202 protein-coding genes, 1 tRNA gene and 1 pseudogene (2 of these 204 only partly in view) are annotated in these 227757 nt (G+C 65.6%); 114 read left to right on the top strand and 90 right to left on the bottom strand.

The window, feature by feature from the left end; all coding sequences use genetic code 11:
• The 4 genes in view from sufC to PKE80_RS11315 are tightly spaced (at most 38 nt apart) and all read right to left on the bottom strand, a layout consistent with a single transcriptional unit that may run on beyond the window.
• Positions 1-144, bottom strand: the start of a protein-coding gene (gene sufC / locus PKE80_RS11330) for a Fe-S cluster assembly ATPase SufC (protein ID WP_036525708.1). It extends 609 nt beyond the left edge of the window; 144 of the gene's 753 nt are visible here — the first part of the coding sequence; its start codon is at positions 142-144; its stop codon lies off the left edge, out of view.
• Between the two features lie 3 nt (positions 145-147).
• On the bottom strand, positions 148-642 hold the full coding sequence (locus PKE80_RS11325) for an endonuclease domain-containing protein (protein WP_069709257.1): 495 nt from the start codon (positions 640-642) through the stop codon (positions 148-150).
• 38 nt (positions 643-680) lie between these two features.
• Positions 681-2174, bottom strand: coding sequence for a Fe-S cluster assembly protein SufB (gene sufB, locus PKE80_RS11320; RefSeq protein WP_211150716.1), 1494 nt, complete (start codon positions 2172-2174; stop codon positions 681-683).
• Position 2175: 1 nt separating this feature from the next.
• Positions 2176-2616, bottom strand: coding sequence for an SUF system Fe-S cluster assembly regulator (locus tag PKE80_RS11315; RefSeq protein ID WP_008829384.1), 441 nt, complete (start codon positions 2614-2616; stop codon positions 2176-2178).
• Between the two features lie 458 nt (positions 2617-3074).
• Here PKE80_RS11315 and PKE80_RS11310 point away from each other — a divergent pair, with 458 nt between their 5' ends.
• From PKE80_RS11310 to PKE80_RS11295, 4 genes are all read left to right on the top strand, one after another.
• A complete protein-coding gene (locus PKE80_RS11310; protein WP_271182554.1) occupies positions 3075-4121 on the top strand; it encodes a quinone-dependent dihydroorotate dehydrogenase in 1047 nt (348 codons plus the stop codon).
• A gap of 11 nt (positions 4122-4132) precedes the next feature.
• On the top strand, positions 4133-5866 hold the full coding sequence (gene ggt / locus PKE80_RS11305) for a gamma-glutamyltransferase (protein WP_271182553.1): 1734 nt from the start codon (positions 4133-4135) through the stop codon (positions 5864-5866).
• A 73-nt stretch (positions 5867-5939) separates the two neighbouring features.
• Positions 5940-7757 (top strand): AMP-dependent synthetase/ligase, encoded by a 1818-nt coding sequence (locus PKE80_RS11300; RefSeq protein WP_271182552.1) that lies wholly within the window; start codon positions 5940-5942, stop codon positions 7755-7757.
• A 59-nt stretch (positions 7758-7816) separates the two neighbouring features.
• A complete protein-coding gene (locus tag PKE80_RS11295; protein WP_271182551.1) occupies positions 7817-8923 on the top strand; it encodes a zinc-binding metallopeptidase family protein in 1107 nt (368 codons plus the stop codon).
• Here PKE80_RS11295 and PKE80_RS11290 read toward each other — a convergent pair.
• From PKE80_RS11290 to PKE80_RS11280, 4 genes are all read right to left on the bottom strand, one after another.
• A complete protein-coding gene (locus PKE80_RS11290; protein ID WP_008829389.1) occupies positions 8920-9447 on the bottom strand; it encodes a hypothetical protein in 528 nt (175 codons plus the stop codon). The genes PKE80_RS11295 and PKE80_RS11290 overlap by 4 nt on opposite strands.
• A gap of 158 nt (positions 9448-9605) precedes the next feature.
• Positions 9606-10388, bottom strand: a complete 783-nt coding sequence (locus PKE80_RS11285) for a bifunctional sulfur carrier protein/thiazole synthase protein (RefSeq protein ID WP_309298985.1) — start codon at positions 10386-10388, stop codon at positions 9606-9608.
• Between the two features lie 57 nt (positions 10389-10445).
• The gene (thiS, locus tag PKE80_RS25255) at positions 10446-10658 is read right to left on the bottom strand and encodes a sulfur carrier protein ThiS (protein ID WP_008831265.1); all 213 of its coding nucleotides are present in this window, start codon (positions 10656-10658) and stop codon (positions 10446-10448) included.
• Positions 10659-10675: 17 nt separating this feature from the next.
• Complete coding sequence (locus PKE80_RS11280) at positions 10676-11047, bottom strand: MerC domain-containing protein (RefSeq protein ID WP_008831264.1); 372 nt, start codon at positions 11045-11047, stop codon at positions 10676-10678.
• A 153-nt stretch (positions 11048-11200) separates the two neighbouring features.
• Between PKE80_RS11280 and PKE80_RS11275 the strand changes: the two genes are divergently transcribed.
• From PKE80_RS11275 to PKE80_RS11250, 6 genes are all read left to right on the top strand, one after another.
• Positions 11201-12271, top strand: coding sequence for a COX15/CtaA family protein (locus PKE80_RS11275; protein ID WP_271182550.1), 1071 nt, complete (start codon positions 11201-11203; stop codon positions 12269-12271).
• Entirely contained in the window at positions 12268-12591 is a 324-nt protein-coding gene (gene cutA, locus PKE80_RS11270; protein ID WP_271182549.1) for a divalent-cation tolerance protein CutA, read from the top strand. The genes PKE80_RS11275 and cutA overlap by 4 nt, the downstream gene beginning before the upstream one ends.
• Before the next feature lie 134 nt (positions 12592-12725).
• Positions 12726-13205: a 50S ribosomal protein L13 gene (rplM, locus tag PKE80_RS11265; protein ID WP_008831262.1), complete on the top strand. Its 480-nt coding sequence runs from the start codon at positions 12726-12728 to the stop codon at positions 13203-13205.
• Positions 13205-13723: a 30S ribosomal protein S9 gene (gene rpsI, locus PKE80_RS11260; RefSeq protein ID WP_008831261.1), complete on the top strand. Its 519-nt coding sequence runs from the start codon at positions 13205-13207 to the stop codon at positions 13721-13723. Before rplM ends, rpsI begins: the two co-directional genes overlap by 1 nt.
• A gap of 183 nt (positions 13724-13906) precedes the next feature.
• Complete coding sequence (locus PKE80_RS11255) at positions 13907-14269, top strand: PAS domain-containing protein (protein ID WP_271182548.1); 363 nt, start codon at positions 13907-13909, stop codon at positions 14267-14269.
• A 5-nt stretch (positions 14270-14274) separates the two neighbouring features.
• Entirely contained in the window at positions 14275-14457 is a 183-nt protein-coding gene (locus tag PKE80_RS11250) for a hypothetical protein (RefSeq protein ID WP_271182547.1), read from the top strand.
• 5 nt (positions 14458-14462) lie between these two features.
• Here PKE80_RS11250 and PKE80_RS11245 read toward each other — a convergent pair whose 3' ends face one another.
• A complete protein-coding gene (locus tag PKE80_RS11245) occupies positions 14463-14828 on the bottom strand; it encodes a winged helix-turn-helix transcriptional regulator (protein ID WP_271182546.1) in 366 nt (121 codons plus the stop codon).
• 104 nt (positions 14829-14932) lie between these two features.
• Between PKE80_RS11245 and PKE80_RS11240 the strand changes: the two genes are divergently transcribed.
• Positions 14933-16054, top strand: coding sequence for an NADH:flavin oxidoreductase (locus PKE80_RS11240; protein WP_271182545.1), 1122 nt, complete (start codon positions 14933-14935; stop codon positions 16052-16054).
• Between the two features lie 405 nt (positions 16055-16459).
• Here PKE80_RS11240 and phbB read toward each other — a convergent pair whose 3' ends face one another.
• Both phbB and PKE80_RS11230 read right to left on the bottom strand, forming a co-directional pair.
• Positions 16460-17182 (bottom strand): acetoacetyl-CoA reductase, encoded by a 723-nt coding sequence (phbB, locus tag PKE80_RS11235; protein ID WP_008831527.1) that lies wholly within the window; start codon positions 17180-17182, stop codon positions 16460-16462.
• 129 nt (positions 17183-17311) lie between these two features.
• The gene (locus PKE80_RS11230) at positions 17312-18070 is read right to left on the bottom strand and encodes a hypothetical protein (protein ID WP_271182544.1); all 759 of its coding nucleotides are present in this window, start codon (positions 18068-18070) and stop codon (positions 17312-17314) included.
• 269 nt (positions 18071-18339) lie between these two features.
• Between PKE80_RS11230 and PKE80_RS11225 the strand changes: the two genes are divergently transcribed.
• The 5 genes from PKE80_RS11225 to PKE80_RS11205 all read left to right on the top strand — a co-directional run bounded on the left by PKE80_RS11225 (position 18340) and on the right by PKE80_RS11205 (position 24549).
• Complete coding sequence (locus tag PKE80_RS11225; RefSeq protein WP_008831529.1) at positions 18340-18807, top strand: DUF3576 domain-containing protein; 468 nt, start codon at positions 18340-18342, stop codon at positions 18805-18807.
• Between the two features lie 70 nt (positions 18808-18877).
• A complete protein-coding gene (leuS, locus tag PKE80_RS11220) occupies positions 18878-21448 on the top strand; it encodes a leucine--tRNA ligase (protein WP_271182543.1) in 2571 nt (856 codons plus the stop codon).
• Positions 21445-21945, top strand: coding sequence for an LPS assembly lipoprotein LptE (lptE, locus tag PKE80_RS11215; protein ID WP_271182542.1), 501 nt, complete (start codon positions 21445-21447; stop codon positions 21943-21945). The genes leuS and lptE overlap by 4 nt, the downstream gene beginning before the upstream one ends.
• A 6-nt stretch (positions 21946-21951) precedes the next feature.
• Entirely contained in the window at positions 21952-23007 is a 1056-nt protein-coding gene (holA, locus tag PKE80_RS11210; protein WP_271182541.1) for a DNA polymerase III subunit delta, read from the top strand.
• A 141-nt stretch (positions 23008-23148) separates the two neighbouring features.
• The gene (locus PKE80_RS11205) at positions 23149-24549 is read left to right on the top strand and encodes a sugar transferase (protein WP_271182540.1); all 1401 of its coding nucleotides are present in this window, start codon (positions 23149-23151) and stop codon (positions 24547-24549) included.
• Positions 24550-24566: 17 nt separating this feature from the next.
• Here the strand turns inward: PKE80_RS11205 and PKE80_RS11200 are convergent, their stop codons facing one another.
• The 6 genes from PKE80_RS11200 to PKE80_RS11175 all read right to left on the bottom strand — a co-directional run bounded on the left by PKE80_RS11200 (position 24567) and on the right by PKE80_RS11175 (position 28746).
• Positions 24567-25505 (bottom strand): hypothetical protein, encoded by a 939-nt coding sequence (locus PKE80_RS11200; RefSeq protein ID WP_271182539.1) that lies wholly within the window; start codon positions 25503-25505, stop codon positions 24567-24569.
• A gap of 51 nt (positions 25506-25556) precedes the next feature.
• Positions 25557-26339 carry a hypothetical protein gene (locus tag PKE80_RS11195; protein WP_271182538.1) on the bottom strand — a complete coding sequence of 261 codons (783 nt, stop codon included), beginning with the start codon at positions 26337-26339 and terminating at the stop codon, positions 25557-25559.
• 48 nt (positions 26340-26387) lie between these two features.
• The gene (locus PKE80_RS11190; protein WP_271182537.1) at positions 26388-26819 is read right to left on the bottom strand and encodes a hypothetical protein; all 432 of its coding nucleotides are present in this window, start codon (positions 26817-26819) and stop codon (positions 26388-26390) included.
• A gap of 103 nt (positions 26820-26922) precedes the next feature.
• Positions 26923-27450: an LptA/OstA family protein gene (locus PKE80_RS11185; protein WP_271182536.1), complete on the bottom strand. Its 528-nt coding sequence runs from the start codon at positions 27448-27450 to the stop codon at positions 26923-26925.
• Positions 27447-28094 carry an LPS export ABC transporter periplasmic protein LptC gene (gene lptC, locus PKE80_RS11180; RefSeq protein ID WP_271182535.1) on the bottom strand — a complete coding sequence of 216 codons (648 nt, stop codon included), beginning with the start codon at positions 28092-28094 and terminating at the stop codon, positions 27447-27449. Before lptC ends, PKE80_RS11185 begins: the two co-directional genes overlap by 4 nt.
• Before the next feature lie 28 nt (positions 28095-28122).
• The gene (locus tag PKE80_RS11175) at positions 28123-28746 is read right to left on the bottom strand and encodes a ribonuclease D (RefSeq protein WP_271182534.1); all 624 of its coding nucleotides are present in this window, start codon (positions 28744-28746) and stop codon (positions 28123-28125) included.
• A gap of 83 nt (positions 28747-28829) precedes the next feature.
• Here PKE80_RS11175 and ung point away from each other — a divergent pair, with 83 nt between their 5' ends.
• Positions 28830-29519: a uracil-DNA glycosylase gene (gene ung / locus PKE80_RS11170; RefSeq protein ID WP_037521256.1), complete on the top strand. Its 690-nt coding sequence runs from the start codon at positions 28830-28832 to the stop codon at positions 29517-29519.
• Positions 29520-29547: 28 nt separating this feature from the next.
• On the opposite strand, the gene PKE80_RS11165 is transcribed toward ung, so the two are convergent.
• The 5 genes from PKE80_RS11165 to PKE80_RS11145 form a co-directional block, all read right to left on the bottom strand.
• On the bottom strand, positions 29548-29856 hold the full coding sequence (locus PKE80_RS11165) for a putative quinol monooxygenase (RefSeq protein WP_271182533.1): 309 nt from the start codon (positions 29854-29856) through the stop codon (positions 29548-29550).
• A 243-nt stretch (positions 29857-30099) separates the two neighbouring features.
• Positions 30100-31533: a glutamate synthase subunit beta gene (locus tag PKE80_RS11160; RefSeq protein WP_069708567.1), complete on the bottom strand. Its 1434-nt coding sequence runs from the start codon at positions 31531-31533 to the stop codon at positions 30100-30102.
• Between the two features lie 19 nt (positions 31534-31552).
• Entirely contained in the window at positions 31553-36190 is a 4638-nt protein-coding gene (gene gltB / locus PKE80_RS11155) for a glutamate synthase large subunit (RefSeq protein ID WP_271182532.1), read from the bottom strand.
• A gap of 268 nt (positions 36191-36458) precedes the next feature.
• The gene (locus tag PKE80_RS11150) at positions 36459-38405 is read right to left on the bottom strand and encodes a hypothetical protein (protein WP_271182531.1); all 1947 of its coding nucleotides are present in this window, start codon (positions 38403-38405) and stop codon (positions 36459-36461) included.
• A 35-nt stretch (positions 38406-38440) separates the two neighbouring features.
• Positions 38441-39667 carry a TIGR04063 family PEP-CTERM/XrtA system glycosyltransferase gene (locus PKE80_RS11145; protein ID WP_271182530.1) on the bottom strand — a complete coding sequence of 409 codons (1227 nt, stop codon included), beginning with the start codon at positions 39665-39667 and terminating at the stop codon, positions 38441-38443.
• Positions 39668-39733: 66 nt separating this feature from the next.
• Between PKE80_RS11145 and PKE80_RS11140 the strand changes: the two genes are divergently transcribed.
• From PKE80_RS11140 to ctrA, 3 genes are all read left to right on the top strand, one after another.
• A complete protein-coding gene (locus PKE80_RS11140) occupies positions 39734-39919 on the top strand; it encodes a hypothetical protein (RefSeq protein WP_271182529.1) in 186 nt (61 codons plus the stop codon).
• The gene (locus tag PKE80_RS11135; RefSeq protein WP_271182528.1) at positions 39912-41279 is read left to right on the top strand and encodes a putative O-glycosylation ligase, exosortase A system-associated; all 1368 of its coding nucleotides are present in this window, start codon (positions 39912-39914) and stop codon (positions 41277-41279) included. The genes PKE80_RS11140 and PKE80_RS11135 overlap by 8 nt, the downstream gene beginning before the upstream one ends.
• Before the next feature lie 254 nt (positions 41280-41533).
• Positions 41534-42229 (top strand): response regulator transcription factor CtrA, encoded by a 696-nt coding sequence (gene ctrA / locus PKE80_RS11130; RefSeq protein ID WP_008832472.1) that lies wholly within the window; start codon positions 41534-41536, stop codon positions 42227-42229.
• A 109-nt stretch (positions 42230-42338) separates the two neighbouring features.
• Here ctrA and PKE80_RS11125 read toward each other — a convergent pair whose 3' ends face one another.
• Both PKE80_RS11125 and PKE80_RS11120 read right to left on the bottom strand, forming a co-directional pair.
• Entirely contained in the window at positions 42339-43037 is a 699-nt protein-coding gene (locus PKE80_RS11125) for an LrgB family protein (protein ID WP_271182527.1), read from the bottom strand.
• A complete protein-coding gene (locus tag PKE80_RS11120; protein ID WP_271182526.1) occupies positions 43034-43390 on the bottom strand; it encodes a CidA/LrgA family protein in 357 nt (118 codons plus the stop codon). The genes PKE80_RS11125 and PKE80_RS11120 overlap by 4 nt, the downstream gene beginning before the upstream one ends.
• A gap of 116 nt (positions 43391-43506) precedes the next feature.
• Between PKE80_RS11120 and trmB the strand changes: the two genes are divergently transcribed.
• Positions 43507-44223 carry a tRNA (guanine(46)-N(7))-methyltransferase TrmB gene (gene trmB / locus PKE80_RS11115; protein ID WP_271182525.1) on the top strand — a complete coding sequence of 239 codons (717 nt, stop codon included), beginning with the start codon at positions 43507-43509 and terminating at the stop codon, positions 44221-44223.
• Between the two features lie 306 nt (positions 44224-44529).
• Here the strand turns inward: trmB and PKE80_RS11110 are convergent, their stop codons facing one another.
• The gene (locus PKE80_RS11110) at positions 44530-46794 is read right to left on the bottom strand and encodes an NADP-dependent malic enzyme (protein WP_271182524.1); all 2265 of its coding nucleotides are present in this window, start codon (positions 46792-46794) and stop codon (positions 44530-44532) included.
• Positions 46795-46910: 116 nt separating this feature from the next.
• On the opposite strand from PKE80_RS11110, the gene mutS reads away from it, so the two are divergent.
• Positions 46911-49529 (top strand): DNA mismatch repair protein MutS, encoded by a 2619-nt coding sequence (mutS, locus tag PKE80_RS11105; protein WP_271182523.1) that lies wholly within the window; start codon positions 46911-46913, stop codon positions 49527-49529.
• Between the two features lie 127 nt (positions 49530-49656).
• Entirely contained in the window at positions 49657-49872 is a 216-nt protein-coding gene (locus PKE80_RS11100; protein WP_271182522.1) for a hypothetical protein, read from the top strand.
• A gap of 6 nt (positions 49873-49878) precedes the next feature.
• Here PKE80_RS11100 and PKE80_RS11095 read toward each other — a convergent pair whose 3' ends face one another.
• From PKE80_RS11095 to gluQRS, 5 genes are all read right to left on the bottom strand, one after another.
• Entirely contained in the window at positions 49879-50193 is a 315-nt protein-coding gene (locus PKE80_RS11095; protein WP_008832465.1) for a hypothetical protein, read from the bottom strand.
• Positions 50194-50392: 199 nt separating this feature from the next.
• A complete protein-coding gene (locus tag PKE80_RS11090) occupies positions 50393-51262 on the bottom strand; it encodes a 3-hydroxyacyl-CoA dehydrogenase family protein (protein WP_271182521.1) in 870 nt (289 codons plus the stop codon).
• A 58-nt stretch (positions 51263-51320) separates the two neighbouring features.
• Complete coding sequence (locus tag PKE80_RS11085) at positions 51321-51890, bottom strand: cob(I)yrinic acid a,c-diamide adenosyltransferase (protein ID WP_271182520.1); 570 nt, start codon at positions 51888-51890, stop codon at positions 51321-51323.
• Between the two features lie 3 nt (positions 51891-51893).
• Positions 51894-52127, bottom strand: a complete 234-nt coding sequence (locus PKE80_RS11080) for an HIG1 domain-containing protein (protein ID WP_271182519.1) — start codon at positions 52125-52127, stop codon at positions 51894-51896.
• Positions 52124-52966 carry a tRNA glutamyl-Q(34) synthetase GluQRS gene (gene gluQRS / locus PKE80_RS11075; protein ID WP_271182518.1) on the bottom strand — a complete coding sequence of 281 codons (843 nt, stop codon included), beginning with the start codon at positions 52964-52966 and terminating at the stop codon, positions 52124-52126. The genes PKE80_RS11080 and gluQRS overlap by 4 nt, the downstream gene beginning before the upstream one ends.
• 156 nt (positions 52967-53122) lie before the next feature.
• On the opposite strand from gluQRS, the gene PKE80_RS11070 reads away from it, so the two are divergent.
• Entirely contained in the window at positions 53123-53731 is a 609-nt protein-coding gene (locus tag PKE80_RS11070) for an HNH endonuclease (protein WP_008832460.1), read from the top strand.
• 4 nt (positions 53732-53735) lie between these two features.
• Here PKE80_RS11070 and PKE80_RS11065 read toward each other — a convergent pair whose 3' ends face one another.
• Positions 53736-54233, bottom strand: coding sequence for a flavin reductase family protein (locus PKE80_RS11065; protein ID WP_271182517.1), 498 nt, complete (start codon positions 54231-54233; stop codon positions 53736-53738).
• Positions 54234-54398: 165 nt separating this feature from the next.
• Positions 54399-55679 carry a dicarboxylate/amino acid:cation symporter gene (locus PKE80_RS11060; RefSeq protein WP_271182516.1) on the bottom strand — a complete coding sequence of 427 codons (1281 nt, stop codon included), beginning with the start codon at positions 55677-55679 and terminating at the stop codon, positions 54399-54401.
• A 187-nt stretch (positions 55680-55866) separates the two neighbouring features.
• Between PKE80_RS11060 and glmM the strand changes: the two genes are divergently transcribed.
• From glmM to thiD, 3 genes are read left to right on the top strand one after another with little or no spacing between them, the layout of a single operon-like run.
• Positions 55867-57210 carry a phosphoglucosamine mutase gene (gene glmM / locus PKE80_RS11055; RefSeq protein WP_271182515.1) on the top strand — a complete coding sequence of 448 codons (1344 nt, stop codon included), beginning with the start codon at positions 55867-55869 and terminating at the stop codon, positions 57208-57210.
• Positions 57210-57437, top strand: a complete 228-nt coding sequence (locus PKE80_RS11050; RefSeq protein ID WP_271182514.1) for a DUF1272 domain-containing protein — start codon at positions 57210-57212, stop codon at positions 57435-57437. The genes glmM and PKE80_RS11050 overlap by 1 nt, the downstream gene beginning before the upstream one ends.
• 41 nt (positions 57438-57478) lie before the next feature.
• A complete protein-coding gene (gene thiD / locus PKE80_RS11045; protein ID WP_271182513.1) occupies positions 57479-58228 on the top strand; it encodes a bifunctional hydroxymethylpyrimidine kinase/phosphomethylpyrimidine kinase in 750 nt (249 codons plus the stop codon).
• Positions 58229-58373: 145 nt separating this feature from the next.
• Here the strand turns inward: thiD and PKE80_RS11040 are convergent, their stop codons facing one another.
• Together PKE80_RS11040 and PKE80_RS11035 are read right to left on the bottom strand one after the other, a co-directional pair.
• A complete protein-coding gene (locus tag PKE80_RS11040) occupies positions 58374-58538 on the bottom strand; it encodes a hypothetical protein (RefSeq protein ID WP_155986253.1) in 165 nt (54 codons plus the stop codon).
• 108 nt (positions 58539-58646) lie between these two features.
• Complete coding sequence (locus PKE80_RS11035; RefSeq protein ID WP_271182512.1) at positions 58647-59522, bottom strand: LOG family protein; 876 nt, start codon at positions 59520-59522, stop codon at positions 58647-58649.
• 92 nt (positions 59523-59614) lie between these two features.
• On the opposite strand from PKE80_RS11035, the gene PKE80_RS11030 reads away from it, so the two are divergent.
• Positions 59615-60673 (top strand): S66 peptidase family protein, encoded by a 1059-nt coding sequence (locus PKE80_RS11030; RefSeq protein ID WP_271182511.1) that lies wholly within the window; start codon positions 59615-59617, stop codon positions 60671-60673.
• Here the strand turns inward: PKE80_RS11030 and PKE80_RS11025 are convergent, their stop codons facing one another.
• Positions 60674-61063 carry a hypothetical protein gene (locus PKE80_RS11025; protein WP_271182510.1) on the bottom strand — a complete coding sequence of 130 codons (390 nt, stop codon included), beginning with the start codon at positions 61061-61063 and terminating at the stop codon, positions 60674-60676.
• Positions 61064-61399: 336 nt separating this feature from the next.
• Between PKE80_RS11025 and PKE80_RS11020 the strand changes: the two genes are divergently transcribed.
• From PKE80_RS11020 to PKE80_RS10995, 6 genes are read left to right on the top strand one after another with little or no spacing between them, the layout of a single operon-like run.
• Positions 61400-61756, top strand: a complete 357-nt coding sequence (locus PKE80_RS11020; protein ID WP_008831194.1) for a hypothetical protein — start codon at positions 61400-61402, stop codon at positions 61754-61756.
• Positions 61756-62526, top strand: coding sequence for a cellulose synthase operon protein YhjQ/BcsQ (locus PKE80_RS11015; protein ID WP_271182509.1), 771 nt, complete (start codon positions 61756-61758; stop codon positions 62524-62526). Before PKE80_RS11020 ends, PKE80_RS11015 begins: the two co-directional genes overlap by 1 nt.
• The gene (gene bcsA, locus PKE80_RS11010) at positions 62523-66992 is read left to right on the top strand and encodes a UDP-forming cellulose synthase catalytic subunit (RefSeq protein ID WP_271182508.1); all 4470 of its coding nucleotides are present in this window, start codon (positions 62523-62525) and stop codon (positions 66990-66992) included. The genes PKE80_RS11015 and bcsA overlap by 4 nt, the downstream gene beginning before the upstream one ends.
• Positions 66989-70513 (top strand): cellulose biosynthesis protein BcsC, encoded by a 3525-nt coding sequence (locus PKE80_RS11005; RefSeq protein ID WP_271182507.1) that lies wholly within the window; start codon positions 66989-66991, stop codon positions 70511-70513. Before bcsA ends, PKE80_RS11005 begins: the two co-directional genes overlap by 4 nt.
• A complete protein-coding gene (bcsD, locus tag PKE80_RS11000) occupies positions 70510-70971 on the top strand; it encodes a cellulose biosynthesis protein BcsD (protein ID WP_271182506.1) in 462 nt (153 codons plus the stop codon). The genes PKE80_RS11005 and bcsD overlap by 4 nt, the downstream gene beginning before the upstream one ends.
• The gene (locus tag PKE80_RS10995; RefSeq protein ID WP_271182505.1) at positions 70961-71992 is read left to right on the top strand and encodes a family 8 glycosyl hydrolase; all 1032 of its coding nucleotides are present in this window, start codon (positions 70961-70963) and stop codon (positions 71990-71992) included. Before bcsD ends, PKE80_RS10995 begins: the two co-directional genes overlap by 11 nt.
• A 94-nt stretch (positions 71993-72086) precedes the next feature.
• Here the strand turns inward: PKE80_RS10995 and PKE80_RS10990 are convergent, their stop codons facing one another.
• From PKE80_RS10990 to PKE80_RS10975, 4 genes are all read right to left on the bottom strand, one after another.
• Positions 72087-73340 carry an MFS transporter gene (locus PKE80_RS10990; protein ID WP_271182504.1) on the bottom strand — a complete coding sequence of 418 codons (1254 nt, stop codon included), beginning with the start codon at positions 73338-73340 and terminating at the stop codon, positions 72087-72089.
• A gap of 119 nt (positions 73341-73459) precedes the next feature.
• Entirely contained in the window at positions 73460-75442 is a 1983-nt protein-coding gene (locus PKE80_RS10985) for a TonB-dependent receptor domain-containing protein (protein ID WP_271182503.1), read from the bottom strand.
• Between the two features lie 93 nt (positions 75443-75535).
• Positions 75536-76441, bottom strand: coding sequence for a LysR family transcriptional regulator (locus PKE80_RS10980; protein WP_271182502.1), 906 nt, complete (start codon positions 76439-76441; stop codon positions 75536-75538).
• Positions 76442-76511: 70 nt separating this feature from the next.
• A complete protein-coding gene (locus tag PKE80_RS10975; RefSeq protein WP_271182501.1) occupies positions 76512-77624 on the bottom strand; it encodes an ROK family transcriptional regulator in 1113 nt (370 codons plus the stop codon).
• 119 nt (positions 77625-77743) lie between these two features.
• On the opposite strand from PKE80_RS10975, the gene PKE80_RS10970 reads away from it, so the two are divergent.
• From PKE80_RS10970 to PKE80_RS10960, 3 genes are read left to right on the top strand one after another with little or no spacing between them, the layout of a single operon-like run.
• A complete protein-coding gene (locus PKE80_RS10970; RefSeq protein WP_271182500.1) occupies positions 77744-80224 on the top strand; it encodes a TonB-dependent receptor in 2481 nt (826 codons plus the stop codon).
• Between the two features lie 32 nt (positions 80225-80256).
• Positions 80257-81414, top strand: a complete 1158-nt coding sequence (locus tag PKE80_RS10965; protein ID WP_271182499.1) for a YdcF family protein — start codon at positions 80257-80259, stop codon at positions 81412-81414.
• A 15-nt stretch (positions 81415-81429) separates the two neighbouring features.
• Positions 81430-82413, top strand: coding sequence for a phospholipase C/P1 nuclease family protein (locus tag PKE80_RS10960; protein ID WP_271182498.1), 984 nt, complete (start codon positions 81430-81432; stop codon positions 82411-82413).
• A 56-nt stretch (positions 82414-82469) separates the two neighbouring features.
• Here the strand turns inward: PKE80_RS10960 and PKE80_RS10955 are convergent.
• The 4 genes and pseudogenes from PKE80_RS10955 to PKE80_RS10940 form a co-directional block, all read right to left on the bottom strand.
• Positions 82470-83753, bottom strand: a pseudogene (locus PKE80_RS10955) (MFS transporter); the annotation flags it as partial.
• 346 nt (positions 83754-84099) lie between these two features.
• Entirely contained in the window at positions 84100-84516 is a 417-nt protein-coding gene (locus PKE80_RS10950; RefSeq protein WP_271182497.1) for a hypothetical protein, read from the bottom strand.
• A gap of 78 nt (positions 84517-84594) precedes the next feature.
• Entirely contained in the window at positions 84595-86712 is a 2118-nt protein-coding gene (locus PKE80_RS10945; RefSeq protein ID WP_271182496.1) for a xanthine dehydrogenase family protein molybdopterin-binding subunit, read from the bottom strand.
• Complete coding sequence (locus PKE80_RS10940) at positions 86709-87239, bottom strand: (2Fe-2S)-binding protein (protein ID WP_309298984.1); 531 nt, start codon at positions 87237-87239, stop codon at positions 86709-86711. Before PKE80_RS10940 ends, PKE80_RS10945 begins: the two co-directional genes overlap by 4 nt.
• Positions 87240-87297: 58 nt before the next feature.
• Here PKE80_RS10940 and PKE80_RS10935 point away from each other — a divergent pair, with 58 nt between their 5' ends.
• Entirely contained in the window at positions 87298-88467 is a 1170-nt protein-coding gene (locus tag PKE80_RS10935) for an FAD-dependent oxidoreductase (protein ID WP_271182495.1), read from the top strand.
• A gap of 250 nt (positions 88468-88717) precedes the next feature.
• Here PKE80_RS10935 and PKE80_RS10930 read toward each other — a convergent pair whose 3' ends face one another.
• The 5 genes from PKE80_RS10930 to PKE80_RS10910 form a co-directional block, all read right to left on the bottom strand.
• A complete protein-coding gene (locus tag PKE80_RS10930; RefSeq protein WP_271182494.1) occupies positions 88718-89575 on the bottom strand; it encodes an alpha/beta fold hydrolase in 858 nt (285 codons plus the stop codon).
• A complete protein-coding gene (locus tag PKE80_RS10925; RefSeq protein WP_271182493.1) occupies positions 89572-90984 on the bottom strand; it encodes an FAD-dependent oxidoreductase in 1413 nt (470 codons plus the stop codon). The genes PKE80_RS10930 and PKE80_RS10925 overlap by 4 nt, the downstream gene beginning before the upstream one ends.
• Before the next feature lie 70 nt (positions 90985-91054).
• Positions 91055-91402, bottom strand: a complete 348-nt coding sequence (locus PKE80_RS10920; protein ID WP_271182492.1) for a hypothetical protein — start codon at positions 91400-91402, stop codon at positions 91055-91057.
• 18 nt (positions 91403-91420) lie between these two features.
• Positions 91421-93787, bottom strand: coding sequence for a TonB-dependent receptor (locus tag PKE80_RS10915; RefSeq protein WP_271182491.1), 2367 nt, complete (start codon positions 93785-93787; stop codon positions 91421-91423).
• Between the two features lie 324 nt (positions 93788-94111).
• On the bottom strand, positions 94112-95182 hold the full coding sequence (locus tag PKE80_RS10910; RefSeq protein WP_271182490.1) for a class I SAM-dependent methyltransferase: 1071 nt from the start codon (positions 95180-95182) through the stop codon (positions 94112-94114).
• A gap of 233 nt (positions 95183-95415) precedes the next feature.
• On the opposite strand from PKE80_RS10910, the gene PKE80_RS10905 reads away from it, so the two are divergent.
• Both PKE80_RS10905 and PKE80_RS10900 read left to right on the top strand, forming a co-directional pair.
• Positions 95416-96804 carry an MFS transporter gene (locus PKE80_RS10905; protein WP_271182489.1) on the top strand — a complete coding sequence of 463 codons (1389 nt, stop codon included), beginning with the start codon at positions 95416-95418 and terminating at the stop codon, positions 96802-96804.
• On the top strand, positions 96801-98354 hold the full coding sequence (locus PKE80_RS10900) for an MDR family MFS transporter (RefSeq protein WP_271182488.1): 1554 nt from the start codon (positions 96801-96803) through the stop codon (positions 98352-98354). The genes PKE80_RS10905 and PKE80_RS10900 overlap by 4 nt, the downstream gene beginning before the upstream one ends.
• Here the strand turns inward: PKE80_RS10900 and PKE80_RS10895 are convergent.
• Both PKE80_RS10895 and PKE80_RS10890 read right to left on the bottom strand, forming a co-directional pair.
• Positions 98351-98527, bottom strand: a complete 177-nt coding sequence (locus PKE80_RS10895; protein ID WP_271182487.1) for a hypothetical protein — start codon at positions 98525-98527, stop codon at positions 98351-98353. The two genes, PKE80_RS10900 and PKE80_RS10895, sit on opposite strands and share 4 nt — an antisense overlap.
• Positions 98528-98746: 219 nt before the next feature.
• The gene (locus PKE80_RS10890) at positions 98747-99664 is read right to left on the bottom strand and encodes a LysR family transcriptional regulator (RefSeq protein ID WP_271182486.1); all 918 of its coding nucleotides are present in this window, start codon (positions 99662-99664) and stop codon (positions 98747-98749) included.
• 301 nt (positions 99665-99965) lie between these two features.
• On the opposite strand from PKE80_RS10890, the gene PKE80_RS10885 reads away from it, so the two are divergent.
• Positions 99966-101429 (top strand): MFS transporter, encoded by a 1464-nt coding sequence (locus PKE80_RS10885; protein ID WP_271182485.1) that lies wholly within the window; start codon positions 99966-99968, stop codon positions 101427-101429.
• 185 nt (positions 101430-101614) lie between these two features.
• Here PKE80_RS10885 and PKE80_RS10880 read toward each other — a convergent pair whose 3' ends face one another.
• From PKE80_RS10880 to PKE80_RS10870, 3 genes are all read right to left on the bottom strand, one after another.
• Positions 101615-101839, bottom strand: coding sequence for a hypothetical protein (locus tag PKE80_RS10880; RefSeq protein WP_271182484.1), 225 nt, complete (start codon positions 101837-101839; stop codon positions 101615-101617).
• A gap of 123 nt (positions 101840-101962) precedes the next feature.
• On the bottom strand, positions 101963-102301 hold the full coding sequence (locus PKE80_RS10875) for a hypothetical protein (RefSeq protein WP_271182483.1): 339 nt from the start codon (positions 102299-102301) through the stop codon (positions 101963-101965).
• A gap of 171 nt (positions 102302-102472) precedes the next feature.
• Positions 102473-102546: transfer RNA gene (locus PKE80_RS10870), tRNA-Gln, on the bottom strand.
• Positions 102547-102701: 155 nt separating this feature from the next.
• On the opposite strand from PKE80_RS10870, the gene PKE80_RS10865 reads away from it, so the two are divergent.
• Positions 102702-104072: a Ppx/GppA phosphatase family protein gene (locus PKE80_RS10865; protein ID WP_271182482.1), complete on the top strand. Its 1371-nt coding sequence runs from the start codon at positions 102702-102704 to the stop codon at positions 104070-104072.
• Positions 104069-104749 (top strand): RlmE family RNA methyltransferase, encoded by a 681-nt coding sequence (locus tag PKE80_RS10860; RefSeq protein ID WP_271182481.1) that lies wholly within the window; start codon positions 104069-104071, stop codon positions 104747-104749. Before PKE80_RS10865 ends, PKE80_RS10860 begins: the two co-directional genes overlap by 4 nt.
• A gap of 748 nt (positions 104750-105497) precedes the next feature.
• On the opposite strand, the gene PKE80_RS10855 is transcribed toward PKE80_RS10860, so the two are convergent.
• Positions 105498-106109, bottom strand: a complete 612-nt coding sequence (locus PKE80_RS10855) for a c-type cytochrome (RefSeq protein ID WP_271182480.1) — start codon at positions 106107-106109, stop codon at positions 105498-105500.
• Between the two features lie 135 nt (positions 106110-106244).
• Between PKE80_RS10855 and PKE80_RS10850 the strand changes: the two genes are divergently transcribed.
• From PKE80_RS10850 to PKE80_RS10810, 9 genes are all read left to right on the top strand, one after another.
• Positions 106245-107144 (top strand): prephenate dehydratase, encoded by a 900-nt coding sequence (locus PKE80_RS10850; RefSeq protein WP_271182479.1) that lies wholly within the window; start codon positions 106245-106247, stop codon positions 107142-107144.
• Positions 107145-107235: 91 nt separating this feature from the next.
• Positions 107236-107901, top strand: a complete 666-nt coding sequence (locus PKE80_RS10845) for a hypothetical protein (protein WP_271182478.1) — start codon at positions 107236-107238, stop codon at positions 107899-107901.
• Positions 107898-109217 carry a DUF4350 domain-containing protein gene (locus PKE80_RS10840; protein WP_271182477.1) on the top strand — a complete coding sequence of 440 codons (1320 nt, stop codon included), beginning with the start codon at positions 107898-107900 and terminating at the stop codon, positions 109215-109217. Before PKE80_RS10845 ends, PKE80_RS10840 begins: the two co-directional genes overlap by 4 nt.
• On the top strand, positions 109214-110185 hold the full coding sequence (locus tag PKE80_RS10835) for an AAA family ATPase (protein ID WP_271182476.1): 972 nt from the start codon (positions 109214-109216) through the stop codon (positions 110183-110185). Before PKE80_RS10840 ends, PKE80_RS10835 begins: the two co-directional genes overlap by 4 nt.
• Positions 110186-110189: 4 nt before the next feature.
• Positions 110190-111518: a DUF58 domain-containing protein gene (locus PKE80_RS10830; RefSeq protein ID WP_271182475.1), complete on the top strand. Its 1329-nt coding sequence runs from the start codon at positions 110190-110192 to the stop codon at positions 111516-111518.
• The gene (locus tag PKE80_RS10825; protein ID WP_271182474.1) at positions 111515-112534 is read left to right on the top strand and encodes a stage II sporulation protein M; all 1020 of its coding nucleotides are present in this window, start codon (positions 111515-111517) and stop codon (positions 112532-112534) included. The genes PKE80_RS10830 and PKE80_RS10825 overlap by 4 nt, the downstream gene beginning before the upstream one ends.
• Positions 112531-113436: an RDD family protein gene (locus PKE80_RS10820; RefSeq protein ID WP_271182473.1), complete on the top strand. Its 906-nt coding sequence runs from the start codon at positions 112531-112533 to the stop codon at positions 113434-113436. The genes PKE80_RS10825 and PKE80_RS10820 overlap by 4 nt, the downstream gene beginning before the upstream one ends.
• 163 nt (positions 113437-113599) lie before the next feature.
• The gene (locus PKE80_RS10815; protein ID WP_271182472.1) at positions 113600-114061 is read left to right on the top strand and encodes a GNAT family N-acetyltransferase; all 462 of its coding nucleotides are present in this window, start codon (positions 113600-113602) and stop codon (positions 114059-114061) included.
• Positions 114061-114573 (top strand): GNAT family N-acetyltransferase, encoded by a 513-nt coding sequence (locus PKE80_RS10810; RefSeq protein WP_271182471.1) that lies wholly within the window; start codon positions 114061-114063, stop codon positions 114571-114573. The genes PKE80_RS10815 and PKE80_RS10810 overlap by 1 nt, the downstream gene beginning before the upstream one ends.
• Before the next feature lie 122 nt (positions 114574-114695).
• On the opposite strand, the gene PKE80_RS10805 is transcribed toward PKE80_RS10810, so the two are convergent.
• Positions 114696-115718, bottom strand: a complete 1023-nt coding sequence (locus PKE80_RS10805; protein ID WP_069708763.1) for a zinc transporter ZntB — start codon at positions 115716-115718, stop codon at positions 114696-114698.
• An 88-nt stretch (positions 115719-115806) separates the two neighbouring features.
• Between PKE80_RS10805 and ispG the strand changes: the two genes are divergently transcribed.
• Positions 115807-116937 carry a flavodoxin-dependent (E)-4-hydroxy-3-methylbut-2-enyl-diphosphate synthase gene (gene ispG / locus PKE80_RS10800; protein WP_036528480.1) on the top strand — a complete coding sequence of 377 codons (1131 nt, stop codon included), beginning with the start codon at positions 115807-115809 and terminating at the stop codon, positions 116935-116937.
• An 87-nt stretch (positions 116938-117024) separates the two neighbouring features.
• Here the strand turns inward: ispG and PKE80_RS10795 are convergent, their stop codons facing one another.
• From PKE80_RS10795 to rpoB, 5 genes are all read right to left on the bottom strand, one after another.
• Positions 117025-117237 carry a LysR substrate-binding domain-containing protein gene (locus tag PKE80_RS10795; protein WP_271182470.1) on the bottom strand — a complete coding sequence of 71 codons (213 nt, stop codon included), beginning with the start codon at positions 117235-117237 and terminating at the stop codon, positions 117025-117027.
• The gene (locus PKE80_RS10790) at positions 117234-117542 is read right to left on the bottom strand and encodes a type 2 periplasmic-binding domain-containing protein (RefSeq protein ID WP_271182469.1); all 309 of its coding nucleotides are present in this window, start codon (positions 117540-117542) and stop codon (positions 117234-117236) included. The genes PKE80_RS10795 and PKE80_RS10790 overlap by 4 nt, the downstream gene beginning before the upstream one ends.
• Positions 117543-117624: 82 nt before the next feature.
• Positions 117625-118203, bottom strand: coding sequence for an opacity protein (locus PKE80_RS10785; protein ID WP_271182468.1), 579 nt, complete (start codon positions 118201-118203; stop codon positions 117625-117627).
• Between the two features lie 535 nt (positions 118204-118738).
• Positions 118739-123037, bottom strand: coding sequence for a DNA-directed RNA polymerase subunit beta' (gene rpoC, locus PKE80_RS10780; RefSeq protein ID WP_271182467.1), 4299 nt, complete (start codon positions 123035-123037; stop codon positions 118739-118741).
• Between the two features lie 79 nt (positions 123038-123116).
• A complete protein-coding gene (gene rpoB, locus PKE80_RS10775; RefSeq protein ID WP_271182466.1) occupies positions 123117-127283 on the bottom strand; it encodes a DNA-directed RNA polymerase subunit beta in 4167 nt (1388 codons plus the stop codon).
• Positions 127284-127728: 445 nt separating this feature from the next.
• On the opposite strand from rpoB, the gene PKE80_RS10770 reads away from it, so the two are divergent.
• The 8 genes from PKE80_RS10770 to PKE80_RS10735 all read left to right on the top strand — a co-directional run bounded on the left by PKE80_RS10770 (position 127729) and on the right by PKE80_RS10735 (position 133273).
• Positions 127729-128835 (top strand): hypothetical protein, encoded by a 1107-nt coding sequence (locus PKE80_RS10770; RefSeq protein ID WP_271182465.1) that lies wholly within the window; start codon positions 127729-127731, stop codon positions 128833-128835.
• 184 nt (positions 128836-129019) lie between these two features.
• Positions 129020-129187 carry a hypothetical protein gene (locus PKE80_RS10765; protein WP_156799875.1) on the top strand — a complete coding sequence of 56 codons (168 nt, stop codon included), beginning with the start codon at positions 129020-129022 and terminating at the stop codon, positions 129185-129187.
• A 24-nt stretch (positions 129188-129211) separates the two neighbouring features.
• A complete protein-coding gene (locus tag PKE80_RS10760; protein WP_271182464.1) occupies positions 129212-129757 on the top strand; it encodes a DUF2975 domain-containing protein in 546 nt (181 codons plus the stop codon).
• Positions 129757-129984, top strand: a complete 228-nt coding sequence (locus PKE80_RS10755; protein ID WP_036528466.1) for a helix-turn-helix domain-containing protein — start codon at positions 129757-129759, stop codon at positions 129982-129984. Before PKE80_RS10760 ends, PKE80_RS10755 begins: the two co-directional genes overlap by 1 nt.
• 83 nt (positions 129985-130067) lie before the next feature.
• Positions 130068-131234 carry a low temperature requirement protein A gene (locus tag PKE80_RS10750; protein ID WP_271182463.1) on the top strand — a complete coding sequence of 389 codons (1167 nt, stop codon included), beginning with the start codon at positions 130068-130070 and terminating at the stop codon, positions 131232-131234.
• Positions 131235-131544: 310 nt separating this feature from the next.
• Entirely contained in the window at positions 131545-132057 is a 513-nt protein-coding gene (gene rplJ, locus PKE80_RS10745) for a 50S ribosomal protein L10 (protein ID WP_008829398.1), read from the top strand.
• Positions 132058-132144: 87 nt separating this feature from the next.
• Positions 132145-132519 (top strand): 50S ribosomal protein L7/L12, encoded by a 375-nt coding sequence (rplL, locus tag PKE80_RS10740; RefSeq protein WP_008829397.1) that lies wholly within the window; start codon positions 132145-132147, stop codon positions 132517-132519.
• A 151-nt stretch (positions 132520-132670) separates the two neighbouring features.
• Complete coding sequence (locus tag PKE80_RS10735; protein ID WP_271182462.1) at positions 132671-133273, top strand: hypothetical protein; 603 nt, start codon at positions 132671-132673, stop codon at positions 133271-133273.
• Positions 133274-133373: 100 nt separating this feature from the next.
• Here the strand turns inward: PKE80_RS10735 and PKE80_RS10730 are convergent, their stop codons facing one another.
• The gene (locus PKE80_RS10730) at positions 133374-133808 is read right to left on the bottom strand and encodes a nuclear transport factor 2 family protein (RefSeq protein WP_271182461.1); all 435 of its coding nucleotides are present in this window, start codon (positions 133806-133808) and stop codon (positions 133374-133376) included.
• Positions 133805-134236 carry a c-type cytochrome gene (locus tag PKE80_RS10725; protein WP_271182460.1) on the bottom strand — a complete coding sequence of 144 codons (432 nt, stop codon included), beginning with the start codon at positions 134234-134236 and terminating at the stop codon, positions 133805-133807. The genes PKE80_RS10730 and PKE80_RS10725 overlap by 4 nt, the downstream gene beginning before the upstream one ends.
• Positions 134237-134324: 88 nt before the next feature.
• Between PKE80_RS10725 and PKE80_RS10720 the strand changes: the two genes are divergently transcribed.
• The 4 genes from PKE80_RS10720 to PKE80_RS10705 all read left to right on the top strand — a co-directional run bounded on the left by PKE80_RS10720 (position 134325) and on the right by PKE80_RS10705 (position 139278).
• Positions 134325-135743 (top strand): MATE family efflux transporter, encoded by a 1419-nt coding sequence (locus PKE80_RS10720; RefSeq protein ID WP_271182459.1) that lies wholly within the window; start codon positions 134325-134327, stop codon positions 135741-135743.
• Between the two features lie 176 nt (positions 135744-135919).
• The gene (groES, locus tag PKE80_RS10715; protein WP_271182458.1) at positions 135920-136207 is read left to right on the top strand and encodes a co-chaperone GroES; all 288 of its coding nucleotides are present in this window, start codon (positions 135920-135922) and stop codon (positions 136205-136207) included.
• A gap of 39 nt (positions 136208-136246) precedes the next feature.
• A complete protein-coding gene (groL, locus tag PKE80_RS10710) occupies positions 136247-137890 on the top strand; it encodes a chaperonin GroEL (RefSeq protein ID WP_271182457.1) in 1644 nt (547 codons plus the stop codon).
• A gap of 326 nt (positions 137891-138216) precedes the next feature.
• On the top strand, positions 138217-139278 hold the full coding sequence (locus tag PKE80_RS10705) for a serine hydrolase (RefSeq protein ID WP_271182456.1): 1062 nt from the start codon (positions 138217-138219) through the stop codon (positions 139276-139278).
• A gap of 73 nt (positions 139279-139351) precedes the next feature.
• Here PKE80_RS10705 and PKE80_RS10700 read toward each other — a convergent pair whose 3' ends face one another.
• Entirely contained in the window at positions 139352-139678 is a 327-nt protein-coding gene (locus PKE80_RS10700; protein WP_271182455.1) for a hypothetical protein, read from the bottom strand.
• A 279-nt stretch (positions 139679-139957) separates the two neighbouring features.
• Between PKE80_RS10700 and polA the strand changes: the two genes are divergently transcribed.
• The 3 genes from polA to PKE80_RS10685 all read left to right on the top strand — a co-directional run bounded on the left by polA (position 139958) and on the right by PKE80_RS10685 (position 147057).
• Entirely contained in the window at positions 139958-142801 is a 2844-nt protein-coding gene (gene polA / locus PKE80_RS10695) for a DNA polymerase I (RefSeq protein WP_271182454.1), read from the top strand.
• A 194-nt stretch (positions 142802-142995) separates the two neighbouring features.
• A complete protein-coding gene (locus tag PKE80_RS10690; protein ID WP_271182453.1) occupies positions 142996-144150 on the top strand; it encodes a mechanosensitive ion channel family protein in 1155 nt (384 codons plus the stop codon).
• 324 nt (positions 144151-144474) lie between these two features.
• Positions 144475-147057, top strand: a complete 2583-nt coding sequence (locus PKE80_RS10685; protein ID WP_271182452.1) for a TonB-dependent receptor — start codon at positions 144475-144477, stop codon at positions 147055-147057.
• Positions 147058-147123: 66 nt separating this feature from the next.
• On the opposite strand, the gene PKE80_RS10680 is transcribed toward PKE80_RS10685, so the two are convergent.
• Positions 147124-148083 carry a homocysteine S-methyltransferase family protein gene (locus tag PKE80_RS10680; protein WP_271182451.1) on the bottom strand — a complete coding sequence of 320 codons (960 nt, stop codon included), beginning with the start codon at positions 148081-148083 and terminating at the stop codon, positions 147124-147126.
• A gap of 142 nt (positions 148084-148225) precedes the next feature.
• On the opposite strand from PKE80_RS10680, the gene PKE80_RS10675 reads away from it, so the two are divergent.
• Complete coding sequence (locus tag PKE80_RS10675) at positions 148226-148657, top strand: hypothetical protein (protein ID WP_271182450.1); 432 nt, start codon at positions 148226-148228, stop codon at positions 148655-148657.
• A gap of 518 nt (positions 148658-149175) precedes the next feature.
• On the opposite strand, the gene PKE80_RS10670 is transcribed toward PKE80_RS10675, so the two are convergent.
• Positions 149176-149514, bottom strand: coding sequence for a DUF6481 family protein (locus tag PKE80_RS10670; protein WP_271182449.1), 339 nt, complete (start codon positions 149512-149514; stop codon positions 149176-149178).
• A 194-nt stretch (positions 149515-149708) separates the two neighbouring features.
• Between PKE80_RS10670 and PKE80_RS10665 the strand changes: the two genes are divergently transcribed.
• Positions 149709-149855 carry a hypothetical protein gene (locus PKE80_RS10665; RefSeq protein WP_271182448.1) on the top strand — a complete coding sequence of 49 codons (147 nt, stop codon included), beginning with the start codon at positions 149709-149711 and terminating at the stop codon, positions 149853-149855.
• Between the two features lie 170 nt (positions 149856-150025).
• On the opposite strand, the gene PKE80_RS10660 is transcribed toward PKE80_RS10665, so the two are convergent.
• The 4 genes from PKE80_RS10660 to PKE80_RS10645 form a co-directional block, all read right to left on the bottom strand.
• Positions 150026-151108 (bottom strand): sensor histidine kinase, encoded by a 1083-nt coding sequence (locus tag PKE80_RS10660; RefSeq protein ID WP_271182447.1) that lies wholly within the window; start codon positions 151106-151108, stop codon positions 150026-150028.
• Between the two features lie 496 nt (positions 151109-151604).
• Positions 151605-153914, bottom strand: coding sequence for a CDC48 family AAA ATPase (locus PKE80_RS10655; protein WP_271182446.1), 2310 nt, complete (start codon positions 153912-153914; stop codon positions 151605-151607).
• 553 nt (positions 153915-154467) lie between these two features.
• Positions 154468-155241, bottom strand: a complete 774-nt coding sequence (locus tag PKE80_RS10650) for a universal stress protein (RefSeq protein WP_271182445.1) — start codon at positions 155239-155241, stop codon at positions 154468-154470.
• A 148-nt stretch (positions 155242-155389) separates the two neighbouring features.
• Positions 155390-156268, bottom strand: coding sequence for a LysR family transcriptional regulator (locus tag PKE80_RS10645; RefSeq protein ID WP_271182444.1), 879 nt, complete (start codon positions 156266-156268; stop codon positions 155390-155392).
• 97 nt (positions 156269-156365) lie between these two features.
• On the opposite strand from PKE80_RS10645, the gene PKE80_RS10640 reads away from it, so the two are divergent.
• From PKE80_RS10640 to PKE80_RS10620, 5 genes are all read left to right on the top strand, one after another.
• Complete coding sequence (locus tag PKE80_RS10640; RefSeq protein WP_271182443.1) at positions 156366-157073, top strand: CoA transferase subunit A; 708 nt, start codon at positions 156366-156368, stop codon at positions 157071-157073.
• Complete coding sequence (locus tag PKE80_RS10635) at positions 157073-157708, top strand: CoA transferase subunit B (protein WP_271182442.1); 636 nt, start codon at positions 157073-157075, stop codon at positions 157706-157708. Before PKE80_RS10640 ends, PKE80_RS10635 begins: the two co-directional genes overlap by 1 nt.
• A gap of 105 nt (positions 157709-157813) precedes the next feature.
• On the top strand, positions 157814-158500 hold the full coding sequence (locus tag PKE80_RS10630; protein ID WP_271182441.1) for a glutathione S-transferase family protein: 687 nt from the start codon (positions 157814-157816) through the stop codon (positions 158498-158500).
• A gap of 4 nt (positions 158501-158504) precedes the next feature.
• On the top strand, positions 158505-159464 hold the full coding sequence (locus tag PKE80_RS10625) for an NAD-dependent epimerase/dehydratase family protein (RefSeq protein WP_271182440.1): 960 nt from the start codon (positions 158505-158507) through the stop codon (positions 159462-159464).
• Positions 159465-159525: 61 nt separating this feature from the next.
• Positions 159526-160071: a glutathione peroxidase gene (locus PKE80_RS10620; protein ID WP_271182439.1), complete on the top strand. Its 546-nt coding sequence runs from the start codon at positions 159526-159528 to the stop codon at positions 160069-160071.
• A 225-nt stretch (positions 160072-160296) separates the two neighbouring features.
• Here PKE80_RS10620 and PKE80_RS10615 read toward each other — a convergent pair whose 3' ends face one another.
• The gene (locus PKE80_RS10615; RefSeq protein WP_271182438.1) at positions 160297-161148 is read right to left on the bottom strand and encodes a sulfurtransferase; all 852 of its coding nucleotides are present in this window, start codon (positions 161146-161148) and stop codon (positions 160297-160299) included.
• An 85-nt stretch (positions 161149-161233) separates the two neighbouring features.
• On the bottom strand, positions 161234-162298 hold the full coding sequence (locus PKE80_RS10610) for a hypothetical protein (protein ID WP_271182437.1): 1065 nt from the start codon (positions 162296-162298) through the stop codon (positions 161234-161236).
• A gap of 74 nt (positions 162299-162372) precedes the next feature.
• Here PKE80_RS10610 and PKE80_RS10605 point away from each other — a divergent pair, with 74 nt between their 5' ends.
• Complete coding sequence (locus PKE80_RS10605; RefSeq protein WP_271182436.1) at positions 162373-163464, top strand: helix-turn-helix transcriptional regulator; 1092 nt, start codon at positions 162373-162375, stop codon at positions 163462-163464.
• A gap of 142 nt (positions 163465-163606) precedes the next feature.
• Entirely contained in the window at positions 163607-164356 is a 750-nt protein-coding gene (locus PKE80_RS10600) for an SDR family NAD(P)-dependent oxidoreductase (RefSeq protein ID WP_271182435.1), read from the top strand.
• Between the two features lie 245 nt (positions 164357-164601).
• Here PKE80_RS10600 and ppa read toward each other — a convergent pair whose 3' ends face one another.
• Together ppa and PKE80_RS10590 are read right to left on the bottom strand one after the other, a co-directional pair.
• On the bottom strand, positions 164602-165144 hold the full coding sequence (ppa, locus tag PKE80_RS10595; protein WP_008832446.1) for an inorganic diphosphatase: 543 nt from the start codon (positions 165142-165144) through the stop codon (positions 164602-164604).
• Positions 165145-165324: 180 nt separating this feature from the next.
• Complete coding sequence (locus PKE80_RS10590; RefSeq protein WP_271182434.1) at positions 165325-167277, bottom strand: M61 family metallopeptidase; 1953 nt, start codon at positions 167275-167277, stop codon at positions 165325-165327.
• A gap of 104 nt (positions 167278-167381) precedes the next feature.
• Between PKE80_RS10590 and hisS the strand changes: the two genes are divergently transcribed.
• From hisS to PKE80_RS10530, 12 genes are all read left to right on the top strand, one after another.
• Positions 167382-168626 (top strand): histidine--tRNA ligase, encoded by a 1245-nt coding sequence (gene hisS / locus PKE80_RS10585; RefSeq protein WP_271182433.1) that lies wholly within the window; start codon positions 167382-167384, stop codon positions 168624-168626.
• Positions 168627-168768: 142 nt separating this feature from the next.
• Positions 168769-169839, top strand: coding sequence for a peptide chain release factor 1 (gene prfA, locus PKE80_RS10580; RefSeq protein ID WP_271182432.1), 1071 nt, complete (start codon positions 168769-168771; stop codon positions 169837-169839).
• The gene (prmC, locus tag PKE80_RS10575; RefSeq protein WP_271182431.1) at positions 169832-170686 is read left to right on the top strand and encodes a peptide chain release factor N(5)-glutamine methyltransferase; all 855 of its coding nucleotides are present in this window, start codon (positions 169832-169834) and stop codon (positions 170684-170686) included. The genes prfA and prmC overlap by 8 nt, the downstream gene beginning before the upstream one ends.
• Before the next feature lie 193 nt (positions 170687-170879).
• Positions 170880-171845: a DUF4167 domain-containing protein gene (locus tag PKE80_RS10570; protein WP_309298983.1), complete on the top strand. Its 966-nt coding sequence runs from the start codon at positions 170880-170882 to the stop codon at positions 171843-171845.
• A 74-nt stretch (positions 171846-171919) separates the two neighbouring features.
• Positions 171920-173569, top strand: a complete 1650-nt coding sequence (gene lnt, locus PKE80_RS10565) for an apolipoprotein N-acyltransferase (RefSeq protein ID WP_271182429.1) — start codon at positions 171920-171922, stop codon at positions 173567-173569.
• A gap of 44 nt (positions 173570-173613) precedes the next feature.
• Positions 173614-174828: a methionine adenosyltransferase gene (gene metK / locus PKE80_RS10560; protein WP_271182428.1), complete on the top strand. Its 1215-nt coding sequence runs from the start codon at positions 173614-173616 to the stop codon at positions 174826-174828.
• A gap of 282 nt (positions 174829-175110) precedes the next feature.
• Complete coding sequence (gene pepF, locus PKE80_RS10555) at positions 175111-176982, top strand: oligoendopeptidase F (protein WP_271182427.1); 1872 nt, start codon at positions 175111-175113, stop codon at positions 176980-176982.
• A gap of 184 nt (positions 176983-177166) precedes the next feature.
• Positions 177167-178456, top strand: a complete 1290-nt coding sequence (locus PKE80_RS10550) for a polysaccharide biosynthesis/export family protein (protein ID WP_271182426.1) — start codon at positions 177167-177169, stop codon at positions 178454-178456.
• A 78-nt stretch (positions 178457-178534) separates the two neighbouring features.
• Positions 178535-179653 (top strand): KpsE/RkpR family capsule polysaccharide export protein, encoded by a 1119-nt coding sequence (locus PKE80_RS10545; RefSeq protein WP_271182425.1) that lies wholly within the window; start codon positions 178535-178537, stop codon positions 179651-179653.
• Entirely contained in the window at positions 179650-180435 is a 786-nt protein-coding gene (locus tag PKE80_RS10540; RefSeq protein WP_271182424.1) for an ABC transporter permease, read from the top strand. The genes PKE80_RS10545 and PKE80_RS10540 overlap by 4 nt, the downstream gene beginning before the upstream one ends.
• Positions 180432-181097: an ABC transporter ATP-binding protein gene (locus PKE80_RS10535; RefSeq protein ID WP_271182423.1), complete on the top strand. Its 666-nt coding sequence runs from the start codon at positions 180432-180434 to the stop codon at positions 181095-181097. Before PKE80_RS10540 ends, PKE80_RS10535 begins: the two co-directional genes overlap by 4 nt.
• 58 nt (positions 181098-181155) lie before the next feature.
• A complete protein-coding gene (locus tag PKE80_RS10530; protein WP_271182422.1) occupies positions 181156-182457 on the top strand; it encodes a hypothetical protein in 1302 nt (433 codons plus the stop codon).
• An 86-nt stretch (positions 182458-182543) separates the two neighbouring features.
• Here PKE80_RS10530 and PKE80_RS10525 read toward each other — a convergent pair whose 3' ends face one another.
• The 5 genes from PKE80_RS10525 to kdsA all read right to left on the bottom strand — a co-directional run bounded on the left by PKE80_RS10525 (position 182544) and on the right by kdsA (position 189677).
• Positions 182544-184436: a glycosyltransferase family 2 protein gene (locus PKE80_RS10525; protein ID WP_271182421.1), complete on the bottom strand. Its 1893-nt coding sequence runs from the start codon at positions 184434-184436 to the stop codon at positions 182544-182546.
• 56 nt (positions 184437-184492) lie between these two features.
• A complete protein-coding gene (gene glf, locus PKE80_RS10520) occupies positions 184493-185614 on the bottom strand; it encodes a UDP-galactopyranose mutase (protein ID WP_271182420.1) in 1122 nt (373 codons plus the stop codon).
• A 159-nt stretch (positions 185615-185773) separates the two neighbouring features.
• Entirely contained in the window at positions 185774-187432 is a 1659-nt protein-coding gene (locus PKE80_RS10515; protein WP_271182419.1) for a glycosyltransferase family 2 protein, read from the bottom strand.
• A gap of 291 nt (positions 187433-187723) precedes the next feature.
• Entirely contained in the window at positions 187724-188770 is a 1047-nt protein-coding gene (locus PKE80_RS10510) for a phytanoyl-CoA dioxygenase family protein (protein ID WP_271182418.1), read from the bottom strand.
• 79 nt (positions 188771-188849) lie between these two features.
• A complete protein-coding gene (gene kdsA, locus PKE80_RS10505; protein WP_271182417.1) occupies positions 188850-189677 on the bottom strand; it encodes a 3-deoxy-8-phosphooctulonate synthase in 828 nt (275 codons plus the stop codon).
• Between the two features lie 261 nt (positions 189678-189938).
• On the opposite strand from kdsA, the gene PKE80_RS10500 reads away from it, so the two are divergent.
• The 5 genes from PKE80_RS10500 to PKE80_RS10480 are packed head-to-tail and all read left to right on the top strand — an operon-like array spanning position 189939 to position 195188.
• Positions 189939-190925 (top strand): KpsF/GutQ family sugar-phosphate isomerase, encoded by a 987-nt coding sequence (locus tag PKE80_RS10500; protein ID WP_271182416.1) that lies wholly within the window; start codon positions 189939-189941, stop codon positions 190923-190925.
• Between the two features lie 2 nt (positions 190926-190927).
• Complete coding sequence (locus PKE80_RS10495) at positions 190928-191737, top strand: 3-deoxy-manno-octulosonate cytidylyltransferase (RefSeq protein ID WP_271182415.1); 810 nt, start codon at positions 190928-190930, stop codon at positions 191735-191737.
• Between the two features lie 12 nt (positions 191738-191749).
• Positions 191750-192355, top strand: a complete 606-nt coding sequence (locus PKE80_RS10490) for a histidine phosphatase family protein (protein ID WP_271182414.1) — start codon at positions 191750-191752, stop codon at positions 192353-192355.
• Positions 192352-194001, top strand: coding sequence for a capsular polysaccharide export protein, LipB/KpsS family (locus PKE80_RS10485; protein WP_271182413.1), 1650 nt, complete (start codon positions 192352-192354; stop codon positions 193999-194001). The genes PKE80_RS10490 and PKE80_RS10485 overlap by 4 nt, the downstream gene beginning before the upstream one ends.
• A complete protein-coding gene (locus PKE80_RS10480) occupies positions 193998-195188 on the top strand; it encodes a glycosyltransferase family 4 protein (RefSeq protein ID WP_271182412.1) in 1191 nt (396 codons plus the stop codon). Before PKE80_RS10485 ends, PKE80_RS10480 begins: the two co-directional genes overlap by 4 nt.
• Before the next feature lie 67 nt (positions 195189-195255).
• Here PKE80_RS10480 and PKE80_RS10475 read toward each other — a convergent pair whose 3' ends face one another.
• The gene (locus PKE80_RS10475) at positions 195256-196023 is read right to left on the bottom strand and encodes an aspartyl/asparaginyl beta-hydroxylase domain-containing protein (RefSeq protein WP_271182411.1); all 768 of its coding nucleotides are present in this window, start codon (positions 196021-196023) and stop codon (positions 195256-195258) included.
• On the bottom strand, positions 196020-196694 hold the full coding sequence (locus PKE80_RS10470; protein WP_271182410.1) for a sterol desaturase family protein: 675 nt from the start codon (positions 196692-196694) through the stop codon (positions 196020-196022). The genes PKE80_RS10475 and PKE80_RS10470 overlap by 4 nt, the downstream gene beginning before the upstream one ends.
• A gap of 70 nt (positions 196695-196764) precedes the next feature.
• Here PKE80_RS10470 and PKE80_RS10465 point away from each other — a divergent pair, with 70 nt between their 5' ends.
• Positions 196765-197568 (top strand): SDR family NAD(P)-dependent oxidoreductase, encoded by an 804-nt coding sequence (locus tag PKE80_RS10465; protein ID WP_271182409.1) that lies wholly within the window; start codon positions 196765-196767, stop codon positions 197566-197568.
• Between the two features lie 15 nt (positions 197569-197583).
• Here PKE80_RS10465 and PKE80_RS10460 read toward each other — a convergent pair whose 3' ends face one another.
• On the bottom strand, positions 197584-199041 hold the full coding sequence (locus PKE80_RS10460; RefSeq protein ID WP_271182408.1) for an LTA synthase family protein: 1458 nt from the start codon (positions 199039-199041) through the stop codon (positions 197584-197586).
• Between the two features lie 301 nt (positions 199042-199342).
• Between PKE80_RS10460 and PKE80_RS10455 the strand changes: the two genes are divergently transcribed.
• Positions 199343-200569 carry a capsule polysaccharide biogenesis protein gene (locus PKE80_RS10455; protein WP_271182407.1) on the top strand — a complete coding sequence of 409 codons (1227 nt, stop codon included), beginning with the start codon at positions 199343-199345 and terminating at the stop codon, positions 200567-200569.
• Positions 200570-200586: 17 nt separating this feature from the next.
• Here PKE80_RS10455 and PKE80_RS10450 read toward each other — a convergent pair whose 3' ends face one another.
• Positions 200587-201459, bottom strand: a complete 873-nt coding sequence (locus tag PKE80_RS10450; protein ID WP_271182406.1) for a fumarylacetoacetate hydrolase family protein — start codon at positions 201457-201459, stop codon at positions 200587-200589.
• Positions 201460-201656: 197 nt separating this feature from the next.
• Here PKE80_RS10450 and PKE80_RS10445 point away from each other — a divergent pair, with 197 nt between their 5' ends.
• Positions 201657-202103, top strand: a complete 447-nt coding sequence (locus tag PKE80_RS10445) for a hypothetical protein (RefSeq protein WP_271182405.1) — start codon at positions 201657-201659, stop codon at positions 202101-202103.
• Positions 202104-202207: 104 nt separating this feature from the next.
• Here the strand turns inward: PKE80_RS10445 and PKE80_RS10440 are convergent, their stop codons facing one another.
• Positions 202208-203659: an NAD-dependent succinate-semialdehyde dehydrogenase gene (locus PKE80_RS10440; RefSeq protein ID WP_271182404.1), complete on the bottom strand. Its 1452-nt coding sequence runs from the start codon at positions 203657-203659 to the stop codon at positions 202208-202210.
• A 207-nt stretch (positions 203660-203866) separates the two neighbouring features.
• On the opposite strand from PKE80_RS10440, the gene PKE80_RS10435 reads away from it, so the two are divergent.
• Genes PKE80_RS10435 through PKE80_RS10420 form a run of 4 tightly spaced genes read left to right on the top strand, consistent with a single transcriptional unit; the run spans position 203867 to position 208281 of the window.
• Positions 203867-205330 (top strand): aldehyde dehydrogenase family protein, encoded by a 1464-nt coding sequence (locus PKE80_RS10435; RefSeq protein ID WP_370424634.1) that lies wholly within the window; start codon positions 203867-203869, stop codon positions 205328-205330.
• Positions 205331-205349: 19 nt separating this feature from the next.
• Entirely contained in the window at positions 205350-206165 is an 816-nt protein-coding gene (locus tag PKE80_RS10430; protein WP_271182402.1) for an SDR family NAD(P)-dependent oxidoreductase, read from the top strand.
• A 1-nt stretch (position 206166) separates the two neighbouring features.
• Entirely contained in the window at positions 206167-207216 is a 1050-nt protein-coding gene (locus tag PKE80_RS10425) for an NADP-dependent oxidoreductase (protein ID WP_271182401.1), read from the top strand.
• Positions 207217-207249: 33 nt separating this feature from the next.
• Positions 207250-208281 carry a DUF2889 domain-containing protein gene (locus PKE80_RS10420; protein ID WP_271182400.1) on the top strand — a complete coding sequence of 344 codons (1032 nt, stop codon included), beginning with the start codon at positions 207250-207252 and terminating at the stop codon, positions 208279-208281.
• Positions 208282-208291: 10 nt separating this feature from the next.
• On the opposite strand, the gene PKE80_RS10415 is transcribed toward PKE80_RS10420, so the two are convergent.
• Positions 208292-208774 carry a GbsR/MarR family transcriptional regulator gene (locus PKE80_RS10415; protein ID WP_271182399.1) on the bottom strand — a complete coding sequence of 161 codons (483 nt, stop codon included), beginning with the start codon at positions 208772-208774 and terminating at the stop codon, positions 208292-208294.
• Positions 208775-208846: 72 nt separating this feature from the next.
• On the opposite strand from PKE80_RS10415, the gene PKE80_RS10410 reads away from it, so the two are divergent.
• Genes PKE80_RS10410 through PKE80_RS10395 form a run of 4 tightly spaced genes read left to right on the top strand, consistent with a single transcriptional unit; the run spans position 208847 to position 212209 of the window.
• The gene (locus PKE80_RS10410; protein WP_271182398.1) at positions 208847-209650 is read left to right on the top strand and encodes an SDR family NAD(P)-dependent oxidoreductase; all 804 of its coding nucleotides are present in this window, start codon (positions 208847-208849) and stop codon (positions 209648-209650) included.
• The gene (locus PKE80_RS10405; RefSeq protein WP_271182397.1) at positions 209647-210159 is read left to right on the top strand and encodes a nuclear transport factor 2 family protein; all 513 of its coding nucleotides are present in this window, start codon (positions 209647-209649) and stop codon (positions 210157-210159) included. The genes PKE80_RS10410 and PKE80_RS10405 overlap by 4 nt, the downstream gene beginning before the upstream one ends.
• Positions 210159-211172 (top strand): LLM class flavin-dependent oxidoreductase, encoded by a 1014-nt coding sequence (locus tag PKE80_RS10400; RefSeq protein WP_271182396.1) that lies wholly within the window; start codon positions 210159-210161, stop codon positions 211170-211172. Before PKE80_RS10405 ends, PKE80_RS10400 begins: the two co-directional genes overlap by 1 nt.
• The gene (locus PKE80_RS10395) at positions 211169-212209 is read left to right on the top strand and encodes a zinc-binding dehydrogenase (RefSeq protein ID WP_271182395.1); all 1041 of its coding nucleotides are present in this window, start codon (positions 211169-211171) and stop codon (positions 212207-212209) included. Before PKE80_RS10400 ends, PKE80_RS10395 begins: the two co-directional genes overlap by 4 nt.
• 98 nt (positions 212210-212307) lie before the next feature.
• Here the strand turns inward: PKE80_RS10395 and PKE80_RS10390 are convergent, their stop codons facing one another.
• Positions 212308-213198 carry a LysR family transcriptional regulator gene (locus PKE80_RS10390; RefSeq protein ID WP_211150627.1) on the bottom strand — a complete coding sequence of 297 codons (891 nt, stop codon included), beginning with the start codon at positions 213196-213198 and terminating at the stop codon, positions 212308-212310.
• A gap of 129 nt (positions 213199-213327) precedes the next feature.
• Between PKE80_RS10390 and PKE80_RS10385 the strand changes: the two genes are divergently transcribed.
• From PKE80_RS10385 to PKE80_RS10360, 6 genes are all read left to right on the top strand, one after another.
• Positions 213328-214929: a carboxyl transferase domain-containing protein gene (locus tag PKE80_RS10385; protein WP_211150626.1), complete on the top strand. Its 1602-nt coding sequence runs from the start codon at positions 213328-213330 to the stop codon at positions 214927-214929.
• Positions 214926-215234, top strand: coding sequence for a DUF3088 family protein (locus tag PKE80_RS10380; protein ID WP_271182394.1), 309 nt, complete (start codon positions 214926-214928; stop codon positions 215232-215234). Before PKE80_RS10385 ends, PKE80_RS10380 begins: the two co-directional genes overlap by 4 nt.
• Positions 215231-217081: an acetyl/propionyl/methylcrotonyl-CoA carboxylase subunit alpha gene (locus tag PKE80_RS10375; RefSeq protein WP_271182393.1), complete on the top strand. Its 1851-nt coding sequence runs from the start codon at positions 215231-215233 to the stop codon at positions 217079-217081. The genes PKE80_RS10380 and PKE80_RS10375 overlap by 4 nt, the downstream gene beginning before the upstream one ends.
• Position 217082: 1 nt before the next feature.
• Positions 217083-217532 carry a MaoC family dehydratase gene (locus PKE80_RS10370; RefSeq protein WP_271182392.1) on the top strand — a complete coding sequence of 150 codons (450 nt, stop codon included), beginning with the start codon at positions 217083-217085 and terminating at the stop codon, positions 217530-217532.
• A 701-nt stretch (positions 217533-218233) separates the two neighbouring features.
• Positions 218234-220420: a TonB-dependent receptor gene (locus PKE80_RS10365; protein WP_271182391.1), complete on the top strand. Its 2187-nt coding sequence runs from the start codon at positions 218234-218236 to the stop codon at positions 220418-220420.
• A gap of 221 nt (positions 220421-220641) precedes the next feature.
• A complete protein-coding gene (locus PKE80_RS10360; protein WP_271182390.1) occupies positions 220642-221763 on the top strand; it encodes a nucleoside hydrolase in 1122 nt (373 codons plus the stop codon).
• A gap of 131 nt (positions 221764-221894) precedes the next feature.
• On the opposite strand, the gene PKE80_RS10355 is transcribed toward PKE80_RS10360, so the two are convergent.
• The 5 genes from PKE80_RS10355 to PKE80_RS10335 all read right to left on the bottom strand — a co-directional run bounded on the left by PKE80_RS10355 (position 221895) and on the right by PKE80_RS10335 (position 225922).
• Complete coding sequence (locus tag PKE80_RS10355) at positions 221895-222818, bottom strand: flagellin (protein WP_036527345.1); 924 nt, start codon at positions 222816-222818, stop codon at positions 221895-221897.
• Positions 222819-223156: 338 nt separating this feature from the next.
• Positions 223157-223933 (bottom strand): flagellar basal body L-ring protein FlgH, encoded by a 777-nt coding sequence (gene flgH / locus PKE80_RS10350; RefSeq protein WP_036527348.1) that lies wholly within the window; start codon positions 223931-223933, stop codon positions 223157-223159.
• 8 nt (positions 223934-223941) lie between these two features.
• Positions 223942-224364, bottom strand: a complete 423-nt coding sequence (flgA, locus tag PKE80_RS10345; RefSeq protein WP_271182389.1) for a flagellar basal body P-ring formation chaperone FlgA — start codon at positions 224362-224364, stop codon at positions 223942-223944.
• The gene (flgG, locus tag PKE80_RS10340; RefSeq protein WP_036527353.1) at positions 224364-225149 is read right to left on the bottom strand and encodes a flagellar basal-body rod protein FlgG; all 786 of its coding nucleotides are present in this window, start codon (positions 225147-225149) and stop codon (positions 224364-224366) included. Before flgG ends, flgA begins: the two co-directional genes overlap by 1 nt.
• A 29-nt stretch (positions 225150-225178) precedes the next feature.
• Positions 225179-225922 carry a flagellar hook-basal body protein gene (locus tag PKE80_RS10335; RefSeq protein ID WP_271182388.1) on the bottom strand — a complete coding sequence of 248 codons (744 nt, stop codon included), beginning with the start codon at positions 225920-225922 and terminating at the stop codon, positions 225179-225181.
• 130 nt (positions 225923-226052) lie between these two features.
• On the opposite strand from PKE80_RS10335, the gene PKE80_RS10330 reads away from it, so the two are divergent.
• The 3 genes in view from PKE80_RS10330 to PKE80_RS10320 are tightly spaced (each overlapping or abutting the next) and all read left to right on the top strand, a layout consistent with a single transcriptional unit that may run on beyond the window.
• On the top strand, positions 226053-226595 hold the full coding sequence (locus tag PKE80_RS10330; protein ID WP_271182387.1) for a flagellar basal body-associated FliL family protein: 543 nt from the start codon (positions 226053-226055) through the stop codon (positions 226593-226595).
• Positions 226592-227533 carry a flagellar motor switch protein FliM gene (gene fliM, locus PKE80_RS10325; protein WP_069708462.1) on the top strand — a complete coding sequence of 314 codons (942 nt, stop codon included), beginning with the start codon at positions 226592-226594 and terminating at the stop codon, positions 227531-227533. Before PKE80_RS10330 ends, fliM begins: the two co-directional genes overlap by 4 nt.
• On the top strand, positions 227530-227757 hold the 5' portion of the coding sequence (locus PKE80_RS10320; protein WP_271182386.1) for a DUF6468 domain-containing protein. It continues 264 nt past the right edge of the window; the window shows 228 of its 492 coding nt (coding positions 1-228); the start codon lies at positions 227530-227532; its stop codon lies beyond the right edge, outside the window. The genes fliM and PKE80_RS10320 overlap by 4 nt, the downstream gene beginning before the upstream one ends.

The raw sequence follows: 227757 nt of genomic DNA, 5'->3' as shown, positions 1-227757 counted from the left end.
GCCCAGCGTGTAGCCCAGCGTCGACTTGCCCGCGCCGTTGGGGCCCATGATCGCGTGGATCTCGCCCGGATTGATGGTGAGCGACAGACCCTTGAGGATCGGCTTGTCGGCGACGTTTGCTGTCAGGTTATCGATCTTGAGCATGGCTTATCCTTCGTCGCTCACGAACGTCCCTGCCGGACGCGAGCCAGCCTTCTTGCGCGCGGAGCGCTTGTCGAAGGGCACGTTGAGTTCGGTGTTGATTTCGCGGACCACGGTATCGACCTGGCCGAGCACTTCCTCTTCCGAGAAGCGCAGCACGCGGATGCCGACTTCGGTGAGCTTGCGGTCCTGCAGTTCGTTGACGTCGGGGTTGGAATCCTCGGCGCTCAGCTGGATCACGATCCAGCGCGAAGGGCAGGCGAAATCGACGATCGCCGAGCCGACGATCGACTGCCGCGTGAACTTCACCCCGCCCAGCTGCGAGCCGGACAGCTTCGCCCACAGCGCCTTCTGCGCCTCGCTGGGGTTGCGGCGCTGGTCCTTGGCGCGCTCCTTCAGCGTTTCGAGGCGCGTGCCGGTGACGGCAAAGCTGGCCTTGGCGTCTGCCTTCGGCCCGTTGGAGGCGAGGCTGATGCCCAAAGTCTTGCGGGCGGCGGTCATGGTTTCTGGTCCTTCGTTATTCATGTCGGGGGAGGGGGTCAGCCCACGCTCCCCTCAAGGCTGATGCCCAGCAGCTTCTGCGCTTCCACCGCGAATTCCATCGGTAGCTGCTGCAGCACTTCCTTGGCGAAGCCGTTGACGATCAGCGCCACCGCCTGCTCGGTGTCGAGGCCGCGCTGCATGGCGTAGAACAGCTGGTCGTCGCTGATCTTGCTGGTGGTCGCCTCGTGCTCGATCTGGGCGCTGGGGTTGCGCACTTCGATGTAGGGCACCGTATGCGCGCCGCACTCCTTGCCGAGCAGCAGCGAATCGCACTGGGTGAAGTTGCGCACGCCATCGGCATTGGCGCCCACGCGCACGAGGCCGCGATAAGTGTTGTTGCTCTTGCCTGCCGAGATGCCCTTGGAGATGATCGTCGAGCGGCTGCCCTTGCCGTTGTGGATCATCTTGGTGCCGGTATCGGCCTGCTGGTAGTTGTTTGTGACGGCGACCGAGTAGAACTCGCCCACCGAATCCTCGCCGTTGAGGACACAGCTGGGATACTTCCACGTCACCGCAGAGCCGGTTTCCACCTGGGTCCAGCTGATCTTCGAACGCGCGCCCTGGCAAAGCCCGCGCTTGGTGACGAAGTTGTAGATGCCGCCCTTGCCGTTGGCATCGCCCGGATACCAGTTCTGGACGGTGGAGTACTTGATCTCCGCATCTTCCATCGCGACCAGTTCAACGACGGCGGCGTGAAGCTGGTTCTCGTCGCGCATCGGGGCGGTGCAGCCTTCGAGGTACGAGACGTAGCTGCCCTTTTCGGCGACGATCAGGGTGCGCTCGAACTGGCCGGTGTTCTCCGCGTTGATGCGGAAATAGGTGCTCAGCTCCATCGGGCAGCGCACGCCCTCGGGGATGTAGACGAAGGTGCCGTCCGAGAAGACCGCGCAGTTCAGCGTAGCGAAGTAGTTGTCATGGACGGGCACCACGCGGCCCAGCCACTTCTTCACCAGTTCGGGGAATTCGCGGATCGCCTCGGAGATCGAGCGGAAGATTACGCCCGCCTGTTCCAGCTCCTTGCGGAAAGTGGTGGCGACCGAGACCGAATCGAACACCGCGTCCACCGCGACCTTGCGCGCACCCTCGACGCCGGCGAGCACTTTCTGCTCCTCCAGCGGAATGCCCAGCTTCTCGTAGACGCGCAGGATCTCGGGATCGACTTCGTCGAGGCTGGCGAGCGCATCCTTCTTCTTGGGCGCAGCCCAATAGTAGGATTCCTGATAGTCGATCGGCGGAATATCGAGCTTCGCCCAGTCCGGCGGGGTCATCTCCAGCCACTTTGCGTAAGCCTTCAGGCGCCAGTCGAGCATCCACTCCGGCTCGTCCTTCTTGGCCGAGATGAAGCGGATGGTGTCTTCGGACAGGCCCTTGGGGCCGTATTCCTGCTCGATGTCCGAGGACCAGCCGTGCTCGTACTCGGCGACGCGGGCAGCAGCCTCGCGCGCGGCCTGATCGCGTTCTGGCGCGATGGGGAGGGTTTCTTCGGTCATCTCAAACTTCCTCGACGAGCTGGGTCAGCGCCACCTGGGCGAGCGCCCCGCGCACGGCCGCATTAACCTGCGGCCAGTGGCCTTTTACGTTGCAACAGGATTCCAGCGTGCAATCGCTTTTCGCGCGATCGATGCAGGCGGTGAGGGCGATCGGCCCTTCCACCGCCTCGACGATGTCCGCCAGCGAGATCGTGGCGGGAGGCCGTGCGAGTCGCAGACCCCCACCGACACCGCGCGACGAACGCATCAGTCCGGCTGCGGAGAGCTTACTCACCAGCTTCTGGACGGTAGGAGCAGGCAGGCCGGTTTCTTCCGCCAGCTGGGCGGCCGAAATGCGCGCACGCTTGCCGCCCGCCTGCTCGATGAGCGAGCAGGTGCCGCAATGCCGCGCCGCAGCGGACATTATGACGACGGCATAGTCTGTCATACTCGACAGGCGCATGAACGGGCTTTCCGGTTCCTGTGTTTAAATCGGATCAATTCTTTCCGATTTGCACCTAGTGCAGCGCGCGGCGGGTTTCAATGGCCGTTTCGCACCTGCGAGCGGTTCGCACGGTTGATCGCTGCCGCGCCATAGCTCGTCGCAAAAGATACGCAAGCCATGGAAAAAGGCTTGCTTAACGGTCGATCTGTGGGAGCTTGCCGTCAAGAAGCGCGAAAAAAGGCGGTTCCCGATCGAAATCGGAAACCGCCTTAAGTTATAAAGAACTCGAGCGCATCCCGCTACGAGCCCTTCGGGTCGCAGGACTCGTGTATGCTCCGGATGGGGCGATTTATTGTATAAACGCGACACGTTCGCAGGTCCGGATGGCTCGGGATGGCCTCTAACGGGCTTTTTCATCTCGCACCGCAGCAGAAGAAGCGTTTGAGCAACACTGCCGGGGGCGTTATGCGGCGCTCGTGCTCTATTCTCTCATCCGACCCGCCCTTTTCCGAATCGAGGCCGAGAAGGCCCATGGTCTTGCGCTCAAGGCCCTGAAGCTATCCGGCCCCGGCAGCGCGCCGCGCACCGATTCGGCTTTGGCCAGCACCGTGGCGGGGATCGCCTTCCCCGGTCCGGTCGGCATGGCTGCCGGGTTCGACAAGGATGGTGAAGTGCCGGACGCGCTGCTCGGCCTGGGCTTCGGGTTTGCGGAAGTCGGTTCGATCACCCCGCTACCGCAGGCCGGCAACCCGCAGCCGCGCCTGTTCCGGCTGGTCGAGGACCGCGCGGTCATCAACCGGATGGGCTTCAACAATGGCGGCGCGCAGGACGCGGTCTACCGGCTGGAGGCGCGTGTGCAGCGTCCGGGCGTCGTCGGCATCAACATCGGCGCGAACAAGGATTCGACCGACCGCGTCAACGATTATGCGATCATGGCGCGGCTGATGGCGCCGCTGGCGGGCTATCTTGCGGTCAATATCTCCAGTCCGAACACGCCGGGTCTGCGCGCTCTGCAGGACGAATCGGCGTTGACCGGGCTGCTCGAGGCGGTGATCGACTCGCGCGACGAGGCTTGCGGCGCAGGCCACCGGCCTCCGGTCTTCCTCAAGGTTGCACCCGATCTCTTGCCTGCCGACGTCGACGCCATCGCGCGAATCGCCATCGACAAGCAGTTGGGCGCGCTGATCGTGTCCAACACCACGATCTCGCGGCCACCGCTGGCCTCGCAGCACAAGGGAGAAACCGGCGGCCTCTCCGGCGCGCCGCTGCGTGATCTGGCGCAGCAGCGCCTGCGCGATTTCCGCAAGGCGACCGGCGGCGCGGTGCCGCTGGTCGGCGTGGGCGGAATCGCCAATGCGGCGGACGCCTGGGCGCGCATCCGGGCGGGGGCGAGCCTCGTCCAGCTTTACAGCGCCATGGTCTACGAAGGGCCGGGCATCGCCAAGGCCATCAACAAGGGCTTGCTCGAACTGATGCGCCGCGATGGCTTCGCATCGATTGCAGAGGCGGTTGGAACCGAATAAGCCTTTCTGCAATGTCCGGAAAGCTGATCCTGGGGCTGACTGCCTCGCTCGCCCTCTCTGGTTGTGCCGCGACGACGGCGACCATCCCTTCGCAACCCACTGCGAGCAGCCCTGCCGTAACCGGACCTGCCGTTTTCGACGCCGGTATGGTCAGCGCTGCCGATCCTCGTGCGGCGGAGGCGGGGGCCTCGATTCTCCGCCGCGGCGGCAGCGCCACCGACGCGGCGATCGCGACGATGCTGGCGCTAACCGTGGTCGAGCCGCAAAGCTCGGGCATCGGCGGCGGCGGCTTCCTGATGCTCGGCAACGAGAAAGGCGAGGTCGAATCGTGGGACGGGCGCGAGACTGCGCCGAAGACTGCGACGCCCGCGCGCTTCCTCGATGCCTCGGGCCAGCCGCTGCCGTTCCGCACCGCTGTCATTGGCGGACGCAGCGTCGGCGTGCCGGGTAACCTCGCGCTTGCCGCCAAGATTCACGCCGAGCACGGGCGCTTGCCGTGGGCGGAGCTGTTCCAGCCCGCGATCGACCTTGCGCGCGAGGGCTTCATGCTCTCGCCGCGTGGGTTCCAGTCGCTCTCGCGGCAGCCCGACACCGGCGCCCATGATGCGCAGGCGCGAGGCATCTACTACGGCGCGGATGGCAAGCCGCTTCCCGTCGGCACGACGATCCGCAACCCGGCGCTGGCGAGCACGCTGGAAATGCTCGCAGCCAAGGGGCCGGAAGGGTTCTACAAAGGGGACCTCGCGCGGGAGATCGCCGCCAAGGTCGCGGCCGAAACCCCTGCGGACGGCAGGATGACCGAGGCGGACATCGCCGCTTTCGCGGCGAAGGAGCGGCCGAGCACCTGCGCGAAGTACCGGGTCTACAAGATCTGCAGCATGGGGCCGCCGTCTTCGGGCGCGACCACGGTGCTGGCGACACTGATCCAGTTGGAGGGCTTCGACCTCGGCAAGCTCGGGCCGGACTCGCCGGTCGCCTGGCACCTCATCGCCGAATCCGAGCGGCTGGCTTATGCCGATCGCGACCTGTTCCTTGCCGATCCCGATTTCGTGAAGGTGCCGGTCGCGGCGCTGATCGATCCGGCTTACCTCAAGCGGCGCGGGGCGCTGATCTCCGCCGATCGGACGATGCCGACCGTGAGCGCCGGGTTGCCGGCGCCGAAGCTGGCTCTCGGCAAGCATTATGCCGAACACGGCACCTCGCACTTCGTCGTCGTCGACAGGCAGGGCGACGTCGTCTCGTGGACTTCGACGATCGAAAGCGCTTTCGGTTCGGGCATCATGGTTGGCGGGTTCTACCTGAACAACGAACTGACCGATTTCAGCTTCGCGCCCGAAAAGGACGGCGCGGTCGTCGCCAACCGGGTCGAGGGCGGCAAGCGTCCGCGCAGTTCGATGGCGCCCACCATCGTCTATGGCCCAGACGGCAAGCTGCTTTTCGTCGTCGGCGCCGCAGGCGGGGCGACGATCCCGGTACAGGTCATCCGCGCGCTGGTCGGCGTGCTCGACTGGAAGCTGCCGGTGGACAAGGCACTGGCGTTGCCCGTGCTTTTCGCGCCGACCGATACGATCAACGTCGAGAAGGGCTCGCCGCTGGAGGCGATGATACCGGCGCTGCAGGCGCTCGGCCATACATCGGTCCGGGCGATGGAGATGCCGCTCAAGACCAACGGGGTGCTGGTGGTGGACGGCAAGCTGATGGGATCGGGCGATCCGCGCACCGAAGGTGTCGCCGTTTCGCAGTAAGCTTGTGGCAACCCGCCAGCCCACCTAGACGTTCGCCTACGATAGAAGATTTGAGGATACACCGGGGGCCGCCATGGACATTGCCGATTTCGATAGCAGCGCCAACGTCGTGTCGCTTTTCCTCGCCCGCGCCGACGCGCTGGGCGAGGCGCCGATGCTTTGGGCCAAGCGTGATGGCCAGTGGCGCTCGATCAGTTGGGCCGATGCGGCGCGCCGGGTATGCCTGATCGCCGCATCGCTGCGCCGCATGGGCCTGCAGGATGGCGAGCGCGTGCTGATCGTCTCGGAAAACCGGCCCGAGTGGTGCCTTGCCGACCTTGCGATCATGGCGGCGGGCTGCGTGACGGTGCCGACTTACACCACCAACACGACGCGCGATCACATCCACATTCTGGAGAATTCCGGCGCCCGAGCGGCGATCGTCTCGACCGCGAAGCTGGGCAAGGCGCTGCTGCCGGCCGTGGTGCAGACCGACATGTGCCGGCAGGTCATCGGCATGGAGCCGCTCGTGCCGATGCAGGGCGGGGCCTATGAAACGCATATCTGGGACGAACTGCTCGAAGGTGATGCCACCTCGGCGCGCGCCGAGGTCGATCGGCGGATCGCGGACATCGGCCGTACCGACCTTGCCTGCATCATCTACACCAGCGGCACCGGCGGCGCGCCGCGCGGGGTGCGCCAGCATCACGGCATGCTGCTGTCCAACGTGGCGGGCGCCGCGCAAATCATCGAGCAGGACTTCGGCTGGGATCGGGGGCCGGACAAGCGCGAGATTTTCCTTTCGTTCCTGCCGCTCAGCCACGCTTACGAGCACACCGGCGGCCAGTGGCTGCCGATCGGGCTGGGCGGGCAGATCTATTATTCGGAAGGCCTCGACAAGCTCGCCGCCAATATCGAGGAAGTGCGCCCGACCGTGATGGTCGTGGTGCCGCGCCTGTTCGAGGTGCTGCGCACCCGCATCATGAAGCAGATCGAGAAGCAGGGCGCCGTCGCCAACCGCCTCATGGACTGGGCGATCGGCGGGGGCATGCGCCGTCTGAACGGCAAGCGCGGGCTGCTCGACTATCCGCTCGATCTGGTGATCGAGCGGACCCTCCGGCCCAAGATCCGCGCCCGCTTCGGCGGGCGAATGAAGGCGCTGGTCTCGGGCGGGGCGCCGCTCAACCCGGAGATCGGCGTCTTCTTCGACGCGATGGGGCTGACGCTGTTGCAGGGCTACGGCCAGACCGAGTCGGGGCCGATCATCAGTTGCAACCGCCCGTCGGCAGGCGTGAAGTTCGACACCGTCGGCCCGCCGATGCGCGGGGTCGAGGTCAGGATCGCCGCGGACGGCGAGATTCTCGTGCGCGGGGAACTCGTGATGTCGGGTTACTGGCAGAACGAGGCGGCGACGGCGAACGTGCTCAAGGACGGCTGGCTCCATACCGGCGACATCGGCCATATCGACGATCGCGGGCGCATTGCCATCACCGACCGCAAGAAGGACATGATCGTCAACGACAAGGGCGACAACGTCTCTCCGCAGAAGGTCGAATCGATGCTGACGCTCCAGCCGGAGATCGCGCAGGCGATGGTCTACGGTGACCGCAAGCCCTACATCGTCGGCCTGATCGTCCCCGACGCCGACTGGGCGCTGCAGTGGGCACGGGATAACGGCGAGACTTTCGATTTCCGCAAGCTGCAGGGGCTTCCGGCATTCCGCACCGCGCTGCGCAATGCGATCGACCGGGTCAACGCCGACCTCTCGGTGATCGAGAAGGTGCGTCAATACGCCTTCGCCGACGAGCCGTTCTCGATCGAGAACGAGGAGATGACCCCGAGTCTCAAGATCCGCCGGCACAAGCTCAAGGAACGGTACGGCACTCGGTTGGACGCGCTTTATCGCGCGTAAGGAAACGGTGGCGCGCTTCCTGCGTTGACGGGGCAAACGTCAATTACAGCGAGTGCGCCATGCGTGCCTTCCCCTGCCCGAACTGCCGCCGCCTGAATCATTTCGAAGTCCGGGTTTGCCCCGGCTGCCAGGCCACCCTTGGCTACGATCCCGAAATCGACGGCTTCCGCTTCCTGGCCGACGGCGCGACTGTCTGGCGCGATGCGCAAGGCGAGGTGGCGGATGTCGTCGTCTGCGCCAACAACAACGACTACCAGATCTGCAACTGGCTGGTGGCGAGCGACGACACCACGCCGATGTGCCGCGCCTGCCGCCACAACCGCACGATCCCGGACTTGTCCGAACCCTCGGTGCCGCCGCGCTGGGGCAGGATCGAGGCGGCCAAGCGGCGGCTGTTCCACACGCTGATGAGGCTGGGCCTCCCGCTGGAAACCAAGGCCGAGGAAGGTCCAGGAACACAGGGCCTCGCCTTCGATTTCCTCTACGATGCGGCGGCGGAGCAGGCGGGCAGTCCGCGAATCTTCACCGGTCACGACGGCGGCGTCATCACGCTCAACCTGATCGAGGCCGACGATGCCGAGCGTGAGCGGATGCGCCATGCGATGGGCGAGCCCTATCGCACCCTGCTCGGCCATTTTCGGCATGAAGTGGGCCACCACTACTGGTCGCGGCTGGTCGAGACCGATCCGGCCGAACTGGAGGCTTTCCGCACGATATTCGGTGATGAGCGGATCGACTATCAACAGGCGCTGCAGGCGCACTACAATGATGATGGGTCGAAAGTGTGGACCGACGCTTTCGTCAGCTTCTACGCGACCTCCCATCCGTGGGAGGATTTTGCAGAGACCTTCGCGCATTACCTGCACATCGTCGATGTTCTGGCGACGGCGGGCGGTTTCGACCTGTCGCTGGCTCCGCTGCCGGGCGACGAGGTCGGGCTGGAAGTGGAGCTGGATTTCAATCCCTACACGGCTGACACCCGTGCGCTGACCGAAGCGATGGGGCCGCTCTCCTTTGCGATGAACGCGATCAACCGCTCGATGGGGCAGCCGGATCTTTACCCCTTCCATCTGTCCGACGCGATCGTCGCCAAGCTGGACTACGTCCACAACCTGGCGGCGAAGGCACGGGCAGGGGGCTCTGTCGTCGAGCCGGTACCGGCTTAAGCGGCTTCCTTCTCGATGAACTCGGGATAGAAGCTCGGCTCGCGGTCGGACCAGCCGGGCGCGGTGGCGGCGGCTTCGCTGATCGAGTGGAGCAGGGTGCGGCGGCGGTCAGGGCGGATCTGCGGCAGTGCTGCGGCTCCGCAGAAGGCCCCCGGGAGCCACGGCCGTGCCCAGCCGCCTAGCAGGCGCTCGTAGAGGAAGCGGAAGGCGGAGAAGCTCGTCAGGCGTTCCTGCGCGAGGTCGAATGCGGCCATCCGCACCAGCTTGCCCATGAAGGCGTCGACGTCGTCGAAGCTGTAGTCGTCCGGCCGCATCGCGCGCAGGGCCTTGAGGTCCTGATAGGCGACGTACTGCTTTCGGATCGAGGCCAGTTCGTCCTCGTCGCGCGCCCAGAGCTTGAAGGCATCCTGGCGGCCGAGGCCGATATCGAGGCTGCGCCGGATATAGCGCTGCTCGCTGGGGGAGAAGCTGGCGAATTCGCGCAGCTCGTTGATCGTCAGACTAGCCGTACCTGTGTGGGCCATCGTGATTGTCCCTGATGTGTCGGGAAGATCCCCGTCACGAGTCGGATTTAACCACGATCATCCTTTCTGGACGGTTTACGATGCAAAGGTTTGTATGCGCAGTTTGCCGTCGGAAACGGGAAAGGTGGGAAGCCCGTCCCGTTTCGGTACGGAGGCACTCAGATGAGGCCGGCGAGGGGGCTCGACGGATCGGCGTAGCGGCGCTGGCCCATGCGACCGGCGAGGTAGGCGTGGCGACCGGCCTCGACTGCCAGCTTCATGGCGCGGGCCATGCGGACAGGCTCCTTCGCCTCGGCGATCGCGGTGTTCATCAGCACGCCATCGCAGCCCAGTTCCATCGCCACGGCGGCTTCCGAAGCGGTGCCGACGCCCGCGTCGACCAGCACCGGCACCTTGGCGCCCTCGACGATGAGGCGCACGGTCACCTTGTTCTGGATTCCGAGGCCCGAGCCGATCGGCGCGCCTAGCGGCATCACCGCGACGGCGCCCGCTTCTTCCAACTGCTTGGCGGCGATCGGATCGTCGACGCAGTAGACCATCGGCAGGAAGCCTTCGTTCGCGAGGATTTCGGTGGCCTTCAGCGTTTCGCGCATGTCGGGGTAAAGCGTGCGGGCCTCGCCCAGCACTTCGAGTTTCACCAGATCCCAGCCGCCGGCCTCGCGCGCCAGGCGCAGAGTGCGGATGGCGTCTTCGGCCGTAAAGCAGCCGGCGGTGTTGGGAAGGTAGGTAATCTTCTTCGGGTCGATGAAGTCGGTCAGCATCGGCGCCTTGGGGTCCGACACGTTGACACGGCGCACCGCGACGGTGACGATTTCCGCGCCCGAGGCTTCCACGGCGGCGGCGTTCTGCGCGAAGTCCTTGTACTTGCCCGTGCCCACGATCAGGCGCGAGGTGAAAGTACGACCGGCAACAGTCCAGGTATCGGCGGGGAAATCGGTCACGAAGCGCGTCCTTTCGGGGAAGCGTGAATCAGGAAAAGCGGGGGCAGGGCGGCCCGATCAGCCGCCGCCGACGAAGTGGACGATCTCCAGCACATCGCCTTCGGACAAGGTCACGTCGGCAAGCGTCGAGCGCGGCGCGATCTCGGCATTGTGCTCGACCGCGACCTTCTTCGGGTCGAGGCCGATCTGCGCGACGAGGTCGGCAATGCTGGAACCGGCGGCAATGCGGCGCGGTTCGCCATTCACGGTAAGCAGGATTTCGGCAGCCATGGCTTGCCGAATAGCGCTCAACAGGCGCCGTGCAAGTTCCGAATGTGCGCGAAGGCGACGAGGCTGACGCCTGCGATCGTCAGCACGGTCTCCTCGATCCCGTGATCGACGAGGAGGGCGATGCCCATCAACGTCAGGCCCGAAGCACCGATCGCCAGCGGCGCGACCCGCCCGTGGCGCAGCACGCCGAAGCCGAGCGAAATGATGCCCACGACCAGAGCCATCGCCAGTCCGATGCGGTGGATACTGGGCGAAAGAAGCGCTTCGCCGCCCAGTCCCAGCACGCCGACAAGCACGACGCCCAGGATGCAATGCACCGCACACAGCCCGCTCAGGATGATTCCGGCACGGTCGAGGCGGTTACGAATCGCAAGAAGGGCAGTACGCATGGGCAGCCATCTATGTAACGTTGTATCATTTCGCAAGGGCCGGACGCAAAATTTTCACGCAGGACTCGTCGAAAACACGTGCCGTCGAACGCCCTCTTGCGCAAATGCCCGCAAAATCGCAGGAATCGCCCGCATGACGGAAGAAGCAGACGCATGAGAGTGAACGACGGTCGCCCGATCATCGGGACAAGTGATGATATCGCCCCGATGGTGCGCTGGCTCCTGAGTGTTGCGGTGCTGGTGGTGCTGATCGTCGCGGTCGGCGGGATCACCCGGCTCACCGAGTCGGGCCTTTCCATCACGCAATGGAAGCCGCTGACCGGCGCCATCCCGCCGCTCACCGACGCTCAGTGGCAGGCCGAGTTCGCTCGCTACAAGCAGATCCCGCAGTATCTCGACGTCAATGGCCCGGCAGGCATGACGCTGGCGCAGTACAAGTTCATCTACTTCTGGGAATGGTTCCACCGTCTTCTGGCGCGCACGATCGGCCTCGTCTTCGCGGTTCCGCTGGCGTGGTTCTGGTACAAGCGCACGATTCCCGGCGGCTACAAGCCGCGCCTGCTGGCGCTGTTGGCGCTGGGCGGCCTGCAGGGCGTCGTCGGCTGGTGGATGGTCTCCTCCGGCCTCAGCGCCGAGGCGCTCGACCGGGTGAGTCACTTTCGCCTCGCCGCGCACTTGCTGGTGGCGCTTTTCACGCTGGGCGGGCTCGTCTGGACCGCGCTGGACCTCAAGGCGATGGAGCGGGGAGAGCAGCGCGCGCGGCTGACCCGCTTCGGCGCCCTGGCGCTGGGCATGCTGGCGCTGCAACTGTTCATGGGCGCGATGGTGGCGGGCCTGCGTGCCGGTTACATCGCCGGCGCCGGCTGGTGGAGTTGGGACGCCTGGCCGCTGATGCAGGGCAGCTTCTTCCCCGAAGGCGTCGATTGGGCGCGCGGGTTCTTCTCCTCGCTGGTCAACGATCCCTACCTCACGCACTTCATTCACCGCTGGTGGGCCTGGGCCATCGTCGTGGTGCTCGTCGTCATGGGCCGCAGGCTCAAGGCGAAGCACGAGCGGCTAGTCTCGGTCGCGGTGCACTGTGCGTTCGGGACGCAGGTGCTGCTGGGCATCTTCACGGTGTGGTCCGGCGTGACCTTGTGGATCGCCGTGGCGCACCAGCTTTGCGGTGCACTGCTGGTCGCCGCGACGGTGTGGGGCGCGCATGCCCTCGGTCGCCGGGGATGACAGGCGGTGCGCTCGTCTGGTGCCCGTTCCCCGACGAGGACGCGGCGCTGGAGGTGATCGACGCCATGCTCCACGAATCGCTGGCGGCCTGCGCGAACATCGTGCCCGGTATTGTCAGCGTCTTCGTCTGGAACGGCGAACGCGGGACGTCGCGCGAGGTCGGGGTGCTGTTCAAGACCCGGGCGGAACTGCTGGATGCTGCCGTCGCCCGGGTGGCGCAACGGCACCCTTACGAAGCGCCCGCCGTGCTCGGCTGGCGCTGCGATGCCGGAGCGCCGGGAACGCTGGCAGGGCTGGGCGGATTGCCGCTGCCTGCTTGAAGGTATTATTTTACCTCTCTGCAATCCCGCGCATTGCTTGACTTACGCAGCCATTTCGACGATTTGGCCGCCTTCCGCGCTATCAGGGGATTCGCTCCCGTGGCTGGCGCTCGAATTATAGGGAATGACCAGCCATGAAGGCGCTCACGAAGGTCACCCGGTCGATCAAGCCGGCCGAGGTGGAGAAGAAGTGGCATCTGATCGATGCCGAGAATCTGGTTGTAGGCCGTCTGGCCGTGATCATCGCCGACCTGCTGCGCGGCAAGCACAAGCCCAGCTTCACCCCTCACGTTGATTGCGGCGACCACGTCGTCATCATCAACGCGGAGAAGGTGCGCTTCACGGGCAACAAGCTCAAGCAGCAGACCTACTACAAGCACACCGGTTATGCCGGCGGCATCAAGGAAGTCACCGCGGACAAGGTCCTCGCCGGTCGCTTCCCCGAGCGCGTGCTTGAAAAGGCTGTCGAGCGCATGATTCCCCGTGGTCCGCTCGGCCGTGACCAGATGCGCGCCCTGCACGTCTACGCCGGCACCGAGCACCCGCACGGTGGCACCCAGCCCGAAGCGCTCGACGTCGCTTCGATGAACCGCAAGAACAAGGTGGGCGCATAATGTCCGACAACGAAACCGTGCAGAGCCTGTCCGACCTCGCGGACATCGCCGGCAACGTCACCGTCGGTGACGAGACCGTGGCAGCCGCTCCCGTCTCGAACGCTCCGCTGCGCGAGCAGCAGATCGACGCGCAGGGCCGCGCTTACGCCACCGGCCGCCGCAAGGACGCCGTTGCCCGCGTGTGGATCAAGCCCGGCTCGGGCAAGATCATCGTCAACGGCCGTGACCAGGAAGTCTACTTCGCACGTCCGACCCTGCGCCTCGTGATCAACCAGACCTTCCAGGTCGCTGGCCGCGAAGAGCAGTACGACGTCATCGCCACCGTCAAGGGTGGCGGTCTGTCGGGCCAGGCCGGCGCTGTGAAGCACGGCATCGCCCAGGCTCTCGCCAAGTACGAGCCGGCCCTGCGCTCGGCCGTCAAGGCAGCCGGCTTCCTCACCCGCGACAGCCGCGTGGTCGAGCGTAAGAAGTACGGCCGCGCCAAGGCACGCCGCAGCTTCCAGTTCTCGAAGCGTTAATCGCTTTCAGAGTTTCGGCTACAAAAAGGGGTCGCGGGAAACCGCGGCCCTTTTTCGTTATGCCCAATGTGGGATGCCGAGCGCAGACAAGGCGCCAAGACTTTGAATTTCCCGACTCGGCGTTGCGTTTTACGGCATCGGTCTGGTACGCATTTCAGCCTGCTCGGCTGGAGTTGACCTGAGATGGAAACAACGGTTCCCTCGGAACTACGCGACTTTCTGGCATCGCTGCCGATGGCGCTGGCTCTGGCATCTATCGAGGGGGATCATCCGCTTCTGTTCGTCAATGAGCGTTTCAGCGAACTGACCGGCTATTCCGGTGACGACGTGATCGGTCGCAACTGCCGCTTCCTGCAGGGCGATACGCGGGATGGGCAAGCCCATGCGAAGTTCCGCGCCTTCCTGCACAACGACGACACCATGTCGGCCAGGGCGCCGATCATCAATTTCCGGCGAGACGGTTCGGCCTTCGTGAACCTGCTCTACCTGACACGGTTGCGGGCGGAATCGGGCGAGACACTATCCTGGGCTCGCAGTTCGATGTGAGCCGAGTGGAGGTCGAGCGCTTGCAGGCGTACGACAGGGATCTGGCACGGGCGCTGACCGGCCTCGGCCCCCTGAGCGTGGGGTGCGGCATTGCCATCGATGATGCGCTTGCGGTCATCGGAGATTCGGTCAGCCTGATGACGCAGGCGCATTTACGGCTGCTCGACCCTTCGTTCAGCCTGAATTGACTGGGTCAGGCGACAAGGCGCCGGTCGTACTCCACCCGAGCTTTCTCCACGTCTTGCATGTTGACGATCGTCCAGCCGTACAGCGCCTTGAACGGAGTCTGCAACGAGCGGCCCAGCGGAGTGATCTCATACTCCACCCCGATGGGGGATGCGGCGATGACCCGTCGCTCGAGCAATCCGTTGCGCTCCAGCCGCCGCAGGCACTGGGTAAGCGCCTTTTGAGTCACGCCCTCCAGATGGCGCTTGATGCCGTTGAAGCGCATCGGTCCGGCATCGAGGACCGTCAGCACCATCATCGACCACTTGTCGGCGATCTGGTCGAACAGCAGGCGGCTCGGGCAATCGACGGAGAAATGCTCGCATTCCGGCATCAAGGTATCCCTGGATATACTTGCGCACCATAAGGTGCCTCATTGACGTCAGGTATCCAATATATACCTAAACGGCTCCCCCAGCAAACCGGAGTTCCTCCGCAATGACCGCAAGTGCCACCGACGTTCTGTTCAAGCCGTTCCGCATCGGCTCGCTGGACCTTCCCAACCGCATCGTCATGGCGCCGATGACCCGGGCCTTCGCCGCCGAGGGCATCCCCGGCGAGGCGCAGGCCGCTTATTACCGCCGCCGGGCCGAAGGTGGTGTCGGCCTGATCCTGTCCGAAGGCACGGTGATCGACCGCCCTGCCTCTCGCAACGATCCGGGGATCCCCTTCTTCCATGGTGAGCCTGCCCTGGGCGGCTGGAAGCAGGTAATCGATGCGGTGCACGGAGCAGGCGGCCGCATGGGGCCGCAATTGTGGCACACCGGCGCGACCAAGAGCTTCATGACCGAGTGGGTGCCCGATGCGCCCGTCGAGAGCCCGTCGGGCTACGATGCGCCCGATGTCCCGCGCGGCAAGGCGATGAGCGAGGAAGCCATCGCCGACAGCGTGGCCGCGTTCGCTCGTGCTGCGGCCGATGCAAAGCGGCTTGGCTTCGACGTGGTCGAACTGCACGGTGCGCATGGCTACCTCATCGACCAGTTCTTCTGGTCGGGCAGCAACCTGCGCACCGACCGCTACGGCGGCGCGACCATTCGCGAGCGTTCGCGCTTCGCGGCCGAAGTCGTGGCGGCGGTGCGCGAGGCGGTAGGGCCGGGCTATCCCCTGATCCTGCGCTTGAGCCAGTGGAAGCAGCAGGACTATGCCGCGCGCCTTGCCGAGACTCCGGACCTCATGGCGGACTGGCTACAGCCTCTGGTCGAGGCGGGCGTGGACGTCCTGCACTGTTCGCAGCGCCGTTTCTGGGAGCCCGAGTTCCCGGAGATCGACGGCGAGAACGGGTTGAACTTCGCCGGCTGGGCCAAGAAGCTCACCGGTGCCACCACCATCAGCGTCGGGTCAGTGGGACTTTCCGGCGATTTCATGGCTGCGTTCGGTGGCGAGGGCTCGTCGAGCGTCGGCCTCGATCGACTCGTGGAACGCATGGAACGCGATGAGTTCGACCTGATCGCCGTTGGCCGCGCGCTCATCACCGATCCCGACTGGGTCTCCAAGGTGCGTGATGGAAATGCGGGCGAATTGAAGGGCTTCGAGGCAGCGGCGCTTGCCGAACTCGTCTGACGTCCGAAGAGAACAAATGTGGAACACATAGGATTTTTCCTATAGGGTGCTCGGCGGCGGCGCTTCTGCCGTCGATCCCTTGGAGGAAAAGCCAGTGTCGTTTGCTGACTTGTGCCTCTTCCTTGGGGCCTTGTTCGCCTTTGCCACCCTCATCCTGAAGGTGGTGGAGGTTAAGGGCCGGAAGTAGGCGACGGGTGGGGGATGCGTTGCAGCGTGTCCCCCAGACGTTGAGCTCTACGCCCTGAAACGACTAAGCCCCCGCCGTTGCAGCGGCGAGGGCTTGATCCACATGGCCACAGGCCAGTGTCGTTTGCGGCGTTAACTCTACGCTTTTCGGGCGATGAGTTCAAGTTGCGCCTGTTGTTGCGCCAAATGCGAGTCCGCCAGGCTATTCGCCTGCCATCCTCAGTACATATGCTGGCCGCCGTTGATGCTCAGCGTCGAACCGGTAACGAACGCCGCGTTCTCCGAGCACAGGAAGGCACAGCCACGTGCGATCTCGTAGGCGCTGCCGAGGCGACCCACCGGAATCTTGGCGACGATCTTCTCCAGCACCGGCGGCGGCACGGCGGCGACCATGTCGGTATCGATATAGCCCGGCGCGATCGCATTGACGGTCACTCCGTACTTGGCACCTTCCTGCGCCAGCGCCTTGGTGAACCCGTGGATACCGCTCTTTGCAGCGGCATAGTTCACCTGGCCGTACTGGCCGGCCTGTCCGTTGATCGAACCGATGTTGACGATGCGGCCCCAGCCACGCTCGCGCATGCCCGAGAAGGTCGCCTTGGCGGTGTTGAAGCAGCCGCCGAGGTTGACGCGCATGACGTCGTTCCAGTCGTCGAAGCTCATCTTGTGGAGCACGCCGTCGCGGGTGATCCCTGCGTTGTTGATCACGATGTCGATCGGACCGATTTCAGACGCGATGCGCGCGCAGCTGTCCTGCGTCGCCTCGAAGTCACCCACGTCCCACTTGTAGGAGGGGATGCCGGTGCGCTCCGTGAAGGCGGCTGCCTTTTCTTCGTTGCCTGCGTAATTCGCGACGACGGTGTGACCGCGTTCCTTCAGTGCGAGCGAAACAGCTTCGCCAATACCCCGGGTTCCGCCGGTTACAATTGCAACGCGCGCCATATGCTTAGCCTTTCGTTGTGAGCATCCACCGACGACAAGGCTATGGAAGGATTATGACGGCCGCAAGGCCGACTATTGACCTAAACGCACCAATATTGATTGCAGATTTTGCAAGCAATATTGCTCGGATCAGAACTTGAACTGGGTGCCCACGTAAACGGCCTGGCTGTCCTGCTTGCCATCGGTCAGCGGGACCAGTCGTTCGCGTTCCTGCGAGTAGCGCACGCCCGCAGTCACATCGAGATTCTCCGTCACGCGATAGGCGCCGCCGAGATCGACCTCGCTGCCATCGACAGCGAAAGTACGTGGGGCACGGCCCGAGGCTTTCTTTTCGTCGAGAGAGATGCGGGGGCTGAAGCGTGATTCGTCGTGCTTGGTCGGGCCGGGCGACAGGCTGAATTTCTTGAGGTCAGGCAGTTCCGCCATCGGTCTGTTGGTGGCCTGCGGCACCAGATTCTGGGCGAAGTTCTGGTACCCGCGCGAGACGCCAAGGTTGAAGGCGGTGGGGGCGATACGCAGGCGTGCGGGATCCTGGTTGGCCTGTGCGAGCGGAGCGCGGCCGTGAACTATAATCGCCTGTGCCGCTTCCGGATCGACGCGCACCGCGACAGTCACGGCGCGATCCGAGCGATTGGGCGTGCCTGCGGGTGTAAAAGGGAACAGGTCGCCTTTGGCGAGCGAGCGCATCGCGATCGCCTGCGACAGGTTCTCCTGAGTGGTTTCCGGAGTAAGCGAATCGATCTGCCCGGAAGTTGCCGAGGCGTTGCTCTTGAAGTCCGTCGAGAATGCGAGAACTGCGCTCGGCAGCGCAAGCAGGGTAACGCAGCCTGCCAGAAGCAGGCTTCCCTTCATGCCTCCCCGGGTTGCGCCCTCACGCTCGGTACTCATCGAATGCCCCTGTCCGCTACTTGCCGATCGACCATCACGGAAACGCCGCAAAGGAAGTGCCATGATCGTCGGCGCAGATTAACACGGCCTGAGTGGCGGGGCAAAGGAGGAGCGCGCTCGTTCAGGACGCGCTCATCCAAGCCCTGCTTGGGACGGCGCATCGGAAAGGCGCTCTTGCCGCTGGCCCACTGGCGGTTATAGAGGCGTTTTGACGACAGGCTCGGCGCGCGCCGCGTCTGCAGCCTCTGACACCGGATTTGGGAACGAACATGAAAGCCAGCACCGACAACGGCCTCTTCACCGTGCGCACGCTGACGACCGTGGGCATCTGCGCCGCGGCGGCGCTGGCACTGGCCGGTTGCGGCGGTGGCAGGAAGAAGGAGCAGGCCAAGCTCGCGCCTTCGCAGGTTACCACGATCGGCGTGAACAGCTACTTGTGGCGCGCCAGCCTCGATTCGGTTTCGTTCATGCCGCTGCTCCAGTCGGACAGCGCCGGCGGCGTCATCATCACCGACTGGTACGTGAATCCCAAGACTCCGACCGAGCGCGTGAAGGTGTCGATCGCGATCCTCGACCAGGACCTGCGCGCCGATGCGCTGCGCGTCACCGCCGTGCGCGAAGTGGCGCAGGGCGGTGGCTGGGTCGCCGCGCCGGTACAGGCCGCGACGGTGCAGAAGCTCGAGGACATCATCCTCACCCGTGCCCGCGACCTGCGCCGCGATTCGATCGGCGGTTAAGAATTATCGGGCGGCCCTTGCGGCCGCCCCGTTCATTTGGCGGGCCGGTCCCGCAGGAGTTTAGACAAAGATGACCGAGCGGTTCGATCCCGCACAGGCGGACACGCGCTGGCAGGCTGCGTGGGACGAAGCGCAGAGCTTCCGCGCCGACGACACTTCCACGAAGCCGCGCAGCTACGTGCTGGAGATGTTCCCGTATCCCTCGGGCCGCATCCACATCGGCCACGTCCGCAACTACACGATGGGCGACGTGCTGGCGCGCTACAAGCGGATGAAGGGCTTCGAAGTCCTGCACCCGATGGGCTGGGACGCCTTCGGCATGCCGGCCGAGAACGCGGCGATGGAAAAGGGCGTCCACCCCGGCGGCTGGACGCGCGAGAACATCGCCAACATGAAGGCCCAGCTCAAGCGCCTGGGCTTCGCGCTCGACTGGAGCCGCGAGATCGCGACCTGCGAGCCGGAATATTACGGCCAGGAACAGGCGCTGTTCCTCGACCTGTACGAACACGGCCTGGTCTACCGCAAGGAATCCGCGGTGAACTGGGATCCGGTCGACCAGACCGTGCTGGCGAACGAGCAGGTGATCGACGGGCGCGGCTGGCGCTCGGGCGCACTGGTCGAGAAGCGCAAGCTCTCCCAGTGGTTCCTCAAGATCACCGACTTCGCCGACGAACTGCTCGACGGCCTCTCCACCCTCGACAAGTGGCCCGAGAAGGTCCGTACGATGCAGGAGAACTGGATCGGGAAGTCACAGGGCCTGCAGTTCAGCTTCGACCTTTCGACCGGTGGAAAGGTGGAGGTCTACTCGACCCGCCCGGACACGATCTTCGGCGCAAGCTTCGTTGCCGTTGCCGCCGATCACCCGATCGCGCAAGGCGCGGCCGAAGGGCGACCCGAAGTTCAGGACTTCATCGCGCTGTGCAAGCAGGGCGGCACCACCGCCGCAGAGCTTGAAACGGCCGAGAAGCTGGGCTTCGATACCGGCATCACCGCGAAGCACCCGTTCTCGGGCGCACAGCTGCCGGTCTACATCGCCAACTTCGTGCTGATGGACTACGGCACCGGCGCGGTCATGGCCGTGCCGGGCCACGACCAGCGCGACTTCGAATTCGCGACCAAGTACCAGCTTCCGATCGCGCGCGTCGTCGCGGCGAGCGCCGAGGAGGCTGACAAGCCCTTCGACGGCGAGTCCGAGGCGGGCGACGGCGTTCTGGTGAACTCCGACTTCCTGAACGGCCTGAGCGTCGCGGAGGCCAAGGCCGCCGTCATCGCCCGCGCTGAAGGCGAAGGCTGGGGCGAGGGCAAGACGGTGTGGCGCCTGCGCGACTGGGGCGTTTCGCGCCAGCGCTACTGGGGCACGCCGATCCCGTTCATCCACTGCGAGGTCTGCGGCGTGGTGCCGGTGCCCAAGAAGCACTTGCCCGTCGTGCTGCCCGAGGACGTCGATTTCCAGACGCCGGGCAACCCGCTGGTGCGCCACCCGACCTGGAAGCATGTCGACTGCCCGCAGTGCGGCCACCCGGCCCGCCGCGAGACCGACACGCTCGACACTTTCGTCGATAGCTCGTGGTACTTCCTGCGCTTTGCCAGCCAGCCTGACGACCGCCCGTTCGACCCGGCAAAAATTGCCGAGTGGCTTCCGGTGGAGCAGTACATCGGCGGCATCGAGCATGCGATCCTGCACTTGCTCTACGCCCGCTTCTGGACCCGCGCGCTGGCCCGCATCGGCAAGATCGAGGTCAAGGAACCGTTCGGCAGCCTGTTCACGCAGGGCATGGTCACGCATGAGACGTATAGCGTCTTCGACATTGCCCCTGAGAACACGACTCAGATTGGCGGCTCCCATGAGCATTGGGATAAGCCCGTTGGCCGAGAGTATTTTGTATCGCCAGCCGAGATCGAACGGCGGGACGGCAAGGTATATGAGATAGCGACTGGCCGCCCTGTTATCGTCGGCCGCGTCATCAAGATGTCGAAGTCGAAGAAGAACGTCGTCGATCCCGACGAGATCGTCGCGACGTACGGCGCTGACGCGATCCGCTGGTTCATGCTGTCCGACAGCCCGCCCGAGCGCGACCTGCCGTGGTCCGAAGCGGGCATCGAAGGCTGCGGCCGCTTCGTCCAGCGCTTGTGGCGTCTGTTCGCGCAGTACGATGCGGCGGCCACGGGTGAAGACAAGGCGCTGGACCGCAAGGTTCACCAGACCGTGGATGCTGCGGCGCGCGACATCGAATCGCTCGGCTTCAACAAGACCGTGGCGCGCATCTACGAACTGACCGGCGCGGTCGAGAAGGCCCAGCCCTCCGCCAGCCGTTCCGCCGCGATTCGCACGCTGCTGCTGCTGGTTTCGCCGATGATGCCGCACCTTGCCGAAGAGGCCTGGGCCTCGATCGGAGAGGGCCTGATCGCCGATGCCGCCTGGCCCGAGGTCGATCCGGCGCTGCTGGTGGATGACGAGGTCACCGTGGCCGTTCAGGTCAAGGGCAAGCTGCGCGATACCCTCACCGTCGCCAAGGGCACTTCGAAGGAAGACCTCGAGGCGCTTGCCCTTGCCAGCGAGAAGGTGCAGCGTGCGCTGGATGGTGCGGAAATTCGCAAGGTGATCGTGGTGCCCGACCGACTGGTAAATCTCGTCGCGTGAAGGCTTTAGTCGCCCTCACCGCCGCCATGCTGCTCGCCGGGTGCGGGTTGCAGCCGATGTACGCCGGCGGCGGCAATGCCGCCGTCGCGCAGGGGCTTGCCGCCGTCGAGGTCTCGGCGATCCAGGGCAGGGCAGGCTGGCTGGTGCGTAACGCGCTGGTCGACGAGCTTGGCGTCTCGGGTGCAAAGGGCGTGGCGCCGAAGTATCGGCTGGATGTGCGTCTCGACGACAAGCTGGAAAGCTTCGCGCTGCTCTCCGACGATACCGTCGGCCGCGAGCGCCGTACGTTGCGCGCACGCTATCAGCTTGTGGAGGTGGGCAGCGGCGAAGTCGTGCTCGACCAGACTGCAGGCTCCGATGCGGGAATCGATGTCGTTTCTTCGGACTACGCGACGATCGCCGCCGAGCAGACGGCCTTGGAGAACATGTCCAAGGATATCGCCACGCGCATCGTCACCAACATCGCGCTGCGTCTGCGCGGTGAAACTGCCCAGTAAAGGGCCGTGAAGGCTACCCAGAAGGAGTTCGCGGGCCTTGCCCAGCGTGCTGCCCGCGATGCCCGCGTTTTCTTCTTCTGCGGGCCTGACGAGTCGGGAGCTTCAGATGCAGCGGCGAAGATTCTCTCCCTGCTTCCCGAACCCGGCGAACGGATCGAAATGTCGGGTTCGGAACTGCGCCGCGACCCCGTCCGTCTCGGTGATGAGGCCCGTTCCACTTCCCTGTTCGGCGGCGCGCGCCACATATGGGTTCGCGCGCAGGGTGACGAGGCGCACGATGCCGTCCAGACCCTGCTGGAAAACGCTGTCGAGGGATGCCCGGTCCTGATCGTCGCGACCGGCGCCACGGACAAATCGCGGACCGCCAAGCTGCTTGCGGGACGGCCTGATGGCCTTGTTGCGATGTTCTATCCGCCGGACCTGGCTTCGGCGACCGCATCGGTACGGACGATGGCAAACGCTGCAGGCCTCAAGCTGGGCAGCGAGATCGCCGAACGCATCGCGCGCGGTGCAGGTCTCGATACGCGACTCGCCCGTTCGGAAGTGACTAAGCTGGCGCTTTATCTCGACGCATCGCCCGAAACTCCTCGGCCGGTCGCGGCAGGAGACCTCGACGCGATCGGCGCATCGACGGAGGATGACGATTTCGGCCCGCTCGTTGATGCGGTGCTCGGGGGAAAGCGTGACGCTATTGGTCCTGAACTGAGGCGGATGCGAGAGCAGGGTATGAACCCGGTCGGTCTTCTGCTTGCCTTCGAACGCAGAACGGCGCAACTCGCGGGCCTGAATGCCCGGTTGGGTGACGGCCGCGACGTTGCGGGATTCCTCAAGGCCGAAGCCGGCGCGCGGCGGATATTCTGGAAGGATCAGCCCGCACTGACGGCCCAGTTGCAGGTCTGGCGCGGGTATCGTCTCGAGCGCCTGGTCGCGCGCTTGGTAGCGCTTCACCAGACTTTGCTGGCTAACAGTCAGAACGCGGAACTGTTATTAGCTGACGGTCTTCTTACAATCGCAAGATCCGCGCGTCCTAATTCGAAACGACCGACAATTACCACGTCCTGACCGATTCCGCTTTTCGGGTTGCCTCTTCAGTACATACAGGCATATACCTATTGCGTCGCAGCATGACGTGCATGCTGCGCGCGCTGAGGTTCTGATGAGGGAGGCATTCAGCGTGAATTCGCAAGCCCGAGTGCTGCCAGCATGAATGCTCCGTTTGCAACAGGTGCGCTCGCCAAAGAGCGGATCGATATCGATGATCTGCTCGTCGCTCCGTCGCTCGAGCGGAGGCGCCTGCAGTGCTATCTTTCGCTGGTCGTGGGAGACATCGTATCGATTTTCATCGCTTTTGCGGCGACCGGCTATATACTTGCCGGTACGCAGGGGCTTGGTGAAAGCCTTGTCCATGCTCAACTGATCCTGCCGATCTTCCTGACACTGGCGCTTTACAACGGAGCCTATTCCACCGCCTCGCTGCAGGACGGATGGAAAGGGGTGTTTCGTGGGCTTGTGGCGATCGTCATCGCCGTGTTCGTCGTGGTCTTCGTGCAATTCCTGATCCGGCCCGATGCGGATGTTTCGCGTTCCGGCTTCAACGGGGGGGCATTGGCGGCGATGGCCGTCGTCGCGTGGATGCGACTGCAATTGCGCAGTTTCGTGCGCTGGCGTTGCGGCGACAACATCATCAACGAACTCATCATCGATGATGGTGGGCCTCAGGTGCAATTGCGTGGAGCGATCCGCATTTCAGCTGCCGGTATGGGGTTGAGGCCCAATCTCAACGACCCGAATGCTTTGGATCGTATCGGTCTCGTACTGCGCAACATTGATCGCGTGATAGTGAGCTGTCCTGCTGGACGTCGTGCGGAATGGGCCATGATGCTCAAGGGCGCTAACGTCGATGGCGAAGTGCTTGACGACGAGGTTGCGCGGCTTGGTGCTCAGGGCGCACGCGTTGTCGGCAAGCACGGCCTGCTGATGGTGTCAGCCGGGCCGCTCGGCTTGCGCGATCGCGCCGTCAAGCGCCTGTTCGATGTCGCGTTCGCGGGTGGCGCGATCCTTGCGCTCTCACCGCTTCTGATCGTTGTTGCTCTGGCAGTGAAGCTGCAGGATGGCGGCTCGGTATTCTTTACGCAGCGCCGCATGGGGCGCGGCAACCGCTTCTTCAACATGTACAAGTTCCGTTCGATGACGCAGTCGCTGGGTGATGCCACCGGTTCAGTTTCGGCTTCGAAGGACGACCAGCGGATCACGCGCGTGGGGCGCTTCATCCGGCGCACCAGTATCGACGAACTGCCGCAGTTGTTCAACGTGCTGCTCGGCGACATGAGCCTTGTCGGCCCGCGCCCGCATGCGACGGGATCGCTGGCCGGCGACAAGCTGTTCTGGGAAGTGGATCTGCGGTATTGGCAGCGCCATTCGCTGAAGCCCGGCTTGTCAGGTTTGGCGCAAGTGCGCGGTTTCCGAGGTGCGACCGACCACGAATCCGACCTCGTCAACCGCCTCCAGGCTGACCTGGAATACCTGGAGGGATGGACGATCATGCGCGATCTGCAGATCATCTTCCTGACCATGCGGGTCTTGGTGCACGACAGGGCGTTCTGATGCCGCTGCTTGCCGAGCTAGCCGAGCGGTACCCAAGTGGCACTACCGGCAGCATTACGCAGGCAAGTGTATATACTGTCGGCTATTCCGTTGGCTCTTACTATGGCTTGTCTGCCCAGCCAAAGGTTGCTGGGGGGAGGGAGCGACGCCAAGGTTTCAAGGGTCGAGGTTACCGGTTTGCGAACATGCAAGCCCCGCGCCAAGCCGATGTACGTGCAATTGAGTGCATCGCCTGTCGCGGAAGACAGGAAACCGATCTTAATGGACTGGTTCGGCGTTGCGTTCCAGAAGGGGAGGCGCCAGGTCACGTCTTCGCCGGCGGCATCAACCAGTACGGCATCGACGAACGTGGAGAAGCTGCCGCCGGTCTGCTGAGCGAACAGCCTCGGCAGCCCAGCGGTTCGGCGTCCTTCGAAGATCAGGGTATTCCAGCCCTGTGGTACGTTGACGGCCTTGACCATCTGGTATCCTGCGGCATTGAATGTCACCGAATGGCCGGTGAACGTGCTATAGCTGTCCGCTACCTCGGACAGGGTTGGAGGCGATCCGCCTCCTGATATCGCAGTGTCCGTCAGGCTCAGCGGCGTGGAGCCTGGCAGCAGATTTCCAGCGCTCGTTCGATCAATGACCGGATCTTCGATCTGGGCATCCTGGTACTGCATGGAGATTGCATGAAGTGATACTTCAGCTGTGAATGGCCAGGCCCCGCTCCATTTGAAACGCCCCCTGTTGACTATTGGCTTCCAATTGGCTGAGCCCATCATTGCCAACGCAAGTGTACAGTTGGTAAGCTTCACATTCTGAAGCCTCGGTAGCGACGCTTGACCGATGTATATGCTGCCTTTTCCCGTTCCGCCGGTCCCGCCGTGGTCTATGGTCTTACACTGATCGAAATGCACGCCAATTTCGATGAGATTTGCGATGTAATGACCATAGCCCTGCGCTGCTGCTGGCATTGCGCCGCCGGCGGCCGAATACCCGGGGGCACCTATTCCTTCGACATGTACCTATCGGCATTGAATGTTCTTGCAGGATCGGAGGTATGCTATGCCTGAGTCCACGGTCATTGCATCTACCTGCTCCAGGGTAAATTTATCGACACCCGAAATGGATCCGATCCCATTTACCTGTTGTATATAGAACTGGCGCATCGATAGCTGAGTGCTATCGCGACGTTCTGCTCCGCCGCCGATCTGGAATACTTGATCGACATTTATTATATCAATATTGGACATTTCAAGAAAGTCGATCTGGTCGGATATAATTAATCCTGTTCCTTGCCGCTGGTTTCCGTCGAGAGTATTGAAGTCAATGCAATTTGCTTTGATCTTCATCCCGGCACCCGGGTTGTTGGAAGAGTATCGAAAATCAAAGATCATGCAGTTTCCGCGGATCACAAGATCGCGAACGATGAGAGTGTGACTGACGTCCTTTTGCTTGTCGTTCTGGAAAACCGGGCGGGCGTAATCTGATCCGAAGTTGACGTTGAGCCGCGCGCCATTACCGATCACGACGCAGCGGTACGCCGGACACGTAAGGCTTCCGGTAATTTGGTAACTTGCTCCCTTGGCCAGTATCAAGCACCCGGTCGATAGAGCGGCCTGCAGGGCCACCGTATCGTCTCCCCCGCTCGGGAGAACAGGTGCGATACCAAGCGAAAGTTCGGAAACGGTCTGCAAGCTGTCGCCGCTTTCCGTGAAGATGAGTGCAGCACCTTTGCCCGGTTCGTTCGAGGCGAAGGAGCGCGCTTGCGCTACGGCCATTCCGCGCGCGATTACATCGATTGGCATGGATGTTCTCCAAACGAGAGCTGTGCGATGAATCTTTGGGTCGCTAGTCTATTGAGACAGGCGATATTGCAGGGAACCGGATGTCACATCGGCGATGAGGTAGAGCGCGGCTCCTGCTTCGTACTCCTCCCAGACGGCCTCGCAGGCGTTGGAAGTGAAACTGGCCCAAGGCTCGCCTGCCAGGGTAAGTGGCTGGAGCGTCGCGCCGCCATCGGTGGATCGCGCTATGATGACATTTCCCTGCCAGAGGCCCGCGAGCGTCAGGAAAACCGGCCGGGCTGCAGCAGGAATAAAGGGACCGGCAGTTGTCTGCGCCTGGACAGTTCCGGTAAGCGGCGAAGATGCGGGAGGCTGGACGGACGTGACCGGCAGCGGTCGGCTAGGTTCAACGATAGACAGGTCACCGCCGGACGACGCGGCAAAGCCTATGGCAAATGCGGGCGCATACCCGGCGGGCACGGAAATGGGACTGCTTGGCATCGGGACTCCTCGAAGTGAAGGATACCCGAAACCAATTACGCACATTATAGGCTGTAGGAAAATGTCTTTTGGTTAATTCATTAATCCGAACCAGGTCCGGAACTTACTTCCCGTTCTGCTTCGGCACCGAAAACGTACCCGAAACACGTCCGTTCGGTCCGGCAGACGCCGATGACACGCCGCTCTTGAGGTCCACTACCAGCCGTCCGCCGCGCAGGACGTCGCCGTTGCTGCGCTTGATGGTGGCATTGCCGGTCATCGTGATGATGCGCTGGTTGAAGTCGTAGACGCCGACATCACCCGTCGCAGTCTCGTCGGGACGGGATACGACAACGCCTCCGCTCGCGGTGATGCGCTGGATCTGCATTGAGCCCTGGTTGGTGAAGTTCACCACCGTGCGTGCCGCGCGCAGGCGCAGTTCCGCCTGCTTAACGTCAACGTTGCCGGAGAGGATCACCCGATCCTGCTTGTCCTGCAGTTCGATGCGGTCGGCGGCATAGTCCACCGGGGCGTTGGAGTTGTGACCGTTGAAGACCTGCGCGCCCAGTTGCTGCGACCCGGCAAGGGCGGCGAGGCCCAGCACCGGCAGGACCAGTGCGGTACGGTAGAGCATGCGGGGGGCGGCGATCATTGCGGTATCCTGAGTTTGCCCGGCGTCATGCGCAGGCGGGCGTTGCCTTCGAGGGTCACAGTGCGGTTCTCGAGGTCGGCTTTCATCGAGTCTGCACGGAAGGTGCCCGTCGGCACGGTGCCATCGACACCCCCTGTACCCACGGCCGTCTTCTGCTTCACGTCGATGGCCACGTTGCGCGTGGTCATCTTGTACCCGTCGGGCGCGGCGAAGTTGACCGGCCCATCGACGGCGATCTGCTCGCTGTCGTAGTTGTAGGCGCCGCGCGGGGCGACGATTTCAGCCGGGCCGTCGTTGAGGTTCATCAGGGCCTTGAGGCCCAGCATCTCGACGATCGGCGTGGTCGCGCTCTTCTGCACGGCGGTTCCGGCGTTGACGGTGAAGTCGCGGTTCTTGTTGTCCTTGCCGCGATAGGCGGCATTGTCGGCGCGCAGGCGTTCGCTGGTGATCGCAACCTTGTTGCGGTCGAGCAGGAAGCTGATCTCGCCGCGCGGAGACAGCGGCACCAGGATCATCACTGCAGCGACAAGGCCGATACCCGCCGGGAGCACCTTCGCCAGCATTCCGACGAGCCGATCATGCGAGCCGCCGGGCGCGGCGAAGTGCCTACGGCGGTTCTGGATCTTGATGGCTTCGACGGACATGGCTTTTCAGGTAACTCCCGTGGACGGGTCAGGCTGCTTCGTGGCTGAAGATGTCGTGGTCCGGCCAGCCTGCAAGGTCCAGTCGGGCGCGCGCCGGAAGGAAATCGAAACAGGCCTGGGCGAGATCGGTGCGGTTCTCCCGCGCCAGACGAACCACGAGGATTTCGTGCATCGCATGCAGGTAGCGCACGTCCGACGCGGCGTAGTCCTTCTGCGCCTCGGTGAGTTCGGGGGCGCCCCAGTCGCTCGACTGCTGCTGCTTGGACACTTCCTTGCCAAGCAGTTCGCGCACGAGGTCCTTCAGGCCGTGGCGGTCGGTATAGGTGCGCACCATCTTGCTGGCGATCTTGGTGCAGAACACCGGCGCGGCGGTGACGCCGAGGTAATGCTCGATCGCGGCAAGGTCGAAGCGGGCGAAGTGGTACAGCTTCAGGCGCGCCGGATCAGCCAGAACGGCCTTCAGGTTCGGGGCGGCGTAATCGCTGCCGGGCTTGAAGCGGACGAGATGCTCGTCGCCCTTGCCATCCGAAATCTGCACGACGCAGAGCCGGTCACGGGCGGTGATGAGGCCCATGGTCTCGGTGTCGATAGCGACGGGACCCGGCGCGAGCACGCCTTCGGGGAGATCTTCTTCGTGGAGATGGACAGCCATGATCCGAAAATGCTTAGGGACTGGCTGGCGGTTTCGCAATGGCGCGCGCACTGCCGCGCGGGTTTTTCGGAAAGGTTGAGGGCATGTCGGCAACACAGGACGTCCAGGCCGTTCCGGAGAGCTGGGCTTCCGCGCTGGGGCCGGTGCTGGCGACGCCCGAGGCGCGCAGGCTGGGCGGCTGGCTCAAGGCCGAGGAAGCGGCGGGCAAGGTGATCTATCCCCCGCGCGGCACCCGGCTGCGGGCTCTGGAACTTACCCCGCTCGATCAGGTGCGCGTGGTGATCCTGGGGCAGGACCCCTACCACGGGCCGGGGCAGGCACATGGCCTGTCGTTCTCGGTGCAGGAGGGGGTGAAAGTGCCGCCCTCGCTGGTCAACATCTACAAGGAATTGGCGACCGACTGCGGTGTTGCGGCGCCGGGACACGGCAATCTGGAGCACTGGGCGCGGCAGGGCGTGCTGCTGCTCAACAACGCGCTGACGGTGGAGGCCGGGCAGGCCGGTTCGCACCAGAAGCGCGGCTGGGAAGCGATCACCGACGCGGCCGTTGCGGCAGTGGCGGCGAAAGCGGAGCCCTGCGTATTCATGCTGTGGGGCAGCCATGCGAAGAAGAAGGCACTGAGCGTGCCGGGGCTGATGGAGAGCCATCATCTGGTGCTGACGGCGCCGCATCCGAGCCCGCTGTCGGCTTATCAGGGATTCTTCGGCTGCGGGCATTTCAGCCGGGCCAATGCGTTTCTCGCGGAGCATGGGCGCGGCACGATCGACTGGTGATTCCGAATTCGTCGTCCCGGACGACGAGTCAGGCCGAACGGCCCTCTACCGCCTCGTCCATCACGTAGTGGCTCATCGCGCCGCCGACCGAGAGATCACCGAAGCAGGCCCGGAACCTGCCGAATGCTTCAAGCGTGCGGGCGTTCTGGTGCGCTTCCATCGATGTCCACACGACGTTGAAGGTGAACTTCGAGGGGTTCTCCACCCCGCGTCCGAAGCGGGCGGAGACCACGCCCTCGCAGGTGGCGAGGTGGGCTATCCCGGCATCACGCATGGCGCTGGCGAACTGGTCTTCGGCTCCGGGACGTACTTCGATTTCCGCGATTTCGAGCAGCATGACGGGTCTCCCTTTAGGTGCGGAGAGAGCCGGGCGACGGGTTCGGGGTCAAGGCGGCGGGAGAAGTGATCGCGCGGGCGTGATGCGTGCGGCGAAGGCTTCGGCAAGCTCAGCCTGAGCGGGTTGGAGAGCAGTTCTTTAAATTCCGCTCAGGCTGAGCATGTCGAAGCCCCATAGGCAAGGCGCAACGAAAAAGGGGCGCGCCTTGCAGCACGCCCCCTCTCAATCCGACAACGCCGCAAATCAGCGCGGCAGCTGGCTCACGCCCATCAGCGCCTCGTCCACCGAACGCGCGCACTGGCGGCCTTCGCGAATCGCCCAAACGACCAGCGATTGACCGCGGCGCATGTCGCCGCAGGACCAGATCTTCTCGTCGCTGGTGCGGTATTCGAAGACGTTCGCCTTCACGTTGCCGCGCGCGTCCAGTTCGACGCCCGACTGGTCGAGCATGCCGGCCTTGCGCGGGCCGAGGAAGCCCATGGCGAGGAAGATCAGGTCGGCTTCGAGCGTGAACTCGCTGCCTTCGATCTCCTGCATCTTGCCGCCCTTCCACTCGACGCGGACGCATTCGAGGCCCTTGACGTCGTTGTCGCCGATGACGCGCTTGGTCAGCACGGCCCAGTCGCGGGTCGCACCTTCCTCGTGGCTGGAAGAGGTGCGCAGCTTGAGCGGCCAGAACGGCCACGACAGCGCCTTGTCTTCCATCGTCGGCGGCTTGGGCATGATCTCCAGCTGGGTCACCGAAGCGGCGCCCTGGCGGTTGGAGGTGCCGACGCAGTCCGAACCGGTATCGCCGCCGCCGATGACGATGACGTGCTTGCCGGTGGCCGACAGGGTGCCGCGCGGGGCGGCGCGCAGTTCGTCGTCGCCGGCGTTGCGCTTGTTCTGCTGGGTCAGGAACTCCATCGCGTAGCGCACGCCGGGAAGCTCGAAGCCGGGGATCGCGAGCGGGCGCGGGTCTTCCGCGCCGCCGGCGAAGACCACCGCGTCGAAGTTCTCCTTGAGCGAGGCGACCGAGACGGTAACGCCCACTTCAACCGACGTCTTGATCTCCACACCTTCCGCCATCATCTGCACGAGGCGGCGGTTGATGAGGTGCTTCTCCATCTTGAAGTCGGGGATGCCGTAACGCATCAGCCCGCCGACGCGGTCGTTCTTCTCGAACAGGGTGACCGAGTGACCGGCGCGGGCGAGCTGCTGGGCGCAGGCCATGCCCGCCGGGCCAGAGCCGACGACGGCGACCGACTTGCCGGTGCGCTTTTCGGGTACCTGCGGCGTGATCCACCCTTCCTGCCATCCCTTGTCGACGATCGCGCATTCCACCGACTTGATGGTCACGGGCTCGTCGATGATGTTGAGCGTGCAGGCCGCCTCGCACGGGGCGGGGCAGATGCGGCCGGTGAACTCGGGGAAGTTGTTGGTCGAGTGGAGGACTTCCAGCGCGTTCTTGAAGTCGTCCTCGTAGACCAGGTGATTCCAGTCGGGGATGATGTTGTTGACCGGGCAGCCGGTGTGGCAGTGCGGCACGCCGCAGTTCATGCAGCGCGACGCCTGTGCCTTCAGCGCCTCGGGCGAGAGGGGGACGACGAACTCGTTGTAGTTCTTGAGGCGATCCTCGACCGGACCGTACGTGCGGTCCTTGCGGTCGAGTTCGAGGAAGCCGGTTTCCTTGCCCATCTTGATACGTTCCTAAATCTTATTCTGCTGCGACCGAGGCGGCTTCGAGGCGTTCGGCCTCCTGCTGGCGCAGGGCCTTCGCGAAGTCGCGCGGCATCACCTTGACGAACTTGCCCAGCGTGGTTGCCCAATCGTCGAGCAATGCGCGGGCTCGCTTCGAGCCGGTGTGCAGGTGGTGGCGTTCGAGCAGGATGCGCAGGCGCTCCGCATCGTGGCGCAGCATGTCGCCCATGCCCAGGTCGCGGACCGAGACGGTGCGCTGCTGGGGACGACCCGTGCCTTCGTCCTCGTCGGCTTCGGCGGAGATCGGCTGCAGATCCACCATCGAGGGGTTGACCAGCTTCGCGAACTCGCCGTCCTCGTCGTAGACGTAGGCGATGCCGCCCGACATGCCCGCCGCGAAGTTGCGGCCGGTCTTGCCCAGCACCATCACGACGCCGCCGGTCATGTACTCGCAGCCATGGTCGCCGCAGCCTTCGACGACCGCGATCGCGCCCGAGTTGCGGACCGCGAAACGCTCGCCGCCGACGCCGTTGAAGAACGCCTCACCGGAAATCGCGCCGTAGAGCACGGTGTTGCCGACGATGATGTTCTTGAGCGGGTCACGGTTCACATGGCTCGGCTGGCGCACGATCACGCGGCCGCCCGAGAGGCCCTTGCCGACATAGTCGTTGGCATCGCCGGTCAGGTCGAGCGTGACGCCGTGGGCAAGCCAGGCGGCGAAGCTCTGGCCGGCGACGCCGGTGAGCTTCACGTTGATCGTGTTGTCGGGCAGGCCGTCATGGCCGTAGCGACGGGCGACTTCACCCGAAAGCATCGCGCCGACCGTGCGGTTGACGTTGATGACGGGCTTTTCGATGCGGACGGCTTCGCGCTTTTCCAGAGCATCGGCAGCGCCCTCGATCAGCGCGTTATCCAGCGCGTGTTCGAGGCCGTGGTCCTGCACTTCGCTCCAGCCCAGCGAGGGGCCGTCGCCCAGCGGTGCCTGGTAGAGCACCTTGGAGAGATCGACGCCCTTGGCCTTCCAGTGGCTGATGGCCTTCTTCATGTCGAGGCGATCGACGCGGCCGACCATCTCGGGGATGGTGCGGAAGCCGAGTTCGGCCATGATCGCGCGCAGTTCTTCCGCCACGAAGAAGAAGTAGTTGATGACGTGCTCGGGCTGGCCGGTGAAGCGCGCGCGCAGCACCGGGTTCTGCGTGGCGACACCCACCGGGCAGGTGTTGAGGTGGCACTTGCGCATCATGATGCAGCCCGCCGCGATCAGCGGCGCGGTGGCGAAGCCGAATTCCTCGGCGCCGAGCAGCGCGGCAACCGCGACGTCACGGCCGGTGCGCAGGCCGCCGTCGGCCTGGACCACCACGCGGCTGCGCAGGTTGTTGAGCAGCAGGGTCTGCTGGGTCTCGGCCAGGCCGATCTCCCAGGGCGAACCCGCGTGCGTCAGCGAGGTCAGCGGCGAAGCGCCGGTGCCGCCTTCGTAGCCCGAGATCGTGATGTGGTCCGCGCGCGCCTTGGAGACGCCAGCCGCAACCGTGCCCACGCCCACTTCGGACACCAGCTTGACCGAGACGCGGCTGGTCGGGTTCACGTTCTTGAGATCGTGAATGAGCTGCGCGATGTCTTCGATCGAGTAGATGTCGTGGTGCGGCGGCGGCGAGATCAGGCCGACGCCCGGGGTCGAGTGACGGGTCGCGCCGATGGTCTTGTCCACCTTGTCGCCCGGCAGCTGGCCACCTTCGCCGGGCTTCGCGCCCTGCGCCATCTTGATCTGGATGTCGTCGGCGTTGACCAGGTACTCGGTGGTGACGCCGAAGCGGCCCGAAGCAACCTGCTTGATCGACGAGCGCATGGTGTCGCCGTTGTCCAGCGGCTTGAAGCGCTTGGGGTCTTCGCCGCCTTCGCCGGTGTTCGACTTGCCGCCGATGCGGTTCATCGCCACGGCCAGCGTGGTGTGCGCTTCCCAGCTGATCGAGCCGTAGCTCATCGCGCCGGTGGCGAAGCGCTTCACGATCTCGCTCGCGGGCTCGACGTCGTCGATGTGGATCGACTGGCCGGGCACGAAGTCCATCAGGCCACGGATCGTGAGCATGCGCTCCGACTGGTCGTTGATGGTCTGCGCGAAGGCGCGGTACTTTTCAGGCACGTTGCCGCGGACGGCGTGCTGGAGCAGGCCGATGTTCTCGCTGGTCCAGGCATGTTCCTCGCCGCGCACGCGCGATCCGTAGATGCCGCCCACGTCGAGCATGTTCTTGAAGACCGGGTTGTCGCCGTAGGCCGCATCGTGGCGGCGCACGGTTTCTTCCGCGATCTCGGCAAGGCCCGCACCCTCGATGGTGGTGGCGGTTCCGGAGAAGTATTTGTCGACGAACGCGGTGGACAGGCCGACCGCGTCGAAGATCTGCGCGCCGCAGTACGACTGGTAGGTCGAGATGCCCATCTTGGACATGACCTTACGGATGCCCTTGCCGATGGCGTAGACGTAGTTCTTCGCCGCCTGCTCGGCCGAGACCGGCAGGTTCTTGCGCACCCGCATTTCCTCGATGGTCTCGAGCGCGAGGTAGGGATTGATCGCTTCGGCGCCGTAGCCTGCCAGAGCGCAGAAGTGATGCACTTCGCGCGCTTCGCCGGTTTCCACGACAAGGCCGGTCTGCATGCGCAGGCCCTGGCGGACGAGGTGGTGGTGGACGGCTGCCGTCGCCAGCAGAGCGGGCATGGCGATCCGGTCCGGGCCGACGCTGCGGTCGGACAGGATCAGGATGTTCTTGTCCGCCAGCACCGCTTCGGTCGCGGCCCAGCACATTTCCTTGATTGCCAGCTCAAGCCCTGCGGCGCCGGTCTTGGCGTCCCAGGTCATGTCGATGGTGCCGGTGCGGAACGCGCCGTCGAGCGCGGCCTCCACCGAGCGGATCTTGGCGAGGCCAAGGTCGGTCAGGATCGGCTGGCTGACTTCGAGGCGCTTGTGCGTCCCGGCGTCATGACCCAGCAGGTTCGGGCGCGGGCCGATCATGGTGACCAGGCTCATCACCAGTTCCTCGCGGATCGGGTCGATCGGCGGGTTGGTGACCTGCGCGAAGTTCTGCTTGAAGTAGTCGTAGAGCAGTCGCGACTTGTGCGACAGCACCGGGATCGGCGTGTCGGTGCCCATCGAGCCGAGCGGATCGTCGGCGTTGACGGCCATCGGTTCGAGGAAGCGGGTGGTGTCTTCCTGCGTGTAGCCGAACGCCTGCTGGCGATCGAGCAGCGTGCCGGTTGGCTTGGGCAGCTCGGCCAGTTCGGGTTCGATCACGTCGAGATCGGCCAGCTTGTACTGCGTGCGGTCGAGCCACTCTTCGTAGGGCTCGGCCTCGGCCAGCTTGGTCTTGATCTCCTCGTCCTCGATGATGCGGCCTTCCTCGAAGTCGATCAGCAGCATGCGGCCGGGCTGGAGACGCCACTTGCGCACGATGTTGTCTTCCTTGATCGGAAGGACGCCGCTCTCGGACGCCATGACGCACAGGTCGTCGTCGGTGACGAGGAAGCGCGCGGGGCGCAACCCGTTGCGGTCCAGCGTGGCGCCGATCTGGCGGCCATCGGTGAAGGCGACGGCGGCGGGGCCGTCCCACGGCTCCATCAGCGCGGCGTGATATTCGTAGAACGCGCGGCGTTCCGGGGTCATCAGCGGGTTGCCCGCCCACGCCTCGGGCACCAGGATCATCATGGCGTGAACCATGGAGTATCCGCCCGCGATCAGCAGTTCGAGCGCGTTGTCGAGGCACGCGGTGTCCGACTGGCCGTGCGGGATCAGCGGCCACATCTTGTCGAGATCGGCGCCGAGCAGCTCGGATTCCATGGTGCGGCGGCGCGCATTCATCCAGTTCACGTTGCCGCGAACGGTGTTGATCTCGCCGTTGTGCGCCATGAAGCGGAACGGGTGCGCCAGCTTCCAGCTCGGGAAGGTGTTGGTCGAGAAGCGCTGGTGCACGAGGCCGAGGGCCGAGACGAATTCCGGGTTGCGCAGGTCGTCGTAGAACGAGCCCACCTGGGTCGCCAGCAGCAGGCCCTTGTAGACGATCGTGCGGGTCGAGAAGCTGGGCATGTACAGCTCGGTGAGCCCCGGCATGTCATGCTTCTCGGCCAGCGCCGCCAGCGGGTTCTGGGTCTGCTTGCGGATCGCCAGGATCTTGCGCTCGAAGGCGTTCTGGTCGGCGCAGCTTTCACCGCGCCCGACGATGCACTGGCGGATCACCGGCATCGATTCGAGCACGGTCTTGCCGAGGCCGTCAGTGGTGACGGGCACGTCGCGCCAGCCGATCAGGTGCTGGCCTTCCTTCTTGATGAACTTCTCGAACACCGAGACGATCATCTCGCGCGAGGCGTCGTCCTGCGGCAGGAAGCACATGGCGACCGCGTAGTCGCCCGCCTGCGGCAGTTCGAGGCCCTCGGAAGTGGCCCAGGTGCGCAGCAGCTGGTCGGGAATCTGGGTCAGGATGCCCGCGCCGTCGCCCAGCAAGGGGTCGGCGCCCACCGCACCGCGGTGGTCGATGTTTTTCAGAATCTCCAGAGCCTGGGTAATGATCGCGTGGTTTTTCTGGCCCTTGATATGGGCGACGAAGCCCACACCGCAGGCGTCGTGTTCATTGCGCGCGTCATAGAGGCCCTGGGGCTTAGGAAATCCCATCGATATAAACCCATCCTGTGTTTTTTTGGCGGGCGTCACTTGGGCATGCCTGCGGATTCGCACCGAATCGTGCGAACGACCCCACGCGGCATAGTGACCCCACGGTCCCCATGACGATTCAGGGACCGTTTTGCAATGGCGAACACGGCTAGCTGCGCAGCAAGATGGCGTGGATGACGGATTTCCCGGCATTTTATTATCAAAAACCCCGCCCGGATTGCGCCGGACGGGGGTTTTCGAATCCGCTTGAGGTGGTCGAAGGGCGGTTTCAGGCCGCTCCGCTCATGCGCTGCAGCGTGGCGAGCGCCGCGCGCAGGGCGCGTTCGGTGGCCTCCGGATCGTTGCGCGGGGCGTCGAAGGGCCGCTCCTCATAGTCCGCCGGAGCTTCGCCGGTAGGGTCGGGGAGAAGGACCGGGCGGCCGAACGGCACGGATTCCTGGCTTTCCTCCTGGATTTCCTCGGCGGAGTCCACCGGGGTGGCATGGGCGAGCTCGTCGCCTGCCTCGTCGGGGTCGCCGAACTGGAGGAACGGCTTGCGGACGGCTGCGTGGCGCGAAAGGTTGAACAGCGAGGCATAGCCCTGCTGCAGGACCGAGTCCTCCTCCTCGTCTTCAGCGGCTTCCGGTTCCGCCTCGAAGGCGGTGTGCGGGAACGGGCTGCTGGGGAAGGGGATGGCCGCGTGCGGGTCGAAGCGCTCGTCAAAGCCCGGGCGCTCTTCGCTCGAGGTGAGGCCGATGTGGCGGGGCGGAACAAAGCCTTCCAGCGGCTCGACGGCATCGTCGATCGGATCGAGCGCGATCGGGCGCAGCGCGCTGGGTACGGCGGCGGGCCACGACGGGGCGGGTTCCGGCAGATGAGCTTCGACGTAACCGTCCTGCGCTTCGGGCTCAGCCTCGACGATCGGCGCGGCGAATGGCGCGACGATGGCCTGCGGGATCACGACGGCTACCTCGGCGGCGCGGCGCGCATCCTCGCGGCGGCGCTCCATGGCGAGCGCGAGGCGTTCGAGCAGTTCGACCTGCGACAGCGAGCCGAGGTCGGCATCGGCGATGCGGGCGCTCGAACGCGGTTCCTCCACGGTATCAACGAAAGTTTCGGCCGGAGCTTCCGGTTCCGCTTCGAAGGGAGCCGCGAACGGCGCGGGCTCTTCGTGGAAAGCAACGATCTCGATGCCGGAGGGCGCTTCGTCGGAAGGCGATTCTTCCGCAGCAGATGCCGCGAAGGCCGGTACGGACCACGCAGCTGCCTCTTCCGCTTCGAATTCGGCCTCGGGCGCGCCCCAGTCGCCTTGCGGCAGGCGCGGCAGCAGCTTGAAGCCGGGCGCGGCCCTTTCGAGGCTGGAAGTGGCGCCGGCCAAAGGCTCTTCGACCGTTTCCGGCACCGCATCGGCCTTTACGTCGCTGCGGGGCGAGAATTCACGTGAATAGGCTTCGAACAGACGGCTGCCGACGGGCGCTTCGACGTGTTCGCGAGCAGCCTCCTCGGCGGCGTCGAGTTCGGCCTTGAAGATCTGTGCGCCGGGAGGCGTCGTGAACACGCCGCGATCGGCGCCGAACGTCGATTCGGGCTCGCGCCAGGCGGTTTCGGCATCGAGCCATGCAGGCAGGTTGTCGTCCTCGTCGGCATCGTCGGCGGTGCTGTCGATGGCGGCGGCTTCCACCGGGCGACGGAACACGGGCTGGTCGTGGCCTTCGTCGAAGCTGTCGATGTCGAAATCGGCGACGTTGAGGATGCGAGGGTCGGTCGGTGCGCCGGGCAGCGGTGCGTGCTCTTCGGCGACGGGGGCCGCTTCGGGCTCGATGGCGAGGGCACGGCGGCGACGCGCGGTCGGCGCGGGTGCGGCGGCGGCCTGCTCGATCTCATCGCCTTCGGCGGCGTCGGTTGCGGGCAGGGCGGCGGGGCGGGCGATGCGCCGGGCGATCAGGCCGCCGATCGCAGCGCCGAGGCCGGTCATGCCGAGCGCCAGCAGGATGCGCATCGTCGTGCCGAGCGGCGGCGCGGCCATCGGGATCACCTTGTCGATGCCAAGCGCCAGCACCAGTCCCTCCATCGTCGAGGAGCTGACGATCACGCTGCCGAGCCCGGCGAGCGCGCCGAACCACAGTGCGACGATCGCCGGGAACAGCGGGTGGCGCGTGATCGGCTGTCCGCCGGTTCCCGCGTTGGCGCCCGCGCCCTCGGTGCCGCTCTCGATGGTGAGCTTGGTGTCGGCCACTGCATTACCCTTATGTCTTGAACCGGGACCTGTGCTCACGCGGCGGCTCCCAGCCCTGCTTGATCGGTCTTTGCTGCCAGCATTTGGTAAACGAGAGGATAACGACGGGCATTCTCGGCCCAATCGTGGCGGGTTTCCACGTGCTTGCGGCCCGCAATCCGGTAGGATTCCCACTCGTCACGGGCATTGAGCAGCCGTGCCAGCGACTCGGCGCAGGCGGATGCATCGTCGGGGGTGAACAGCACTCCGGTCAAGCCGTCGGTGACAAGCTCGCGGTGGCCGCCCACGTCGCTGGCAGCGACGAGCTTGCCCTGTGCCATCGCCTCGAGAGGTTTGAGCGGCGTGACGAGGTCGGTCAGGCGGCTCTTCTTGCGCGGGTAGGCCATGACGTCGCACAGCGCGTAGTAGCGATCGACCTCGTGGTGCGGAACGCGGCCGACGAAGTGGATGGCCCCGGCTGCGGGCGAGGCTGCCGCCTGCGCGCGCAGGGCCTCCTCGCGCGGGCCGCCGCCGACCATCAGCAGCTTGGCGCGCGGCTGGCGGGCAACGAGAGCGGGCATCGCGTCGATCAGGACGTCGAGTCCTTCGTAGTCATAGAAGCTGCCAATGAAACCGATGACCGGGCCGTCGAAGCCGAGCTGCGCGGCAAACGCCTCGTCACGCGGCAGCGGCGTGCCGAACAGGGCAAGGTCGACGCCATTGGGCATGACGGTGATCTTGTCCTCGGAAATCCCGCGCGTGGCGAGGTCGGCGCGCAGCCCCTCGCAGATCGTCACCACCGCGTCGGCCTTGCGCACCACATGCGTTTCGAGCGCATGGGTGAGGCGGTATTTGAGCGAACCCTCGCTGCCGGTGCCGTTGCCGACGGCGGCGTCCTCCCAGAAAGCGCGAATCTCGTAGACGAGGGGAATGCCGTACTTGCGGGCGACCTTGAGCGCGGCCTGTCCGCACAGGACCGGCGAATGGGCGTGGATAACGTCGGGACGCCACTGCTGCACCACCTTCTCGATTCCCGCCGCGAACAGGGCGATCTCACGCCACTCGCGCACGACCGGAGGGCCTGAAACCTTACTGCCGACGCGGTGGAACAGGAGGCCGTCGTGCTCCTCGACCACGCTGCCGCCTTCATTGTAGCGCGGGCCGGTCACGCCGCGCACGTCGAGGCCCAGCGCCTGCTGCGCTTTCAGGATCGCGCGCGTGCGGAAGGTATAGCCGCTGTGGATCGGCAGCGAATGGTCGAGCACGTGAAGGATGCGGGTCATAAGCTGCATTTCCTAGCGGGGAACGCTTAACGCGCCGTCAACTTGGCGCTGCTAACGCGGCTGTCGATGGTCGACATCCTTGCCCTTGCCATATCGCACGGACTGCTGCTGCTCGCCGCATGGCGCTTGCTGTGGCGGCCAGACCTCGATTCGGAAGGGACCGATTCGCAGGCCCGCCCAGGCCGCAAGCCCGGAACGCCGATGCGCGTCAATCGAGTGGCGGGTGAAGAGGAGGAGCACGGCGATGCTTAACCTCGCGCTGACCGGCTTTTTCGCGGCGATGATGTTGCTCGGCTTCAAGCGGCCGTTCCTCTGGGTGCTGTGCTACCTCTACGTCGACATTGTCGCGCCGCAGATCATCTCGTGGGGTTTCCTGACGCGCCTGCCGATCTCGCTGATCGCCTTTTCGGCGGCGTTCCTCGGCTGGCTGGTGTTCGACGACAAGCGCGATTCGCGATTCACCTGGCGGCAGGGCCTGATCGGGCTGCTACTGCTCTACTGCGCGATAACGACGTTCACCGCCGACTATCCCGAGGAAGCGCTGACAAAGTGGTCGTGGGTGTGGAAGGCGCTGGTCTTCGCGCTGTTCCTGCCGATGACCTTGCGCACGCGGCTGCGAATCGAGGCGGTGGCGCTGGCCATGGTGCTCTCGGCCAGTGCGCTGATCATCGATGGCGGGCTCAAGACGGCGATGGGCGGTGGCGGTTACGGCAGCCTCATCATCTTCGTGGAGAACAACACCGGGCTCTATGAGGGCTCGATCATCTCCTGCGTCGCCATCGCGCTGATTCCGGTGGCGGTGTGGCTGGCGCGATACGGCACGATTTTTCTGCCGGACTGGCGGGTCTGGCTGTTCACCGGCGCGCTGATCTTCGCCTGCTCGCTGATCCCGATCGGCACCCAGGCGCGCACCGGCCTTGTCTGCCTCGCTATCCTGTGCGGCCTCTATCTGCGCACGGCGAAGAACCGCGTGCTGATCTCCGCAGGCATGGCACTGGCGCTGGTAGTGGCCGTGCCGTTCCTGCCGCAATCCTATCTGCAGCGGATGAACACGATCGAGGATCACAAGTCCGACCAGTCCGCCAGCACCCGAATCGGCGTGTGGAAGTGGACGCTGGGCTACGTGAAGGACCACCCGATGGGCGGTGGCTTCGAAGTCTACCTGTCCAGCAAGGTTGCCTACGACACCGTCTCCAGCCAGACTACCGGCAGCAACGTGACGATCACCCGCACCCCCGTCATCGAAACCGGGCGCGCGTTCCACTCCAGCTACTTCGAGATGCTGGGCGAACAGGGCTATCCGGGCTTCGCGTTGTGGCTGTTGTTGCAGATTTCGGGCGTCGTGCAGATGGAGCTGATTCGCCGACGCTGGAAGGGCCGCAAGGAGCCCGACGAGGCTTGGGCCGCACCGCTCGCGGTGGCGCTGCAACTGGCGCAGGTGGTCTACATGATCGGCTCGCTGTTCGTCGGCATCGCCTTCCAGCCCTTCATCCTGATGCTGGTCGGGCTGCAGTGCGGGCTGTGGAGCTACCTCAAGCGCATCGACCGCCCGGCTGAGCGCGTGCGCCGTGGCCGGCAGCCGATGCGGGTGGCGAATGCCGCGGCGGGTTAAGAATCGGCTCGCCTCAAATCGTTTGCACTTTCTTCCCCGGCTTCCTTAACATTAACCAGTGTCCGCCGTTCTGGTGAGCAATGGCGCGGTTCGCGCGCCGTCACGCCGGAAACCAAGTTTGAAATACTTAAGGGAAAATCCGGCGTTTACGACGAATTAACCTTTAACCTTCATTGGTCATATGGTTAATACAACGCAATGTCCGCAAACGGCTGCGTCAGCCGCGGGCATCGGGGGCAAGAAGGAACCGACCCATGCGAGTGCTGCTGATCGAGGATGAACCGACCACGGCCCGGGCTATCGAGCTCATGCTGACGGCGGAAGGATTCAACGTCTACTCCACCGATCTGGGCGAGGAAGGCCTCGATCTGGGCAAGCTGTACGACTACGACATCATCCTTCTCGACCTCAACCTGCCCGACATGCACGGCTACGACGTGCTGAAGAAGCTGCGCGTCGCCAAGGTGCAGACGCCGGTGCTGATCCTGTCGGGTATCTCGGAGATGGACAGCAAGGTCCGCTCGTTCGGCTTCGGCGCGGACGACTACGTGACCAAGCCGTTCCACCGCGAGGAACTGATCGCCCGCATCCACGCCGTCGTGCGCCGCTCCAAGGGCCACTCGCAGTCGGTCATCCGCACCGGCAAGCTGGTCACCAACCTCGACGCCAAGACGGTCGAGGTCGATGGCGCCCGCGTGCACCTGACCGGCAAGGAATACGCGATGCTGGAACTGCTCTCGCTGCGCAAGGGCACCACGCTGACCAAGGAAATGTTCCTCAACCACCTCTATGGCGGCATGGACGAGCCTGAACTGAAGATCATCGACGTCTTCATCTGCAAGCTGCGCAAGAAGCTCGCGCATGCCTGCGGCGGCGCCAACTACATCGAGACGGTGTGGGGCCGCGGCTACGTCCTGCGCGATCCGGACGAGGCTGCCGAAGCGGCATAAGCCAGATTACCCTGCACCCCTTGCAGGAACCAAGGCGGCCTGCCCTCTCGAGGGGCGGGCCGTTGTTTTTTTGCCCATTCGTCGTCCCGGATCAAGTCCGGGACGACGATCATACCAGCAGCGCCACCACCGACAGCAGCGCCGCCGTCACCACGGCATTGAGCGCCATCGCGAGGCTCGCCATCGCACCAGCCGTCGCGTCCACCTGAAACGCCCGCGCAGTGCCGATCCCGTGTGCGGCAACGCCGAGGGCAAAGCCGCGCGCGCGGTAGTCACCCAGACCCAGCACATTGAGCAGCGGCGTCGCGACCATCGCGCCGAAGACGCCCGCGAACAGCACGATCACCGCCGCCAGCGCCGGGACGCCGCCAAGCTGTCCCGCCACGGCCATCGCGACGGGCGTGGTGGTCGCCCTCGGCGCGATCGACGCGAGGATCTCGCGCGGCGCGCCGAACAGCGCCAGCACGCCGACCGCGCTGACGATCGAGGTCACCGCGCCCGCACCCAGCGCCAGCACGATCGGTATGGCCAGTCGGCGAATGCGTGCCCGCTCGCGCCAGACCGGCACCGCCAGCCCGACGACCGCCGGGCCGAGCAGGAAGCTGACCGGGAAGGTCGCGGCCTTGTATGTCTCGTAGGATGTGCGGCTCGCCAGCAGCAAGGCGATCAGCACCGGCGTACTCCAGAGCACCGGATGTAGCAGCGGATGGCGGTCGCAGCGCTTCGATAGGGTGTCGAAGATCTCGAACACGCCCAGCGTGACCGTCAGCCAGAGCAGTGGCGTCGCCAGCAGTGCGGGATCGCTCACGCCTCGCCCTCCGGCGCGAACCGGGCGAAGGCCCAGCGGAATACCAGCGCCGTCACGATCAGCGTCAGCAGCGTGGAAGCCACCGTGGCCGTCACCAGCCCCACGCCGTACCGCGAAAGAACCGGGCCTTCCTCGATCAGCCCGACGGCGGCGGGGACGAACATGATGGACAGGTGCGCGGTGAGCCAGCCGGTCACCACGGTCAGCGTCGGCCGCTCGCGCGGGACCAGCGCCAGCCATCCGACCAGCAGGACCATGCCGATGACCGCGCCGGGCAGGGGCAGGCTCGTGATGCGATGGATCGCTTCGCCCGCAAGCTGGCAGGCGAGAAGGAGGAAGATGGCGCGCAGCATGACCGGGATAAAGCAGGGCGACACATGCTCGGCAATCCGCATTTCGGTCCGCCAAGTTGCGCCGCGCAACTATGCCCGATTGCGAGTCCCGCCCCCCTTGTGTATCGGCGCGCGCCATGACGGCTTACAAATCCGGCGATCCGACCACGCTCAACCGCCTCTACGGCCGCGCCAAGGGCAAACCCCTGCGCGCTGCGCAGCAGAGCCTCGTCGACGACCTGCTCCCGCGCATCTCCATGCCCGAAGACGGCCCGATCACCGCGCAGGTGCTGTTCGGCGACGATCGCCCGCTCCACTTCGAGATCGGTTTCGGCGGCGGCGAGCACATGGCGCAGCGTGCCGACATGCTACCCGACCACGGTTTCATCGGCGCTGAGCCCTTCCTCAACGGCGTGGCGCAGGCGCTTACCCACGTCAGCGGCGACAACGGCGCGCACCCGCCGATCGGCAACGTGCGCATCCATCACGGCGATGCGCTGGAAGCGCTGGCACGCATTCCGGACGGCTCGCTCTCGTTCCTCTACCTGCTGCACCCCGACCCCTGGCCCAAGGCGCGCCACGCCAAGCGCCGGATGATGAACGACGGTCCGGTCGACATGTTCGCCGCCAAGCTCAGGCCCGGCGGCGAGTTCCGCTTCGGCACCGACCACGCGATCTACTTGCGCCATGCGCTGATGGTGATGCAGCGGCATACCGAGCAGTTCGAGTGGCTATGCGAGAAGCCCGGCGACTTTCAGGTTCGCCCCGGCGGCTGGCCGCAGACGCGCTACGAGCACAAGGCGCGTACGGTTTACGGGCATGAGGTCTGGTACTTCCGGTACAGGCGGAAGTAGAAGTCCTGGGGCCATCGCCCCAGACCCGGGAACTGTCGTCGCTGCGTGTGCAGCGGCCTTGGGGGACTACGCAACCCCCTCCATTCGTCATTGCGAGCGCAGCGAAGCAACCCAGGGCAGTGTTACTCCGCGCTGGATTGCTTCGCTGCGCTCGCAATGACGAGGGTGGGGATATGCCAGCGGAATTGCGCCGCAGGCTTTATAAGTCTCCCGACGAAGCCTTGGTGGAACGACATCGCTTCGCGCACGGCCTCGACGGTATACGGGGTGCAGGGGTGGTAAACCCCTGCATTTCCCCCTTCAAACTCAGCCCGTAATCCCCGCAGCCGCCAATGCCGCCAACGTCAGCACATCCGGCGCGATCGCGGTCATCGGCACGATCTGCACCGGTTTTTCCATGCCCAGCAGCATCGGCCCGATCGAGGTCGTTCCGCCGATCTCCTTGAGCAGCTTGGCTGAGATGTTGGCCGACTGCAGGCCCGGCATGACCAGCACGTTCGCCGGAGCGGACAGGCGGCAGAACGGGTAGAGTTCCATGATCTTGGGGTTAAGCGCCGCGTCGGGGGCCATCTCGCCCTCGTACTCGAAGTCGACCTGCTGCTCGTCGAGCATGCGGATCGCCTCGCGGGTGGCGTCGAGCCACTTGCCCGCCGGATTGCCGAAGGTCGAGTAGCTGAGGAAGGCGACGCGCGGTTCGTGGCCCAGTTTGCGGGCGACGGCGGCGGTTTCCTTGGCGATGACCACCAGTTCCTCGGCGGTGGGGCGCTCGTTGATGGTGGTGTCGGCCATGAACACGGTGTGGTTCTTGCCGACCATCATGTGGATGCCGCAGGGCAGTTCGCCCTCGGCCGGGTCGAGCACGCGGCGCACTTCCTTCATCGACTGCGCGAAGGGCCGGGTCATGCCCGTCACCATCGCATCGCCGACGCCCAGCTTAAGCAGGCCGGAGGCGAAGATGTTGCGGTCGGTGTTGCACATGCGCTGCACGTCGCGCTTCAGGAAGCCGCGGCGCTGCAGGCGGTCGTAGAGCATCTCCACCATCGGCTGGACGTGCTCGGACACCATCGAGTTCTCGATGTGGAAGCTCTCGGGGTTGGGCACGCCGAGGTCCGCCATCCGGTCGAGGATGGTCTGGGTGCGGCCGACGAGGATCGGTTCGCCATAGCCGAAGTCGCGGTACTGGATCGCGGCGCGCAGGACGACTTCGTTGTCGGCCTCGGCGAAGATCACGCGCTTGGGGTTGGCCTTCAGCTGCTCGTAGACGCGGGTGAGCACCGAGGTGGTCGGGTTGAGGCGGGCTTTCAGCTGGTCGCGGTAGGCCTCGAAGTCCTCGATCGGCTTCTGGGCGACGCCCGAATCCATCGCCGCCTTGGCCACGGCCATCGGCACCACTTCCATCAGGCGCGGGTCGAAAGGCGCAGGGATGATGTAGTCGCGGCCGAACTGCTGCGTCTCGCCGCCGTAGGCCGCCGCGACGTCCTCGTGGACCTGCTCGCGCGCCAGTTCGGCGATGGCAGTGGCGGCGGCGATCTTCATCTCCTCGTTGATCGCGGTCGCCCGCACGTCGAGCGCGCCGCGGAAGATGAAGGGGAAGCCGAGCACGTTGTTGACCTGGTTCGGATAGTCCGAACGGCCGGTGGCGACGATCGCGTCGGGGCGCACTGCCTTGGCGTCGGGCGGGGTGATCTCCGGGTCCGGGTTGGCCATCGCGAAGATGATCGGCTCGGGCGCCATCGACTTGACCATCTCGGGCGTGATCGCGCCCTTGGCCGAGAGGCCGAGGACGACGTCGGCGCCTTCGAGCGCTTCGGTCAGGGTGCGCTTGTCGGTCATCACCGCGTGGGTGGACTTGAACTGGTCCACGCGCTCGCGGCCCGGATAGATGACGCCGCGCGTGTCGCACACCAGCACGTTCTCATGCTTCACGCCCATCGACTTGATGAGCGAGGTGCAGGCCAGCGCCGAGGCGCCCGCGCCGTTCACCACGACCTTGATCTCGTCCAGCTTGCGGCCGGTGATGAGGCAGGCGTTGATGAGGCCGGCCGCCGCGATGATCGCGGTGCCGTGCTGGTCGTCGTGCATGACCGGGATGTTCATGCGTTCGCGCAAGGTCTGCTCAATGATGAAGCATTCCGGCGCCTTGATGTCTTCAAGGTTGATGCCGCCGAAGCTGGGTTCCATCATCGCGATGGCCTCGATCAGCGCGTCGGTGTCCTCGCTGGCGAGCTCGATGTCGATCGAATCGACGTCGGCGAAGCGCTTGAACAGCACCGCCTTGCCTTCCATCACCGGCTTCGATGCCAGCGCGCCGAGGTTGCCCATGCCCAGGATCGCGGTGCCGTTCGAGATCACGGCCACGAGGTTGCCCTTGGCGGTGTAGTCGTAGGCGGTGGCGGGATCGTCGGCTATGGCCTGCACCGGCACGGCGACGCCCGGCGAATACGCGAGGCTGAGGTCGCGCTGGGTGGCCATCGGCTTGGAGGCGATGATCTCGATCTTACCCGGGCGCTGGGTCTGGTGGTAGAACAGCGCCTCGCGATCGGTGAACTGGACCTTGGACTTATCGGACAAAGCTTGATCTCCCCAGATTTGCCAGAGGCCCTAACGGATGAAATCGCGACGCGATAGGGGAAAGGATGTCCCACCCCGCTTCCCAAAATGACAGGTGCGCCGCTAACGCTGCTGGCATGACTTCCGGCGCGACTCCGATGATGGCGCAGTACCTTGCGCTGCGCGAAGAGGCAGGTGACTGCCTGCTGTTCTATCGCATGGGCGACTTCTTCGAACTGTTCTTCGAGGACGCGAAGACGGCGAGCCAGGTGCTCGACATCGCACTGACCACGCGCGGCGAGCATCTGGGCCAGCCGATTCCGATGTGCGGGGTGCCGGTGCACGCGGCCGAGGGCTACCTCGCGCGGCTCATCAAGGCAGGCTGCCGCGTCGCCATCGCCGAGCAGACCGAGACCCCCGCCGAAGCCAAGGAACGCGCCCGCAGGGAAGGTCGCGCCTCCAAGTCGCTGGTCGCGCGCGGCATCGTGCGCTTCGTCACGGCGGGCACGCTGACCGAGGAATCGCTGCTCGAGCCGCGCCGCGCCAATGTGCTGGCGGCCGCGTGCGAGGTTCGCGGGATCGTCGGCATCGCGGCCTGCGACATCTCCACCGGCCGCATGGAACTGGAAGAGTGCGCGCCCGAGCGGCTGGCGGCGGCGATGGCCCGGCTGGGCGCGAGCGAGCTGGTGGTGCCTGAGGGCTGGGATCAGGCTCCCGATGGTGCCATCGGGCGCGGCGGCCACGAATTCTCCTCCGACGGCGGCGAGGAGCGGCTGAAGCTGGTTCACGGCGTAGCCACGCTCGACGGCTTCGGGGCCTTCACGCGGGCGATGCTCGCGGCTGCGGGGGGGCTCATCGCCTATCTCGACCATGTCGGGCGGGGCAAGCTGCCGCTGCTGCTCCCGCCCGAGGCGCGCGCGAGTGACGCCGCGCTGGCGATGGACGAAGCCACGCGCGCCAGCCTCGAAATCCTCGAAGCCTCAAGCGGCGGACGCAAGGGCAGCCTGATCGACGCGATCGACCGCTGCGTCACCGGCGCGGGCGCGCGCCAGCTGGCCGACGACCTCTCGGCCCCGCTGACCGACCGCATGGCGATCGCCGAGCGGCTGGAACTGGTCGAATGGCTCCACGGCGATGCGCTGCTGCGCGAGGACATGCGCGCCGCGCTGCGGGCACTGCCCGACGTGGGCCGCGCGCTGGGCCGCGTGGTGGCGGGGCGCGGTTCTCCGCGCGATCTCGGCCAGCTGCGGGATGGCCTGAGCGGCGCGCGTCGGATCGCCGACCGGCTGGGGCAGATGGATGACGTGCCGGTGCTGCTGGACCGGGTGCTGCCCGATCTTGGCGGGCATGGCGCACTGGTCGATCACTTCTCGCGCGCGCTGGTGGAGACGCCTCCGACCGAACGCGGGCAGGGCGGCTACATCGCCAGCGGCTACGACGCCTCGCTCGATGAACTGCGCTTGATGTCGGGCAATGCCCGCCGTGCCATCGCTGCGCTGGAGGCGAAGTACCGCGAGGAAACCGGCGTCGCCTCGCTCAAGATCAAGCACAATAACGTGCTCGGCTACTTCATCGAGGTTGCACAGCGCCACGCCGACAAGCTGATGGAGCCGGACAGCGGCTTCTCGCACCGCCAGACGATGGCGGGCGCGATGCGCTTCAACGCGCTGGCGCTGCATGAGGAAGCCGCGCGCATCACCGAGGCAGGCGGCCATGCCCTCGTGGCGGAGGACGCACATTTCGAGACGCTGGTGGCCGAGGCCGTCGCCGCGCGGCGGGAGATCGCCCGCACCGCCGCCGCGCTGGCCCGCATCGATGTTGCCGCCGGTCAGGCCGAACGCGCCGCCGAGGGCAACTGGACGCGCCCGCAAGTGGTCGATGGCCTTGCGCTGGAGATCGAGGGCGGGCGGCATCCGGTGGTCGAGGCAGCTCTTAAGGCGCAGGGCGAGCGCTTCGTGGCGAACGACTGCCGCCTCGCCAGCCATGACCGGCTGTGGCTGATCGGCGGCCCGAACATGGGCGGTAAATCCACCTTCCTGCGCCAGAACGCGCTGATCGTGCTGCTCGCGCAGGCAGGCGGCTTCGTGCCCGCCAAGGCGGCGCGGATCGGCATGGTCGACCGCCTGTTCAGCCGCGTCGGCGCTTCGGACAACCTCGCGCGGGGGCGTTCGACCTTCATGGTCGAGATGGTGGAGACCGCCGCCATCCTCGCGCAGGCAAGCGAGCGCAGCTTCGTGATCCTCGACGAAGTCGGGCGCGGCACGTCAACCTATGACGGCCTCGCGCTGGCGTGGGCGGTCGCCGAGGCGGTGCACGAAACCAACCGCTGTCGCTGCCTATTCGCCACGCACTATCACGAGATGGCGCGGCTGGCGGAGACCTGCGAGGCGCTCTCACTCCACCACGTCCGCGCGCGCGAGTGGAAGGGCGATCTCGTCCTCCTCCACGAACTGGCCGAGGGTCCGGCGGACCGCAGCTACGGTCTTGCCGTAGCACGGCTGGCGGGCGTTCCGCCCAAGGTGATCAGCCGGGCGAAGTCGGTGCTGGAGAAGCTGGAAAAGGGCCGAGCCGAAACCGGCGGCCTTGCCGCGGGCCTCGGCGACCTGCCGCTGTTCGCTGCCGCCGAGGCGACCCGCGAGGAAGAGTGCGACACCTTGCGCGACAAGCTGCGTGACATGGACGTGGATGCGCTGTCTCCGCGCGATGCGCTAGAAATCCTCTACGACCTCAAGCGCGAGGCAGGCACCGAGGGCTGAGGCTCTCATTCGTCATTGCGAGCGCAGCGAAGCAATCCAGGGCGGTTCAAGACTGCCCTGGATTGCTTCGCTGCGCTCGCAATGACGGAGGTAGGGTATCTTAACCTGTAGACGCTAATGCAGGCTCATGTTCGGCACCAAGATCACGCATGTTTTCCGGAGTCGCTGGCACGCGTTGATGTGGTCGGCCGGGGTGCTGGCGACGGCCTATTGCTCGATCCCGACGCCTGACAATGGCAATACGAACACCGACCAGGCCCAGCAGGCGAAAGCCGATGCCGAGCAGGCGGCTCAGGCACACCAGATTGTCGCGGCGTGGTCGAACGCTACGGGCGGGAAATAGCCGCGCTCACGAATCGTCGTCGCTGAATTCCGGATCGGCCGCATTGTCCTTGCCGTAGCGGCTTTCGAGATCGTCCATCGTTTCCTCGCCGTCATAGGCGGACATGTCGATGGTGCCGCTGGTGTCCATCTGGTTCATGTGATCGACGATGTCTTGAACGTCGTCCTCACCCTGAATACCGCCCTTGGCCTTGTCGCTGTAGCCGAGGCCCTTGGCACCGCGCGCCTGCGCCTGTTCGGCGATGGTCTGTGCCTGCGCGGCTTCGTCTTCCTGCTCGTCGTTCACCGTTTCCGGGGCGAGGTCGTCGGGGCGGTCGGTCATTTTGGGATTCTCCTTCGTCTGGTGAAACGGGTAGGAGAACGGGGAGGTTCCAAAGAGGAATCTGGGGTCATCGCCCCAGACCCCCGAACTGTCGTCGTTGCGCGCGCGGCCGCGTCAGTGAGTGACGCAGCTACGCGCGTGATCTCGACAGTTTACGGGGTGCAGGGGTGGTAAACCCCTGCGTTATCCCTTTTGCAGATTACCGCGAAGGAACCGGCGTCTCACCGGAATAATCGTAGAACCCCTTACCCGACTTGCGGCCGTACCAGCCTGCTTCGACGTACTTCTGCAGCAGCGGCGCGGGGCGGTATTTCGGGTCGCCGGTGGTCGAGTGGAAGACCTTCATGATCTCGAGCAGGGTGTCGAGGCCGACGAAGTCCGCCAGCGTCAGCGGTCCCATCGGGTGATTGAGGCCGATCTTGCAGCCTGCGTCGATATCCTCGACCGAGCCGATGCCGGCGCCGAGCACGAAGATCGCTTCGTTCAGCATTGGGCACAGGATGCGGTTGACAACGAAGCCGGGTTCGTCGCCCGCGAGCACCACGGTCTTGCCGAGTTTTTCGCCGAACGCCTTCATGCGGTCGATGGTGTCCTGCGAGGTGGCGAGGCCGGGGATCACTTCGACCAGGCCCATCAGCGGGACCGGGTTGAAGAAGTGCAGGCCGCAGAAGCGCGCGGCGTCGGGCGAGCTGGCGGCCATGCGGGTGATCGGGATCGAGCTGGTGTTGGACGCCATGATGGCGCCCGCGCCGAGCACCTTGCCGGCGGCTTCGAAGATCTTGTGCTTGATGTCCTCGCGCTCGGTGGCGGCTTCGATGATGAGGTCGCAGCCCGACATTGCGGAGTAGTCGGCAGCGGGGGTGATGCGGGCGAGCAGCGCGTCGGCGTCAGCCTGGCTGATCTTTTCCTTGGCGACCAGCTTGGCCAGGCCCTTGGCGATGCCGGCCTTGCCCTTTTCGGCGTTCTCGAGGCTGACGTCCGTGAGGATCACGTCCATGCCCTTGCTCGCCACGGTCTGGGCGATGCCCGACCCCATGATGCCTGCGCCGATGATGCCGACTGACTGCACTGCCAAACTCCTCTGTCGTTTAACCGGGCGCTTAACACCTCGGGATCGCGGAGGGAACCTAGCGGTTTTGTCCCGGCACCCAAAGCACGTCATCGGCGCCGTCGCGATTGACCGCACGGGCGAGGACGAAGAGGTAGTCGCTCAGCCGGTTGAGATAGCCGAGCGCGGCGGGGTTGACGGCATCGGTCGCGGCGAGCGCGGTGGCGCGGCGTTCGGCGGCGCGGGCGGAGGCGCGGGCGACGTGCACGCGCGCGGCGGCCTCGCTCCCGCCGGGCAGGATGAAGCTGCGCAAGGGGGAAAGGTTTTCGTTGATCGCGTCGATGGCATTTTCGAGCCAGACGACTTGTGCGGGGACGATGCGCAGGGTCATCTCGCCGGGGGTGAAGTCCTCCCCCGGTGTGGCGAGGTCGGCGCCCAGATCGAACATGTCGTTCTGGATGTGCGTGAGCGTGTGGGCATGTTGAGTGCCGCTGAGTGCCGCTATGGCCACCCCTATCGCGCAGTTCGTCTCATCCACGGCACCGATCGCCTCCATGCGCGCGGCGTGCTTGGGCAGGCGCGAGCCATCGACGAGGCCGGTGGTGCCGTCGTCGCCGGTGCGGGTGTAGATCTTGTTGAGCCGGACCATGGATCAGCGCGCCATCGCCAAGAGCAGCGCACAGACCACCACGGCGGCGGCCTGATACTTGATGCGGTTGAACATCATCTTGTTCTGCAGCAACTGGTTAGCCGTCGGTCCGGTGCCGTTAGGGTCGCTGTTCAGATCATCGCGGGTGCTGTTCATGAAGGCCACGATGCCGCGCACGAGGCTGACGACGACCATGATCACCAGCACGATGATGACGGGGACGAGAATGTAGCTCATGGCGCCTGATGTACGCCCTGTGACAGCGAAAGGCCAGCGGGGAAGCGCCCTTCGCGCAGTGCCATGGCGATGGCGCGGCCGTCCTCTCCGGCGCGGCGGCGGTCGCCGAGCGAGGGGGAGCCGCGCCGTTTGGCGAGCTTGCGGCCATCGGGCTCGATCAGCAGCGGATGGTGGAGCCAGGTCGGCACGGGAAGGCCAAGCAGGGCCTGCAGCAGCCGGTGGACGTGGCTGGCCGGGAACAGGTCCATGCCGCGGGTAACGAGGGTTACGCCATCCGTCGCATCATCCAGCGTGGCGGCGAGATGGTAGCTGGCGGGAAGGTCCTTGCGCAGCAGTACGACATCGCCGAAAATCTGCGGGGTGGCGGCCTGCGATCCGGCGCCTTCGTCCCGCCATTCGAGCGGGCCGGTGAGTGTCATCGCCTTGGTTACGTCGAGGCGCCATGCGGCATTCTCGGGATCGACTTCCCGGCGTCGGCAGGTTCCCGGATACACCGGGCCGTCTGGTCCGACCTGCGTGGCGGCGGCGGCGATTTCGGCGCGGGTGCAGGTGCAGCGGTAGAGCAGGTCCATCGCCTTCAACTGCTCTCCGGCGGAGGCATGACTGGCCAGCCGGTGGGACTGGAACACCGCCTCGCCGTCCCATTCGAGGCCCAGCCATGCGAGATCGCGGAAGAATTCCTCCACGAACTCCGGGCGACTGCGTTCGCCATCGATGTCCTCGATGCGCAGGATGAATTCGCCGCCGCGCGCCTTTGCCGTGTCGTGCGCGACGATCGCGGCATAGGCATGGCCGAGGTGCAGCGGGCCGTTGGGGCTGGGGGCGAAGCGGGTGCGCATCGGCTTTGTCCTAGCGTTCGCCGTGCCATCCGCAAACATCCCTGTGGATTGCGGAAGGCCCTCGCGAATCCGCCATCTTGACGCGGACTCCGTCAAGTGCTGGAACTAACGCATGGACTGCCATCAAACCGCAATCCCGGCCTGCGACAGGAGGCCATGCTCAAGTCGGAGCTGATCGAGCGCGCGGCCCGGTTCCGCAGCGCGGAGGGTGATCCCTCCCGAAGTCTTTCCGACTGTCCTGCTCTCGTGCTGAATGCGGATTACACGCCGCTTTCCTACTATCCGCTCAGCCTCTGGCCCTGGCAGACCGCGATCAAGGCGGTGGTGCTGGAGCGGGTCGATATCGTCTCCAGCTACGAACGCGCGGTGCATTCGCCCAACTGGACGATGCAGATTCCCTCGGTCATCGCGCTGCGCCAGTATGTGAAACCGAGCGAATTTCCCGCTTTCACCCGCTTCAACCTGTTCCTGCGTGACCGGTTCTCCTGTCAGTACTGCGGCAGCCCGCATAATCTCACTTTCGACCATGTCGTTCCGCGTCGTCTGGGCGGGCGGACGAGCTGGGAGAACATCCTGACCGCTTGTGCCCCCTGCAATCTCAAGAAGGGTGGGCGCACGCCCAAGCAGGCGAACATGCCGCCGCTGGTGCCACCGATCCGCCCGACCAGCTGGCAGTTGCAGGAGCGCGGGCGCGGGTTCCCTCCCAACTATCTGCACGAAACCTGGCGCGACTGGCTCTACTGGGATATCGAACTGGAAGAATAAGGCTTCAGAAGCCGAGCATTTCCGGTCGGAACAGCCGCCGCCGCGATACGCGTTTGCCTGAAAGCATGAACACTCCGTCGCCGACGTAGTGCAGGTATTCCGGCTGTTTTGGCGCAGGACGCGCGCTGATGTGCGTTACTTCCAGAATGAACAGGTTGTAGCGCTCTATCGCGCGGTCGTCCCGCAACCGACATTCCAGCTGCGCGTGGCATTGCGGCAGTACCGGGGCATTGACGTCCTGCGCTTCAGCCTTTTCGAGGCCGAATGCGGCGAATTTGTCGATTTCCTCGCCGGAGGAATTGCCGACGCGCACTACGGCATCGAGCATGTCGCCGGTGGGAACGTTGAGAACGCACTGGCCTGAGGCGCAAAGCATGTCGAAGCTTCGGCATCCGCGTGAAACGATGCAGCTGATCATCGACGGCGTGCGTTCGAGGACCTGGTGCCAACCCACCGTCATGACATTGTCGTTCCCCGCGTGGCGGGTGGTCAGCAGGACCACCGGCCCGGGTTCGAGGAACTGGCGGGCACGAGAGGCGGGGATGCTTTCGAAGCGCTCTGCTGCAAGCAAGGGCGATGTGGCCAAGATCGGGGGCTCCTGTCGCTGGAGTGGCCCTTGCTCAGCGAATTACATCCATTTCGGTTTCTTTTTACTGCGATGAACCGTTCAGTGGATGGTTTCAGCTGTTGCAGGCTGCTCGTCGATCCCGGCATCGACGGCCGCGGCGACCGCCACGTCCATGGTGACATTGCCGATCGTCCGCATCAGGTCGGGCAGGACTTCCACTGCGACCAGGACGCCCAGCGGCCAGAGCGGCACGCCCATGGCTGCCGCGATCGGTCCGATCGATGACACGAAGCTGATCGTGCCAGGCAGCGAGACGGCGCCGAAGGTGGTCGCGAAGGCCACGAAGGCGCCGGCAGCGAGTGCTCCGGTCGTGAGTTCCAGTCCTGCTAGCTTTGCCGCATAGACCGCCACGGCCATATTCATCGCCGGGCCGGTGGCGCGAAAAAGCGTGACGGCGAGCGGCAGCACGAACTCCGCAGTCGTCGACGAGACACCCAGCTTACGGCTCGACGCCAGCATGGCTGGCACGGTCGCGATCGAGGACTGGGTGGAAATGGCGACGACCTGTGCAGGCAGCATCGCGGCCGCGAAGGCGGGCAGGCTGCGCTTGCCGCCGATCACCGCGATCACGTAGCCCGCGATCATCACGACCGTTCCCACCGCGACGACAAGCAGGATGTAGTGCGCCAGTGCGCCCAAGGCCGCGCCGCCGCTGCGTACGCCCAGTGTCAGGCCAAGCGCGAAGACGCCGATCGGGGCAAGCATCAGCACCCACCCGATCACGACCATCATCGCACCCGCCAGCGCCTCGAACAGCACGGCAAGCGCGCGTCGGGGCTCGTCGGCGAGGCGCGTGGAGGCCAGTGCGAAGAGGCCGACGAAGACGATTACCGGCAGCATGGCGCTTGCCGCTGCCGCCGAGATCACGTTGTCGGGCAGCAGGGATGCGAGGAATTCCGAGATTCCCGGCACTTTGCCCGGATCTGCGCCGTGCGGGAAGCTGACCCCGGCGGGCACCGGAAACAGTTCGAGCAGCAGCGGCATCGCCACCGCGCCCAGGATCGCGCTGAACGCCAGGAAGCCGACGATGATACCCAGCGTGCGGCGCGCCATGGCGCCTGCGCGGGCGGCGGCGACGGTCTCGACGATGCCGGAGAACAACAGCCCGGCGACCAGCGGCAGGATCGTCATCTGCAGGCCCTGCAGCCACAGTGAGCCGATCGGACCTGTCACTTTCAGCGCGGTATCCGCAATCGGCTTTCCTGCGATCAACAGCCCGATGACCAGTCCGGCCACGAGGCCGATCAGGGTCAGCGCGCCGGGCACGCGGATTTCGGGGATGCGCGAGGCGCCGGAGGGAGCGGGATCGGGGGACGTCATGCGGCTCGACAAATAGGCGGGGGCGATGCGGTTGGCAATTTGGCGTTGCTCAACTCCGCAGTGAGGGCAAGAATCGCCATTCGACGGAATTCTAAACTGGCTGTAAGGCAGCGTTCAGAGGGCGGTAACGCCTCCGGTTGCACAGCGCAGGCGAGAGATTCGAATCTTGCGCGCAAGAGGACAGGTAATGGGTAAGCAGTTCTTCGGCACCGACGGCATCCGCGGCCGCACTAATCAGGGGGCGATGACCGCTGCCATGGCCATGAAGGTCGGGCAGGCCGCCGGCGCGCGCTTCCTGCGCGGCACGCACCGCCACCGGGTGGTGATCGGCAAGGATACCCGTCTGTCGGGCTACATGCTGGAGAACGCGATGGTCGCGGGCTTCACCAGCGTCGGCATGGACGTCGTGCTGCTCGGCCCGATGCCGACCCCTGCCGTCGCCCTGCTGACTCGTGAACTGCGCGCGGACGTGGGCGTGATGATCTCGGCCAGCCATAATCCCTACGAGGACAACGGTATCAAGCTGTTCGGTCCCGACGGCTTCAAGCTCTCCGACGAGGACGAGCTGGCGATCGAGGCGATGCTGGTGGGCGAGGACCTTGCCCTTGCCGCCTCGCCCGAGATCGGCCGTGCCCGCCGCGTGGAGGACGCGCGTGGGCGTTATATCCACGCGGTGAAGGCCTCGCTGCCGAGCACTGTTCGGCTCGACGGGCTCAAGATCGCGGTCGATTGCGCCAATGGCGCGGCCTATCAGGTCGCTCCATCCGCCTTCTGGGAACTGGGCGCCGAGATCGTCGCGGTTGGCGTCACGCCCAACGGCAAGAACATCAACGAGCGCTGCGGCTCCACGCATGTGGAGCTGCTGCAGGAAACCGTGGTGTCTTCCGGCGCCGACATCGGCATTGCGCTGGACGGGGATGCGGATCGGTTGATCGTCGTGGACGAGAAGGGCCAGACGGTCGACGGCGACCAGATAATGGCGCTGATCGGCAGTCAGCTGGCCGCGCGCGGGGAACTGCGCGGCGGCGGCGTGGTGGCGACGGTCATGTCCAACCTCGGCCTCGAGCGTTACCTGAGCGGTCAGGGCCTTTCGCTGGAGCGTACCGCCGTCGGCGATCGCCATGTGCTGGAGCGTATGCGCTCGGGTGGTTTCAACGTGGGCGGTGAACAATCCGGCCACATGATCCTGCTCGACCATGCCACTACCGGCGATGGCACCGTCGCGGCGCTGCAGGTCCTTTCCGCGCTCGTCCAGTCGGGCAAGCGGGCGAGCGAACTGCTGCACCTCTTCGACCCTGTGCCCCAACTGTTGCGCAACGTGCGCTTCGGAGGCGGCAAGCCTCTGGAGGCCGCCAGCGTCAAGGCGGCGATCGCCGATGCCGAGGCCTCGCTCGATGGGCGCGGCCGCCTCGTGATCCGTCCGTCCGGCACCGAGCCGGTGATCCGCGTCATGGCCGAGGGCGATGATGCGGGCGAAGTGGAGGCCGCAGTCGCTTCGATCTGCCACGCCGTAGAGAAGGCTGCCGCCTGATGCCCCTGGAAATGCGCCCCGACTGCGAACGCTGCGGCACCGACCTCCCGGCCGAGGCGCCCGGCGCGTTCATCTGCTCGTTCGAGTGCACCTATTGCGCCGAATGTGCCGATGCGCTGGACGACATGTGCCCCAACTGCGGCGGGGAACTCGTGGACCGTCCGACGCGGGCGAAGCGACACCACGATTCCGCCCCGCCGTCGAAAGTGCGGCACTATCAGGGCTGATACTCGACTCGGGGTGCGTTGAGCGGGTAAGGAGCGCGGTCATGAACCAGGCTCCTCGCATTCTTTCCATCGCCGGGTCGGACAGTTCCGGCGGTGCCGGCATCCAGGCCGACATCAAGACGATCACCCTGCTCGGCGGTTATGCCATGACCGCGATCACCGCGATCACCGCGCAGAACACCAAGGGCGTCACCGATGTTACGACTCTGTCGGCGCAGATGGTCGCCGCGCAGATCGATGCCTGCGTCAGTGATATCGGCGTCGATGCGGTGAAGATCGGCATGCTTGGCAGCGCCGAGATCGCCGGTGTCGTCGCCGATCGGCTGGACGGGCTGGGCGTGCCGGTGATCTTCGATCCGGTCATGGTCTCGACCGCCGGTTCGGTGCTGGCGGATGCGGCGACGATCGCGGCGTTCGAGCGGCTCATGGGCCTAGCCTGCCTCACCACGCCCAACTTCGACGAACTCGCCGCGCTGGGCGGGGACGCGGCTCTGGCGGCCAAGGGCATCGCCTATATTGCCAAGGGCGGCGACGCGCCGGGCGAGGTGGTGGAGGATCGGCTGGTCCTGCCGGGCCAAAAGCCGGTGGTCTGGACGGCATCGCGTGTCGATACCCGCCATACCCACGGCACCGGCTGCACCCTGTCGAGCGCCATCGCGACGTTCCTGGGGCAGGGCGCTCCGCTGGTCGAGGCGATCGAGGATGCACGGGACTTCGTGCGCGCGGCGCTGCTGGCGGCGCCGGGCTTCGGCGAAGGGCATGGGCCGATGGGGCACCACGCGGTTCGGTGATCTTGGCTTGGGGGGGCAAGGCCCACCCCGTCCGGCTAGTTCGCTGCGCTCTCAAGCCTTCCGGCCCTCCCGCAAGCGGGAGGGCGATGGCATCTCCTTCTCCCCTCCCGCTTGCGCGGAGGGGGCGGGGGTGGGCTCTTCTTCTTCAATTCAGCCGCGAACGACGGCGCAGCGCGGTATCCGCCAGCAGGCCAACCGCCGCCATCGCACCGCCGGTAAGACCGGCGGTGCTGAGCGCCACGATCACGGGCTGGGCATAGTCCGCGAAAGCACGGGCGCGGTCGTTCAGGGGTTCGATGATCTGGCTCATGGCGGGTGTCCTGCGGGGGGCTCGGTGTGAACACGCAGATGCACCGAATCGCCCGTTCAAGGCACTCGGATAAGTTCGCTTATTGTGTTCGGATTTTTCGAACGACCATCATCCGCAGTCGAGATCGTAGAACTGCTGGACGTGGCCCCAGCCTTCCTCGGCGGTCTCGCACCAGCGGAACAGCGAGAGATCCTTGGCGTTGATGACGCCCTCCTCGGCCAGCGCCTCGAAGTTGACGACCCGTTCCCAGAACTCGCGGCCGTAGAGCAGGATCGGGATCGGCTTCATCTTGCCGGTCTGGATCAGCGTCAGCAGTTCGAAGAATTCGTCGAAAGTGCCGAAACCGCCGGGGAACACGGCCACCGCGCGGGCGCGCAGCAGGAAGTGCATCTTGCGCAGCGCGAAGTAGTGGAACTGGAACGAGAGGCGCGGCGTCACGTAGCGGTTGGGCGCCTGCTCGTGCGGCAGGACGATGTTGAGGCCCAGCGATTCCGCGCCGACTTCCGCGGCGCCGCGGTTGGCCGCTTCCATGATCGACGGACCGCCGCCCGAGCAGACCACGAACTGGCGCATGCCCTTCTCGACGATGGCGCACTGGCTGGCGAGGCGGGCGAGCTTGCGGGCTTCCTCGTAATACTTGGCCTTGTCGGCAAGGCGGTCGGCGACCTTCTTCTGCTCGTCGGTGACGGCAGCGGCGCGCACCGCATCGGCCTTGTCAGGCGAGGGGATGCGGGCGGAGCCGTACATCACCAGCGTCGAGCCGATGTTGGCTTCCTCAAGCAGCATCTCGGGCTTGAGCAGTTCGAGCTGGAAGCGCACCGGGCGCAGTTCGTCGCGCAAAAGGAAGTCGGTGTCGCGGAAGGCCAGCCGATATGCGGGGTGGCCGGTCTGGATGGTGTCGGCCTGCTGCTCAGCGAAACCGGCTTCCTGCTCGGCCTTGTAGAAACGGCGTTCGGTGAGGTCTTTGTCTTCTTTTTCAGTCATTGGCTCATCTTAGGCATGACGCGGGGCGCGCGTCGAGAACGGATATGTGTGCGCACTGTTGCACGCATTCGTACAGGAACTAGGCTGCGGGCATGATGAACGGATCGGCCTTCACGCGGCGCGCAGCCCTCATGGGAATCGGAGGCGGGGCTCTCGCTCTTCCTGCATTACGGGCGCTGGCGGCTCCCCCTGCTCAGGCCAGGGATATGGTGCGCCCGCCGTGCCTGCGCAACGGCGACGTGCTCGGGCTGGTCGCTCCGGCAGGGTTCGTGGCCGACCGCTTCGGCCTCGACGAGATCGGCGCGACTGTCCGGGCCATGGGGCTGGAGCCGCGCTTCGCCCCGCACCTGACCGCGCGCGAGGGCTATCTGGCGGGCTCCGACGCGGCGCGCGCGGGCGATCTCAAGGTGATGTTCGCGGACGAGGGTGTGCGCGCGATCATGGCGGTGCGGGGCGGTTGGGGCTCGGCGCGGCTGCTGCCGCTGCTGGACTTCGCGGCGATCCGCAAGAGCCCCAAGCTGTTCACCGGTTTCAGCGACAATACCGCGCTGTGCCTCGCTCTGGCGCGGGCCGGAGTGGTCTCGATCCATGGCCCCACCGCCGCGACTTCGTGGTCGCCCGCGTCGTGGGAGTCGTTCCGCCAGTTGGCTTTCGAGGGGGCGATGCCGACTTATGCGGTGCCAAGCTACGCCGGGCCGAACCTCGGCGGACGGGGACCGGCAGTGAGGACCTTCCGGGGCGGCAAGGCGCGGGGGAGGCTGATCGGCGGCAATCTCGCGGTACTCAGCGCTCTGGTGGGGACGCCCTACCTGCCCGACTTCGACGGCGCGATCCTGTTTCTGGAAGAGACCAACGAGGCAGAATATCGCATCGACCGGATGCTCACCCAACTCGCGCTGGCCGGGCTGCTGGAGCGGCTGGCGGGCGTGGTCTTCGGACAATGCACCCATTGCGAGAACCCTGACGGCGGGTTCTCCAACTTCACCGTATATGAGGTGCTCGACCAGCGATTCGCGTCGCTCGGCGTGCCCGCGTTCCAGGGGCTGATGATCGGTCACGTCGGCGGCCAGATCAGCGTGCCCGAAGGCGCCATGGCCGAGATCGACGCCGATGCGGGAACCCTGCGGCTGCTGGAGCCGGCGGTCAGCTGATCAGGCCCGCGCGGGGTCTTCGCTGGTGAGACCGTATTGCGAGACTAGTTCAGCGAAAAGATCGTCCGGCAGTGGGTGGACGAATTCCAGCCCTGCGCCATTGCCGTTGGCCCAGGCGACGAAGGCGATCATCGGCCGGCATTCGGGCAGGGTGAGGGTGATCACCTCGTCCATCTCCAGTGGCCCGACGCTCTCGATTCGCGCGCCGAGCGGGGTCAGGTCCTTGAGGACGATGGTATGGCTGGCAAGGTCGCGGCGGAAACGGGCAAGCATTTCGACCCGTTCGCGGGCGAAGCGCCGGTCGCCATCAGGCGAATCGGGAACGGGCAGGGCATCGACGCCCATGATCGCGGGCGCCGGGGCTTCGGTCGCGGGACTTGGCTCCGGCATCGTCGAGTGGTCCTTCCGGGATAGTTAACCGGAGCAATCGTCCGGCCGTGACGCTGCTGCTATAACCCTGAAATCCTTGCGGCAGTGCCCTCCAGAGCAATGCGTATTTTCCCCGAATCATGTGTTGGCGCGGGCAATTCAGCGGTTATAAGACATGGTTAATCTGCAAAGGATTGCACCACCTGAACCCCTCTCTCGCCTGTTTTGCGCAACACTGTTGCCGGAATGGCACCTTTCCCCGCCTTAGAGCCGGGGGAATCGATGATCCGTTAGCTGCGACATACGGTTTCTTAACCATTCTTTGTGCAGAATTTACGTGTTCATACAGGGGTTCTTATGCGCATCGATGCCAGAAATCTGCTCGACCGGCTTGGCAAGAACGACTTCGCCTACAAGGAATTCGAAGATCGTTTCAGCGAACTGGAACTGTGGCCGATCCTCGAAGCACTGCTGCGCGATCCGCGCCTGCAGGCGATCGATCAGTCCGAGGCGACGGTGGCGGCAAAGCCCGAACCCGCTCCCGCCGAAGTGGTCGAGACTTATTCCGGCGAAAGTCTGAGTTCCCTGTTCAGCCGCTATGGCAACGGCCCCGCCGCGAGCATCCCCGCCGATCGGCGCGGGGGTGCGCAGCAGCAGGACGTACGCGCCATGCTCCGCCACTTGTCCGATCTCGGCTCGCAGGGGAAGATCTGATGCCCGTCATCGTAACCCACGGCCTCAAGGGCGGTGCTGGAACCACCTTCATCGCCGCGCATATCGCGATGGCGCTGTCCGAGGCGGGCGCCGACGTCACCGTGCTGACGACCACCCAGCGTGACACCATGCCGCTGCACTTCGGCCTCCAGCCCGCGATGTCGTTGCCCTCGCTGTTCGCGCCGGCAGAGGATGCCGTGCTCGCCGCAGGTATCGACCTGCGCAGCCTGACCACCGCGCCCGAGGACAACGACTTTGTCCCCGCCCTGCGCGACCTCGGCTTCCTCGAAACCGGGCAGGACAAGGTGATGGTCATCGACGTGCCCGCCAGCGAGTTCGCTTTCGCGCGCCGCGTCGTGCCGCACGCCAGCGCCAACGTTTGCGTGATCAACGCCGCGCCCGATACCCTCGCGCTGATGCCGCAGGTGCTGGACGAGGCGAGCCCCGAGAACATCGCTTCGACCAGCTTCGTGATCAACGCTCTGGACGAGACGCGCCGCCTTTCGCGCCACTCTTCGGCGTTCATCCGCGAACTGGTGGGCGCGCGCCTGCTCGGCCGCGTCCGCCTCGACGAATCGGTGCCCGAGGCGATCGCGATGCTCCAGCCGCTCGGCAAGTATGCGCCCTCCAGCGCGGCGCTGGCCGACGTGAAGATGATCGGCACTGCGCTGGTTCCGGCGCTCGAGACTCCCGGGCGCCCGTGGGTGGCGCGTGGTTCCAATCCCGCCGCTTCGTCCCATTCCTCGTCATCTCCGAGCCGCGCCGCATGATCGAGAAACTGGCCGCCCGCGTGCTGGACAACCGGCTCGCCCGCTATGCCTCCGTCGCCGTGATCATCGGGATCGCCGCAGTCGTTATCGGCGTGCCGCTGGACGGCACTGCCCAGTGGGTCTGCGCCGGTGTCACGATGGCGGGCGCTCTGGTGATGCGCCGGATCAAGGGCCGCATGGGCGCGGTCGCGCTCGGCATCCTGGCGGTGCTGGTCTCGACCCGCTACCTGTTCTGGCGCACGACGCAGACGATCGCGTTCAACACCCCGCTCGAATTCCTGTTTGGCGGCGTGCTCTACCTCGCCGAGCTGTATGCCTGGGTCATCCTGCTGCTGGGCTTCCTGCAGACTACCTGGCCGCTCGACCGCCCGGTTATCGAACCCGAGGGCGAGCCCGACACCTGGCCGACCGTCGACATCTACATCCCGACCTATAACGAGAGCCTGGAGATCGTGCGCAATACGGTCTTCGCGGCAATGGACCTCGACTATCCGGTCGACCGCTACCGCGTCTTCATCCTCGACGACGGCAAGCGTCCCGAATTCCGCGCCTTCGCCAAGGAAGCGGGCTGCGGCTACATCACCCGCGACAACAACCTGCACGCCAAGGCGGGCAACCTGAACGCGGCGATGAAGAAGACCGACGGCGAACTGATCGCGATCTTCGACTGCGACCACGTCCCCACTCGCGCCTTCCTGCAGCTGACCGTGGGCTGGTTCCAGCAGGACCCGCGCCTGGCGCTGATCCAGACCCCGCACCACATGTATTCGCCCGATCCGGTCCAGCGCAACCTCGCGCAGACGATGGGCGACATGCCGGGCGAGGGCGACCTCTTCTACGGCCCGGTGCAGGGCGGCAACGACTTGTGGAACGCCACCTTCTTCTGCGGTTCGTGCGCGATCATCCGCCGCGAGGCGCTGATGGAGACCAACGGTTTCGCGGGCGAGACCGTGACCGAGGACGCGCACACCGCGCTCAAGCTGCAGCGCACCGGCTGGAACACCGCGTACATCTCGGCGCGTCTCTCGGCCGGTCTCGCCACCGAGCGCCTCGTCCTCCACGTCGGCCAGCGCATCCGCTGGGCGCGCGGCATGACGCAGATCCTGCGCATCGACAATCCGCTGCTCGGCCGCGGCCTCACCTGGCAGCAGCGCCTCTGCTACCTCAACGCGATGATGCACTTCCAGTATCCGGTACCGCGCATCGTGTTCCTGACCAGCCCGCTTGCCTACCTGATCTTCGGCCAGAACATCATCCAGGCGTCCGCCGGGCTGATCTTCGCCTATGCGCTGCCGCACCTGTTCTGCTCGTCGGTTGCCAACGAGAAGACGCAGGGCGGCTGGCGCCGTCCGTACTGGGGCGAAGTCTACGAGACGATCCTGGCCTTCCATCTCGTCAAGCCCACGGTCATGACCTGGTTCCAGCCGCGCAAGGGCAAGTTCAACGTGACCGACAAGGGCTCGCTGCTCGACCAGACGTACTTCGACTGGGCGATCGTCAAGCCGCACCTCATCTGCATCGGCTTCGTGATCCTGGGGATCACCATGGCTGTCGTGAAATGGGCGTTCTTCCCGTACATGTTCAACATCCAGACCGATACGCTGGTGCTGAACGTGGCCTGGGCGCTGTTCTCCCTCGCGATCTTGCTCGCTGCCGTCTCGGTGGCGCGCGAGACCCGGCAGGAGCGCGTGGACATCCGCATCCCGGTGCAGTTGCCGGTCACCGCCTACCTCGCCTCGGGTCACACGGTTCCGGCCGAAACCATCGACATCTCGATGGGCGGCGCGGCGCTGTGTCTGCCGGAAGAGCTGCCGACCAAGGATCGCACCGTCAGCCACATCACCATGGCCATGGGCGACGAGGTGCTCTCGATCCCGGTCACGACGATGCGTACGAACCAGCGCAATTCCTACGTGCGCTTCGAAAAGCTCGACATTCTCGCCGGCCGCCATCTGGTGCGCGCGGTGATGGGCCGCGCCGATGCGTGGCAGCCGTGGGGACCGCCGGCCATGGTCGGCACGGCCCGTTCGTTCGGCGACATTCTCAGGGTGGATATGGTAACGTTGAAGCGCATGCTGCGTCTGAATTTCGCCGAACGCCGCCAGATGAAGGCCGCCAACGGCGCCAAGCGCGCAGCGATGGCCAAGGCGGCGAAGGAAGCCGAGAAGAACGACCCCAAGAATAAGGGCCTGCCGCTCGCCAAGGCGGCGATGCTGGCCGGTGCCGTCGCCCTGGGGGCTGCCGGGCTGCTGTTCGGCACTTCCGAAGTCCACGCCCAGCCGACGGCCAAGGCGCCCGAGACGGCGGCTTCCGCCGCCACTCCGGCTGCCGCCACCAACACCGGCGGCATGAGCGAGCGCCTGACCCTCAAGGACCTGCGCGTCTCCCAGCCGATCCGCCTGCGCGGGACGCAGGGCGAAATGGGCATCCCCTTCGGCATGCGCCAGGACCGCATCGCCACCGGCGCCGTGCTGCGCCTGCAGATGGCCTGGTCGCCCTCGATGCTCGACGACCTCAGCCAGCTGGTGGTCATCGTCAACGGCGAAGTCGCGCAGACGGTGCCGCTGACCCGCGCCAATGCCGCCGGGCAGGTGCTGGAGGTCCCGGTAAACCCTGCGCTGCTGCTGCCGGGTGACAACCAGCTCAACCTGCGCCTGATCGGCCACTATGCGCGCGACTGCGAGGACCCGTTCCATTCCTCGCTGTGGGCGAACATCTCGAACACCCGTTCGTGGTTCGATTTCAGCTACCAGCCGCTGACCTTCGGCCCGGACCTGTCGCGCCTGCCGCTGCCGTTCTTCGACAAGGGCCAGAACGTGCCGCTGCGCATGCCCTTCGTCTTCGCCACGCAGCCGCGCGCCGGTGAACTGCAGGCCGCCGCTGCGACCGCCAGCTGGCTCGGCTCGCTCGCCAGCTATCGCGGCTTCAGCTTCCAGCCGGTCGTCGGCTCGATCCCGCGCGGCAATGCCATCGTGTTCCTCAAGGGCACGCAGGGCATCCCCGGCCTCGACATCGCGCCCGCAGGTGGCCCCGTCGCCGCCGCGTTACGCAACCCCAACGATCCCAACGGCACGCTGCTGGTCATCATGGGCCGCAACGACGAGGACCTGCGCCTCGCCGCCGCTGCCGTCGCGCTCGGTCGCGGCGTGTTCGGCGGCCAGCGCATGAGCTTCGACGGCGTGCGCATCCCGGCATGGCCGCGTTACGGCGCGGTGCGCTGGCTGACCACCGACAAGCCGGTCGAACTCGGCTCGATCATGGAGCCTTACGCGCTGCAGGGTATGGGCATCCCGCCCGGCCCGCTGACCACCCGCTTCCGCGTCGCGCCCGACCTGTTCTTCTGGCCGCGCGAAGGCGGCAAGCTGAACCTCGGCTACCGCTATCCGGTTGCGCAGTGGCTGGACAAGCGTGCCTCGCGCCTCGACGTCTCGATCAACGGCCAGTACCTCAAGACGCTGCCGCTCGGCGCCGCCTGGTGGAGCCAGCTGTTCGGCCCGGCCGGCGCCAAGAGCGCGGATTCCAACGCCACCGTCACGCTGCCGCGCTACAACCTGTTCGGCCAGAACGAGCTGACTTACGACTACAACCTGCTCATCGCCGACAAGAAGAAGTGCACCGGCACCCTGCCGGACAACGTGCGCGTCTCGGTCGACCCGAAGAGCACCATCGACCTCACCAGCGCCTATCACGCGATCATGATGCCTGACCTCGCGACGTTCGCGGGCGCCGGCTTCCCCTTCACCGCCAGCCCCGACCTGGCGCAGACCACCGTGGTCGTCGCGCCGAACCCGTCGATGGCCTCGGTGCAGGCGTTCCTTACCTTGATGGGCCGCTTCGGCGATTCGACGGGCGTTCCGGTGACGGCGGTGACGGTGACCTCCTCGATCGACGGTGACGCGCTGGCCAGCCAGGACGTGCTGGTCATCGGCGGCACCGCTCTGGCCGAGGCGGACATGTTCGCCGATGCGCCGGTGCGCTACGAGAACGGCCGCCTGCGCGTGTCCGAACGCTCCCCGCTGCAGTACGTGACGGCGCTGTTCGGCGGTTCGCAGGAGAACGACCCGATGGCCGCCGCCCCGGTGGTCTACAACGCGCAAGGGTTCTCCGGCATCGTCAGCTTCCAGTCGCCCTACGCCTCGGACCGCACCGTCGTCGCGCTGCTGTCGGACGATGGCGCCGCGCTGCCCGCACTGGTGGACGGCATGGCCGACGTGAAGATCAACGCCGCGATCCAGGGTGACCTTGCCGTCACGCGCGGTGACGGCATGACCAGCTTTGCGCTCTCGAACCGCTACTGGGTCGGCTCGCTGCCGATCTGGATGAAGCTTGCCTACTACGTCAGCCAACGCCCGATGATGCTGGGTGTGTTCACGCTGCTGCTGGCGCTGGCCCTTGCCGGACCTGCCTACATCTTCTTCCGCCGACAGGCCCAGAAGCGCCTCGCGCGCCAGGACGATCACGCATGACGATTTCGCGTACCTCCAAGTTCGGTGTCGCCCTGCTGCTCTCGACCGCGCCTTTGACTCTTGGGGCGCTGCCCGCAGTGGCCGAGGCGCAGAGCGCGGGCGTCGAGGCGCTGGTGAAGCAGGCCCAGTACTGGCGCTCGAAGGGGCGCGAGGATCTCGCCCAGCAGGCGCTGAAGCGCGCCCGCGCGCTTGATCCGAACAACCCGGCGCTCAAGGCTCCAGCACAGGCGCCCAAGCCGGCCGCTCCCAAGCCCGCGCCGAAACCTGTGGCCAAACCCGCTGCGGCGAAGCCTGCACCCGCGCCCAAGGCCGCCCCGGCTCCTGCGCGCGCCGCTGCGCCCAAGCCGACGCCTGCGCCGACCCCGACGCCCGCTCCCGTCTCGGCCGCCGACCGCGCCGGTCGTGCACGTGTCTCGGGCTTCGATGCGCTGAACGACGGCAACCTCGGCTCGGCGGCCTCGCAGTTCCAGCGCGCGCTTGGCGTCAACCGCCGCGATCCCGATGCGCTCGGCGGTCTCGGCCTCGTGCGGCTGCGTGAAGGGCAGTTCGCCGAAGCGGCCAGCCTGCTCGAACAGGCCTCCGCCAACGGCAAGGCCAGCCAGTGGGCTGAGGGCCTGTCCGCTGCGCGCTTCTTCGCCGGGGTGGACGAGACCAAGGGCCTCATCGCCCAGAACCGCCTCGCCGAAGCGCAGAGCCGCGCCGAACAGCTGGCGCGCTCGGGCTACAAGGAACCCGGCCCGGCGCTCGAACTGCTGGCCGACATCTACGAGCGTCAGGGCCGCTATGCCGACGCTGCCGACCTCTACCGTCAGGCCGCGCAGGGCGGCACCGCTGCCGACGACAAGCGCCTGCAATTGCGCGCCGCGCGTGGCCGTGCGCTCGCCGCTGCCGAGCGCGGTGACGACTTCGGCGCCGTGCGCGAATTCCAGCAGGGCCTCGTCATCGACCCCAGCGATCCGTGGATTCGCTACGAATTCGCCCAGTTCCAGATCGAGCGCGGCCGCGTGCCCGAAGCGGAATCGCTGATCCGTTCACTGGCGACCAGCGGCAATGCCGACTCGCTCTATGCCGCCGCGCTGCTCAACAACGACCTCGGCCGGGCGAGCGAGGCCGACCGCCTCATCACCATGATCCCCGAAACGCAGCGCACCGCGCCGATGCGCAACCTTGCGCTGAGCGTGAAGACCGACGCCGCCATCGCCCGCGCCAAGGCCATGGCGGCCAGCGGGCAGGGCGCGCAGGCGGTGGGCGGGCTGCGCCAGCTCGGCGCGATGGCCTCGATCCCCGCGGGCAAGCAGGCCGCCGTCGCCAACGCGCTGTTCGACCTCGGTGATACGCAGGGTGCGGCCGAAGTCGCCGCCAATGCCGCGACGGGACGCATCGACAACATCGCCGATTACGAGGGCCTGATCGGCGTCCTCACCCGCACCGGCCGCAGCGACCTTGCCCAGCAGGCGCTCCAGCGCGCCTCGCAGCTGGCGGGCTCCAGTGCCGAGGGGCAGAAGGCGTACGCTCGCATCAGTGCAGGCATGATGGTCGGGCAGGCCGACGAGGCCCGCATGGGCGGTCGCTATGCCGAGAGCTTCGACATTCTCCAGCAGGCCTATGCCGCCGCGCCGGACAATACCGAGATCATGTCCGGCCTCGCCCGGCTCTACCAGACCGGCGGGATGCCCGCGAAGGCGGCGCAGACCTACCAGCTGGTGCTGGCGCGCAAGCCCAACGACAAGGACGCGCTGCTCGGCCTTGCCGACACCGCACAGGGCGCGGGTGACCGCGACTTGTCGGAACAGGCCCAGAAGCAGGTGCTGCGGCTCTACGGGCAGGACTATCAGGTGCGCATGGGCCTTGCCAACGTCGAGCGCGCACGCGGCAATGATCGTGCTGCCGTGGCGCTGCTCAAGGACGCGCGTGCCCTCTACGCGCGCCAGAGCGGCGGCGTGGCGATGGGCGGCAATCCCTTCGCGGGCATAAGCACCGCAGGCGGCGCGAACCCGTTCCGGAACCAGATGCAGGCCGCACCGCAGCAGGTGAACCCGTTCGCGCTCGGCAGTGGCACGCGCCTTCCGGCCGCTTATCCGCAGCAGGCCCCGCAGAGCGGGTTCGGCTACGCGGCACCCCAGCAGGCAAGCGCTTTCGGCGCCGCGCCGGTCGGGCTTGGAACGGGGCAGAGCGGCTTCGGCGGGTTCGCCGGAGCACAAGCGCCGCAGGCCTACGCGGCGCCGCAGGCAAGCTACTCCGCCCCGGATCGCTACGCCTCGCCCAGCGGCAGCACCGCTCCGGCAGCGGCATGGGCCGCCCCGGCCAGCGCACCGGGCTATGACGGCCCGCAAGTCCCGGTCGCCTACGCCGGCGATCCGGTGATGACGCAGATCCAGTCGCAGATCGACCAGCTGGCGCAGGACACCGGCCCGCGCGTCGACGTCCAGACCGGCTATCGCGGCCGCTCGGGCGAGACGGGCCTCTCCAAGCTCGACGAGATCAAGGGCTCGGCCAAGTTCTCGACCGGCGCCGCCGGTGGCCGCGTCTTCGCCAAGGCCGAGGCCGTGGTGATCGACGCGGGCCGCCCGACCGGCTCGGGCCTCGCGCGTTTCGGTCGCAACGCCACGCCGGAGGCGCAGGGCATCGTTGCGGCGGAGCCGTCCGCACTCGTCAACGCGGATACCCAGAACGGTTCGGGCGTCGCGCTGTCGGCGGGCTATGAGAACGACTGGGTCCAGCTGGAGGGCGGCACCACGCCCATCGGCATGGGCAAGACCAAGTTCGCGGGCCGCGCCGCCGTCACTCCCAAGCTGGGCCAGAACGTGCGCGCCACCGCCTTTGTCGAGCAGAAGCCGGTCACCGACTCCATCGTCTCCTACGCGGGCACTCGTGATCCCGTCACCGGCGAGCGCTGGGGGCAGGTGATGCGCACGGCGGGCGGCCTAGGTTTGAGCTACGACGAGAACGGCTCGGGCGTCTATGCCGAGGCACGCTACTACCGCCTGCGCGGCGAGAACGTGGCGAACAACGATGGTATCGAGGCCAACGTCGGCGGCTATCTGGAAGCCTACAAGGGCCGCAATTCACGCGTCACCGTGGGCCTCAACGTGAACTATCAGGCCTACGACAAGAGCCAGAACTATTTCACGTTCGGCAACGGCGGCTACTTCAGCCCGCAGAACTTCATCTCGGTCGGCTTCCCGGTGAACTACACCATGCAGGACGCGCGCTGGGATGTGGCCGCCTCGTTTACCCCGGGCTTCCAGAGCTACAAGGAAGACCAGACGGCGATCTACCCGACTGACGATACCGCGCAGGCCGAACTCAACGCGCTCAAGGCCGAGAATTCGGACGTGCGTTCCTACTTCGACAGCCTGAGCAAGACCGGCTTCGCGCTTTCGGCGCAAGGGTCGCTCTATTACAAGATCACGCCCAATACCCGCATCGGCGGCGAACTGGGGTACAACACGTTCGGCAGTTATGACGAGTTCCGCTCCATCCTCGGGGTGCGGCAGAGCTTCGGGAGCACTGGTAAATGAAGATGCAGGCCTTTCCCCAGCCCCGCAGCGGGCCTTCGGACAATGCCGTCGGCGGCCTCGCGCTGCTGGCGATCGCCACCGCCTCGGAAGTGTCCGAGGGTATCCCCGAGGAACAGGCGCACGGCTTCTTCCTCGCCATCGGCCGCCGCATGGCCGCGCTGGAACCGCTTGACGGCGTGAACGACGCATCGGTGCTCTGCGCGCGGATCAACGCGTTCTGGCAGGCGCTGGACTGGGGCGAGATCGAACTGGCGGTCGGCCGCGAGGCCATCATCGTGCGCCACCGCGACCTGCCGACCGAGATCTCGCCCGACCGTGCGGGCCACTGGGCACGCATGCTGCTCGGCGTTCTGGAAGGGGCCTACGACAGCTGGTTCCGCGTCCTCGGCAGCGGACCGGCGCTGCGCACCACTGCGGAATGGAAGGGGGAGACGCTCGAGCTTCGTCATGGCCGCTGACTCCATTTTCCGGCCGAAGGTCGATCGTCGCACGTTTTCGCTGGGGGCGCTGATGGCCTTCACTGCCGCCTGCAATACCGCGCCCAGCCAGGGCCGGGCCCAGCAGGTCAACGACCCGCTATGGACCCAGTGGCGCGACCGCTTCGTCGCGCCCGAGGGCCGCGTGGTGGACACCGGAAACGGCCGCATCAGCCACTCCGAGGGCCAGAGCTACGGCATGATCCTGGCCCTGCGCGCCGGGGACCGCGAGGCTTTCGAACGCATCGCCAAGTGGACGCAGGACACCCTGGGGCGCGAGGACATGGCGCTCCATTCGTGGAAGTACGATCCCACGGCGGCGGTGCCCGTCTCCGATCCCAACAATGCGACGGATGGTGATCTCGTCATCGCCTGGGCTCTGGCGCTTGCCGGTCAGCGGTGGAAGCGCTCCGAGTGGAGCGACCGCGCGCGCGAGGTCCGCAAGGCGATCCGCGAGCACTGCGTGATCTCGCGTTTCGGGCGCGAACTGCTGCTGCCCGGCGTCGTCGGGTTCGCGGAAGGGGCGCAAGTCATGCTCAACCCCTCCTACTTCGTGTGGCCCGCGCTCGACCAGTTCGCCAAGGTGGACGGCGCTGCGACCTGGGGCGGTGTGGTCCGCGACTCCGAGGCGATCACGACGCTGGCGCGCTTCGGCATGCATTCCCTGCCGAGCGACTGGGTGGCGGTGAGCGGTTACAATGCCGTCGCCCCTGCGGTCGGCAAGCCGCCGCGCTTCGGCTACGACGCGATCCGTATTCCGCTTTACGCTGCGGTCGGGGGGCGTTCCACTCTGGTGCAGCCGGTGGCGGACTGGTGGCGCTCGCGGATCGCGCAGCACCGCTCGATCCCGGCGTGGGTCGATGTGGTGACCGGCGAGGAGGCGAACTATGCGCTCTCCAGCGGCGGCGCGGCAATCGCGGCGCGGCTGATCGGATCCACTCCACCGGTGGCGCTGGACAGCGATTACTTCAGCGCATCGCTGCAGATGCTGGCGCGGCTGTAATCCGAACGGTCGTCATTGCGAGCGAAGCGAAGCAATCCAGGGCAGCATAAACCGCCCTGGATTGCTTCGCTTCGCTCGCAATGACGAGGTGGGCTCAAACCCGCTCGGCCCGGACCGCCATCAGCCCGAACAGGCTCAGCAACGCTGCGCCGGAAATGTAGAGGCCCACGAACAGCACGCCGCCGCTGTCGGCCAGCCCCTGCGCCACGGCGGGCGCGAAGCCGCCGCCGACGATGCCGCCCACGTTGAACGCGATCGAGGCTCCGGTGTAGCGCACCCGCGCCTTGAACAGCCGGGGTAGCAGCTCGGCGATCGGGCCGTAGACGAGGCCCATGGTGAACAGCGCGACGCACAGGAACAGACCGATCACGAACAGCGATCCGGTCGAGAACATCAGGCCCATCACCGTGCCCAGCAGCACCGCGCAGAAGCACCCGAACATCAGCACCGACCGCGAGGAGCGCCTGTCGGCCGCATAGCCCGCAACGACGATACCGACCGCCATGAACAGGATCGCGAACAACTGTACGCCAAGGAATTGCTGACGGCCGAAGCCCAGCGTCGCAGTGCCGTAGCCCAGTGCGAAGGTGGTCGCGAGATAGTAGAGCGCGAAGCAGGCGATCACCGCGAAAGTGCCCGCCACTGTCTCGCGCATGTGGGTGCGGAACAGCTCGACCACGGGGATGGCGCGGTGGTGGTCGTCTTCCTTTGCGAAGACCGGGCTTTCGGAAAGGCGGAAGCGGATCCACAGGCCGAGGCCGACGAGGACCGCGCTCAGCAGAAAGGGGATGCGCCAGCCCCAGGCGGCGAACTCCGCATCGCTCAGCACCGAACTGATCACGAGGAACAGCCCGTTGGCCGCGAAGAAGCCGACCGGCGCGCCCAGCTGCGGGAACATGCCGAAGCGCGCTTCGTAGCCCTTGGGCGCGCTCTCCACCGCCAGCAGCGCCGCGCCGCCCCACTCGCCGCCAAGGCCCAGGCCCTGGCAGAAGCGCATCAGGCACAGCAGGGCAGGGGCGATCCAGCCCGCGCTTTCATACGTCGGCAGCACGCCGATCAGTACCGTCGCCCCGCCCATCAGCAGCAACGAGGCGACGAGCGTGGACTTGCGTCCCACGCGGTCGCCGAAATGGCCGAACAGCGTCGCCCCCACCGGCCGCGCGATGAAGGCGATGGCGAAGCTGGCATAAGCGGCAAGGTGCTGGACGGTCGCGGACTCGGCCGGGAAGAACAGCGGCCCGAAGACGAGCGCGGCGGCGGTCGCATAGATGTAGAAGTCGTAGAACTCGACGGCGGTGCCCACGAGGCTCGCGGTCAGGACGCGGGCGTTCTGGCGGTAGACGTTCATGCTTCGTGGTGCTCCCCTCGCTCGGCGGTCTCCTCTAGCGGGAGTGAGCGCCGATGACGAGAGGCTTGAACCGATGCCCGCGTGGGATGCGCTGGCGGGCGCAACCCACGCGAACAAGCTCAGAACCGGGCAGTCACGCCCATCCAGATGCGTGCCGGGTCGATCATGTAGCCGGCCTCGTCGTAGTTCAGGCGCTTGTCGAACAGGTTCTGCACGCCGGCATTGAAGATAAACCCGTACGAGAGCTTGTACGACCCGCCCAGATCGACCGTGGTGTAGGATTCGACCACGAGGTTGTTGCCGCTGATCTGCGCCTCGGTCACCGCTTCCTCGCCGCGATAGACGGCGCGGGCATAGAGCGAGAGGCGATTGTCGGGCTTCCAGTTGAGCGACGCGCTCGCCTGCTGCTTGGGTGTGTCGTTCAGGGCCATGCCCGCGCTGGTGCCGGTCAGCTGCTCGGAATCCGTGAGCGTGCCGGTCGCATTGAAACGCAGCGTGCGGGTGAGGTTAAGGTCGATGGTCGCCTCGACGCCGCGCACTTTCGCCTTGTCGATGTTCACGTATGTCGTCGGCGGGCGGCCGATCGAGCTGAGCGGCTCGTCGATGCACCATGCGCCTGCGGATTCGCAGGTGACGCGGGTGATCTTGTCGTTGAAGCGCGTGTCGTAGGCGGTCAGGCTGGCCTGGAAGCCCTTGCCTTCGTACATCGCCACCGCCTCGATCGTGCGTGAGGTTTCGGCTTCGAGGTCCGGGTTGCCGTAGATCGTGCCGCCACGGCTGGACTGGCCCCAGTCAGGCAGGGTCTGGCGCAGGTTCGGAGCGCGGAAGCCCTTGGAATAGCCGCCCTTGAGGGTCAGGCGATCGGTCGAGTTCCACACCAGGTAGGCGCGGGGCGTCCAGTGGACACCGTACTGCTCGTCGTTGTCCATGCGGATGCCGCCGGTCAGGCGCAGGGTGTCCAGGATCGACAGTTCGTTCTCGGCGAACAGCGCCCAGTTGGTGCGGCTGGCGCCGGTGCGGGTCGATCCGTTCAACAGGTTGCCGACCGTGTCGATGAGATCCTCGTTGCGGAAGAAGCCGCCGATGCTGAGCATGTTCGAGGGAAGCGGCACCGACCAGATCGACTGCGCGACGGTGTTCTTGATCCGCTTGGTCGTCTCGAGGTTCTTGGCGTCCTCGTACTGCACGTAGCTTTCCGAGTTCGCGAAGCCCCAGCGGCCGGAGTGCGTCAGGGCGACGACATAGCGCTCCTGGGTCTGCGTATCGAGGGTGCCTTCGGGGACGGTGGCGGTCACTTCCACGGTCTTGCCTGCGGTTGCGGTGACCTTCTGGCTGTAGAAGCCGCCCTCGACGATGAAGTCGTGGTCCGGTCCGGCGGAGAAGCCGATCTTGCCGGCCAGGCTCTCGTCCTTGCGCTCGGGGGTGCCGCCGACGACATGGTCCTCGTTGCGGCGGTTCAGCGATCCCTGAACCTGCAGGCCGATGCCCTTGGTGATCGGGCCGGAGAGGTAGAAGTTGGCGTCGTAGAAATTGCCGTAGTCGTCGCCCAGCTGCATCGTGCCGTTCATACGCACGCTGCCGCGCCAGCTGGTGGCGATGCGGCGGGTGATGACGTTGACGACGCCGCCCATCGCGTCAGAGCCGTAGAGCGAGGACATCGGGCCGCGCACCACCTCGATCCGCTCGATCGATTCCAGCGGAGGCAGCATGCCGCCTTCGGAGGTGTTGCCGCCGTTGGTGCGCGTCTCGCGGCTGCTCAGGCGTTTGCCGTCGACGAGGATCAGCGTGTATTGCGGCGACATGCCGCGGATCGAGATGTCGCGGCTGTTGCCCTCGCCGGGGGTCACGGTGACGCCGGGGATTTCCATCAGCGCGTCGGTGACTTCGCGGTAGGGCAGGCGCTCCAGGTCTTCGCGGGTGATGACGCTGATCGATGCGGGCGCGTCCTTCACTTCCTGCTCGCGGCTGGTCGCGGTAACGACGATGGTGGAGGCGGCAGTGGCGCCTTCCGCATCGTCGGCAGCGAGCGCCGGAACGGTGTAAAGTGCGGTGGCGAGCGTCAGCGCCGCCGCGCTGCCGCGCAGCCTGGATTTGTAGATCACGATACCCCCTAGATGTATGCTAATGCGAATTTATTGCATTAGTGCCATTGGCGGGGAGCACTCCTCGGGCCAACACTCAATATCGGATAGCGATTATTCCGCCGGGGCTGCCTCGCCCTCGCGGCATGCCTCGAGCAGCCGGTCGCGCAGCCATGCGGCGGCAGGGTCGCGGTGGCTGCGCTCGTGCCAGAGCAGCCAGTAGTTCAGGTCCCCGATTACAGCGGGAGCCGGTCTAGTGGCGAGATCGCGCGGGCAACTGCGCATCAGCCGCGAAGGCACGGCCATGACCAAGTCTCCGGCTGCGAGAAGATCGGGCGCGAGGCTGAAGTAGGGGACGCTTGCGACGACCTTGCGCGATCCGGTGCCCAGCAGTGTCGTTACCCGATCCAGCTCCGCATCGCTGACGGTCAGGCCGAGGTGGTCGTGATCGAGGAAATCGTTGATCGGCACCTCGCCTTCGCCTGCCAGCGGATGGTCGGGACGGGTCACGCAAAGGAAATGGTCGCTGAACAGGTGCAGGCGGTGGAGCTGGGAGGGATCGTGCTCCAGCCCGGAAATGGCAAGGTCGATGTCGCCCTGGGCCAGAGAACGGTGCGTGGCATGACCCAGCGGCAGCACGTCGATGGCGATGCCGGGCGCGATTTCGCGAAGCCGGGGTAGGGCTGGCAGAACGACCGCGAGTACGCCGAAATCGGTAGATGCGATACGGAAGCGGCGCTTCACTTGCGCCGGGTCGAAGCGCTTCTCTACCAGCAGGCTGGACGTTTCGGCTACCCAGTCTGCCAGCCTTCCGACGAGTTCGTCGCCGCGCCGGGTCCTGATCATCCCGGCGCCGGAGCGGACCAGCAGCGGATCGTTGAGCGCCCCGCGCAACTTGGACAGCGAACGGCTCACGCTCGGCTGGCTGATGCCGAGCATCAACGCCGTGCCGCTGACGCTCTTGGTCTTGAGCAGCATCGCCAGGACGAGCAGGAGGTTGGGTGACAGGGATGGGATCATATGCGAGGGCTTCGCATTAGCGAAAACCCCGCAATTGCGCCACGATCCTATTCTTACAAAACGTTGCCGCTCAGCTCTGCGCGGAGATCGCGTGGATCGGCAGCAGCGCCGCGCCCAGCGTGACCGGAGACCCGCGCAGCCCGGACACGCGCACGGGCGGGCCGCGCCCGTCCACCGTCGTTACCAGCGAGGCCGCGCGCAGGCGCGAGGCAAGACCCTCCAGCACGTCGCCGGGCACCGCACCCGCCAGCACGATGGCGCCGGGATCGAGCCAGGCGAAGGCGGTGTCGGCGACGACCTCCAACTGCCGCGCGGCGCGGTCCATCCATTGTTCTATCGCGGGGCGCTGGGCTTCGGAGGCAAGGTCGATCTCGCTCACCGAGGTGAGGTCGCAGCCGCTGGCGCGCAAGGTGGAGAGCAGGTCGAGCGGGCTCGGGCGCGGGCGGTCGCCGGGAAACAGGCAGCCGACTTCCCCGGCCACGCCGAACTGGCCGCGCACCAGCCGCCCATCGACGATGACCCCGGCGCCGATCCCGTAGCCGAGCAGCAACACCACCACGGTCGAGAATTCGCGCAGCAGGCCGCCCATGTAGAACTCGGCGATGGCGGCGACGTTGGCGTCGTTCTCCAGCCAGAGCGGCCAGCCCAGTTCGGCGCTCAGGATCTCGCGCAAGGGCGTGCCGCGCCAGCCGGGCATGTCCTCGACCACGCTCCACCGCTCGCCCTCCAGCGAGAGCGCCGGGCCGGGCACCGCCACGCCGATGCCGAGCATGCGCTGGCCGAGCAGGCCGTGCCGGTCGACAAGGTCGTGCGTCACGCGGCGGACGCGCTGCGCGAACTGGCGAGGGTCGATGGGATCGCTGTCTTCGCGGTGGGTGGCGATGGTCTGGCCCGCGAAGTCGACGATGGCGATGTCGAGCAGGCCCTTGTGCGCCGTCGCACCCACCGCATAGCCGCCCGTCGACGCCAGCCGCAGCGGGATCGCCGGGCGTCCGCGCCCCTGTGCGCCGCCCTCCGTCACTTCCTCGACGAGGCCGAGCGTCAGCAGTTCGCGCGAGATGCGGGTGAGGGCGGTGTGGCTGATCTCCAGCCGCTCCGCCAGCGCCGAGCGCGACAGCGCGCCCGCCTTGCGCAGTTCATGAATGATGCGCCGCTGGTCCTTGTCGAATGCGGGAGTGGCCATGGCCGGGCGCCGTATGGTGTTTTATTTATTTTCACAACAATAATTAAAAACGTCACACACCGCGTCCAGAGCGCCCCCGTCGCCGCCTCCCCGGCGACCCAGATTCATGAGGGGCCGTCATGCTCAAGTCCGTTCTCGCCACTGGCGCGGCGTTTGCCGCGCTCGCCACCGCCTTCACGCCCGCCTACGCCGACGAGGCGCCCGCTGGCGCGCCCACCGCTTCGAACGAATCGACCGGCGATGACATCATCGTCACCGGCTCGACCCGCGCCGAGCGCCGCTTCGACGTGTCCTATGCGGTCAACACGATCTCGCAGGAAGATTTCGAGAAGATCGCCCCGGTCAACTTCGCGGACCTGATCGGCCAGCTTCCCGGCTTCCAGACCGAGATCACCGGCGGCGAAGTGCAGAACATCTACCGCATCCGCGGCCTCCCCAACGACGGCGGCTTCGTGAGCTTCCAGCAGGACGGCCTGCCGCTGTTCCATGAGAACGACGGCGTGTTCTTCCGCGGCGACGCCATCCTCAAGCAGGACCTGATGACCGACCACGTCGAAGTCGTGCGCGGCGGTCCGGCCCCGGTCTACGCCAGCTACTCGGGCGCGATCATCAATGCGATTACCGTGACCGGCGGCGAGGAAGCGCGCGGCAAGGCGCAAGTGACGCTGGGCGATACCGGCCTCTACCGCCTTGATGCCTATCAGGCGGGCAAGCTGGCAAAGGACACCTACTACGCGGTCGGTGGCTTCATGCGCTACCACGACGGCTACCGCGACAACGGCTTCCCCAATGACAAGGGCGGCCAGATCCGCGCCAACATCAAGCATGTGACCGACAACGGGTTCATCAAGCTGAACTTCAACTACGTCAACGATCACAACACGTTCTATCTGCCGATCCCGACCAACAATCCGCTGACCGGCGCGTCGCTGAACCAGTACATCGACTACTTCGACGGCACGATGAACTCGCCCGCCTTCCGCAACGTCAACCTCAAGTACCGTGACGGCAACGGCGTGGTGCAGAGCCGCAATTCCGATCTTTCGGACGGTCGCCACATGCAGATGGTGAACTTCGGCGCGCATTACGAAGGCGACTTCGACGGGTGGCTTGTGACCGCCGCTGCCGGTTACACGCAGGGCAAGAACGACTTCACCGCATTTTACTCGACCACCAACCCGGCCGACGGCAACGCCTTCGCGGCAGGCTACCTCGCCCGCGCCACCACGGCTTTCGGTGCGATCGACCACTTCGGCTACACGCTGGCGGGGACCAACACCGTCTATGATCCCTATGCCGCGTCGGGCCTCGTCATGCAGGGCCAGTACCGCGACATCCACTCGAAGTTCTATTCGGGTCAGGCCAACCTCTCGGTCGCACGCAAGTTCGACACCGGCTTCGGCACCCACGACATCAAGCTGGGCGTCTACGGCAGCCTCTATGGCGAGGACAGCCGCACGCTCTACCAGAACTACCTGATCGAAGTGTCCGGCAAGCCGCGCACCCTCGACCTCGTCGCGTACAACGCCGCCGGCACCGAACTGGGCCGCGTCACCGACAACGGCGTGCTGAACTACGCCGCCACGCTCAACCAGGGCGACAGCGACGCCAAGATGTTCGCGCTCTACGCCAACGACACCTGGGAAATCGTGCCTGGCCTGCGCATCGACGGCGGCATCCGCCACGAACGCTACAGCTACAAGGGCTGGGCCGCGCTGACCGAAGCCGCTAACCTTGGCGACATGACCACGCTGGCCGACGACAGCACCCGCGCCTTCACCGGCGTGATCCTGAACCAGAAGCTCAAGCCCAACGTCACCAACTGGACGATCGGGGCGAACTACGACTTCTCCAGCCACATCGGCGTCTACGGCCGCGCCTCGCACCTCGAGACGCCGCCTAACGTCCAGACCGTGATGAGCATCAACCCGACGATCATCACCACCGTCGCCGACCAGTTCGAGGCGGGCCTCAAGCTGTCGATGGGCCGCTCGTACCTCTATGTGACGGGCTTCTACACCAACTTCGACCCGCTCAACGCCTCGTTCCTGGCCTACGATCCGACCACCGGCCGCAACGACGTGAACGTGCCCTTCATCGGCGAGGCGCAGGTCAAGGGCGTCGAGTTCGACGGCGCCTGGAGCGTGACCCCGTGGTTCACCCTCAACGGCGCGCTGACGGTCAGCGATCCCAAGTACAAGAACTTCCAGAGCAGCACCGGCGCCGACCCGGAGCAGGCCGAGGGCAACCAGATCGTCCGCCAGCCGAAGGTCTACGGCAACATCCGTCCGAGCTTCGACTTCACCACGGGCGACACCGACGTGTCGATCTATGGGCGCTACACCTACATGGGCAAGCGCTTCGTCGATCTCTACAACAACACTGCGTTGCCCGCTTACGGCACCGTGGGCGCGGGCGTGACGGTGAAGCACGGCACATGGCAGCTGCAGGTCGTCGGCGACAACCTGTTCAACGCCCACGGCCTGACCGAAGGCAATACCCGCACCGACTCGCTGGCAGGGCAAGGGAGCGCCGAGGCGATCTACGGGCGTCCGATCTTCGGCCGCAACTTCCGCCTCGTCATCGGCAAGTCCTGGTAAGGACGGCGGGAATGCGGAAAGGTCCGGCGCGCATGGCAGCGGTTGCCGTTGCTGCGGCACTCTCGCTCACGACGGTCTGCGCATCTGCACAAGGTGCTAGGGCGCAGGCCGTCAGGGACACGGTGACGGAGAGCCTGTCGCAGCGGTTGTTCCCGTTGTTCGACGCGCTGGGCCGCGATCCTGCGGCGCTCAATGCGCTGCAGGCTCGCCCCGAAGTCGCCGCCATGCTGCGCGCCCGGTTCGACCGGCGGGCGGCCTGCGGCACCGACCTCGGCTGCGTGGCGCAGGCGATGGTCTGGACTGACGGCGAGGCGCAAGTGCTCGCCGCTGCTGCCTCGGGGAAGGCCGCGGACGACGGCCCCGCCGCGCAGGCCGGGCGCGAGATCGCGGGCATCAACACGATCGTGCGCACGTATGGTCTGGGTCAGGTGCCGCCGTATCCCGGCATCGACGGTGCCGGCATGGTCGACCCGCAGGAGGCCCGCTCGCGTCTGCAGGCGGCGACATGGCTGTCGCAGACGGTGCGCGTGAATTCGCTGCAGGCGCTCGATCCCAGCCTGGACTATGCGCTGGCGCTGCTCGATGCCGCGGACCGCCGCGATGCCATCAGTTACGAGCCGCTCACCGGCGGCCTCAACGCCCCGGCCTTCAGGCGCGCAAAGGGCCTCGACTGGAAGCGCTACCGCTATAGCGCACTGATCGTCACCGGCGTCGGGCCTGAGGTCGCGGGCATGCCGCTCAGCCCTTACGGCAAGTACCACGTGCGCCTTGCCGCGCAGCGCTTCGCGGCAGGCGACGCGCCGTTCCTGATCCTCACCGGTGGCCATGCCCACCCGCGCGCCACCGCCTTCGCCGAAGCCGAGGAAATGCGCCGCGCCCTGATCGAGCGCTACGGCGTCCCCGCCGAGGCCATCGTCATCGAGCCGCATGCGCGCCACACCACCACCAACTTGCGCAATGCCTCGCGCCTGCTGATGGCCATGGGCGCCCCGCTGGACAAGGACACGCTGATCGTCTGCAACCCGGACCAGAGCGCGATGATCGAGAACCCCGAATTCGCGGCGCGCAATAACCGCGAACTGGGCTATCAGCCCGGCACCATCGGTGCGCGCGTCTCACCGACCGAGCTGGAATTTCGCCCATCCGCCCTTTCTGCGCGCGTGGACCCGCGCGATCCGCTGGATCCCTGATCGGAGCCGTTCCCCATGCGTAACATCCTCCTTGCCGCCATCGCCGCACTCGGCCTCAGTCCCACTGCCGCGCTGGCCTGGGGCGGCACTGCCCACACCGTCATCGACCGCGCCGCGATCGAGGCCATCCCCGAGGACGGCCCGGTGTTCCTGCGCAAGTACGAGGACTATATCGGCGCCTCCTCGCTGCTCCCCGACAGCTGGCGCGGCAACTCCGAGAACTTCTCCAAGATCGAGGAAGACCCCAACCACGGCTGGTTTCGGGAGCAGTTCACGTTCCTCAAGCCCATCCCCCGCTCGCGCTACGAGTTCGTGATCGCGCTCTACAAGCAGTACGAGAAGATCAAGGACAGCGATCCCGAAACCGCCGCGCGCACCAATGTGCGCTGGACCGGCACGCTGCCTTATGCCGCGATCGAGGCCTATGACCGCATCGTCGTGTGCATGCGCCGCATCCGCGCGGCGAACGCGGAAGGCAAGGACGCCTCCGTGGCCGAGCAGAACTGCGCTTTCGACGTCATCCGCCTCGGCCATTACATCGGCGACGGGGCCAACCCGATGCACGATTCGGTCAGCAGCGATGGCTGGCGTGGGCCGAACCCGCATGGCTACACCACCGACCGCACCGTCCACGGCCGCTTCGAGAGCCAGTTCGTCGACGGCATGAAGCTGACGGTGGCCGACATCGCCCCGCGTATCGGCAAGCCCGGCCGGACCTCGGGCGACATGTTCGACGCGGTGCTGGCCTATCTCGACCACTCGGGCGACAAGGTGGGCGAGGTCTTCGCGCTGGAAAAGCGCGCTCAGTTCGCCGACTTCACCGACCAGCGCGTGCGCGAGATGGTCTATGAACGCACGGCGGCGGGGGCGACGATGCTGCGCGACATGCTCTGCCGCGCCTGGGCCGAGAGCGCCGCGCCTCCGGCCAAGGTCGAGCCCTCGCCGATCGACTTCGCCAACCCGAAGTTCAACCCGGAGACCGGTTCGGCGCCCGATTGAGCTTTCCGGTCGAGCGCGGCGCGTACCCGGGCGTGCCGCGCGTGGCCGATGTCGAAGCGGCGTAGCAGGACGATGGCGGACAAGGCTCCCACCAGCGGCAGGCCCAGTCCCAGCGCCAGCATGCCGGTTTCGACCGAAGTGCCTTGGTGCTGTCCGGGCACGTAGCCCAGCCAACCCAGCGACCACCCGATCAGCGCCGTCGCCGCCGCGCCGCTGGCCTTCACCGCGACGAGGTAGAAGGCGAAGAGACCCGTCTCCAGTCGCCGGCCATGGCGCAGCGCCACGAAGTCCACCGCGTTGGCCAGCAGCCCCCAGGGCAGCATGAACACAGAGGCGAGGCCGAAGCCGATCACCGCCACACAGGCCAGCAGGGCGTCGGGGCGATCCAGGCACAGGGCGAACAGCACGAAGCCCACCGCGCTGACGCCGTGGCCCATGGCCAGCACCCGCGCCTGATCCATCCGCGCCGTCAAGGCGGTCCAGAACAGCACCCCGGCGAATTGCCCGCAGGTCATCGCCAGCAGCAGCGTGGCGACCAGATCGGGCCGCTCGGCCACGTATGTGCCGATGAAGAGGATCATCCGCCCGAAAGTCGGCATCGCGAAGCCGGTGATGAGCGCCATAAGGCCCATGCCCAGCACCAGCGGATCGCGCAGCGGCACTCGGATGGCGTCCTGTCCGGCGGCATCCGCTGACGTCCCGGCCTGGCGCCCCGAGGTCGCGACGCACAGAATCATGGTCAGCGCGAAAAGCCCTGCGGCGAATGCTCCGGTCACCGCCAGCGCATCGAAGGCGCGGCTGCGCGCGGCATGCTGGACGAGCGGGGTCAGTACCATCGCCACGCACAGTGAACTGGCGGTGCTGAACAGCAGTCGGTAGCCGGAGACTCGGCCGCGCGCGCGGCTGTCGCTGGTCATCTGCGCCATGAGCGCGTTGTGCGGCACGTCGATCACCGCGTAGGCGCTGCGAAACACCAGCATGGCCGCCGCCAGCAGCCAGCCCTGATGGAGACCGGAGGCGGGCATGGCGTAGAGCATCGCGAAGGCCATGCCGCAGGGCACCGTGCCCGTCGCGACCAGCCAGCGATAGCCGCGTCCCTTGCGCCGCAGCCGGATCACCAGCGCGGCGGCGACCAGATCGAACACGAGGTCGCCCGCCAGCGCGACCAGCATCAGCGACCCGGCCGCCGTCGCGCTCAGGCCGAGCAGGTCGGTCAGCAGGAACAGGATCGTCATGTCCGCCCCGGCAAAGACCAGCGCCTTGCCGAAATTCCCCGAGGAATAGGCGAACAGCCGGGCTTCGCGCGCGAATATGGCCAGAGTGCGGCCTTGATGGAGCATGGCCGGCCGCTAGCGGCGGATCATGACGTCTGTGCGACAAAGGCGCAGCTCACCCGCATGAAAGCGAAGAGGAACCATCAATGTGGGAGAGATGTCCGGTGATGATCCGAATGGCCTCAGCGTCAACGGATTTGCGTGGGCGGCATCCAAGTCCGTGGCACTTGGATGGCCTGACCTAACGATTTTCGTGCACTTGAATGGCCCTACAGAATGGCAAAGCCTAGAAAATCTGATTTCCGGCTACACTTCGTATGGGGTTTTGATCGACACTTGGCGATGCGGAACCATCAATCCGCATTCGCTTTGCAGATGCGGCACAAGGGATTCGAATCGCTCAAGCGCTAGCTCACCGGCGGCGGTCGATTCGGCTCAGCCGACTATCCGCAATCGATGCCTTAAAGAGCTTTAGTCGTGGCGTTGATTTCGTCGGCAATTTTGCTGCAGCTTTCCATGAGCTCTGCAAACGTCGGCGCATTCTCTTCATGCGGCAGACGGCCTCCACCATGGCTTGGTAGTCGCCTTCAAGTGTGGCTAGTACCTGATCGTCGGAAGGAACCAGTTTCAGCTCACCGGAGATTGCCTTCTGGTAATCGAGCGGCCCGTCCGGTGTGGAAACCTTGAAGAACAAGGCTTTATCATCAGCTACTTGGGGGGCGAGGCAGCTTCCTCTGCGGCCTTCACGCCGATGCCGGCAGCCATCATGTTGTGGATGTCGATTCAGTGTCGAGCAATTGCAGGAGCCGCCGGTCGGTTCGGCCGTCATCGCAGTGCTGCCTGCAAAGATAAGGGGGTTTCCCGCAAAGCCGCCGATTGTTTGCGGATCTCGACAGAGCGAAAAGCGCTAGATTCGACTCATCGCGAAGACGGGAAATTGCGTAACCTGCGGCAGACCCATACGTTCAAGCGCATTGACGACCGCCGCCGTGCCGGGGACCGAACCGGGCTCACCTACACCGGAGGGGCGATCGGCGCCTTCGATCAGGTGGGTTTCCATGACTCGGGGCATCTCGTTCAGGCGCAGCACACGGTACATGTCGAAGTTGCCGTCCTGCGCTGCTCCACCTTCCAGCGTGACGCGGCCGTATAGCCCGGCCGACAGGCCGAAGCCGGTTCCTCCCTCGACTTGCGCGCGCACGGTGTCAGGGTTGAGGGCAAGGCCGCAGTCGAGCGCGGTGACGATCCGTTCTATGCAAAAGTCGTCATGGGCACCGCTGAGTTCGGCGACTTGCGCGATGAAGCTGCCTTCCGAGCGGTGGACGGCCACGCCGCGGGTGATGCCCGGCCGTGGCGGCGTATTCCATCCGGCCTTTTCGGCGGCGAGGCGCAGGACGGCGACCTGTCTCGGTTCCTCCCCCAGCAAGGCGAGGCGGTAGGCAACCGGGTCGGCCCCGGCGGCGCGGGCGAGGCGATCGACGAAGATCTCCTTGGCGATCCCAGTGTGGTTGTTCGAGATCGAGCGGAAGGTCAAAACCGGCACGCGCGCCGGCGGGCCCCACCAGCGCAGGCGGGAATTGGAACAGGCGTAGAGTTCATGGAAAACGCCCTCCATCACCGTCCAGTCGCGCCAGTTGGGCTTTTCCGGGGCCTTGAGCGTCACCGACTGGCCCGACATGCGCTGGTCCAGCGCGATAAGGCGGCCCTCCCGGTCGAGCCCAGCGCGCATCGCGTGGATCATCAGCGGGCGGTAGTAGCCGCCGGTCACGTCGTCCTCTCGCGTACGGGTCAGCTTGATCGGCCAGCGCCAGCGGGTGGCCTTGAGGACGTGGGCGAACTCGGCCACCCAGTCGGAATCGAACGAGGCGCGCCGCCCGAAGCTGCCGCCCGCCGGGACGGTGTCGAGAGCCACGCGGTCCAGCGGCAGGCCGAGGATGTCGGCGATCGCCTGCTGGTTGCGGGTCTGCGACTGGAACCCGGCTCGCACCTCGCAGACGCCGCCGACCATGCGGCCAGAGATGCTGAGCGGCTCCATAGATGCATGGGCGAGGTAGGGAAAACGGAATTCGGCCTCGACCACGCGGTGCGCGCAGGCGAAGGCGGCCTCAGGGGCGCCGCGCGTATCGGTATAGGCGGGCGCCGTCTCGGCCATCGCGCGGGTGAAGTCGGCGGCAATTTCGGTGTCGCTGCGGGTTTCGGCCGCGTGCGTATCCCATTCGATGCGCAGGGCCTCGCGGGCGCGGATCGCATGCCAGGTGGTGCGGGCGATAACGGCGATGCCGCTGGGCACTTCGACCACCATGTCCACACCTGGCATGGCGCGGGCGGCGGAGGCGTCGTAGCTACGCACCTTCCCGCCGATCTGCGGGCAGCGGGCGATGATGGCGTGGCGCATGTCGGGCCACATGCCGTCGATGCCGTAGACGGTTGCACCGCGCGTCTTGGCGGCGGTGTCGGTGCGGGGCAGCGCGCCGCCAAGCAGGCGCCACTCGGCGCGGGATTTGAGCGTGACGTCTGCGGGCACGGGCAGGCGTGCCGCAGCGGCGGCGAAATCGCCGTATCCCGCCGTGTGGTTATCGGTGAAGAGTTCGCCCCGACGTGTGCCGACCGCTGCCTCGGGCACGTGCCACGCCTGCGCGGCGGCGCGCACCAGCATGGCGCGGGCGGTAGCTCCGGCGCGGCGCAACTCGTCCCAACTCTGCGCAGTCGAGGTGGAGCCGCCGGTGGTCTGTTCATGGAAGGCGTTGTGCGCGTAGTCGGGCAGGCGCGCCGGAGCGCCGACCACGCGCACGCGGCCCCAATCGGCGTCGAGTTCCTCGGCGACGATGGAGGCAAGGCCGCTCCAGATGCCCTGCCCCATGTCGAGGTGCTTGGCAAAGACGGTGACGGTGCCCTCCCAATCGATCGCGAGGAAGCGCTGAACTAGTCCGTCAGGCTCCGGCGCGGTCGAAAGCCCCTTGCCCGCCACCCCCAGCAAGAGGCCGGTTGAGGCGAGCACGAGGAAGCCGCGCCGGTCGAGGGTCACGCTGAGACGGTTTGGGCAAAGGTTTGGGCCGCGTCGCGCACGGCGGCCCGAATCCGCATGTAGGTGGCGCAGCGGCACAAGTTGCCGTTCATGGTCGCCTCCAGCGCGGCATCGTCCACGGGACCGGCAGCGATCAGGGCGATGGCGGCCATGACCTGCCCGGGCTGGCAATAGCCACACTGCGCGACCTGGTGCGCGTCCCAGGCAGCAAGGACGCGCTCGGCGACCGGGCCGGCGATGCCCTCTATGGTGGTGATCGCGCCTTTCACCTCGCTTACCGGCACCGAGCAGGAGCGCACCGCCGCGCCGTCGAGGTGGACGGTGCAGGCGCCGCATAAGCCTTTGCCGCAGCTGTACTTCGTGCCCGTGAGCCCCAGCAGGTCGCGCAGCCCCCAGAGCAGGGGCATGTCCGGCTCGCAGTCCAGCACCCGGGGCTGGCCGTTGATGAGGACGGTGAACGCCATGAGGCGGCGATCTTGTTGGGCCGCGCGCGGGCGGTCAACGCACGCGCGGGTCATAACAGCCATGTTTTGCATTCACCGGCTCACGGCATACCCTGCCGACCTGCAAGGCAGGGGAACGGGCATGACGGACATCATCATCGTCGGTGGCGGCATCGCGGGGCTGACCGCTGCGCTGGGGCTGCAGCGGCAGGGTCTGAAGGTCCGCCTGTTCGAACAGGCCGCGCAGTTCGGGGACGTCGGGGCCGGGATCACGCTGAGCCAGCCTGCCAGTCGCGGGCTGTTCTCGCTCGGCTTGCGCGACGCGATCGAGCGCGACGCCGACATTCCGGTACGCGCGGGCGGGGCGGACTACCGCACCGGCGAGCGAATCGGCGGGCCGGACCAGATCGCGCTGGCCCGCGAGGCAGGGGAAATCCCGTATTTCTACCAGCTCCACCGGGCCGACATGCATGCCATCCTTGCCGATGCGGTCTATGCGATGGACCCGGAGACAATCGCGCTGAACCGGCAAGTGGTGGCTCTGGCGCAGGACGCAGCGGGGGTCGCCGCGCGCTTTGCCGATGGGTCGGAGGAGCGCGCGCCGGTGCTCGTCGGGGCGGACGGTATCAACTCGCGCGTGCGCGCCATCCTGTTCGGGGAGGAGAGCCCGCGATTTACCGGGCAGTCGGCCTATCGCTTCCTGATCCCGGTAGAGCAGGTGCAGGCGCAAATGCACCTGGGGCCTTCGGTGAACTATCTCGGGCCGGACCGGCAGTTGCTGCGCTATCTTATCCGCCATGGCACGGTGGTGAACGGCGTCGCCTTCGTGAAGACCGACAACTGGACCGGCGAGGGCTGGTCCACGCCCGCCACCAATGCCGAGATGCTGGAGAAGTTCGCCGACTGGAACGAGGACGTGAAGGCGCTCCTGCGCGCCGCCCCGGCCGAGGGGACGCGCAAGTGGGCGCTGTTCGACCGCGATCCGCTGCCGCAGTGGACGGTCGACCGGGTGACGCTGATGGGCGATGCGGCGCATCCTATGCTGCCGTTTCTGGGCCTCGGCGCGGCGATGGGGATCGAGGACGCGGTGGTCTTCGCACGGGCCTTTGCCACTGCGGGCGATCCGGTGGCAGCGCTGCACCGCTACGAGGCGACCCGGCGCGAGCGGGCCAACCGGGTGCTGCTGCGCTCGCGGCGGCAGGGGGAGATCAACCAGTCGAGCGATCCGGAGATGCGCAAGCGCAATGGCGCGGACCCGGAGAACGAGAACCTGATGACTTATGATCCGGCCACCACGGAGATTGCGGCTTAGATGCTCGCAATGACGAAAGGTTTGGTGGCTCCCGATAGACGCCGCGCCCGCCCGTCATCCCAGCGAAGGCTGGGAGCTTTGTAGCCATGATGAGTGCTTGCGGCAGGACTTGCGCGATCTCGCCGGGAGCACTGCGAGACAGGTCGTGATCTGCCGATAGCGGTCCCAGCCTTCGCTGGGAGGAGGGGCGGGCTGGACGAGGGTTCGGTTTACGCGCTGGCCCCTCCCGCTTGCGGGAGGGGAGCGAGACTTACGAAGCCGCAGGCGGAGTCAGTCGCAGCGGGGCGGGCTCCCGCGCACCCCCCGCCAGAAACCCCGACACCGCATCCGCCCACGCTTCCGGCTGCTGATCGACGATGTCGACGCCGCCACCCTGCAGCGCCGCGAAGGCGAAGTCGGGGCGCAGGGCATGAGCCTTCACCGCATGGTCGTAGATCATGTCGCCGGTATTGGTGAGGATCAGCGTGGGGCAGACGAGCTTCGCGATCCCTGCGTCATGGCGGTACTGGAAGGCGGCGTAGTGACCGTGCCAGTAGGCGCCCTGCCCTTCGAAAGCCTGCACCACGAACTCGCAGACGCGCGCAGCCGGGACGGTGCCGGCGGCGAGGCGGGTGCGGGCGGCGTGGACATCGGCGAACTGGGTGCCGTCGGTGCGGGCGGTGATGTCCTGCTCGCGCAGCCAGCCGTTGGCGAGGAAGTTGTCGCGCTCCTCCAGGGTCAGCGGCATCGGGCCGTTGAGGATCACTGCGGAGACGCGGGTCGGGAACTGGATCGCCGCCTCGGTCGCCACCATCGAGCCGGTGTGGTGGCCGAGCACAGCCGCGCTCGGGTGCCCCAGCACATCGAGCACCGGGGGCACGCAGGCGGCCCAGTCCTCCACGCGGGGTACTCCGTCCACCGGATCGGACATACCGAAGCCGGGCATGTCGATGCCGATGGCGTGGAAGCCGCGCGCCGCTAGCGGTTCGTAGACATTGTCGAACTGCGCCGCCGTCATCGGCGCCTGATGGAGCAGGACCACCGGCGCGCCGCCTTCTCCGGCATGGCGGAAATGGACTTGCCCGTAAGGCCCCGCGGCATAACCGCGCCGTGCCCAGCGCGTTCTCATGCCGGCACCTTCGCGAGCACTTCGCGGCCCAGCTTGCGGCCGAAGGTGATCGCCGAGGAGACGATCGACCCGCTCAGGAACCCGTGGCCGAGGAAGCCGATGCCGATCACCTCACCCGCCGCGTAGAGCCCCTCGATCGGTGAGCCGTTGGCGCGCACGACGCGCAAGTCCTCGTCCACCTTGATGCCGGGGTAGCAACTGATCGAGCAGCCATAGTGCCGCACCGCGTAGAACGGTGCCTCGGCGATGGGGGCGGGCATGTGCTTGCGGCGAAATACGTCGCTGCCGACCGCCTGCCCGCGGTTGTAGAGTTCGATGGTGGTGCGCAAAGCGCGATCAGGCATGCCGGTGCGCTCCGCCAGTTCCTCGACGCTGCCCGCGACCACGAAGTCCTCGCCGCCCTCGCCCGCGAACAGGGCCTCGACGGTCTCGGCGGGCCAGCGGAACAGGGGCTTCGACGCTATGCGGATGGCCTCGTCCCAGACGATCCAAAAGGCCCAGCCGGGCTGGGCCATGACAGCGCGTTCGCGCGCGTCGATGCTCATCTCGTCCTCGGGCATGAAGCGCTCGCCGCGCTCGTTGACGTAAATCTCCCAGGGCGGGCGGCGGGTAGGTAGCACGTCGCTGTGAATCCACGCCGAAGCCTTGCTGTCGAGCGTTCGGGTGCCGCCGAAAGCGGGGAGGCAGTATTCAGTGAACCACACCGAGCCGCCCGCCGCGCGGACGGGATCGAGCGCGTCGCCGCGCACCGTCTCGACATGGTAGCGCAGCGGTACGTGGCCGTGCAGTTCCTGCCAGTGGCGCGCGCTGCCGCTGAAGCCGCCGGTGGTGAGGATGACGCTCTGGCCCGAAAGGGTCACCGGGCCGCCGGGGGTCTCGGCCTGGATGCCGGTCACGCGGCCGCTCTCCGTCACCAGGTCGGTGAAGCGGGTTTCCAGCATCACGGTGAGCAGGCCGGTCGGCTCCACCCGCGCCAGTTCGCGGCGGAAAGCATCCAGCACTTCGATTCCGGCATTGGTGCTGCGATAGGTGCGCTCGACATTGTAGAGGTCGTGTTCGGGGGCGAAGTGGGGGACGCCGTCCATGCAGGTCCACCCGATCGATTCCAGCCAATCGACCATCGGCCCGGCTTCCTCGGTCCACTTGCGCAGGAGCACGTGGTCGCCGGTTCCGTGGTTGATGCGCAATGCGTCGGCGAAGTGGTCCCCGGCCGAATCCGCGATGCCCGCCCGGCGCTGCAGGTCGGTGCCGCCCGCGCTGATCGATGCGCTCGACAAGTGCAACGTGCCGCCGATGTCGGCCGCCGCTTCCACCAGCGCCACCTTGAGGCCGCGCTCCACGGCGCCGAGGGCGGCGGGGATGCCCGCCGTGCCTGCACCGACCACGATCACGTCATATTCCGGATACACGCCGCATCTCCGCTGTTCTTGAAGACTGAAAATGGGCTGTCCGCACAAGGCGGACCGCCCTGCCGGGAGGTCAAAGGTCTTTCGAGGTGTCGAGCTGCCGCGAATTGGCGCCGCCCCGCCGTTCGAGGGCGCCGAAGGTGCGCTTGATGAAGATGTCGCGCTCCTCGGCCCAGGCCGCTTTCTCCTCGGCGCCGGGGAGGTACTTCTCGACGTCGTCGTTGGAGACGCCCGCCTTTTCGAGCACTTTCTCCAGCGTCATCATGCGGCGGCGCACGGTCCACAGTTCCGCCCCCAGCGCGATGACGACGTGCATGAGATTGTCCACCGTCTGCTCCGGGAAGGCGGAGATGTTGTCAGAATCCGCGAAGATGAAATCGTCGGCTGCGGACTTGTATGTCTGTTCGGCCTGGGTCGCCATGATCGCAATTGTCCTCTCTCAGAACTCGTAGCTGAAGCGCACGCCCATGCGCCGCTTTTCGGGCAGGGCAAGACGGATCTCGTTGGTGGTGAGGGTGACGAGGTCGGTGGCGCGGCCGCCCACCATCGTCTGTTCGTTGAACAGGTTGGTGACGAAGGCTTCCACCGCCAGCCCGCCATCCTGCCGCGCGCCGAGCCGCAGATCGACCTTGTCGTCGTTGCGGCTCCAGGCGGCATTATAGTTGTCCACGTACTGGCGGCCGCGATGGCGGTAATCGACGCGGGCAAAGCCGGACCATGCATCGGAAAGCTGGTGGTCGTACTGCACGCCCGCCGTCCAGGTCAGGCGCGGCACGCCCGAGAGCTTGTTGCCGGTGGCGTCGGTGGTGCCGCCGATGTTGAGGCATTCGGCGCAGATGAAGTTCTTAATCTTGCTGTCGGCCAGCCCGAACGATCCGTTGAGGCTGAGGCCCTCCATCGGAGTGACGTTGCCTTCCAGTTCCACGCCCCACAAGTTCACCGCGCCCAGGTTCTCGACCACGCTGAGCAGGTTTATGGTGGCCGAACCGTCGGGATAATACGTGTAGCTGTTGGACACCTGCCCGTCGCGGTACTTGTCCACGTAAATGGCGGCGCGAATCGAGGCCTTGCCGTTCAGGAAGGCGGTTTTGATGCCGGCCTCGTAGTTGTCCAGCTTCTCCTGCTTGTAGGTCGAGCCACCGGTGGTGGCGATCTGGGCCTTCTCGGTAGTGGTCAGGGCGTCATAGGCCCCGTTGAAGCCGCCGGGACGGTAGCCGCGCGAGAACAGGACGTAGGCGGTGCTGTCGGGCGCGAACTTATAGTCCAGGGTCAGGCGCGGCGAGAAGCTCTTGAAGGTCGCCTGCTGGACGATCGGGCTGGCGTAATAGACGCCCGAGGAGGAGGCGAGAACCGAGGACTTGATCTTGTCCCACTGGTAGCGGCCTTCGGCGCTGATCGTCAGCTGCGGGGTGACGTCGAAGTAGACCGCGCCGAAGATCGCCGGGGTCTTCGGCTTCTGGTTGGTCAGTGTCGCGCTGTTGCCGGTGCCGTAGGGATTGATGCCCCAGATCGCGCCGGAATCGTAGTCGGCGGTGAAGTAGCTGGCGCCGACCGTCCAGCGCAGGGGCTGGTCCTGCCCGGAAGTCAGGCGCAGTTCCTGGCTGAAGTCGGTGACGTAGGACTGGTAGTTCAGCAGCCACTTGATGTAGCTCGGCGCGCCCGGCAGCGCGGCGGTCGGGTTGGCGATGCCGGAGGTGTCGCGGAACGTCAGGTCGAGCCCGGTCTGGGTCTTGTCGCTGTGATAGGCGGTTAACGAGCTGAGCATCAGGCCGCCGCCCAGCTCCCAGTCCATCCGCAGGTCCGCCTGCAGCGTCTCGCGCTTGAGGCCGGTGGACTTGTTGAAGCGGGGGTCGAAGATCGTCGGGTAATTGGCGCTATTGGCGATCAGCACGTCATAGGCGCGCGTATCCAGCACGTAGTTGCCACCGATCAGTGAGGCGGGGAGCTTGCCCGGCAGCTTGCCGCAATAGTAGCCGCCCGAGGTGCCGCCCAGGTTGCAGTTGAACTCGCTCGATTTCAGCGCCGCCTGCGCGGGCGGGCCGTCCTTACTGATCGCGTAGGAGGCGAAGCCGGTGATTTTGAGGCTGGGCGTGGGCTGGAACAGCATCTGCGCGCTGACCGCGTCGGTCTTGCGATCGCCGAGGTGCTGGCTGCGGTCGGCCGAGTTGCGGTACTGGCCGCCCTCGAAATCGTGGCTGGCGCCGAGGCGGAAGGCCAGCATCTGGTCGATCACCGGGATGTTGATGCTGCCCGACACCGCGTTCGAGCCGTAGTTGCCCGCCATGCCCTTGACCCGGCCGGAGAAGTCGTACGTCGGGCTCTTGGTCACGAAGTTGACCGCGCCCGAGAAGGTCGATCGCCCGAAGTAGGCCGCCTGCGGGCCTTTCAGCACCTCGACCCGCGCCACGTCGTCGATCGCCGGGACCGAGGCGTTGATGACCGGCGCGCCGTCGATGAAGACAAGGCCGCCCTGCGAGATCGGCGAGACGTTGCCGAGCGCGAGGCCGCGGAAGGTCAGGTTGTTGATAGAGCGGTCGTTGCGGCCCGAACCGCCGCCCGCCTGGTTCTGGAACTGGAAGCCGGGGGTCGCCGCCGAAATGTCGTTGAGCGACTTGATGTCCTGCGTCTCCAGCGCCTCGGCCGAGAAGGCGGAGATCGCCAGCGGCACGGATTCGAGCCGTTCCTCGGTGCGGCGCGCAGTGACGACGATGGCGTTGTCGGGCTCGCTCGCCGACTGGGCCAGCGCCGGGCCGGGCGCGATGAACGTGCCTGCCAGAAGGCCCGCCAGCGCGGTTGAAGTGCTCAAATGGAACGTGGACGCGATGCTGTGATGACGCATGGTGACCCCCCCTTGGGTTCGTGTCTTTTTCTCCGATCCTCTCCATCGGCGCCCTCTGTTCCGGGGCTTCATCGCACTGTCGAAGACTGTCTGTAGCGGCCGGGCCGGACAAGGCGGCGGCGGGTTCTAGCTGTCATGACCCGGGTGATGGGTCTGCTCCCCGCCACCGCTGCGTTCGATCCGAACACACCTCGTCATCCCGGCGAAGGCGGGCGCTCATCTGATGCCCGTGCAAGAGGCAGCGTCAGAAGATGGGTTCCCGCCTTCGCGGGAATGACGGAGCTTAAAACCCTACTCCGGCTTGCGGGCGATGTAGCAGGCGATGCCCCAGTGGCGGTTCTCGCCCTTCTCCACTTCGAACCCGGCTTCGCGCAGGGTCTCCAGGAAGTCCTTGGCGGTGAACTGGTGCGACCAGCGCTCGGCGTTGTAGACGTGGTCGATCCAGCCCATGAACCGGCGATAGGGCTCGCTGGAACGTGCGCGGCCGGTGTGGAAGTCGGTCACGTCGAAGACGCCGCCCGGGCGCAGGATGCGGAAGGTCTCGGCGCAGATGTCCCTCGCGCCCTGCTCCGACACTTCGTGGAACAGGATATAGGCGGTGACGATATCGACGCTGTCATCCGCGAACTTGGTGTCCTCCGCCAGACGCTGCGCGAAGTGGACCGGCGTGCCCAGTTCCACCGCGCGGGCGTGGGCATAGCGCACCAGCGGCCCGCCGACGTCGAGGCCCCAGACTTCCGCCTCCGGGAACGTCTCGGCCAATGCGACGCTCAGGCGGCCGATGCCGCAGCCGATATCGACGATGCGCTCGATCCTGCCGTCCGCCGGTTTGGCGACGGTGCGGGCGATGCCGAACTGGAACTCGTCCTCGTTGTTCTGGCCCTTGTAGAAGGTGTTCGTGCCATAATGGTAGAGCGGCCCGGCGAAGTCGTTGCCGGTATAGCCGCCGGGCTGGATGTGGATTTCGTGCTTGGTGTAGTCGGGCATGTCCATGCCGGTGTTCAGTTCCAGCGAACCGGGACCGCTAACGTCCGCCTCTTCCATGCCGCCCATGTAGAAGTCGGCGTGCTGGCTGTAGTGGTCGAGCACGTTGCGCCACATCAGCTGCTGGCTCGACAGCCAGCACCGGATGCGCGCGGCGATCATCGGGTCTTTCTCGAACGGCCCCCGGAAAGCGTCGAGCGGCGCTTCCTCGGTATTGAGGCGCAGGTCCTCGAGGATTTCGTCGGCGCTGGCCCGCGCGGACTTGTCGAGATCACCGTAAGTCCAGTCGCGAAAGCCCAGCACGAAGTCCTGGTAGCTCTCCACGTCGAGGCTGCGCACGCGGCGGTTGCGCTCGGAAAATCCACGGTCGATCAGCATGGGGCGACTCCTGAAAAGGGATGCGGCAGGCCCGGCGCCAGTGCTCTCGGGCTGCTCGTGAGGGCAGCGTAAGTCGCAGCGGCGCGGCGAGGCAAGTGTGCGGGAAGGCATATCTGACCCGCCTTTTGAGCATGGCTTAATCGCTGGAATCGCGGCCGCCTTTTCGTATCCTGTCGCCTGACCGGACACGGCCGAGCGCCGTCGCGGTCGCTCCTCGACATGGAAGGACCGGCATGGACACTGCACCGGAGGGAGGCGTTCGCCAAAACACGGGGGATCAGGCGCGCATCGGCCCCATCACGCTGATGCCGGGCATCCCGCCCCGCGAGGTCTTCGTGTTCCTGCTGGTCACAGGGATCGCAGTGATGATGACCGCCTTCATCGCCCTGATGCAGCCTTACGTGTTCACCGAAATGGTCGGCGTGCCCCGAGCGGAGCAGGGCCGCCTCGCGGGGCAGCTGATGACGGTGCAGCAGGCGGTGGTGCTCGTCTGCGTCGGCTTCGCCGGCGCGCTGGCGGACCGGATCGGGCGCCGGGCAATGGTGATCTTCGCGCTCGTCGGGTACAGCATGGCCGCCTTCGCCTATCCGCTGGCGGGGGGCGTGGCGGCGCTGTTCGTCATCCGCTTCTGCTTCGGCATTGCCTCGAGCGCGCACACCGCAGGCGGGCCGCCCCGGTTCTTCGACTATGTCGACAACGCCTCGCGCGGGCGGTTCATGGCGCTTGTCATGGTGTTCTACGGCCTGATCAGCGTGCTGATGGTGGGCGTGATCGGTGCGGCGCTGCCGGGCTGGCTGCACTCGGCGGGCTACGACACCGCGCTGGCGGGAACATATGCGCTGTGGGCCTGCGGCATCCTCGGCCTCGGCGCGGCGCTGGTCGCGGCGATGTTCCTGATGCCCGATGCGCCCAAGGCCGACCGCCGGAAAGGCGCCGCGCCCGTCTCCCAAAGTATGCGTGAACTGCTCGGCGGCTTCCGGCGCGTGGTCGCCCATGCGCGGACCAACCGGCGCTTCGGGGTGCTGCTGCTGACTTCCTTCGTCGTGCGCACCGACGAGGCGGTGGTCGGATCCTTCCTCGCCTTGTGGATCACCCTTCGCGGCGCGCAGGAGGGGCTCGGCACGACCGGCACCGTCGCCATCGCCGGCACCGCGCTGGCGCTGATGCGCGCCTGTTCCTTCGTGATCCCGCCGATCCTGGGCGTCCTGCTCGACAAGTGGGACCGAACCGCGATCTACGTCGCCAGCCTCGTGCTGGTGGGCGTATCATTCCTCTGCGCACCGCTGGTGACGAGCGTGACGGGCTGGGAAATCCTCGCCCTCGCGCTGTTCATCGGCATTGCCGAGAGCACCCAGACGATCGCGCAGCAGGCGTTCTTCGGGCAGGAAGCCCCTGCCGACCTGCGGGGCACCGCCTATGGCCTGCTCGCCTTCTTCGGCACTGCCAGCGTCGTCCTCGTCTCGCTCGCCTCGGGCTATCTGTTCGACCTTGTCGGGCTGACCGCGCCGTTCGTGCTGATCGGGCTGCTGCACGTGATCTTTTCCGCCCTCGCCATCGGCTACCTCGCCCTTGGCCGGACGGCGGACAATCCCATTACCGATGCGACAGGAGTGACCGGGTGAATGCATATCGACGGCTTGCACGAGCCGCGACCGGAGAGGCGCCAGACATACAGGACGACGAAAAACCCCAGACGACCCGTGCCCGCTTCTGGCTCGCGCTGTCGGGCCTGCTGCTGACGGCGGCGCTGGCGGCGCTGGACAACTTCATCGTCAATCCTGCCCTGCCCCACATCGTCAGCGAGTTCGGCGCGCTCTCGCGACTGTCATGGGTGATGACCGCGTTCATGCTCGCCTCGACGGTGACGATGCCGCTTTACGGCAAGTTCAGCGACATCCACGGACGGCGGCCGCTGTTCACGCTGGCGATCCTCGTCTTCCTCGGCGGCTCGGCGCTCTGCGGGGCGGCGCAGTCGATGACCCAGCTGATCGTGTTCCGCGCGATCCAGGGCATGGGCGCAGGGGGCGCCTCGGTGCTGGCGCTGACGACGCTGGGCGACCTCGTCACGCCGCGCGAAAGGCCGCGCTATCAGGGCCTGTTCAATGCGACCTACACCCTCTCCAGCATTGCCGGGCCGGTCGTCGGCGGCGCGGTGACGGAGTGGCTGGGCTGGCGCTGGGTCTTCTACATCAACCTGCCGGTCGGCGCGGCGGCGCTGGCGATGGTCTGGCTGACCCTGCCCCCCAACCTGGCGCCGCGAAAGGGCCACGCGATCGACTTCGCAGGCGTCACGCTGCTGGTCTGCGGGACGGTGGCATTCCTGCTGTTCCTCGGCATGCTCGACGGCAGCGCGGCTTCTACCCCGCTGGCGATGGCCGGGACGGGGGTGCTCTGCGTCCTCGCCTTCGCCGCGCTCTACCGGCAGGAAAAGCGCGCGGCCGAGCCAGTTCTGGCGGTGCATCTGCTTGAAAACACCGTGTTCCGCCGCACCGTGGTGGCGAGCACGATGATCGGCCTCGCCTTCTTCGGCTCCTCGGTGTTCCTGCCGCTGTTCTTCCAGACCGTCGGCGGCCACTCGACCGCGAGTTCGGGGCTGATGATCCTGCCGCACCTGATCGCGGGCACGACGATGTCGCTGCTCGGCGGGCAAGTCGTGTCGCGGACGGGGCGCTACAAGGCGCCGATCGTGGGTGGTATGGTGCTGTTGGCGATCGGCTTCTTCGGCATCGCAACCGTCACGGCGATGGGCCTCGGCGATTCGGCGTGGATCTGCTGCCTGCTGCTGATGGGATCGGGCGGCGGGCTGTGCATGCCCAACCTGACGGTGGCGGTGCAGAACTGCGTGCCGCGCGCGGAGCTTGGCACCGGCACCTCGACCCTGCAGTTCTGCAACCAGTTGGCGGCCGTCGCAGCGGTCGCGGGCTCAGGCCTGCTGCTGACGCACCACTTGCGCGATTACGCCCGCACCGCCTTGCCCGCCCCGTTGGCCGAGCGCGTGCTGCGTGAGGGCGTGGCGCTGATTGAGGCCTTGCCCCCTGCCCTGCACGATGCGGTTGTGGCGATCTACGCCCATGCCTTCATCGTGACGTTTGTGACGAGCGGGATGCTGACATGCCTCGCGGTCGGCGTGGCGCTACGGATTCCGGAGATTCGCCTGGGCGATGGGGATTAACGCACCAGCCAGAGGATCACTGCCCAGAGGATCACTGCCCAGAGGATCACTGCCCAGAGGATCACTGCCCAGAGGGCAAGGCTCAGCGGCAGGGCGGTGGCCATGCCTTCCCAGATCGCCCATTCGCCTTGCGCAACCTCGGCGGCGAGGCCGACATCGAACCCGGCTTTCATCGAAAATCCCGAACTGGCGCTACGCGAATCGCGCCCTGTGCGCATCGCTCAACAATCGTTTGCACGATTACGCGACCACAGGTTAATGCGGGATCTATCGAGTTGTGCGAAGCACGCGGGATGACACGGTTTTGCCTGCGTAAACATTTATTGCGGCAGGTCGTCAGCAGCCCCTCTATCCACACCGCTTAGCCCGAGCGGTGTGGAGGAACACTCGCCTCAAGCCCGGATCACGTCCCAGGTCAGCGGCCCCGCAAGGCGCTGCAGCGTCTCCTTGACCACACCCGCCAGCTGCCGCGACGGAGCCGCGTCCGAGCGCTGTGGGCCGGTGCCGACGTAAAGCGTGCGATGGAAGATGTCGTCGGTGAAACTCGCCACGTCGAAGTGATCGCGCAAGCCATGGCGCACCAGCGCCGAGGGCGGCAGCACCGCATGGCCGAGGCCGACGTTGACCATCTGCAGGATCGAGGTCAGCGAATCGACCTCCACCGCGATGTTCAGCTCCACGCCCCGCGCCCGCGCCGCCTGCTCCAGATCGCGGCGGAGCTGCTGGTTCGGCCCCGTCGTTACCAGCGGCAGCTTGAGCAGATCGTCCATTCCTACCGGCGAGTCCGGCCCCTCTCCGGGCGCGCTGACGAGGACGAGGTGCTCCACCACCACCGGGTCCGACAGGATGCTCTGGTTGCGGATCGGGGTGTAGAGGATCGCCACGTCGAGCCGTCCCTGCTGGATCTGTTCGGCGATGTCGCTGCTCAGGCCCTCGACGATGTGCAGCTTCACGTCAGGGGTGTGCTGCGCAAAATGCTGCGCGAGATCAACGCTGACGGCGCGGCCGACACTGGTGGGCATGCCGATCGCCGCCGCGCCGACGAGCTGGCTCTTGAGTTGGTTGAGTTCGCTGTACGTCGTCTCGACCGCATCGCGCACGGTTCGCGCGTTCTTGAGCAGGCACCGCCCGGCCTGCGTCAGTGTCACCCCCCGCCCGTTGCGATAGAACAGCGGCAGGCCCAGTTCCTCCTCCAGAGTGCGGACCTGTCGGCTCAGTAGGGGCTGCGAGAGCCGCAGGCTAACCGCCGCGCGCGAGAAACTACCGAGTTCGGCGACCGACATGAAATACTCAAATTTCCGTATGTCCATGACTGACCCTCATGCTTGCTGCGCATAGCTGTTAGGCAGGTGCCGACCAACCGCGCTTCCCTATTCCTCCTGATTAACTTATCTTATTGTATTATTTATATTTATTTATATTTCCCGCGTTAAGATACACTCACCGTGGGTGCCATCGTCCGTCCGCAGCCCTGTAGTCTGAATCGCAAAACTGTGTTTTCCTGCCACCTGCAAACACAGCGCAATTCGGCAGCCGAACAGATCGCGGCGTGGAAGCTAGATTCCGCGTGCGGAGAGGCTTGGCCATCGCGCACGGCAGCAAGGGAATTCCATGGCGCGCAGCAGCGATCCATCCGCTCTCGATACCGGAAAAACCGTCATTCTCGCCTTCGCGATCGGGGCGGCGGCGATGAACGCGGCGGGCCAGATCGTCGCCGTGCTGGTGCTGCGCTTCCTGACCGACAACCTGGCGATCTCGGCCGGAATCGCCGCCGCCCTCTTCGCGGTGGTGAAGATCTATGACGGCTTCGTCGACCCCTTCGCGGGTTACCTCAGCGACAATACCAAGAGCCGCTGGGGCCGCCGCCTGCCCTACCTGCTGCTCGCCTCGGTGACGATGCCGGTGGCGATCGTCGGCATGTTCGCGGTGCCCGACATCGGCAACGGGGTGCTGCTGCTGATCTACGTCGGTTTCATGCTGGCGCTGCACGGGACGGCCTATTCGCTCTATTCCGTGCCCGCATCGGCGATGATCGTCGAGGTCTGCGACGGCTACCACGCCCGCTCGACCATCCTTGCCTACCGTACCTACGGCGGCTTCGTGGGTCAGGTGCTGGGCTCCTCGGTGCCGCCGTGGCTGCTGCAAGCGTGGGGCGCGGGGCGCGGCGGGCACGCGGCGATGGGCTGGGTCATGGGCGGCATCGTGTTCGCGCTGTGCATCGTCACCATCCCGATGCTGCGTTCGGCCCGCGCGACGGTGAACGAGGCCAGGCATCCCGGCCGCTTCGTAGACCAGTTGAAGGTCGCCTCGCGCAACCGGCCGTTCCGCATCATGGTCTTCGTTCACGTGATCTTCATGATCGGCGTGGCCACCGCCAGCGTCTCCAACGCCTACTTCACACGCTACGTCCTGCAGCGCACCGATGCGTGGCTGGGGCTGTTCTACGTGTTCCTGACTGCGGGCAACATTCTGGCCGTGCCGGTCTGGCTGCGCCTGTCCAAGCGCTTCGACAAGAAGAACACCTATGTCGCCGCGCTCGGCCTCTACGGCCTCGCCGTCCTGAGTTGGGTCTTCGCCGGACCGCACGAGACGCTCTGGGTTCTGGGTGCGCGGGTCACCGTGATCGGCGCGATGATGAGCGGCGTGGTCCTGCTCGCCGCCTCGATGCTGACCGACGCGGTGCGCTACGATTACGTGACCACCGGGCTGCGCCGCGAAGGCGCGTTCTCCGGGTTCATGAGCTTCGTCGACAAAGTCTCCAACGCGGCGGGGCTGATGATCATGGGCACGACGCTGTCGGTGATGGGCTACGCCGCCTCGACCGGCGGCGCCGCACAGCAACAGAGCACCGGCGCGGTCATGGCGATCCGCATCTGCTTCGCGATCATCCCCGCGCTCGCCCCGCTGCTGAGCATCCTGCTGCTGAAGGGCTACAACCTGACGGAAGCGGACCTCGAGGAGATGGCGGTGCCGGCGCTGTCGGAAGTAGTCGGGCCGGAAGCGGTGGCCGATGCCGTCCTCGCTTGCCAGCCTGCGCATCATGCCGCGCGCACGCCGAGAGAAGCGCGCGCCTGAACACCGCATAAGCATGGCCGAGCTTCGGTCATTCTCGGGTCTCCTTGCCGATCACCTGACGATATCACCCGTAGCCTATTGAGGCCCGAGGCAGGCGTCAGGTTCAATGTCCGGCGACGGGTGTGTTCGCCTGTCGGAGAGATTGCAGGCCACTCTCTATCATCATTGCGAGCGCAGCGAAGCAATCACGGTGAAAGGTGATGGGCGCCGCAGGCGTCGCTGCTGCCGGTGTCGATGATCAGGCTGTCGCGTGCCGCTGCGCCGTTGGAAGCGGGGTTGCCCTGGGCGATGGTCACGTCCTCGAATCTGATGCCTCCCGGCAGGCGCAGGTGGTCGAGGATCGTCTCGGGCACACGGTAGAGGCCGTGCGCGTCGGCGGTCACGCCGGTGATGCGGATCACCCCGTTCACAGGCTCGGCAATCCCACCGGCAGAAATCAGGGCCTGTTCCTTGAACCGGAGCTGGCCCTTCGGGTCGCACGGCAGCCATGGCCTATCTTGAATGGCAGGTCGATTCGGAAAACCCCGGTGTTTTCAATTTCCTGCCATTGCCAATGCCGCCGTCCAGCGCGCATCGAGGAGGCGCCTCCCCGCAGTCCCACGGGTGCGGGCCACCAGCGAGATGCCGCGCAAAGTGATGGTCTGACCGTCCAGCAAGCGACCGGCTATGCTGTAGCCGAGATCATAAAGTGCCACGTCCTCATGCACCTTGCCATTAACGAGAATCCGGGTTGTGACGAATATCGGCAGCGTTTCGTCACCCCGACTGTCGCCGAGCAACTTCGCTTCATCACGTACCTTCTTGAGAGCAGTTTCGAACCATCGGGCCTCGATCCGTGGCTCGCCGGTAGTCTCCGCGACAGCAAGACTCAAGCTGAGGGGGGAGCCAAGCACAGAGGGCTTCGTCCGGATAGCGGACGAACGTCGACCATCGACCTACCTTGTCGAAGGCGATCCGGTTTCAAGTGTGGTGTCTGGTGAGAGAACGCACACCCGTGCAAGCAAGGAAAGCTAAGCAATATCAAAGCTTTAAGGATGTGTATTTGGATGCCCCGCGAGGATTCGAACCTCGATAGACGGAATCAGAATCCGTAGTCTTACCATTAGACGACGGGGCATCGGAGGCGCCCCCCTAGCGGCGGTCGTGATTCGGGTCAAGCGCCTAGATGCACCAAAAAAAGCCCTGCCCTTGCCGGTTGGCGCGCGGGGCGTTAGCATCGGCGTCAGGTGCCCGCCCGATCGGTGGGAAGACATTAGAACGAGTATCGAATTTATGGCGGACCACGATCCGCCGGTTGCCAAAGTCGAAGTGCCGGGAACAGCCGAGGCGACGGGTCGTCCGTCGCGGCGGCGCAAGGGCAGAAGGGGCAAGGCGAAGGCGGGGGCTAAGGCGCCTCCAAAAGCCTCTGCCAGCCCTCAGCTCTCCAGCACAAAAGCCAAGGGGAAGGCGCGCCCGTCGGGCAGCGCCGTCAAGTCCGAGGCAGGCAAGGCGCCGCGCGTAGAAGACACAGCTGCATCGCCCGCCAAGGCGCCTACGCAACCGGCCAGTCCCGATCGGCAGATGGGCGCGGCGCGGGTGGGCACTGTCCCGTCGCTGCTGTCGGCGGGCGGGCGACAGGCTTATGCCGCGATCGACCTCGGCACCAACAATTGCCGCCTGCTCATCGCGCGGCCCTCGGGCGAGAACTTCACGGTGATCGACGCCTTCAGCCGCGTCGTCCGGCTGGGGGAGGGCATCGCGCAGTCCGCGCGCCTGTCCGACGCGGCGATGGAGCGTACTCTCGCGGCGCTGAGGGTCTGCGCGGACAAGCTGGTGCGCCGGAACGTCTATCTCGCGCGCTCGGTCGCCACGGAGGCGTGCCGGCGCGCCACCAACGGGCCGGAGTTCATCGAGCGCGTGCGGCAGGAAACCGGCATCCAGCTCGACATCATCTCCGCCCGGGAAGAGGCACGTCTGGCCGTGCTGGGCTGCCACGTCCTGCTGGAGGACGGCTTCGGCCCGGCGATGATCTTCGATATCGGCGGCGGCTCGACCGAACTGGTGCTGATCGAGAGTACCGGAACCGTGCCGCGCATCCTCGACTGGCAGAGCGTGCCGTGGGGCGTCGTCTCGCTCACCGAAAGCTGCGGGCCGGAAGGCACGACGCAGGCCGAACGCCTCGAGCGGTATCGCCACATGCATAGCCTGGTGGCGGAGAGCTTCTCCGCTTTTTCCAAGCGCGTCGGCCCGGCGCGGGAGAGCGCCAGCCAGGAAGGGCCGCTGCGCCTGCTTGGAACCAGCGGCACCGTCACCACGCTCGCCAGCCTGCATCTCGAACTGCCGCAATACGACCGGCGCATGGTCGATGGACTGATCGTGCCCGCCGAATCGATGCGCGGGATCAGCACGCGCCTGTCCTCCATGGCGATCGAGGAGCGGCGCGAACTCAACTGCATCGGACGCGAGCGGGCAGACCTCGTGGTTGCCGGCTGTGCCATCCTCGAAGCCATCCTCGACCTCTGGCCCGCCGCGCGGCTCGGGGTTGCCGACCGCGGCATCCGCGAAGGCATCCTGCGCAGCCTCATCGCCTCGCACTCGCCGGGTCCGGCATCTGGAATACGAAACATGACCGACACCATTCGCAACGCAGTCCACGCCCGATGAGCCGCTCCGGCCGCGATCCGGGCGAGCGACTCAAGACCGCCAAGAAGCGTTCGACCAGTTCGGCGCGCTGGCTGACGCGTCAGCTCAACGACCCTTACGTCAAGAAGGCCAAGGCCGACGGCTATCGCAGCCGCGCCGCTTATAAACTGCTCGAACTCGACGAGAAATTCGAGCTGTTCAAGGGCGTGGAGCGCGCCGTCGATCTCGGTATCGCACCGGGAGGGTGGAGCCAGGTGCTGCGCCTGAAGCGGCCCAAGGCGAAGATCGTCGGCATCGACCTCCTGCCCACCGACCCCATTGAGGGTGTCACCATCTTCGAGATGGATTTCATGGCGGATGCGGCCCCGGCGGCGCTCGATGCGGCGCTGGAGGGGGCGCCGGACCTCGTGTTGTCGGACATGGCGGCGAACACCGTGGGCCACAAGCAGACCGACCATCTGCGCACCATGGGCCTGGTCGAGACGGCGGCGGACTTCGCCATCCAGTACCTGGCACCCGGCGGGACTTTCCTCGCCAAGGTTTTGGCGGGAGGGACCGATACGCAGCTTCTGGCGCTGCTCAAGAAGCACTTCACCAGCGTCAAACACGCCAAGCCGCCTGCCAGCCGCAAGGATTCGTCCGAGTGGTATGTCATCGCCAAGGGCTTCAAGGGGCGCGGTGAAGTAACCGAGAATTAACCGTTATAACCGTTTGGGTTATATGGCCCAGCATCCGGGCGGCGATTTACAAGCCGCTTTCAGTGTATCGGGTCGTCGTCATGGCCGGGATGCGGTTTCAGCCGTGATCACGCAAACCACGTGTCCATCGAAGACCCGGACTGTCTCTGCGCTACCGGAAACGCCCATACGTTCCTGCGACACACGGCAGGACTTGGGACGGCCATCCCGGATAGCCTTCGGCCGATAACGATGCGAACCCTAACGACGGCCGCATGGAACTTTCCGATGGAATAGAGGTCGAGCCGGGCTGCACCGTGAGTTACCCGGCCGCCCGCCAGAGCTTCACGGAAAACAAAACCCCGCGTCCCGGTGAGGACGCTCCCGACGCCGACCCGATGTTCGCTTCGGATGCGTTGACTTTCCCCCGCCGTAACGGCCCGCACTCGCCAGCGGGAAAAGTCGTATGTGCTGCACGCGCAACCCCGTCACTTCCGCTTTCGCGGGAATGACGGTTTTTTGGTGGCGCAAAGGTCGGCGCTATGCTCATCGGGCTTCGACAGGCTCAGCCTGAGCAGCCTTAGGAGATTTGCGCCACCGCCGCTCCCCCTTGAGGTTGTCGAAGGGTCCCAGCCTGCGCTGGGATGACGGGCGTGGTTTGCAGGGTCGCGCCGAACGTGTCTCGTAAAGACGAAAACGGCCCGCTAGCGACTCGGCGGCGCTAGCGGACCGTTTTCAACCGGCGATCCCTTAAAGGCGCCGGATCGGGTTATTGCGCCGCCGCTTCGGAGGCTTCGGGCGCTGCCTCAGCCTCGGCGGGCGCGGCAGCAGCGTCAGCCGCAGGAGCCGCTTCGGCAGCGGGCAGCGGCAGGTTCGAGCCTTGCGAATTCAGATAGGCGATGACGTTGGCGCGGTCTTCCGGCTTGGACAGACCGGCGAAGGTCATCTTGGTGCCGGGCGCGAAGGCCTTGGGGCTCTTGAGCCAGTCGTTCAGGCTGTCGAACGACCAGTTGCCGCCCTTGCTCTTGAGCGCATCGGAGAACGCGAAGCCACCGACGCCCTGGCCGATCGCCTCACCCACCACGCCGTGGAGGTTCGGGCCAATGCCGTTGGCGCCGCCTGCATTGATCGTGTGGCACGAGGTGCACTTGGCGAAAGTCGCCTCGCCCTTGGCCACGTCGGCGGCGGCGAGGAGCGTCGCGATCGGCGGATCGCCGCCGCCCGCGCCTTCCTCGGCCACGCCTTCGACAGCATAACCCGCAGTCTCCGGCGCGTGATGCTTGTCAGCCTGAAAATACATCGAACTGGCGATCGTCAGTCCCAGGCCGACGATGCCCGAAAAAAGAGTCCAACCGGCGATAGTATTGAAACGATCGTCCATTCAGCATGCCCCGCGGTGATTATTCACTCATCCTGTTGGCTTCGGCCATTAATGTCCGCCTTGATCCAGCGCAAGTGCCGATACGGAATTCGGCCATTGCGCTTGTTCGCCGCGCCGCCTAATCGCGCGCACGTCATGCATGCTTATCCCCAGCCCGCCATCGCCCTCGTCGCCGAGATGGAAGCCGCCGCCCAGGTACAGCCGGTGCGCGCCGTCGCGTTTCAGGGCGCTCCCGGCTGTAACGGCCACCGTGCCGCGCTCGAATACGACGCCGATTGCCTGCCGCTGCCGTGCTTCTCGTTCGAGGATGCGCTGGACGCGGTGAAGGAGGGCCGGGCCGACCGCGCGATCATCCCGATCGAGAATTCGCAGCACGGCCGCGTAGCCGACATCCACTTCCTGCTGCCCGAAAGCGGGTTGTCGATCGTGGGCGAGCATTTCACCCCGATCAGCCACGCACTGATGGCGCTGCCCGGCGTGAAAGGCCCGTTTTCGGCGGCCTATAGCCATCCGCAGGCGCTCGGCCAGTCACGCCATTACTTGCGCGAGCGGGGCATCGTGCCGATGGCCTATGCCGACACCGCGGGCGCTGCGGCACTGGTGCGCGAGCAGGGCGACCCCGACGCCTGCGCCATCGCACCCCGGCTGGCGGCCGAACTCTACGGGCTCGACATCGTCGAGGACCGCGTGGAGGACGCCTCGGATAACACCACCCGCTTCGTGGTGCTGGCGCGCGAACCGCTCGACCCGTTCGACCTCAAGGGCACGCAGGCGATGACGACCTTCATCTTCGAGGTGAAGAACATCGCGGCGGCGCTCTACAAGGCGCTGGGCGGTTTCGCGACCAACGGCGTCAACATGACCAAACTGGAGAGCTACCAGATCGGCGCCAGCTTCGCGGCGACGACCTTCTACGCCGACATCGAAGGCGCCCCCGGCGAGGCGCGCATCGATTCGGCGCTGCAGGAGCTGGCGTTCCACTGCAAATACGTGCGCCCGCTGGGGACGTACGAGCAGGCGCGCAAGCGGGGCTGATTCTTTCGCCGTAACCGAGGACAGGTTCGGTGCCGATGACAATCAGTTCAATCGCTTGCGCCGCACTTCCTGCCATGCAATCGTGCCGGGCGTGACGATTGGCGGGGGCACTGAAGCGGGTTCGGCCGCAGACGCGGCGCGGGACTGGAAGGCCGTGCGTGACGCGGCTGACATCCAATTCACGCCGCTCCCAGATCCCAAGTCAGTTCCCCCCACCGACATTCCCGAATGGCTCAAGGCGCTCGGCCGGTTGCTGGAGGCGATCTTCGCGCCGATCGGCAAGCTGCTCGGCATGTCGTGGCCGGTGTTCCAGTGGATTCTCATCGCTGGAGCGGCGGCGCTGGCGCTGTTCATCCTTTGGCGCCTGCTGATCGAACCGAGCCTCGATGCCTGGCGCAGCCGCCGTCCGAAGCTGGAGGAGGTCCACTGGACTCCGACGCAGGCCGAGGCGGTGGCGCTGCTGGAGGACGCCGACAATCTTGCCGGGCAGGGCCGCTATGGAGAGGCTGCGCATCTGCTGCTCCGGCGTAGCGTGCGCCAAATTTCCGACGCGCGGCCCGACTGGCTCCATCCCGCCAGCACCGCGCGCGAGATCGCCGTGCTGCCGATGCTGCCCGAGAGCGGCCGCAGCGCCTTCGCCGTGATCGCCGGGCGGGTCGAGCGGGCGCTGTTCGCGCTCCGCGACCTCGACGCGCAGGACTGGACCGCCGCCCGCACCGCCTATGCGCAGTTCGCGCAAGTCGAGCTTCGGGCATGAACGTGAAGACGAAAGGCGTAGCAGTCGGCGCCAATCCGTTCTCGCTCTGGGCGGTGCTGGCGATGGTGGTGCTCGGCGCGCTGCTGTTCGTGGCGCTGCTGTGGATGATCGGCACCGGCATCGGCATGGGCACCGCCAACGACGGCAAGGCGCATGCGGAGGGCAAGGGCCTCAACGGCTATGCGGCGATGGCCGACTACCTCGAACGGCGCGGCTTCGCGGTCGAGGCGACGCGCAATCCCGCGGCACTCAAAAGGCCGGGACTTCTGGTGCTCACCCCGCCCGCGATCATCAAGGGCAAGGAGATCGACAAGATCGTCAGCGCTCGGCGCTCGATCGGGCCGACGCTGGTGATCGCGCCCAAGTGGCAGCCGATGCCGCCGATCCGCGAACAGCGCGACAAGGCGAAGAAAGGCTGGGTGCGCCTCGGCGGCGAAAGCACGCTGGACTGGCCGGGCTTCCTCGACGAACTGACGCTGAGCGACGAGACGGTGCCCAAAGCGCAGGCGGGCTGGCGGGCCGACGGGATTTCCGGGACACTGCCGACCGGCACCGTGCAGGCGGGCAAGGGCGAAGGGCTGGTGCCGCTGGTCCTCAGCCGCGATGGCAAGCTGGTACTGGCGGGCTTCATGGACGACGGTGGCCGCTACGACGGCCTCGACGCGGTGGCGCAGGACGGCCAGCACTATAACGAGGGCGAGGACTACGACGAAGGGCGTTACCCGTTGGTCATGGTCTTCGAGCCGGACTTGCTCGACAATTACGGGATGGCCCGGATCGAGAGCGCGCAGCTGGCCGAGGTGTTGGTGCGCGCCACCGGGATCGAGCCGGGCGGCGCTGTCGTGTTCGACATGACCCTGCCGGGCTACGGCCATGCGCAGAACCTGCTGACGCTCGCCTTCACACCACCGTTCCTTGCCGCGACACTGTGCCTGTTGCTGGCGGCGGTGGCGGTGGGCTGGCGCGCGTTCCTGCGCTTCGGGCCGCCGCTGGTGCCCGAGCGCGCCATCGCCTTCGGCAAGCGCGCGCTGGTGAGCAATGCCGCCGGGCTCGTGCGCCGTACGCGCCGCTTCCATCTCCTCGGCCCGCCTTACGCCGACCGCGCGCAGGAACGGCTGGTCACGGCGCTGGCCCTGCCGCGCGGCGGTGATGCCGAGCATACCGACGCCGCCATCGACCGGGCGCTTGCTGCGCGCGGGCATGATGCAGAACCCTTTTCCGTGATCGCTGCCCGCCTCCGCGCGGCTGCGCGTTCGTACGATCTCCTCAAGGCCGCGCGCGATCTCCACGCGCTCGAAAGGACGCTGACCCGATGACCGAGACTGCACCCGATATCGCACAAGTAGGCGCGCTCGCGCAGGCGATCCGCGCCGAAGTGGGCAAGGGCGTGATCGGGCAGGCCGAGACGATCGAGCACTTGCTGATCGCGCTGATGGCGCGCGGCCATGTGTTGCTGGAAGGACCTCCGGGCACGGCCAAGACCTTCCTTGCGCAGTGCTTCGCGGCGACGCTGGGGCTGGACTTCGGTCGCATCCAGTTCACACCGGACCTGATGCCGGGCGACATTCTCGGCTCCAACCTGTTCAACTTCCAGACCAGCCAGTTTACCCTGACGCACGGCCCGATCTTCTGCGACCTGCTGCTGGCGGACGAGATCAACCGCACCCCGCCCAAAACGCAGGCAGCGCTGCTCGAAGCGATGCAGGAGCGCCGCGTGACGCTGGACGGCACCGCGCACCCGCTGCCGCCGCACTTCACCGTGGTCGCCACGCAGAACCCGATCGAGAGCCAGGGCGTCTACCCGCTGCCCGAGGCGCAGCTCGACCGGTTCCTGTTCAAGGTGCTGGTCGATTATCCCAGCGTCGAGGAGGAGCGCCGCATCGTCGCGCGCTACGGCGAGAATCGCGGTGCGCCGACGCCTGCCGAGGTCGGCATCGCGACGGTGACCACCCCCGCACAGCTGGAAGCGGTGACGCGAGCGGTCGCCTCGGTGAAGCTGGCGGACAGCGTGACCGACTACATCGTGCGCCTCGTGCGCGCGACGCGCGAGTCCGCGGACTTGTCGAGCGGCGCCAGCCCCCGTGCCGCCGTGCTCCTGGCCGGTGCCGCCCGCGCCCGCGCCGCGCTCGACGGGCGCGACTACGTGGTGCCCGACGATGTGAAGGCGCTGGCGACTTCGGTGCTGCGCCATCGCCTGCTGCTCAGCCCGGCGGCCGAGATCGAGGGCAAGCAGGTCGAGGCGCTGGTCGCCCAGCTGGTCGAGCAGACCGAAGCGCCGCGCTGATCCGGTGAAGTTTGCCTTCGCCCCGATAGTCCCGACGGCCCGCGCGGCGGTAACGCTGGCGGCCATCGCCCCGATCGCGCTGGTGATCGCGGCGGCGAGCCCGGACTTGTGGGTGATCGCGCCGGTCGCGGGGCTCGCCGTGCTGGTGCTGGTGGTGATCGACGCGCTGCTCGGCGGCCGGGTCGCGGACGTGCGGGTGATGGTGCCCGGCGACGTCGAAGTCGGCACCGAGGGCCGGATGGAGGCCGATGTCGCGCTGCGCTCCGGCAGCCCCTCGCGCGCGGAACTGGCGCTGGAGTGCGACCCGCGCCTCGCACCCGGCGGGCGGCTGGTGTTTCCGCTGATCGCCGGTGAGGACGGCTGGCTTGGCTCCGGCACCTTCACGCCCTCGCGTCGCGGCACCGGCAAGGTCACCCGCGCATGGCTGCGCTGGACCGGGCCGCTCGGCCTCGGCGCGCGGCAGCTGGCGGGGACTCTGGATGAGACGGTGCGGGTCTGGCCCAACGTCGCCGCCGTGCGCTCCCCCACGCTGCAGACCTTCCTCAAGGATGCGCAATATGGCCTGCTCGCCCGCCGCATCCGGGGCGAGGGCACGCAGTTCGAATCGCTCGCCGAGTACCAGCCCGGCATGGATCGCCGCCGGATCGACTGGAAATCGTCGGCCCGTCACGTCCACCTCTACGCCAAGGAATACGAGGTCGAGCGCAACAACCAGATCGTCTTCGCCTTCGACTGCGGGCAGGCGATGTGCGAGCCGATTGCCGGGATGCCCCGCCTCGATCGCGCGGTCTCGGCGGCGCTGGCGACTGCTTTCGTGGCGCTCAAGGGCGGCGACCGGGTTTCGCTGTTCGGCTTCGCTTCGCGGCCCGAGGTGGCGACGCCTTTCGTCACCGCCAGCAGCGAGTTCCACCGCCTTCAGCGCGCGGCGGCGGGGCTGGAGTACCGCATGGAGGAGCCCAATTTCACCCTTGCGCTGGCGACGCTCGCGGGGAGGCTGCAGCGCCGTTCGCTGATCGTGATCTTCTCCGATTTCTCCGATCCCACCAGCGCCGAACTGATGATCGAAAGCATCGGGCGGCTGGTGTCGCGCCATGTCCTCCTGTTCGTGACGATGGCGGACGAGGAACTGGAGACGCTGTCCACCGCCGAGCCCGACGACATGGAAGTGCTGTCGATGGCGGTTGCCGCCGATGGCCTGCTGCGCCAGCGCGCGCTCGTCACCCGGCGGCTGCGGCAGATCGGCGTCGATGTGATCGAGGCGCCCTGGCGGCAGGTCGGCACCCGACTGATAGATGCCTATCTTGCCATCAAGCGTTCGGGAGCGATCGGATGAACGCGATATCTAATGCCGCCATCGAAAGCGCCGCGCTGCGCTCCGACCGCTTCCGGATGGAGCGCGAGGCGGACTGGCAGCGGCTCGAGAATATCGTCGTGCGCATGGAGAAGGGGCGCTTGCGCGGCATCTCGGACGAAGACCTGCTGGCGTTGCCCGGCCTATACCGCACGGTCGCCTCCAGCCTCTCCATCGCGCGCGAGACGTCGCTCGACGCGGCGACGCTGGGCTATCTGGAATCGCTGGTGCAGCGGGCGTGGTTCGTGGTCTACGGCCCGCGCTCGTCGTTGTGGGAGTGGCTGCGCGGGTTCCTCGGCGGCGGCTGGAGCCGGGCGGTGCGCGGCATCGGCTTCGAGATCGGAATCGCCCTGCTCGTCATGGTGGCGGGCGCGGTGGTCGGCTGGCTGCTCGTTTCGCACGATCCCGAATGGTACTTCGCGCTGATGGGCCGCGAGATGGCGGGCGAGCGCGTCCCCGGCGCCAGTGCCGAGGCGCTGCGCGGCACGATCTTCGGCAACACCGAGAAGACGGGCATGAGCATTTTCGCTGCCCAGCTGTTCAGCAACAATGCGCAAGTCTCGATCCTCGCCTTTGCGCTCGGTTTTGCGCTCGGAATTCCGTCGCTGCTGCTGCTGGTCCACAATCTGGCCGGGCTGGGGGCGATGGGCTGGGTCTACTGGAAGGCCGGGCTGCTGCTCGACTTCGCGGGCTGGATCAGCATCCACGGAACGACCGAACTGTTCGCAATCCTGCTCTCGGGCGCGGCGGGGCTGCATGTCGGGCGCGCGATTGCCTTTCCCGGCAACCGCCCGGTGCTGGCCGCGACCGCCGAGGCCGGGCGCCGTGCGGCGGTGGTCATGGTCGGGGTGGTGCTGATGCTGGTCGTGGCTGCGCTGCTTGAGGGCTTCGCGCGGCAGCTGGTCGACCAGACGCCCGCGCGGCTCGCTGTCGGCGGGTTCATGCTGCTGGCGTGGAGCGCCTACTTCTTCGCCTATCGCGGGAGGGCCGGGCGATGAAGCGCCGAGTTAATCAGGGGCGCTCCGGCAAGCAGCGCGTGCTCGTGACGCCCGAAGGCATCGCGCTGCCGGTCACCGTGGCGGGGCGCGGGGCGCGGGTGGGGGCGCTGATCCTCGACCTTCTCATCATCGTCATGCTGATAATCGGCACCTCGATCGCCCTGATGCAGATCGCGGGCGGCGCGGCGCAGATCGCGCAGGCTGTCGATGGCAAGGGGGCCGGGGCACAGGCTCTGCAGTTCCTCATCGTCGTGTGGATCGTGGCGATGTTCCTGTTCCGCAACGCCTACTTCCTCTATTTCGAGCTGGGGCCGAGGGGCGCGACGCCGGGCAAGCGCATGACCGGCATCCGTATCGCCGCGCGCGACGGCGGGCGCCTCACCGCCGAGATGGTGATCGCCCGCAACCTCCTGCGCGATATCGAGATGTTCCTGCCGATCCCGCTCATCGCCATGGCAGGGCCAGACAATGGCCTGGCCTGGCTGGCGGCGGCGGGGTGGCTGGCGATCTTCCTGCTGTTCCCGCTGTTCAACCGCGATGCCCTGCGCGCGGGCGACGTGATCGCGGGAAGCTGGGTGCTCGAACGCCCGAAGCAGAAGCTGGAGGCGGCGATGACGACCTCCGAGGCGCCGGTGGCCGAGGGCTTCCAGTTCCGCTTCGAGGATCATGAACTGGCGGTCTACGGCGAATTCGAGCTGCAGGCGCTAGAGCGCGTGCTGCGGGAGGACCGGACCGACGCGGTCGAGACGGTCTACCAGACCATCGCCGAAAAGATCGGCCGCAACGACGGCTGGGGCGCCGAGCGGCGCTTCCTGTCGGACTACTACACGCAGTTGCGGGCGCGGCTGGAAGCAGGCATGCGCATGGGACGCCGCAAGGCCGACAAGCATTCCAATTCCTAGAGCGTGCTTCTGCCGATATACGCTCGTCATTCCCGCGAAGGCGGAGACCCATCCGGTGTCCGTGCGGTACGAGGCTACGGGAGATGGGTTCCCGCCGTCGCGGGAATGACGAAAGCTGTTTCAATCTGACGTGCGTGCCCCAGTCATTTCAGCCGAGACCCTTATGAACCTGCGCATCGTCCCCGACGACCTCACCTCAGAAGCGGTGCTGGCGCTGCTCCAGTTCCACCTCGACGAGATGCACCGCTGGTCCCCGCCCGAGAGCGTCCACGCCATGCCCGCAGCGCGCCTGCGCCAGCCGGACGTCACGTTCTTCTGCGCATGGGACGGCGATGTGCTGGCGGGCTGCGGCGGGATCAAGGACCTTTCCGAGGGCCACGGTGAAATCAAGTCGATGCGCGCCGCGCCGCAGTATCGCGGCCGGGGCGTGGGCAAGGCGCTGCTGCTGAGGCTGCTGGAAGAGGCGCGCGCGCGCGGTTACGTCCGTATCAGCCTCGAGACCGGGCGGCCCGAGCCGTTCCACCCGGCCCACGGCCTCTACCGCGCGCACGGCTTCGTCGAGTGCGCGTCGTTCGGGGATTACGTCTCCGACGATTTTTCGATCTGCATGACCAAGGAACTGTAATGGAGCTTCGTACCGCCACCCCCGCCGATGCCGCCGCGCTGGCGCGTCTGGGCACCGAAAGCTTCGTTGCCAAGTTCGGCCACCTCTACGTGCCGGACGACCTGGCGAACTTCCTTGCCGGCTCGCACAGCGAGGCCAAGGTGGCGAAGGAGATCGCCGACCCCGCGATGCGGGTGATGCTGGCGGAGCGGGAAGGGCACCTGCTCGGCTACTGCAAGCTGGTGATGGCCTGTGGCTGGCCCGAGTATGCGCGGTCCAGGAACGTGATCGAACTCAAGCAACTCTACACTGCGCCCGAGGCGACCGGGCAGGGCATCGGCGCGGCGCTGATGGACTGGGCGCTAAAGGAAGCGGCGGCCTTCGCGGCGGACGAGGTCCAGCTCTCGGTCTATTCCGACAACCCCGGGGCGCAGAAATTCTACGCGCGCTACGGGTTCGAGAAAGTCGCCGACATCCATTTCATGGTCGGCGAGCAGCGGGACGAGGAGTTCCTGTTCGCGAAGGTTCTTTAAGGCTCCTCCCTGTCGCGAAGCGATGGGGAGGGGGACCGCCCGCGTAGCGGGTGGTGGAGGGGGCGAACCCCTCCGTCAGCGCTTCGCGCTGCCACCTCCCCATTCCTGCGGAACAGGGAGGATCAAAACCACTTCAACCGCCTGAGCAGCGCGATCTCCACGCCCAGGATCGCCGCGCAAACCCCGACGATGATCCAGAAGCCGTGCGATCCCTGCTCCGCCAGCGGAATGTCGCCGACGTTGATCCCCAGCAAGCCGGTGATGAAAGTCAGCGGCAGGAACACCCCCGCCACCACCGCTAGCACGTACTGCGTGCGCTGGCTGTTCGCCGCCGCGCGGGCGCGGATGTCGTCCTGCAGCACGACCGCCGATTCCTTGCTGATGTCGAGGTCGTCGAGATAGCGGCGCAGGCGGGCGATCGATTCGGCGATCTCGCGCCGGTCGTGGTCCTCGAACCAGCCGGGCGCGCCGTTGGCGATGGCGGTCAGCGCCTCGTGCTGCGGCGACATATGGCGCTTGAGGGCAAGGCTCTGGCGGCGGATCATGGCGATCTTGTCGAGGGTCTGGTCGGTATAAGTATCGGCCGTCTCGTCCTCGAGGTCATCGATCATGGCGTTCATGTCGACGATGGCGTGGCTCATGCGGTCGATCAGGTGCTCGGTGAGCGCGGTGACGAGCGCGCCCGCGTCATGCGGCCCGCTGCCCGCGTCGAGATCGTCGGCGACGAGGCGGGGTGTCTGCAGCGGCGCGCGGCGCAGCGTGACGACGCGGCTGCCGTCGCTCCACAACTGCAGCGAGAGCATGTCCTCGGGCGCGGCGCCGGGGTTGAAGTTGATCCCGCGCAGCGTCGCCACCAGCGTCTGTCCTTCGCGAAAGGCGCGGGGGCGGTTGGCGTCACTGGTGAGCAGTTCGGCCGTGGGCTCGGGGATCGCGCAGTGCGCCTCCAGCCACTCCTGCATGCCGGGATGGGTGCGCAGGAGATGAATCCACAGCACTTCGCCCTCTACGCCGGGCTTCCAGCGCTGTGCCTCTTTCCATCCGACCACGCGCGCACCGCCCCGGCCGTCGAGCACGCGCCCGAACAGCAGCGGAAGTTCGGAGGACTCGTCGTCGGTGAGGGGTTTGTCGGAAGCATGCACAGTCATGGACGCGTGAATGCCCGAAATCGCGCGAAGTCGCCAGCACACCGGAATGCGTCTTCAATCCGCAAGGCAGAGCGCCTATAGAGGCTTCATGTCCTCCATCCGACCCTGGCGCGATATCGAGCGCCGCAAGAGCCGCCAGATCATGGTCGGCAGCGTCCCCGTCGGCGGCGATGCGCCGATCACGGTCCAGACCATGACCAACACCCTGACATCCGACGCGAAGGCGACGATCGAGCAGATCCGCCGCTGCGAGGACGCAGGGGCCGACCTCATCCGCGTCTCCTGCCCCGACGTCGAGTCGACGGCGGCGTTCCGGGAGATCGTGCGCGGATCACGCGTGCCGCTGATCGCGGACATCCATTTCCATTACAAGCGCGCTCTGGAAGCCGCCGACGCGGGCGCGGCGTGCCTGCGCATCAACCCCGGCAACATCGGCTCGTCCGACCGCGTCGCGGAAGTGGTGCGCGCCGCCAAGGCCAACGGCTGCGCGATCCGCATCGGCGTGAACGCGGGCAGCCTCGAGAAGCACCTCCTCGAAAAGTACGGCGAGCCTTGCCCCGATGCCCTCGTCGAATCGGCGATGGACCACATCAAGCTGCTGCAGGATCACGACTTCCACGAGTACAAGGTGGCGGTGAAGGCCAGCGACGTGTTCCTCGCCGTCGCCGCCTATCAGGGGCTGGCGGACGCGGTGGACTGCCCGCTGCACCTCGGCATCACCGAGGCGGGCGGGCTGATCGGGGGCACCGTCAAGTCCTCGATCGGCATGGGCATGCTGCTGTGGTCGGGCATCGGCGACACCTTGCGCGTCTCGCTCTCGGCCGAGCCGGAAGAGGAAGTGCGCGTCGGTTTCGAGATGCTGAAGGCGCTCGGCCTGCGCACGCGCGGCGTTCGCGTCGTCTCGTGCCCCAGCTGCGCGCGGCAGGGCTTCGACGTGATCCGCACCGTGGAGGCGCTGGAAGAACGCCTGCAGCACATCAAGACGCCGCTCTCGCTCTCGGTGCTGGGCTGCGTCGTCAACGGCCCCGGCGAAGCGCGCGAGACCGACATCGGCCTGACCGGCGGTGGCAATGGCAAGCACATGGTCTACCTCTCCGGCGTGACCGACCACACCGTGCAGAGCGAATCCATGCTCGACCACATCGTCAGCCTGGTGGAAGCCAAGGCGGCGGAGATCGAGGCCGCCAACGCCGCGCAGGAAGCCGTCGCGGCGGAGTGATCCTCCTCTTCGTCATTGCGAGCGCAGCGAAGCAATCCAGGGCCGCGTAAACCGCTCTGGATTGCTTCGCTGCGCTCGCAATGACGATCAGGAAGACGCCAGTTCCGCCAGCAGCCACGTCTCGAACGCCCGGATGATCGGGCGGTCGGCGTGGATCAGCGGATAGACCAGGGAGTGCAGCGTCTCGCGGATCTCGCATCCCGGTAGCGGCGCGACCAGCCGCCCTTCCGCCAGTTCGCGCTGGGCGAGGCGGGTCGATTCGAGCGCTACGCCCAGCCCGTTGGCAGCGGTGGCGATCACCATAAACTGCGGTCGAAGCGCATCGCGTAAGCCTTCGGCGCCGGGACGCCCGCAAGCTGCGCCCAGCGCGCCCAGGTCACGCGGTTGCGGTCGCCGTTGATCAGCGGCAGCGCCATGACGTCCGCCGCGCAGGTGATCGAGGCGGCCATCTGCGGTGTGCAGAGCACCGTCACTTCCTCCTCCCCCAGCGGGATCGCCTTGACCGGGCCGGGCAGCGGCGGACCGTTGACGATGTCGGCATCGACCTCGTCGGCGGCGAAGCGCGAATAGTCGGTGCTGGTCGCGGGAACGGGCGTATTCGCCAACTTCTGACAGATCGCAAAGGCCCCGCCGGATCGCTCCGGCGGGGCCTTCTTCACGGTAAGGACGATGTCCTGTCCCGATGGATCAGAAGTGCGCGACGACACCGGCCATCGGGCGGATGCTGTCGAAGTCATACGTGTCGACTTCGAAGCGCAGGCGCAAACCGCTGTTGCCGGTCACGCCGCCCAGGCCGATGTCCTTGGGGCCGACTTCGACGCCGACGCCGTAGATCCAGTCCTTCTGGTCCGAATAGGCGCGCTTGCCGTTGACCCACTCGTGTCCGGCCGAGGCGTAGATCATGCCGCTGTCACCGGCGCGGGCACCGACGCGGCCCTTCACGCCGTATTCCCAGTCGATGTCGCCGAAGCCCTTGGCGACGTTGCCCTCAGCACCGACGAAGACCGGGCCGAGCGGCACGTTCACACCTGCGACGCCCTGGATCAGCGCGCCGTTCATCTTGCCGCCGCGCGGAGAGCCGAACTCGCTGCGCTTATCGTAGCTGTCGTAGCCGCCCATGATGCCGAAATAGGGCTCGATGCCGAAGGCGGGCGTGCCATCAGGCGCGGTGGCCTCAGTGGTCGGCGCCGTGTCGGCATCCTGCGCGAAGGCGGCGGCGGGGGCGACGGCGATCAGGGCGGCCGCGCAGAGTGCAATCTTCTTCATAACTCAAACTCCATCATGGCAGCCGGGGGGTAGGCGCCGCCAGTTTTGCGAGGGATCGAGGGGCGCGGCATCGCTGCCATGTCCGTGCAGGAACACGGCAAACGACACCGCCGTGCGGGGGTAACGAGGTCTGTTCGCGTGAGGGTGACGGGATGGACCGGCAGCTATTGCGCTGCGCCGCCGCCGTGGCGGGTAAGGTCCATGTACCTGATCAACAACAGTTCGTGTGTCTTAGCTACCTTCGATCATCTCAGGAGGGGAAACTCGAGGGTGCGGTGGGGGTTCCGCTCAACTCGTCGATGGCGACGGATGTGTGACATTCATGCAACGATAGCTCGATCGAACGCGATCGGAACTCATCCCCGTCATTTCCCCGCAGGCGGGAGCCCAACTCCTGACGGTGCCGTTTGCAAGGGCACCAGTCGGTTCCCCGCCTGCGCGGGGATAACGCGGTGTTAAGCCCGGGCGCCGGATGCAAAAAGCCCCGCCGGATCGCTCCGGCGGGGCTTTTCACTTTGCCCTGAGGCGGTGAGGCTTATTCGGCCCCGTTGTCCTGATCGTCACCCTTGATCAGGTAATCGCCAGCATCGGCGTCGGTGCCGTGGGTCTCGCCCTCGACTGCCGCGAGCGGGCTGTCGCCCAGGTCGTCCGCCGCGTTGCGCAGCAGTTCGGCCTTGTGCTCTTCCTCGGCGGTGTTGGCGAGGATCATGGCTTCCTGCACGCGGCGGGTGGCCGCGCGGAGCGCTGCGTCACGGCTGGAGGCCGCCACGCGAACGCGGTTCATGCCCGCACCCGTACCGGCCGGGATCAGACGGCCGACGATGACGTTCTCCTTGAGACCGATCAGCGAGTCCTTCTTGCCCTCGACCGCCGCCTGCGTCAGCACGCGGGTAGTTTCCTGGAACGACGCCGCCGAGATGAACGAGCGGGTCTGCAACGAGGCCTTGGTGATGCCCAGCAGCACCGGCTTGCCCACTGCAGGGCGCTTGCCCTCGGGAAGCTTGCTGTTGATCTCGGCCATTTCTTCGTAGTCGACCTGCTCGGCCGCCAGCAGCGTGGTGTCGCCCCCGTCGGTGATCTCGACCTTCTGCAGCATCTGGCGAACGATCACCTCGATGTGCTTGTCGTTGATCTTCACGCCCTGCAGTCGGTAGACTTCCTGGATTTCCGCAACCAGGTATTCCGCCAGCGCTTCCACGCCGAGGACTTCCAGGATGTCGTGCGGATCGGGCGAGCCCGAAACCAGGTTGTCGCCCTTCTTGACCCAGTCGCCTTCCTGAACGTCGACGACCTTCGACTTCGGGATCAGGTACTCCACCGGTTCACCCTCTTCCGGGATGATCGCGATCTTGCGCTTGGCCTTGTAGTCGCGGACGAACTCGATGCGGCCCGAGACCTTGGCGATAACCGCGTTGTCCTTCGGCTTACGGGCCTCGAACAGTTCGGCGACGCGCGGCAGACCACCGGTAATGTCGCGGGTCTTGGCGGCTTCGCGGCTGGCACGGGCGATGATGTCGCCCGCTTCGACCATCTGGCCGTCCTCGACCGAGAGCGTGGTGCCCGGCGCCATCATGTAGCGGGCCGATTCGCCGCTCGCGTCGTCGAGAAGGGTGATGCGCGGCCGCAGATCTTCCTTCTTCTTGGCGCGGGCCGTCGAACGGTCCTCGGTGACGACGCGGCTGGTCATGCCGGTGGCGTCATCGACGTGCTCAGTCAGCGTACGGGTATCGATCAGGTCCTGATATTTGATCACGCCCGAAGTCTCGGTGATGATCGGCAGGGTGAACGGATCCCACTCGGCCAGACGTTCGCCCTGCTCGACCTTGGCGCCGTTCTTGTGCAGCAGCACCGTACCGTAAGGCACGCGGTGCAGTGCGCGTTCACGGCCTTCGGTGTCGAACAGCACGATCTCGCCGTTACGGGCCAGCGACAGCATGCGGCCGCGCTTGTCCACGATCGTCGGGATGTCGCGATATTCGACATGGCCCGCGCTGATCGCTTCGAGGTGCGAAGTTTCGTTCAGCTGCGCCGCACCGCCGATGTGGAAGGTACGCATGGTCAGCTGCGTGCCCGGCTCACCGATCGACTGCGCCGCGATGACGCCGACGGCTTCACCGATGTTCACCGGCGTACCGCGAGCGAGGTCACGGCCGTAGCAGGTGCCGCAGACGCCCTGGGTCGCTTCGCAGATCAGCGGCGAGCGGATGCGCGCCGACTGCAGGCCGGTCACTTCGATCGCCGCCACGGCGGCTTCGTCGAGGAGCTGGCCCTTGGTCGCGATGACGTTGCCTTCCTTGTCGACGATGTCCTCGGCCAGGGTACGGCCCAGGATACGCTCGGCAAGCGAGGCGATCACCGAACCGCCCTGCACGATCGAACGCATTTCCAGCGCGCGCTCGGTGCCGCAGTCGTCGACGACGACGACGCAGTCCTGCGAAACGTCGACCAGACGGCGGGTCAGGTAACCCGAGTTCGCCGTCTTGAGCGCCGTGTCCGCGAGGCCCTTACGAGCACCGTGGGTCGAGTTGAAGTATTCAAGAACGGTCAGACCTTCCTTGAAGTTCGAGATGATCGGCGTTTCGATGATCTCGCCCGACGGCTTGGCCATGAGGCCGCGCATACCGGCAAGCTGCTTCATCTGCGCCGGGCTACCACGCGCACCCGAGTGGCTCATCATGTAGATCGAGTTGATCTGTGCCATGCGGCCGGTTTCCGGGTCGATCGGCTGGGCCTTGATCTCGTCCATCATGGCGTTCGCCACCTGGTCGCCGCAGCGGCTCCAGGCGTCGATCACCTTGTTGTACTTCTCCTGCTGGGTGATGAGACCGTCCTGGTACTGCTGCTCGTAGTCGGCAACCAGTTCCTTGGTCTCGGCCACCAGCGCCACCTTCGAGTCCGGAATGATCATGTCATCCTTGCCGAAGGAGATGCCCGCCTTGAACGCGTTGCGGAAGCCGAGCGACATGATCGCGTCGGCGAACAGCACCGTGTCCTTCTGGCCGGTGTGACGGTAGACCTGATCGATGACGTCCCCGATTTCCTTCTTGGTGAGAAGGCGGTTGACGACGTCGAAGGGCACCGTGTGCGACTTCGGCAGGCATTCGCCCAGCAGCATGCGGCCCGGGGTGGTCTGGAAGCGCTTCATGTACTGCTGACCGTTCTCGTCGGTCTGCGGCACGCGGGCCTCGATCTTCGAGTGCAGGGTCACGGCACCAATGTGCAGCGCCTGGTGCACTTCGGCCATGTCGGCAAACTTCATGCCTTCGCCCGGCTCGCCGTCGCGGTCGAGCGACAGGTAGTACAGGCCGAGAATCATGTCCTGCGAAGGCACGATGATCGGCTTGCCGTTGGCGGGCGAGAGGATGTTGTTGGTCGACATCATCAGCACGCGCGCTTCGAGCTGGGCTTCCAGCGAGAGCGGCACGTGGACGGCCATCTGGTCACCGTCGAAGTCGGCGTTGAAGGCCGAGCAGACGAGCGGGTGCAGCTGGATCGCCTTGCCTTCGATCAGGACCGGCTCGAACGCCTGGATGCCCAGACGGTGCAGCGTCGGCGCGCGGTTGAGCATGACCGGGTGCTCGCGAATGACTTCGTCGAGGATGTCCCAGACTTCCTTGCGCTCCTTCTCGACCCACTTCTTGGCCTGCTTCAGGGTCATCGACAGACCCTTGGCGTCCAGACGGGCGTAGATGAACGGCTTGAACAGTTCGAGCGCCATCTTCTTCGGAAGGCCGCACTGGTGCAGCTTGAGTTCCGGACCGGTCACGATGACCGAACGGCCGGAGTAATCGACGCGCTTGCCGAGCAGGTTCTGACGGAAGCGACCCTGCTTGCCCTTGAGCATGTCGGACAGCGACTTCAGCGGACGCTTGTTGGCGCCGGTGATGACGCGGCCACGGCGGCCGTTGTCGAACAGGGCGTCGACCGCTTCCTGCAGCATGCGCTTTTCGTTGCGCACGATGATGTCCGGGGCGCGCAGTTCGATCAGGCGCTTCAGACGGTTGTTGCGGTTGATGACGCGGCGGTACAGGTCGTTGAGGTCCGAGGTCGCGAAGCGGCCACCGTCCAGCGGCACCAGCGGGCGCAGTTCGGGCGGGATGACCGGCACGACATCGAGGATCATCCATTCGGGACGGTTGCCCGAATCGATGAACGATTCCACGACCTTGAGGCGCTTGATGATCTTCTTGGGCTTGAGTTCCGACTTGGTCGTCTCAAGCTCCTGCAGCAGATCCGCGCGCTCCTGCTCGAGGTCGAGGTTCATCAGCATGTGCTTGACGGCCTCGGCGCCGATGCCGGCCGAGAAGGCGTCTTCGCCATACTCGTCCTGGGCGTCGAGCATCTCGTCTTCGGTGAGCAGCTGGTACTTCTCGAGCGGGGTCAGGCCCGGCTCGATGACGATGTAGCTTTCGAAGTACAGGACGCGCTCAAGCAGCTTGAGCTGCATGTCGAGCAGCAGGCCGATGCGCGAAGGCAGCGACTTGAGGAACCAGATGTGCGCGACCGGGGCCGCCAGCTCGATGTGGCCCATGCGCTCGCGGCGCACCTTGGTGACGGTGACTTCGACGCCGCACTTTTCGCAGACGACGCCCTTGTACTTCATGCGCTTGTACTTGCCGCACAGGCACTCATAGTCCTTCACGGGACCGAAGATGCGGGCGCAGAACAGGCCGTCACGCTCGGGCTTGAACGTGCGGTAGTTGATGGTTTCCGGCTTCTTGATCTCGCCGAAAGACCAGGAGCGGATGCGCTCGGGGCTCGCCAGTCCGATCTGGATCTGGTCGAACGTCTCGGGCTTCGCCATCTGGTTCGTGAACTTGGTCAGGTCGTTCATAGTTTTATCCCTCTAGAGGGTGAAATCTTGTCTGGGCGGGAGAGGGTAGGGGCGAGGCCGAAGCCCCGCCCGATATCCCTTACTCCGCCGCCAGGGCGACGCCGTCGTCGTCTTCGGCATCGTCGTGGCTGGTCAGCTCGACGTTGAGACCCAGCGAGCGCATTTCCTTGACGAGAACGTTGAAGCTCTCGGGAATGCCGGCCTCGAAGGTGTCGTCGCCCTTGACGATCGCTTCGTAGACCTTGGTGCGGCCGACGACGTCGTCGGACTTCACCGTCAGCATTTCCTGCAGGGTATATGCGGCGCCGTAGGCCTGGAGAGCCCAGACCTCCATCTCACCGAAGCGCTGGCCACCGAACTGCGCCTTACCGCCCAGCGGCTGCTGGGTGACGAGCGAGTACGGACCGATCGAACGGGCGTGGATCTTGTCGTCGACAAGGTGGTGCAGCTTGAGCACGTACTTCATGCCCACCGTCACCTTGCGGTCGAACCGGTCGCCGGTGCGGCCGTCGAACAGGTCCACCTGGCCCGACTCGTCCAGCCCTGCGAGGCGGAGCATGTCGGTGACGTCCTTCTCGACCGCGCCGTCGAACACCGGCGAGCCCATCGGCACGCCCTTGCGGACGGAGTCGGCGAACTCGACGATCTGGTCGTCCGTGCGCTCGGCGATGTCTGCGGCGTAGTTGTCGCCGTAGATTTCGGTCAGCAGTTCACGAACGGCCTCGGGGGGCTGCCCTGCGACCGGGTTGGGGTTGGCCACGCGCCATGCGTCCAGAGCATCGCCGATGCGCTTGCCCAGACCGCGTGCGGCCCAGCCAAGGTGCGTCTCGAAGATCTGGCCCACGTTCATGCGCGAAGGCACGCCGAGCGGGTTCATGACGAAGTCGACGGGGGTGCCGTCTTCCAGGAAGGGCATGTCTTCCAACGGCAGGATGCGGCTGATGATACCCTTGTTGCCGTGACGGCCGGCCATCTTGTCGCCCGGCTGCAGCTTGCGCTTCACCGCGACGAAGACCTTGACCATCTTCAGGACGCCCGGAGCCAGCTCGTCGCCGCGCTCCAGCTTCTCCTTGCGGTCCTCGAACTTCTCCTGGATCGCCTTGACGGTCAGGTCGTACTGGGTCTTGACCGCTTCGAGCTGCGACTGGACGTGGTCGTCGGCAACGCCGAACTTCCACCACTCGTGACGTTCGACTTCGGCCAGCACCTCGTCGGTGATGTCCACGCCCTTCTTGAGGCCCTTGGGCGCCGAAGTGGCGACCTGGCCGAGGAGCATGTCCTTCAGGCGGTTGTAAGTGGCGCGGTTGAGGATCGCGCGCTCGTCCTCGCGGTCCTTGGCGAGGCGTTCGATTTCCTCGTTCTGGATTGCGCGGGTACGGTCATCGACCTCGATGCCGTGGCGGTTGAAGACGCGCACGTCGACGATGGTGCCCGAAACGCCCGGCGGCAGACGCAGCGAGGTGTCGCGGACGTCCGAAGCCTTTTCACCGAAGATGGCGCGCAGGAGCTTTTCTTCCGGCGTCATCGGGCTTTCGCCCTTCGGGGTGATCTTGCCGACGAGGATGTCACCGGGGTGAACCTCAGCGCCCACGTAGACGATGCCCGCTTCGTCGAGGTTGCGCAGGGCTTCCTCGCCGACGTTCGGGATATCGCGGGTGATGTCTTCCGGACCCAGCTTGGTGTCGCGGGCCATCACCTCGAACTCGTCGATGTGGATCGACGTGAACACGTCGTCCTTCACGATGCGCTCGGAGATGAGGATGGAGTCCTCGTAGTTGTAGCCGTTCCAGGGCATGAACGCGACGAGCACGTTGCGGCCCAGCGCCAGCTCGCCGAACTCGGTCGACGGGCCGTCGGCGATGATCGTGCGGGCTTCGACCATTTCACCGACCTTCACCAGCGGGCGCTGGTTGATGCAGGTGGACTGGTTGGAACGCTCGAACTTCTGCAGGCGGTAGATGTCGACGCCCGACTTGCCGGGTTCGATGTCGCCCGAGGCGCGGATGACGATACGGGTCGCATCGACCTGGTCGACGATGCCCGCACGCAGGGCCGAGATCGCGGCGCCCGAGTCACGAGCGACGGTCTCTTCCATGCCGGTGCCGACGTAAGGCGCATCGGCCTTGACGAGCGGCACGGCCTGACGCTGCATGTTCGAGCCCATGAGAGCGCGGTTGGCGTCGTCGTTTTCCAGGAACGGAATGAGCGATGCGGCGACCGAGACGAGCTGCTTGGGCGAAACGTCCATCAGCGTGATCTGGTCGCGCGGGCTCATCACGAATTCGCCGTTCTGGCGAGCCGAGACGAGTTCCTCGACGAACGAGCCGTCACCGGTCAGTTCGGCCGAAGCCTGCGCGACGGTGTGCTTCTGCTCTTCCATCGCCGAGAGGTAGACGACGTCCTTGGTCACCTTGCCGTCGAGCACCTTGCGGTATGGCGTCTCGATGAAGCCGTACTTGTTGACGCGCGCGAAAGTCGACAGCGAGTTGATCAGACCGATGTTCGGGCCTTCCGGCGTTTCGATCGGGCAGATGCGGCCGTAGTGAGTCGGGTGAACGTCGCGGACTTCGAAGCCGGCGCGTTCACGCGTCAGACCGCCCGGGCCCAAGGCCGAAACACGGCGCTTGTGGGTGACTTCCGAAAGCGGGTTGGTCTGGTCCATGAACTGCGAGAGCTGCGAGGAACCGAAGAACTCGCGCACCGCGGCCACGGCGGGCTTGGCGTTGATGAGGTCGTTCGGCATGACCGTCGATACGTCCACCGACGACATGCGCTCCTTCACGGCGCGCTCCATACGCAGCAGGCCGACGCGGTACTGGTTTTCCAGCAGCTCGCCCACCGAACGCACGCGGCGGTTGCCGAGGTTGTCGATGTCGTCGATCTCGCCCTTGCCGTCCTTGAGGCCGACCAGTTCCTTCACCACGGCGAGGATGTCCTCGACGCGCAGGGTGGTGACGGTGTCCTCGGCATCGAGGCCGAGGCGCATGTTCATCTTCACGCGGCCAACGGCCGAGAGGTCGTAGCGGTCGGCGTCGAAGAACAGGCCGTCGAACAGGGCTTCGGCGGTTTCCTTCGTCGGCGGCTCGCCCGGACGCATGACCTTGTAGATCGCTTCCAGACCCATATCGCGATTCTCGGCCTTGTCGGCCTTCATCGTGTTGCGGATCCAGGGACCGGTGTTGACTTCGTCGATGTCGAGCAGGTCGATCTGGTCGAAGCCCGCCGCGTCGAGCGCGTCGAGGTTTTCCGGCGTCACTTCGTCACCGGCTTCGATGTAGATGCGGCCGGTCGACTCGTCGATCAGGTCCTTGGCGGAATAGCGGCCGAAGATTTCCTCGGTCGGCAGCAGCAGTTCCTGCAGGCCGTCCTTGAGCGCCTTGTTGGCGGCGCGCGGGGAGATCTTGGTGTCGGCAGCGAACACGACTTCGCCCGAGTTCGCATCGACGATGTCGAAGGTCGGCTTCGCGCCGCGCCATGCCTCGGGGGTGTAGGGCAGCTGCCAGCCGCCCGAGCCGCGCTTCCACGACATGGTCGCGTAGAAGTGGTTCAGCACCTGCTCGCCGTCGAGACCCAGCGCGTAGAGCAGCGAGGTGACGGGCAGCTTGCGCTTGCGGTCGATGCGGACGTTGACGATGTCCTTGGCGTCGAACTCGAAGTCGAGCCACGAACCGCGGTACGGGATCACGCGGGCGGCGAAGAGGAACTTGCCTGAAGCGTGGGTCTTGCCGCGGTCATGGTCGAACAGGACGCCCGGCGAACGGTGCATCTGCGAGACGATGACGCGCTCGGTGCCGTTGATGAAGAAGGTGCCGTTCTCCGTCATCAGGGGCATGTCGCCCATGTAGACGTCCTGCTCCTTGATATCGAGGACCGAGCGAGTCTCGGTCTCGGCGTCGACCTCGAACACGATGAGGCGCAGCGTGACCTTCATCGGCGCGGCGTAGGTGATGCCGCGCTGGCGGCACTCGGTCACGTCGTACTTGGGGTCTTCCAGCTCGTAGTGGACGAAGTCCAGCTCGCTGGTGCCCGCGAAGTCGCGGATCGGGAACACCGAACGCAGGGTCTTCTCGAGGCCCGAGACGTAGCCGACCGACGGGTCCGAGCGCAGGAACTGCTCGTAGCTCTCGCGCTGGACTTCGATCAGGTTGGGCATCTGGACGACTTCGTGGATGTCGCCGAAGATCTTGCGGATGCGCTTCTTCGCAGTGCGCACCAGCGGCGTGGTGTCGATGGGCTTGGTGGCCATGAGCTGGTCTTTGCCTCTTCGTGTGAGGACCGAGTCGCAAGGGACACGGCCTTCGTAAAAATTCGTCGTCGCGAGTGACGTCGCCTGCCCGAAAGCAGACCATCCGGAACGCAAGAAAGGCCGCCTGGCACGCGGATTCCCGGGGTTCGGGTCTCCATGCGGCCTGCAGCCTTCCACGTCGGATGAAATCCCGATCGCCTCCTTCCCGGGCATGTCCCCGCGCATGGACATGCCTTGCTCGAAGCGATCGAGCGAGGCCGCCATATAGGAGCCGGGGTGCGGGGTGTCAAACGGCGAGAGCGGGCTAATGCCGTTAATCTGGCGTAAATCCGCCGAAAACCGTGTTCTTGCCGAAAGCATCAATTCGTCGCAGGTGACGGGTCGGCCCGTCCCGTATTCCGCACTTGCGAAAGGACTTTTGCACAGGGCGCGCATTGTTTCCGGTATGATACACTTTGCCGTCCCCCGCTCGCCCAGCGCACTGACCGCGATTGCCGCTGTCCTCGCGCTTTCCGCAATCCCGGCCGCTGCGCAGGAAGTGCAGGCTCCCGCGACGACGCCTTCGCTGTCACTGCCGCAGGAAACTACTGTCACGCCGCCAGCCAGCGCACCGGCGACGGAGCCCACCGTCACGCTGCCGCCTGAAGCGTCCGCGCCGCTCAATGTACCCACCTACACGGCGACCACGGCAGGCACGGCGCCGACTTCGGTGACGCCGACCCAGCAGCAGACTGTGGTTTTGCCTGACGTGCCGCCGCCCGCCACGCCGGATGAGGCTGCAGCCGAACCGTCGAGTACGGCCGCGCGGACGCGCAGCACGACCCGCGCTTCCGCCGCGCCGCGCGCCGAACGCGCCGCGCCGGTGCAGCCAACTGTCCCGACCGCTCAGGATAACGGCACTGCGGGCGATGGCACGCTGGCTCAAGGTTCCGTTCCGCCTGCAGCTCCGGCTCCCGCGCGCGCCGAAGCTCCGCCAGCTGCCGCCCAGCCAGCGCCGCCGACCACCGACGGCGATGGCTTCCCGGTGGCCGAAGTCGCCGGCATTCTTGCCGCGCTTGGCGTGGCGGGCGTGGGCATCGCCGCGATGCGCCGCCGTCGCTCCGATCCGGTCTACGAGGAGGCCGAGTATGCGCCCGAGCCGCTTGAGCCGGTGGGCACGCTCGAACCGGTTCCCGCCCCCGCGCCCGTGGTCGAGGCAGTGGAGCCTGCAGTCGCCGAGCCCATCGTCGCCGAACGCGCTCCGGTACAGCGTGATCGCGTGATCGCGGGCAATTCGGCCACGGCGATCCTTGCAGCCTCGCCGCTGCCGCAGACGGCAGAGGAGCGCTACGAACTGCTCGACGCCATGGCCGCCGCCGAGCCTGACGAGGGGAACCCGTTCACCTCGCGCAAGGGCCGCCTGCGCCGCGCGCGTCTTCAGTTGCAGCATCGCGAGAGCCTGGAAGCCGAGGGCAAGGCTGGAAACCGCTTCGACTTCCGCACCTACAGGCCGTCGATCAAGACTCCCGGGGCCTCCACCCCTGCAACCAACCGGGAGCTTACCGACGCCTGACCGGCCCGGCCCGCCGGTTGTCACGCCCGGCGACATGGTCGAGCCCCAACGGGGGCGGCTCCAGACCGGAGCCGCCCCTTTTTTGCGCGCCAACGGCAACATATCGTTTTTCGATATTATTGATTGACGATATGCAGAATTGGATTTATTGAATTTCGATATCAAGCATATCGGAGAACGAACAATGATCCGCCCTGACACGCACCGGATGGCACCGCCTCTGCTCTCGCTGCTCCTTGCCACGCTCTTCTTGGCCGGCTTCTGGCTCCCCACCGTCACGGCCCCCGCCGAGGCATCGGCCCACGGGCAAGTGATCGTCATCGGAGCGCGGGTCGTCCCCGCGCTCATGTGATCCGGACGGGAAGGAAACCAGACGATGAACACGATCACCCGTGACCCGCTCCTCGCCATTGCCAAGGGCGTTCTATGGTTTCTCATGGCGGTCCTGGCGCTCGGCATGGGCGCGAGCCTGCTGGCGGCGCCGCTGCTGGCGATCTTCCACGGACCCGCAAGCACCGCGCTGGCGGAGCATCTGGAGGGCGTGCCGACCGGACCTTTCCTCTGGGCGATCGCGGGCGTCCTGCTGCTGGCGGCACTGCTCTGCGCCTTGCTGCTGCGCCTTTTCCAGCTCCTCAAGCGCATCGTCGATACGGTTGGCGAAGGCGATCCCTTCGTGCCCGACAACGCCTCGCGCCTCACGCAGATGGCCTGGCTGACGCTCGCGGTGCAGCTGGTCGGCCTGCCGATGTCCGGCATGGGTGCGTGGATCAACGCGCTCACCAAGGGCCAGGGCCATACCGACCTGGAAGTGATCGGCGGCGTTGACGGCAACGGCCTGCTGCTCATGCTGATCCTGTTCATCCTCGCTCGCGTGTTCCGCAAGGGCGCCCAGATGCGCGCCGACCTCGAAGGGATGGTGTGATGGGCGACGAAACGGAAGGCACGAACATCGTGGTCAAGCTCGACGACCTGCTCCACGCCCGCCGCATGACGCTGACCGAACTGGCCGAGCGGATCGGCATCACCCTCGCCAACCTCTCGATCCTCAAGACCGGCAAGGCCAAGGCAATCCGTTTCTCCACGCTGGAGGCGATCTGCCGCGAACTGGGCTGCCAGCCGGGCGATCTGCTGGGCTACGAGGCGCCCTGATCCCGGGGCCACGGCGGGCCTTGCCGCCCCGGTGGTCTCGCCTCTAAGGTCATCGACCAAACAGCAGGGGCCCCGCCGCACAGATGACCAAGACCCGTAGCTGGCGACCGTTCGGCGCCCGCGATCCGCATGAACCGCACCGCGTCTCCACGCCGCTCGAACTGCTGTTCGACCTCGTCATCGTCATCGCCGTGGCCAGCGCCGCCGAAGGGCTGCACCATGCGGTCGCGGCAGGCCACGCGGTGATGGGATTGGCGACCTTTGCGATGGCCTTCTTCGCGACGTGGTGGGCCTGGATGAACTTCACCTGGTTCGCCTCGGCCTACGACAGCGACGGGCCGGTCTATCGTCTCATCACCTGTGTCATCATGGCGGGGGCGCTGGCGGTGGCGGCCGGAGTTCCGCGCGTCTTCGCGGGCGGCAGCCTGACGCTGGTGATCGTCGGCTACATCGTCATGCGCGCGGCGATGGTGGCGTTCTGGCTGATCGCCGCGCGCTCAGACCCGCGCCACCGGGCGACGGCGGTGAGCTATGCGGTCGGCATCGCGGTGACGCAGCTGTACTGGACGCTCGCGCTGCTGGTGTTGCGCCCGTCCGGGTTCGGCGCGGTGGCCGGGCTGTTCGTGCTGGGAGCGGTGATGGAGATGGCCGTTCCCGTCATAGCCGAAGCGCGCGGCAAGACGCCCTGGCACCACCACCACGTTGCCGAGCGGCACGGGCTGTTCGTCATCATCGTGCTGGGCGAAGTGCTGCTCTCCAGCGCCGCCGCATTTACCTATGCCGATGCGCCGGGCGGACACCCGGCCGAACTGATCGTCCTGGCCCTTTCCGCACTGGCGATCACCTTTGCGATGTGGTGGCTCTATTTCTCGCAAGAAGGCCCGCTCGATCAGGAGCGCTTTTCCAGCTCGTTCAACTGGAGCTACGCTCATGCGCTGATATACGCAGGCGGCGCCGCAACTGGGGCGGGCTTTGCGGTCGCCATCGACAATGCCGCAGGGCAGGGCCACCACGCCCCCATGCTGGCGAGCAACCTTGCCGTCGCGGTACCGTTGGCGGTCTACATGGTGGCGCTGTGGTTCGTGCGCGACCGGTTGGTGCTGACGGGACCGTGGCGTCACGGCCTGCTCGTCTTCGCGGTGGCTGTGATCGCGGCGGGGCACATCGGGCACTGGGCGCTGCCCGCGATGGCGCTCATCACCATCCTCGCCGTCGTCGCCCGCAGCCAGGTACAATGCCGCCAATCCTGACCGTCCGGCCTTGACTCAGAACCGGCAATCCGCCATTGGCCCGCTCCGACTGATGGGGTGATTCCCGTCTGTCATCCGTCCGAGACAGCTGCTGAGGGTTCCCCTCTTAATTCGCAGCCTAGACGGGGACAAGGAAATCACCCGGCCCCACTCCTTCGAGCGTGGTGCCAACATCGTGTTTCGACCAAAGGTCATGCACGAGAACTCCTTCCCCTTCGACGGACTCGCCCGAGGTGCTGCAAGCGCCCCGGACAATACGTAGCCGGCTACGGGGGGTTCGCCTTTCGTGGCCATTGTGAAGGAGTATGGCATGGATCGTTCGCAGAAAGCCGAATCGGTCGCCTCGCTCAACGCGGTTTTCGCAGAGGCCGGCGCGGTGGTAGTCACCCGCAACCTCGGCATGTCGGTGGCCCAGTCCACTGCCCTGCGCGGAAAGATGCGTGATGCGGGCGCGACCTACAAGGTTGCGAAGAACCGTCTTGCCAAGCTTGCCATCGCGGACACCGACTACGTCGGTATCGGCGACTTCCTGACCGGCCCCACGGGTATCTCCTCTTCGGTGGACCCCGTTGCAGCCGCCAAGGCCGTCGTTGAATTCGCCAAGACGACCGACAAGATCGAGATCGTCGGCGGCGCGATGGGTTCGCAGGTTCTGACCCCCGAAGGTGTCAAGGCTCTCGCCTCGATGCCCTCGCTCGACGAACTGCGCGCCAAGCTCATCGGCCTCGTTCAGGCTCCGGCGACGAAGATCGCCCAGCTGCAGACCGCTCCGGCGGCCAAGCTGGCTCGCGTTTTCGCTGCCTACGCCGACAAGGCTGCCTGAGCGCTCGCTTAAGCAGAACGTTTCTTACGATTTATTCCGCCGCCGGGCATGAGGCCCACGGTGGACCACAGATCAGGAGTTATAATCATGGCCGATATCGCCAAGCTTGTTGAAGAACTGTCGCAGCTCACCGTTCTGGAAGCCGCTGACCTCGCCAAGGCTCTCGAAGAAGCATGGGGCGTCAGCGCCGCTGCTGCTGTCGCAGTTGCCCCGGCCGCTGGTGGCGCCGCTGCCGAAGCCGTTGAAGAGAAGACCGAATTCGACGTGATCCTCACCGGCGACGGTGGCAAGAAGATCAACGTCATCAAGGAAGTCCGCGCCATCACCGGTCTGGGCCTCGCTGAAGCCAAGGCTCTCGTCGAAGGCGCTCCCAAGGCCGTCAAGGAAGGCGCGACCAAGGCTGAAGCCGAAGAAATCAAGAAGAAGATCGAAGAAGCCGGCGGCACCGTCGAGCTCAAGTAATCTTCTTCCCGGTTCTTCCGGGCAGATAACGGAAAGGGCGGTGTCGCAAGGCGCCGCCCTTTTTGCGTTCCGGTTCCGTAATCCTGCGTTCAGCTTCGGGGAGGCAGCTTCGCGTCCGCAAAGGGTCGAGTCACGAAGGAGAACATCGCCAATGCGAATGCCCCCCAGGAAGTACCTCGTCGGCGCTGCCGTGCTCGCCCTGCTTGGCGCCGGAGCGGCCGAGGCCGCCAGTGCCCGGTTGCACACGATGAAGGTCGATGCGCCCGACGGCACCGTCGTCCACGTCCAGTACACCGGCGACGTTGCGCCCAAGGTGCAGTTCGTGCCCGCCGATGTCATGCAGCAGGCGGACATGCCGGTCATGGCCGACCCCTTCGCGCATATGGACCGGATCTCCGCGATGATGGACGCGCAAATGAACGCCATGATGCAGCGCGCGGCACTCATGCAGCAGCAGGCGGCCCGTATGCAACAGCAAGTGACGGCGGCGAGCGCGGACGGTGCTGCGATGCCGGGTCTCACGATGGTCGGCGACATGCCCAAGGGCGCGCATGTGACGTATTATTCGTCGAGCACCGATGCCAGCGGCTGCACGCGCTCGGTTTCCTACAGCTCGGACGGATCGGGCACACAGCCGAAAATGACGCAGGCTGCGTCCGATGGCTGCGATGCGGCCAACGCACCCTCGCAGGCCATTCAAGCCAAGGCGGAGGCTCCGGCCGAGCAGGCCCCGCCGCCCGGACGCAAGGTCTGACCTGATCTCGCATCCCCGCGACGTTCCGGTCCCTGGACGTCGGCCGACAGCCCCTTGCGCGACTATACGCGCAAGGGCCTCTTCTTTGGCGATCGGTCGGTCAGCGCCGGTGGAGTACGCTCGCCGGGCTGATCCACAGCGTGCGCGGACGGCGACGGGCGATGCGCCAGCATCCGTCCTCTCGGCGCAGGTCATCGCGGTAGAAGCCGTTGTGGTCGAGCCCGGCGGCGCTCGTCACCAGCCAGTAGGTCCGCGCAGCCGCTTCTTTGGAGGTGGTGAATTCGACGTGGCAGGTCGTCAGATGGTGGCTGACGAAACCCGGCGTGCCGTCTGCCGGAGCGGGGATCACTGATGGTCCGCTCATCCACGCGCGAATCGCCTCGCGCCCGCAGATCGTCTCATGCGCCAGTTCCAGAACGCCGTCCGTCGTGAAGCAATCCGCGTAAGCGTCCGCTTTGCGCGCATCTCCGGCCTGCGTGCAGCGAGCCAGATGCTGCTGGATTTCCGCAAGGGCAAGGGCTTCGTCGGGCGTCATTTCAGCGTTTCGAGATAACCGATGATTGCCTTGCGCTTCTGCGCATCGGCGACGGGCAGCACCATCTTCGTGCCGGGGACCATTTTCATCGGCCCCTGCAGCCAGGTGTCGAGGCTCTGGCGATCCCAGGTGATCCCCGCGTTCTTCAGCGCCGGGCTGAAGGCATAGCCCTCCACCGCGCCTGCCTTCGATCCGACGATGCCATGCAGCGTCGGTCCGATCCCGTTTTGGCCGGGCTCGGTCGAATGGCACGAACGGCAGGTGGCAAAGGCCATCGGCGCCGGGTCGGTCACGGTGGACGACGCAGCGGTCGGTGATGCCGTGGCGGCCGGGGAGGCGCTGACGGAGGACTGTTCCGGGGCCTTGTCGCCGCACCCCGCGAGTGCGCCGACCAGCGCGAAGGCGCCGAGGATTGCGATCTGCTTCATAGGCCTGGGTCATACATCGGCGCCAGCCCGGAATGCTACCGAGGAAATCGCTTCCCCTTATCCCGACCAGCATCTATCGCCCGCCGCGATGCGGGAGAGAAGCGACAACCACCCCTTGCGCGAGGAATTGCGCGCGACCTTGCGGCTGGCCGGGCCGCTGGCGCTTGCCAATATGCTGCAAATGGCGGTCTTCGCCGTCGACGTGATCTTCGTAGCGCGGCTGGGGCAGGAGGCGCTGGCGGCATCGAGCCTCGCAGTCGCCATTGTCGCAGTGGTGATGATGGGTCTTAACGGCGTGACCGGCGCGGTAGCCCCGCTGATCGCCGCCGAGATCGGACGTCGCCGCAACTCGGTGCGCGAGGTGCGGCGGTCCGCCCGCATGGCATTGTGGCTGGCGCTCGGGCTCGGGCTGGTGGCGGTGGGGATCTGCTTCTTCGGTGAGCAGATTATGCTGCTGACCGGCCAGAATGTTCGTGTCTCGGCGATTTCCGGGCACTTCATCCGCGTGATCTCGCTGGCATTGGTCCCGATGGCGGTGGCCAACGTCTTGCGTACGTTCGTATCCGCCCTGGGGAGGCCGGTCTTCGCGACGGTGATCACCGCGCTGTCGATAGGGGTGAACGCTCTGGGCAACTATGCACTGGTGTTCGGCAACCTCGGCATGCCTGCGCTCGGCCTCACCGGCTCGGCGCTGGCCAGCACGATCACGGCCTGCGTCACCGTACTGGCGTACGTGGTCGCCATCCGTAGTGACCGTAATTTGCGCCGCTTCCATGTGTTCGGGCGTTTCTGGCGGCCGGAATGGCAGCGCCTGCGCCAGATGCTGCGGCTGGGCCTGCCGATCTCGGCGACCCTGATCGCGGAGGGCGGGCTGTTTTCCGGCGCCGCCTTCCTGATGGGACTGGTCGGCGAGGTCGAACTGGCCGCGCACACCGTCGCGCTGCAGATCGCCGCCTTCGCCTTCCAGGTGCCCTTCGGCATCGGCCAGGCCGCGACGATCCGCGTCGGCTATCACTACGGCGCCGGCGACCGTGACGCGATTGCGCGCGCGGGATGGGTGGCGATCGCGATCGGCCTCGGCTTCGTCGGGCTGTCCGCGCTGGCGATGCTGCTGATTCCGCGCACGATCATCTCCGCCTATGTCGACGTGTCCGCGCCTGCCAATGCGGCACTGGTCGCGCTGGCGGTGCAGTATCTCTTTATCGCCGCGATATTCCAGTTGACCGACGGCGTGCAGGCGATCGCCGCTGGCGTGCTGCGCGGTGTGCAGGACACACGGATTCCCGCGCTGATCGCCATCGTCGGCTACTGGCTGGCAGGCTTCGCGACCTCGGTTGTGCTGGGCCTCTTCACGCCGCTCAAGGGCGTGGGCGTGTGGATCGGCCTCGCGGTCGGCCTGACGGTCGCGGCGATCCTGCTGCTCGGTCGCTGGCACTGGCGCGATCGATTCGGCCTTGTGCCCGAACGGTCGATGCCTATCTCTGCGCCGACTGTCGCAGTGTCATAGAGCGATCATCTACCGGGCGCACCAGTTCGCCGCGAAGTTGAACGGCAGATAAATTTTTTCTGCGAAGTCCCCATTGACGGCCCCATGGCACCGGACCATATCTCCGCCGTTGGCACTCTCCTTCACTGAGTGCCAAGTCCAGTTTTATACTTCGTTGGATCTAGGGAGACACCCCAATGACTTTCCGCCCGCTGCACGACCGTGTTCTCGTGCGCCGCGTTGAAGCCGAGGAAAAGACCGCCGGCGGCATCATCATCCCCGACAGCGCCAAGGAAAAGCCCGCTGAAGGCGAAATCGTCTCGGTCGGTTCGGGCGCCCGCGCCGAGAACGGCACGATCACCCCGCTCGACGTCAAGGTCGGCGACCGCGTCCTGTTCGGCAAGTGGTCGGGCACCGAGGTCAAGGTCGCTGGTGAAGACCTGCTCATCATGAAGGAATCGGACATCCTCGGCGTCATCGCCTGAGCATCCGACCTACCATCTGTTTTTTGAAGGAATTCTAAAATGGCAGCCAAGGACGTAAAGTTCGGCCGTGACGCCCGCGAGCGCATTCTCGCCGGTGTCGACACCCTCGCCAACGCCGTCAAGGTGACCCTCGGCCCCAAGGGCCGCAACGTCGTCATCGAGAAGAGCTTCGGCGCGCCCCGCATCACCAAGGACGGTGTGTCGGTCGCCAAGGAGATCGAACTCAAGGACAAGTACGAGAACATGGGCGCGCAGATGCTGCGCGAAGTGGCCTCGAAGGCGAACGACAAGGCCGGTGACGGCACCACCACCGCGACCGTTCTCGCCCAGGCGATCGTGCGCGAAGGCATGAAGTCGGTTGCCGCCGGCACCAACCCGATGGACCTGAAGCGCGGCATCGACCTCGCCGTCCTCAAGGTCGTCGAAAACCTCAAGGCGCGTTCGACCCCGGTTGCCGGTTCGTCGGAAATCGCCCAGGTCGGCATCATCTCCGCCAACGGTGACGTGGAAGTCGGCGAGAAGATCGCCGAAGCCATGGAGCGCGTCGGCAAGGAAGGCGTGATCACCGTCGAGGAGGCCAAGGGTCTCGAATTCGAACTCGACGTCGTCGAAGGCATGCAGTTCGACCGTGGCTACCTCTCGCCCTACTTTGTCACCAACCCCGAGAAGATGACGGTCGAACTCGAGAACCCGTACATCCTCATCCACGAGAAGAAGCTGTCGTCGCTGCAGGCGCTGCTTCCGATCCTGGAAGCCGTGGTGCAGTCGGGCCGTCCGCTTCTCATCATCGCCGAAGACATCGAGGGTGAGGCTCTGGCCACGCTCGTCGTCAACAAGCTGCGTGGCGGCCTGAAGATCGCTGCCGTCAAGGCTCCGGGCTTCGGCGATCGCCGCAAGGCCATGCTGGGCGACATTGCCACGCTGACCGCCGGCGAGATGATCTCGGAAGACCTCGGCATCAAGCTCGAGACCGTCACCCTGGGCATGCTGGGCCAGGCCAAGAAGGTCACCATCGACAAGGACAACACCACGATCGTCGACGGCGCCGGTTCGGCCGACGAGATCAAGGGCCGCGTCGAGCAGATCCGCGCGCAGATCGAAGTCACCACTTCGGACTACGACCGCGAGAAGTTGCAGGAGCGCCTTGCGAAGCTGGCCGGCGGCGTTGCCGTCATCAAGGTCGGCGGCGCGACCGAAGTCGAGGTGAAGGAGCGCAAGGACCGCGTCGACGACGCTCTCCACGCGACCCGCGCTGCCGTTGAAGAAGGCATCGTCCCCGGCGGCGGCACCGCGCTGCTCTACGCGACCCGCGCTCTCGAAGGCCTCAAGGGCGCCAACGAAGACCAGACCCGCGGCGTCGACATCGTCCGCAAGGCGATCACCGCACCGGTCAAGCAGATCGCCGAGAACGCCGGCAGCGATGGCGCCGTCGTCGCAGGCAAGCTGCTCGACCAGGCGGACGAAGGCATCGGCTTCAACGCCGCCACCGACGTCTACGAGAACCTGAAGGCCGCCGGCGTCATCGACCCGACCAAGGTCGTGCGCACCGCGCTGCAGGACGCCTCGTCGGTTGCCGGTCTGCTCATCACGACCGAAGCCGGTATCGTCGAGCGCGCCGACGACAAGCCCGCAATGCCCGCCATGCCCGGCGGCATGGGCGGCATGGGTGACATGGGCTTCTGATGAAGCCCTGACCCAGCGTCAGCACATCGAAGGGGCCGGGAGAGCGATCTCCCGGCCCTTTTGTTTGCTCTGGCGAGGTTTCGCTGCGCCCGACCCTTTGACAAGCGGAGGGTGAGCGGAGGTAGTGCAGACATCCACCCCGCTCAGGCTGACTTGTCGAAGCCCCCAAAGGCCCGGGCTGCGTAAACTTCGTTCATCTGCGTGAAAGGAAAGTGCGCATTTGGGAAATCGCCGCACGTCCAATGCAACTCATCGCTGGACTCTGGCGTTTCGTCGCTGGAACGTTAACCGTTTGGGAATATGGACGAAGGTAGGGTGTGGGCTGCATGACCGGGGCAGACCGACTTTTCGCGCGGTGCCGTAAGGGCGCCGGACGCTTTTTCGCTGCTGCGACGATGCTCGCGGCCGTCACATCACCGCATGGCGCGCAGGCAGAGCAGATCGATCCGCTCTCCCGCCCGACCGAGCAGGTGGTGCAGGTCCAGAACAGCTTCGACGATATTTTCGGCACGGACCAGCGCGGGCCGCGTACCTACAATTCGCCGTTCGGCCAGCAGCTTGCAGCCGTCGCCAATGCCTCGCAGGGCCGCATCGGCGTCGCCGCGATGGACCTCGCCAGCGGCCGCATGGTCGACGTGCTGGGCGACCAGCGCTTCCCGATGGCCAGCACCAGCAAGATCGCCATCGCCGCGACTTTCCTGGAAGGCGTGGACAAGGGCAAGTGGAGCCTGTCGAGCGAGTTTCCGCTTATGGTTCCGGTCGGCTCGGCGCCGTTCTCCAGCGCGATCGCACCGGTGCGGCCGGGTGAGTACATGTCTGCCACGCGCCTGATCGAGCTGATGATCACGCGCTCCAATAACTACGCGACCGACGCACTGCTGAAGGTCATCGGCGGTCCCAAGGCAGTCAACGCCTGGATTCAGCGCGCCGGGATCGACGACTGGCACATCGACCGCGACATCGCGACGCTGGTGCGCGACGATGGCGCCATCGATCCCGCCCGCGTCGTCGACAAGCGCGACAGCGCCACGCCCAAGGCCATGGTGAACCTGCTCTCGGGCATTTACCAGGGCAAGTGGCTGAGCCCGTCGAGCCGCAATGTCCTGCTCGGCGCGATGAGCCGCTGCCTGACCGGCAAGCGCCGCATTCCGGCCGGACTGCCTGCGGGGGTGGAGGTGTCCCACAAGACCGGCTCGCTCAACAACACCTCCAGTGACGTCGGCATCATCCAGACGCCCGATGGCCGGGTCTTCGCGGTTGCGATCTACGTGACCGGGCAGGGCGGTCGCCCCGGGCGCGAGACGCGCATCGCCAACATCGCGCGCACGATCTACAACGGCTATCAGGCCGAAGGGCCGAACTACCCGCGCAGCGCCTCGGCGCGCTGAGCCTCCGGGCTACGGCGAAGGACACAAAAAAGGGGCCGTGAAGGCCCCTTTTCCGTTTCTTCGATCCGACAGATCAGTTGGTGTGCGGGTTGCCGTCGGTGTGATCGTCGAGTTCCTTGGCGACGTCGTTCGCGGCCTTCTCGGCGTCGGCGGCGATGTCATCGGTGGTCTTCTCGGCGCTCTTGGCAGCATCCTTGGCGGCATCGGCGGTGTCGTTGGCGGCCTGCGATGCGGTGGCGCCGGCATTACCCAGCGCATCACCCACGTCCGAGGCGGTGTCGGAGAGGTCGTCACCGGCCGACGAAGCGGCTTCGCTGGCGGCGTCCTGGGTCTTTTCCGAGCAGGCGGCCAGCGACATGGCGGCCACTGCTGCTACAGCAACGAAAACGATCTTGCGCATATTCAATCCCTCTTTCTGCGAGTTACCCCGTCGGCGAAAACGCCGCGTGAGCCTCTTCGACGGGCTCAGACCCGTGGTTACGAGGCACACTGCGGCGTTTCAAGCGCTCGGCGAAAACACCTGCGGACATGAACGGTTCCTGTGCGGAGAAGAAATGAGCGTTGCCGGATCATCATCCGATCAGGTTGACTCAGCTGATGGTCCATATGCTCTTGTTTGCCGCATTCTGCGAGCCGTCGGCTGTTCCAGCCGACTTCAGAATGCTCTAGGGGTTGCGGCATGGATTCCAAGCAGCACCTCTATCTCGTCGATGGCTCGGCGTACATCTTCCGCGCCTATCACCGCCTGCCGCCGCTCACTAACCCGGTGGGCACGCCTGTGGGCGCGGTCTACGGCTACACGACGATGCTGTGGAAGCTGGCCGAGGATCTTAACAAGGCCGATGGCCCGACGCATCTGGCGGTGATTCTCGACGCGGGCAGCCATTCGTTCCGCAACGACATCTACGTGGATTACAAGGCCAACCGCCCGCCGCCACCCGAAGATCTGGTCCCGCAGTTTCCGCTGATCCGCGACGCGACGCGCGCCTTCTCGCTGCCTTGCATCGAGGAGCCGGGCCTTGAGGCAGACGACCTCATCGCCTCCTACGCACGCGCCGCCACGGCGAAGGGCTGGGACGTGACGATCGTGTCCTCGGACAAGGATCTCATGCAGCTGGTCGGCAAATGCGGCATCGGCGGCGGCTGCGTCGACATGCTCGACACGATGAAGAACCAGCGCATCGACATTCCCGAAGTGATCGAGAAGTTCGGCGTTCCCCCCGAGAAGGTGGGCGACGTCCTCGCGCTGATGGGTGACGCGGTTGACAATGTCCCCGGCGTCTACGGCGTCGGCCCCAAGACCGCGACCAAGCTGATCCAAGACTACGGCGATCTCGAAAGCGCGCTCGCCGCCGCGCCGGAGATGAAGAAGTCCAAGCTTCAGGAACGCCTGATCGAGCAGGCCGAGCAGGCGCGCCTGTCCAAGGTGCTGGTGACGCTGAAGGAAGACTGCACCCTCCCGATGGCGCTTGACGACTTCAAGCTCGATGCGATCCCGCCCGAGCCGCTGGCGGCATTCCTCTCCACCCACGGCTTCACCAGCCTCCTGAAGCGCCTCGACACCGGCCACGGCAGCCCCGAGCGCGCGACGCAGCTGAACCCGGCGAAGGCGACGATCATAGCCGCCGCCCGCCCGACCGAAGGCGCTGCGCGCCAATCGCTGCCCCAGTGGCCCGCGATCGATCGCGATGCCTACGCGTGCGTGACGACGGAGGCGCAGCTCGACGAGTGGATCGCCAAGGCCTTCGCCGCGCGGCTTGTCGCGGTGGACACCGAGACCTCGATGCTGGACTCGATGCGGGCTGACCTGGCGGGCATCAGCCTCGCGGTCGGGCCGAACGAGGCGTGTTACATCCCGCTTGGCCACGGTGGCAGCGATATGTTCGCGGAGAAGCCCGTTCAGGTATCGCTAGGTGCCGCTGTGTCCCGCCTGAAGCCGCTGCTGGAGAGCGATGCGGTGCTCAAGGTCGGCCAGAACATCAAGTACGACCTCAACGTCTTGGCGCGCCACGGCATAGCGGTGGCGCCGATCGACGATACGATGATCGTCAGCTTCTGCCTCGATGCCGGCCGTCAGATCGAGGGTATCGGCGGCGGCCACGGCATGGACGAGCTTTCGCAGCGCCACCTTGGCCACACCACGATGACTTTCAAGGAAATCTGCGGTACCGGCAAGAAGGCGATCCCCTTCGGCGAAGTTCCGCTCGACCGCGCCACGCAGTACGCCGCCGAGGACGCCGACGTCACCTGGCGGCTGCACTCTGCGCTGAAACCGCGCCTGTCCTATGAAGGCGGAACCCGCATCTACGAGCGCGTCGACCGCCCGCTGATCCCGGTCGTGGCGCAAATGGAGCGCCACGGGGTCAAGGTCGACCGTGAGAAACTGTCCGGTCTTTCCAGCCAGTTCGCCGAGGCGATCGGCGCGCTGGAAAAGGAGATCTTCGAGAAGGTCGGCCAGGAATTCACCATCGGCAGCCCCAAGCAGCTCGGCGACATCCTGTTCGACAAGCTCGGCTACAGGGGCGGCAAGAAGGGCAAGAGCGGCCAGTATTCCACCGACCAGTCGGTGCTCGAAAAGCTGGCCGCCGAGGGCGAGATCGTCGCCACCAAGGTGCTGGAATGGCGCCAACTTTCCAAGCTGCGCTCGACTTACACCGAGGCGCTGCAGGCCGCGATCAACCCGGAGACGGGCCGCGTCCACACCAGCTACAGCCTCGTCGGCGCGCAGACCGGGCGCCTGTCCTCGACCGACCCGAACTTGCAGAACATCCCGATCCGCACCGAGATCGGCCGCCAGATCCGTCACTGCTTCGTCGCCGAGCCGGGCAATGTCCTGCTCGCCGCCGACTATTCGCAGATCGAGCTGCGCCTCGCCGCGCACATGGCCGACGTGCCCAGCCTCAAGGAAGCGTTCGCGGCGAACGAGGACATTCACTCGCGCACGGCGATGGAGATGTTCGGAACGGTCGATCGCGACACGCGCGGGCGGGCCAAGACAATCAACTTTGCGATCCTCTACGGTATCTCGCGCTGGGGCCTCGCGGGGCGTCTGGGCACGTCATCGGACGAGGCGCAGGCGATGATCGACCGTTATTTTGAGCGCTTCCCGGGCATCCAGCGCTACATTCACGAGACGCTGGAGAGCGTGCGCGCCAAGGGCTATTCCGAGACGCTGTTCGGTCGCAAGACGTGGTTCCCGCGCGTCAATTCCAAGAACCAGGCCGAGCGCCAGGGTTCCGAGCGCGCGGCGATCAACGCGCCGATCCAGGGCACCAGCGCCGACATCATCAAGCGGGCGATGGCGCGCATGACCCCGGCGCTGGTCGAGGCGGGCCTGCCGAACGTGCGCATGCTGCTGCAGGTGCACGACGAACTCGTCTTCGAACTGCCCGAGGGCGACGTCGCGGCGGCCTCGCCGGTGATCGAGCGGGTGATGGCGGATGCGGCGCTGCCCGCCGTGACGCTCGACGTGCCGCTGGGGATCGAGATCGGTCACGGCGAGAGCTGGGGCGCGGCGCACTGAGCCTTGCGCCCCGCCTCGGGACCTTCGATAGGCTCAGGCTGAGCGGGTTCAGGGGACGTCCCGTGTCTCGCTCACTCGGGGATAGCCCTTAAACCCCGCTCACCCTGAGCTTCTCGAAGGGCGGGTTCTCGGCGCAACGCCCGACTGATGCGACCGCCTGCGAAACTGCTGCACTGCAGCATCGTTTGCTCCCCATGATCGACTTCATCGAGAGCCACATCGCGGGCCTTCCGAACTGGGCCGAAAGACCCGTGGTCGCCATCCTCGCCGGGCTGATCGGCGTGGTGCTTGCACTGGTGATCCACGCCGTGCTGTTCCGCGTCCTCGTCCGGGTGGCTCGGGGGAGCACCAGCGATGCGGACGGCCTCGTCGTCAACCGGCTCGAACGGCCTACCCGCTGGGCCTTCGTCTCCATCGGCGTGGTCTTCGCCGCGCGTGAGGCCCCGGCGCTCGATGCGGTGTGGGAGCGCTTCGCCCCCTTCGTCATGCCGCTCCTCACCGGCTGGGTGGCCATCGCGATCTTCCGCGCCTTCATCGAGGCGATGATCCTGCGGGCCGACATCACCGTCGAGAACAACCGCAACGCCCGCCGCCGCCGCACGCGTCTTGGTATCATGAGCCGCCTCGGCACGTTCCTGATCGTGTTCCTGACGATCTCGGGCATGCTCGCCTCGATCCCCGGGGTGAAGGAGATCGGCGTTACCCTGATGGCCTCGGCCGGTCTTGCCGCGCTGGCCGTCGGCGCCGCTGCGCAGCCTGCGCTGAAGGCCCTCATCGCGGGCATCCAGATGGCGATGACCGAGCCGATCTCGATCGACGACGTCATCATCCTCGACGGCGAATGGGGCCGTATCGAGGACATCCGCACGACTTACGTCGTCGTGCGCCTTTGGGACGACCGCCGCCTTGTCGTCCCCTCCAATCGCTTCCTCGAGGATACCTTCCAGAACTGGACCAAGACCACCTCGCAGTTGCTCGGCACCGTGTTCCTGTACCTGGACCAGGGCGTGGACATCGGCCCGATCCGTGAGGAATACACCCGCCAGATCAAGGCCCACCGCCTGTGGGACCAGCGCGCACAGATCCTGCAGGTCACAGACTGCCGCGATGCCACCCTCGAGGTACGCCTGCTGATGAGCGCGCGTGACGGCCCCACCCTGTTTGACCTGCGCTGCGAGATCCGCGAGGGCATGATGGACTGGATCCGCCGTGAGCAGCCCGAGGCCATCGCCCGCCGCCGCCAATTGCACGTCGCGCCAATGGAACTCAGCCCGGCGCCCGCCATGGTCGAGGCGCTGACCGGTAGCATGGCGAACGGCAACGGTAGCGAGTCACGATCGCCCCATTGACCACACCAAAGCGATTCGAACCGAGGCGCTGGGCGGCACGGTGCTGCTTCGTTTGTCGCGCTGTGTAGGCCTTATCGATATATTTCAGCTGTACATCAGCACGCCTGCAACAAATGTGGCGAGCGCGCCACAGCGGTGCCCGCGCGATGCTTTCGCGCACCAGTGTGTCTTGAAACCGTCACATAGCTTTGATTATGCCGGTCCCGGCAGCGGATTACGGGCTGCCATCGAAGACAGCCGTTGGCGGACGATTGTGCTTCCTCAACCGGGATGATCCCGCGCCATTGACGCCCCGCGAGGGGCCAGCTTGAGGTCGTGTTTCACATGCAGAAGTATCGCCTGCTCGCCGCCACCGCGGCGAGCGCCGCCGTCGCTTGCGCGCTCGGCTCCGCCCCCGCGCGTGCACAGTCGACCGGCTCGCTCGACTTCGAGAATTCCGAGATCGTCGTCACCGGCAAGGTCGACAACTCCATCGCGGGCCTCAAGATTCCCGACACCCCCAAGGCCAAGCAGGTCATGACGCAGGAGCTGATCGCCCGCCAGACTCCCGGGCAGTCGGTGGACGACATCATCAACATGATGCCCGGCGTCAGCTTCCAGAACAACGACGGCTACGGCTCCTCGGGCGGCACGCTGATGATCCGCGGCTTCGACGACAGCCGCATCTCGCAGACCTTCGACGGCATCCCGCTCAACGACACCGGCAACTACGCGATCTACTCGAACCAGATGCTCGACCCCGAGCTGATCGAGCAGGTCAACGTCAACCTTGGCACCACCGACGTCGATTCGCCCACCGCTTCGGCCTCGGGATCGACGGTGAACTATCGCTCGATCGTGCCCGAACACGAATTCGGCGCGCGCATGGTCGGCACGCTGGGCGATTACAACAAGATGCGCATATTCGGGATGATCAACACCGGCGACCTCAACTCGTCCGGTACCCGCGCCTGGTTCGCGGCCTCGAAGGACACCTATGACGTCGCCTACGGCGGCATCGGCAAGATCGACAAGACCCAGCTCAACGCCAAGATCTACCAGCCGCTGGGCGACAATGGCGACTTCATCTCGATCGCCGGGCATTACAACGTCAACCACAACAACTACTATCCTTCGGTCCGCCTCGTCACCGACGATTACCCGAACAACACCGGCGTCAATTCCAGCAGCTCGGGCCGCTTCCCGACCAGCAAGGCCGAGCGTGACGACTACTCGCTCGACTCCTGCTCGGCGGCCGACGGCGTAACCGGCGTGGCCGATGCGGCGACCACCTGCGGCGCTTCGTGGGAGTGGCGCTACAACCCGTCGCGCACCTGGAACATCCGTATGAACTCCAAGTTCACGCTGAGCGACCGCCTGACCCTGACCGTCGATCCCTACCTCCAGTACACCTCGGCCAACGGCGGCGGCACCGCCTCGGCCAAGGAAGGTTCGTTCAATGCGGGCGGCACTGCCATCAGCGGCTACATCGGCGGCACCCCGTACTTCGGCGGCGTCGACCTCAACGGCGACGGCGACACGCTCGACACCGTGCTCCTCTCTGCCCCCAGCCAGACCGAGACCTGGCGCCTCGGCGTCCTCGCCTCGCTGATCTACGACCTCAGCGACACGCAGCGCTTCCGCGTCTCCTACGCCTGGGATCGCGGCCGCCACCACCAGACCGGCGAACTGGGCTACGTGAACAGCAACGGCTTCGCCTCTTCCTACTTCAATGACGACAACCCGCTCGTCGATGCCAGCGGCAACGTCCTGCAGAAGCGTGATCGCCTGTCCTATGCGATCCTGCACCAGATCTCGGGCGAGTACTCGGGCGAGTTCGGCGCGCTGCATATCAACGCGGGCCTTGCGCTCAAGAACCTGCGCCGCAACCTCACGCAGAACTGCCTGACCACCAGCGCCAGCGGCAGCGTCTCGTGCTTCAGCACCAATACCGAGGATCAGGCGACTTACGAGGCCTACCTGACCTCGCTCGGCACCAATTACGTTGGCGCCATGCAGAAGACCTTCTCGTATACCCGCGCCCTGCCGAACATCGGCGCTACCTTCGATATCGCCCCGGCCGTCACCGCCTTCGCCAACTATTCGAAGGGCATCCAGGTGCCGGGCACCGATAACCTCTATAACGCGTTCTACTCGGGCGGGGCATCGGCGGCGAAGCCCGAGACCACCGACAACTTCGACGTCGGCGTGCGCTACCAGAGCGGCATGTTGCAGGGATCGTTGGGCGGCTGGTACACGATCTTCAGCAACCGCCTGTCCTCGGCCTATGACCCGGACTCGCAGACCTCGATCTACACCAATCTCGGCAAGGTCGAGCGCTACGGCATCGACGCCAGCCTTGCGGTGCGGCCGGACAGCCACTTCTCGGCCTCGGTGTTCTATTCGTACCTGTGGTCGAAGATCAAGGAGGACGTCGCCGGCGGCACCTGCGGCAGCACCACCAATGCGGTGACCGGAACGCTCAACCCGATCGGCGCCTACGGCTGCTCGGCGGCGGGCGACACCTACTACTACGCCACCAAGGGCAACATGGAGGGCGCCGTCCCCCAGTACACCCTGGGCGGCCGCGTGCAGGGCGAGTTCGGCCCGCTGTCGGTCGGGCTCGAGGCCAAGCGCACCGGCGCGCGGTACTACAACGACTCCAATTCGGCGGTCTACACCACCGCCGGGGTCGAAGTGTACGGCGCCAAGGTTCCGGCCTACACCACCGTCAACCTCGATGCGCGCCTCAACGCCGGGTTTCTGGGGCTGGGCGAGAAGACCTACCTGCAGTTCAACGTCACCAACCTGTTCGACAAGTTCTACGTCGGCGGTTTCGATGATGCGGGCATCAATCCGACTTCGACCATCTACGCCTATATCGGCGCACCGCGCACAATCTCGGGCTCGATCAACATGCAGTTCTGATACCCGCTCTCATTGGCGCGGATCGGTGGAGAGGGGGCGTCCCGGTTTCGGCCGGGGCGCCCTTTTTCATGGCTGTGCCCGGACTTCGCGCCGGACTTCGCGGACGCGGCCGGCGATCTGGTCGAGGTGCTTGTCCCAGGTTCCGCAGCAGCCGCCGAAGATGTCCACCTGAGGATGGCGCCCGGCGAAAGCCGCGATGCGGTCGCCGAGATCGACGGGATCGCCTTCCTCCAGATGGCCGATCGAGCACAGTTCGATCTTGTCCCGGGCGCTGGCGTTGGGCCGCAGGCTGCGCACACGAGAAGCCCAGTTGCCGGCCTCGAAGGCAGGCTCGAACTCGATCGGGTGCGAGCAGTTGATGCCGTAATAGTCCGGCCGCGCACTCCCGGCCTCGGCATCTACCGTCTCGATCGCGTCCTTCAGGCTGACGCCCGACTTGAGTCGGTGATCGCCGTCCAGCATGAACGAGATGCCCAGCGGCAAGCCGATGCGGGCGGCGGCGCGGGCGACGCCGATGGCCTCGGGCACGCCGTTGAAGGTCGCGGCCCAGACGAAATTTACCCCGGCGCGCTTCAGGACCTCCAGCTGGAAGGCGTGGTAGTCCTCGGCTTCCTCGGCCGTGATCGTGCGGTTGAGGGCATAGGCATCGCCGCGCGGGCCGACCTGGCCGCCGATGAGCAGGCCGGGAAGCCGGTCCCGGTAAGGTTCGGCAACATCGCGCAGGAAGGCGATGGACCGTTCGAGCGCATTGGCGAGGCCATCGCGCGAGTATCCCAGTTTCTCGCCCCAGTCGGGGCTGCCGCGATAGTCGAGGCCGGAGAGCATCGCCACGAAGCCATGGCGCGCCGCGACCTCGAGCACGGCTTCGTACATCGCCTTCAGGTCCGCCATTGCCGCCGGATCGTCGAGCAGCGGGTACATGGCGAACTCGGGCAGGTCGTGCCCGTGACGGTACTGGATCTCGGTCTCCTGTCCGCCTTCGGTCAGGTAGAAGATACCCTGCTGCTGCGGAGCAAACCCGGCCATTCGGCGAACTCCCCCTCACTGGTGGTGTGAACATATCTGATCGCGGTGGGGACCAGAAGCGTAATCCGGTGGAGGCGCAAGGTGACAAGGCGGTGCCCCGCGCTGCAAGCTAATGCCTGTCTCGGGTCTTGATCGTCTGGTGATGCTGGATACGCGCGACTTCGGCGAAGGAGTGTTCGAAGCCTGGATCAGCGGCTCTCCAAACTCCACGGCTAGCGCCACGGCGCGAGGCTTTGTGGGCATGGCATTGCGGGCACAGGATGAAGAAAAGCTGGAGGCAATTTATCTACGTCCGACAAACGGACGGGCTGACGATCAGGTGCGCCGCAACCACGCTGTCCAGTACATTTCTCCCCCCGAACATCCATGGGAGAGATTGCGCGCCGAGACACCCGGTAAGTACGAGACATATGTAGATCTCGAAGCCGGTCGGTGGATGCACGTGCGGATTGTGATAGCGGGCGCTTCCGCCCGGTTACATGTCGATGGCGCCTTACAGCCGACACTGATCGTGAACGACCTCAAGCACGGCGCGGAAGCCAAACGGAGTGTAATGGGTCGGCGCCTTGTCTGAAGCGTTCTATCTATGGCCGTGTGGGCCACAGGAGATGTGTCGTGGGATTATCAGAGTTTGATCCCGCTGCTCGCGCCATACGATCGGGTATCGTGGAACATCGGACGCAAGGTTGGAGCGAAGCGGGCGCTCAAACCCCGCCAGATTTGAGCGATCCGTTTCTTTCTCGATCAGCATGGGAGGGGCCGCAGCCGGGCCCTCTTTGACCTCGCTATCGACAGCAAGCTTCGCGGATGCGATCTGGCAAAGGTCAGGGTCAGTGGTATCGTTTGCGATCGGAAAATTCGGACACGGGCTACGGTCGCACAGCAAAAGACCGGTAAACCGATTCAGTTTGAACTGATGACCGATGCTCGCGCCAGCCTACTCAAATCGCTCGAACTTCGAGGTGGCTCCTCGGAGGACTTCGCTTTCCCTACCCGCTCAGAGAACACACTCTGGATCCGATAACACCAGATCGTCCGCGAGACGTCTGGCGAGATCAGGCATCGACCAGCTTGGTCAGCTCCCGATATCCCTTACTTCTTTCGAGCTTTGCGCGCAGCGTATCGTGCGTCCCGTGCTGCTTTCATTTCGGCGGCGCCGGCGGGTGTCAGCCTGGCGGCTTTGAGCGCTGCGGCGGCTTCCTCAGCGGCTTTGCGTTCTGCTTTTTCCGCCTTGGCTAAAGCCAGCGCCTCAGCTTTGGCGGCTCGCTTCTTTGCATCTGCCTCATCCCGAACTTCCTGCGCCCGGCGTCGCTCCGCTATCAGTGCCGCGTCAACTGGCGGCTTAGCTCTGAGTGCATCCAGAGCCTTTTGTCTGGCCGATCCGGCTGCGGCAATACGGTCTTGAAAAGAGGGCGCTTTGTAGGAAGACAATGTTTATCCTTGGACGTTGAATTTAGATAGGGCGCCGCCAATCGAAGTGCAGCGCTTTACGTCGAGGTGAAGGTCGATAGCAGAAAGCCCCTTTGTTCTCAATGATGCCGAATTGCCGGGTACGGATACGCGTGGCAGTTTAACATCGGCGATCTCATGTGCAGGAATCCGGAATGGGATTGCTCTCAACTCGCATGGGCGCTCTCATCGACGATGCCGCGCAGATCGACCAGATACTCGCTACCGGAACCGAGCAGTATCCTCGCCCGTTTGCCAGCCAGTTGCGCTGTAGGATCGTAACCGGGGCAAATTTCCGGGCGTTCAGGCTGGAGCTGCTTTGACGAGGTCGGGGAGCCAGGGGATTTGGTGGGCGCCGGGAACAGCGAACCTTGGCGTACCCGTGATGGCTACGCTCCGTGGACTCTCCCCACGTCCCGCTAATAGCGAATGAGCTTTATCGACGCTCGCTTCGCAGCCGCGACCAGTTTGGGCGGCAACCCTGGTTGGGGTGTCAGTGAGCATTCGCGCGCTTGAAGCTGATTGTAACGCGCATGCCCTCGCCCGGCGCCGATTGAACGTTCAGATCCGCCTTCGCATTCTGGCGAAGAGACTGAACAATCAGGGAGCTAAGCTTCCCGCGTGGAGGCCAGTCCTCAGGAGACTGCAAACCAACGCCATCATCCGCAACAATCACATGGCAGCCTGTATCATCAATCAGGCTGTGTACCGTGATCGTCCCGGAATCTCGACCTACGAACGCGTGCTTGAGCGCATTCGTGAGCAGTTCGTTGACTACTAGGCCCGTGGGCATCGCGACGTCGATAGACACGGGCCAGGTGTCCACCTTCAGGTCTAACCTAACCCCTTCGTTCGCGTGCGCTGCAACCACTGAGCTGGTAATCTGCGAAAGAAAGATGCCGAGGTCGACCTCGTCGCCAACGTCTTGTCCCGACAGGGTGCGATACAGCAAAGCAAGGGTTTCAACCCTGCCCGCCAGCGTCTCAAACCGCTCGGTGGTTGCATCTTTGGGAACATTGCGCGCTTCGAGCCGGATTAGCGCTGTGACCATCTGCAGGTTATTTTTGATCCGGTGCTGCAACTCTTGAAGCAATACATCCTTCTCGGCCAGCTGCTCCTGAAGGGTGGTATCCGCGTAGGCGTCCCCCGTGGACGCGGGAGCGAGAGCCACTAGGCGGAATGCCGGTCCCGCATCACCCTCGATCACATTTGACCAGATGTTTACGCGCGCGCACTCGCCATTGCTAAACACAAAGGTTCCGAGATGGTCATGACCTGCGATCACTGCGATACCCAGAGGAACGCCATCTTCTACCGCTGATCCGACGTCATTTAAGACGTCCCAGCGATTGCCTGTGATACGCTCAGCGCTCACGCCAGCTATACGCTCGAACTCGAGATTTGCGTAGACCAGCCGTTCTTCCGGCTCCAGCTCCGCCACTGCTATCGCGATCGGCACCTGATCGAGAAACTGCTTGAATTGATCGCTTTCCAGCGCATCAGCTAGGTTTGGATTATCAATCAGATCATCAAGCTTATCTTCGACTTGCGATTGCTTGTCCTGATGTTCGCCCACGATGTATCGACCGCCGATCCGTAAAGAATTTACCTCTAAACGGTTGATGGTCGCTTTGCTAGCTCATTGAGTGGCATCGAGGGGGCGCAAAGTGTGGCATTTATCGCTTTTGGGTCCGGACGGTTGTTTCGAGACGTTCAGCATGCGGCGCAAGTTGACAGGCAGCTATCTGATCCTCTCGCCCGGTTAGCCGTCATTCCGAAATCGGCCAAAGTTGTCTGCGGGCGCAACGTCGCCGAGTCCCGGGAGCGCGGAGGCGATGGCCCTCGCATTTTCTCTTCGTCCTTCTCCCCTGCCTGAAACAGAAAAGCCCGGGCGCAATCGACCGGGCTTTTCCTATCGGCGCTTAGGCCGGGCCGGAAAGCGATGCTCTCCGCGATCCCACCTAGTGCCTGTTGGAAGGGCATCAGATGGGTCCCCGCCTTCGCGGGGATGAGGGTGGGGGGGCGGGGGCATCCGCGATCGGGCGGTGGCGCGCCACCGATGCCCCCGACCCTCAGTGCTTCCGTTCTCGCGTGCTTTCCAGCATACCCGGGGCGATGAAGCCGATCGGCGTCACTTCCATGGCGCGCTTTTTCAGTTCGCTTTTCATGCGCTGGTATTCGTCTTCCATGGCTTCGGTCACTGTGGCGCGGCTGTCTTCGAGGGCTTCCTCGAAGTCCTGCATCGTCACCTCTTCCACGCTCGCGCCGCGTTTGCGGATGGCGATGAGGCCGGCGCGGCGGACGACGTCCTCCAGGTCCGCGCCGGTGAAGCGTTCGGTGCGCTCGGCGATCTCGCCCAGGCGTACGTCTTCGGCCAGCGGCATCTTGCCGGTGTGGATGCCGAGGATGTGTTCGCGGCCCGGGGCGTCGGGGGTGCCGACGTAGACCAGTTCATCGAATCGGCCGGGGCGAAGGAGGGCGGGATCGACCAGTGCCGGGCGGTTGGTGGCGCCGACGAGGACGACCGATTGCAGTTCCTCCATCCCGTCCATCTCGGCGAGGATGGTGTTGACCACGCGGGCGGTGACTTGCGGTTCGCTGCCGCCGCCGCCCATGCCGCGGGCGGGGACGAGGCTGTCGATCTCGTCGATGAAGATCACGCAGGGGGCCACCTGACGGGCGCGGGCGAACAGCTTGGCGATCTGCTGTTCGCTTTCGCCGTACCACTTGCTGAGCAGGTCGGAGGACTTGATCGAGATGAAGTTCGCCTCGGCCTCTCTCGCCACGGCCTTGGCCAGAAGGGTCTTGCCGGTGCCGGGCGGGCCGTAGAGGAGGAAGCCCTTCGCCGGGCGGATGCCCAGCTTGTGGAACGCCTCCGGGTTCTTCAGCGGCAGTTCGATGCCTTCCTTCAGCTTGATCTGCGCCTCGTCCAGGCCGCCGATGTCGGCCCACCCGATGTTCGGCACCTGCACCATGACTTCGCGCATGGCGGAGGGCTGGACGCGCTTGAGGGCGGCGAGGAAGTCCTCGCGGTAGACCTGCAGGTTGTCGAGCACTTCGGCGGGGATGGTGCGCGCTTCGAGGTCGAGCTTGGGCATGATGCGGCGCACCGCCTCGATCGCGGCTTCGCGGGCGAGGGCGGCAAGGTCGGCACCGACGAAGCCGTGGGTGGTGCGGGCCAGCTCGTTCAGATCCACGCGCTCGCTCAGCGGCATGCCGCGCGTGTGGATGCCGAGGATCTCGCGGCGGCCCTTCTCGTCGGGCACGCCGATGACGATCTCGCGGTCGAAGCGGCCTGGGCGGCGCAGGGCCTCATCGATGGCGTCGGGGCGGTTGGTGGCGGCGATGACGACCACGTGGGCGCGGCTGTTGAGGCCGTCCATCAGCGTGAGCAGCTGGGCGACGAGGCGCTTTTCCGCTTCGCCGTGAACTTGGTCGCGCTTGGGGGCGATCGAGTCGATCTCGTCGATGAAGACGATCGCGGGGGCGGACTTGGTCGCCTCCTCGAAGATCTCGCGAAGGTGCTTCTCGCTTTCGCCGTAGCCGGAGCCCATGATCTCTGGGCCGTTGATCGAGAAGAAGCTGGCCTCGCTCTCGTTGGCGACGGCCTGTGCCAGGCGCGTCTTGCCGGTCCCCGGCGGGCCGTGGAGCAGCACGCCCTTGGGCGGTGCGACGCCCAGGCGGGTGAACAGTTCGGGGTAGCGCAGGGGCAGTTCCACCATCTCGCGCAGCTGGCGGATGGTGTCGCTCATGCCGCCGACGTCGTCGTAGTTGACGTCGCCGCGCGCGTCGTGGGCTTCCTCGAAGACCTCGCGCAGTTCGACTTCGGTGTTCTCGTCGATGTGGACGATGCCGCGCGGGGTCGTGGAGACGACGTTGAGGCGGATCTGCGTCAGCGCATAGGCGGGCGCGTTGAACATGCGGCGCAGCTGGGGCGGGATGTCCGCGACTTGCTGCTGGCCGGTGGTGGCGACGAGGTCTCCCTGCACCATGGGGCGCTGGAAGAAGTTGCGCTTGAGCGCGGCGGACGGGCCCTGCAGGCGCATGTCTTTCTGCGCGGGCGCGAAGACGACGCGCTGGGCCGAGCGCGATTCGGCCTTGCGGATGGTGACGTGGTCGCCGGAGCCGACTTCGGCATTGCCGCGCTGGAGGCCGTCGAGACGGATGACGCTGAGCCCCTCGTCCTCGTCGTAGGCGAGCACGGCGCGGGCCACGGTCACGGTCTTGCCGGTGATTTCGAGCACGTCGCCTTCCATGGCGCCGATCTCGCCCAATGCGGCGCGAGACAGGCGGGCGATGCCCTGGCCGCTCTCTTCCTGACGAGCGGCGGCGACCTGCAGCTTTATGGTGCGGTCTTCGGTCTTGGTTTCGGTATCCGCCATGTGCGGGGTGTTCCTTCCTCGATCCCGATCCCGGTCATCTGCTGATCGACCGGTCGGTGGAGGATAGCTGGGTATCGCCACCGGGGAATGCAATTCGAACCAACACGATGCGCGCGTGTTCCCTTTGCGAGTGGCGGGATTCGCCCATTACCTGGACAAGAAAAAAGGCCTGATCGTTTCCGACCAGGCCGTAGAAGTTTTGGGAGAGGATGCCTGAAAGGCACTGTCTGTATGTCGCCGAATCGGCTTTTGTGCAAGTGCGAAAAGGACGGGTTGCGTTGCAAAAATGTGAACCAAGGTTGCGTATTGCTGCACAACGGGCGCTTTCCTGAACGAAATGTCAGGGTTTTCGCAATGTATGATAATGAACCTACTTTCAGATTCACCTTTACGCTTAGGTGAGCGTGCAACGCTGGGGCGATGCGGTGCAATCCTTTGCCTGCTGCAATGCGTCAAGTGCTTGCCAAGGTCAGCATATCACTCGGCACCGCCATAAAACTGCGGCGCCGCACCCTTGCGGGGCGGCGCCGTACGGTATTATGTCGGGCGCTGATCAGTGCGCGAGGAGCAGGGCAGGCGCGGTTTCCTCCTTGAGGAAGAATTCGGTCACACCGCCGAACAGGAACTCGCGCACGCGATTCTTGCCGTAGGCGCCCATGACGAGGAGGTCCGCCCCTTGCGCAGCGGTCGCCAGCGTCTCCTGAGTCGAGTGGACGCGCTCATGCTCTTCCAGTTCGGCGTTGACGCCATGGCGCGAGAGGTAGCGCAGGGCGTCTGTGGCGGGGAAGCCGCCTTCCTTCTCGACCACGCAAATCAGCTTCACGCTGGAGCACTGCGCCAGCAGCGGCGCGGCGGCGCGCAGCGCTGCGGCGGCCTGTTCCCCGCCGTCCCAGCCGATGCAGGCGGTTCCGACCGGCACCTTGAGCGGCGTCTCGGCAAGCGCCAGCACCGGCGCGCGGGCACGCAGGGCAAGGTCTCCGGCAAGCCCGCCCGAACGCGAGACGATGATGAGGTCAGCGAGGCGGGCGGCATAGGCGAAGGCGGTCACGGGGTCGTCCTCGCAGCGGATCACCTCGAAGGGCACCCCCGCGTCCGCGAGGCGGGCCTCGGCGGCGGCGGCAACTTCGTCGTCTGCCTCCAGCGCCTTGTCGAGCGCTTCGGAGATCACGTAGCTGCCGCCCATCGGGTCCATCGCGATGTAGCGCGAAACGGGGGTGTCGACGAGCACGGTGACGTGGCCGTTCTCGCGTCGGGCAATGTCCACGGCGGTCTGGAGGCGGGCATCGCTGCCGGGCTTGCGGTCGGCGTTGACGAGTATCGAGCGCATGGTCGTTCTCCCTCTTAGGCATCCTCAGGCTAACCCGTGGCGGTGGGATTTCCATGACCGGGATCAAACATGGGGTTTTGGTAAAACGAATGGCGGGGCGCGGAGTTGCGGGAAAGGCGCGAGGGAAATGGTTTGAAACGAAGGTGTGTCAGGCGCCGGGCTCGATCTGCAGTTCGCTCGCCCGCGCGAAGAGGTCGAGGATCACCGGGTCGCGCTCGCGGGTGCGGATCGCGGCCTCGAAGTGCACATGATGGCGGGGGCGCGGGAGAATTTCATGCAAGTGTCCGGCGGTGAGGCGATCGCGCACCATGGTCTCGGGCAGCACGGCGGCGCCCTGGCCGCTGGCAACGATCTCGATGAGGGTGCGCACATTGTTGCAGGTGTGCAGCGCGCGCGGGACGATGCCGCGGGCCTCCAGCGTCTCGTGCGTCACCGCGTGGAGCGGCGAGTGATCGGGCAGCGACCAGACCGGCAGCGCCTTAGCGAAGCCACCGACTTGCGCCACTTCGGCGCCCGCGCACCATACCAGTTCCACCGAGCCAATCGAGGCCGTGCGCATCCCCGGGCTTGCGACCGGCCCGGCGAGGAACACGATGTCGCGGGTTCCCGCCAGCAATTGCTGGAGCAGCGGCGCGGTGAGGTCGATCTCGATCTCCATGGCGACGCCGGGACGGTCGCGCTCGATGGCCTGGATAAAGGCGGGCAAGCAACTGGCCGCGGCGATCTCGCCCGAGCCGATGCGCACGGCGGCGGTGGCGCCCGCGAAGTCGCTCGCCTCCAGCAGCACCTGTTCGAGGCCGTGGTACAGCGGCTCGCTCGCCTGCACCAGCCGCCGTCCGCGCGCGGAGAGCACCATGCGCCGTCCCTCGCGTTGGAATAGCGGCACTCCGAGTTGCTCCTCGATCTCGCGCACACGCGCGGAAATCGCGGGCTGCGTGGTGTTCAGCCGCTGCGCGGCCGCCGCGAATGTGCCGAGGCGATCGATCCACATCAGTGTTTCGAGATGGAACAGGGCAATGCGTTTCATAATAGTTACATATCAGAATTGATAAAAAACAATCGCTATTCGTGATGGGAGAAGGTGTCTAGCCTCCCGCCTGAAACGGAGAAGAGGATCTGCCTCAATGAACAAGATCTACCCCAGTGCGGAGGCCGCGCTGGAAGGCGTGCTCAAGGACGGCCTGCTGATCGCCAGTGGCGGTTTCGGGCTTTGCGGCATCCCTGAAAGGCTGCTCGATGCGATCCGCGATGCGGGCGTGAAGGACCTGACGTTCGCCTCGAACAATGCCGGCATTGACAACGAAGGCATCGGCAAGCTGCTGCGCACCAAGCAGGTGAAGAAGATGATCTCGTCCTACGTGGGCGAGAACAAGGAGTTCGAACGCCAGTTCCTCGCCGGTGAACTCGAGGTCGAGTTCTGCCCGCAAGGCACCCTGGCCGAGCGCATGCGCGCCGGTGGTGCAGGCATTCCGGGCTTCTACACCAAGACCGGTGTGGGCACCCAGGTCGCCGAGGGCAAGGAAGTGAAGCAGTTCCGCGGCGAGGACTATATCCTCGAGGAAGGCATCTTCGCCGACCTGTCGATCGTCAAGGCTTGGAAGGCGGACGCAACCGGCAACGTCGTGTTCCGCAAGACCGCGCGCAACTTCAACGTGCCTGCCGCCACGTGCGGCAAGGTCTGCGTGGTCGAGGTTGAGGAGATCGTCCCCACCGGCTCGCTCGATCCGGACGCGATTCACCTGCCGGGCGTCTTCGTCCAGCGCATCGTCGTGGGCGCACCTTACGACAAGAAGATCGAGTTCACGACGACGCGCGAGAGGGAGGCCTTCTGATGCCCTGGAATCGTAACGAAATGGCCGCGCGCGCGGCGAAGGAACTGCAGGACGGGTTCTACGTGAACCTCGGCATCGGCATTCCGACGCTAGTGGCGAACTACGTGCCCGAGGACATCACCGTCACCCTGCAGAGTGAGAACGGGATGCTCGGCATCGGGCCGTTCCCCTACCCGGACGAGGTCGATCCCGATCTCATCAATGCGGGCAAGCAGACCATCAGCGAACTGCCGCACTCGGCCTATTTCGACAGCGCCACCAGCTTCGGCATGATCCGTGGTGGGCACATCGACCTGACCGTGCTGGGCGCGATGGAAGTGGCCGAGAACGGCGACATCGCCAACTGGATGATCCCCGGCAAGATGATCAAGGGCATGGGCGGCGCCATGGACCTCGTCGCGGGTGTGAAGAAGATCATCGTCGTCATGGAGCACACCTCCAAGAACGGCGATCCCAAGCTCATCCCCGCCTGCACCCTGCCGCTGACGGGCGTGGGCGTGGTGGACATGGTGATCACCGACCTCGCGGTGTTCCAGCGCCCGGACCACGACAGTCCGTTCAAGTTGATCGAACTCGCGCCCGGCGTGACGGCCGAGGAAGTCGCCGCGAAGACGACCGCGCATTACGTGAGCTGACCTGGCCAGTTCCTCCCCGAGCTTGTCTTGGGGAGGAATTTCACCCCTCTCGCCACGCTGCCAACTTCACGCTATCCCTCGCGCACTCTTCGCAAGGGACCATCCATGACTTACACCCTCATCACCGCGAACCGGAACTATTCGAGCTGGTCGCTGCGCCCGTGGGTGCTGATGAAGGCGCTCGCCATCCCGTTCGAGGATGAGCTTGAGCCCTTCACCATGCCGGTGAACTACGACGCGTTCCGCAGCTTTTCCCCCACCGGCCAGGTGCCTGCGCTGATCGACGAGGAGCGTACCGTCTGGGATTCGCTCGGCATCACGCTCTATCTCGCCGACCGCCATCCCGCCGTCTGGCCCAAGGCCTCGGACGCCCGCGCCTTCGCCCAGAGCGCGGTATGCGAGATGCACGCGGGCTTCTCCGCCTTGCGCAATGTGTGCACGATGAACGTGGGCGTGCGCGTGAAGCTGCGGCCGATGAGCGGCGCGCTGGTCCGCGAGATCCACCGCCTGCGTGAGATGTTCGAGGAAGGGCTGGGTCGCTTCGGCGGACCCTGGCTGGCAGGCGCGGAGTTCACCGCCATTGATGCCTTCTACGCGCCGGTTGCCTTCCGCATCCGCACGTATGGCCTCGACGTCGGCGGCGGGCAGGCCTGGGTCGATGCGATGCTCGCCCACCCCGCCATGCGCCAGTGGGAGGAGGAAGCCCTCGCCGAGACCTGGCGCGAGGAGAGCCACGAGGCCGAACTTGCCGAAGCCGGCGCGATCATCGCCGACTACCGCGCCCCCGCCTGATGCCATGCGCCTCCTGCTGACGGGCTCGTCCGGCTGGCTGGGTCGGCATCTGGCACCGCTGCTGGTCTCGCGCGGGCACGAGGTGATCGGCCTCGACGTGGCGACGGGCGCGGCGACGACGGTGCTGGGTTCGGTGGCGGACCGCTCGCTGGTGTTCCGCACCGTCGCCGAGCATGGGATCGAGGCGGTGATCCACTCGGGCGCGCTGCACAAGCCGGACATCGCGCGCTTCGGGCGGCAGGCCTTCGTCGACGTCAATGTGACGGGCACGCTCAACCTGCTGGAAGCGGCGGTGGATGCGGGACACGCACGCTTCGTGTTCACTTCGACCACCTCGCTGATGGTTCGCGATGACGTCCGCGCCGGGGCGGGAGAGCACGGCGCGTGGTGGATGGACGAGGCGTTCGGCCCGCTAGCCCCGCGCAACGTTTACGGCGTGACCAAGCGCACGGCCGAGGACCTTTGCCGCCTTGTCGCGCGCGAAACCGGCATAGCGGCGGCGATCCTGCGCACCGGGCGCTTCTTCCCGGAGGACGACGATACGCACGTGGTCCCCTCCGGCCCCAACCTCAAGGCGAACGAATTCCTGAACCGCCGCCTGACCGTTGGCGACGCCGCGCTCGCTCACCTTGCCGCGCTGGAGCGGATCGAGGGGTGCGAGACTTTCGTGCTCTCCGCCCCGCCGCCTTTCGTGCGCGAGGATGCAGCGGAACTGGCCCGCGATGCGCGCGCCGTGATCGCCCGTTACCATCCGGATGCCGCCGACCTCTACGCCCGCGCGGGCTGGGTTCTGCCCGAGCGGATCGAGCGCGTCTACGATCCCGCCAAGGCCGCTCGCCTGCTCGGCTGGCGTGCCGAAACCGATTTCGCCGCGATCCTCACCGCCTTGCGCGGCGGCGCGCAGATGCCCTTCGCGCATGATCCGGGGTGGATTTCTCCGGTCCTCGGCGGTTTGCCTGCATAGTCTTGCGGCGGTCATCCAGTCGTGCGCATAACCCGCTCGAACTCTAATGGGAGAACATCCAATGGCCGACCTCGCCTCCATCCCGCTCACCCGCATCGACGGCAAGCCCGACACCCTCGGCGACCACGCCGGCAAGGTGCTGCTGGTGGTCAACGTAGCCTCCAAGTGCGGCCTCACCCCGCAATACGAGGGCCTTGAGGCGATCTACGGCGAATACAAGGACAAGGGCTTCGAGGTGCTGGGCTTTCCGGCCAACGACTTCGGCGCGCAGGAGCCCGGCACGCATGAGGAAATCGCCGAGTTCTGCTCGATCAACTACGGGGTCTCGTTCCCGCTCTTCGCCAAGGCCGATGTTACCGGCGAAGCCAAGCAGCCGCTTTACGCCGCGCTGACCGAGGCGGTGCCCACCAAGCAAGGCGACGTCGAGGGCATGAAGGAGAAGTTCAAGGGCTACGGCATGACCCCGAACGACGACCCCGAAGTGCTGTGGAACTTCGAGAAGTTCCTGATCGCGCGCGACGGTTCGGTCGCCGGTCGCTTCGCACCGGGCACCGCGCCGCAGGACCCGCTGCTGATCGGCGCGATCGAGGCTGAACTGGCGAAGTAAGCGGAAGGAAGCCCACCCCCGGCCCCTCCCGCAAGCGGGAGGGGCCGGAAGGCTTGCGAGCGAAGCGAATTAGCCGAACGGGGCGGGCCAAACGCCCGCCCTCATCTCTCACCGGCCCGACGATCGGCGCTCAGGTCGCGCGATGCGCACCGCCGGGCACGTCGCGTGTTTCCACCCCCTTGACTAGCGCGCGGAGTGAGGGTGGCGCGTCGCTGCCCGAGACGTTCAATCGGACCCCGTCGCCACCGGGCGCGCCGGATCGGCGATCCACTCGCTCCACGATCCGGGATAGAGCCGTCCGGCCGGCATTCCCGCCACGGCCATGGCCAGGGCGTTATGGCAGGCAGTGACGCCCGAGCCGCACTGGAGGATCGCCGCGGCCTCGCCCAGCAAGGCAGAGAAATCGGCGGCAAGGTCTTCGGCCGGGCGGAAACGGCCATCGGCGCCGAGATTGTCGCGAAAGAAGCGGTTGCGGGCGCCCGGGATATGTCCGGCGACCGGGTCGAGCGGGTTGCGCGTGCCCGCGAAGCGGGAGGGATCGCGCGCATCCAGCACTTGCGCGGCGCCGGTTTGAATATTGGTGAGCACTTGCGCGGCGGTCACCGGGGCAGGCACGAGTTGGGCGCCGGGCTCGAAATCCCCCGATGCGGCGGCCGGCGGAGTGCCGGTCTCCAGCGGTAGTCCGGCATCGACCCATGCGGGCTTACCACCGTCGAGGACGGCGACAGGGGCGTGGCCGAGCCAGCGCAGCAGCCACCACAGCCGCGCGGCCCAGGCGCCGCCGTTGCTGTCGTAGGCGACGACCTGCTGGTCCTTGCGCAGCCCCTGCGCACGCAGCCAGGCGGCCATCGCCACCGGCGCGGGCAGGGGGTGACGCCCGTTGCTGCCGTCGGACGGGGAGGCCAGGTCTTCGTCGAGATGGGCGTAGCGGGCGCCGGGGATGTGGCCCTTCGCGTAAATCTCCTGCCCCTTGTCGGGTGCGCCGAGTTCGAATTCGCAGTCGAAGATCAGTACGTCCGCGCCTGACGCGAGCATGTTCTTGAGCGCGTCGACGGCGATCAACGTTTCGTAAGTCATCGTTGTCCTTGCCCTGGGGGCTGATGGAAATGTGTTGTGGTGAACGCAAAGACAATAGCCAGGACAGGGACTATATGTCGATTGCTTAGGTGTTACTTCTCATGTCGTTCGTCGAAACACACCACGACCCGAACAGATGGATGCGTTCCCAAAACAGGGTGCGGGTTCCGGCCATGTTGTGAACGTGGCCCATGCGCGGACAGACGAACAGGTCGATGCTGCGGGCGCAGGGATAAGCGCGTGGTTCGGCGCGGGGATCGGGAACGAGGTCGCGCTCGCCCATCGCGGCGAGAACGGGAACGGTGATCGCGGCAGCTTCGGAGGCGACGATGCCCGGGGTCAGCGTCGAGCGCGCGGCGCGCTGCGGTGTGCGGTGAGCATACCATGGCGGGTACGGAGCCCCGACATCGTCGCCGCGCGCGATGCCTTCGTAATGGGCGAGGTCCTGCTCTACCACGCCGAGGGGGACATCGTCGTAATGGAAGCCCCAGGCAAGCGCCTCCCACGCAGCCTGCGCGGCGGCCCCTCCGGCCTGGGCCAGCAGGGCGGTGTTGAGTGGCTCACGGCATTCCTCGAGCCGGGCGTCGCGCGGATACCAGGCCACGGCGACCGGGATACCGCCGGGCGGGGTGGCCGGGTGCGCGTGGATGGCGCTGAAGCCGAGCACGGCGATGCCGTCGAAGCTGCGATGACGGGCCTGCTGATAGATCAGCAGCGCGGCACCCAGAGACTGGCCGATGCCGATCGTGCAGGCGGCGCTTACCGGCGGATAGTCGGGTGAAAGCACGCCATTGGCCAGGCGTGTCACGATCTCTCTCTGTGCGGCGTCGGCGGCGGCGGTAAGGGCCGCGTAGCCGAGATCCTCCGGGTCGATGCGGCTCTCGTCATCACAGCCCAGCCAATCGAGCGCAATCACGATCCATCCGCGCGCGGCGTGGAATGCGGCTTGTGATCCGGCCTCGTGCGACGGTCCGGGCAGTTCGCAGGTATAATAGCCGCGCGCGTAGCTGCTGCTCGGCAGCGCGAAGCAGATCACGGGACGATCGGGCAGTTCGGCGGGATCGGGCAGCACCACGGTGGCCGGGATCGACGCGGGGATGCCGAGACCTGCCGCATCGCTGACATCAATGGTGACTTCGACCTGCCGCACGCCTCTCGCCCTCTCGTTCAGCCCCGTTCTCGCCTCGATTGACGGGCGGGCGCAATCCCATATCCTTTCGGCGCATGACCGATCGTCCACGGGATCGGCGGGAGGATGCGATGCCTGCAACCGGAGAGAGGCGTGCCCGCGTCGCGAACTTGTCCGAACTTCTGGGGGAAGTGCGCCTTTCCGGGCGCACTTGGAGCTATGGGGACTTCGCCGAGCACGCGGGCTGCGCGGTGGCGGGTGGTGATGCTGTATTCGTGCATGCGGTGATCCATGGCACGGTGCGAATCGCCTGCGCCGGCGGGGCGATGGCCCGAGTGGGCGCGGGCGAAGTCATCATGGTGCTTTCCGGCGAGGCGCATGCGCTGCGCACCGATGCGGGAGCCATGACGGTCGCGCACGGCGCCTTGCGACGTGATGAGGGCGCCGACTTGCCGCTGGCCCGAAGCTTTGGGAAGGGGCGTACGGCCGCGCGGGTGCTGAGCGCACGGTTGCGGGCGGCCTGGCCCGACGGAGTCGAGCGGGCGGGGCTTCCGGCGCTGCTTTATGGTGGAGATGACCTTTTGCGTGCCGATGCACTGGCGCGGGTTGGCCTGGGAGCGGGCGCTACGGCACTGCTCACCCGGCTGGCCGAGATGCTGCTTGTCGCCGGGCTGCGCGCGGACCCGGCCTGCCGGCGCATCCTCTCGGGCGAGAAGCGGGATGCGGTCGAAGCGGCCATCCAGCGCATCGCCGCGAGCCCGGCACATCCCTGGACAGTCGAATCGCTGGCGCGGGCGGTGGGGATGGGACGCTCAAACTTCGCGGCGCAGTTCTCCTTGGCGGTGGGCAAGGCGCCTATGGAGGTCGTGGCGGAACATCGCATGGAACACGCCGCCGCGCTGCTGCGGCAGGGGCGGATGAAGATCGCCGAGATCGCCGAACTGGCGGGCTACGGCTCGGAAGCGGCGTTCAGTCGCCGGTTCAGCCGGTATTTCGGCACCACGCCCAGTCGGATGCGCGAGGCGGCGCGGCAGGCCAAGCTGGAGGCGGCGCCGACCCCCTCGTTCCGCGCCCTGCTGGCGGGCGCGCGGGAGAAAGCTGCGCGCGCCGCCTTGCCCGCTGCTTCTCCCATTGCCGGGCGAATCGCGCCAGGGCACGTGCTTGCGGGGCGGGTCCGGCCCGGCTGACTGTTCGGTCTCGAAGCGCGAGGAACTCCGGATGTGGGTGTGCCGCGTCGCCGGGGCGGATTCTGCCGCCGCCACCTCGCCCCGCCCTTCTGCCGGGCGCGTTTCGGGGTAAGCCTGCGCGCAAAGCTTCAGGAGAGAATGCATGACTTACCGAGTAGCCATCGTCACCGGGGCCGCAGCCGGGATCGGCGCAGCCTGTTCCAGGCGGCTGGCGCAGGACGGCATCGCGGTGGGCGTGCTCGATCTCGACGAGGCGCGCTGCGCGGATACCGTGAAGGCGATCAGGGATGCGGGCGGCACCGCCATCGCGCTGGGCGCCGACATCTCCAACCGCGAACAGGCTGCCGCTGCCGTGGAGAAGTGCCGCGATGCGCTGGGGCCGATCTCGATCCTCGTCAACAATGCGGGCGTGACCGATTTCACGCCGTTCGAGGAACTGACCGACGAGCGTTGGGACTTCGTCTACGCGATCAACGTGCGCGGGCCGATGGTGATGACGCAGCTGGTCATCAAGGACATGAAGCATGCCGGCTGGGGGCGGATCGTCAACGTCTCGTCCTCGTCGGCGCAGACGGGGGCACTCAACATGATCTGCTATTCCTCGTCGAAGGGCGCGGTGGTGACGATGACGCGCTCGATGGCGCAGGAATTCGGGCCTTACGGGATCACCGTGAACAACATCCCGCCCGGTTCGGTGATGGGCACGATCATGTCCGAGGCCAACCGCGAGCGCTTCCAGGTCCCGACCGAAGTGCTGCTCCAGTCCATCCCGGTACGCCGCATGGGCGAACCCGCCGATATCGCGAATGCCTGCGCATGGCTGTGCCACGAGGCTTCGGGCTACGTCACCGGCCAGACCATCGGCGTCAACGGCGGCCGCGTGGTGAGCTGAGTCCTCGTCATTGCGAGCGCAGCGACGCAATCCAGTGCGGTTTACGCGGCCCTGGATTGCTTCGCTGCCCTTGCAATGACGGAAAGTTTTTTCGCTCCGTTCGAGCGATTCGAGCCTCCCCATAAGCCAAGGGGCCGGACAGCTTGCGCTGCCGGCCCCCGTCCACATGGGAAGTGAACTCTATAGCGTTGTCTAATCAGGTGGGATCACCTTATGACTCGGAAAACGCGGTAAATCGTTCTGGCTCAGGCTTCGGTCTTCGAGGCCTCGTAGCGCTCGATCGCCTCTTCGACGATGCGGGCGGCATCGGCGGCGTTGCCCCAGGTGCCGACGCGAACCCACTTTTCCTTTTCTAGGTCCTTGTAGTGGGTGAAGAAGTGCTCGACCTGCTGGTAGACGATGTCGGGCAGATCTTCCTTCTCGTTTACGTGCGAATAGTAAGGGAAGGTCGAGTTGATCGGCACGCAGAGTAGCTTCTCGTCGCCGCCATGCTCGTCCTCGAGGTTGAGGACGGCGATCGGGCGCACCTTGACCACGCAGCCCGGGATAAACGGCGAGCGAGCGACGACCAGCGCGTCGAGCGGGTCACCATCGGGCGAGAGGGTGTGCGGCACGAAGCCGTAGTTCGCCGGGTAGCGCATCGGCGTGTGCAGGATGCGGTCGACGAAGAGCGCGCCGGAGGCCTTGTCGAACTCGTACTTGACCGGCTCGCCGCCGACGGGAACTTCGATGATGACGTTCAGGCTCTTCGGCGCGTTGTCGCCGACGGGGATCATGTCGATGCGCATAATGGTCCTTCTTTATTTTCGCACTGTTCGTCTGCGTGGCGGGCCACACGTTGGGCGCGGGCTTAGCGTCGCGTTTATTGCGTCGCAACAGCCATTTCGGACGATACTGCGATGATTGCGCGAATACGGATGTAATCGCCCCGGACGAGCCGGGGCGACAATCGTTTTAAGACAGGTTCGTTACTTGGCGCGCGCGGTGAGCAGCTTGTCGAAGCCGTTGACCTTGCCCGGTGTGGTGCTCTCCAGCCAGGGGTGGCGCAAGCCGCCGTGGTAGTCGATCGCCACCGTCTGATACCGCTCGCCGCGCTTGATCAGCAGGCTGATAGGCGCCTTCGCGGTCTTCGCGGCGGTGATCGCATCCTTCATCACGTCGGACGAATAGGCACGGCCGCCCACCGCGACGATCTTCGTCGAGTTGACGATGCCCGCATTGTAGGCCGGGCCGTCCCACAAGGTCGCGGTGACGTCGCCGTCCTTGTTCAGCGTCACGCCGAGCGAGTAGGTGAGGTCGAGCGTCTTGCGCTCCTCGGCGATTCCCTTTTCGTAGGCGTTGGGCTTGTCCTTCCACACCAGTTTGTAGCCGGCCATCTGCACGCCGTTCAGCGGTGCGGGCTGGTTGGTGTCGTAGAGGCGCGTGCGCAGGAAGCCGGCCCAGTCGTAGGCGTATACGCCGTTCAGCACCTTCACGACTTCGTCGAAGTCGTAAGTCACTTCGCCCCAGTCGCCGTCGCGCACGCCAAAGAAGGCCTTGGCAAAATCGTCGAGCCCCTTGGCGCCGCCCGTGCCCTTGCGGATGATCTGGTCGGCTTCAAGCCAAGTCAGCGCGCCCTCGACGTAGTAATCTTCCGAGCGGGTGAGCGAGGTGTAGGGCAGCGGGCGGCGGCGCATCAGCTGCGGCGCGTTGACGGTGTCCTCGACCGAGCGCCACGACCGGCCGGGAGTGCCTTCGGCATACTTGCCCGCAGCGGTAGCGAACATCGCCATGACCATATCGCGCGACTGCACGCCCGAGCGGGCGGCGAGGACATAGCCCCAGAACTGGGTCTGACCCTCGTAGACCCACAGCATCGTGTTCTGCATCGGCTGTTGGTAGTCCGGCGTCCAGGCATCGGCGCCGCGGCGGAACTTGCCGTTCCAGCTGTGCACGAATTCATGCGCGATGACGTTGCGGTCCCAGTCCATCCCGGCCCAGTCGGTCCACGACTTGGGCTCCTGCTGGTTCTCGCTGGACCGGTGGTGCTCGAGGCCGATACCGCCCATGCGGTCGGTGAGGGCGAGCAGGAAGTCGTAATGGTCGAAGTGCTTCGAGCCGAAGGTGGTCGTCGCCTCCTTCACGAGGTTGCGGTAGGTCTGCAGGTTCTCGGGCTTGATTGCGAGGAGGTCCGGTTCGTCGGCGACGACGTCCATGAAGACGTTCTGGCCCAGGTCCCAGCGCTGCGAATGGATGCCGGCGAAGATCGGCGAATCGACGAGGCGCTCGAAATCGATGGTGTTCCAGGTGACGGTGTCGCCGGTCCGCTGGAAGCCGTCGAGCGCGGTGAACACCTGCCAGCCCCGGGGGAAGGTGACCGTCGGCTTGTACGGGATGCCGCGCGTGTAGTAGCCCGCCGGGTAGAGGCTCATCTTCTCCCACTGCAGGTTGAGCATCTCCTGCGTCATCGTGATGCGCCCCTCGCTGGTCTGCAGCGGGGAGGTGTGGACGAACTTCGCGGTGACGGTCTTCGTCCCCTCCGGCAGCGCGAGGTGGAAGGCGTTGACCGCGACGGTGTCACGCACCCAGGCGATTTCCCGAGTGCCATTGGGGCCGTCCGCATAGAAGTGGATGTCGGCGAGGAGGCCGTAAGGTCCGGTTTCCGAGTGGTTGCCCGGCAGCCAGCCCGCCTGCAGCAGGATCAGGTCGCGCGCGCCGACCGCGACCGGGATCGTCTGGGTGACGCGGTAGACGCCGCGCGAAATGTCGGTCGCATCGATGTTCAGGCCGATCGTGCCGGCATAAGGCACGTCCTTCGCGGCGGGCATTTCCGGCGGAAGCGGCGGGGCCATCGGCGTGGAGCGGTTGGCATCCTGCGCGAAAACGGAAGTCGACAGCAGCAGGGAGGTGAGGAGGGTCGCGCCCTTGAGCAGATTCTTCATTGCGTAGGTCTTTGCGCTTGTTACCGCATTTGGCAACCATCCAATCCTTTCAAAATGGCAGGACCACTTCACGAAGTGCGCCATTGCGGCTAGACGCGCGCGTCATGAACACCACACCACAGGCCATTCGCGGAACCCAGGACATCTTCGGCGCCGATGCCGAGGCTTTCGCTCACGTCGTCGAGACCTTCGAGCGCGTGCGCAAGCTCTACCGCTTTCGCCGCGTGGAAATGCCGGTGTTCGAGAAGACCGCCGTGTTCTCGCGCTCGCTCGGCGAGACGACCGACGTGGTCTCCAAGGAGATGTACTCGTTCGAGGATCGCGGCGGCGAATCGCTGACGCTACGCCCCGAATTCACCGCCGGCGTCGCCCGCGCCTACCTGACCGACGGCTGGAAGCAGTTCGCTCCCCTGAAGGTCGCAACGCATGGGCCGCTGTTCCGCTACGAGCGCCCGCAGAAGGGCCGCTACCGCCAGTTCCACCAGATCGACGCCGAAGTGATCGGCGCGGCCGAGCCGATGGCCGACGTCGAACTCCTCGTCATGGCCGACCAGCTGCTCAAGGAACTGGGCATCGCGGACGGCGTGACTCTGCAGCTCAACACACTGGGCGACGGCGAGAGCCGCGAGGCATGGCGCGCGGCGCTGGTCGAATACTTCCGCGGCCACAAGGATGTATTGTCCGAGGATTCGCAAGACCGCCTCGAGCGCAACCCGCTGCGCATCCTCGATTCCAAGGACCCGCGCGACAAGCCCTTCACCGCCGATGCCCCCAAGATCGACGACTTCCTCTCGGCCGAGGCGCAGGACTTCTTCGGCGCGGTCACTTCGGGTCTCGATGCGGCGGGCGTCGCGTGGACCCGCGCCGAGGCGCTGGTGCGTGGGCTGGATTACTATCGCCACACCGCCTTCGAGTTCGTGACCGACCGGCTGGGCGCGCAGGGCACCGTACTGGGCGGCGGCCGCTACGATGGCCTGATGGCCGCGCTCGGCGGTCCCGAGACCCCGGCGGTCGGCTGGGCGGCGGGGATCGAGCGCCTTGCCATGCTGGTGGCCGACGCGGGCCAGACCACCGAAGCGCCGCTGACGGCGATGCTCGCGGTCGAGGACGATGCGGCGCTGCACTTCGCGCTCAAGACGCTGACCGCGCTGCGCCACCAGGGAATCGATGCCGAGATCATCGCCACCGGCAGCCCGCGCAAGCGTTTCGATAAGGCGGTGAAGTCGAACGCGAAGGCGATCGTCTCGTTCGTGGTCACGGACGGCGTGCCCACCGCCAACTTGCGTGCGGGTGAAACCACCCCGGCGCGGCTGGCCGTGGAGCAGGTGCTGGTGACCATCCAGCCGTGATGGAGGTATGGCCACAACTTCGCGGAGGGCTTCGACAGGCTCAGCCTGAGCGGGGTTGGTGCGAGGGTTCGATGACTTTCAGGCACGTTTCCCCTGGTTCCGCCCAGGCTGAGCTTGTCGAAGCCCCGGAAGGCGCGCGCTGATGGCGATCTCCGACATTCGCCTCGCCCAGCTCGGCGGCCGTCTGGCCGAACTGGAGGCGCGTCTCGCCTCCGGTACGCTGGAGGGCGAGGCCTTCGTCGCTGCAAGCCGCGACTACGCCGAGCTTGAGCCGGTAGCGCGCGCGGCGGCCGAGGTCGTCTCGATGCGCGGCGAACTCGAATCGTTGCTGAACCTCGAAGACCCCGACCCCGAGATGCGCGCCCTTGCAGCCGAAGAAGCCGCACGCCTCAAGGCCGAGCTGCCCGAGGCCGAGCGCCGCCTCGCCATCGCCATGCTCCCTCGGGACGCCGCCGACGTGCGGCCGGCGATGCTGGAAATCCGCGCCGGCACCGGCGGTGACGAGGCCGCGCTGTTCGCCGCCGACCTCTACCGCATGTACGAGAAATACGCGGTGGAGCAGGGCTGGCGGGTCGAGATGGTCAGCGCCAATGCCAGCGACGTGGGCGGCTTCAAGGAAGTCGTCGCCAACATCGCCGGCTCGGGCGTCTTCGCCAAGCTGAAGTTCGAAAGCGGCGTCCACCGCGTCCAGCGCGTGCCCGTCACCGAATCGGGCGGGCGCATCCATACTTCGGCGGCCACCGTCGCGGTCCTGCCCGAACCCACCGAGGTCGACGTGGCGATCGAGGACAAGGACCTCAAGATCGACATCTACCGCGCCTCGGGCGCGGGCGGGCAGCACGTCAACACCACCGACTCGGCGGTGCGCATCACGCACCTGCCATCGGGCATCGTCGTCACCTGCCAGGACGAGCGCAGTCAGCACAAGAACAAGGCCAAGGCGATGCAGGTCCTGCGCGCGCGCCTCTACGAGAAGATGCGCGACGAAGCGCAAGGCGCCGAGGCCGAGGCACGCAAGGCCATGGTCGGCTCGGGTGACCGCTCGGAGCGGATCCGCACCTACAACTTCCCGCAAGGGCGCGTCACCGACCACCGCATCAACCTGACGCTCCACCGCCTGCCCGAAGTGCTCGAAGGGCCGGGGCTGGCAGAACTGGTCGATGCCCTGATCGCCGAGGACGAGGCCAAGCGTCTGGCGGCGATGGATGGTTGACGGCACTACCGTAGTCGAAGCCATCCGCGACGCGGCTTCACGCCTTTCGGAAACCAGCGATACTGCCCGCCTCGACGCCGAAGTCCTGATGGCCCATGCGCTGGGCGTCACCCGTTCGCAGCTTTTGCTCGGCCGCATGCGCGATCCGGCGCCCGAGGGCTTCGCCGCGCTGGTCGAGCGGCGCGCCGCGCATGAACCGGTCGCCTACATTACCGGCACGGCCGAGTTCTACGGCCTTGAACTTGCGGTCACCCCGGCAACTCTGATCCCGCGCGGCGATACCGAGACACTGATCGAGGCCGCCCGCGAGGCTTTGGCCGCCCGCCCGCCCGCCCGCATCCTCGATCTCGGCACCGGGACCGGCGCGCTGCTGCTGGCGGCGCTGTCGCTCTGGCCCGAGGCGCAGGGAGTCGCCATCGACCGCTCGGCCGAGACGCTGGCGGTCGCGCAGACGAATGCCGATCGCCATGCTCCGGCCGCTCGGCTACTGGTGGCCGACTGGACAAAGCCAGGCTGGTCGGCCGATCTCGGCCGTTTCGATCTGATCCTCACCAACCCGCCTTACGTCGAGGATGCGGCTGAACTCGACACTTCGGTCCGTGCCTTCGAGCCCGCGGGCGCGCTGTTCTCGGGGCCGGAGGGGCTGGACGACTACCGCGTCCTCGTGCCCCAGCTTCCCGGCCTCATGGCCCCAGGCGGCGTGGCGATGGTCGAGATCGGCTGGCGACAGGCCGACGCCGTGGTGGCGATCGGCGCGGCTGCCGGGCTGTCGTCCCGGGTTCATCGCGATTTGGGCGGGCGCGACCGGGTCGTCGCGTTTTCGGGGACAAACGTACTTGGGGCGTAAGTTTCCGCTTGGAATCGTCCTCTACAATCCCTAATGATTACCGCGAACCGGCCGATGGACGATGATTTCCCATACCCGGTTCGCCTCCAGCATTTGCAAGCGGTCGGCGGCGTCAACGCAACCGACAGGGCAGATGGGGAAAATCGCGGCGGCCGGGGGGCCGGTCGGGATCATGTGACGTACGGCAGTCCGGTTGATCGGGACCGGAGCGTGCCAGGGTTTTAAAGCCCGGGGTTTTGAGGAAAGTCATCCCTTGAATAACAACAATCGTGGTAACAACCGTCGGCGCGGCCGCGGTAACAACCGTCAGCAGGGCGGCCAGCAGACCAACCGGATCGACAGCAGGGCACGTGGCAATGCGCCGCAGCTTTTGGAAAAGTATCGGAAGATGGCGCACGACGCCCATCTTAATGGCGACCGCGTGACGGAGGAATACTACCTCCAGTTCGCGGATCACTACTTCCGCGTCATCGCCGACCAGAAGCAGCGCCAGGAAGACGCTCGCCAGCCGAATCAGCCGCGCCGCGACGATCATCGCCAGAACGATTACGGCGACGATTACGGCTCGTACGACGATCCCTACGGCGAAGCGCCGCCAGCTCCCGTCGAACGCGCTCCCGTCGAACGCGCTCCGCGTCCTGAGCGTGAACAGCGTCAGTATGAGCCCCGGAACGAACAACGCAACGACCAGCGCCAGTACGAGCCGCGCAATGAGCCGCGCCACGAACAGCGCGCTCCCGAGCAGGCTGCGCCGCCCGCCGTCGAGGCTACCGACGAGGTGGCCGAAGTGGGGTCCAACCTCTACGAACCGCCCGAGAACCCCTTCGTGCGCGACAACCGCGCTTCGCGTGGCCTGAAGCAGCGCAAGCCGCGCGGCTCCCGTCGCGACGAAGGCGACGAGGCGCAGGGCGAGGCCGAGCAGGCTCCCGTCGAAGCTGCTTCCGCTCCGGTTGCTCAGGAAGAGCCCGCCGGTTTCGACGCAGCGGCCCTCCCGCCCGCGATCTCGGCCAAGCCGACCCGCAAGCGCGCGCCCAAGGCCGCCCCGGTCGAAGCTCCGGCCGCTGAGGCCGAACCTGCCGCCGAGGAAAAGCCCCGCCGTCGCCGCACCCGCAAGGCTGCTGCCGGAGACGAAGCTGCTCCCGAGGCCGTCGAAGGCTGATCCTCCTTCCCCGGCGCGCGTGCACGGGATCGTAACTGGTCCCTTGCGTCGCGCCGGTCCGGGCTTACAAGCCCATGGCGATGCAGTCCGACCGGTACGCTTCGCCTTTCCTCAGAACCCTCACCCTGGCCGTGCCCCCGCGGCCGGGTGCGCGCGCACTGGCGGCCATTGCCGCCGGTGCCCTCGCGGCCTGCGGCTTCCAGCCCCTCGCGCTCTGGCCGCTGACCCTGATCGCCGTCGCCTGGCTGCTCGAACTGGTGGTTCGGGCAAGGACGGGGCGGCAGGTCTTCCTGCTGGGCTGGTGTTTCGGGCTCGGGCACTTCACTCTCGGCAACAACTGGATCGCGACCGCCTTCACTTATCAGGCGAACATGCCCGCCTGGCTGGGCATGATCGCGGTGGTACTGCTGGCGCTCTACCTTGCGCTGTTCCCCGCAGCGGCGGCGTTGGCGGCCTGGCTGGTGGCCCGGCCCGACCGCCGCGAAGATTCGCGCGGTTTCGCCGCGCTCGCCCTCGCTTTCGCCGCGACCTGGATCGTCACAGAGTGGATCCGCGCGTGGCTGTTCTCCGGCTTCGCCTGGAATCCGCTGGGCATCGCCCTGCTGGGCGGGTTTGAAAGCCGGGGGCTTGGCATTCTGGCGCCGTGGATCGGGACGTATGGCCTCTCGGGCGTGCTGGTCCTGTTGTCCGGCGTGCCCGGCATCATGGCCCGGCTGCCCTCCGGGAAGGTGCTTGCGCCCATCGCCGTCGCGGTGCTGGCGGGCGGGCTTGGTTTCGCCATGCAAGCGCCCGCTCCGGCTGCGCAGCCCGGCCCGGTGCGCTACACGCTGGTCCAGCCCGACATCCGGCAGGAGTTCATCGACGACCCGCGCTATTTCGAGCGCAATTTCCAGCGCCTCGCGTCGCTGTCGCTGCCGCGCACGCCGGGGGACCGGCGCGCTGTGTTCTGGCCTGAATCGGGGCTCGGCGATTTCCTGCGCGACGGCTATCCGAGCTATCTCTACCGCATCTATACGTATGCCGGTGATCCGGAGATCGCCCGACGCCGCCTGGGCCGTGTGGTCGGGCCTTACGGACTGCTGATGACCGGCGCCGTCGACCTCGTCATGGAGGGCGAGGAGGAGAAGGCGGCGCGCAATTCGGTTACGGCAATCGATGGAAGCGGGGCGATCCTGGCAGGGTATTCCAAGGCCCACCTCGTGCCTTTTGGCGAGTATCTGCCGATGCGCTCTCTGCTCGGGCCGATCGGGCTCAGCCGTCTGGTCGCGGGGCAACTCGACTTCCTGCCGGGACCGGGGCCGCGCACCGTCGACTTCGGCGCCTATGGCAAGGCCGGAATCCAGATCTGCTACGAGATCGTCTTCAGCGGCGAGGTCGTCGATCCCGCCAACCGGCCCGACTATATCTTCAACCCCTCGAACGATGGCTGGTTCGGCGCCTGGGGGCCGCCCCAGCATCTTGCTCAGGCGCGGCTGCGCGCGATCGAGGAGGGCCTGCCGGTGCTGCGCTCGACAACTACGGGAATCAGTGCGGTGATCGATGCCGACGGGATCGTGCGGGCCTTCGTGCCGCGCCATCGCGCCGGTCGTCTCGATGGCCTGATCCCGCAGGCCCATGAGCCGACGCTCTTTGCCCTACTGGGCAATGCGCTGCCGCTCGCGCTTGCCGCACTGCTGATGGCGGTTGCGCTTTGCGTGGTTGCACTCGGTCGCCGTCGGGTCTAGACCGCACACTCACATAAAGCTTCCTTTATATCCCAAGGGATCACATGCGCAGCAACTACGTCTTCACGTCCGAAAGCGTCTCCGAAGGCCATCCGGACAAGGTTTCCGACCAGATTTCCGACGCCATCGTCGATCTGTTCCTGTCGAAGGACCCCGAAGCGCGCGTCGCGTGCGAGACGTTGACGACCACCCAACTCGTTGTCCTCGCAGGCGAAATCCGCTGCAAAGGCGTGTTCGAGAACGGCGAGTGGGCCGAAGGCGCGCTCGAGGAAATCGAGAAGACCGTTCGCGCCGTCGTCAAGAAGATCGGTTACGCGCAGGACGGCTTCCACTGGGAGACCTTCGAATTCATCAACCGCCTGCATGCCCAGTCCGCGCACATCGCGCAGGGCGTCGATGCAGCGGGCAACAAGGATGAAGGCGCGGGCGACCAGGGCATCATGTTCGGTTTCGCCTGCGACGAAACGCCCGACCTGATGCCCGCGACGCTCGATTACAGCCACAAGATCCTGCACAAGCTGGCCGAAGACCGCCATTCGGGCGCGGCCCCGTTCCTTGAGCCCGACGCCAAGAGCCAGGTGACCCTGCGCTTCGAGAACGGCGTGCCGGTGGAAGCCACCGCCGTCGTCGTCTCGACCCAGCACGCGCCAGGCTACGACAAGGGCGAGCAGGAAGCCGAACTCAAAGGCTACGTGAAGGCGGTCGTGACCGAGCTTCTCCCAGAGGGCTTCGTCACCGACAAGACGGTCTTCCACATCAACCCGACCGGCTCGTTCGAGATCGGCGGCCCTGATGGCGACGCGGGCCTCACCGGCCGCAAGATCATCGTCGACACGTACGGCGGTGCCTCGCCGCATGGCGGCGGCGCGTTCTCGGGCAAGGATCCGACCAAGGTGGACCGTTCCGCCGCCTACGTGACGCGCTATCTGGCGAAGAACGTGGTCGCCGCCGGCCTCGCCACGCGCTGCACCATCCAGGTGTCCTACGCGATCGGTGTCTCCGCCCCTCTCTCGCTTTACGTCGATACCCATGGCACCGGCAGCGTCGATGACGCCGTGCTGGAAGCCGCGATCGCCAAGGTCTCGGCCGAGAAGCTGGGCGGCCTGACCCCGCGCGGCATCCGTGTCGGCCTTGGCCTCAACAAGCCGATCTACGGCCCGACCGCCGCTTATGGCCACTTCGGCCGCAAGCCCGAGGGTGACCTGTTCCCCTGGGAGCGCACCGATCTCGCCGATGCGCTGAAGGCGGCGCTGGGCTGATCTGAAAGAGCACCGCATTCTTGTGCGGTGCCCCACATTCTTCCAGTCATTCCCGCGAAGGCGGGAACCCATCTCCTGAATTTTCGTGTCGCACGACCGTCAGATGGGCCCCGCCTTCGCGGGGATGACGGAGGAAGAAGGAGCGGTCATACGCACCCTTCGACCAACCGCCGACGCTGTTCGATCAGCGTCGGCGTTTCTCTTGCAACGATGGGCCAAGCCGATAGCTTCGGCCGATCGACCCCAGCGCTTTTCCGGGCGTGGGATGCAAGGGACACATCCATGATCGAAACCGACCGTCGCGGCGCACTGGGCATCGCCGCCGCGCTTCCTCTCGCTTCGGCGCTACCCTCTTTGCTCGCAGGTACGGCGCATGCGGCCGAAGCAGCAGCCGCGCAGTGGGACCTCACTGACCTTTATCCCGGCCTCGACGCCTGGGACGCCGCGCGCAAGCAGGTCGCCGCCGCGCTGCCTCGCCTCGCCGCCTACAAGGACAGCTTCGGCGCCGACGCGCCCTCCATGCTCAAGGCGCTGGAGGATATCTCCGAAGTCTCGAAGACCTTCGCACGCGTCTACGTCTATGCCTCGCTGAAGGCCGACGAGGACGTGCGCGTCTCCGCCAACCAGGAGCGCAACGCGCAGGTCATGGACCTCTACGCCGCCTTCGGCGAGGCGACCGCGTGGACCGCGCCGGAAACGCTGAAGCTGGGCAAGGACAAGGTCGAAAGCTTCATCGCCGCCGACAAGACGCTTTCCACTCGCTTCGCCTTCGGCCTGCGCAAGACCCTGCGCGAGGCCCAGCACACGCTCGACGCCAGGGGTGAGGCGCTGCTGGCGGCGGTGTCCTCGCCGCTGTCCGGCCCGCAGACGATCCGCGAGCAGTTGTTCTCCTCCGACATTCCCTGGCCCGAAGTGACGCTGTCGGACGGGCGCAAGACGACGCTCGATGCGCAAGGGTACACCCTGACCCGTGACGCGCCGAACCGCGACGACCGCAAGAACGTCATGGACGGCTTCTTCGGCGAGATGGGCAAGTTCGAAAGCTCGCTCGGCGCGGCGATGGCGGCCAAGCTCAAGGGCGACGTGTTCGAGGCCCGCGCCCGCAGCTACAAGAGCTGCCTTGCCATGGCGCTCGCCCCCGGTGCGGTGCCCGAGGGCGTCTACCGCACGCTGGTGGCCGAGACGAACGCCGGTCTGCCGCAGCTCCACCGCTCGTTCGAACTGCGCCGCAAGATGCTGAAGCTGCCGGACATGCACTATTACGACATCTATCCGCCGCTGGTCAGCATGGAGCGCAAGTTCACGCTGACTGACATGCGCAACATCACCCTCAAGGCCGTCGAGCCGCTGGGCCCCGACTACGTCAAGCGCCTCGGCGCGGCGACGGCGGCGAAGTGGATGGATCCCTGGCCGCGCCCCGGCAAGCGTCCGGGCGCCTACATGAACGGCTCGGCCTATGGCGTGCATCCCTACCTGCTACTGAACCTCGGCGAGAACTACGAGGGGTTGTCCACGTATGCGCATGAATGGGGCCACGCGATGCATTCGCTGCTGGCTGATTCGGTGCAGCCTTACGAGCTGTCCGACTACCCGATCTTCACCGCCGAGATCGCCTCGACCTGCAACGAGGTGCTGCTGACCGAGTACATGCTGAAGCAGGCGAAGACCAAGGAAGAGAAGATCTACTACCTTGGCATGCGGCTGGAGGGCATGCGCGGCACTTTCTTCCGTCAGGCCATGTTCGCCGAGTTTGAACTGAAGATACACGAGATGGCCGAAGCGGGAGAGGGCCTGTCGGGCGAGAGCCTGACGCGCGTCTACCTCGACCTGCTCAAGCGCTACCATGGCCCGAATTTCGTGATCGACGCGCCCTACGCGATCGAGTGGGCCTATATCCCGCACTTCTACAGCACGTTCTACGTCTACCAGTACGCCACCTCTATCTCGGCGGGGACGTGGTTCGCGCACTCGATCCTGAATGGCGGCAAGGCCGAGCGCGAACGCTACCTCGATGTGCTGCGGGCAGGCGGCTCGGCCGATCCGGTGGATATCCTCAAGAAGGCCGGGCTCGATATGACCAGCGCCGATCCGTATCGCGGGCTGGTGGCGGACTTCAAGGTGACGATCGACGAGATCGAAGCGCTGATGGCGTGACGCCGTTTCCTCTCCGGGCAAGCTCGGGGAGGAGGGTGTTTCGGCGAGGAGGGATGCCGGAGTGCGGGTTCAGCTCGAAATGTGGTGCGTGCATTCGGAAATGTGCCACATTTTTAATTCGCTCTGGCGCGACTAACGGCTTGTCAGTCTTGCCTGCTTTCCGACCCTCAGCTAGGTCGGCCTCATGAAAGCTCATCTCGCTGCCGGTGTGACAGCTGCGAAACCGGCGCCGTCCTTTACATCGCAAATTCTTTCATCGACCCAGAAGCCGCTTTTGCCGCGGAGCGGGTTCTTGAAAGGTGCGCTCGTGGGTGCACTCGCATTCGTCGGTCTGTCCGGCTGCGCGGGCAATGCTATCATGGGGGGCGATGGACCTTCGCTTGGTCAGATCAAGCGGGCGACCAGAGATGATGGTCGAACCGATGGCCGCGCTGCATTGTTGTTGGGTGTCGATGCCCCGCTTGCACGCAAGCTTGAGGGATTGGACGCACCTGAAACATTCGGGCCGACATTCGGGGCAGGCAGGCCTTACGGCTCGGTCATAGGTCCGGGTGACGCGCTGCAGATTACTCTCTACGAAGCACCTCCCGCCGTGCTATTCGCATCATCCGCACCGCTTACTTCGGCCGCTGCGACGGCCGGAGGACAGCGTGGCATGGCGCTGCCCGATATCGAGGTCGATGCGGAGGGACGCATCATGGTTCCGTTCGCGGGCCTCATCGACGTGTCAGGCAGCACGCCGCAGCAGGTCGCGGCGAAAATCGTCGCGCGATTGAGGGGCAAGGCGCATCAGCCGCAGGCTCTGGTCAGCCTGCGCGGTGCTGCGTCGGCGGTTACAGTGGTCGGCCAAGTGCGATCAAGCATCCGCATGCCGCTGACTTCACGGGGCGAACGTGTGCTCGACGCCATCGCCGCTGCGGGCGGCCCAAGTGAGCCGGTCGAAAAAGTCAGTCTGCAGATCACTCGTGACGGGCGGAGTGTCCAGATGCCGCTGGATCAGGTCATCGCCTCGCCCGGCGACAATATCTTCTTGCGCCCTGCCGACGTGCTCACGGTTAGTTATCAGCCTCGCAGCTTCACCGTGCTTGGTGCGACTGGTCGCAATGATGAGATCAAGTTCGAAGCGCGGGGCATCACTCTGGCGCAGGCCCTGGGCCGGATCGGCGGACTGCGCGACGATCGGGCCAATCCGGGTGGCATCTTCGTGTTTCGACTTGAGGATGCCGCAACGATGGTGACGGTACTGCCCGGCGCGGACCTTGCTGGTGTGACAGATGGTGATGGCAAGGTGCCGGTCATCTACCGTGCGGACCTGCGCGATCCGGCCACTTTCTTCGCGGCACAGCACTTTGCGATAAGGGATCGCGATATCGTCTACGTCACCAATGCACCGGTCGCCGATTTGCAGAAGTTCGTGAACATTATCGGCGCCGCCATTTATCCAGTCGTGACCGTCCAGGCCGCCGGGCTCTGAGCGTTACAGCCTTCGATTATTCCCCAGGCCTGAGGCGGCGGTCCGCCCGGCGATGTGAAAAGAATTGCGATGCAAAGCATGTTCAAGCGCCTTTTGAAGAAGTCCGCCGGAGTAGGTGTCCTTTTTCACGTGTGCGTATCGGTGCCGACGTTGCTCGCGATCCTTTATTTCGGACTGCTGGCCAGCGATGTCTATATTTCTGAGTCGCGCTTTGTCGTACGTAGCCCCAACAAGCCGGAAACAACCGGCTTCGGCGTATTGCTCAAGTCAGTAGGCTATTCCAGCGCAGGCGAAGAGATCTACGTTGCTAACGACTATCTGCAGTCTCGTGACGCACTGCGTGACATCAATCGGGGCGGTATTGTCGCCAGGGCGTACGGTTCGTCCGCTATCTCAGCGTTCAATCGTTTCAATACGCTGGGCCTGGATGGCTCCTTCGAAGCCCTGTATCAATATTTTTCGAACAAGGTAACCGTTCAGCACGAGACCGCAACTTCGATCACGACCCTCGAGGTGCGGGCTTACACGGCGGCGGAGGCCAAGGCATTCAACGAAGCATTGCTGCATCAGGCAGAGCAGTTGGTGAATCGGCTCAATTCGAGGGCGCAGAAGGATTTGGTCGCGTCCGCTACCGAGGAAGTCAAGCGGTCCCGCGGCCAGGTCGACGAGACTGCGCGTGCTCTAGCGGAATACCGGAACCGGGCCGGCCTGGTCGACCCCGAGAAGCAGGCAGGTCTCCAGCTTCAGATGGTATCGAAGCTGCAGGACGAACTGATTGCCGCGCGCATCCAGCGAGACCAGATCCGCGCGTTGGCTTCCAACAGTTCGGAACTGAGCGCTTTCGATGCTCGCATCGCAGGGCTCGAGAAATCAATCGCAGACGAAACGGCCAAGGCTGCGGGGGGGCGTGGAAAAGATGGTTCGCTGTCCAGCGCTGCGGTGGAATACCAACGCCTTCAACTCGACAGCCAATTCGCCGACAAGCAGCTGGCCGCAACCCTGTCGGCGCTGGAGGAAGCTCGGCTCGATGCCCAGCGCAAGCAGGCTTACGTAGAGCGCATCGTCCAGCCCGGTCTACCCGATGACGCCCTTGAGCCGCATCGCCTGCGCGGCATCTTTGCTACGCTCGTCATGGGACTGATGGCCTGGGGTATCTTCTCGATGCTGCTCGCCAGTGTGCGGGACCATATGGAATGAGCAGCCTGATCGGCTCCGCGCGCGTTCAGGGCAGGGTGATCCATGCCCTGCTGATGCGCGAGGTGCTGACCCGCTACGGCCGGCACAACATCGGTTTTCTGTGGCTGTTCGTGGAACCCATGATCTTCACCCTGGGCGTCGCAGCGCTGTGGTCGGCGTTTCATGCGGTGCACGGGTCATCGCTGCCGATCGTGGCCTTCGCCGTGACGGGGTACTCCAGCATCCTGTTGTGGCGCAACATGGGGTTCCGCACCATTGGCGCCATCGAGCCGAACCTGTCGTTGCTCTATCACCGCAACATCAAGCCAATCGACATCTACCTGTCGCGTCTGCTGCTGGAAGTTATCGGCGCGACGGCGTCCTTCGTGGTCGTGTCGTTCATCTTCGGCATGATGTCCGACGATATAACTTGGCCTGAAAATTTAGCGGAAGTTATTGCTGGCTGGACCCTGCTCGCCTGGTTTGGGGTCGGTCTGGCGATCCTGGCCGGCGCTGTGTCGGAAGAGCACGAATTCGTGGAGAAGCTGTGGCATCCGGCACAGTACCTCCTTGTGCCATTGTCGGGCGCCGCGTTCCAGGTCGATGCGCTGCCCACCGCATTGCAAAAGCTGGCCCTCTATCTTCCGATGGTGAACGGGGTCGAGATAGTGCGAGAGGGTTTCTTTGGCTCGAAGTTCCACGCCCATTACGACGTCGGTTATCTAGTGACCGTGAACACCGTTCTGACGGTACTCGGGCTGGCGCAATTGCGCAAGATCGCGCGGGAGATCACCCCGGAATGACCCCCGGCCCGATCACTCTTGAAAACATTACGAAGATCTACCGCACCCGGGCGGGACCACATCGTGTGCTCGACGATGTCTCGCTAACGATCCGGCCGGGGGACAAGATCGGCGTGCTCGGCCCTAATGGCGCGGGCAAATCGACCTTGGTGCGTATCGTGAGCGGTGCCGAGGAACCGACGCGCGGCAAGGTCACACGAGGAATGAGCATCTCGTGGCCGATGGGCTTCGTGGGCGGGTTTCAGTCGAGCCTGACGGGATACGACAACTTCAAGTTCATCTGCCGTGTCTATGGGCAGGATCCCAAGGCGCTGTATGGCTTCGTGCAGGATTTTTCCGAATTGGGGCATTTCCTGCGCGAACCCGTACGCACATATTCCTCAGGCATGCGTGCCAGACTTGCCTTCGCCATATCCATGGCGATCGATTTCGACTGCCTAATCATCGACGAGGTGATCGCGGTCGGAGACAAGCATTTCCAAGAAAAGAGCCGCACTGAACTGCTCGACAAGCGGCGGCACAAGACGATGGTGATCATCACTCACGAGATGCATTTCATCCGTGAGAACTGCAATCTTGTTTATGTCGTACGGGGAGGGGAACTCCACCGGTTTGAAGACATCGAGGAAGGAATTCACTTCCACGAGAGCTGGTTCGGATAACTATTCCGGCTGGCCGCCTCGCCCGGTCATCTGTCTGTTCAGCCATCAGGAGGCTGCTATGCCAAGGATCGCTCACTTCTGCACCGCCATCCTGATGATGGCAGCTCCTGCGACTCTAGCTGCCGCTCAGGACAATCCTGAGCGGACCGCGGAGGCCGATGGCAAAGGCCAGGCCGCGGACATTTCCGCCTATGGAGCTGATGGCAAGGGAGAGGCCGACAGTGCTCCTGCCCTCGCCCGAGCAATCGCGGCAGCGGGTGTCGGTGGAGAGGTCGTGATCCCGGCAGGTCGTTATCATTTATCCCGCAACCCTCTGCGAGGTGTGGCGGGGTCGATCACTATCCGCAGTTCGGCGCAGGCCATTTTTGCCGGTCCAGGGGCAGCGGGAGTGAATGGCTTCAATCATACCTTGACCAACGGCTACAACACCAGTGCTGGCTCCTGGCAGGTGTGGCGTGACTTGCCGGCGCCACAGGCGGGGGCGGATACCACTCAGGGCTGGGCGCAGGAATTGATCGGGCCGGCGCGCGGGGCGATGTCCCAAGTGCTGGGCTATATGGGGGCGGACAGCAACGGCAACACCGCAGATGGCAATGTCCAGGAGGTGCTCAACCTGGTGCAGAACGTTCATGCAGCAGATCGGATAGGGACAGGCATCTACAAGCCATTCGAAATCGATCTGAACGTGGATGTATCCGCTCCGGGCGCCGTGACATCCGCGAACGGCGCAGGTCTTATCGGTATGTTGCTGACGGGGGGAGGCGCGGGAGGTCCCCATCAGGGCTCGGGGATGCAGGGGGTGCTGTTGCAGCGGACCACGGGCGCCTGGGGCAAGGCTCTCGTCGTGCAAAACGCTGCCAAGGGCCTTGAAGTCAACGCATCGCGCATCCCGATCGATATCCAGACCACTTATTACGGGGCGGTGGGGGATCCCGCCTGTCCGCGCGACAGCAATCCGCAAGGCTGCACGGTCGGTGCGGGCATAGTCTTTTCCAACGCCCCTGCATTTGCGGGTACGGTGTTCGCGGCGGGACAACTTGCGAATGGGAACGATACGGTAACGCTACGCAGGGCCAGCGACAAGGCGCCTGCGGGAACTCTGCTGAGGCTGCGCAACGCGGCGGATGATGCGGACCTCGCGAGCATCGATGCGCAGGGCCATCTAACTTCGACACTAGTGCAGATCACTGGGACTGCCCTCGCGGCCCTGCCCCGATGCGGAGGCACCAGCGCAGGGTCCATAGCTTTTGTCACCGATCTTGCCGAGCCCGTCACACGCTGGCGGCAGGAAGTCACACGGGGTGGCGGCCACGAAAGCGCATTCGTGGCCTGTGACGGAACAGCGTGGCGGGCCCATTAGGCGGCAGGAGAGAGAGAGAGAGAGAGAGAGAGAGAGAGAGAGAGAGAGAGAGAGAGGAGGGCGGCTCGAGCCGCCCCGCCCTTCATTCAGTCGAAACTGGCAATCAACTGGGACCAGTATTCTCGAGAGGTGATGTCGTCGTAGGCACCGGCCCACTGGGCGCCTGCCTGCTCGCTTTCGCGGGCATATCGCTTGATCACCTTGTCGAAGTGCTTGCCGATCTCGGCATAGACGTCCGGAGCGAAGCCGAAGTAATGCAGGGCGCCATTGTCGGGATCGCTATAGGCGAAATCGGACTGCATGGGCATCGCCGTCCAGCTGATGTCCATACGCTGGGGAAACACCACGAGACGGCGGAACGGATTCGAGGCCAGCGTAGGTAGTTTGTGGCCATTGAAGCTGTGTCGCTGCAGGAAGCGATAGACCTTGCCCCTGGCGTTGCCCGGCCCGATTGCCATGCGCCCGACCGGCAGCCGGTCCAGCTTGCGATAATTGGCGTTGAAGCGCTTGTACTGCGCCATCACCCCCTGATGTACGGCATCGAAATCCTCGTCCCGGAACGCCGCGGGGCCATCGAGGAAGCGTTCCACCGCCATGCTTAGGAGGTAAGCCGAACCGTACTGATTCGTGCTGACGAAATTGCGGAAGCGTGCTCGCAGCTGCTTCTCCACGCGCTTAAGGCGCTTGGCGAGCATGCGTTGCGGCTTAGCCTGCAGCACGAAGCCGTCGTTCATCATGCGGTCAATCATGCGGGGCAGGTGGCCGCTGAGGCGGATCAGTTCGTTGCGGATATTGTAGAATGCGAACCAGCCTTCGACTTTGGCGTAATACGGTTCGTGCCACACCGCGATGCCGGGCACGGTCCATGTTCTGCGACCGGCAATGTCGGCGCGGACTCCGTAGTCCACGTCGTCGAGATGGACAAAGATCGGCAATGGCATGCCATTGCGGGAGAATGCGGCCTTGCTCCCGCCGAACAGCCACCAACCGTTGAAGTTCGTGTACATGTTGCGGGCGAGAGCGTTCTTGGCCTCCGGTGTGTCGAGACGTGACGGCGGCATACGCGCCTCCACGGTCTCGAAGCGGTCGGCTCGCCAGTAGGCGCTTGCATCAGCCAGCTTTACCGGGTCGTAGACGTCCATCTGCACGCCGCCTACAAAATCCTCGTCTTCGACCTGGAAGCGGAACAAATTCAGCATCCTCGCGATCGAAACCGCATCGATGTCGGCATCGTCATCAAGGAGGATGATGTGGCTTGACGAGGAATCGTCCAGCGCCACGTGAATCCCGCGTCCGAAACCGCCTGCCCCGCCGACGTTCTTCTGAGCGATCACCTGGATGCGCTCGGTCGAAAGGCCCGGTTGGACAGAAAATGTGCGGGCGTTATCGACGACGATCACCCGCCAGTTTGCAGTTTCGGCATCGAGAATGTGCTTCAGGGTTGCGAGGTTGTTCTGCAACTGAGAGACACGATTGAAGGTGCAGATGACGAAGGCCGGGGTGACTTCGCGCTGCGGCGTGGCGCCGATCTCCCAGTCGGCCGAGAGCACTTCCACTGCGCCAAACAGCGGCGTCACGGTGAAGCTCCAGCGCCCTGATACGCCATCGGCGGTGACGATCTCGAACGGCATCACGATCTCGTGCTCATGCCGGTAGGGGTCGACCGTCGTTTCGGAGATCAGATAGTTGCCGACATAGCGGTAGACGTCCTTGCCGCCGCCGCTGTGAGCGGTCGATGCAACGCGACGGTGACCATTCTGGTCGGTATGCAGCAAGCCGACTTCGGCCGCCCCCTTGAGGCGCAAGCGCAATCGGAAGCGTTCGACCCGCGTCGTGCCGAAAACCTCACGGTCATAGAGCGAACTCATAGCCCCATCGACCGTGAGGGAATGTCCTCCCAGGACCAGCGGGCAGCCGTTTGCGGTCGAGGGGGGCTCGCCTTCAAAGTACAACGGATAGCGTACTTCGAGCGGGCGCATGTTGATCGGGAAGAACGGCGCGTAGCTGGCTGCCTCGGCAGAGTGTGGCATCGGCGTTAGACCTCCACCGCTTGGCGGTCGGCGAGATAGGCCTCGGCCACGTCCATGGCCCGGTCAATCGTCACGTCCATGTCGAGGTACTGGTAGGTTCCCAGGCGCCCGACGAACGTGACGCCCTTTTCCTGCGCTGCGCGGGCTTCGTACTGCTCTAGCAGCTGTGTTTCGGCCACCATGCGGATCGGATAATAGGGGATGTCGTCAGGGCCGCACAGCCGGCTGTACTCGCGGAACACAATCGTCTTTTCGAAGTCCGCAGCTTCCCAGGGTGCAAAATGCTTGTGTTCGGAGATGCGTGTGAAGGGTACGGTTTCGTCCGGGTAGTTGATGACCGCGGTTCCCTGATAATCGCCCTCGGCGCGCTCGGGGACGAAGTCCAGGGTGCGATAGCCGAGGCGGCCCAGGTCGTAATTGAAATAGCGATCTAGCGGCCCGGAATAGAACGTGTGCGCGAAATCTTCCGTCAGGTCCTCATGGCGCGCGCCCAGACGGACCTCGATACCCGGATGGTCGAGGATGCTGGCCACGATCGCGGTGTAGCCGTCGCGCGGCATGCCCTGGTATGGGTGGTTGAAGTAGTTGTCGTCGTAGTTGAAGCGCAGCGGCAGGCGCTTGAGGATCGACGCAGGAAGCTCGCTCGGCTCACAGCCCCACTGCTTGCGGGTATAGCCCTTGAAGAATGCTTCGTAGAGGTCGTTCCCTACAAAGCGCAGCGCCTGCTCCTCGAAGGTCTGCGGATCGCTGATGTCCATGCGTGCCTTGGATTCGACGAAAGCGCGTGCCTCGGCGGGAGAGAATGCCTCGCCGAAGAACTGGTTGATCGTGTGTAGGTTGACCGGCAGCGAATAGACCTTGTTGGCGACGTTCGCCTTCACGCGGTTGACGTAGGGCATCATCACGCCGTGACGGTTGATGAATTCCCAGACGCGCTCGATTCCGGTGTGGAAGATATGCGGGCCGTACTTGTGAACCATCACCCCGGTTTCCGGATCACGTTCTGTGTGACAATTGCCGGCGAGATGATCCCGCTCGTCCAGGACTAGGCTGGTGATGCCCTTTTCGGCGAGCATCCGCGCGATCACCGCACCGGAGAATCCGGCACCTACAATACAAATTCGCATGATTCACAAGCCTCGTCAGAAAGTCGGTAGCGGTGTGGTCGGCAACAGAAGACGCACTGGATGACCGCAGGAAGAAAGGAGAGTCGATTGGCGGCGGTAATGGCGAATTTTCTCAAAGCAACAGAATAACTCGTCATAAAATCGACGGATGACAATCTGTTAATGTGCCGATGTGGCAGTCACGCCGAGCGTAGTTCCAAGCGCGGCCTGAGGGACGTCCTGATGAAAGCGCACCAGCATGCCTGTCATGGCCCTGAGGCAGCGCAGCATGGCACGGCGGCTCTCTGCCGGGTCGCGGCGATAAACCCGCGCAGTGCCGCCATTACCATCCTGTTCGATCACCAGCGACGGGCGCTGCGTATAGTCCGGTCGCCAGTGATCGCCATGCGGGAGCACGTAGGGTGTCGCTCTGCCGACTGGAAGGCCACACAGATCCAGCACCAGCCGTCCCACCATGCGAAGAGAGCGTGCGAAGCCGGAAAGCCGGATGGGGGGCAGGGTGAGTGCACTCGAGGCTTTTCCGCCGTCCGCCTCATCGCTTGCCAAAGCCATCGCCGAGGTCGCAGCTATGAGTTGGGCATGTTCCCGATGCGTCCAGCACGCCATCGCGGCAGGACCGGCATTGAAGGCGGCGATGCCGAACGTCATCGCTCGCACACGGTCGTAATCGTAGCGCAGCAGATGATGAGTAAAGCCGCCAACCAACTTGCCGACGGCTTTCAGCCTGCCGATCCGGCGATGGAGGGCATTGGCAAAGAGGCTGTTACGCCGATCGTAGAACATGTGCCACGGGGCGGATTTGCCAGCGAAGGGCATGTGCCATACCGCCAGGCCGGGCCATCCCAGGGTCGGCATTCCGGCACGCTTCAGGCGATAGCCGAATTCCACGTCGTCGCCGCGGATGAAGCAGGGCATCGGTAGCCCGACCTGTTCCAGCGCCTCGATCGGGAAAGCAAAGCACCACCAGCCGTTGAAGTCGGGGCGATGCACGCGGGCCAGGAAGTCCACTCCTGCCGCTGTCGCGATGTCACAGCCGTCGGGTGGTACGACATGGCCGATGCCGAAGCTGCCGGGAAGCAGCATGTCGCCGGCGCTGAACAACTGCGTACGCGCATGATAGTCGAACATGGCTCCGCCCAGACAGATTTCTGGGCGAGCGAAGGAGAGGATCGCGGCTGTCCGTTCGACGAGATCGTCAGGCATGTCGATGTCATCGTCCATCAGCAGGACGTGAGTGATGTCGCCTGCGGCGTGATGTTCGACCATTCCGCGCGTGAAGCCACCGGCACCGCCGCTGTTTTCCTGGTCGATCCAGCGGATCGCGGGATCGGTCGGAACTTGCCCGCGCAGCCGTTGTTCAAGCCCGGGTTCGCCGTGGTTGACCACCACCGCGCAGCCGCCGGCCATGTGCCGGTGCAGGCGAGCGAGGTTGGACACGAGGAACGGCTCGCGGTTGAAAGTGGTGATCACCACGCCGATGCGTGGCGTGCGTTCGGGCGCCTGCGCGCTTTCCCAGGCAGCAGAAATTACTGGATCAGTATGAGGGCCGGTCGGTATGATCTCCAGCAGCAGACAACTGTCCGGTCCGTCCGCCGGGGCCAACGATGCCGACAATTCCACCTCGTCCGTTTCGGTCCCCGGGCTCCAGGAGGTTTCAGCCAGTAGCGCTTCTCCTCCGACGTCATCCAGCCGACGGCGAAGCAGCCGCAGCCGGGCCGGTGCACGTAGATGACAGCGCAGCGAAACGCTTTCGAGCGCAGTGAAGCGCGCCCAGTAACTTTCCGGAAAGATGTCGAACAGGCCATCGTGCCGGATCACCGGCGTCGTGGCTCGATTCGGCTCCCGGGACAGGCGATGCAGAACAAAAGGGGGGCGGCCGTGCCGCTGGCGAATAGTCACACTCATCGCAGGGTTTGCGTCTTGGCGTCGCTGGTCTCGGTAGGGCTTGGGAGGATTCTCGACTCGTTATGCATTATAGGACGTCCGGGCAAGGTTGCGGGCAGGCAATCGCATCAATCCTCCAGTTCTTTGCGACGAATGCGACGATGACGGAGAGAAAGTACGAGAGCCTTTGCCCATCTTGTCCTTCACGATCGCAAGATTTCGACCCTAGCTCCCGTCATCGACGGGTGCACGCCTGCCTACCGGACGCCACGGTTGTCCCACGTACTTCTCAAATCTGTCGCGCACGCTCCAGAGCCAATTCACCCGCCGTTCCGCAATACCCGGGAGGCTGAGAACGTCTCCGCCCAGCCACGGCAGGAAAGGATTGCGGCGCGCATATGACCAGATTTCCACTCGTTCGCTCGGGCGAGCCGAGGCGCCGCGCGCGTGAAACCCCACCGTGTCGGCAACTATCAGCGTGTTGCCCGGGACGGCCAGTCCCTCGGGCAGGGGAAGGTTCATCGCGGTGCGTTCATGTTCCGGCACACGGGGGGACCCTCGCGCGGAGAGGCGGTCGGTCGTCTGCGGGCAGGCCAGGGAGCGCTGGTGTTCCCAGGCGAGGCGCTCCGGGGTGAAGCGATGCGATCCCCGAACGAACGTAAACGGTCCTTCGTCTTGGGCTACGGGATTCAGGAACAGCCAGGCCTTGAGCGAGGAGTGGAAGCTGTCGGCGTGAATTGTCTCTTGAGGATCGGTCTCGTTCGACCCGTCATGGCTCACGATGGTCTGGACGTAGTGAAGCGGGGTGGTCCGAAAACTGGCCACATAGTGAAACAGTGCCACCAGATCCTTGCGCTCCAGCATCGCGCGCAAGGCTGGAATCGCCGTGAGCATTGCAGGATCGATCGCCAGCCTGCGGGTTACGGCATCGCCCTGCCGCATTTCCCGGGCGGGGCCTTCGTAGGCAAGCACAGCGGCGCGAAGTTCGGCGAACTCTCCGGGAGGAACAATCTCCTGAATGACCACGAAACCGTCGCGATCAAACGCCGCGCGCCAGTCGGCACGCACCATGGGGGCAAGGCGGCGCCTGCGCCAGGCACACATCGCCGCCGCCAGCCTGACCCGCGCGACGTGAAGGCCAAGTGTGTTCAGTCTCCGCGACCCGATCAATGGATTGTCCAGAAAGCTCTTGGCACCCGTCAGCAGCTGCAGGGCCGAAAACGGCAAGAGCAGCAAAGTCCTGATCGTCGATTTTCTGTCAATAGCAGGCATACTTGGCCGATTGCGCCCGGCGAATGTCCGATGCAACCGGAAATACGGCAGCTTGGACGGAGGCCGGGGCGAATTGGCGCTATGCTTTCACCACCTCGTCGATGGCCATAAGCCGGGCGAGAAGAGGTTCGAAATGGGCGAGAGGCAGTGCATTCGGGCCGTCGGAAAGCGCGTTTTCCGGATCCGGATGCGTTTCCATGAACACGCCCGCGACCCCTGCCGCGACCGCGGCGCGTGCGAGAAGCGGGACATATTCGCGCTGGCCGCCGGATCGTTCGCCAAGGCCGCCGGGCTGCTGGACCGAATGTGTGGCGTCGAAGACGACGGGACAGCCGGTCTCGGCCATGATCGACAGCCCGCGCATGTCGGAAACCAGCGTATTGTAGCCGAATGACGTGCCGCGCTCGCACAGCAAGAAGGCGTCGGCCTCCTTTCCGGCGGCGGTGGCGGCGTTGCGGGCCTTGGCGACGACCTGTTTCATGTCGGCTGGCGCCATGAACTGGGCCTTCTTGATGTTGACCGGCTTGCCGGAGGTGGCCACCGAAGCGATGAAGTCGGTCTGCCGGGCGAGAAACGCGGGGGTCTGCAGCACGTCCACGACTCCGGCCACAGCGGAAACCTGCGCAATTTCGTGGACATCGGTAATCACCGGCAAACCGGTTTCGGCACGCACCTTCTCCAGGATGCGCAGGCCTTCTTCCATGCCTAATCCCCGAAAGGACTTGTCCGAACTCCGGTTGGCCTTGTCGAAGGAACTTTTGAAAATAAGGAAAATTCCCAGCCGCTGCGCCACTGCGGCAAGCGTTTCGGCGATGGAAAGCGTCAACTCCTCGCTTTCGATGACGCATGGCCCGGCAATTGCGAATAGAGGCGTTTTCGGAGCAATCAGATGTCCGCAAAGAATCATGGTGTGAGCCCTGGTCAGCCGATGGGTAGTTATGGGTAGCGCAAATCCGGCAAGTTAAAATTTTGAAGTCCCCAGGCTTGCCGGATGTTCCCGGTCAGACCGGCGATGACATCGGGCAAGGATCGCGATACGGCGTTTCCCTTGGCCCGGAAAAAACTGGCTGGCAATCCCCGCGCGCTACGATCGGATTGATTCACGGGAGCGTCATCAGTCGCCAATTAATGATTGCAAGCAACCAGTTATGACGAGAATCAAGGCGGTATGACAAAAGCACTTTTCCAGACACGGTCTTCCGCATCCGCGTTGAAAACACTGGACATCGAACTCGAAGCGCTCGAAGCGCTCAGGACCGCTCTGCAGTCGCCTGCCCTCGGCAACGAGGTTGATCGCGCTATCCAGACCCTCGCCGCGACGCGAGGGCGAGTTATTGTAACCGGCATGGGCAAAAGCGGGCACATCGCACGCAAGATTGCCGCGACGATGCGTTCCACTGGAACGTCCGCCCTCTATCTGCATCCCGGCGAGGCGAGTCATGGTGACCTCGGTGTCATCACTCCGCAGGACGTGGTCCTCGCGATCACGTGGTCGGGCGAGACGGCAGAGTTGGGTGACATCTTCCACTATTGCCGGATCTACGGCGTGACGCTGATCGTCGCCACTTCGCATGCGCACAGCACGGCGGGCCGGGCGGCTGACATTTGCCTTGCGATGCCCCCCGTTCGTGAGGCTTGCCCGAACGAACTGGCGCCCACGTCGTCCACCACGCTGCAGCTTGTGCTGGGCGATGCGCTAGCGGTGGCCCTCATAGAAGCCCGCGGCTTCACCTCCTCCGACTTCAGGGTCTTCCATCCGGGCGGCCAGCTTGGGGCGAAGCTCTGCACGGTGGGGGAAATTATGGGCGTCGGCGAAGCGGTCCCGCGTGTGGGTCGGGATGCCACGCTCATCAGTGCGACCCTGGAGATGAGCCGCAAGCGGTACGGCTGCACCGCCGTAGTTGATGCGGATGGGCGCCTGGTGGGAGCGTTTACGGACGGCGACCTGCGGCGCTGCATAGCGGTGCATTCGCTCGAAGATAACATCGGCCTGCACATGTCGGAAAATCCTCTCACCGTCGCTCCCGACATCCTGGCTTCCGAAGCGCTGCGCATACTCAACGAGAACGCCGTCTCCGTACTGTTCGTCGAGCAGCAGGGCACGCTTGCCGGCATCGTTCATATACATGACATCGTCAGGACTGGGGTTGCCTGAGGTTGCCTGATCTCATCGTTGTTCCGGCGCGCTATGGTTCCACGCGGATGCCGGGAAAGCCGCTGATGCAGATAGGGGGCCGCACCATGCTGGAGCGTGTGATTGCGGTCGCCCGGCAGGCGGCCGATCTCGTGGGCAACTGCGAAGTCGTTGCCGCTACCGACGACGATCGCATTGCCGCGCATGCGCAGGCGCTTGGCGTCGAAGCGGTCATGACTTCGCGGGAATGCGATTCGGGCTCGTCACGCGCCTTCGCGGCAGCGGCGGAACGGTCCGAACGACCGGAACTGGTGGTGAATCTTCAGGGTGACGCACCCTTTGTGCCGCCCGCCGTGTTGGCCGGGCTGGTTGCGGCCTTGCGTCGGGGCGGGGCGGACGTGGCTACACCCGTCTTCCAGCTCGACTGGGCAAGGCTCGACCGGCTGCGCGCGCACAAGCTGGCGGCACCTTTCAGCGGGACCACCTGCATCCGGGACGCACGCGGGCAGGCGGTGTGGTTTTCCAAGGCGATCCTGCCCGCCATACGCTCTGAAGAGGAGCTGCGCATGTCGTTTCCCAAATCGCCGGTCTGGCAGCACCTGGGCCTCTATGGATACCGCATGGCTGCGCTGGAGTGGTTTGCCGCCGCGCCGCAAGGTACGTACGAAGTCCTTGAGGGCCTTGAGCAACTGCGTTTCCTCGAGGCTGGCCGGACCATCGCAACCGTCGAAGTCGATCCTCCTTCGCACGCAATGTCCGGTATCGATACGCCAGCGGATCTCGCGATGGCGGAAGAAGCGATCGCGCGACTAGGCGATCCTTTCCCGGGCTGATAGCGCGCTCTGATGCCAGAGTCCGCATTCGTCATCGTTCGTCATGGGAATACCTTTGAGGCCGCAGAGGCGCCGCGCAGGATCGGTGCGGCCACCGACCTGCCGCTGACGGCGGCAGGGCACGAGCAAGGCGAGGCGCTCGGACGGCATTTTGCCGCTCTGGACTGGAATTTCGCGCAAGTGCTGGTGTCCCCGCTGGCTCGCACGCGACAGACGGCACAGGCGATCCTGCGGCATCTGCCCAAAGTTTCGCAACCGCAGCCCTGCGAATGGCTGCGCGAAATCGATCACGGCCCGGACGAGAACAGGCCGGAAGCCGATGTTCTGGCCCGTATCGGATACGATGCGCTGGCGGCATGGGATGAACACGCCGTGCCACCTCCGGATTGGCACGTCGATGCCCCGGCACGCATTGCTGCCTGGCGCGATCTCTTTTCTACAGCCCTGGGCGAAGTGCTGATTGTGACGAGCAATGGTGCTGCCCGTTTCGGGTTGGTCGCGGCAGGGCTGACGGAGACAGGACCGGCGGGGCTGAAACTGCGAACCGGTTCTTACGGCATAATCCGCAGGGAAAGGGACGGCGTATTGCGATTGGCGGACTGGGGGCGCCGGCCGTGACCGGCAATCTTCCCGTGCTGCGCGCGCCCCCGTTTCCCTGGGCCGACGCCACCGTATCGGTCTCGGGGGAGACGGGCGGGACGTCCGCCGATGCCGCGTCCTTGTTCGCGCTCGTCAGAGATGCGCGCGTAGGGGGCCGGTTCTGGGCCGCGCCCTCGGGGCTGGTACGTCCCGCCGGCGTCGTGCTCAAGCCCCGCGATCCTTCGGAAATCGATGCCATGCGTTGCCGGGATGCGGTGTGGATCCTGCCGTCTCGCAACAGGCGCTGGTCACGCAAGCTCATCGATGAAGAGTGGCGCGAAGATGTCGATCCCTGGACGGTCCTGCCGGGAGCGGGACGGCTCGTCGCGCATGGCGACGATGAATGGATAGTTCTTGCGCGGACCCTGGGAGTGCCGGTGGAAGTGCTGTCTTCCGGCCGGTTCGGCAGACCGCATGACGACGATGCCACGCTCGATCGACTGGCCGCGCTGGCCTTGTCCGGTGCAGGCTGGCGCGATCCCTTTACCGGCTTGGCCTCGAATGTTGAGGCGGTAGTCGGCCTGCTGGCAACATGGCGCCGGAGCCTCGATACTAATCGCGCCATCGTCGCGGCTTGCGGCATGGCGTGGTGGAAGCGGAAGGAAATTCGCCGGTTTCTCTGGCATCCCGGGCGCAGCCTCGCGATCGTATCCTCGGCGATGAAGGCCCTGCGGATCGCCCGCAAGGCCCGTCGCGGCGGGGACGGGGCGGTTGCGATCTGGCCTTCGCGCGTCTCGCCCGCGCTGTTGGCCGCGGCCGACAGAGACGCCGTGCCGCTGGTCCGGGTGGAAGACGGTTTCGTTCGATCGGTCGGGCTTGGTGTCGATCTCGTGCCGCCGTCATCGATCGTGGTGGATGTCTCGGGCATCCATTTCGACCCGCGCACGCCCAGCGATCTCGAAAGCATTCTTGATGATGCGGAGATTGCCCCCCCGCTGATCGAGCGCGCGGCGATCCTGCGCAAGGCCATCATTTCGGCCGGGATCAGCAAGTATTCCGCCGAAACCGGGCTTGTAATATTACCCGCCCGCCTTCCCGGAAAACGCCTCGTCCTGGTTCCCGGTCAGGTGGAGGATGATATGTCGGTGCTTGCGGGCGGGGGCGGGCTAACCTCTAACCTTGAACTGGTGCGCCGAGCGCGCACGCTGGAACCCGATGCCGAGATATGGTTTCGTCCGCATCCCGACGTGGACGCCGGCCATCGCCGGGGCGCTGTCCCCGATTCCGAAATCCTCAAGCATGCCGACCGCATCGCGCGCGGGGGCGGAATGGCGCCATTGCTCGATGCGGTCGATGCGGTGCACGTGTTGACCTCCCTCACCGGGTTCGAGGCCCTGATGCGGGGGCGGGAGGTCACCTGCCACGGCACTCCGTTCTATGCCGGCTGGGGCTTGACCCGCGATCTGGGCGAAGTGCCCGCCCGAAGGACCCGAAAACTGCCGCTCGATGCACTCGTAGCGGGGGTGCTGATCCTTTACCCGCGTTACCTCGACCCGGTGACAGGATTGCCCTGCCCGCCCGAGGTGCTGGTGGGGCGCATGGCTGCAAGAAAGGCGACCAACCGCCTGCGATGGATAATGCCGCTGCGCCGTTGGCAGGGCAAATTGATGGGTATTTTTCGATGAGCGTCATTCTCGATATCTCCCGTCTGATCTCGCGAATCCGCTATTCGACTCCCTCGGGAGTCGATCGGGTGGAGATGGCCTATGCGCGCGGGCTGCTGTCGCATTACGGGCAGGAAATGGCCTTTTCCGCCGTACACCCGCTGGGATGCTACGGCCGCGTGCCGCACCGGGCCGCGCTGGATTACCTGGACGAGCTCGAACGCCGGTGGTCCAGCCGGGAGGATGGTCCCCGGCAGCGTTCGCTGCATTCCGTGCTGCCGCAACTGGCGGCACTGCTGCCGATGGGAAAAGCGGCCGCTTCGCAAGGCGTGTATGTGCAGGCATCCCCGCATCACCTCACCAACATGGCCAAGGTGCGACGGATACTACAGCGGGAACAGGCCAGGTTCCTGTGCCTCGTGCACGATCTCATTCCCATCGAGTTTCCCGAATACGCACGCCCGTCCGGTGCAGCGCTTCACAAGCGCCGGATGGAGACCGTGGCCATGGCGACTGCGCAAGGCAGGGGGGCGGCCGTCGTCAATTCTGCCGCGACGGGGCGTGCCTTGCAACCCTGGCTGGAGCCCGGCACGCCGATCCACGTCGCGCTGTTGGGCACCGAGGCATTGCCGCCCGCAGTGCCGGATACCGGTGATGGTCGCCCATACTTCGTCTGTCTTGGCACGATAGAGCCGCGCAAGAACCATCTGCTATTGCTTCATCTTTGGCGACACCTGGCGGAGACCTTGCCTGTTCAGGAAGTCCCGCGTCTCATTGTCATCGGCCGGCGTGGCTGGGAGAACGAGCAGGTGATCGACATGCTCGAGCGCTGTCCGGCGCTTTCCGGTCATGTCGAGGAATTGGGCGGTTGTCCGGATATGCGTCTGTCTTCGTTGCTGCGCGGTGCCCGTGCGTTGCTCATGCCTTCGTTTGCGGAAGGGTACGGCATGCCGGTAGCCGAAGCGCTATCCGTCGGTACGCCGGTCATCTGCAGCGATCTGTCTGCATTGCGTGAAGTGGGTGGCGCAGTGCCCGATTATCTCGATCCCCTCGATGGACCGGGCTGGAAGGCGGCGATCCTCGACCATACCTTGCGAGGCGATCTGCACCAGGCGCAACTGGCTCGCCTGCCGGGGTGGCATAACCCGAGCTGGCCGGAGCATATGGCGGTCGTGACCCGGGCTATCGAACTGCTTCAGTCGGGCTGATTACCGTCGCCGGTCGCTTGCGAAGCGGATGCTTCATTCGATGCGTCGAGATCGCTGGGTTTCAGCATCAATTCGTGCCGTTCGCCCCGCGCTCGATGGCCTTGCGAATGTCCTTCACAAAGCGCGAGTGGCGCACGGCCTGGAGGAACAGGTTCTGAAGCAGATTGCCCCAGAAGCGACAGGGGCGCTTGATTTGGATAAGCAGGATGTAGCGATCGTCTTCGCTCTCGTTCCACACTTCATGGTTGTACATGTCATCGAAAAGGAACGAGTTTCCATCCTTCCAGTGCATGACGTGGAGGGTTTCACCCTCTTCGATATGCATGCGGCATTTCTCGCGCTCGCGCGGGGCCTTGAGCGCCAGATGGTAGGTGAGCATGCCCTTGGTCATGCCCCAGTGGCGCGGGATATGACCGCCCGCTTCCATGACCGAGAAGTTGGCGGTCACCAGCCCGGGCACCTTTTCGATCAGCGCCGCCGTCACCGGTGCGCGGGCGGCGTTTCCGGGCATGCGATAGCCATAGCCCTTGAGGAAGAAAGCCCGCCAGCGCCGGTCGGCCGCGATGCGACCGTGATCGAATGAGAGGTCGCCGAGCGAAGGAATGTCCTCGGCGCGAATGCGCACGGCTTCGTCGCGAATTGCTTGCCAGTTATGCTCCAGCTCCGCGATCCAGGGAAAGAATGCCTTGTCATGGATCGCGGCGTCGGGGATCCGCGAGTTTCGCATGATCACCGCATCGATCCTGGGGCGCAGATCCTTGCCGATCTGGAACAGCGATTTGTTGACGAATGGGACCTTCCAGCCTCGTGCGTTGACGGTCTGCTGCCAGTTCATCCGGTATTCTCACGCTTGAGCGAGCGGATGTGCGTTCCGAATATACGGTCCCAGAACAGCGCCGATATGGCGAAGTTCGCATCCTCGTCGACGTAGTGATGGCGCATGTGGTGGCGCTTGAACAAGCCGCCGATCCGGCCGCGCATGGGCCACTGGTGGCATGCGAAGTGCACGGCGTCGTACGTCACGTACCCCGTCATGAACCCAAGCAGCAGCCACGTGCCGCTTGCGCCCCGAACGGCCAGACATGCAAGCCAGACCAACCCTCCCACCGATACGCTGACCGGCAAGGGCATCAGGCCGCGCAGGGGATCGTTGGGGCTGGCATGGTGATTGCCGTGGATCAGATAGACGAACCACTTCACGACAGGCCGGTCGCTTTCCAAATGGAACAGGTAGCGGTGCATGACATACTCGAAAAGCGTCCATGCGATGACGCCGGCAGCGATCAGTCCGGCAAAGGCCGCAGTGTCCGGATGCCGACCGGCATTGATCCATCCGACCAAGGCGATCAGGGGTAGCATGAATCCCCAGCTCAGTGCGAAAGTTCTCGGCGAGATGAGTGTAAGCTTTTCCAGACGTTCACTTTTGAACAGTCGGATGCGAGGGGAGTTGGAAACCGGAGCGGGCATCGGCTTCGATGCTGGACAGTAGGAGGGTTTGCCTGTCAAGTCGAAACGCCTCCAGTCGAGATGAACATATGACAAGAATTGGACGAGTGTGCCGTGGAGTACTTCGGCGATGACGGAGTCGTTTGCCGATACCCTTGGCGATCGGACGAGTCGCATTCTCGTGACCGGCGCGTCGGGCGGCCTCGGGGGAGCGCTGGCGCGATTCTATGCCGCACCGGGTATTCTGCTGGACTTGTGGGGGCGGGATCACGCGCGGCTGGAGATGGTGGCGCGCGATTGCCGCGCGGCGGGCGCCAAGGTGGCGACGCGCAGCCTCGACATAACCGACGTTCCGGCCGCCATAGTCGCACTGGAGGGAGAGGACTCGGCCGCGTCGTTCGACATCGCGATATTCTGCTCAGGCAGAGGGGACATCCGCGTCCCGGGCGAGCGGATCGAGCGTGCGATGCAGGTAGCCCACCTGGGTGCCGTCAACTTCACGGCACCCGCAGCGATGGCGACCGCCATGGCCGAGCGCATGGTCTCGCGCGGCCGTGGTCGCATCGTGCTGATAGGTAGTGCGGCGGCTTTCCATGCGCTTCCATTCGCCACAGCCTATTCAGGGACGAAAGCAGGCCTCGCGCGTTTTGCCGATGCACTGCGGCTTGCCGTGAAGCCTTACGGGGTAAGCGTGACGCTGGTTTCTCCAGGGTTCATCGATACCGCGGCGGGCCGCAAGGTGCCTGGCCCCCGGCCGATGCTACTGGCGCCCGAAGTCGTGGCGGCTCGCATCGGCAAGGCGGCGGCTTCGGGCAAGGCGCATCTGGTGCTGCCATGGCCTTTCGTTGTCCTGCGCTGGGTAGACCGGCTGTTGCCCCGGCCATTGCGCGACCGGGTGCTGGCGGGGTTGTCTCCTCCCGACAAGGCCACCTGAAGCGCGACCCCAGAGTCAGGCAGATGGACCCAGTACCGTGTCGAGCACAGCATGGTGCAACTGGGCCGGGGTCAGGTCCGCGCGCCGATTCTCGCCGGTCAGGAGGTTGCCCGTGCCGTCCAATCGCACCATCACGTAAGGTGTATGCCTGGGGCCGCCGGGGACGGAGGCGCCCGGAATGCTCGGCCGATGGTCGCCGAAGAATACCAGCAGTGCCGGGCGGCCCAGCGTTGCAAGCTGCTCCGTCAGTGTCGTGAGCATGGCGTCACCGTGACGTACCAGACGCATATAGCCGTCCACAAGGTCCGGATTGCCGCCGCCGCGGGCATCGGGCGCCCAGGGGCCGTGGTTCTGGATGGTGACGGCGTAGATCAGGCTTGGTCCGGCCGCAGCTGCTGCCCTCGAAAGAATCACCTCGGTCATCGCCGCATCCGTGACGTAGCGCCCTTCGTCTGGTGTCGGTGGGGCGAAGGCGTCTTCGCCAACCAGTTCGGCAAAGCCGCCGGAGGGCATGATGGCGTCGCGTCCGTAGAAGCGCATGTCGTGCGGGTGGACGAACAGCGAGCGCCATCCGCCTAACCTTGAGGGGAGCGCGTAACTGCCCTCCATTCTCGCTGTCAGAAAAGGATCGTAGCGCCGAAACCCCAGTGCCTCCTCGTCCCGGCCGAACAGCACGCCGTATTCCGTGCGCATGGTATAGGCGCCGAAACCGCTGACGTTCAGGTTGCCCCATTGCATCGCTTGCTCGCGGGCCTTCGCCAGCCCGGGCAGGGCAAGGTGGCCATCGTCGAACAGTTCGACCGGGTCGGCGAAACTTTCACACTGGATGATGACGACGAGTTCGGTCGCATGTGTCGCAGGCCTGCGCGCCAGCTGCGTACATGGCGGCGGATCGGCGATGGCCTTCCAGCGCCGCCAGTAGAGGAGCACCGTCGGGAGAAGCCCTAGAGCGAGCGTATCCCCGGCAGCGTCAGGTATCGATGCCAGCTTGCGCCAGGCAGGCAGGCGCAAAGCGAGTGATAGCGCTCCCGATCCCGCGAAGAGCAGGATGAAGCCGGTCGCATGGGCGACCGGATCGGCATGTGAAAGTCGGATTACCGTGCCGCACAGTACGATGGCGACCAGTCCGGCCGCCGTGCGTTGCCACAGGCGCACCGCTGATAGATAAAACTGTGGATGGCGGAAGACCGCGCCGACCAACGCGAGGTCCGAGAACAGCAAAGGCTCGCCGAGCATCGCGTACTTGGCGTTGGAGGCGAGCACGAGCAGTGACTGCACCGCCAGCGTCAGCACCATCGCCACCGCGCCGTTGCCGCACAGCGCCAGGAACAGACCATAGAGCGTCGTTGCCATGCACGTCAGCAATGCTAGGCCGGACATGCGACGCAGCTTCGCGGGGCGCGGTCGTACCAGCGCGTCGATCAGAAGCGAGCCGATCAGTGCGCCCGCGAATGTCAGGATACCTGCCGTCACCTTCCTGCCGTGCCTTATCGCTTAGGGAACCGGTCCCGCATGCGTAGCGGCTGATAGCGGGCCATCGGGGCGGAGGAAAGAGCGGCCCGGGCGGCGAGGTGCAGCAAGACCGTTCAAGGTCGCGGGGTGAGGTCTCCGTCTGAAGGAGATAACCGGGGGCAGGGTTGCCGCGTCCCGCAGTGCACAGTAACGTATTGAGAACAGAGTGGACGTGCGAACGGGCGAGGCATCGTTCTCGTATTTGAACCACTTCGGAGCTTGTTTTTCGCGAATGTCGAAGATTTCTACCTTACTCCCTCCAATGCCTGTCGAGGGTCCGCGAACCGTACTGTTGCTGCAAGGCCTGATGGGGCCGCTGTTCCGTCGTCTTGGACAGGAACTGATCCGTGCCGGGCACCGCGTCCACAAGGTAAACTTCAATGGCGGCGACCGTGCGTTCTGGCGCCTTCCGAACGGTATCGAATATCGCGGAACGCTCGACGAATGGCCCGCGTTTTTCGCCCAACTTCTCCGGGACAAGGGTATTACAGACGTTACCCTGTTTGGTGACTGCCGGGACTATCACATGCCCGCGATCCGCCTCTGCCGCGAGATGGGCGTGCCGGTTCACGTCTTCGAGGAAGGGTATATCCGCCCCGACTGGGTGACGCTGGAACTGGGAGGGGTCAACGGCCATTCCTCGCTGCCGCGCGATCCGCAGTGGTATCGCGAGACTGCGGCCGCCTTGCCCCCGGTTCCGCCACACGCTCGGGTAACCGCCTCGTTCCGCCGCCGCGCGGTGGAAGGGTTGCTGTACAATGCCGCCGACGTGCTGACTCGCCGCTGGTATCCCGGTTGGAGCAACCATCGACCTTGGCATCCGGTGGTCGAGGGCATGGGCTGGTGGCGCAAGCTGCGTCGCCGCAAGGAACGCGAGGTTGACGCCGTCGAACTCCTGGCCAGACTGGAGGCTGCGGATGAACCCTATTTTCTCTTCCCGCTGCAACTTGATTCCGATGCGCAGATCCGGCTCCATTCTCCCTTCGCCGGAATAGCCGACGCGCTCAGGCTGGTGATCTGCTCGTTCGCCGCTCACGCCCCGGCGGGAACCCGGCTGGTCGTCAAGGAGCATCCACTCGACAACGGCGTGCGCGACTGGCGACAGGTCACCGCAGACATGGCGGCCTTGTTCGGGGTCAGCGAACGGGTCGATTATCTGGGCTGGGGCGACATCGTCGCGGTAACGCACGGTTCACGGGGTGTCGTTACAATCAACAGCACCAGCGGGACGTTCGCGCTGGCCGCCGGTGTTCCGGTGGTCGTGCTGGGCCATGCCGTCTACGACGTGCCCGACCTCACCTGCCAGAACGGGCTCGACGATTTCTGGTGCAGCCCAGTGGCGCCTGATGCGGGGACGTTCGCAGCCTTTCGCCGGGTACTGATCGAGCAGTGCCTGATTCCGGGTGGTTTCTTCTCGGAAGAAGCACTGGAAAAGGTCGTTCGTCACGCCGTTGCACGGCTTGAAGGCAGGCCGATCGCACCGGAGTGATCAACGGGGGGTATTATTCACCTCATCCCGTCCAGTGGCGTCTTGCGTCCCGGACCGCCGGTGACCGCGACGGTCATTTCGCCAAGTCCTTCCGCCCACGCATACATGGTGTCCCCGGGTACGACCGGCCCTATCGAACGTGGCGGCGTGCCTGAGAAGATCACGTCGCCCGGATGCAGCGTCATCACCGAGGCGGCATGCTCGACCAGATCGGCGATGCCGAGGACCAGACGACGGGTATTGTCGACCTGCCGGTCCTCGCCATTGACGGTGAGACGGAAGTCGAGGGTATCCGGATCGGCGATTTCGTCGCGCGTGGTGAGCCACGGACCCATCACGCCGTAGGTATCGAAGCTCTTGCCGAAGCTGGGAAACTCGCTGCCCTGCATCGTCATGTCGAGGCCGATGCAGTAGCCTGCGACATGGTCGAGTGCCTTGGAAGCCGGGATTTCGGTACCCGCCTTGCCGATGACGATTGCGATTTCCATCTCGTGGAATGTGGTGCGCTCGGGCCAGCGCAGGACCACGCCGTCGGATGGCCCGGCAGCGGCGCTGGTCATCTTGAAGAGCAGGCCGAGGCGGCGGGGATGGCCGCCGGCCGCCAGCACTTCCTCGAAGTTACCCGCGCCGCAGACGAACTTTCCCGGATTGGCGACGGGATTCCGCAAAAGGACATGGGCGATGGGGGTTCCCTCGACGCTGTCGGCCAGCGCTTTCATCTGCGGACGCAGCGCATCGAGATGGGCGATGATCTGATCGCCCGGCGGAAAGGGCCAGCGCAATGCGGGAAGGTCTTCGGTGACGGCGGTGACGTCATGGACCGCATCGCCGCGCACGACGCCGAGACGGACCGGCTCACCATCTCGCAGCTGATAGCGGCAGATCTTCATTGCTTCCCTTTCACGCCTTTCCCGTTGGTACGAGCTTTGGCAGGCGCCTTGGCACGCAGGGCGCAAGGGACAATTGCCGGGAGTCCGGGGAGCCATCGCGATCGTCCAGAAATGCCCTTGGGAGTATTCCGGATGACAGCCGTACGCCGCCGGGGAATGATGGCCGCAGGTTTTCGTGTCGTGAAGGGGATTCGTCGATGCTGCGCCGTTCGTCCGTCTTGGTCGCATTGCTGCTCGCCACGCCGGCGCTGAGCCAGTCGATGCCGGTTCCCAAGGACCTCTATGGCAGGTACGCGCGGGGCGGCGACTGTACCCGGCAGCCGCGCGTGATCGCGAGCCCGGCGGGGGTCTTCCTCGAAACGGCCGCGGGCAAGGCGGGGCCGCTCCCGGTCGATGTCTGCTACAGTTGCGCGGGCGGCGCGCGCTACGAAGGCATCCAGGTCTGGGTCATGGTAAAGTACGGCAAGGACAAGTGGGGCGGGGACAACATGCCCGTGACCATGATGTTCAATGACGGCGAGCGGCGCGGTTCTCTTCTGGTCGACCACGACAATACCCTGCGTACGCCGCTCGGCATGCCGATGACGCAAGTCGTCCAAGCGCGCTCTTTCCGGTTGTGCAAAGAGGCGAAGGCTGGAGCCTGACCCTTCGACAAGCTCAGGGTGAGCGAAAGTCGTGTAAACTTCCGATACCGCTCAGGCTGAGTTTGTCGAAGTCGTTCAGGTCGGCTTGGTACCGCCCGCTGGCCTCAGGCCGGCGTGATGCCCATGCAGAGGTACTTGACCTCCATGTAGTCATCGAGACCGTAGTGTGATCCCTCGCGGCCGAGTCCCGACTGCTTGACGCCGCCGAACGGCGCAACCTCGGTGGAGATGAGGCCGGTGTTGATGCCGACCATGCCAGCTTCCAGCGCCTCTGCGACGCGCCACACGCGCGACAGGTCGCGGGCATAGAAGTAGCTGGCGAGGCCGAATTCGGTGTCGTTGGCCATACGGATGGCGTCGGCCTCGTCGGTGAAGCGGATCACGCCTGCGAGCGGTCCGAAGGTCTCCTCGCGGGCGAGCTTCATGTCGGGCTTCACGCCTGCCACCACTGTCGGGTTGAAGAAGCTGCCGCCAAGCGCGTTGCGCTGGCCGCCCGCGAGTACCTTGGCGCCGCCGTCGACCGCGTCCTTGAGGTGTTCCTCGACCTTCTCAACGGCCTTCTCGTCGATCAGCGGACCGACTTCGGTGCCTGCGTCGAGGCCGTAGCCGACCTTCATGCCGCTGACACGCGCGGCCAGCTTAGTCACGAACTCGTCGTAGACGCCGTCCTGTACGTAGAAGCGGTTTGTGCACACGCAGGTCTGGCCGCCGTTGCGGAACTTGGAGATCATCGCGCCTTCGATCGCGGCATCCACGTCGGCATCGTCGAAGACCAGGAACGGGGCGTTGCCGCCAAGTTCCATCGAGCACTTCTTGATCGTCTCGGCGCATTCGCGCAGCAGGTCGCGGCCGATCTCGGTCGAGCCGGTGAAAGTGAGCTTGGCGACCTTGGGGCTGGCGGTCAGGGTCGAGCCGATCTGGCCCGCGCTGCCGGTCACGACGTTGACGACGCCCTTGGGGATGCCCGCCATCTCGCACAGCTGCGCGATCGCTAGCGCCGAGTACGGCGTTGCCGAGGCGGGCTTGATGACGATGGTGCAGCCTGCCGCCAGCGCGGGCCCGAGCTTGCGGGTGATCATCGCATTGGGGAAGTTCCAGGGCGTGATCGCGGCGACGACGCCGACGCCCTGCTTGATCACGACAATGCGGCGGTCGGCGGCATGGCCGGGGATCACGTCGCCGTAAGCGCGCTTGCCCTCTTCGGCGAACCACTCGATGAAGCTGGCGCCATAGGCGATCTCGCCCTTGCCTTCGGCCAGCGGCTTGCCCTGTTCGCGGCTGAGCAGTTCGCCGAGGTCGTCCTGGTGCTGGAGCATCAGTTCGAACAGCTTGCGCATCAGCTTGGCGCGCTCACCAGCCGTCTTGGCGCGCCAGGCGGGGAGAGCGGCCTCGGCGGCGTCGATCGCGCGGGCGGTTTCGTCGGTGCCCATCTTCGGCACCGTGCCCAGAACCTTGCCCGAACCGGGATCGGTGACCTCGAAAGATGCACCCGAATCCGCGTCGACCCACTCGCCGTCGATGTAGCACTGCTGCTTCAAGAAATCGGTGTAGGCCATTTCGCGCGGGTTCCTCAGTTGTTTGCCGGTGGAGCGTCTCGGATGGGCGCTCGCGGGTTCCGGCATGGTCTAGGGACGACCCCTAGCGGTTACAAGCCGCCCCCGCCTCCTGCGACAAGCGCGAGGGTGGCGCGATTGACGCCTCTCCACGTGTCGGCTAGTCTCTGATGCGAACAATAATTCGCTAATGCGAATAAGTTCGGGAGAGTGGGCTTGGAATACGCAGGGTATATCGGCGGCAGGTTCGTGCGCGGCGAAGGCGAGCGATTCGAGGTCCAGAACCCGTCCGACGAATCGGTGGTGGCCGAAGTGGTCGGCGTTTCGGCAGCGCAGGCCGACGCGGCGATCGGCGCCGCGCGGCAGGCCTTCGATTCCGGCGCATGGTCGGGCCTATCGATGAAGGAGCGCGCAAAAATCATGACGCGCTTCGGGGAGGCGATGCGCAAACGGGCGGATTTCCTAAAGAAATGCGCGATCGAGGAAGCAGGATGCCCGGTCTCGGCGACGGTCATGGGCGCGCAGGTCCACGTGCCGCTGCGCATGACCGACGAGATCATCGACCTGTTCCTGCGCCTTCCGCAGCAGGAGGAAAACCCTCTGCCGATCCACGAGCGGGTCAATCCGCACTTCGTCGTGCAGAGCCTCAAGCGCTGGTCGCCGCTCGGCGTGGTCTCGGCGATTTCGGCCTACAACGTGCCGTTCTATACCGCGTTCTGGAAAGTCGTTCCCGCCCTCATGGCGGGTGACACGGTGGTCCTGCGACCCAATCCGCTGACCCCCATCTCATCCATGATTTTCGCAGAAGCGGCCGAAGAAGCGGGCCTTCCGCCCGGGGTCATGAACGTGGTCGTCGAGCCGGGCCTCGCGGGCGGGCTTGCGATGACCACCGATCCGCGCGTCGATATGGTCTCTTTCACCGGCTCGTGCACCGTGGGGGCCAAGGTGGCCGAGCAGGCAGCGCCGACGCTCAAGCGGCTGGTGCTGGAACTGGGCGGCAAGTCGGCGCAGATCTACCTGCCCGACGCTGTGGGACGGGCGGCTTCGGCTGCATTTTCGGTCTGCACTTCGCACGCGGGACAGGGCTGTGTGCTGGGGACGCGGGTTTTCGTGCCGCAGGAGACCAAGGCCGAAGTCCTCGACGCCATGGCCAAATTGCTTGCTAACGTGAAGATCGGGCCGGCGAGCGATCCGGCAACCCAGCTCGGCCCGGTCATCAGCGCCGCCCAGCGCGACCGCTGCGCGCACTTCACCCAGGCTGCGGTGGAAGCGGGCGGCCGCGTGGTGTGCGGCGGCAAGCGGCCGGAGGGTATCGCCAGGGGCTTCTACTGGGAGCCAACGGTGCTCGACCTGCCGGACAATTCCAACCCCGCCGCGCAGGAGGAGATCTTCGGGCCGGTGGTCGGCGTGATCGGCTACCGTGATCTCGATCACGCGGTGGAGATGGCCAACGACAGCCGCTTCGGCCTCTCCGGCTGGGTCCACGGGACGGACAAGGTCAAGGCGCTGGAGGTCGGGCTGAAAATCCGTAGCGGGGCGGTCAACGTCAACGGCGCGGTGATGTCGAGCTACGCCAGCGGCGGCGGCATCAAGATGAGCGGCCTCGGCCGCGAACGCGGGGTCGAGGGCCTGCGCGAATTCCAGATGATGACCACCTTAAACATCGGTGGCTGAGGGAACGGGAGCAAGGACGATGGAAGGACTGGTCCAGGGCAAGGTCGCCCTCATCACCGGCGCGGGCTCGGGACTCGGTCGCGCGGCAGTGCTGCTGTTCTGCGAGCATGGCGCGAAGGTCGTCGCCGCCGACATCGACGGCGACAACGCCGAGGAAACCGCGGCGCTTGCGAAAGCGGCGGGCGGCGAGGCGCTGGCGGTCACCTGCAATGTCGCCGATCCGGCCAGCGTCGACGCCGCCGTGGCGCAGGCCGTGGAGCGCTTCGGGCGGCTCGACATCATCTACAACAACGCAGGCGTGACCATCAGCCCAATCCCCGGCAAGGGCCTGCGTTCACTCGTCGAATGCGAACCCGAGGAAATGAAGCGGGTCGAGGACGTCAACATCAACGGCGTCGTCTACGGCTGTCAGGCGGCTATCCGGCAGTTCGATAAGCAGCGGGAAGCGGGGTTGGGCGAGGGCGGCGTGATCGTTTCCACCGCATCCGTCGCCGGGCTGATGGGGTATGGCGGCGTGCTCTACGGGGCGACCAAGGGCGCGATCGTCCAGCTGACCCGGGCGCTCGCCATCGAGGTGGCGGACCAGGGTATTCGCGTCAACGCCGTGTGCCCGGCCGGGATGCTGACCCATTACGCCGGCATGGACCCCGACAGCCAGCATCGCGACCGCATCCTCGAAGGGATGGGCAGGGCGCACCCGCTGGGCAAGGCGATCGACCCGCGCGATACCGCCTCGGCCGCGCTGTTCCTTGCCTCCGACCTCGCCTCCAACATCACCGGCGTGAACCTTCCCGTCGACGGTGGGCTATCCGCCGGGCGCAAGGCGGGTGGTTGAGATGGCGGCCACGATGAAGCAGGTGGTGCTGGCCGCTTACGCGAGGGGCAATCCCCGGCCGTCCGACTTCCGTGTCGAGGAAGTGCCGGTGCCTCGGCCGGGCGAGCGGGAGATCCTGCTGAAGACGCTATACATCGCGGTGGACCCGCTGCTGCGCTTCTCGGTCGACGAGACGGTGCTGACGGGAGCGGGGCGCATGGAGCTGGGACAGCCCATGGTCGGACCGGTAGTGAGTGAGGTCGCCGCCTCGAACCATCCTGACTACGCGCCGGGCGATGTGGTGGAAGGCCGCTCGGGCTGGCAGGAATATGCGGTGCTGGCGCCGGACCGGAGTGACTATCGCGGGCCGCCGCGCAAGCTCGATCCCGCACTGGCGCCGGTATCGACCGCGCTCGGTGCACTCGGCGGGCCGGGGCAGACCGCTTACGAGGGGATCGTCAATGTCGGCCGGGTCAAAGCGGGCGAGACGGTGGTGATCTCGGCGGCGGCGGGCGCTGTGGGCTCGATAGCGGGGCAGATCGTCAAAGTGCTCGGCGGCCGGGCGGTGGGCATCGCGGGCGGCGCAGCGAAGTGCGCGGCGCTGCTCGACCTCGGCTTCGAAGCGGTAGCCGACTACAAGGCACCGGATTTTGCCCGGCAGCTTCAGGCGGCGATGCCGGAGGGGGCGGAGGTCTATCTCGACAATGTCGGCGGCGATGTGACGATGACGGTCCTGCCGCTCCTCAAGCGCGGCGCGCGCATGCCGATGTGCGGGTTCATCGCCTATTACGGGGTCGGCATGGAAGGACCCGGCCCCGATCGTCTGCCCGGCTTCTATCGCCTGATCATGAACAAGGGACTCGAGATCAGGGGCTTTGCCGGAATGCTGGCCGGACAGAAGGGTCTGGAGGATATCGCCCGGTGGATGAAGGAGGGGCGCATCCGCTTTGCGCAGGCCATCGAGGAAGGCATCGAGGCGGCGCCTGCGGCCTTTTCCAGCGTGTTTTCGGGGCATGACCATGTCGGCAAGCTGCTGGTGCGGGTGGCGCCGGAGCGTGCTCCCGGGGCTTGATCGCGGGCCCGGTAGGGTGCAGCGTTCCCTGTGATGGATACGATCACGCTTCCGCCGCCGCCGCGCCGCACGGCCAATCCCGCCCCGCTGCGCACGGCGGGCTCCGTCCGGCGCACTACTAGTATCGACGTCTCGTGGCCCGATGGTCTTGACGGCCAGCGCCGTTTCATCGGCGCCGCGCGCGACTTGTGGACGCCGCTTGCCGGAGAGGACGGGCTGACCTTTGCCGAGGGACGCTACGAAGCGCGCATGACCGAGGACAAGACGATCACCGCGATCACCGCGCAGCCCTCCAGCGATGCGATCGGGCAACTCGTCGGTGCGCGGGCGGGCGGGCATCTGCGCGGACTGCTGCGCGAGATTATGCCCGGGATGGTCGCGGCCGCGCATCCGCTCTACATCGTCCTCGACGATCTGTCGGGCACGGCGCTGGTCAGCGCCTTCGCGTGGTCGCAGTGGCATCCCGACTGGGCCGATCGCCTGCGCGACAAGCTGGGCGAGGAAAGGCACGCACAGATGATGGCGCAGCGTGTCAACGTGTGCTGGGGCTTGCAGGAGGGCAACAGCGGCATGACGGACGACGTCGATCCGGAAAAAGTCGCCAACGCCGATGCAGGCGACTTGCGCAATCCGGGCGACCCGCTGGGCTGGCACGATCTGGCCGAGGACGAAGGGCCGGGCTTTCGCCGCGCCCGGCGCATCGACGTGACGCGGGACGCCGATGCGGGCGTGATCGTCATCGATTCGGCTTTCCAGGACAGCGCCAGGCGGCGCGACGGCAGCCGCGTGGCGATTCACGAGTACCGCCTTACCGCTCGCGCCGATGCATCCACGCTGGAACTGCTCTCGCTCGAGCCGGAGGCGCGCATCCTGCCGTTCTCCGAGTGCCCCGGGGCGATCGCGAACACGCAGCGACTGGTCGGCCGCAACCTTGCACAAATCCGCGAGGAGGTGCTGGCCCAGCTAAGAGGGCCGCAAGGCTGCACGCACCTGAACGATGCTCTGCGTGCGCTTGCCGACGTGCCTGCGCTTGCGGCGCGGATCGAGGCCGGAGCCGGGGGCTGACGCGGCCCGCCTACCGCACGAGTGTTGCGGCTTCCTCGGTTCGAGCCGGCTGCGCATCGCTGACCACATGCTCGATCGCCTCGCGCATCGCGGTATAGAATGCACCGATGCGCGCAAAGCGTTCGGCGACCGGTGCGGCAATGTCGCGCTCGCGTTGATCGGCGAACAGGCGCACCTGCCGATCGAGCAACTGCGCCTTGGCGACGAAAGGCCCGCTGAACTCCGGCGGCATCGAGTAGTAGATGCGGCGACTCCCCGGCTCGCCCTGCCTTCGCGCGTTGCCGCAATGCTCGAGCGTGCGTGCGGCCACGCTGGCATTGCTCTTGCTCATACCGAGATCGGCGGCGATCTCGTCGAGCGTTGCGGGTTCCTCGCGCAGAAGCAGATAGGCGTAGATGCGCCCGACCGGCCGGGGCCAGCCCCAGGGGGCCATCAACATCGCCATGGCGTCAAGAAAGACTTCGTCCTGCTGTGACAGCTTGATGTTCGGCATATTCTGTATTTACTGAATTTGATTGTCGGGCGCCAGCGCAAATGCGCAGGCTGGCGCAAGGGAGACGATGGCATGGAGCAGGCGACGTTCACCGCGCGTTATGGTCCCTGGGCACTCATTGCCGGGGCATCGGAAGGGACCGGCGCGGCCTTTGCGCGCCAACTGGCGGACGAGGGGATGAACCTCATCCTCGTCGCCCGGCGCGCAGGGCCGCTGGAGGCGCTGGCGGATGAACTGCGCGCAAGGGTGGAATGCGTGACCGCCTCGATCGACTTGGCCGCCGTGGATGCGGCCGAGCAGTTGCAGGGGATCGCTGCCGGACGCGAGGTGGGCTTGCTGATCCTCAATGCGGGCGCCGATCCCAACGGCGCGATGTTCCTCGATGCCGAGGTCGCCAGCTGGGATGCCCTGGTCGCGCGCAATGTGGTGACGGTGACCCGCGCGCTCCACGCCTTCGCCGCTCCTATGCGCGCACGCGAACGGGGCGGGCTGATGGTGGTGGGCTCGGGCGCCTGCTACGGCGGGCTGCCCGGCATCGGCGTCTATGCGGCGACCAAGGCGTTCGACCTCGTGCTGTGCGAGGCGCTCTGGGCCGAACTGGAGCCGCACGGTGTCGATGTGCTCAGCTTCGTGCTTGGCCGGACGGATACCCCGGCGCATCGCGAACTCATGGCGGCACGCGGCATAGCTGTGCCCGACGGCCTTGCCGATGCCGACGAGGTGGCCCGGCTCGGCCTCGCGCGCCTGCCGTTCGGCCCCGTCTGCAACTGGGGCGAGGCGGACGACGTGGCGGGCATGTCAGCGTCATCGGCCGCTCAGCGGCGCGAGCGGATTCGCCGGATTTCCGCGACGTTTTCCACGGATGCGAAAGGGTGAGCGACGTGCGCCAACTGGCTGACAAGCAGGCCATCACCGAACAGCTCTACCGCTATTGTCGCAGCGTCGATCGCCTCGATACGGCGCTGGGCCATGCGGTGTTCCACGAGGATGCGACCGTGGATTACGGGGAGCGCGGCTTCAAGGGCAGCGGGCACGCGGCGATCGACTGGATTTGCGCTGCGCACGCCGGCCTGCTTGCGCATTCGCACCAGGTCACCAACGTGTTGATCGAGGTGGATGGTGACCGGGCCGGAAGCGAGGCCTACGTCACCGCGACGCTGCGCATGGAGCGCGACGGCAGGCTTGTGCAGATGGAAGTGTGGTCGCGCTATTGCGACCGCTGGTCGCGGCGCGACGGGGTCTGGCGCATCGACCGCCGCGATACCGTCACCGACTACGATTGCGTGCGCGACGTCACCGAGATGTACCACCATGACCGCGCGCGCCGGGACGGGTCCGACCCTTCCTACGCGGCGCTCGCCCATGGCCTGCAGGGAGAGGCGTGATGAAGGACTTCACGATTTCGGTGTCGTTCGACATGCGCTCGCCGCAATGGGCGAGCTCGACGCCGCAGCTTTACCGCGCCGCGATCGAGATGGCCGCCTTTGCCGACGAGATCGGCGCCGACCAGATCGGCCTGATGCAGCATCACGGCTCGCAGGACGGCTATCTGCCGCAGCCTTTCGTCCTCGCGGGCGGCATGGCGGCGGTGACCAGGCGCATCCGCTTTCTGCTCGGCGCGGTGATCCTGCCGCTGCACGATCCGCTCGAACTGGCCGAGCAGATCGCGGTGCTCGACAACATGTCGAACGGTCGGCTGGGGGTGATCTTCGGCGCGGGCTACGTGCCGCACGAATTCGCGATGTTCCGCCAGTCGCTCAAGGACCGGGCGAAGCGGATGGACGAGGGGCTGGAGATCATCCTGCGCGCGCTGAAGGGCGAGCGCTTCGAGCATGACGACGGCAACGGCGCGCGGCCGATCTTCGTGCGCCCGCTGCCGGTGCAGGAGCCGGAGGACATCATCCTCGTCGGTGGCGGCGTGCCGGCGTCGGCCAGGCGGGCGGCGAAGTTCGGGGTCGGGTTCGGGCCGATGAAGGGTGACCTCGTCGACATCTACCTCGCCGAGTGCGCGCGGCTCGGCCATGCCCCGCGCCGGTATTTCCGCCCGCGTCCCGGCATGCCGATGGCAATCCACTTGTGCGAGGACCCGGACCAGGGCTGGGACGCCATCGCGCCGCATGCCGTTCACGTGATCACCGAATACGCGAAGTGGGCCGAAGCCGAGGGCGACGGCTCCAACTCGCCCTTCAAGGGTCTCACCGATCCCGCCAAGCTGCGGCACGCCGGGCTCTTCGCGGCGTGGACGCCGCAGATGCTGCTCGACAAGGTGGGCGCGGCAGAAGGTGGCAACATCGGCTTCCAGCCCCTGCTTGGCGGCCTCGCGCCTGAGGAGGGGTGGAAGAACCTGAGGCTGCTTGCCGCGACGATGCCGGCGCTGCGCGAGGCGATGGCGGCATGAAGGCGGCCTGTATCGAGAACGGCGCGGTGCATGTGCGCGAATTGCCCGACCCGGAACCGGGCCGGGGGCAGGCGCTGGTACGCACGCATTCCTGCGGATTGTGCGCATCGGATGCCCACTTCCTGACCGGTGGTCGTCACGTCATCGAGCTGTCGCGCCGCATGGGCGGGCCCTATGCGGGGCTCGACGAGACGCGTCCCTTCGTGCCGGGTCACGAGTTCGTCGGCGAGGTCATCGACTACGGCGCCGGTAGCCGCCGCCCGGTCGCGCCTGGACGGCGGGTGACGTCGGTGCCGATCATGCGGCAGGGCGGAGCGCACGCCGTTGTCGGTTTCAGCCACGATTGTCCGGGCGGGTGCGGAGAACTGATGCTGCTCGACGAGGACTTCCTGCTCGAGGTGCCCGAGGGTCTGCCGGATGATCATGCCGCCTTGATCGAACCGCTTGCCGTGGGCCTCGAACATGCGCGGCGCGGCCGCCCCGGAAAGGACGACGTGGCGCTGGTGCTGGGCTGCGGGGCGATCGGGCTCGGCGTTGTCGCGGGTCTTGCTCTGGCGGGAGCGGCGCCGATCGTCGCGGCCGACTTCCACGCCGACCGGCGCGACCTGGCCCTGAAGGCGGGCGCGCACATCGCCATCGACCCGCGCGAAGTCGATCCCTACGGGCCGCTGCCCGATCTCGGCGGGCGGCGCGTCAATCTCGTCTACGAGAACGTCGGCGTGCCCGGCATGTTGCAGCGGATCATCGAGAGCATGCCGTTCGACGGCCGCCTCGTCATGGGCGGCTACTGCATGGAGCCCGAGCCGCTCTACGTCTTCGCCGCCCAGAACAAGCGGCTCAACATCCAGTTCGCCGGCGGCGAGGAGCCGCAGGACATGGACCTCGCGATGCGCGGAATAGCCGAGGGCCGGATCGACGTGGCACCGTGGCTTGGCGAGCGTATCGGGCTCGGCTCCGTGGCCGCAGCGATCGCCAATCTCTCCGGCCCTGGAACGTCGGTACGGACTGTCGTAGATCCGCGCCTACAGCTTTCGTAGAGGAGCCTAGCAGAGCTTTTTGGCAAGGTGGCGGTATCCGGCGGTACAGCCCAAAGGTGGTGGTCTGTGCCGTGCGGCAGACGGTCGATAGCTGGCGATCAGATTGACCTCCTCAGATCAGTTGTGCCGTAATGGGCTCTGACCATCGCAATGAGCGGGCTTGCTCTGCCTTGTTCCACGCATGCCGCTGCGGCGTGCAGCAGTCCGATCTCGCGGACAAGTTTGAAGTCGCGCACCGGCACGAAGCGCTCGGGACCCGCGGCGAAGCTTTCGGGCATCATGCCGATCCCGGCACCGCTACGCACAACGGCCAGCACTCGCTCGTCGCTTGTGGTCTTGAGGACGAAACGCGGTCTCACGCCGCGCTCCACGAAGAAGCGGTTGATCTCGGGCAGGGCCTCGCAGTGGCGTCGCAGGACCATGCGGTCGCGGGCGAGCTGTTCGGCCTGCACTTCACTCTCGTCCGCCAGCGGATGATCGGGCGGCAGGACCATCATGTAGCGTTCGCGGGAAAGCACTTCGGGTGCGAATCGGGGGTGGTGCGGGCGGATCACGCTTAGCGCCAGGTCGATGCGGCCGCGCTCTAGCCGCTCGGCGATGTCGCGCTCAGACCCGTCGAGTATCTCTAGCGTCTCGCCTGAACCTAGCGCGCGGTGCGCGGTGAGCCAGCCTTCAACGAGGCGCGTGGGAATCGTGTTGAGCACGCCAATGCGCAGCAAGGTGGGATCGGTGACTTCACTGAGTTCGACAAGAGCATGCTCGTACTCGGCGGCGATGCGGCGGGCGCGTACGAGAAAGCGGCTGCCGGCGGGGGTCAGGGCCACGCGCTGGCGGTCGCGGTCAAACAGCCTCGCGCCCAGTTCGCGTTCCAGCTTGGCGATCCCTACAGACAAGGTAGGCTGAGTCACGCTCACGCGCCTGGCCGCGCGGCTGAAGTTGCCGGTCTCTGCCACGGCCAGGAAGTAGCGCAGGAGATACTGATCAATCATAGATACTGTCTATGACGAGGTGCGGAAACTTTCAATTTCCGCTTTTCTTTACGGCTGTCTAGATAGATGCGGCAAATCGACAAGGCAGGCCCAAGGCAAACTGGCGCCGCCCGCACGGAAGGAAGAGGCATGAGCGCGCCGGTCCTGCAGACCACCCTGAATCTCGACAGCCCTGAGGCCCGGGCACGCGACGCGCACAATCGCGCGCTCGCCGCCGAGTTGCACGAACGGGTGGCGAAAGCGGCACTTGGGGGTGACGCAAGGGCACGTGAGCGGCACCTGAGCCGGGGCAAGCTGCTGCCGCGCGACCGTGTCGAGCGGCTCCTCGATCCCGGCTCGCCCTTTCTCGAAATCGGCCAGCTTGCCGCCAATGGTCTTTATGGGGACGAGGTGCCCGGCGCCGGGATCATTGCCGGAATCGGCCGTGTGTCGGGACGGCAATGCATGATCTTCGCCAACGACGCGACGGTGAAAGGCGGCACCTATTTTCCGCTGACCGTCAAGAAGCACATCCGCGCGCAGGAGATCGCGGCGACCAATCGTCTGCCCTGCATTTACCTCGTCGACAGCGGCGGCGCCAACTTGCCCAACCAGGCAGAGGTCTTCCCCGACCGCGACCACTTCGGGCGCTTCTTCTTCAACCAGGCGCAGATGAGCGCGCGGGGCATCCCGCAGATCGCCAGCGTCATGGGCAGTTGCACCGCAGGCGGTGCCTATGTCCCTGCGATGAGCGACGAGAGCGTGATTGTGAAGGATCAGGGAACGATCTTCCTCGCCGGACCGCCGCTGGTGCAGGCCGCGACGGGAGAGGTCATCACTGCCGAGGATTTGGGCGGCGGTGATCTCCATTCGCGCAAGTCGGGCGTCACCGATCATCTGGCGCAGGATGACGAGCATGCGCTGACCATCGTGCGAGACATCGCCAGCCACCTTGGACCCGCGCATCGCCATGGCCTTGCGGTGCAGGACCCCCGGCCGCCCAGATACGCGGCCGAGGAACTCTATTCGATCGTTCCCGAGGACGTGCGCGCGCCGTACGATGTCCACGAGGTTATCGCCCGCATCGTCGACGGCTCCGAGTTCCACGAGTTCAAGGCGCTCTACGGCTCTACGCTGGTTTGCGGTTTCGCGCACATCCACGGACTTCCCGTGGCGATCCTCGCCAACAACGGCGTGCTGTTCTCCGAGAGCGCGCAGAAGGGTGCACATTTCATTGAACTGGCCTGCCAGCGCGGCATCCCGCTGCTGTTCCTGCAGAACATCTCGGGCTTCATGGTCGGCGGCAAGTACGAGGCTGAGGGCATCGCCAAGCACGGCGCCAAGCTGGTCACCGCTGTCGCCACCGCGCAAGTGCCCAAGCTGACGGTCTTGATCGGCGGCTCGTTCGGAGCAGGCAATTACGGGATGTGCGGGCGCGCCTACGACCCGCGTTTCCTGTTTACCTGGCCCAATGCGCGCATCTCGGTGATGGGCGGCGAGCAGGCGGCGTCGGTACTGGCGACGGTCCATCGCGATGCCGCCAACTGGAGCCCCGAGGATGCCGAGGCCTTCAAGGCCCCGATCCGGCAGAAGTACGAGGACGAAGGCAACCCCTACTACGCCACGGCGCGGCTGTGGGACGACGGGGTGATCGACCCCGTGCAAACCCGTGACGTGCTGGGCCTGGCGCTGTCGGTCTGTCTCGAAGCCCCGATCGAGGAGGCGCCCCGCTTCGGGGTGTTCCGGATGTGAGCAGGGATACCCTGTTCGTGCTCGACTTCGACTGGCCGGATCCGGCCTACGAAGGGCGCCGCTTCTACTGCAAGGACAGCGTCACGGTGGAGGGCCTGCTTTCGCTGTTCCCTGATCGCGCCGCGAACATCGAGGTCGTGCGCGTCGGATGGGCGCGCCCCCGCAGCGAAGTCGTCGCGGTACTGGGCAAAGACAACCAAAACCTGCCTGCGCTGGCCTTTGCCGAAGGCGGCTTCGTCAACGCAATCGAGCCGCTGTTGGCAGCGCTCCATACCCGCCACGGCTTCCCGGAGCGTCACCCATGATCACTTCTCTGCTCATCGCCAATCGCGGCGAGATCGCCTGCCGCATCATCCGTACCGCGCGGGCCATGGGCATCCGCACCATCGCGGTTTATTCCGACGCCGATGCACAGGCGCTCCATGTTCGCGAGGCCGACGAGGCCGTCCACATCGGTCCCTCACCCACGCGCGAGAGCTATCTTGTGGGCGAGAAAATTCTCGCCGCCGCGAAGGCGACCGGGGCCGAGGCCATTCACCCGGGTTACGGCTTCCTGTCCGAGAACGCAGAGTTCGCGCAGGCCGTCATCGACGCTGGGCTGGTCTGGGTCGGGCCGAACCCGTCCTCGATCACGGCTATGGGCCTCAAGGACGCCGCCAAGACGCTCATGGCCGAGGCCGGAGTTCCGGTGACGCCGGGCTACATGGGCGCGAACCAGGAACCCGACTTGCTACGCCAGGAGGCCGACAAGGTTGGCTACCCGGTGCTCATCAAGGCGGTCGCTGGCGGCGGCGGCAAGGGCATGCGTCTCGTCGAGAGTGCCGACGCATTCGCCGATGCGCTCGCCTCTTGCAAGCGCGAGGCGGCCGCTTCGTTCGGCAATGACCGCGTGCTGATCGAGAAATACATCGCCTCGCCCCGCCACATCGAGGTGCAGGTCTTCGGCGACCGGCACGGCAACGTCGTCCACTTGTTCGAGCGCGACTGTTCGCTCCAGCGCCGCCACCAGAAGGTTATCGAGGAAGCCCCCGCTCCCGGAATGGACGCAGCCACGCGCGAGGCGCTGTGCGCCGCCGCCGTGCGCGCTGCAAAGGCGGTCGACTATGTCGGCGCCGGGACCATCGAGTTCATTGCCGACGGCTCTGGCGCACTCTCGGCCGACCGCATCTGGTTCATGGAGATGAACACCCGACTGCAGGTGGAGCACCCGGTCACCGAGGCGATCACCGGGGTCGATCTCGTCGAATGGCAGCTGCGCGTTGCAAGCGGCGAGCCGCTTCCTTTGACCCAGCACGATCTGACCATCGACGGCTGGGCGATGGAGGCGCGCCTTTATGCCGAAGACCCGGCGAAGGGCTTCCTTCCCAGCATCGGCCCCCTCGAACTGCTGCAGTTCGGCGAATCCGAAGGCGCCAAGGAAACAGGGCGCATCGACACCGGCGTCACGCAAGGCGCCGAAGTCTCGCCCTTCTACGATCCCATGATTGCCAAGATCATCGCCTGGGGCGACGACCGCGACGAGGCGCGGGAACGGCTCGGCGCGATGCTCGAGGACACCGCCGTCTGGCCGGTACGTACCAATGCCTCGTTCCTCGTCAAAGCGCTGCAGCACCCCGACTTCGCGGCGGGCAAAGTCGATACCGGTCTGATCGGGCGCGACGGCGAGGCTCTGGCGCAGCCGCCGGTGCCTTCGGCCGATACCCTTCGTGCGGCCGCTTCGTCACTCGTTCCCGCCGGCATCGCGCCGGGCCTGCGGCTGAACGCGCCGCCGCGGCGAACCGCGTGGTTCCTGCTCGATGGCGAGAAGATCGAGCTCGAGATTGACGATGGGAGCGACGAGCCTGCCAGCAGCGTCCTCGTCACCGAACAGGGGCAGGCCTGGCTGCTGGCGCCATGGCGACGCGACGGCGCGCATGGCGCGGCAGACAGTTCCGGCGCGATCGTTGCACCCATGCCGGGCAAGGTCATCGCCGTCGAGGTGAAACAGGGCCAGACGGTGACCAAGGGACAGAAACTCCTGACCCTCGAAGCCATGAAGATGGAGCACACCTTGACCGCGCCGTTCGATGGCACCGTCAGGGCGCTCGCGGCGACCCCCGGCCAGCAGGTGCAGGTCGATGCCCTACTCGTGCAGATCGAGGAGGCCGAGTAAGATGGCCGGACGTTTTTTCGATGAATGGCAGGTCGGTGACCGCCTGACGCATCAGCCGAGCCGTACCGTCACCGAGACCGACAACCTGCTGTTCTCGGCGATGACCCACAATATGCAGCCCCTGCACCTCGACGCTGAGGCCGCGAAAGCCAGCGAGTTCGGGCAGATCCTGGTCAATTCGACCTTCACCTTCAGCCTGGCGGTGGGCCTGTCGATCGCGGACACGACAGTCGGCACGCTCGTCGCCAACCTGGGCTTCGACAAAGTGGTTACGCCCAAGCCGACCTTCATCGGCGATACCCTGACCTGCGCGAGCGAAGTGGTCGAGATGCGCGAGAGCAGGTCGCGGCCCGGACAAGGGATCGTCGTGTTCCGGCACGAGTTGACCAACCAGCGCGGGGAAGTGGCTCTATCGATGCTCCGAACCGTGCTGCTGAAAAAAGGGGTGTGATTGCGAAGCAAACCTGAGGATGCGCGAGCCCTACGCCCGCGATCACGTCACGGACCCGGGCAAGCAGTTTACTGCTCAAGGTAGCCGAGGCAAGGTTTGCGCGCTTCATGAACGGCTCAAGCGTTGTTATCGTGCCGATCAGACAAGCACTTCACCGATAAAGAAAAGTCGTTGGCTATCCGGGGGCAGCGTCGTCGGGCAAGGCACCATCACCGATCAAGTGGGCGAGGCGCGTTCCGGAAGTGTCGTGTCCGAACCGGGACGACAGAATCATTGCCCCCGTAAAAGCTTGCCTGGTTGAACGTCGCTGGCACAGGTTCGGCAAAACCTGATGCAAAAATCGTGCGATGGCATGCGGCCTCGACACTACGGGAACGCGCCGGGGCACGGCAAACACGAACATTTCGCCAGTCTCGCCAAATATGCTTGCTGCAGTGCAGTGGAAGGAAGCCTTAACCTCTTTAACGAAGTCCGTGATAACCTCTTTAACCTTTGCTGATGCTCCGGTTTCTTGGTGAACCCGCAAGCCCCCTTTGCGCGCGACTCCGAGCCTGGTTGCCATGTTGCGTTGCAAAATTGCCGCGCCATTTTTCGCAACGCGCTGTGCGGTTCATTGCTGTTGAATGACAGCGCTGGTCAGCTTATCGGCCCCCCATCCCAAAACATGGCTACCTCAGGGGGTAATTTTGAATTCTGCTCGTTTGCGCCGTTTTACGGCGGCTTCGGTCCTCGCGATTTCGGCTTCGTTCGCCGCGCCTGCCCTTGCGCAGAGCGGCGCTCCGGTGGCCGAAGAAGGGGACAACGCGATCGTCGTGACCGCGCTGCGCCGCGAAGAGCGTGCGCTGGACGTGCCCGTCGCGGTTTCGACGCTTTCGGGCGAGAAGCTCGACGTGCTGAACTCCAGCGGCCAGGACATCCGTTTCCTTGCTGCGCGCGTGCCCAGCCTTCAGATCGAATCCTCGTTCGGTCGTACCTTCCCGCGCTTCTACATTCGCGGCCTGGGCAACACCGACTTCAGCGCTGACGCCGCGCAGCCGGTTTCGGTGGTGTACGACAACGTTGCGCTCGAAAGCCCGATGCTCAAGGCTTTCCCGGCCTTCGACCTTGAGAACGTCGAAGTCCTCAAGGGACCGCAGGGCACGCTGTTCGGCCGCAACACCCCGGCAGGCGTGGTCAAGCTGACCTCCAAGCGTCCGACCGAGGAAGTGGACGGTCACGTCAGCGCTTCGTGGGCAACCTACAACACCGTCAACCTGGAAGCCGCCGTCGGCGCGCCGCTGACCGACAAGCTGCGCTTCCGCGTCGCGGGACTCGTCCAGCGCCGTGACGATTGGGTCAAAAACGACAACGCCGCGACCATCAACGAGAAGAAGTTCGAGGGCTACCAGGACTACGCCGGTCGCTTCCAACTGGAGTACGAGGACGGTCCCCTCGACATCCTCGTCAACGCTCACGCCCGCTCGCTGAAGGGTACCGCGCGCCTGTTCCGCGCCAATGCGATCCAGAAGGGCACCAACGATCTCGTCGCCGGTTATGACATCGAGCATGCCAACCAGAACGGATCGAACCCGCAGGAGCTGGAGAGCTGGGGCGCCAACGTCCAGGCCAGCTACGAGTTCGACGGCGCCGGTTCGCTCTACTCGATCACTGCCTGGGAGCGCGCCAGCGTCTTCTCGCGCGGCGATATCGACGGCGGTACACCCGCGAACACCCCGTTCCAGGTCCAGACCGGCGGCGACACCACGCCGAAGGAATTCAGCCAGGAACTGCGCTTCGCCTCCAAGAAGTTCGGCGACGTCAGCTTCCAGGCGGGCGCCTACTACTTCAACCAGAACCTCGAGAGCGAGAGCGGTTCGTGGTCCAACACCAACGTCTACTCGCCGACCAGCATCTCGCACCTTGACAACGAGACCTACGCGTTCTTCGGCTCGGTCGAGTACACCCCGGTGGACGCGCTGATCCTGCGCGGCGGCCTGCGCTGGTCGCATGACAAGCGCTATGCCATCCTCGTGAACGGCGACGACATCGACGCCACCACCGGCCGTTCGACCGGCAGCACCAACGGCTCCAAGTGGTCGTGGGACGGCAGCGCAACGTTCAAGCTCTCCTCGTCGAGCAGCATCTACGCCCGCGTAGCCTCGGGCTACCTTGGCGCGGCGCTGAAGAACGACACCACCGCCGGTGTCGCGACGATGGCCCGCCCGCAGACGACGACCTCGTACGAAGTCGGCTTCAAGACCGAGCAGCCCGGCCTGTTCAACTTCTCGGTCGACGGCTACTACTTCGACACGAAGAACATCCAGCTGACGGCGGTGGGTGGCAACTCCAACGTCACGCAGCTGATGAACGCGAAGAAGGCGATCGGCTACGGCGTCGAGGCGGAATTCTCGGCGACCCCGATCGAGAACCTCATGCTGACGCTGGGCGGCAGCTACAACTACACCGAGCTGAAGGACAAGGACCTCTACGTCGCACCTTGCGGCGGCGGCTGCACCGTGACCGACCCGTTGGTGACCGTTAACGGCACCACCTTGGCCTCGATCGATGGCAACAGCCTGCCGCAGGCTCCGCGCTGGATCGGCAACGCGACGCTGCGCTACGCCGTGCCGCTGGGCAACGACAACGAGATCTTCGCCTACACCGACTGGTCTTACCGCTCGAAGATCAACCTGTTCCTGTACGACTCGATCGAGTTCACGGGTAAGGCCTACCTCGAGGGCGGCGCGCGCGTCGGCTACCGCGACAACAAGCGCGGCTACGAAGTTGCGGCATTCGCCCGCAACATCACCAACCAGATCCGCGTCGTCGGCGCGATCGACTTCAACAACCTGACGGCGATGCTCAACGAACCGCGCATCATCGGCGGCGAGTTCCGCTTCAACTTCTGATGAAGCGAAGGGCGCCGGGTCAAACCGGCGCCCTTTTTATTTGGCCCCCATGCCTGTTCATCCGCGAGAGGGCAGGGGGCCGCTCCCTTCGTTCGTCACCCGCGAGCGTAGCGAAGCAACCCAAGGCGGTTGCGCACTGCCCTGGATTGCTTCGTCGGCCCAAAGCGCACTTGGGCCTCCTCGCAATGACGAAGTGTGTTGTGTTCCAACAAGGACAACAGATGACCCCCCTGAATGCCGTGACCCGTCTCGTCTCCTCGCTGCTGACGGCGGCGGCGGTCTTCCTTGCCCTGCCTGCTCAGGCTGAGGATAAGCCCGCCCCGCAGAAAGTCCTCATCGATGACGAGGGTTTCTCGCTCATGCACATGATGCTGCTCAATTCGCCGCAGATCGACGTGGTGGGCGTGACCAGCGTGACCGGCAACTGGTGGGCGCCGCGCGGGGCGGCGATGCAGCTGCGCGGCCTTGAGATCATGGGCCGCACCGACGTTCCGGTGGCACAGGGCGCGATCGATCCGCTGATGAATACCGAGAAGGCGACCGAGCGCTGGGAAGCGCTCTACGGCAAGCTGACGTGGAAGGGCGCGTGGATGAAGCAGTGGGTTGAGCCCACGCAGCAGTCGACGCCGCCCTATTACACGCCCTACGACCTCTCGAACCTGCCCTGGGGCGCGCCCAGCACCAAGGTCGCCTCGAAGATGGCGGCGGTGTTCATGATCGAGATGGTCCACAAGTACCCCGGCCAGATCACTATCGTCGAGGGCGGACCGATGACTAACCTCGCGCTGGCGCAGCGCCTCGACCCCGAATTTGCCAGCCTTGCCAAAGGATTGATCTACATGGGCGGCAGCTTCAACCCGCACCGCGTCCTCGATGACCGCTCGGCCGTGGAGTTCGCGCGCGAGTTCGCCAATTCGCCGCGCCGCGAATTCAACATCCGCCTCGACCCCGAGGCCGCCAGCATCGTCAGCCGCGCGCCGTGGAAGCAGATCACCGTGATCCCGGTCGATCCCTCGACCGCGACGCAGCTGAGCCGCAAGCTGCTCGACCGCGCCGCGAAGGGCGCGAAGCCGGAACTGGGCAAGGCGATCGCCGGCTTCGAGCCGGGCTTCCCGCTGTGGGACGAGATCGTCGCCGCCGTGCTGCTCGATCCCTCGATCGTGACCGGGGCCGAAGACCTCTACGTCGATTACGACGCGGCGTTCGGCGCGACTTACGGCGATACGCTCAGCTGGCGCGAGCACTACCAGCCCGGCCTCGGCGAGCAGAAGGCCCGGGTGGTCATGTCGATCGATCCGCGCAAGCTGGACGAGATAATCGTGAAGTCCGTCGCGGCGAAGTGAGTATTTCTCCCCGAGCTTGCTCGGGGAGGAATTTGCTGACGATTCCCCCAAAAAGAAAGGCCGGGGCGGCGAACCGTCCCGGCCTTTCGAAATGGTCCCCTCCCGAAATCGGAAGGAGCCTGGCGCCGTCCTTAGCGGAACAGCGACAGGAGCGTCTGCGGCGACTGGTTGGCGATCGACAGAGCCTGCACACCCAGCTGCTGCTGGACCTGAAGGGCCTGAAGGTTCGCCGACTCCTTGGCGAGGTCTGCATCGACGAGGCTGCCGATGCCGGTCGTGATCACGTCGCTCAGATTGCTGTTGAAGCTGAGCTGACCTTCGATCTGACGCGAACCGGCGCCGAGGTCGGACAGGCTGGTCTTGACCGTGTCGAACATGGTGTCGAGCTTGGTCAAGAGCGCATCCGCCGCACCCGAACCGGTGCCGGCGACATCATCAGGATCATTGGCAAGGCCGATGTTGGTGATGTCGTCATCCGTGTCGGCATCGCCGAACGCGGTCTCGGCGGCTGCGCTCAGGCCCTGGTTATTGACCGAAAGCGTATCGCCATCGATCGATTGCAGGGCGCTAACCTTACCACCGGTAGCGTCCACGCCATCACCGGCGCCAGGTGTCGTTTCAGCAACGGCAGCCGTGCCCTTGAGCAGGTTCGTGCCGTTGAAGCTCGAACCTTCGATCACCGTATTGATCTGCTTCTTGAGGGTCAGCAGGTCGTTGGAGATCGCCTTGCGGCTTTCGTCGTCGAGACCGGCATCCGATGCTTCGAGAGCCTTCGACTTCATCTGGTTGACGAGGTCGGAGATCTGTTCGGCACCGGCGACGGCGACGTCCGTGACCGACTTGGCGTTGTTGAGCGAGGTGGTGACCGCGCCCAGCTTGCCAAGGTCGCCGCGGAGCGTCTGGGCGACCGTGTACTTCGCCGAGTCGTCCTTGGTCGAGGCAACATTCAGACCCGTGGTGATACGGCTCTGGGTGGTTTCCATCGACTTGTTGGTCGCGTTGAGGCTCTGGAGAGCTGCCATCGCGCCGCTGTTGGTGTTGACCGAAAACGCCATTTCTTGTTTCCCTTCTAGGTTACCGGCCGGTTCTGCGGCCTCTCGCAATCCCGAAAGATACGGGTGCGTCTTTATTCTAGGAGGAGTTGTTAAAGGACGGTTGCGGCCTGTGGAAAAACTATAGGAATGCTTCCCGGGCTCTCTGACAAAAGCCCGTCATTCCAGCGAAGGCTGGGACCGCTCGCTGTGAACAGCGCACTTCGCGTCAGGATGGCTGTCGGCGGACTCTCGCCTAAACACCGATAGCGGTCCCAGCCTTCGCTGGGATGACGGTGTTGGCATGTTAGCACCCCCTTGTGGCACCCCTGAGTGCCGTTGAGTGCCGCTATATGTACCGCTCAGAACGGGAACAGCGCGTCGTAGATCTGCTGGCCCCAGCGGGCCTGCTGCGCGTCGGTCAACTGGCCACGGCCGCCGTAACTGATGCGCGCCTCGGCGATCTGGCTGTGGCGGATGGAGTTGTCGCGGGCGATGTCCTCGGGCCGGATCACGCCGGAAACCACCAGTTCGCGCAGTTCGAAGTTCACCCGCACTTCCTGCTTGCCCCGAATGGCGAGGTTGCCGTTGGGCAGGACGCTGGTGACGGTGGCCGCCACCGTCATGTTGATCTGCTCCGACCGGGCGGTATTCCCCACGCCGACCGCACTCGACTTCGAATTGGTGCTGACCAGGTTGCCCGGGTCCGGGTTGCCGGGGAGGACTTTGCCGATCTGGCTTTCGAGGCCCAGAAGTGCCGCGATTCCGCCGCCTTCGCTGCCGTTGCGGGTGCGCGTGGTGCTGTTGGCGACCTGTGCATTATCGGCGATGTTGATGCGGATCGTGACGATGTCGCCCACGCGCGAGGCGCGCTGGTCGCGGAAGAACGCGCCGCCGCCGGTGCGGAAGAGGGAGGCGCCGCGATCGGCCTCGGCGACCTTGGGGTCGCTGCCGTCCGGCGCGCGATCGGCGCTGGCGTGGTTGCCCAGCGAGGGTTCGATGCGCGGGGCCACCGGGGCGCCGGGATCGCTCATCTTCGGCGCTTTTCCGACGTTCTTGAGGCGGCCGACCGAGCCACAGCCCGCTAGCAGGCTGGCCGAGAGAAGGGCGCAGGTGAGGGCAGCAAAACGCTTGTTCATGAGGGTTCCTACGGAAGCGCGATGCGCACTTCGCCCGTCGCGGCAGCAGTGCCTTCGAGCGTGCGGTTGGTGGCAAGGTTGAGCACGCGCACCGGCTCGCCGCGCGCCGCATCGGCGAGCGCACGGCCGGGCGAGGTGATGCGCAAGGCCCCGGAAACGAGCGCGATCGTCACGTTCTCCCCCCGCCGCACGAGGCGCGGCGCGGCGACGTCTCCGGCGCGCACGGCGGAGCCTGCCATGATGCGGCGGGTCGCTTCCTGCCCCGCGGCATCGGCCGGGGAGAGGGCGCCGCGCGCGACGGCGGCGGGGAGGCGCTGCGTCTCGAAATCGGCGCGCGCCAGCACCTCGCCGCGCTCCACCGTGCGGGCGAGCACGGCGGCGGGTTCCCCCGCAGGCGCGGCGGCGACGGCGAGGAGAACGGCTGCCAGCATCAGACGGTCTGCGTCGAGGTCTGGAGCATCTCGTCGGCGGTCTTGAGCACGCGGCTGTTCATCTCGTAGGCGCGCTGGGCGGTGATCAGCGCGGTGATCTCCGAGACCGGGTTGACGTTCGAGGCCTCGATGAAGCCCTGGCTCAGCGTGCCGTAGCCGGGCTGGCCGGGGGTCGAGACGATGGGCTGGCCCGAGGAGCCGGTTTCCTTGAACAGGTTGTCGCCGATGGCTTCGAGGCCCGCCTGGTTGATGAACGTGGCGAGTTCCAGCTGCCCCACGGTCTGCATTTCGACCTGTCCGTCCAGCTTTACCTGCACTTCGCCGGTCTTCGACACCGAAACGCTGACCGCCCCTTGCGGGATCGTGATGTCGGGCTGCACGCGGTAGCCGTCGGTGGTCACCAGCTCGCCCTGATCGGAGAGCTGGAACGAGCCCGCGCGGGTATAGGCGAGGTCGCCCGAGGGAAGCATGACCTGGAAATAGCCCTCGCCGTCGATGGCCATGTCGTACTGGTTGCCGGTGTTGGTCAGCGCGCCCTGTTCGGTGATGCGGTAGACGCCGCCGGTCTTCACGCCCGCGCCGATCTGGATGCCGGTGGGCACCTTGGTCCCGTCCGAACTGGTCGCGGCGCCGGGGCGGGCTTCCTGCTGGTAGAGCAGGTCCTGGAACTCCGCCCGCTGCCGCTTGAAGCCGGTGGTGTTCATGTTGGCGATGTTGTTCGAGATGACATCGACGTTGGTCTGCTGGGCTAGCATGCCGGTCGAGGCGATGGAGAGCGAACGCATGGGCGGTTTCCTAGTGGCTTTTAGGGGTTTCAGCCGATCTTGCTGAGGCGGTCGATCGCCTTGCGGCGCATGTCGGAAAGGTCGGCCGAAAGGCGCTGGCTGACCTGATAGGAGCGCAGCACCTCGACCATGCGGGTGGTCTCGGAAATCGGCTCGACGTTGGAGGCCTCGACGCCGCCGCTGCGCAGGCGGGTCTGGGCGGCGGTCATCACGGTGCCGCCGCTGCCGGTGAGGACGCCGTCGCCGCGCGCCTCCAGCATGTTCTCGTCGGCGAATCCGGTCACCGCGAGGCGGCCGACCGGGTCCTGCCCCGCCATGACGGTGCCGTCGGCGGTGATCGAGACTTGCGCCAGCTGGTCGGCGGGGATGGCGATCGGGCGGCCGTTCTCGTCGAGCAGGCGCTGGCCGCCGGAGGTCGCCAGCTCGCCGCTTTCCAGCACTTTCACGAAGCCCGCGCGGGTGTAGCCGGTGGAGCCGTCGGGCATCTCGACGTTGAGATAGCCCGGCCCCTCGATCATCACGTCGAGCGGGTTGCCGGTGGACTGGAACGCGCCTTGCGCGATGTCGTGAACCTGCCCGTAATCGAGCACGTAGGAGGTTTTCCGCGCGTCCTGCACCGGGGCTTCCTGCGCGTTCTCGACGTACTCGTGGAACACCGCCTGCTCGCGCTTGTAGCCCGCGGTCGAGACGTTCGCCATGTTGTTTGCGGCCACGTCCAGCTGGCGGCGCAGGGCCTGCTCGTGGCTGAGGAGGACGAAGGAAGAAACGTCCATCGGCGGACCTTTTCGCAAAAATCTTGGGCGAACCCGGAAAGGGCTCTTAATCCCCTATATAGGATTGAAACCGCGCGCGCGGACGCACATGGACGCGCTCGCGGGAATTTTCGAACGGGGTACGCGGAACGTGAGCGACGATAAGACCGACGATACGCCGGTCGATGAGGCCGGAGCGAAGAAGAAGGGCGGCAAGGTCCGCCTGATCGCGATCGCCGTCGTTGCGGTCGGCATGCTCGCGGGCGCGGGCGGCGTGTACTGGTACATGCAGAAGGGCGGCTCGGAGCACGCCGAGGAAAAGCAGGCTGAGGCGGCGCCGGAAGAAGGCAGCGAAGGCGGGGAGGGCCATGGAGCCGCCGACGCCGACCCGTCCGCCTCTTACATCGAAGTCGCGCCGATGATGGTGAACCTGCGCGGCGGAGGGGCGCAGGCCAAGTTCGTCAAGCTGCGCTTCGTCGTCGTCGCGGCCGAGGGCAAGACCGATGCGGTCAAGGCGCGCCTGCCGGTGATCCTCGACGCGCTGCAGCCCTTCCTGCGCGAACTGCGCCCCGACGACCTCAACGGTTCGGCCGCCGTGTTCCGCATCAAGGAGGAGATGATCCGCCGTTCCACCGAGGCGCTCGGTAAGGGCATGGTGCGCGACATCCTCATCCAGGACCTGATCCAGCAGTGAGCGACGACCCGATCCGTCTCGCCGCCGTCGATGGCGAGGCGGTGCCGCGCAAGGGCCTGAAGGCCGTCCTCGAATCCAACGTCATCAACCACGAGCGCCTGCCGATGCTCGAGGTGGTATGCGAGCGCATGGTGCGGATTTTCGCGACCTCGATGCGCAATCTCACCTCCGACGCGATCGAGGTGAACCTGGAGCGGATCACCTCGGTTCGCTTCGGCGACTTCATGGACAACATCGCGCTGCCCGCGATGTTCGGCGTGTTCCAGGTCAAGCCCTGGGAAAGCTACGGCGTCGTCACGGTGGACGCCGGGCTGATCTACGGCATCGTCGATGCGCTGCTCGGCGGGCGAGGCGGCACGCGCTCGCTGCCGCCGGAGGGGCGAACCTTCACGACCATCGAATCCAGCCTCGTCTCACGCGTGGTGCAGATGGCGCTGGACGACTTCGCCAGCGCCTTCGAGGAGATCGCGCCGGTCGCCATGGGCCTGGAGCGCATGGAATTGAGCCCGCGCTTCGCCGCCATCGCCGAGCCGAGCAACGTCGCCGCCGTCGCGACCTATTCGGTCAACATGGAAGGGCGCGGCGGGGTGTTCTCGGTCCTGCTGCCCTATGCCACGCTGGAGCCGGTGCGCGAAAAGCTGCTGCAGCGCTTCATGGGCGAGAAGGCGGGCCGCGACCGCATCTGGGCCGACCACATGGCGAGCGAACTCTACAATACGCAAGTCGTCGTCGATGTGGTGCTGGGCGAGAAGATGATGCCCTTGCGCGACGTGCGCGGGCTAAAGGTGGGCGATACCATCTCGCTCAGCAACAGCCCGGACGACGCGCTGCAGGTCCATTGCGGCGGGGTGCCGCTGGGCCGCGCGCATATCGGCCAGCGTTCCAGCAACATCGCCATCCGCATGGCCACCGACATCGCCAAGGGGTATCCGAAATGACGCTTGCTACCGGGATCAACCTCGCCCTCGTGCTGATGTGCCTTGTCGTCATGGTGCAGGCGATCCGCATGGACCGCCGCATCCGGGCGCTGCGTGACGGTCATCTCGACCAGGCGGTGGAGAAGCTCGACAACGCCACGCATCAGGCGCGTCTGGTGCTGGCGGAGCTGAAGCGGGTGCTTTCTACCGACGCGGCGGCGCAGGGCGAGATCCTGTATGCCGCG

The organism is Novosphingobium resinovorum (genome assembly GCF_027922145.1).
Classification (GTDB): Bacteria; Pseudomonadota; Alphaproteobacteria; order Sphingomonadales; family Sphingomonadaceae; genus Novosphingobium; species Novosphingobium resinovorum.
The sequence above is the reverse complement of the archived record's forward strand: the minus strand, read 5'-3'. Positions and strand labels throughout refer to the sequence as shown.

What these genes read in the sequence shown, in the direction of transcription:
- PKE80_RS10390 (WP_211150627.1), bottom strand. Translation starts at nt 213,198, where the DNA reads ATGATTGATCAGTATCTCCTGCGCTACTTCCTGGCCGTGGCAGAGACC.
- PKE80_RS10860 (WP_271182481.1), top strand. Translation starts at nt 104,069, where the DNA reads ATGAGCCGCTCCGGCCGCGATCCGGGCGAGCGACTCAAGACCGCCAAG.
- PKE80_RS10615 (WP_271182438.1), bottom strand. Translation starts at nt 161,148, where the DNA reads ATGACTTACGAAACGTTGATCGCCGTCGACGCGCTCAAGAACATGCTC.
- PKE80_RS10530 (WP_271182422.1), top strand. Translation starts at nt 181,156, where the DNA reads ATGCCAAGGATCGCTCACTTCTGCACCGCCATCCTGATGATGGCAGCT.
- leuS (WP_271182543.1), top strand. Translation starts at nt 18,878, where the DNA reads ATGACCGAGCGGTTCGATCCCGCACAGGCGGACACGCGCTGGCAGGCT.
- PKE80_RS10335 (WP_271182388.1), bottom strand. Translation starts at nt 225,922, where the DNA reads ATGGACGTTTCTTCCTTCGTCCTCCTCAGCCACGAGCAGGCCCTGCGC.
- PKE80_RS11145 (WP_271182530.1), bottom strand. Translation starts at nt 39,667, where the DNA reads ATGACCCGCATCCTTCACGTGCTCGACCATTCGCTGCCGATCCACAGC.
- PKE80_RS10890 (WP_271182486.1), bottom strand. Translation starts at nt 99,664, where the DNA reads ATGGACATACGGAAATTTGAGTATTTCATGTCGGTCGCCGAACTCGGT.
- PKE80_RS10635 (WP_271182442.1), top strand. Translation starts at nt 157,073, where the DNA reads ATGCCCTGGAATCGTAACGAAATGGCCGCGCGCGCGGCGAAGGAACTG.
- PKE80_RS11255 (WP_271182548.1), top strand. Translation starts at nt 13,907, where the DNA reads ATGGAAACAACGGTTCCCTCGGAACTACGCGACTTTCTGGCATCGCTG.
- PKE80_RS10855 (WP_271182480.1), bottom strand. Translation starts at nt 106,109, where the DNA reads ATGGACGATCGTTTCAATACTATCGCCGGTTGGACTCTTTTTTCGGGC.
- PKE80_RS11030 (WP_271182511.1), top strand. Translation starts at nt 59,615, where the DNA reads ATGATGAACGGATCGGCCTTCACGCGGCGCGCAGCCCTCATGGGAATC.
- PKE80_RS10375 (WP_271182393.1), top strand. Translation starts at nt 215,231, where the DNA reads ATGATCACTTCTCTGCTCATCGCCAATCGCGGCGAGATCGCCTGCCGC.
- PKE80_RS10425 (WP_271182401.1), top strand. Translation starts at nt 206,167, where the DNA reads ATGGCGGCCACGATGAAGCAGGTGGTGCTGGCCGCTTACGCGAGGGGC.
- kdsA (WP_271182417.1), bottom strand. Translation starts at nt 189,677, where the DNA reads ATGATTCTTTGCGGACATCTGATTGCTCCGAAAACGCCTCTATTCGCA.
- PKE80_RS10625 (WP_271182440.1), top strand. Translation starts at nt 158,505, where the DNA reads ATGCGCCTCCTGCTGACGGGCTCGTCCGGCTGGCTGGGTCGGCATCTG.
- PKE80_RS11230 (WP_271182544.1), bottom strand. Translation starts at nt 18,070, where the DNA reads ATGAGTACCGAGCGTGAGGGCGCAACCCGGGGAGGCATGAAGGGAAGC.
- PKE80_RS11205 (WP_271182540.1), top strand. Translation starts at nt 23,149, where the DNA reads ATGAATGCTCCGTTTGCAACAGGTGCGCTCGCCAAAGAGCGGATCGAT.
- PKE80_RS10675 (WP_271182450.1), top strand. Translation starts at nt 148,226, where the DNA reads ATGCTGGATACGCGCGACTTCGGCGAAGGAGTGTTCGAAGCCTGGATC.
- flgH (WP_036527348.1), bottom strand. Translation starts at nt 223,933, where the DNA reads ATGAACAAGCGTTTTGCTGCCCTCACCTGCGCCCTTCTCTCGGCCAGC.
- PKE80_RS10415 (WP_271182399.1), bottom strand. Translation starts at nt 208,774, where the DNA reads ATGCCGAACATCAAGCTGTCACAGCAGGACGAAGTCTTTCTTGACGCC.
- phbB (WP_008831527.1), bottom strand. Translation starts at nt 17,182, where the DNA reads ATGGCGCGCGTTGCAATTGTAACCGGCGGAACCCGGGGTATTGGCGAA.
- PKE80_RS11200 (WP_271182539.1), bottom strand. Translation starts at nt 25,505, where the DNA reads ATGCCAGCAGCAGCGCAGGGCTATGGTCATTACATCGCAAATCTCATC.
- PKE80_RS10725 (WP_271182460.1), bottom strand. Translation starts at nt 134,236, where the DNA reads ATGAAGCAGATCGCAATCCTCGGCGCCTTCGCGCTGGTCGGCGCACTC.
- PKE80_RS10480 (WP_271182412.1), top strand. Translation starts at nt 193,998, where the DNA reads ATGAGCGTCATTCTCGATATCTCCCGTCTGATCTCGCGAATCCGCTAT.
- PKE80_RS10820 (WP_271182473.1), top strand. Translation starts at nt 112,531, where the DNA reads ATGAAGCGCCGAGTTAATCAGGGGCGCTCCGGCAAGCAGCGCGTGCTC.
- PKE80_RS11315 (WP_008829384.1), bottom strand. Translation starts at nt 2,616, where the DNA reads ATGCGCCTGTCGAGTATGACAGACTATGCCGTCGTCATAATGTCCGCT.
- PKE80_RS11225 (WP_008831529.1), top strand. Translation starts at nt 18,340, where the DNA reads ATGAAAGCCAGCACCGACAACGGCCTCTTCACCGTGCGCACGCTGACG.
- PKE80_RS10970 (WP_271182500.1), top strand. Translation starts at nt 77,744, where the DNA reads ATGCTCAAGTCCGTTCTCGCCACTGGCGCGGCGTTTGCCGCGCTCGCC.
- PKE80_RS11165 (WP_271182533.1), bottom strand. Translation starts at nt 29,856, where the DNA reads ATGCTGCTCGAAATCGCGGAAATCGAAGTACGTCCCGGAGCCGAAGAC.
- PKE80_RS11015 (WP_271182509.1), top strand. Translation starts at nt 61,756, where the DNA reads ATGCCCGTCATCGTAACCCACGGCCTCAAGGGCGGTGCTGGAACCACC.
- PKE80_RS10980 (WP_271182502.1), bottom strand. Translation starts at nt 76,441, where the DNA reads ATGATCCCATCCCTGTCACCCAACCTCCTGCTCGTCCTGGCGATGCTG.
- PKE80_RS11275 (WP_271182550.1), top strand. Translation starts at nt 11,201, where the DNA reads ATGAGAGTGAACGACGGTCGCCCGATCATCGGGACAAGTGATGATATC.
- PKE80_RS10395 (WP_271182395.1), top strand. Translation starts at nt 211,169, where the DNA reads ATGAAGGCGGCCTGTATCGAGAACGGCGCGGTGCATGTGCGCGAATTG.
- PKE80_RS10910 (WP_271182490.1), bottom strand. Translation starts at nt 95,182, where the DNA reads ATGCTGATCGACCGTGGATTTTCCGAGCGCAACCGCCGCGTGCGCAGC.
- PKE80_RS11025 (WP_271182510.1), bottom strand. Translation starts at nt 61,063, where the DNA reads ATGCCGGAGCCAAGTCCCGCGACCGAAGCCCCGGCGCCCGCGATCATG.
- PKE80_RS10455 (WP_271182407.1), top strand. Translation starts at nt 199,343, where the DNA reads ATGCCTGTCGAGGGTCCGCGAACCGTACTGTTGCTGCAAGGCCTGATG.
- PKE80_RS10705 (WP_271182456.1), top strand. Translation starts at nt 138,217, where the DNA reads ATGACCGGGGCAGACCGACTTTTCGCGCGGTGCCGTAAGGGCGCCGGA.
- PKE80_RS10400 (WP_271182396.1), top strand. Translation starts at nt 210,159, where the DNA reads ATGAAGGACTTCACGATTTCGGTGTCGTTCGACATGCGCTCGCCGCAA.
- PKE80_RS10950 (WP_271182497.1), bottom strand. Translation starts at nt 84,516, where the DNA reads ATGACGGCCGAACCGACCGGCGGCTCCTGCAATTGCTCGACACTGAAT.
- PKE80_RS10370 (WP_271182392.1), top strand. Translation starts at nt 217,083, where the DNA reads ATGGCCGGACGTTTTTTCGATGAATGGCAGGTCGGTGACCGCCTGACG.
- PKE80_RS11135 (WP_271182528.1), top strand. Translation starts at nt 39,912, where the DNA reads ATGCTTAACCTCGCGCTGACCGGCTTTTTCGCGGCGATGATGTTGCTC.
- PKE80_RS11035 (WP_271182512.1), bottom strand. Translation starts at nt 59,522, where the DNA reads ATGACTGAAAAAGAAGACAAAGACCTCACCGAACGCCGTTTCTACAAG.
- prmC (WP_271182431.1), top strand. Translation starts at nt 169,832, where the DNA reads ATGGTTGACGGCACTACCGTAGTCGAAGCCATCCGCGACGCGGCTTCA.
- PKE80_RS10755 (WP_036528466.1), top strand. Translation starts at nt 129,757, where the DNA reads ATGGGCGACGAAACGGAAGGCACGAACATCGTGGTCAAGCTCGACGAC.
- PKE80_RS10885 (WP_271182485.1), top strand. Translation starts at nt 99,966, where the DNA reads ATGGCGCGCAGCAGCGATCCATCCGCTCTCGATACCGGAAAAACCGTC.
- PKE80_RS10930 (WP_271182494.1), bottom strand. Translation starts at nt 89,575, where the DNA reads ATGAGAACGCGCTGGGCACGGCGCGGTTATGCCGCGGGGCCTTACGGG.
- PKE80_RS10770 (WP_271182465.1), top strand. Translation starts at nt 127,729, where the DNA reads ATGATACACTTTGCCGTCCCCCGCTCGCCCAGCGCACTGACCGCGATT.
- PKE80_RS10355 (WP_036527345.1), bottom strand. Translation starts at nt 222,818, where the DNA reads ATGGCGTTTTCGGTCAACACCAACAGCGGCGCGATGGCAGCTCTCCAG.
- PKE80_RS10685 (WP_271182452.1), top strand. Translation starts at nt 144,475, where the DNA reads ATGCAGAAGTATCGCCTGCTCGCCGCCACCGCGGCGAGCGCCGCCGTC.
- mutS (WP_271182523.1), top strand. Translation starts at nt 46,911, where the DNA reads ATGACTTCCGGCGCGACTCCGATGATGGCGCAGTACCTTGCGCTGCGC.
- PKE80_RS10995 (WP_271182505.1), top strand. Translation starts at nt 70,961, where the DNA reads ATGGCCGCTGACTCCATTTTCCGGCCGAAGGTCGATCGTCGCACGTTT.
- PKE80_RS11120 (WP_271182526.1), bottom strand. Translation starts at nt 43,390, where the DNA reads ATGCTGCGCGCCATCTTCCTCCTTCTCGCCTGCCAGCTTGCGGGCGAA.
- PKE80_RS10835 (WP_271182476.1), top strand. Translation starts at nt 109,214, where the DNA reads ATGACCGAGACTGCACCCGATATCGCACAAGTAGGCGCGCTCGCGCAG.
- PKE80_RS10665 (WP_271182448.1), top strand. Translation starts at nt 149,709, where the DNA reads ATGGGCGCTCTCATCGACGATGCCGCGCAGATCGACCAGATACTCGCT.
- PKE80_RS10840 (WP_271182477.1), top strand. Translation starts at nt 107,898, where the DNA reads ATGAACGTGAAGACGAAAGGCGTAGCAGTCGGCGCCAATCCGTTCTCG.
- PKE80_RS10760 (WP_271182464.1), top strand. Translation starts at nt 129,212, where the DNA reads ATGAACACGATCACCCGTGACCCGCTCCTCGCCATTGCCAAGGGCGTT.
- PKE80_RS10550 (WP_271182426.1), top strand. Translation starts at nt 177,167, where the DNA reads ATGAAAGCTCATCTCGCTGCCGGTGTGACAGCTGCGAAACCGGCGCCG.
- PKE80_RS10605 (WP_271182436.1), top strand. Translation starts at nt 162,373, where the DNA reads ATGACCGATCGTCCACGGGATCGGCGGGAGGATGCGATGCCTGCAACC.
- PKE80_RS10750 (WP_271182463.1), top strand. Translation starts at nt 130,068, where the DNA reads ATGACCAAGACCCGTAGCTGGCGACCGTTCGGCGCCCGCGATCCGCAT.
- PKE80_RS11185 (WP_271182536.1), bottom strand. Translation starts at nt 27,450, where the DNA reads ATGATCGCCGCCCCCCGCATGCTCTACCGTACCGCACTGGTCCTGCCG.
- PKE80_RS10655 (WP_271182446.1), bottom strand. Translation starts at nt 153,914, where the DNA reads ATGGCGGATACCGAAACCAAGACCGAAGACCGCACCATAAAGCTGCAG.
- PKE80_RS10535 (WP_271182423.1), top strand. Translation starts at nt 180,432, where the DNA reads ATGACCCCCGGCCCGATCACTCTTGAAAACATTACGAAGATCTACCGC.
- rpoB (WP_271182466.1), bottom strand. Translation starts at nt 127,283, where the DNA reads ATGGCCACCAAGCCCATCGACACCACGCCGCTGGTGCGCACTGCGAAG.
- flgA (WP_271182389.1), bottom strand. Translation starts at nt 224,364, where the DNA reads ATGCTGGCAGCCGTTCTCCTCGCCGTCGCCGCCGCGCCTGCGGGGGAA.
- PKE80_RS10935 (WP_271182495.1), top strand. Translation starts at nt 87,298, where the DNA reads ATGACGGACATCATCATCGTCGGTGGCGGCATCGCGGGGCTGACCGCT.
- PKE80_RS10500 (WP_271182416.1), top strand. Translation starts at nt 189,939, where the DNA reads ATGACAAAAGCACTTTTCCAGACACGGTCTTCCGCATCCGCGTTGAAA.
- lnt (WP_271182429.1), top strand. Translation starts at nt 171,920, where the DNA reads ATGGCGATGCAGTCCGACCGGTACGCTTCGCCTTTCCTCAGAACCCTC.
- PKE80_RS10690 (WP_271182453.1), top strand. Translation starts at nt 142,996, where the DNA reads ATGATCGACTTCATCGAGAGCCACATCGCGGGCCTTCCGAACTGGGCC.
- PKE80_RS11050 (WP_271182514.1), top strand. Translation starts at nt 57,210, where the DNA reads ATGCCCCTGGAAATGCGCCCCGACTGCGAACGCTGCGGCACCGACCTC.
- PKE80_RS11195 (WP_271182538.1), bottom strand. Translation starts at nt 26,339, where the DNA reads ATGCCAATCGATGTAATCGCGCGCGGAATGGCCGTAGCGCAAGCGCGC.
- PKE80_RS11140 (WP_271182529.1), top strand. Translation starts at nt 39,734, where the DNA reads ATGGTCGACATCCTTGCCCTTGCCATATCGCACGGACTGCTGCTGCTC.
- rplJ (WP_008829398.1), top strand. Translation starts at nt 131,545, where the DNA reads ATGGATCGTTCGCAGAAAGCCGAATCGGTCGCCTCGCTCAACGCGGTT.
- PKE80_RS10465 (WP_271182409.1), top strand. Translation starts at nt 196,765, where the DNA reads ATGACGGAGTCGTTTGCCGATACCCTTGGCGATCGGACGAGTCGCATT.
- PKE80_RS10975 (WP_271182501.1), bottom strand. Translation starts at nt 77,624, where the DNA reads ATGGCCACTCCCGCATTCGACAAGGACCAGCGGCGCATCATTCATGAA.
- PKE80_RS10640 (WP_271182443.1), top strand. Translation starts at nt 156,366, where the DNA reads ATGAACAAGATCTACCCCAGTGCGGAGGCCGCGCTGGAAGGCGTGCTC.
- PKE80_RS11190 (WP_271182537.1), bottom strand. Translation starts at nt 26,819, where the DNA reads ATGCCAAGCAGTCCCATTTCCGTGCCCGCCGGGTATGCGCCCGCATTT.
- PKE80_RS11060 (WP_271182516.1), bottom strand. Translation starts at nt 55,679, where the DNA reads ATGACGTCCCCCGATCCCGCTCCCTCCGGCGCCTCGCGCATCCCCGAA.
- PKE80_RS11080 (WP_271182519.1), bottom strand. Translation starts at nt 52,127, where the DNA reads ATGAGCTACATTCTCGTCCCCGTCATCATCGTGCTGGTGATCATGGTC.
- PKE80_RS11020 (WP_008831194.1), top strand. Translation starts at nt 61,400, where the DNA reads ATGCGCATCGATGCCAGAAATCTGCTCGACCGGCTTGGCAAGAACGAC.
- PKE80_RS11095 (WP_008832465.1), bottom strand. Translation starts at nt 50,193, where the DNA reads ATGACCGACCGCCCCGACGACCTCGCCCCGGAAACGGTGAACGACGAG.
- PKE80_RS11070 (WP_008832460.1), top strand. Translation starts at nt 53,123, where the DNA reads ATGCTCAAGTCGGAGCTGATCGAGCGCGCGGCCCGGTTCCGCAGCGCG.
- PKE80_RS11175 (WP_271182534.1), bottom strand. Translation starts at nt 28,746, where the DNA reads ATGGCTGTCCATCTCCACGAAGAAGATCTCCCCGAAGGCGTGCTCGCG.
- PKE80_RS11280 (WP_008831264.1), bottom strand. Translation starts at nt 11,047, where the DNA reads ATGCGTACTGCCCTTCTTGCGATTCGTAACCGCCTCGACCGTGCCGGA.
- lptC (WP_271182535.1), bottom strand. Translation starts at nt 28,094, where the DNA reads ATGTCCGTCGAAGCCATCAAGATCCAGAACCGCCGTAGGCACTTCGCC.
- PKE80_RS10475 (WP_271182411.1), bottom strand. Translation starts at nt 196,023, where the DNA reads ATGAACTGGCAGCAGACCGTCAACGCACGAGGCTGGAAGGTCCCATTC.
- glf (WP_271182420.1), bottom strand. Translation starts at nt 185,614, where the DNA reads ATGCGAATTTGTATTGTAGGTGCCGGATTCTCCGGTGCGGTGATCGCG.
- PKE80_RS10445 (WP_271182405.1), top strand. Translation starts at nt 201,657, where the DNA reads ATGCTGCGCCGTTCGTCCGTCTTGGTCGCATTGCTGCTCGCCACGCCG.
- PKE80_RS10450 (WP_271182406.1), bottom strand. Translation starts at nt 201,459, where the DNA reads ATGAAGATCTGCCGCTATCAGCTGCGAGATGGTGAGCCGGTCCGTCTC.
- bcsA (WP_271182508.1), top strand. Translation starts at nt 62,523, where the DNA reads ATGATCGAGAAACTGGCCGCCCGCGTGCTGGACAACCGGCTCGCCCGC.
- PKE80_RS11160 (WP_069708567.1), bottom strand. Translation starts at nt 31,533, where the DNA reads ATGGGCAAGGAAACCGGCTTCCTCGAACTCGACCGCAAGGACCGCACG.
- PKE80_RS11240 (WP_271182545.1), top strand. Translation starts at nt 14,933, where the DNA reads ATGACCGCAAGTGCCACCGACGTTCTGTTCAAGCCGTTCCGCATCGGC.
- PKE80_RS10735 (WP_271182462.1), top strand. Translation starts at nt 132,671, where the DNA reads ATGCGAATGCCCCCCAGGAAGTACCTCGTCGGCGCTGCCGTGCTCGCC.
- PKE80_RS11040 (WP_155986253.1), bottom strand. Translation starts at nt 58,538, where the DNA reads ATGAGCCAGATCATCGAACCCCTGAACGACCGCGCCCGTGCTTTCGCG.
- ctrA (WP_008832472.1), top strand. Translation starts at nt 41,534, where the DNA reads ATGCGAGTGCTGCTGATCGAGGATGAACCGACCACGGCCCGGGCTATC.
- sufB (WP_211150716.1), bottom strand. Translation starts at nt 2,174, where the DNA reads ATGACCGAAGAAACCCTCCCCATCGCGCCAGAACGCGATCAGGCCGCG.
- PKE80_RS10440 (WP_271182404.1), bottom strand. Translation starts at nt 203,659, where the DNA reads ATGGCCTACACCGATTTCTTGAAGCAGCAGTGCTACATCGACGGCGAG.
- ppa (WP_008832446.1), bottom strand. Translation starts at nt 165,144, where the DNA reads ATGCGCATCGACATGATCCCCGTCGGCGACAACGCGCCGAAGAGCCTG.
- PKE80_RS10680 (WP_271182451.1), bottom strand. Translation starts at nt 148,083, where the DNA reads ATGGCCGGGTTTGCTCCGCAGCAGCAGGGTATCTTCTACCTGACCGAA.
- PKE80_RS11295 (WP_271182551.1), top strand. Translation starts at nt 7,817, where the DNA reads ATGCGTGCCTTCCCCTGCCCGAACTGCCGCCGCCTGAATCATTTCGAA.
- metK (WP_271182428.1), top strand. Translation starts at nt 173,614, where the DNA reads ATGCGCAGCAACTACGTCTTCACGTCCGAAAGCGTCTCCGAAGGCCAT.
- PKE80_RS10385 (WP_211150626.1), top strand. Translation starts at nt 213,328, where the DNA reads ATGAGCGCGCCGGTCCTGCAGACCACCCTGAATCTCGACAGCCCTGAG.
- prfA (WP_271182432.1), top strand. Translation starts at nt 168,769, where the DNA reads ATGGCGATCTCCGACATTCGCCTCGCCCAGCTCGGCGGCCGTCTGGCC.
- PKE80_RS10410 (WP_271182398.1), top strand. Translation starts at nt 208,847, where the DNA reads ATGGAGCAGGCGACGTTCACCGCGCGTTATGGTCCCTGGGCACTCATT.
- pepF (WP_271182427.1), top strand. Translation starts at nt 175,111, where the DNA reads ATGATCGAAACCGACCGTCGCGGCGCACTGGGCATCGCCGCCGCGCTT.
- bcsD (WP_271182506.1), top strand. Translation starts at nt 70,510, where the DNA reads ATGAAGATGCAGGCCTTTCCCCAGCCCCGCAGCGGGCCTTCGGACAAT.
- polA (WP_271182454.1), top strand. Translation starts at nt 139,958, where the DNA reads ATGGATTCCAAGCAGCACCTCTATCTCGTCGATGGCTCGGCGTACATC.
- hisS (WP_271182433.1), top strand. Translation starts at nt 167,382, where the DNA reads ATGAACACCACACCACAGGCCATTCGCGGAACCCAGGACATCTTCGGC.
- PKE80_RS10920 (WP_271182492.1), bottom strand. Translation starts at nt 91,402, where the DNA reads ATGGCGACCCAGGCCGAACAGACATACAAGTCCGCAGCCGACGATTTC.
- thiD (WP_271182513.1), top strand. Translation starts at nt 57,479, where the DNA reads ATGAACCAGGCTCCTCGCATTCTTTCCATCGCCGGGTCGGACAGTTCC.
- PKE80_RS10545 (WP_271182425.1), top strand. Translation starts at nt 178,535, where the DNA reads ATGTTCAAGCGCCTTTTGAAGAAGTCCGCCGGAGTAGGTGTCCTTTTT.
- ispG (WP_036528480.1), top strand. Translation starts at nt 115,807, where the DNA reads ATGTCCTCCATCCGACCCTGGCGCGATATCGAGCGCCGCAAGAGCCGC.
- rplM (WP_008831262.1), top strand. Translation starts at nt 12,726, where the DNA reads ATGAAGGCGCTCACGAAGGTCACCCGGTCGATCAAGCCGGCCGAGGTG.
- PKE80_RS10905 (WP_271182489.1), top strand. Translation starts at nt 95,416, where the DNA reads ATGGACACTGCACCGGAGGGAGGCGTTCGCCAAAACACGGGGGATCAG.
- glmM (WP_271182515.1), top strand. Translation starts at nt 55,867, where the DNA reads ATGGGTAAGCAGTTCTTCGGCACCGACGGCATCCGCGGCCGCACTAAT.
- PKE80_RS11005 (WP_271182507.1), top strand. Translation starts at nt 66,989, where the DNA reads ATGACGATTTCGCGTACCTCCAAGTTCGGTGTCGCCCTGCTGCTCTCG.
- PKE80_RS10525 (WP_271182421.1), bottom strand. Translation starts at nt 184,436, where the DNA reads ATGCGCCCGCTCGAAGTACGCTATCCGTTGTACTTTGAAGGCGAGCCC.
- PKE80_RS10490 (WP_271182414.1), top strand. Translation starts at nt 191,750, where the DNA reads ATGCCAGAGTCCGCATTCGTCATCGTTCGTCATGGGAATACCTTTGAG.
- PKE80_RS10825 (WP_271182474.1), top strand. Translation starts at nt 111,515, where the DNA reads ATGAACGCGATATCTAATGCCGCCATCGAAAGCGCCGCGCTGCGCTCC.
- PKE80_RS10730 (WP_271182461.1), bottom strand. Translation starts at nt 133,808, where the DNA reads ATGACGCCCGACGAAGCCCTTGCCCTTGCGGAAATCCAGCAGCATCTG.
- PKE80_RS11100 (WP_271182522.1), top strand. Translation starts at nt 49,657, where the DNA reads ATGTTCGGCACCAAGATCACGCATGTTTTCCGGAGTCGCTGGCACGCG.
- PKE80_RS10590 (WP_271182434.1), bottom strand. Translation starts at nt 167,277, where the DNA reads ATGAAGAATCTGCTCAAGGGCGCGACCCTCCTCACCTCCCTGCTGCTG.
- PKE80_RS10650 (WP_271182445.1), bottom strand. Translation starts at nt 155,241, where the DNA reads ATGCGCTCGATACTCGTCAACGCCGACCGCAAGCCCGGCAGCGATGCC.
- PKE80_RS10765 (WP_156799875.1), top strand. Translation starts at nt 129,020, where the DNA reads ATGATCCGCCCTGACACGCACCGGATGGCACCGCCTCTGCTCTCGCTG.
- PKE80_RS10600 (WP_271182435.1), top strand. Translation starts at nt 163,607, where the DNA reads ATGACTTACCGAGTAGCCATCGTCACCGGGGCCGCAGCCGGGATCGGC.
- PKE80_RS10430 (WP_271182402.1), top strand. Translation starts at nt 205,350, where the DNA reads ATGGAAGGACTGGTCCAGGGCAAGGTCGCCCTCATCACCGGCGCGGGC.
- PKE80_RS10630 (WP_271182441.1), top strand. Translation starts at nt 157,814, where the DNA reads ATGACTTACACCCTCATCACCGCGAACCGGAACTATTCGAGCTGGTCG.
- PKE80_RS10965 (WP_271182499.1), top strand. Translation starts at nt 80,257, where the DNA reads ATGGCAGCGGTTGCCGTTGCTGCGGCACTCTCGCTCACGACGGTCTGC.
- PKE80_RS10990 (WP_271182504.1), bottom strand. Translation starts at nt 73,340, where the DNA reads ATGAACGTCTACCGCCAGAACGCCCGCGTCCTGACCGCGAGCCTCGTG.
- PKE80_RS10540 (WP_271182424.1), top strand. Translation starts at nt 179,650, where the DNA reads ATGAGCAGCCTGATCGGCTCCGCGCGCGTTCAGGGCAGGGTGATCCAT.
- PKE80_RS10700 (WP_271182455.1), bottom strand. Translation starts at nt 139,678, where the DNA reads ATGCGCAAGATCGTTTTCGTTGCTGTAGCAGCAGTGGCCGCCATGTCG.
- ung (WP_037521256.1), top strand. Translation starts at nt 28,830, where the DNA reads ATGTCGGCAACACAGGACGTCCAGGCCGTTCCGGAGAGCTGGGCTTCC.
- PKE80_RS11300 (WP_271182552.1), top strand. Translation starts at nt 5,940, where the DNA reads ATGGACATTGCCGATTTCGATAGCAGCGCCAACGTCGTGTCGCTTTTC.
- PKE80_RS10360 (WP_271182390.1), top strand. Translation starts at nt 220,642, where the DNA reads ATGACCCCCCTGAATGCCGTGACCCGTCTCGTCTCCTCGCTGCTGACG.
- PKE80_RS10420 (WP_271182400.1), top strand. Translation starts at nt 207,250, where the DNA reads ATGGATACGATCACGCTTCCGCCGCCGCCGCGCCGCACGGCCAATCCC.
- PKE80_RS10850 (WP_271182479.1), top strand. Translation starts at nt 106,245, where the DNA reads ATGCATGCTTATCCCCAGCCCGCCATCGCCCTCGTCGCCGAGATGGAA.
- rplL (WP_008829397.1), top strand. Translation starts at nt 132,145, where the DNA reads ATGGCCGATATCGCCAAGCTTGTTGAAGAACTGTCGCAGCTCACCGTT.
- groL (WP_271182457.1), top strand. Translation starts at nt 136,247, where the DNA reads ATGGCAGCCAAGGACGTAAAGTTCGGCCGTGACGCCCGCGAGCGCATT.
- PKE80_RS11085 (WP_271182520.1), bottom strand. Translation starts at nt 51,890, where the DNA reads ATGGTCCGGCTCAACAAGATCTACACCCGCACCGGCGACGACGGCACC.
- ggt (WP_271182553.1), top strand. Translation starts at nt 4,133, where the DNA reads ATGTCCGGAAAGCTGATCCTGGGGCTGACTGCCTCGCTCGCCCTCTCT.
- gltB (WP_271182532.1), bottom strand. Translation starts at nt 36,190, where the DNA reads ATGGGATTTCCTAAGCCCCAGGGCCTCTATGACGCGCGCAATGAACAC.
- PKE80_RS10805 (WP_069708763.1), bottom strand. Translation starts at nt 115,718, where the DNA reads ATGACTGTGCATGCTTCCGACAAACCCCTCACCGACGACGAGTCCTCC.
- PKE80_RS10815 (WP_271182472.1), top strand. Translation starts at nt 113,600, where the DNA reads ATGAACCTGCGCATCGTCCCCGACGACCTCACCTCAGAAGCGGTGCTG.
- PKE80_RS10865 (WP_271182482.1), top strand. Translation starts at nt 102,702, where the DNA reads ATGGCGGACCACGATCCGCCGGTTGCCAAAGTCGAAGTGCCGGGAACA.
- rpsI (WP_008831261.1), top strand. Translation starts at nt 13,205, where the DNA reads ATGTCCGACAACGAAACCGTGCAGAGCCTGTCCGACCTCGCGGACATC.
- PKE80_RS11325 (WP_069709257.1), bottom strand. Translation starts at nt 642, where the DNA reads ATGACCGCCGCCCGCAAGACTTTGGGCATCAGCCTCGCCTCCAACGGG.
- trmB (WP_271182525.1), top strand. Translation starts at nt 43,507, where the DNA reads ATGACGGCTTACAAATCCGGCGATCCGACCACGCTCAACCGCCTCTAC.
- PKE80_RS11245 (WP_271182546.1), bottom strand. Translation starts at nt 14,828, where the DNA reads ATGCCGGAATGCGAGCATTTCTCCGTCGATTGCCCGAGCCGCCTGCTG.
- flgG (WP_036527353.1), bottom strand. Translation starts at nt 225,149, where the DNA reads ATGCGTTCGCTCTCCATCGCCTCGACCGGCATGCTAGCCCAGCAGACC.
- PKE80_RS11290 (WP_008829389.1), bottom strand. Translation starts at nt 9,447, where the DNA reads ATGGCCCACACAGGTACGGCTAGTCTGACGATCAACGAGCTGCGCGAA.
- PKE80_RS10785 (WP_271182468.1), bottom strand. Translation starts at nt 118,203, where the DNA reads ATGAAGAAGATTGCACTCTGCGCGGCCGCCCTGATCGCCGTCGCCCCC.
- PKE80_RS10960 (WP_271182498.1), top strand. Translation starts at nt 81,430, where the DNA reads ATGCGTAACATCCTCCTTGCCGCCATCGCCGCACTCGGCCTCAGTCCC.
- PKE80_RS10620 (WP_271182439.1), top strand. Translation starts at nt 159,526, where the DNA reads ATGGCCGACCTCGCCTCCATCCCGCTCACCCGCATCGACGGCAAGCCC.
- groES (WP_271182458.1), top strand. Translation starts at nt 135,920, where the DNA reads ATGACTTTCCGCCCGCTGCACGACCGTGTTCTCGTGCGCCGCGTTGAA.
- PKE80_RS10895 (WP_271182487.1), bottom strand. Translation starts at nt 98,527, where the DNA reads ATGAAAGCCGGGTTCGATGTCGGCCTCGCCGCCGAGGTTGCGCAAGGC.
- cutA (WP_271182549.1), top strand. Translation starts at nt 12,268, where the DNA reads ATGACAGGCGGTGCGCTCGTCTGGTGCCCGTTCCCCGACGAGGACGCG.
- thiS (WP_008831265.1), bottom strand. Translation starts at nt 10,658, where the DNA reads ATGGCTGCCGAAATCCTGCTTACCGTGAATGGCGAACCGCGCCGCATT.
- PKE80_RS10510 (WP_271182418.1), bottom strand. Translation starts at nt 188,770, where the DNA reads ATGCCTGCTATTGACAGAAAATCGACGATCAGGACTTTGCTGCTCTTG.
- gluQRS (WP_271182518.1), bottom strand. Translation starts at nt 52,966, where the DNA reads ATGCGCACCCGCTTCGCCCCCAGCCCCAACGGCCCGCTGCACCTCGGC.
- rpoC (WP_271182467.1), bottom strand. Translation starts at nt 123,037, where the DNA reads ATGAACGACCTGACCAAGTTCACGAACCAGATGGCGAAGCCCGAGACG.
- PKE80_RS10810 (WP_271182471.1), top strand. Translation starts at nt 114,061, where the DNA reads ATGGAGCTTCGTACCGCCACCCCCGCCGATGCCGCCGCGCTGGCGCGT.
- PKE80_RS10645 (WP_271182444.1), bottom strand. Translation starts at nt 156,268, where the DNA reads ATGAAACGCATTGCCCTGTTCCATCTCGAAACACTGATGTGGATCGAT.
- PKE80_RS10940 (WP_309298984.1), bottom strand. Translation starts at nt 87,239, where the DNA reads ATGGCTGTTATGACCCGCGCGTGCGTTGACCGCCCGCGCGCGGCCCAA.
- PKE80_RS10720 (WP_271182459.1), top strand. Translation starts at nt 134,325, where the DNA reads ATGCGGGAGAGAAGCGACAACCACCCCTTGCGCGAGGAATTGCGCGCG.